Origin of the sequence: Flavobacterium ardleyense (assembly GCF_042686085.1) — a bacterium.
GTDB lineage: Bacteria > Bacteroidota > Bacteroidia > Flavobacteriales > Flavobacteriaceae > Flavobacterium > Flavobacterium ardleyense.
Genome location: NZ_JBHUOL010000018.1, coordinates 460,999 through 627,284, shown reverse-complemented (window position 1 = coordinate 627,284; position 166,286 = coordinate 460,999). Strand labels below are relative to the sequence as shown.

The following is a 166,286-nucleotide window of genomic DNA, read 5'->3' as shown; positions in this document are numbered from 1 at the left end:
ATGATGAAAATAGTTTTTTCGCTTAAGCTGAAAAAATAAAATGAGATTTCTGAGCTCATTGAACGGTAAAATAAATAGGCGATTTCTAAAACAGCTACTGCAACAACGGCTAAAAATATTTTGTAATAGAAATTCTTTTCCTTTATGGGTTGTTCTGTGGTCATATTTTTTAAATGATGATAATTGTACACTGATTTCCTAGTGAAAGTTCGTTAAAAGTACAAAAAAAAATGTACTAAATTATTTATTAAATAGTGTATAAAAATGAGATACCCATTAATTAAATTTTTGGCTAGTTTTGAATACCTTTACTTTTGCATTGTTATTTAATGATACTTCCTTGTCTCTACTTTTTAGCATTACGGTAATAAAAGTATTTGGAACATTTACACTAATTATTAGCTCTGCTTCACCATCTTTATCATTTTTGTATATTTCGTTAAAAGCCTCAAAAGCTGTCTTCTCATCAAAATCTACTGTACCACTGTGTACTTCTCCATTTTTATCTCTCCAAATTATATTGAATCCATCAGGAATAGCTTTCGCAGTAAAGACTTTCTGTTGAAGTCCCTCATCAAATAATTCTTCAATTTCCCCATTAAACATTTCTAAACGTGCACTAATCATAGAGAAAGTGGAATCATCAAATTTATTTTGTTTAAAAACTGGTCGCCATAAATACTTTACCCTGTAGTTGTCCCACAAACCATAGGGGATGGGTTTGTTTTTGTTGGCTTCTCTAACTTTAGTAGGTACTATATGCTGATTATTCATTTTATCATCTCTGTAAGCCTGCTGAAAAAATAGTTTTTTAGGATAATCTAAATGATCTATTTCTTGCTGATCAATTGTTGTTTTTTGACCTTGATACCGACCTACTTCAACTTGTTTGCTAGATCCAAATACCCATACCACAACAACGCCACCAGGTGCATAGCCCACAATAATAGTATTGTAAGTCTCATGTCTTATGTTACCGCCTGCATCCTTTTCATCATAACCCTCTTGAAATAAATGTAGCATTCTTTCATAGTCTATAGCACAGTTAATATGATAAAAAGTGTCTTCAGCATAAGACAACCACGTGATGTCAAGGCTGTCAGGTAATGATTTTCTGCCACTAGTCATACCAGCACCATACGAACCCCAACCTCTTCTGCCAGAGGAAGTTCCTAAACTTAACCCTACAGAGCCACCTCCTCGGAGCTTAAGTCCGCCGCTATACACATCGATGGGATAGCCTAAAGGTGCATTATTATTTTCTTCCCACTTAAAATATTCTAAATTCATACTGTCTATTATTTGTTCTTGATCGTAATTGTAGTTTGCCGCAGCAGTATTAGTATGTATAATAAATAAGGTAGTTATGCCTATCACCGCGGCACTTATATATAAGTTTCTATTTGTCTTTTTTATAAATAAAGTGGTAAGGGCGATAAGTGCATAGTTGATTGGCATAGCTATTAGTGATAAAATGATGAAAATAGTTTTTTCGCTTAAGCTGAAAAAATAAAATGAGATTTCTGAGCTCATTGAACGGTACAATAAATAGGCGATGTCTAAAACAGCCACTGCAACAACGGCTAAAAATATTTTGTAATAGAAGTTCTTTTCCTCTGTGGGTTGTTCTGTGGTCATATTTTTAAATGATGATGAAAATTCACTAATTATCCTGTACAAGTGTTTAAAAGTACAAAAAAGTAGTAAAGATCTGTTTTTTTATTAGTATAATTCTTAGCTTATAGCAGTCAATGATTTAAGAATAAGTCAGTTTAAAACTGATGAAGCGGCGATTGATTCTAGTAGAATTTATATTAAATATGCCGTGGGTGCTGGTAAAACACGATTAGATCAAAAATATATTGAGAAAAAATTAAACACTGTGGCAACCATAAGAAATTGGAATACAGTTAGTACTTTATTGAAAATGTATGAAGAATAATTGTGTTAATTTTTAATTAAGGTTTTACCATCCATTTTGTTAAGTTGGTGGTTATTAATAACTTTGAGAAACAACTAAAAATAAACACTATGAAAAGAAATGCAACAGCAGTTTGGAAAGGAACTTTAAAAGAAGGAAACGGAAAATTAACTACGCAAAGCAAGGTTTTAGATAATACCCAATATTCATTTAAAACTCGTTTTGAAGATGGAATAGGAACAAACCCAGAAGAACTAGTTGCTGCGGCGCATTCAGGATGTTTCACCATGCAAATCGCAGCTTACTTATGGGAAGAAAATTACGACATTGAAAATATTGAAACCAAATGCGAAATTAACTTAGTTGATCTCTTAATTGTTGGTTCACATTTAAAAGTGGAAGCAAAAATCAAAGGGATTACTGATGAGAAATTTCAGGAGATTGTGAAGAAGGCAGAAAAAAATTGTCTAATTTCAAAATTGTACAATACTGACATTACCTCGGAAGCGACTTTGCTATAATTCGTTAATTAGAATCTTTATAGATAATACTATTTCTGCTTTATTCTTTTTCGAAGTAGGAACTAAATGATGTAAAATTTCTATTTTTGTAGTGTATGGGATGATTTCTCTCCATAAAAGAAGGAATTGCGATGTAACAATCAATAAAATCAAAATTTATGTCAGTTTTAGAAAAAATGACTTCGGCAGAAGCAATTGCATTAGAGGAAAAATACGGAGCACACAATTATCACCCGCTTCCTGTAGTATTAAATAGAGGAGAAGGTGTTTATGTTTGGGACGTTGATGGAAAAAAGTATTACGATTTTTTGTCAGCTTACTCGGCTGTGAACCAAGGACATTGTCATCCAAGGATTGTTGATGCAATAATTGAACAATCAAAAACTTTAGCTTTAACATCTAGAGCGTTTTACAATGATAAATTAGGTGTTTATGAAGAATTCATAACGAACTATTTTGGATTTGATAAAGTATTACCAATGAATACAGGTGCAGAAGCTGTGGAAACGGCTTTAAAACTTTGTAGAAAATGGGCTTATGAGAAAAAAGGAATCAATGAAAATGATGCACAAATTATTGTGTGTGATGGTAACTTCCACGGAAGAACTACTACAATTATCTCGTTTTCAAATGATGAAAATGCACGTAAAAACTTCGGACCTTATACTGCTGGTTTTATTAGCGTTCCTTATGATGATGTAGCAGCTTTAGAAAAAGTAATTAAATCATCAAAAAATATTGCTGGATTTTTAGTAGAACCGATTCAAGGGGAAGCTGGAGTTTATACACCAGCAACTGATTATTTAGCAAAAGCAAAAGCACTTTGTGAAGCAAATAATGTGTTATTCATCGCTGATGAGGTACAAACAGGAATTGCACGAACAGGTTCTTTATTAGCAGTTTGTGGAAGTTGTTCTTGTGATGCTACATGTGAAAAACAGGCAACTTATGTGCAACCTGATATTTTAATTTTAGGTAAAGCTTTATCGGGTGGTGCTTATCCTGTTTCGGCAGTTTTAGCAAACGATTCGATTATGAATGTAATTAAGCCAGGACAACACGGATCTACTTTTGGTGGAAATCCAGTTGCGGCGGCAGTTGCAATGGCTGCTTTAGGAGTAGTTACAGATGAGAAATTAGCTGTAAATGCACGTAAATTAGGTAAAATATTCCGTGATGAATTAGATGCATTTATTGCAACTTCAAACATCGCGACGTTAGTAAGAGGAAAAGGATTGTTAAACGCTGTAGTGATTAACGATACGGAAGAAAGCGACACGGCTTGGAATATTTGTGTTCGTTTAGCTGAAAACGGTTTGTTAGCAAAACCTACACATGGAAACATTATTCGTTTTGCACCGCCATTAGTAATGACTGAAGAAGAATTAAGAGCTTGTGTTGGTATTATTATCAATACTTTAAAAGAATTTGAGAAATAGGATTCTGAAAATATAAGTTGTTCAAAAAATAAAAAAAACTCCGATTGAAATTTAATTTTCTTTCGGAGTTTTGATTTTTATACAAATGATTGGCTCTTTAGCCCCGATGGAAGTGGAAATCCTTGCCTTTTTTTGGCAAGATTGCAACGAACAGCGGGAATAGGGAAACCAAAAAATGCCCAAGCCATTCGCTCCAAATCTATTTTGTCCATTCTATTTTTCGGGAGAAATACATTACAGCGGCTAAAATTAAGAATAATCCGATGCTTCCTACTAATAAGGCGTAATCTTCGAGCTGGATGATGACGTAGATAAATGTGTATAAAACGGTTAGTGAAACCGCGATAAATAACGGGAATTTTCTATCTTTTAGAATGGAGATGGAATACAGCGAAATTAAGGCGATTACGGAAGTTCCTGAAATGGCATAAGCCAATGAAAAACTACTGTGTTCGGTGATGGAAATTAGTAAGGTATAAAACATAATTAAGGCAATTCCAATCATAGAATATTGAAAAATATGAATGTTGATTTTGCTGATGGATTGAATTAAAAAGAAGATTAAAAAAGTTAATCCAATTACTAAAAAACCATATTTTGAAGCTCGCTCGTTTTGTTGGTATTCATCAACCGGCGTAATAAAATCGACCGCTAAACTGTGTTGGTATAACGATGGTAAATTGCCAAAATAGTTTTGGGCAAAAGGTCTGTTGAAATGGAGGATTTTCCAATCGGCTTTGAATCCTTTTTCAGTAACTTCTCTTGTTATTGGAGCGTGATTGCCATTAAAACTTGGAGAATTCCAGTTCGAATTCATAGTTACAGAAGTTGTTTTTCCAATAGGAACGACTTTAATTTGCTGACTTCCCTTGAATGAAATGTCAAATTTGAAATTCCCTTCATTTTGACTCGAACCATAATCGAAATAGTTGGTTTCTAAACTTTCAATGCTATCGCCAGAAGTTGTATTTGCTGGTTCGAAGGTTAGTTTCTTCGAATTTAAATTTATGCTTACTTCGTCTTTTAGACTTTTTAAATTGGTGGTTTTGATAATGATTTTCGACTGATTCCAATGGATATTTTCAGCCGGAATACTTTCGAAATTTGGTTTTGTAAATTTCCCGTCGAATTTCATTTCGCTCGTAAAAACGTTTGATTTATAAATGCTTCGCTCTAATGGTTTTTCCATTGTAGTTTGAATGTTTGCTTTTAATTCTTCGGGAAAAAAATACGCAAAATTGTTTTTCTTGGTGAGCGGATCGGTATAAAGTATTTTTAAAATTGGTCCTTGAAACGCGATTTTTCCACCCCATTTCGAAGTGGTTTCTGTAACGACCTCTTTTTGACGAATGCTTCTTTCTGAGATTAAATTTTGCACTAAGGATAGCGGAATTAGTAATACCAAAGTTAAAATTCCGACCAACATCATTTTGGCTGTCGAAGATTGAAAAAAAGAAGTTTTTGGTTGAATTTCTGGTTGAATTTCTGTTTGATTTTCCATAATTTATTAAAGTTTAAAAAGGTGAAGTTGATATAATGTTGTTAGTAATGATAAAAAAGTAAAGAATTGCGATTGGAATATTCGCTAGTACTATTAATGCTTGTTTTTCGATGGAGAATCTTTTTGTAGGTGATTTTATCCAATTATAAATGAGTTTTAAGAATATAATTCCATTAGTTGTTATTGCAATTAGTGTATAAGACAAACCGATAATTATCAAATTATTGGATCTTGGTATCAGGAAATACGTGCCGAATAAGAGTGTTCCAATTGAAAAAGAAATAAAAGCGATTTTAGTCGAAATAGGTAAGTTTAAAAAATATGTTTCCATAGTTGTATTAGTTTTTATTGATATTAAAAGTGTCCTGAATTGATGTTAGCGGTAATGTTAGCATATTGAGAAAGTCTAAACCATAAAATTGATGAGCTCGATTTCCTTTGCGAAATTCCTCTTCGAAATAAGATATTTTAGTAGGGTAGAATAGTGTTCCCGAAAGAATTACCAGTAGTAAATACAAGCTTCTTTTTCCGTTTCCAAAAAGATAATATTGCATTCCAATTTCTTCAACAACTGAAATTCCGGTATTTGTTAAGACGTGAATTACATCGTGATCTTCCAGTTTTGGTTGGATTTCAAAATTGTATTTCAGCAGGAAGCAACCCAAATGAAAACCCAAACTATCTGCAGGAAGTTGTATTAATTGCGGAATATTTATTTCCCAAGCTTTTCCTTTTTTGATGAACTTTTGATAAGGCTTTTTGCTGAGTTCATACATTTTTTCAATAAATAAATCTTTCATAATTTTAATTTAAAAGTACTTTGAATTTCAAAGTTAATAGATAAAAAAATAGTTTAGCTTTTCTTAATTAATTTTTCAAGTGCTTCAATGTGAGAAGCAAAGGCAATTCTTCCTTCTTTTGTTGCACTATATTTTGTATTGGGTTTTTTACCAATAAATTGCTTTTCAATCTGAATATAATTTTCTAATTCCAACGCTTTTGTGTGCGAAGCTAAATTGCCATCGGTTACGCCTAAAAGTTCTTTTAGCATATTAAAATCGGCACTTTCATTGACCATTAATATCGACATGATTCCCAAACGAATTCGGTGATCAAAGGCTTTGTTGATATTTTGGATAATGTTTAGCATTGCAATAGTTTAAAAGTTTAAGGTTTAAAAGGTTAAAAGTTATTGTAAATCGTTTGTAATAACGCTGATTCATATAATTGTGATGGAGCTACAACAGCTTCATTATAAGGAATTTTACTTCCATAACGCTCTTTCATTATCTGCTGAACTGCGGGATGATTTAAATTAAAATCTTTCAATTTTTTAGTTTGGCATAATTCAATATTTGCTCCGTTTTTATATATTTTCCAAACTAATTCGGAACAATAGATTTTATCATCGCTCCATTCAAAATACAAATCGTAATCTTTATTGTTAAACGACTTGCCATAGGTTTTCATTTTATTAAGAATTTCCTTAGTCAATAGTTTATCTGAATTTTTTAAGCGTTGGACAACATATTTAGAATCTGTTCCTTGCGATATCCAATCTTTTAGCAAAGTCATTTTTACAGGCTGAACCGCTTCATAAACATAAGTTTTCCCATTTTTAATGAAGATAATTCCACAATGAGAAAATTCTGATTTTGTAGCAATTTTAACGGCTTCACACTGTTTTGAATTTGAAGATTGATAAATAATATCTCCATCTTGAAAAGCAGTAGTTTTATCTTCTTTGAAATTAAAGGAGTAGAAAACTAAACTTATAATAAGTAAACCTAATAGCTTTTTCATATTAATTTCTTTCGTATTTAAAATACATTAAACTGCCATACAAAATATGACAACCCCCAAAGCCTAATGCCCAAAACAATAAACCATAACCTAAAAACCAAGTCGATAATAAACCTAAAGCAATCATCGTAAGACCAAGATAACGAACATCGCCAATCGTATATTTGCTAGCATTTACACAAGCTAATCCGTAAAATATCAAAGTTAAAGGAGCAACTAATCCCAACATTTCTTTTTCGATTAAGAAAAGTATGAAAAATCCACCAGTCGCTAACGGAATCATAAAATTAGCGATTAATCTTTTGGAAGCAGTGTTCCAAACTTTTTCGTGCGTTTTTCTCGCTTTGCTAATGCTAAGAATAATTCCTGTTGCAATTGAAGCAATCAATACTAAACCTGCAATGATTAATAATCTAATAATCGCTTCTTCCGAAATTACTAAATTTTTGTAAGCACCAAGTGATGAATTGTCAAAGTAAATTGTTTTATAGGCAAACCAAGCTCCGATTAATGCATAAACGCCAGCTAAAATTCCGGATAAGCCACTCAATGAAATAAAGCGTGACGATTTGTTCATCAAGTTTTTTATTTCGGTTATGTCGTTAAGATATTTTTCGTTTTCCATTTTTAAAGTACTTTGAACTGCAAAGTAAATAAATGTTTTTCAATTAGAAGTTATATTTTTGATTTATTTTTTATTTTAAAGCTTAAGTGTTGTTTTTTAAGTGTTTAAATCCGATAAATTAGTATTGAAAATTAAGTTATTGTCATACTGAACTCGTTTCAGCACCTAAAATAATACCCTATTTTTAACTCTTTACTTCAAAAAACGACTGATTTGACCAAAGCCAAGTTACCTTTAACTAAACATTAATAATCGTTAGTACTTTCTTTAGCGATTTATCCTTAATTTTATGTTTATGAATAAAATACATAAATCAGGATTCTATTTTAAAAATTACGAAGCACCTTTTCAATCGCCATTTGACAAGTTATTTCCGATTTTTAAAGAATTAATTACACATACTTCGGGGGATTTTGACGAAGCCATTGATTGGTTACGCCAATTGGATGTGGAATATAAACTAACCACGCCAGAATATACAATTGATGATTTCATTGAAGATTTAAAGAAAAAAGGGTATATCAGAGACGAAGTGAAACCAGATGGATCGGGTGGAACGGCAATTACTGCAAAAACCGAACGAGCTATTCGACAATCGGCTTTAGACCAAATTTTTGGAAATTTAAAAAAGACTTCACAAGGAAATCACAAATCGAAACAAGTTGGAACTGGCGATGAACAAACCGGAGATTTTAGAGAATTTAATTTTGGAGATTCAATCGAACAAATTTCGTTAACCGAAAGTCTTAAGAATGCTCAAATTAATAATGGAGTAGGTGAGTTTATGCTGACAGAACGTGATTTGGTTGTGGAAGAAAGTCATCATAAATCCCAAATGAGTACGGTTTTGATGATCGATATTTCCCACAGTATGATTCTTTATGGCGAAGATAGAATTACTCCAGCGAAGAAAGTAGCAATGGCTTTGGCCGAATTAATCACTACGCGTTATCCAAAAGATACGTTAGATATTTTAGTTTTTGGAAACGACGCTTGGACCATTAAAATTAAGGATTTACCTTATTTGCAAGTTGGACCTTATCATACCAATACGGTCGCAGGATTGCAATTGGCAATGGATATTTTGAGAAGAAAACGAAATACCAACAAGCAAATTTTTATGATTACCGATGGAAAACCAAGTTGCGTACGAGAGAAGAACGGTGAATATTATATGAATAGTAACGGATTAGATCAATATATTGTGGATAAATGCTACAATCAAGCGGCTCAAGCCCGAAAATTGCACATTCCAATTACTACTTTTATGATTGCTCGAGATCCTTATCTGCAGCAATTTATAGATCAGTTTACAGAAGCCAATCAAGGAAAAGCATTTTACACCGGATTGAAAGGTTTGGGCGAAATGATCTTTCAAGATTATGAAACCAATAGAAAAAAGAAGATTAAATAATTTTAGATTTTCAGACAATAGATTTCCAGATAACAGAAAAAAACTTTGTGACTTAGAGCCTTTGTGGCAAAAAAAGATAACTATGAAAGAAATAAGAACTTTAGGCGAATTAAAAAAATCGGGATATAAATCTCAAAACATAAAAGACGAATTAAGAAGTAATTTAAGAACCAAAATTAAAGCGGGAGAAGCAACTTTTGAAGGAGTTCATGGTTTTGAAAATACTGTAATTCCCGAATTAGAACGTGCTATTTTATCAAGACATAATATTAATTTATTAGGACTTCGTGGTCAGGCTAAAACGCGTTTGGCTCGTAAAATGATTGAACTTTTAGACGAATATATTCCGGTAGTAGAAGGTTCGGAAATTAATGATGATCCGTTGAATCCAATTTCAAGATTTGCGAAAGATATAATTGCGGAAAAAGGAGATGAAACGCCAATTACTTGGTTGCACAGAAGCGATCGTTTCTTTGAGAAATTAGCGACACCAGACGTTACTGTTGCGGATTTAATTGGCGATGTTGATCCGATTAAAGCAGCGAATTTAAAACTAAATTATGCAGACGAACGCGTGATTCATTTTGGGATGATTCCGAGAGCCAATCGTTGTATTTTCGTAATCAATGAATTGCCCGATTTACAAGCTCGAATTCAAGTGGCTTTATTCAATATTTTGCAAGAAGGCGACATTCAAATTCGTGGTTTTAAATTGCGAATGCCTTTAGATTTACAGTTTATTTTCACGGCAAATCCAGAAGATTATACCAATCGTGGAAGTATTGTTACGCCTTTAAAAGATAGAATTGGATCTCAAATTTTAACACATTATCCAGAAAGTATTAGAATAGCGAGAACAATTACGGAACAAGAATCGAAGTTGGACCGCAATCAATCGGAAACAGTTTATGTGCCAAGTTTAGCAAAAGATTTATTAGAGCAAATTGGATTTGAAGCTAGAGATAGTGAATATGTAGATTCAAAAAGTGGTGTTTCAGCCCGAATGAGTATTACGGCTTACGAAAATTTAATTTCGACTGCAGAAAGAAGAGCGTTGCTAGCAGGCGAAGAAACTACTGCTGTTCGTTTATCTGATTTTATTGGAATTATTCCGGCTATAACGGGGAAAGTAGAATTGGTTTATGAAGGAGAACAAGAAGGAGCAGCAACGGTTGCTCAATATTTAATTGGCGATGCGATTCATACTTTGTTTCCGGGTTATTTCCCGAAAATAGAAAAGTTAGAACATGAAGGAGCGAAAAATGCTTATACCGATTTACTAGAATGGTTTTTCAACGAAAGCGGCTTCGAATTGTTAGATGACGCTACGAATTCAGAATACAAACAAATTTTAGATGAAGTAAAGCCTTTAGATGTTTTGGTTAAAAAATACCAGCCGGAACTTCCCGCTGAAGATGTTTACTTTATGAAAGAATTTATTTTATGGGCTTTGGTAGAATACAAAAAACTATCCAAAAACCGAGTTGATTCGGGTTACCAATACAAAGATTTATACAGTAATTTCATAAGTAAATTGTAATAAAAAAGGTCGCTTTAAATGAATAAAGCGACCTTTTTTTATATTTTTTTTGAAAAATTATATTCTAAAAATACCACCCACAGTTATGATTCGTTGTAAGAACCAAAATTCTTGAGAAGCAGAATCAGCACTACTTTCTGTAGTTTTTATATCATTCATATTAATATAACCTCCTTTTAATTCCGTTTGGATGAAAAAGTGTTTAAAGAATGTGAAGTTTAATCCGGCTTTTGCCGAAAGACCGAAACCTGAAATATGAAAATCATCATGTCTGTCTTTTCCCAATAAGGTCGTATTTGTTTTTGGATATAGCAACCCAATTCCTAATCCGCCGACAGTATTCACTTGAAACACATCTGTATTAGGCAAGCTGAATAAGTTTGAAATATCATCTACACGAGCAATTTCGGTATTCACATAATTTAATCCATCGGTATGTTCAAATAATAAGAAATCTTCGGTTAACGTTAATTCATTTCCGACAGGATTTTCTCCATAAGAACCAGCGTTTGGATAATTTCCAGAATACCTAACTCTTCTATCGTTATTCATAACATATTTCATATGATCCACACCAATAGAAATATTATAATGATCGTTGATGAAATAACCAATTCTTAAATTCGTTTGAGGAATTGTCATACGAGCCGGATTAATGTAATCAACATGCCATCCTTTTGGTTTGTCATGAGCAACTACATCATAAAGTGTAAAATCATAATCCGCTCCTTTAAAACGAATGTCGGACTTAGAAAAAGTTTCACGATTTCCACCCCAATAAACATAAAATTTACCTTTGTTGTGTGCTGTGTATTTTTCAGGATTTTCAACTGTTTCTTGCGAAAAGGTGTACTGTGAAAAAACACAAAAAGTTAGTACAACCATTAAAAATGGATGCTTCATCTGAAATATAAAATAATTAAAATTGATTTACCGTTTTGCGAATGGCTACTAATTTAGTCATCAAACCTTCAAAATAGTCTAAATGTAACATGTTAGCGCCATCGCTTTTTGCATTAGCTGGATCAAAATGAGTTTCGATGAAAATTCCATCAACACCAACAGCGATTCCTGCTTTTGCAATAGTTTCAATCATATCTGGACGACCACCAGTTACACCAGCTGATTGATTTGGTTGTTGTAACGAATGCGTAACGTCTAAAACAGTAGTTGCGTATTGTTGCATCGTAGGAATTCCTCTAAAGTCAACAATCATATCTTGATAGCCAAACATTGTTCCTCTGTCCGTTACCATAATGTTTTCATTTTGGCAATCCAATACTTTTTGAACAGCGTGCGTCATACTTTCGGGACTCATGAATTGTCCTTTTTTCAAGTTAACTGTTTTTCCTGTTTTCGCAGCAGCCACAACTAAATCAGTTTGACGTACTAGAAACGCAGGGATTTGTAAGATATCTACATAAGCAGCAGCCATTGCAGCATCTTCATTCGTGTGAATGTCCGTTACCGTAGGAACTCCAAATTCTTTAGAAACTTTTTCTAAAATTTTCAAAGCTTTTTCATCTCCGATTCCAGAAAAGCTATCAATTCTTGAGCGATTTGCTTTTTTGAACGATCCTTTAAATACAAATGGAATTTCTAATTTATCAGTTACAGTAATTAATTTCTCTGCAATTCTCATTGCCATTTCTTCGCTCTCAATAGCACAAGGTCCTGCTAATAAAAAGAAGTTACCGCTTTGAGTATGTTTAATTTGTGGAATACTATTTAAATTCATGTGTGTTGATTTTGAAGTTGCAAAGATAAAAAGAAAAACCTTCTAAACGGCAGTTTAAAAGGTTACTTATGTTACACAGTTATAAAATCTTTATGCTTATTCCTTAACTGGTTGCTTTTTGATCTGGAATCCTTTTGGACAAAGAATTTGCCCTTTTTCGTAGATATTGAAATACATGGTTAATTTCTTTGTACTTCCTTCTAAGGTTATCTCGTAAATACTAATGGTTCCAGCGCCCATGGCTGTGTTTTTTGAAGGGAATGGACAGCAAGTATCGACCTTGTTAAAAATGATCTTTTCACCATTTGGTCCTTCTAATCCATTGAAATAATATTGAACATTTAAATTTTCTTGGTTTTCACTAATAGAACCAATATTTATAGGATAGTCTGCATCAAAAGCATACTTACCGTCTTTTGCATATTCAGTGATGAGATACATTTTATTCGCAAAAGAAGGTCTTTTTGCTGTACTGTCCACATTCTTTAAAGTTGATTTTGTGCTCACACAACTTGCTAATAAAAACAGTGTTGCTAGCGAAAAAAGATATTTCATGTTATTTTGTTTTAGGATTTAAAATTGGAGTTTTAGTTTTTAAAATATACGCAACAATCGCACCAAGTACGATGCCATAGGATAATACTGAAGAAATATTTTGCCAAATAGAAGCTGATAAATTAAAATAACTTTTTGCTTCTTCTTCGGTTAATCTTTTACTTTCTACTGATAAAGCTACCATTTTTTCAAAATAATTAGGCACGATGAATTCGTAAGTGATAAATTGAGTAAATGGACTAAATATAACTACAATAAACGAAATTACAACTCCTGAAATAAATCCTTGTTTCCAATTCATTTCTCCATTATAATAATTTTTCTTCTTATCGCGAATAGCTAAAAAGTATAACGCGAAGTTTGGAATAATTATTAACATACCGAAGAATACTTGCCATTTTAATTTTTCATCGTGAAAGCCTAATTGTTTTTCTAAGGTCATCCAAGCTAAAAATATAATCATGATAACTATAGCCCATTTGATCTCAATTTTGAATTTTTTCATTTATAAAAGGTGTTTAAAGAGTTAAAATTAAGCTATTTTGTAACAAATGTTACAAATGCGGATCTTAATTTCTATTTTTGCACAAAATTGCGAAAAAAATATGGAATTTATCTATGGAACTTGGCATTGGTCGATATCTGGTTTTTTAATTGGGTCGATAATGCTTCTTTTGACTTACTTCGGAAAAAGTTTTGGAATGTCTTCAAACCTTCGAACTATGTGTTCAATGGCAGGAGCGGGGAGATTTAGCGACTTCTTTAAATTTGATTGGAGAGAACAAAAATGGAGCTTGGCTATTGTTCTTGGTGCTATTCTTGGAGGCTTTGTAGCTTATAATTTCTTGTCAGATGGAAGTGGTGTTCAATTAAATCCAGAAACAATTACCCAATTAGAAGCATTACACATTGATGAGCCGGATGGAAAATTACTTCCAGATGCTATTTTTAGCATTGAAATGATGCAAACACCAAAAGGTTTTGCGATTCTATTAATTGGTGGTTTATTAATTGGTTTTGGAACGCGTTATGCTGGTGGTTGTACTTCAGGTCACGCGATTTCAGGTTTGAGTAATTTGCAATTGCCATCACTTGTTGCTGTAATTGGATTTTTTATTGGTGGATTATTAATGGCACATTTGATTTTGCCTATCATTTTTAATTAAAGAGGAATTATGAAATTCGCAAGATTTTTTATAACTGGAATTATATTCGGAATTGTTTTAACGAAAGCAGAAGCCGTTTCTTGGTATCGTATTTACGAAATGTTTCATTTTCAATCATTTCATATGTTTGGAATCATTGGAACTGCACTTTTTACTGGAATAGTAGGTTTGCAACTTATTAAAAAGAAAAAGATAAAAGATTTTAAAGGTTTTCCTATTGAAGTGGTAGCTAAGGAAAAAGGTTTTTGGCGTTATATTATTGGTGGAACTTTTTTTGGACTAGGTTGGGCTTTAGTAGGAAGTTGCCCTGGACCAATATTCATTTTACTAGGAACGGGAACATATGCAGTTGTGGTGGTGTTTATTGGCGCTTTACTAGGTACTTATATTTATGGTTTACTGAAAGATAATTTACCTCATTAAAATTAAGTTAATGTAACAATTGTGACAGTTCTTTTATACTTGTTTTAGTAAATTTGTAATATATAAAATGAACATCAAATGGAAAGTACGATACAAATACAAAATTTAAAATGTGGTGGTTGCGCTGCTACGATTACAAAGAATATTACTACAATTGAAGCTGTTAATAATGTTTCAGTAAATGTGGAAGAGAGTACGGTAACTTTCGGATATGAAACGGAAGCAAAGTTAGCGGAAGTAAAAGATAAACTAAAAGCATTAGGTTATCCAGAAGATGGAGAAGCTAATTCTTTAGGTTCCAAAGCAAAATCTTATATGAGTTGCGCTATTGGAAAAATGAGCTAAAAAAAATGTCCCGATGAAAATCGGGACATTTTTTATTTATATCAATTCGGCACTTAGTCCGGCATCAAGTAATGCGGAACATTGTGGCATCAGTTCTTCGATTGAACCGGTTTTAACCGTGCATTTCCCTTTATAATGTACTAGCAACGCACATTGTTCAGCTTGTAAATCATCGTGTTTACAAACCCTCACAAGTGTGTTAATTACGTGATCAAAAGTATTGACATCGTCATTATGTAAGACGATTTCGTGATTAGCGCCCACGGCTTCTTCAACTAAAACTTCTTCTTGTATTTTTTCTATCGTGCTCATTTTCTCTTAAGTTTGAAAGTCATTACAAAATTAATAAAATATTCTATACTTCAAATCTAGAAGCTGAAATGAATTCAGCTTGACAACATTTCTGAAACTATTTTACAAATTTTAAAGCAACCCAATTGTTTCTTTCAAATTGTTTTACGTACGTTAAGCCATTTTTCGCACAACTTTCCGTAATTACAGGAATGTCTTCCGTATAAAATCCGCTTAAAAATAATGTTCCGTTTGCATTCAAACAATTTACATAATGTTCCATATCATTCAATAGAATATTACGGTTGATGTTTGCAATAATAATATCATAATTTTTCCCAGCTAATAAAGCAGCGTCTCCTTCATAAACCGAAATATGTTTGCAATTATTACGTTCGGCATTTTCAATTGAATTCAAATAACACCAGTTGTCAATATCAATTGCGTCAATTGGTGCTGCACCTTTCATCTCAGCTAAAATTGCTAAAATTGCTGTTCCACAACCCATATCTAACGTTTTCTTTCCTGTGAAATCAGTTTCTAAAATATGCTGAATCATCATGTGCGTCGTTTCATGATGACCGGTTCCAAAACTCATTTTTGGCTCGATAACAATATCGTATTCCGCATTGGTTTTTTCGTGAAACGGTGCTCTAACGTGACATTTTCCATCAACGTCAATTGGCTCAAAGTTTTTCTCCCATTCTTCATTCCAATTTACTGGCTCAATTTCAGCAAAAGTATGCTCAATTTTAAATTCCGGATTGGTTAAAATTTGAATATCTTCTAAAATGTCAGCGGTCCATAAATCTTTTTGAACAAAAGCAGAAATTCCAGTTTCGGTTTCAATAAAACTTTCAAAAGCTTTTTCGCCTAATTCGGCAATTAATATTTCACTTCCTAATTCAATTGGTTCAATTGTGAAATGATATCCAATGTATATATTTGACATAACAATTATTTTTTGCAAAGGTAATATTTACTTAACATACTTAACATTGATTTGATGTTAAGTTTGCAGTAATCATACAACAACATAACAAATGAAGAAAATTATCACTTTTTTAGTATTTACAATCTGTTTTGGTGCAGTAGCACAAGATATAAAAATCAATACAAAAGATAACGATTTGAAGTTGGCTGCTATTCCGTATTACAATTATGGTAAAGGATTGGGAATTACTTCGCCCGATAGTTTGTTCCAATTTAATATTCGTTTTAGAATGCAAAATCGTGTTACTTTTATGCAAAATGAAGGTGAAGATGCTTCTTATGCAGGCGAAGTGAAAAGAATGCGTTTGCGTTTTGATGGTTTTGTAGGAAATCCTCATTTCTTATATGTTGTTCAATTATCGTTTGCAGCTGGAGATGTTGGCGAAGTGAAAGAAGGTGAAAATGTAAATATTATTCGTGATGCAGCAATTTTTTATAGACCGAATAAAAATTGGAGTTTTGTATTTGGACAAACCAAATTACCAGGAAATCGCCAACGTATAAATTCTTCTGGAGCTTTACAATTAACGGATAGAAGTATTAATAATGCTAAATTTACAATTGATAGAGATTTTGGATTTCAAGCGTATTATTTAAATGAAAATCAGGATAGATTCTCTTACAATGTGAAATCAGCTATCTCGAATGGAGAAGGTCGAAATTGGACAAAGTCAGCAGATGACGGCGTTGCCTTAACCGGAAAATTAGAATTAATGCCATTTGGTTCTTTCAAAAAAGACGGAACAAATTTTGAAGGTGATATTGCAAGAGAAGAAACGCCAAAATTATTAGTATCGGGAGCTTTTAGTCAGAATAATTTGTCGAAACGAACGCAAGGACAATTGGGAAATGATTTATTTGCACCAAAAACTACCAAAGCAGTATTTTTAGATGCGATGTTGAAGTATAACGGTTGGAGTTTGATGTCTTCTTATATGTCGCGCGCTACAAAAGATCCGATCGCAATTAATCCAGATGATATTACGGAATTTAATTATGTGCCGGTTGGAAGTGGAATGGATTACCAAATGAGTTATGCTTTTCCAACACATTATGAAATAATTGGTCGTTTTTCTACCCAAAATATGCACAATGATATCAAAGCATTTACGCCAGATAGTAAACAATACTCTATAGGTGTAACAAAATATTTATGGGAACACGCTTTCAAATTACAAGGCGAAGTAACTTTATCTGATTTAAATTATTTCGACGGAAGTAATAAGCAGAATTGGTATGTGAGATTCCAAGTTGAAATAGGAATATAGTTTTTAATCGACTGTTAGAAAAAAATCACAAGTCAATCTTTTTTGATTTGTGATTTTTTTATGATTTAATACCAGTTATTTATTTAGTTTTGGTTTTTATATTAAGTTATAAACCAAAAAACATGCAAAAAACTATTTTATTTGTTGCAATTCTTCTTGTGCAGTTCATTTTCGGCCAACAAGAGAAATATGATGTTGTATTTAAAAATGTAAACCTTGTTTCATTAGATAAGAACACAGTTACCGAACTTCAATCGGTAGCCATAAAAAATGGTAAAATTTTAGTTATTGAAAATACTAAAAAATCGAAGCTTAAAGGCGTTACAGAATATGATTTAAAAGGGCAATATATTATGCCTTCGCTTGCCGATGCTCATGTTCACTTACCCGAAGCGGAAGCTGATTTGCAACGTTTTTTTGAAATGAATTTGATTTATGGTGTAACAAAACTGCGTTCAATGCGTGGCGATTGGAAACATATCGAATGGCGAGAAAAATACAATGGTGCTACTATTTTTTATCCAAAACTTTATCTTTCTGCACCACCAATTAGTAGAAATTACGACTTAACAACCGAGCAAATTGAAACTTTTGTAAAAGCCACAAAAGACAATAAAATGGATTTTGTAAAAATATTAAGCATTAAAAATCATGAAACATTTATAGAATTTGATCGATTTTGTAAAAAATATGATGTTCCATTAGGAGGTCATTTTCCAAGATTAGCTTCTGGAATTAGTTTAAATGAAGACGTTTTTTTTAATTCTAATTACAAATCAATTGAGCATTTAGGAGGTTTGGCTGGAGAAAAAACGAATTTAGTATCAAGAATTAAAGCAATTAAAGAAAATAATATTTACGTGTGTCCGACTTTAAGTTGGTATAGTATTGGTTCTGGTCAAAATACTTTTGAAGAATTACCAAAGTTGGCAGGAATGCAATTTGTTTCGCAAAACACTATGAATGAATGGTTAGCAAGTACAAAAACCTACAGAGAAAAAATTGGAACCCAAGCTTACAAAGATGAGGTGGCAAGCGAGATCAAAGATTTAGATGAAAAATATGCTATCATTGAAAGATTACAGAAAGAAGGAATAAAGATGTTATTGAGTCCTGATGCGTCGGGAAAATATATGATGACCGGTGCTAATATGATAACTGAAATGGAATTATTGAAAAATGCCAATTTATCAAATGCTGAAATTCTAGAAATGGCAACAAGTAATTTTTCGGATTTCTTCAAAGGGAATTATGGTGTTGTACAAGTGGGAAAAGATGCTGATTTTATTGTATTACAAAGTAATCCTTTGAAAGATTTGAAAACTTTGACTAACATTAAAGGTATTTATTTTAACGAACAGTTTTTAGATGGCAACAAGTTAGAAGCAATGAAAGAGAATTTATTGAAAACAGCAGGTAAATAAAATATAGCCATGAGTAGATTATACATTATAATTTTTTCGCTTTTCTTCATTCAATGTCAAGGTCAGAAAACTAAAGAAGAAACTGCTGCACAAAAGAAAGTGAGACAAGATGCTATTGTTCAAGAACACGTTTATGATTGTGCAGATAAAATGAACTTCGGCTATGCGATGAAAGAATATCAAGATTGCTTAGATGCGGGACTAAAAAAAGACAGCACAATTGCCTATTTATGGCAACAAAAAGCGATGCCTTATTTTAAAGCAAGCAAGTATGAAATAGGAATGCCTTTAGTTGATAAAGCTGTGCAGTATGATGAAAAAAGATGGTTGGAATATCGAGCCTTTATAAAATGTATTTTTGCTAAAAATTATAAAGAAGCGATTGTAGATTTTGAAAACTGCATTTTGAAATTTGGTAATCAATATGTCCAAGATCATACTTTTGCCTTTTATATTGGTATTTCGTATTTACAATTAAATGAGTTTGCAAAAGCAGAAGCAATTTTTAAAAAAGATATTGAAGCTCAAGTCATACAATTTAAAGAAGGTCATTATTTAGATTTGTTTTATTACGGAATCAGTAAGTATGAACAAGGGAAATGGGAAGAAGCAATTGTTGAATTTGATAAATCTTTAAAACAATATCCTGAATTTTCGGATGTAGAATTTTACAAATCAGTTTGCTTGATGCGTTTAGGTAAGACGGAGGAAAGTGCGGAAGTATTTCAGAAAGCTAAAGTTGATGCTAAAAAAGGTTTTACCATAAATGAAGATAATGCGATTTATGAAACCTATCCGTATAAAGTGAGGTTTTAGTGAATAGCATTTGTATTACAAAATTTTCGTAGCTATTAACTCTGTTTCCACAAAAAACCTAGTTATAAGCAATTGTATTTTTATGTTTTGTAAAAACATCCTTTTTATTAGTTTATTTATAACTAAATGTTTTAAAATCCTTGCTCATAAAACAATCCCTTCAACTCTCCTCTTTCAATAAATAAATCCTTTCATTTTTAATAAATATTCCCCTATTTTGCAAACAAATTATATAAAATGAAAAACGCACCATTTATTACAGACGATACCATTGTTTTTGGGTTGTTAATGCTATTATTGGCATTTGTATTTTATACTTCTTCTCAAAAAGAAGGTTTTTGGAAAAAATTCTATGTAATCTTTCCATCGTTATTAATGTGCTATTTGCTTCCTTCTATATTCAGTTCATTAAATATCATTTCCCCAGAATGGACAGAAATTGGCGAAAATGGGGAAATGATTACTAAGAAATCGTCGATTTATTTCATTGCGAGCCGTTACTTGCTTCCTGCGTCTTTGGTTTTACTTACATTGAGTATTGACTTAAAAGCGATGTTCAAATTAGGTCCAAAGGCCTTAATTATGTTTTTTACAGGAACTATCGGAGTCATTATCGGCGGACCAATTGCCGTATTACTTGTATCAATATTTTCGCCAGAAACAGTTGGCGGTGCTGGTTTTGATGCCGTTTGGCGTGGTCTTTCAACAGTAGCCGGAAGTTGGATTGGAGGAGGAGCCAATCAAGCAGCTATGCTTGAAGTATTTAAATACAACCAAGAAAAATATGGTGCAATGGTTTTGGTCGATATTGTGGTGGCTAATATTTGGATGGCGGTTTTGCTATTTGGTATTGGCAGAAAAGAGAAAATCGATAAATGGTTGAAAGCCGATAACAGTTCTATTGAAGAGTTGAAAGATAAAATGACAGCTTATGCTGATAATGTAACGCGAAATCCAACCTTAACCGATTTAATGATTATTCTGGGAATAGCTTTTACAGCAGTGGGACTTTCACATTGGGGAAGCAACACAATTTGTGATGTATTGAAAGCAAACTTCGAAATCGTAAATGACCAAACGAGTTTTGCCTCCACTTTTGGCGACCGCTTTTTCTGGATGGTTACTATTGCGACCGCTTTAGGAATTATATTTTCATTCACAAAACTTAAGCAATATGAAGGTGCGGGTGCCAGTAAAATCGGAAGTGTTTTTATCTATATTTTAGTCGCTTCCATAGGAATGAAAATGGATTTGGGTTCAGTGGCTAGTAACCCAGGTTTACTTGTAGTAGGACTTATTTGGATGGCAATCCACGTTTTGCTGCTGGTTGTAGTGGCAAAAATGATTAAAGCTCCTTTTTTCTTTCTTGCAGTGGGAAGCAAAGCCAACATTGGTGGAGCGGCGTCGGCACCAATTATCGCTTCGGCTTTTCATCCTTCTTTAGCGAGCGTCGGGGTTCTTTTAGCTGTTTTTGGATATGTTGCGGGAACTTATGGGGCTTTGTTAGCTGCATTTTTGATGGAAATTGCAGCACCTAAGTAGGAGATTTATCGTATGCAATTTTGAGCCATTAATAGTAGAGCAAAACTTTAATAAATACATGACGACTTATGAGATTTATCCTTATAAAGTGAGGTTTAAAAATTGTAATAAATAACTTAGGCTTGTACTGCTGAACTCGTTTCAGCATCTAAGAATGGCTTTGCTAATTATTTATGTATCCAATATTGTCATGGTGAACTCGTTTCAGCATCTAAGAATGGATACTGAAACGAGTTCAGTATGACAATGTGTTATCTAAAAAAATTTATGATTTTAGCACAAGTTTGCGTGAGTGATCGGAGAGGAAATCCTTTTATGGAGTTTTTACGGAATAAAAGATTGCAACGCAGAGCACGACCTGAAAGGGCACGCCCAAATAGCATTTAAAATCGTAAAATTCAATTTCCTACAAACCATCAAAATTCATTACCTTTGCACCAATTATTATTTCATTATGTTACATATAGGAGAGTTCAATACGTTAAGAATACTTAGAGATACAAATGTTGGCTTGTTTTTAGGAAGCGAAGAAACACAGGATGATGATGTTTTGTTGCCCAATAAATATGTGCCAAATAACTTTGAAATCGGCGATACAATGACGGTTTTCGTGTATTTGGATCACGAACACAGACCTGTTGCAACGACTATAAAACCGTATATTCAATTGAATGAATTTGCCCATTTGAAGGTGAATTATATGAATGAATTTGGGGCGTTTTTAGATTGGGGATTGGAAAAAGATTTGTTTGTTCCGTTCAAAGAGCAAGCTCGCCCAATGGAAGAAGGAAAACGTTATCTAGTGTATTTGTATATGGACGAAAAGACGAAGCGTTTAGTAGCATCGAGCCGTACAAATAAGTATTTGAGTATTGAAAATTTGGATTTGGAACCAAATGAAGAGGTTGATATTTTAATTTCGCACATTACTGATGGTGGAATTAACGTAATTATCAATCAAAGATTTAAAGGTTTAGCCTATAAAAATGAAGTATATACGGATGTAAAACCGGGTATGAAAACCAAAGGTTACATTAAGAATATTCGCCCTGATGGAAAAATTGATGTAATGCTTCGCAAAGTAGGAGTGGACGCAATTGAACCTTCTTCACAGCAAGTTTTAGACGAATTAAAAGCCAACAGAGGTTTTCTACGATTGACGGATAATTCGAATCCGGAAGATATTAAAACGGTGCTAAAAATGAGTAAAAAGAACTTCAAAAAAGCAGTTGGGCATTTATATAAGCAGCAATTAATCGAAATTAGAGAAGACGGAATTTATTTGGTGTAAATCTTTTAAACATATAAGTCATATAAGTTTTTTGATGCAACGCTGTTTATTAATAATTTTTTAGGACCGAAAGATTTTAAAAAAGTAAAATAATTTATTGATAGTTGCAGAAAATTACCAAAAATATTTAATAATAAATTTGAAATTAATTGACAACTAAAAACAAACTATATCTAGGCTTAAGCATCTTAGTTTTACTACTAACTTTTGTTGCTATTTTAAAAAATTTCGAAACGATTACCTTTTTAGGAATGAAAACGGAGCTGATTTGGATTCCTATTTGGATCGCAGTTGTGATTTTACCACTTTTAAATGTGTACGAAATTGCTGTTACAAATGAAGAGTATAGTAAGTTTTATTGGTTGGGTTTACTACTAAATATAATTACGATTTTGTTTATTTTACGTGATTATAAAATGGAGCTTTTGCCTTAGATTTTACGTTTTTTAACTGCTCGCAATGCGAACGTCGGACTAAAATGATAATTTTAAATTTTATGTTTCTCACAAAAAATTCACTATTATAATTCCTCGTTTTCTGTGTAATCGCTATTACCACTTAAGCTTATTCAATAATCTATTAATTCTTTGTGAAAATTTATTAACGCTTTTAAAGCACCAATTTTATCTTCGAATTCTAAATGATACAATGTTTGAATAGTAGAATTAAATTCGAAAGTATTGTTAGTGATTTTAGGTTCGAATAAGTTATTTTGTGCAATCTGTTCTAGTTTACTATCAATTAATTTTTTTTCGAGAAATTTTTTAAAAGCATAATTTTTACAGTAAACATTAATCATTTTTCTTTTGGGTAAAAATAAATTAAAAAAATGATTACCACTTTTTATTTCAAATTCTGGAAGTGTTCTATTTTTTATTATTAACTCAACAGTTCCTAGATTATGATTTCCAAACTCATTTTTTATACGAATATAATTTCCTTTGTAAGAAACTTCTAATAGGTAAGTTGAAATAGTTAATCTCGAAAAGCCTTTGCCTAAAACATTGAAATCTTCGTATGAAAATGTTGCGTTTTGTATCTCGTCTGCTAATTTTTCAAATATTATTTTCATTTTTTAAGGAGTTTTCATATAATAAACTGCAAATGATTATTCTCCTTCTTCATCATTAAATTTAAACGGATAATCACCAAATTTAGGAGCTAATCTTTTAGTGTCGTAAGGTTTGCGTGTAAATTTGTTTGAAATCGCAATTATCGTCACAGAATCTTTTCTCAAAGTTACATATGATGAGGTATTTCCGTGCCACCAACCGTTGTGGAAGAAATACTTTTGTCCCGTTTCAAATTCGAGCATTCGCATTCCTAAGCCGTAGTTGCGAGTTCCTTTTCTTTCGTAACTATAACCTTGGAACATTTCGTCCTTCATTTTTGTGCTTAAGAATTTCTCAGAATAAAGTGCCAAATCAAATTGTAGTAAATCGCGTGGCGTAGTGTATAGATTTTTATCACCATAAACGGCATCTAAATATTCAAAAGCCAAACGTTTGTAGTTTCCTTTATATGATTGACTCACTTCTTCTTTTGTAGACATATCGCTAAAAACAAAGGTATTTTTCATTCCAAGTGGATCAAAAATCATTTGTTGAAGTGCCTCTGGAAATGTTTTTTCGGTAACTTTTTCCACGATTAAAGCCAATAGCGCATAATTGGTATTGCAATAGCTAAAACGTTTTCCAGGTGTGGTTTCTAAACCTATTTTTTTAGTAGCCAATAGAGTTAAAACATCTTGATTTGTAAGCGTTTCTTTTTTGTTCCACACGCCTTTGTCTTCTGTGAAATAAGCATAATTACGAAGACCACTTCTGTGATTCAACAACATTCGAACCGTTGTTTCTTTGTATGGAAATTCTGGTAAAATATCGCTCACCAAATCATCTAATTGTAATTTATTTTGTTCTACTAATTTCAAAATAGTAACTGCGGTAATAATTTTACTTACAGAAGCCACGTGTAATGGAGTGTTTTGAGTGATAGAGTCATTTTTTTCTTTGTAAGCATATCCAGAATAGCTTTCAAATAAAATTTCACCATTTTTCGCAACCAAGAACGAACCACTAAAATCTTTCGGATTGATTTTATCAGCGTAAAAAGCTTCAATTTCATCTCTTTTTTTCTTTCTATAAACGGTAGTCAAAGGAGCAAAGTCAACCGCATATTCAGAAACATTTCCTTTAATATCTTTTACAGTCGATTCTTTTTTTATGTCTGGTTTCTTTTGGCATCCGATAATGAATAGAAACAAAAAAAGTACAGGTATATTTTTTAACATTGTAATTTTATTCTTTTATTATGATGTTTGGGTTGTTTTTCAAGAGTTCGGCTACAAACTGATCTCTGTTTTTTGGTGAAATATAAACATCATTGTATTGATTATAATTGATAATTAAGCCTTTATGACTCCAGCCTAATTTTAATGAAACAGGCACAAATATAGAATTATTGTATTCAATTTTTCGTATTATTTGAATATCAATTTTCTTCTTAAAAAAACCATATTGATAGGAAAATGTTGTTCCTGAAATAATGTACAAAGTGTTGAGAATAGAATAAACTAAAAAAGCGAAAATTAATCCAATTATTGTTAGCGGAATCCATAAATTCTCACCTTTGTTTTCTTCGTTTGGAGCAAATACGGCAATAAAACCGAAAACTCCTAGCAAAACAACAAAAATGAAATAACTAAAAATGGACTGTTCCGACTTAAATACCATCTATAAACCTAATTTTTTTAGTAAACAAAACATTTTCGACTCTAAAATATAGTAATTGATAAACTTCAAGAACTTCTTACAGTAAAGTATTCATATTCAAATAAGGGTAATACTTGAATAACATCTTGGAATTCATAGTTTTGACTTAAATGAGTAATTTGATAAAAGCCAAAGTGTTCTAAAAAGTTTCTTTAGATGCGAGTAATTCTTTTGAAGATGCAATATAATGCAAAAAATGCTTTAATTTTACTGAAATTTATATTTAACAAAACTTTATAAAGGTCAAGAACAAGTACAATATCAAGTACAATTTTAAAAAGCGACAATTGTTTAGAAGGTATTGATTTTTTTAAAAAAAATAATAAGCATGGAGATTAATGAACCTACTAATGTAATATATAATTTAGACGAAAGATTGGTTAGATTTGCAGGAGAGTCAATTTTTTTTGTTAGAAAACTTAACAAAACTTTTGAACTAGAATATTATAAAAATCAGTTAATTCGTTCCTCGGGAAGTTCTTCGTTAAATTATGGAGAATCTCAGGGTACAATTACGGATAGAGATTATATTTTTAAATTATCTTTAGTAATAAAAGAACTTAAAGAATCTAGAAATTCATTACGAATTCTTGCTTATATAAAAGAAGGACTTGAAAACGAGAGAGACTGGTTATTGAAAGAGGTTGAAGAACTGATTGCAATAACATCTAAAATGAGAATAAATAAATTAAAATAATAACAGAAGTTTGAAGATTATACATGATGATTGAACTTGAAATTGCACTTGAAATTGCACTTGAAATTGTTATTGATATTGTCTTTGTGCTTGAAATTGAAATTTAAAATGAGCAAAATTGACTGGAAAACCGTAAAGGAATTTGAAGATATCACTTATAAAAAGTGTGATGGTGTGGCACGTATTGCATTCAACCGTCCAGAGGTGCGTAATGCTTTTCGTCCGCATACAACTAAAGAATTAATTGAAGCTTTTTATGATGCCCAAGAAGATACGTCTATTGGCGTAGTTTTGCTTTCGGCAGAAGGTCCAAGTTCTAAAGACGGCATTTGGAGTTTTTGTAGTGGTGGCGATCAAAAAGCAAGAGGTAGTCAAGGTTATGTTGGTGCCGACGGATACCACCGATTAAACATATTAGAAGTACAACGAATGATTCGTTTTATGCCAAAAGCGGTTATTTGTGTTGTTCCAGGTTGGGCTGTTGGTGGCGGACATTCGCTTCACGTGGTTTGCGATTTGACTTTAGCGAGTAAAGAACACGCAATTTTTAAACAAACCGATGCTGATGTAACAAGTTTTGATGGTGGATATGGTTCGGCTTATTTGGCAAAAATGGTCGGACAAAAAAGAGCTCGTGAAATTTTCTTTTTAGGAAGAAATTACTCCGCTCAAGACGCGTTTGATATGGGAATGGTGAACGCTGTAATTCCTCACGCTGAATTAGAAGACACTGCTTTTGAATGGGCACAAGAAATCTTAGAAAAATCACCAACGTCTATAAAAATGCTAAAATTCGCGATGAATTTAACAGATGACGGAATGGTGGGGCAACAGGTTTTTGCAGGTGAAGCCACTCGTTTAGCTTACATGACAGACGAAGCGAAAGAAGGAAGAGACGCGTTCTTAGAAAAACGTAAGCCTAATTTCGAAAAGAAATATTTACCATAAGATTTAGAATTCAGAAGTTAGAATTAAGAATTCAAAAGTTAGAATTTAGAAGTGCAATTTTGAAATTGAATTTTTAGTTTGAAATTGCACTTTTCTCCTAATTTAAATATCAGAAATATGAAGTATAAATTATTAGCATTATTATTTATAAGTTCAGGTTTATTATTGGCTCAAGATTTGCCGATTGACACTAATAAAAATACGAAGTTTCAAGTTGGTGTACATTATTTAGGTAATTTAAGAAATAACAACATCATTAGTGACGGATTTAATGGAATTGTAGGAGTTTCTGGAAATTATGCTTTTTATCAAAATGAAAATTTCGCTGTTTCCGCAGGTTTAACTTTGGATTATTTGCAAACTAGAGATGTATTTCTTCAAAATGACATATTAATTTGGAATCCAAATATTAGTATTGAAACCAGTCTTTTTAATGGAAAATTAACTCCTTTTTTCGGATTTGGTTATGCATTTTTCTCTAATAAATTTCAATATGTGTCGGGTGTGTCAGATCCTTTTGATCCTGCGTTAATGGTAAGAGAAAAAAAATTGAACTTTAATGGAATTACTGTAAATCCAGGATTAAAATATCACATTTCAGACTTATTATTTTTGGAAGGAAGTTATAAATATTACCCAGTGAACTCTAAGGATATGGATGAAACAGCAAATGTGCATTTAATCAATTTAGGAGTAGGCTTTAAATTTTAATTATGGAAAACTTTTCAAACGAAACGATTGACCTTCAAAACCTCCCAAGATTTGAAGAAGTAAAACTAAAACCCTTACAAAAGAAGTATTTCCAAGTTATGTTGGTGAATTTCTTTGTGTTATTTGGTCTTATTTTTATAGGATATATTTTGGTATTTATATTAAATCCGTTTGAATGGCCGACTACTTTTATTAACGGAATTTTGCCTGTGATCGTTTTGGTTTGCATCGCAAGTTTCTTTTACATAAAATTAAGTTTCAGCAAAAAAGGCTTTGCTTTTAGAACACACGATGCCATTTTTAAATCGGGTTTAATTTCTGAAAGCACTACGGTTGTACCCTTTAATCGCGTCCAACACGTGGCTTTGCACCAAGGATTTATTGCTCGAAATTTAGGATTAGCTTCCATTGAATTGTTCACTGCCGGCGGAAGCAGTTCGGATTTAGAAATTCCAGGATTATTATTGGAAGAAGCCCAGCAAATTAAAAACATGGTTTCTCAAAAAATCAATCCGACAAAGCAAGCTCCAGTGCAAGAACATGTAGAAGAATCCTTTCCTGAAACCATAATCCCAGAAAGTGATGAGTAATTCGGTAGATTTTTCAAAACCACAAAGGCAATCGCTCACCGGAATTCTAGTGATGTTTGTCAATACTTTGCAAAAAAGTGTGCGTGCTTTTTGGCCGATATTACTATTATGGTTGGTAAAATTTGAAACCTTAAATAAATTAGTTGTTTTCGGAAGTGTAGCTGGTTTTTTGATTGTAATCGGATTTTTTTCGTATTTGCAATATTGGTTTTTTACCTTTTATATTGACGAAGAAACCAATGAATTTGTGATTCAGAAAGGTGTTTTGAAAAAGACTAAAATCACGATGCAATTGCATAAAATTCAACAAGTGAATATCAATCAAAGTTTAATTCAACGTTTGGTAAATGTTCATAAATTAGAAATCGATACGGCCGGAAGTGATAAAAAAGAAGCTTCAATTAGTGCCATTTCTCACGAATTAGCGTTGATTTTAAAAGAACGTTTGATCCATTATTCAGAACTCGATCCAACTTCAGAAGCAACTATAAACGAAACCGAATCGGAACCAACAGCTTTCGTAAAAATTGGATTGGGAAGTTTAATAAAAATCGGGTTTACATCTAATTATGTGAGGAGTTTTGCACTGATATTAGTTGTTTTCAGTACGATAATGGAAAACGTCAAGCAGTTTAATGTGGCTGATGAATATGTTGAAAATCAAATCACAACTTTAGATGCTTTGCCAATTCTTACTTCGGTTTTAGTATTTATTGCAATAATAATAACTTTAGTATTAGTAGTTAATTTAGGTCGAACCCTATTAAAATATTTCGATTTTACAATACAGAAAAGCCATCAATCGATTGTGTTGTCTTACGGTTTATTGGCTACTAAAAACACTTTGTTAAATCCAAATAAAGTACAAATTGTAAAAATCACTCAAAATTATTTACAGAAGAAATTAGATGTCACAACGATTGGTGTTCGTCAAGCTTCCAGCGATGCTACAAAAGTTACTGAAAAAGATAAAATTGAAGTTCCTGGTTGCACACAAAATGAAAGCAATGCTATTCTGAAACTATTATTTTCAAAATTGCCTGAAAAAGGAGTAGTGCATTTACCTAATTGGCGAAAGTTAGGAGTAAATACATTCTTTATGGGTTTAGTTCCTCTTACGATTGCTATTCTTTTGAATTTGAATAATGCGTTTTTTACTTGGAAAGAATTCAGTTTATATGCTGCGCTATTTTCTGTTTTTGCAGGCCTATTGCTTTGGTTTTCCTTCAGAAATTATAAATTATTTGTATCGAATGATTTCATTATCAAACAAAATGGGGCTTGGGATATTGATACAACGATAATCGAACCTTATAAAATTCAAGCGATACAAACCCAACAATTTGTTTGGCAAAAAATTACCGATATTGGTTCGGTGACCATGTCAACTGCTGGTGGAACTGTAAGTTTTACAACGGCAAATTATACCGAAATAAAAAAATTAATCAATTATTGGTTGTACCAAATGGAATCATCCGATAAAAATTGGATGTAAAAAATTGAATAAAAAAATTATGAAAAACTGGATTCAAGCCGCACGACTACGAACTTTACCACTTTCTGTTTCAGGAATAATTGTAGGAAGTGCTTTTGCTTATTACCAAGGATTTTCCGATTGGAGAATCGTAGTTTTAGCCCTTTTAACAACTTTAGGTTTACAGATTTTATCTAATTACGCCAATGATTACGGCGACGGAATAAAAGGAACAGATGTAAATAGAATTGGTGAAAAACGATTAGTTGCAGCAGGAGTTGTTTCGGCAGATCAAATGAAAAGAGCCGTTATTGTCACAGCTATAATTACGTTTTTGCTGGCGTTGGCTTTAATTTATATTGCATTTGGAAAGGAAAACTTTGTACTTAGCATGATATTTATTCTACTCGGAGTGGGTTCAATTGGAGCTGCTGTGAAATATACAGTCGGTAAAAGTGCTTATGGTTACAGTGGATTTGGAGATCTTTTTGTATTCATATTCTTCGGATTGGTAAGTGTAATCGGATCAAATTTTTTATTCACTCATTTTATCGAGTGGACTTTATTTCTCCCAGCAATAGCTATTGGATTATTAAGTGTAGCCGTTTTGAATTTAAATAATATGCGTGATATCGAAAATGATAGAGTGGCCGGAAAAAATACATTGGTAGTGAAAATGGGCTTAGAAAAAGCTAAAAAATATCATTTCACTTTAATTTTCACAGCCTTGATTTTATTTGTCTTTTTCAATGGAATGCTTTCTATAAAAATGTACATTTATTTACCAATTATTTTGGTTCTAGCGATGCACTTAAGAACCGTTAAAAAGTCGAAAAAATATGAAGAATTTGACCCAGAGCTCAAAAAAGTCGCGTTAAGCACATTTGCATTGAGTATTTTGTTTGCCGCTAGTTTATATTTATCTTAATTAAAAATCATCAAGAATCAGCCATGAAGAAAATTATTTATATTGCACTACTTTTATCATTTAATTTTGCAATTTCTCAAGTTACAACTCAGTTAAAAGTTTCTGAAAGTGAAGAATTTAAAGATGAAGTTGCAGTAGGTGGAGTTTTAGCTATTCACACCACGGAAAGTGGTAAGACGGGATTAGTAAGAGCAAGTAATAATACTTTTTTACTGGATGTATTCGATAAAGACCTAAAGAAAATATCCACTCAAAATATAAAGAGTTCTAAAAAAGAATCGTTCAACGGATTTGTCAGTTTTGAAAACGAAATTAAGTATATTACCGTTTTAGCACCAAGCAAAAGAGAGCGAATTGTTTTTTGTAATACATTCAATATTGAAAACAAGACGCATGTTCAAAAAGAACTGTTCAAAGCAGATGTAGAAAAAGGAGGCTTGTTTACGGGTAGAAATAAAAGAGGAACTGATGTCGCTATTTCGCCGAATGGGAAGTATATTGCTATTATAACGGACAATATTAAAAAGAATTTAAACTCTTATAATGTGCATGTTTTTGATTCAGAAACACTGAATTTATTGTACCACCAAGCCTATCAAGAAGATAAAGTAAATTACTTTAAACCAATTGATTTGTTTATTGACGATGAAGCAAATGTCTTTGCTCTAGGTAAATTATATAAAGATGGGAAGAAAGAGAAAAAAGGACGTGACGCGAATTATGAATTTATACTGAATAAAATTTCAGAATCAGATAATCAATTCATTAAAATTGGATTAGAGAACGAAAATTTCATCTCTTCATTATCTATTAACTTTTTTGAAAATAAATTAAGCTTGATTGGATTTTATTCTAATACAAGAGAAGGCAACATAAAGGGAGGTTGTAATTTTATTATAAATAGTGCAACATTAGAAATAGCGGGTAAGAAATATACCGAATTGCCTAAAGATGTTTATTTCGATTTATATGGTGATGCAAAAGCAGACCGACATGATAAAAAGAAAAAAGAGCTGAATTCCTTTTACGTAGATTATGTTATAAGAGACAATATGGGTAATGCATTTGTATTGGCTGAAGAGTTTTACGTAACGCAAAGTTATGTTTCTACCGGGCCTAACGGCGGCGGATATTGGACTTCAACTTATCATTACGATGATATTTTAATTTTAAAATTTGATAAAGAAGGCGAAATTACTTGGGGCCGTAGTATATTTAAAAGAGCACTTTATCCATCTTACAACGCGTTTTTAAAAGACAATATGTTACACGTGATTTTAAATTCTGGAAAGAATTTAACCGAAAAAAGTGATGGACGAACGAAAGTTTCGCAAGGCTTCTTCGAATCCTCTTCACTGTATGATTTTACTTATACGCCAGACGGAAAGGTAGAATACAATAAGATTCAAGACAATAAGGGAAATACTGATTACTTACCTTTTTACGGAACTTATAATTTAGGGACGTTTATCATGATGAGTGATGGAAGAAGAAAGAAACAGTTTATGAAATTGCAATAATTTTTAAGTATAATAACATGAAAATAACATTCTACGGACACGCTTGTATTGGAATTGAAGTAAATGACGTGAATATTTTGGTCGATCCATTTATTTCTGGAAATCCGAAGGCTGCTCATATCGATATTAATTCGCTTAAAGCGGATTTTATTTTATTGACTCACGCACATCAAGATCATATTCTAGATGTGGAAACCATTGCAAAGCGAACTGATGCTGTAATCGTTTCCAACTTTGAAATCGCCTCGCATTATGGTGAAAAAGGTTTTAATTTTCATCCAATGAATCACGGCGGAAGTTGGGATTTTGAATTCGGAACCGTGAAATATGTCAATGCAATTCATACTTCTTCTTTTCCAGATGGAAAATACGGTGGGCAACCAGGTGGATTCGTAATTGAAGGAGAACATAAGAATATTTACATTGCGGGCGATACCGCTTTGAGCATGGACATGAAGTTAATTCCGATGCGAACTAAGTTAGATTTAGCCATTTTACCTATTGGAAGTAACTTTACGATGGATGTTGATGATGCTATTTTTGCTTCAGATTTTGTGGAATGCGATAAAGTGCTTGGCTATCATTATGATACTTTCGGATACATTGAAATCAACCACGAAGAAGCCAAACGCAAATTTTTCGACAAAGGAAAAGATTTGATGCTATTAGATATCGGACAAAGTATTGAATTATAATTCTTTGGCATCTAAATTGTAATTATCTTTTAAAAATCAAAATGAAAACATTTTCATACGTAGTTCTTTCCTTATTATTTTCAACATGTTTTTTCGCTCAGAAAACTGATGGGTTTTGGGATAAAGAACGGGCAACTTCAAAAGAAATTAATCTTTCAGCGGGAAAAAGAACGGTAATTAAAGCGGAAGATTTGCCAGTAGGGACAACAGAATTTGTGTACCGAATTACTGTTTTAGACGAAAATCAAAAACTGACTTCAAGTTTGGTTTCGGTGCTAAAAGCAATTCCTGACCCAAGTGGAATTAGCCAAGGAACTGCGGGAGCAATACATTTAACGTCTTCCATAGCGGGAAATGATAAATGTACTTTTGCTTTGTTTCAGGAGGCTAACGTTGCCAAATCATTTTTAAAAGATGGCAAAACAGATAAAGCGTGTTGGGAACAAAAAGAAAAAGTAAATAAAGATGCGAAGTTAATTTCATCTTCTTCATTATGTTTGACAAATTTGCCAAACTTATGGTTTGGTTTTGAAAGCCAAAACTGGGTAATGAATCAGAAGATAGTCTTAGAAGTTGTGCCCTGGGTTGATTATAAAGCGAGTAGAGGCTGGGATAAAAACGCTAAAAATGAATTACTATCGCTTGCTAAAAAACTGCCAGTTGTTTCAAAATTGATCAAAAAAGAGCAATTTTATGCTGTTTTTATTGAAAATATATCTAAAAAATATAATTATCGTGAATTTACTCAATTATTAGCGGTTGAAAGAAATGCAGCACTTGACAGAATTACTGAAGAAAGTTTGAAAAATACGGGTGAATTAAAAGTTCTCTATGATATTATTCGAGATAAATCTTTCTTAGGCTTTCAAAATGGAAAGTATGAAGAAGCGATTACCTTAATTCAAACAGAAATAATCAATAAAAAAAGAGCTACTTCAATTGATTATGGTATCTTAGGGGATTATTATTTGTATTCAAAACAATTTACAAAAGCAGAGGAAGCGTATTTGCAAGGTGCAAAAATGAATCCTTCCGAGATAAATTTTCAACTGAACTTGGCTCATGTTTATCTATTTACTGATAGAATTTCCGAAGCTAAAGTCATTCATAAAAAATATGTTCACGAAAGTTTATTCAATGGAAAAACTTGGACAGAGCAAGTAAAAGTAGATTTTAATTCTTTTGAAAAACATAAATTAGCAACCGATAATTTCAAGAAAATCTTGAGAGTTTTAGATTAATTATTCAAGCGCGAAGGGAAAATGCGAAACCAACAGCATAAACCTTACGCCTTGTTGTCTTCGCGACGAGTTGAACTCGTTGCAAAAAACAAAAATATGAAAGCAAACTACAAAAAGTATTTACTTAATTTTAAGCATCCAAGTGGCACATCAAGAGGTGTAATGACCGAAAAAGAAACATGGTTTTTAATGCTGGAAGAAAATGGAAAAACAGGAATAGGCGAGTGTGGCATTTTGCGCTCACTTTCTGTCGACGATCGACCAGATTATGAAGAGAAATTAAAATGGGTTTGCGACAATATTGACTTAGGAAAAGAAGAACTTTTGGCTGAATTAACTCATTTTCCTTCCATACAATTTGGAGTTGAAACCGCGTTTCTTTCGTTGGTTTCAAAAACTCCGTTTGAGTTATTTCCATCCGACTTTACAAAAGGAACTACAAGCATGTCTATTAATGGTTTGGTCTGGATGGGTGAAGAAGATTTCATGAAGTCCCAAATAGAAGAAAAATTAGAAAGTGGCTTTACTTGCATTAAATTGAAAATTGGAGCAATAGATTTTAAAAGAGAATTAGAATTATTGCGTTTCATACGTCAAAATTTTGATGCTGAAAAAATTGAAATTCGAGTAGACGCAAATGGAGCTTTTAAACCGGATGATGCACTTGAAAAGATGGAACAATTGGCTAAATTTAATTTGCACAGTATTGAGCAACCTATAAAAGCCAATCAGATTTCAAGAATGCGTTTGCTTTGCGAAAATCCGCCAATTCCAATCGCATTGGATGAAGAATTAATCGGGGTTTATGGCATTGAAAATAAAAATGAATTATTAGAAAAAATAAAACCTCAATTTATTATTTTAAAGCCTAGTTTAGTTGGTGGTTTTAGCGGTACTTTAGAATGGATTGCTGCTGCCGAAAAGCTAAGTATTGGTTGGTGGATTACATCAGCCTTGGAAAGTAATATTGGCTTAAATGCAATTACCCAATTTACGTACTCTTTAAATAGTAAATTACCACAGGGATTAGGAACAGGAGGTTTATATACCAATAATGTGGATTGTCCTTTAGAAATTAGCAATGGACAAATTAATTATAATCCATCAAAAAAATGGAATATTAAAAATTTAGAATAGCGAAAAATGCAACTATGAAAATGCCCCAAAAAGTTGAAAACTATTTGGGGCATTTTTTATGGTTTTACGAAAAATTTAGTCTTTCTTTTTACCTGTATTGATATCTATTTCAACATTTTTCTTTTTGTCTTTTGTAGAAATTTCAACACCGTCTTTTCCAACGCTGATTGATGTTCCAGGTTCTTCTTTCACTACTTCTACTGGCTTTGCAGGAACTTCTACTTCTTTCTCTACAACTACAGTTTTTTCAATTACTTCAACTGGTTCTTTCTTATCATTACATGACGCTAAAACTAGAAATGTAATACTTGCGAATGTTAGGGCTATCTTTCTCATAATTTGTTAAGTTTAAATTTATAGGTGCAAGGTAGTTACTTTTGTGTGTTTTGATGTTGTATGATTTTTATTTTTTGTTGTATAATTCAATGATTACTAAATCGCTTCTAAAATCGAGCTTAGGAAATGCGTGATAATATGTCTATTTTTGCCCTTTATAATTTATACTCTTTTTTATGTTACGTTTAAAATTACCAACAGATCCAAGATGGGCTAATATCGCAGAAGGAAATTTAGAAGAAATTCTGACAGATCACGCTTGGTGTGAGTTAAAGGCTACTTCAAATGCTATTATGTTGATAAATATGTTGCCTGAATTTACTGAAATCACAACCGAATTAACCTCGATTGCGAAAGAAGAAATGGACCATTTTGAGCAAGTACACGAAATAATTAAAGCACGTGGTTGGGTTTTAGGACGCGAACGAAAAGACAGTTATGTAAACGACTTATTTAAGTTTATGAAACCCGGCAATCGCAAGCATTTGATTGTAGAGCGAATGCTATTTGCCGCCATGATTGAAGCTAGAAGTTGTGAGCGATTTAAAGTGCTTTCAGACAATATTAAAGATCAAGAATTAGCTGATTTTTATAGAGAACTTATGATTTCTGAAGCAAGTCATTACACCTCATTTTTAAACTTCGCCCATGAATTAGCCGAAGAAGGTTATGATGTAAAAAAACGTTGGGAAGAATGGTTAGAATTTGAAGCAAAAGTAATCCAAAGCTACGGAAAATCAGAAACGATACACGGTTAGGAAGTTTCAGTGGTCAGTCAGTTCTCAGTGATCAGTTTTCAGTAAAAAGTAGTGTTGAGTTTTTGAATGAAAAAATTATTATATTTAGAAATACTCCATTTAAACTGCCAACTGAACACTATTTTTCATCACTTCAAAATTAGACTGCAAACTGCGACTGAAAACTGAAAACTAAAATCTATTCTTCGCTTCAATCCATTTACTCATATACTTCGTGCTCTGTAAACTCTGATGTTGCAAAATTTGTCCCAAGAAATTATGATTGCGATGCGTTTTTATATTTTCAACCAAATCTTCAATTTTAGCAGCAAAATCAGCTTCAAAAAGTTCTTTTTTATAGACTTTTTCTAATATTGTAAAACCGTTTTCTTGAGCGGTTTCCCAAGAATAGTTGTCCGAATATAAAGCAACAGCTTTTTCAATAAAATCAGTATCATTTTCTGAAATATAGCCGTTCCAGGGCAAATCATCGTGCATCGCTTCGGCACCTATTTTTGTGGTAATTGAAGGTAATCCAAATTGCATCGCTTCAAATAATTTCCCTTTTAAACCCGCACCATAAGGAATCGGAGCTAATAATACTTTTGCTTTTGAATAAACGACTGCAACACTTTCGGCTCTTCCTTTGATTAAAAAGCCTTCTTTTTCATTGTGCAGTTGTTTCGCTTTTTCGGTTACATAAGCACCATAAATATGCAATTCAGCTTGCGGAAGTTGTTTTTTAATGGATTTCCAAAGTTTTTTCAGTTGTAAAACGGTTTGCCAATTCGGTTCGTGCAAGAAATTTCCAATACTCACAAAATGCTTCCTTTCTTGAAAATTAGGGATTTCTAGTGGCTTATTTTCGTGTAAAAACGGTAAATAATACAATAACGAAGCATCGATTTTAAACGTTTCAACAGCTAATTCCATTTCAAATTTCGAAATCAATAAAGTCAAATCGCATCTATAAATCGAAGCCAATTCCCGCTTAAAAACATCCGAAATATAATCTTCAAAAACCAACGATCTGTTTTGCTTAAAGGCAACTTCTCGTGCTTTTCTTAAGAAATGTAAATCTTCAGTATCCAGTATTCGCAAGGCATTCGGGCAGTTTTCAAGCACACGCCAACCATATTGCTCTTCCATCATAAAACGGTCAAACAAAACGATGTCCGGATTTAATTGCTTAATTTCTGCATCAAAACTTGCCGCATTTAATTCGATATTTTTTGTAGTTACGGAAAGCGAATCTAAATCGGCCGAAAATTCACCTTTCGATGCCGCAGATAAAAAAGTTACGGCATAATCTTGACGCTGAAATAACGCAATGATTTGCAACATTCTGCTTCCTGCTGCCGTCGATTTTGGTTCTGGCCAAACGCTTCCGATGATTACTAAATGTTTCATAAAGCAAAAGTAAAGTTTTTATCTGACTCTTTTGGGCGTTACCACAAGGGTCGCGTTTTCCGTTGCAATCTTTTTTGTAAAATTGAAAAAATTTCACAAAAAAGGATTTCCACTTCAACCGCTAACGCAACCTTATCTTTCAATCACAATTATTTTTTTACATTTGCTAAAATAATTAGTTATGGATTCTTTTTTTAAACATTGCCCCAATTGCACTTCAACTCATTTTACATTTCCGGATAATATACGTTTTTTGTGTAATGCTTGTGGCTTTGTCTATTATCACAACATTGCTGCTGCTGTTGCCGTAGTTTTTACTTTTGAAGACAAAATTTTATTTGCCGTTCGCAATATTGATCCCGATAAAGGAAAATGGGATTTACCCGGCGGATTCATTGATCCGAATGAAACGGCTGAAGAAGCTGCATGTAGAGAAATTGAAGAAGAACTTGGCGTTATGATCTACTCGAAAGATTTAAAATACATCACCACTTCACCTAATAATTACCTATTTAAAAATGTACCTTATCGCACGCTAGATGTTTTTTACGAATGCGCGTTGCCTTCCGATGCCATCAAAATTAAAGCTGAAGACGAAATTCAGGAATTAATTTGGATACCACGAAGCGAAATCGATCTGGATAAAATCGGATTTAAATCGATAAGAAACGTAATTGAAGCGAACTATTTAGTTTAGGCGCAATTCGTAAATCCATCCGGCATTGGACGGTACGCATAATATTGTAAAACTTCCTCAATAGCTAATTTTAAAGCCTTGTTGATGGGTACAATAATATTTCCTAATTTAAAATCAATTTGAGACAAATTCATGTAATAATCAGTAAAAATCGGAACTGGTAATCCATCATTAATCAATTCTACGGAATGATCGTGATTTTCTTTTTGTCCTTCTTTAATAATTTTACACGTAACCAAACGCAATTTTCCATATTTATCGTTGTTAGCGCCAAAACCAAAAAGACGGCAAATTAACCCACGGTATTTATAGTCGCTACATTTTCCTCGATTTCTATCTAGTAAAGAAATAGGATTGTAAATTGAGCAGATGTTTGAAGTTGTAGTATTTAACTTCTCTAAGACTTTTTCGGCTTCCCCATTTAAAAATAAATGGAAAGCCCATGGTAGGAATTCTAGTGGAGACGCATCAAGCTCAGGGTGATTACAACATTTTCCACAGCCTGCGACGCAACCTAATTTTGTTTGTTTTTGAAATTCAGCTATTTCAACATCTAAATCGTAGAATAATTTCTCTACTAAAACAACACGTTCTTCTATTGTCATTTATTTTTTTTCAAAAGTACTATAAAAATTAATTTGTTGTTAGATTTGATTATGTTTTTTTCTTTTTTTAGGCGCTTCGCACCTGATGAAATTATTATATTTATATTCGCACTGAATTTATAGTTGTAATAAAATGAGGAATAACGGCTTTTTTAGCTATATTTTTACAAAATATCTTAAAAAAATAGTAAATATTTTAGAACTACTTTAGGTTATTCTATATAGAATTGTATTTCTTGTTTACTGCAAAAAATAAATAAATTAAATGAACCTAGAATTTGAAATGTTTCGCAAAGATTATAAAAAATCACTACTAGAATTACTATTTATAGAATACAAAAAACGCTTTTTACTAATTTTTGCACTTGCATTAATTAGTTCGATTGCTTTCACAAAGAACAATTATTTTCAATTGAACATGTTTCTTTTTTGTTTTATGATTGTAAATGTTTTACTTTTTTCGAAAAGTTTTTATAATATATTCAAAACTGATAAATTGGTTAGAAATAATCCATTATATATTGGTGAAAAGTCTATCTCTGTACATAGTGACGGAATAGTTGCCGGAGTCGAAAACCCTATTAAGTACGATTGGAATTTAATAACTAAAATTATAAACTCAAGAAATTATATATTAGTTGGTTTGCAAAATAATACGGTAATCACAATCAAAAAAGCGGGGATAAATGATGCTGATATATCCAAATTTGTTAGTAGTGTAGAAAGCAATATTCAACTTAAAAAAGAAACCAAAGTTATCACAAAAAACCAGAGTATTTATTGGCTGGGAATTGCTGGTTTTATTCCTGCTGTTGGATTAATTATTGGTGGATTTTTAATTCATTTCGGATTCAAAAAGAAAGTGAATAAAATGATATTTATTGGATTAGCAAATATTTTATTTAACATATTAATTATGTTTTTAATTTTTACTAATAACAACAGTAATTTAAAAGATTCAAATAGTGAATTTGAAAACCATTCTTTGAGTGAAGTTGCTAAAGGTTTAGATGGCTTTAAAAGTATAAATGGACATTATCCAGATAGTTTAGTAGAATTGAGAACACAAAATATTTTATTTGATGATAAAGGGATGTTTACTGAGCGCTATTTTTTATTTATGAAGCGATCTATTAAACTCTACTATAAGAAATCAGCAAATGATTACATATTGAAAGCATATGGTGCAGACGAGATTATAAATGCTAGTGACCCTGTTTATCCAGAAACTAAAAAAGATCAGGAATAATTTTTTGAATTTTATAAAATTATAAACATTGTTTAATGTTGTTATTTCATCTAACAAATTTGATACAAGTAAGGTTTTATTAAAAGATACAAATGGTTGGAATCTAATAGAGCGAAAACTACAGAAGCTGGGATTTCAAATGGAGAAATAATTATAGGTTGTACCAGATTAACTAATTATATGTTTGGAAATTCAGTTTCATGCTAGTCAAAATAAATAATTAATAGTAAAGACATTAAACGTCGTTTTATACAATATTCAGATATATTTATTAGAGGTTTTTGTCATTAACAAAATTTTATTACATTTAACTGATTCACAAAAAATAAGTAAATAATAGCTCTACTATATCCTAAGAATCGCTAACTGATGAATAGATTTGAATTAAATAATTTTAAAAATGTATTAATAATTGATGATCGAATATTAATTAGTAATACATTTTATCAGTCTGTTGACGATTTCAAGTATCGTAAAACAAATTCTAGGAGTGATCAACTAAAGAAAATTAGTGAGTTGGTAGAGATTGAATTTCATTCAGTCGGACATATAGTACTCTTGAAATTTAGAGATAAAAAGATAAACTTAGAATTTTATTCTACTGAAAGAATGATGGAATTTTTGGGACTTATACTAAACGATGACTTCAAATTGGTTAGTTCTGAAAAGATAAATTTGACCAAATCAATAATAACGGTACTAATTCCGATAATTGTTTTTTTATTATTACTTTATTTTACAGTCGAAACTTTTAAAATAGATGGAATTAATAAATATTTGATGGTGTTTATAGGTTTGATAAGTGGGATTTTTGTTATCGTAAAAAAGCTATTAAGAAGTAATATAACGAAATATGAAAACATAGGGCAACATCCTATTTAAAACTGAGATACTTTACATTCAAAAAAAAGTGATGTGAGAATCTCAAAATTGACAAGTTTGTAATAATAAAAAAGAGAATGATTATGTTTGAATTAATGTCAGATTATTTTTGGAATGGTTTAATGATTTTAATGGGAGCAATAGCAATAGTTATTTCTTTTTTTACACATAAAAATCAAATGCGAATTAAGAGAAATGGTCGTATGACAGAAGCAACAATTGTATCTATTTCAATTGAAAAAGGACTTGACGATTCACCTCCTTTAGACATCCCAGTTTTTAGATTTACGCACAAAAGTGAAAATGGAGATAAAACGTATCGTGTAAAAGGTAAAAGCAATTCCACCAGTAAAATAGGAGAGGTAACACCTATTTATTACCTTCCTGAGAATCCCGAAAAAGATTATTATTTACCGAAAAAAGATTTTCTCGTCAAGTATGTTATGTTTTTCGTAGGAATGTTCTTTTTTTGTTTGGGTACAATTTATATGATGCAAAGTTTAAATTATCCAACAGAGAACTATTTCCTATATCTTATTCTTAGTTTATTTGGTGGTACTTTTCTGCTATTTATCATTGGACAAATAAGTTATCATATTAATAACAAATAGGTATTTCAAACTTAACAATCATTTAAATAATTGTAAACTGGATTAATTACAGCGAAGTTCGATTGAGTTTTAGTGAAAACGGTTTTATTTTTGCTATAATCATTTTAAGAACCAGCACAATACAACCGTTAAAATTTGAAAAAAGAATGAAACAATTAGCTAATAGTGACGTTTCATTTCTTTTTTATAATCCGATGAATAAAGTTTACCAAGACAAGACCTACTTCTACGATGAAGCGCATTTGCGTACAAATGGAGCAATTATTTTTACCAACGAGCTAATTAAACAATTGAAAGCTAATTAAACAATTGAAAGCTAATTAAATAATAGAATTTATTATCTGTCAGGATTTTTTAATTTGGGCAGATTGTTGCAATAGTTTACTTTTACGACTGTAAAATCGCACTTAGAAATAAATAAATAAAATTCAGTACTCTATTTTATCAGGATTAATCGGTAAATTGGCTTTTGGATTGTATTTTTATTTTACGTTCGAAAAAGATGTAGCGCTTGTTTTTACTATCGTTACTTTTATTTTCTATTTCAAGATGTTTTCTAAAATAGATTATAGTTTCGAGTTTGAAATAATTGATAAAAATTCAGTTTTTGTTCAGGTAAAGTAAGTTGGTTAATTGACGATTTTGCAACAGGTGGTATGATTTATTTAATGAAAGATCAAATTATATTTCAAACGAATAAAAGCAACTTTTTAAAAGGAATCATAAAGTAATTCAACTAAGTGAAATTGAGCAGTTAGTAGCAGAGAAATTTGTAAACAACAAATTGATAAAGCACGTTTTGAAAGTAAGATTTTTGTTCAGTAAACTGATAGCGCGTAAAAGAAAATATTTACAGTAAAAATAATAAAAAACATAAAATGGGATTATTTGACAGATTTAAAAGTAAGAATAAAATTGAAAAGACTCCAGAAAAAAGCAATCTAATTCTTTCAATGCCAATGTTTAATTCGGACGAAAATTACGCACTGGATAAACTTATTCACGACTTGGAATCTTACTGGGATTTGAAAATTTCTGATATTTCAGGAGATGATTCGGTTGCAACATTTAACATTAATGATGAAACGGTAGCTGTCGCAATAATGCCGGTGCCAATTCCTCAAAGCGATTTAGAAGGTATTTTTCAGTATAATTATTTGTGGAAAGATGCGTCAGAAGAATTAAAAGCAATGACTAATCATGCAATTGTGACTGTTTTGTCCAGTGAAACTGATTTTGTGGAGCGCTTTAAAATTGTAACAAAATTAAATGCATCAATTTTAAGAACTACTACAAATTCCATGGGTATTTATCAAGGATCTCAAACGCTCTTGATTCCAAAAAATGTGTATCTTGACTTTGCAGATTTATTACATCAAGATATACTTCCAATTCAATTATGGTTATATATTGGAATAATAAACCAGGAAACTACCAGTAGTGCTTATACCTATGGATTAAAAGAATTTGGCAATTCTGAAATTGAAATTATAAATAGTACAAAGATAGGAAGTGAGTTGTATGATTTTATTCATCTTATTATAGATTATATTATTGGATCAGATGTGGTATTAAAACATGGAGAAACAATTGGATTTTCAGCCGAGCAAAAGATTAAAATAACCAAATCAAAAGCGGTGTATTTAGAAGGTGATTCTTTAAAGTTAGACGTGTAAATTTCTGATTATTAATAAGATGAAAGTAATAATCCGCTTTTTATATAGATTATTTATGCACGAAGATAACGACAGCAAGATAAATTCGCAGCACAATTATATAACATTCTTTAAAAATTATAAAACACACAAATTCACTTTTGTTTTACCTTTAATCAATTAAATAGGAATTGATTATGAAGGATAAAAAAACTACTATAGAAATAAAACATGTTGATGACGAAGCCATGTCAATTCACAAAAGAAAAAAGGGCAGAGGCTATCAATATTTTGATGAAGACGGAAATAAGATCACGGACAAACTATTATTAAGTAGGTTCCGAAGACTTATTATTCCGCCGATGTGGAGCGATGTTTATATTTGCAAATGGGATGACGGCCACATTCAAGCGATTGGAAGAGATGCAAAAGGAAGAAAGCAATACATCTATCATTCGGAATTTGAAAAAGTAAAACAAGAAGAGAAGTTTGCTAAAATGAAAAAATTCGGAAAATCTCTGTCTAAGTTTAGAAGAAAAGTTTTAGAAGATATCGCTACAAAAGAATGGAGTAAGCATAAAATTTTGGCACTTATTATTTTGCTTTTGGATGAAACGGGAATTCGGATTGGCAACAAACAATATGCGAGTCAAAACGGAACCGTTGGACTTACGACTTTACGAAGAAAACACATGACGTTCGATAAAAATCAAGTCGTATTTGAATACAAAGGAAAAAGTAATCAAATGCGTCACGTTGAAATTGATGATGCTCATTTGGCCAAGTTAATTAAGAAATCTTCTGAACTACCAGGTTATGAAATCTTCAGATATAAAGACGATGAAGGACAATTTCACGCAGTGGATAGTGAAGATGTTAATGAATATATTCGTACTTATATGGGAAAAGGCTTTAGTAGTAAAGATTTTAGAACTTGGGTTGCGAGTAGATTGGCGGTTGAACTTTATCCGTATGCAGTAGAAGCTTTAGTGGCAACTAAAAAAAGAAAATTTAGCAACACCTTAATTCGGATGGTTGCTGACGAATTAGGAAATACTCCAACTGTTTGTCGATCGTATTATATTCATCCTAATATCATGCAAAAGATTGAAGAGAAAAGTCTTCCCAATAAATGGCATGAAGATGAAGGTATGAAGCAATTTGAACTTACATCTTCCGAAAAAGAGGTGATGAAACATTTATAAGATGCTTCAAGCTTTTCAATTCTTTTTTAAAATCAGTAGCCTTATTGTATGAAAAATAATTTATGTTTGTGTTCGATTTCTCAAAAGTTGCAATAAAACTAATGTTAATTTCAAGAGATTTGCGAACATCATGAAAGCTTTGGAACGTTAGTAAAACTTCGGGCATATATAATTATAAAACATCGTCTACAATGAAAAGTACTTGCTATTTATTAATCTTACTTGTTTCAGTTCAACTTAGTAGTTGTAAAAAAAAAGAATCAACTATTGTGGTGGCAAATAATCTTCAAGATGTAAGACTCACGGATACAATTCCTAATGAGGATAATATTGAAGATGAAATTCGAATAAAGTACGGCGATTTAATTATCTATCCACTGAATAGCTATGAAAAAGTCACCAATAAATCTACTGGTTTTATTCCCTTAACGGATATTTTTCCTTGGAGCGAACATAAAGATTCAATAGCTATTGCAGATGAATATTTAGGTAATAATGAAATAGGAGAATTTCATACTTTAAGCGAAAAATACAGAACTCGTTTTTTCAAACTTATGAAGATTAAAGAGACGGATAAAGTATTTATTTACAATTACCGTTTAGATTCTATTTATACTTTTCAAGTTAAAGAATTACCTCTTTTAGCTCATATTTCGCTTTATGGAGCGGAAGCGCCAATACATCCGGATGATTATCTAATCGGTTTCGATTTGGAAAATAAATTGTCTATAAAAGATATGGGCGTTTATTATGATGCTTTGGTTTATGTAGGCAGTGAAAATCCATTTAACCAAGGTAAGATAAAACCCATTATTTGGAAGAAAATCCCAACTAATCAGTTTCCAAAAGAAGTGAAAAGTGAAAAAATTGACGCTACAAAAATCAGTAAACTTTATAAGTTCCAAATTAATAATTTGGACTATTATTTACTGAATGATAATCATTTAGTCATAGTGGAAAGTGCTAATAAAAAAATAATTTTGGAAGAGATATTTGTAGAAGGAGAATCTGCATCGTCCGCACCACTTAGTTTTGATGATGTTGTAAATGAAAGTTTACCTGAACAATGGACTGGAGATTTATTTAAAAATAAGCCACCTGTTTTTTTTGGATTCCTATATCAATCTTTTGGCTGTAGCGCTATAAATTTCATTGAAAAGCCTTACAATAGTATTTACTTACATTGTGATAACAGACATTAATAAGACTTTGAAATTGATTGTTTTTTAAAAATTAGTAACTTCATCCCAAATGACAAATCCTATAATAGTCGCGCGAGATATTACCTAACAACACATAACAAATTAAAATAAATGAGTTTTTTAAAAAATATATTTGGAAATAAGAAGGAACAAATTAATTCTTATGAAGAATTTTGGGACTGGTTCAAGCAAAATCAGAAATCATTTTATGAAATTGTAAAAAGTCGTAAAAATATCGAAAGGGATTTTTTCGATAAACTTTCGCCTAAACTAGCTGAACTGAAAGAAGGTTATTTTTTTCTAACAGGAATGTTTGATGACAATACGGCGGAACTGATTTTAACTGCAGATGGAAATGCTAAAAATGTAGTTTTTGTAGAAGAGCTTGTAAATGATGCACCACAAATTGAAGGTTGGAAAATAACAGCGCATAAAAGACCTGTGGATATTGATAATTTAGCCATCAACATGGGGGATTATAGTTTTAGTGCTGACAATCTTTATTTTTATGCCAATGATAATGCAGCCTATCCAGATGAAATTGATATCAAGGTAGTTCATGATGATTTAAATGAAGAGAATAGAAACGAAGTTGCAAATGGAACCTATATTTTCTTAGATAATTACTTAGGTGAAATCGACTTTTTAACAACTATTGATAATTTAAAAATAATTGGTAAGAAAGAGGTTGAAAAAGAGCTTGTTCCTATTTCAAAATTAAAAGATTTTCTAAATTGGCGTCAAAAGGAATTTATTGAAAAATATGAAGGTATTCGTTATGATACTGAGCATGATTCTTTTTCATTGCTTGAAGCCGAGTTGAAAAGCGGTAATAAGTTATTAGCCGTTGTTAATACCGAATTGCTAAACTGGGACAGTAAAGCTTCGCACCCTTGGGTTTGTATTATAATATTTAAATTCGATGGAAAGGAAACAAACGGAATGCCTAATGATCACGACTATAAATTACTCAATGAAATTGAAGATGAAATGTTGGAACAATTAAAAGATAAAGAAGGTAATTTGAATATTGGAAGACAAACAGCAGAAAGTGAACGAGAATTATATTTCGCTTGTAATGATTTTAGAAAAGCATCAAAAGTATTTTATGAATTTCAATTAAAATACAAAGATAAATTTGAAATAGAAATTGATATTTTTAAAGATAAATATTGGCAATCTTATGAGAAATTCACATAAGATAGTAATTCTAAATCAGCATTTTTTTGGTATATAAAATGCTGATTTCGTGTTTGTTATATTCAATTTATGTTTTTTGTCTTTTTTATTTTATTTTGAAATTACTATCAAAATGAATTTTTGGAATAGTAAAGAAAAATGTCCTGCTAGTTATAGAAACTAAAAATTCTAATTTGTGAAATGGTGTATTTTGTAGTACTATTGTAAAAATATTACATCCCAATGAACACTATTCACTTAGAAATGAAAAAATCATTCATAGCACTGATTTTTTTTAGTTTCCACATTTTCTTATGCACAGACAAAACCATTTCCTGCAAATGTTGCTTATGGTAATGGCTTAGTTGCGGTTAAAAAAAACAGTCAAGACGCCTTAAACAGTTATGATATTTGGAAAACAAATTTCGTAGAAGCATGTGCTAATGGGCGCTTTCGCGTTAAGTTTGATGCAAGTACTCAGACAGTTTCAGAAGGAATTGCATACGGAATGCTTTTAACGGCTTACAAGGGAGACAAAACTACTTTTGACGGCTTGTGGTTGTATTATAAGGACAATAGAAATGCGCGCGGCGTTATGAATTGGAAAATCAATGGCTGCTCTGGAACAATTGGTGAAAATGGTGCGACTGACGCAGAATTAGATGTGGCAATGGCATTAATTGTTGCAGATTATCAATGGGGAACTAATAGTGTTTCATCTTACCGAACGGATGCAGAATCTTTAATAGCGATAATTAAACAATATGAGGTTGAAGCAAATACATTTGTTTTAAAACCTGGAGATATGTTTGGAGGTAGTTCCTTAACGAATCCTTCTTATTTTGCACCGGGATATTATCGTGCTTTTGGAACGTTTACAAACGATGTGGCTTATTGGAACGCTGTTTCTAGTAAATCGTACGAAATAATTAATGCTAATTTAACTCAAAATAATGTCGCTGGAGGTTTGGTGTCAGATTGGTGCCAAGCAGACGGCTCCTATTCTAGTCAAGCAGGAGGTTATGCTAATAACGGACAGAAATATACTTATGATGCGGCTCGTACTCCTTGGAGAATTGCAGTTGATTATTTATGGTATGGATCGGCAGAAGCAAAAAGCTATTCAAAAAAATGTTCTGATTTTGTGCGTGTAAATTTGGGAGGAACTGCAAACATTGTAGATGGTTATAATCAAGATGGAAGTCCTTCAGGACAATATCACAACGCTACATTTGTTGGTGCCTTTGCTTGCGCTGCAACTGCGGGTGAAAATCAAGCACACATGAATGCGTCTTATGACGATTTAAAAAATTTAAACGAACCTAATAGTTACTTCAATCATACGCTAAAAACAATGTATCAGTTTTTACTAACCGGAAACTTTTATTTACCTCCTACAGCTGCATTAGCAACAGATGATTTTGCAACCAGTGAAAATGCAATTAAAGTATATCCTAATCCTAGCAGTTCGAATTTTACGGTGGAATCGCCTATGAATTCAAATTTTAAAGTAATGAATGCGATGGGGCAATTGATTCAAATAGCAAAAGATACAAGCACATTTATAATTAACATGGAGTCACAAGCAACTGGTATTTATTTCTTAGAAGTTAATTGCAATGGAACGCTACAGTACAAGAAATTACTGCTAAACTAATTTTCCTTCAAAGCATTTAGCTAAAAATGTAATTTCGTGTTTTACTTCGTATTGAAGTAGCACACGAAATTTACTCTTACCGTTTGGGCTGTTTTTTTAAAATTCCATGAATAATTTAAAATAGGATAAGTATATGTTTTGATTTTCATATAATAAATACGTTGAAAAGGAAGAAATAAAGTTACAGTAAATGGGATAAAATTGATTAGATTGATGTTTGTTCTCCACACGAAATATTATCTTTTTAAAAATATGCAGTTGCTAGGTTATTCACCTCATGTAACTTTAAAAAAAGAAAACGATCCAGAAAAATGAACGGTAAATTTATTTAAAAATAAATCGTTTGTATTTTTTGTAATTACCTATGAATCATTTGGTTGCACAAGCATAAATTTCATCGCAAATACAAGTAATAGTATTTATTTACATTGTGTTAATAGGTATTAGAATCTTTTTTGAGATCATGTTTACTAATTATATATAATTACTTTGAATTTTTTTTATAAATATTTATGAATTTAAATTGTTGACTTTCGTATATTTATTAGTTGGCAGACATTTTACCCGAAGTAGGTAAAATTCATAACATAATAATTCAGTTAACTAATAAATATTTACAATGAATTCTAACAATTTACAAGAAAAATACTTTAATGCTCTAACCGAAAATTATTCGTTACATTGTCAGAATGGAGGCGACTATTTGAGCTTTAAAAATATTTTGAGTTTCGATTTTTTTCACAAAGCAGATGATTTAATTATAAATGAAGTAATTGTAAATTGGTGTTTTCGTGAAACAATTATTGAATTTTGGGATGAAAAATTAATTTCTGATTTACTTTTAATTGTTAATGAAGAAAATTTAAGAATAAATAAGTTCGATAAAGAAGATGTCAATAAATCGCCATTTATTTATTATTATTTTGAAAATTATTTTGATTTTATCGAAGCAAAAGACAAATTTTTAAAAGTGTTTGAAAATTAAAATTTGTATGAAAAAAAGTGAAGTATATTGGTGGCCATATATTGTAATAAGCATTTACGTTGTTATACCAATTGTCGCAATAACGACAGAATCTTTTACAATTGTTTATTTACTTTTAATTCCAATTATTTTTAAAGTAGTTTATACAATTGCAATATTACTACGTCCTTTCCTAAAAAATCAAAATAGAAAAAATCATGATATTGAAATTAAATCAATTAGTAATTTTAATTTTAAACTTCTCAATTTAAGTGAAGAATATTGGGGTAATTTAAGTCAAATTAGAAAAAAAGAATTAATTAAAGACTATAATATAAAAATTCAAGATAAGATTAGGGGTTCTGATGTCATTAGTAAAATAGAAGAAGTAATTACAAATCAGAAGTGTAAAACTATGAATAGTCGTAGAAAAAACCCAAAAGTTAAAAATGAGGAAGAAGACTTACTAATTATAGGCGATATTATAAAAGAAGCAAAATCTGAGGCTTATACAATTTGGCAATCATTTACAGAAGTAGAAAAAACCAGAAAAATAAAAAATGAAAATGCAAGACTAATTAGAATTGAAGTAAAAGAAAAATTAGAAAAAATTGAATACAATACAAAGAAAATTGAAGATGAAAAAAGAAGAGTAAAAAAAGAAGAGGAGTTGGAAAATAGAAAAAGAATACAATTTGAAATTGAAAGACAAAATAAAATTGTTGCAGACAAAAAAGAGATTGAAAAAATTAAAAATAATGAAAAAATTAAAAATAAAGTAAGAAAGGAACAGTATATCAAAGATTCAATTCGTAGAAAAATATTAGAACAAGAACAACGAAAAACATACGAGTCTGAAGTAATACAAGAATTACTGGATGCAGGCTTGATTGATAATAATCATTACTCAGGCAAACATGAAAGAGAATCAATTCCAACTAATGTAAAAGTAGCAGTTTGGAAAAGAGACAAAGAGAAATGTGTAAATTGTTTTAGCAATTCAAAATTAGAATTTGACCATATAATCCCTGTTTCAAAGGGAGGTGCAAATACAATAAAAAATATTCAACTTTTATGCCTAAGTTGCAATAGGAAAAAAGGGAGTAAAATAATCTAAAAAACATCTGCCAACATGGGTGACCGTTGCACACCATCATTTTAAATCAAATTTCCTGATAAAAGTAATAAAACCAACCACATTTAAAGACATTTAAGCGAGTTTGGTTTTTATGTTTTGTGTCGTTTTTATAAAAGTTGAAGTGCTTAAAAAGACTGTGATTTTAGTAAACTATAGTTCTTTAAACCACAAAAAAAAACCACTAAGTATTTCTACTCAGTGGCTTTCAAAACAAAAAACAAAACTTAACTTTCTTTTCTAATTTATTGCCATCCTCCTCCAAGTGCTCTATACAATTGGATAATGGCTTTATATTGTTGAAATTTATTATCTACTAAACTCAATTCTGCGTTTAAAGCATCATTTTTAGAAGTTAAAACTTCCAAGTAATTTGCTAAACCATACGTCAATAATTCATCTGAAAATTCAGAAGCTTTCTTAAGTGCATCGACTTGTTTTTCTCTAACCGTAAGTTTATAAGTCTCGTTATTGTATTGCGCTAACGCATCTGAAACTTCTTTTCCAGCGGTTAATAACGATTGTTCAAACTGTAAATAAGCTTTTTCCTGATTGGCTTTCGCTATTTCGAATTTCGTTTTCACTTGACGTTGATTAAATATCGGTTGGGTCAAACCCGTAATGATATTCGCGAAAAGTGAATTTGCACTAAACCATTCTTTCAAATCAATACTCTGAAGTCCGCCTGAAGCTGTAAGTTTAAAAGTGGGATAAAAGCCACTTCTTGCCACATTTGTCATTTCGAAATTCGTAATCAAATTGTATTCCGCAGCAACAACATCAGGTCTGTTTCTCAACAAATTTGCAGGAACACCCAACGTGATATTCGGTTGCATCGTTTGTGATTCAAAAGTGTTACGTTCAATTTTAGTGGAAGCTTCGCCTAATAAAACACTCATCGTATTCTCTAGGAAAATAAGGTTGTTTTTTAAATCGGCAATAATCAATTCCGTTGCATATTTCTGTGCTTCGGTTTGTTTTACACCAACTTCTGTAACATTTCCGGCTGTTTTCAAAGCTAAAATAGTCTCAATACTTTGATCTCTGTTGACTAAAGTTTTTTCAGCCACTTTAATTTGAGCATCTACAGAAAGTAATTGGTAGTAAGTCGAAGCAATAGTAGCAATCAATTGCGTTTTTATCGTTTGGTTTACTGCTGTTGTTTGCAAAAATGATGCATTAGCAGCACGTTTGTTACTTCTGATTTTTCCCCATATATCTGCTTCCCAAGATAAATTTCCTGCTAGTTGATATTGGTCGGTGCTTCGGTCTGAAAGCAATGCTCCAAATTGACTGTTTTTAGACAATTCTTGATGCGTCCAATCGGCACCAGCAGAAAGAGTTGGGAAATAACCTGCTTTTCCTTGTTTCATAGTCGCTTCAGCAGCCACTAAGTTTTGCATTGCAATTCGGATGTCTAAGTTGTTTTGCAGTCCTTTCTTAATGTAGCCTTGCAAAAGTGGATCGGTAAACACCTGATCCCAAGACACATTTCCTAGTGAAGTAGTGTCAGTTGCTACTACTTCATTTCGGTATAAATTTTCTGTTTTTAATTCAGGTCGTTTGTATTCTTTGGCAACAAAACACGATTGCATCATTGTTGCGGTGATTACTAAAAGCGCGCCTTTATATAGTTTATTTTTCATTTTCTTGTTTTAAAAAATGGTACGTCATCTTCTTTTTCTTCAAATGGTTTTCCCGAAATTCTTTCTTGTAAGCTTTGGAAAATGATGAACAAAATTGGAATAACGAATACTCCTAAAATAGTTCCTACTAACATTCCTCCAACAGCTCCCATTCCGATAGAACGGTTACCTACGGCTCCCACTCCTGACGAAAATGCTAACGGCAATAATCCGAAGATAAAAGCTAATGATGTCATTAAAATTGGACGTAAACGTGCTTTTGCTCCTTCAATGGAAGCGGCGACAAGATCCATTCCATTTCGACGTCTTTGTATCGCAAACTCCACAATCAAAATCGCATTCTTGGCGAGCAGTCCAATTAACATAATCAGGGCGACTTGGAAATAAATATTATTTTCTAATCCCGCTAATTTTACAAATCCAATCGCACCAGCAATTCCTACAGGAAGAGAAAGTAATACCGAAAGTGGTACTAAATAACTTTCATACTGTGCACTCAATAAGAAGTAAACAAAGATTAAACTCAATAAGAATACACCAATTGCTTGACTTCCGGCTAAAATTTCTTCACGAGTCATTCCTGAAAATTCATAGGTATAACTTTTTGGTAAATGTTCGGCTGCTACTTCTTGAATCGCTTTAATGGCGTCTCCAGAACTGTAACCAGGTTTCGCTTTACCAGTCACGTTAACTGCTTTAAGCATATTAAATCGAGCTACAGCTTCCGGTCCATAAATTCTTTCAAAATCTACAAATTGGCTGATGGCTACTTGTTGTCCGGCTGCGTTCTTAATATATATCTTATTAATTGATTCTAAATTTTCACGATCCGATGCTTTTGCTTGAATCATTACACGGTATTGTTTCCCGAATTTATTGAAATCCGTCGTATACAATCCACCATAATAACCTTGCATCGTATTGAAAATATCGGTTACCGATACGCCAGCATCTTTAGCTTTTTCCACATTAATATCCATTTGATATTGTGGGAAATTCGGGTTGAAGTTGGTAATTGCGTATTGAATTTCAGGTCTTTTCATTAATTCGCCTAAGAATTCATTACTTACTTTACTCATCGTAGCCCAATCGTCATCACCTTTATCTTGTATTTTTAGTTCGAAACCATCTGCTGATCCAAAACCTTGTACACTTGGAGGTGTGAAAAATAATGCTTTTGCATCTTTGAAATGTGCTGTTCTTGCAAATAATTCACCAACTACTGCGTCAACTGATTGATTTGCTTCTTTACGGTCGCCCCAATCTTTCAATCGAATTACTGTAAAGGCATAAGAACCTCCATTTACTCCATTTAATAAACTGAAACCAACAACGTTCATTCTTGCTTCAATAATATCCATTGAGGCTAAAATTGAATCCAATTCTTTAACTGCTTTTTGCGTTTTCTCTAACGTTGTTCCCGGAGGAAGCGTTAAATCTCCCATAATAATTCCACGGTCTTCATTCGGAATAAATCCAGAAGGTGTAGTTTGGAATAATAAGAAAGTGATTCCTGTAAAAGCTAATAAACCTACAACTGTAATCCATTTTTTTCTAGCTAAGAATCCAAGAGACTTAACATATTTATTGTTCATTCGGTCAAAACCTGCGTTGAACGCGATGAAGAATTTCTCTTTAAAGTTTTTCTTACTATGATCTGAATCTGCGTGAGGTTTTAAAAACAAAGCACATAAAGCTGGACTTAAAGTCAAAGCATTAACTGCCGAAATTAAAATAGCAATAGCTAAAGTAATCGCGAATTGTTTGTAAAATACTCCAGAAGGTCCGCCTAAGAATGAAACTGGGATAAATACCGCTGCCATTACTAAGGTAATCGAAATAATTGCTCCCGTAATTTCACTCATTGCAGAGTGGGTAGCTTCTTTTCCAGATTTGGCACCTTCATCAAGCTTGGCGTGGACGGCCTCGACGACGACAATCGCATCATCGACGACAATTCCAATTGCTAAAATCATCGCGAAAAGCGTCAACATATTGATAGAGAAACCAAATATTTGTAGGAAGAAAAATGTTCCAACAATAGCTACTGGTACTGCAATAGCAGGAATTAAAGTCGATCTAAAATCTTGCAAGAAGATGTAAACTACTAAGAATACTAGTAAAAACGCTTCAATCAAAGTTGTAATCACTTTACTAATAGATGCATCTAAAAACGTTTTAGTATTGTAAGGAATTACATAATCTACTCCATCAGGGAAAGATGGTTTTGTCTCATTAAGAATACTTACAACTTCGTCAATAATATCTTGAGCATTAGAACCAGAAGTTTGGAATACACCTACAGCAACACCTTCTTTACCCATGGCGATATTCTTAGTTCCGTAGTTAAACGCATCTAATTCTACCGTTGCAACATCCTTAAGGTGTAAGAAATTTCCATTTCCTGTAGCTTTTACAACAATGTTTTCGTAATCTTTCACTTCAGACAGACGTCCTTTGTATTTGATTACATATTCGTAAACACCTTCTGCATTTTCTCCAAATTTACCTGGAGCTGCTTCTACGTTTTGTTCTTGTAAAGCCGCTTGAATATCTTTTGGTGTTAAGTTATATGTTGCCATTTTTGCAGGATCAATCCAAATTCTCATTGAATAATCTTTCGCCCCAAAAACGTTAACTTGTCCTACACCTTTTACACGTTGTAATTTCGGTACAAGGTTGATTTTTGCATAATTCTGAATATACGTTTCATCATAAATGTCATTATTAGAATACAAAGCAAAAAACATCAAAGCACTCGTCTGACTTTTTACGGTTGTAACACCAGTTTGCACTACAGCTTGAGGCAATTTTGAAGTAGCACGAGCTACTCTGTTTTGCACGTTTACAGCAGCTAAATCAGCGTCAACTCCTAATTCGAAGTAAACCGAAATTTTAGCCGAACCGTCATTTGCGGCAGAAGAAGTCATATAAGTCATACCTTCTACGCCGTTAATTTCTTCTTCTAGTGGAATAACCACACTATTTAATACGGTTTCAGCATTTGCACCTGTATAAGTTGCACTAACTTGAACAGTTGGAGGCGCAATTTCTGGGTATTGTTCTACTGGTAATGACATCAATCCTAAAACACCTAAAATGGTAATTAAGATGGAGATTACGGTGGAGAGAACGGGTCTCTCAATGAATATTTTTAACATCTTGATTCTTATTTGTTAGCAGTTGTAGTTTTTGGTTGTACCGAATCTTTAGCAATAACTTCAACTTTTTCAGGAGTAGCCGTTTTTGACTGAGGTGCAATTACCATATCATCTTTCAATTTCGAAGTTCCTTCAATTACTACAACTTCACCATTCGAAAGTCCAGAAGTAACAATAAAATTCAAATCAGAAGTTCCATTGGTTTCAATGATTCTAGATTTTACTTTATTTTCTTTATCAACTACATAAACGATTTGTTTTCCTTGTACTTCAAAAACAGCATTTTGTGGCACAACAATAATATCTTTACTTACTATTGGTAAACGAATAACACCGCTACTTCCGCTTCTTAAGATTCCTTGTGGGTTTGTGAATTCTGCTCTAAACTCGGTTGTACCAGTAGTAGCATTCATCAAACCGTTGATAGCCGTAATTTTTCCTTTTTGATCATATTCTGAATTGTCTACTAAAAGCAATGATACTTCAGGAACAACTTTTAATTTCTCTGCTGTAGTTGCACCGTTAAAAGTTTTACTAAAAAACAGCAATTGTTTCTCATTCATAGTGAAATAAGCACGAATGTTTTTAGTGTCTGAAACTGTAGTTAATGGCATTTCACTTGCAGGATTTACTAAACTTCCTGCTTTATACGGTAAACTTCCAACAACACCATTTACTGGAGAATATATTGTTCCGTAGCCAATGTTTGCTGCAATACTTCCGTAAGCACTTTTAGCCTGAGCCAATCTTGCTTTTGCCGTTTCTAGTTGAACACTACTTATAATTTGACGTTCTACAAGTGGCTTTAAACGATCAACTTCAACCTGCGCCGCTTGAACCATTGCTTTTGCAGCTGATCCATCTTGGTTTAGGGTTTGTGTTTCTAATTTAAATAAGATTTGGCCTTTTTTTACAACTTGACCTTCATCAACATAAATTTTTTCAATAAATCCATTAACTTTTGAACGAATCTCAACGTTTTGTTGTCCTTCAATACGTGCTGTATATTCTTGATATACTGTTGCATCTTGCGTTGTTACTGTTTGAACCGGGAAAGGTGCTGGACCTTGAGGTGGTGCTTGTTGTTCATTTTTTCCACAAGAGGAAATAACAAGTAAAACAGCTAGTATGGGAACTAATTTTTTCATCATTTTGTTAATTTTATTATTGTTTGTTTATGGTTTCTGTTTCTTTGAATTCGGCTATTGTTCTTACTATTAAATCTTCGACTTGTTCTAAATGGGTTTTATAGAATTGAGCATTGTCTAAGCTAAATTGTTCTTCAGAGCAAGAAACTGTTTTTTCTCTGTAATGAATCATTTTATCAATTATCAGCTGTTCTGATTTTAGCATTTTAAGATAACTGGACAAACGATCACTCAAAGGTGCTGGCTTGTAATATTTTTTTCGATCACCTGCAATTGTGAAGTAAGTGATTTTCTCCATTTTAAGGAGTAGATTCAAATTTGTAGAAATGGAACTTTTACTAGCACCTAATTTCTCTATTAAATTTTCGAATGTTAATCCGGTTCTGCAACCGTCTACAATTAAAATTCCTAAGATTCTTCCCGCTAAGGGTGAAATCTCAAATACAGACTCAAAGTGAATACCGAACATCTCGATTATTTCTTCTCTTTCTTTATGTGTCGATTCCATTATTTTTTTTACAAAGATACAACTGGTTCGCAAAGTACCGAACCAACAGAACTTAAATTTTTGTTAATTATATTTTTGAGCTAGAAAAAGGTGTCAGCTTTGTAGGAAATAAGCTTTATAATGAGCTACATAGGTTTTATGAGTGCCGCGGAAAATGATTTATGTCATTTCGGTCGTGCTTTTCAAGCTGTAATTTTACAAATCATTTGAGAATAAATATTATGAAAATACTAGAACCAATCACCGTCGGAGGCATTTTGTTTAAGAATCGCATTATGTTTCCGCCACTTACTACCGGATATGAAGACAAGGACGGAAGCATCACTTCGCAGAGTCGAGCTTTTTATACGCGATTGGCAAAAGGTGGTGTGGGTTATATTGTTCTTGGTGATGTGGCTCCGATTCGAAGTTTTGCACCTACGCCTAAGCTTTTTGAAGACAGTCAGATCGAAAGTTTTCGTTTACTTGCCGATAGTATTCATCTGTATGGAGCAAAATTAGGAATTCAAATCTTTCATCCGGAATATGATTGTGAAGCTTTAAATACCTTGTTTGACAATGGTAAAATGGAGCAAGTGCGAACAAGATTACATCACGATATGCAGTTTTTCGTCAATGAAGTGACAGAAGAATCTTTACTTAAGATTATCGAAAAAATGTGTGATTGTGCAATTCGTGCTGAAAAAGCGGGTGTTGATGTAATTCAAATTCACGGAGATCGATTAGTTGGAGCACTTTGTAGTACAAAAATGAACAGCCGAACCGATAAATTTGGTGGTTCTTTAGAAAATCGTACGCGTTTTGCATTACTATTAGTTGATGCTTTGAAAAAAGCAGTTCCGAATATGATTTTGGAATATAAATTTCCGGTTGTAACGCCAGAACGAGGAAAAGGCGGTATCGATGAGGTTGATGCACCGCAATTTGCAAAATGGCTTGAAGAAGCAGGAATCGATATGTTACACGTTGCACAGGCAAATCATACAGGGAATTTGGCAGACACAATTCCACCAATGGGTGTTCAACCTTATTGCTTTTTTGTTGATATTGCTGGAGTTGTGAAGAATGCGGTTTCAATTCCTGTTAGTGCTGTGGGTCGAATTATTGATCCAGAAATGGCAGAAGGCGTACTTGAAAGCGGAAAAGCAGATATGATTGGACTTGGTCGTGCATTATTAGCCGATCCGGATTGGATAAATAAAACAGTTGCAGGGAAAGCTTGTGATATTCGACGTTGTATTTCTTGCAATAGAGGTTGTACTGATAATATCCAAAATCGAGCTTTTGTGGCGTGCGTTCTGAATGCTGAAAACGGATTTGAAGAAACTCGAAGTGTTACACCTGCTTTGGTAAATAAAAAAGTGATAATAATTGGTGGTGGTCCTGCGGGATTAGAAGCAGCTCGAGTAGCAGCAAAAAAAGGACATAATGTAACCTTGTTCGAAAAAGAAAATAGGCTGGGAGGCCAACTGAATATTGCTGATGTGCCACCTCGAAAAAGAGAAATGTATCGAGCTGTTCAAGATCTTGTAAGAGCAGTAGAAGTGGAAGGTGTTTCTATAAAATTAGGGCAAACTGCAACTATTCAAAATATTATAGATTTATCTCCCGATGCAGTAATTGTCGCGGTTGGTGCTTCAAGTTTTACACCAACATTATCAGGAGTTGAAGGACAAAACGTTTGTGATGCTTGGAAAATTCTTTCGGGCGAACAAAAAGTGCAAGGTCGTGTTGCTGTAATTGGAGGCGGTTTGGTAGGTTGTGAAACGGCTGAATATTTAGCAGAACAAGGATGTAAAGTCACTTTAATTGAAATGGAAGATACGATTGCGGATGGTGTTAGCAGTACGGTTTTACCAACGTTATTAGAGAACTATCGCACTTATGGAGTTGAGGTTTTTACAGGACATACAGTAAAAAGCATTAAAGTTGACGAATTGATCTGTGAAAATAAAGAAAACGACGAGGTAAGAATTGCTTGTGATTATGTAGTTTTAGCTATTGGTGCTCGTCCAACAAAATTTGATATTTCCGAACTAACTAAAAATAATATTGAAGTAGTGAAAGTCGGGGATTGTAGCGAAGTTGCTGATATTTCGCACGCGATAAAAACAGGATATGACGCCGCTAATGCACTTTAATATTCTGGTTTAAACATTTTTATAAATAAAAACAGAAATAAAATAATTTCACTTGAGGTTATTTTATTTCTGGTACTTGTTGAATTACTCTTTTATTTTCAACTAAATTTGCGTACTTTATGAAGGTCTTTTATTTTTATAAAAAGCCGAAAGCATTCAAACCCCCAAATTAGTAGCCTAAATAAAATTGAAAAATAAACTTAAAATCACTTGGTTTGGTGAGGGAATCGAATACCGGAAACTAGAACTTCCTGTTGCTACTTTGCAGAGATGGGAAGTAGTTGCTGGCGATTACAAAAAGGAATTTCCGGCAATAATTATAGATCCGTTTTTTTTCTTAAAACTAAAAGAAGAAAATTGGGACAGTTTAGAAGTAGTTCCTTATGTTGAAACTATAGTTTTATTGCCAACTCCTAAAAACCAAATTGAAATATGGTTTAAAAAGAAGAAAATTGCCAAATTAAGAATTCAGGATGTACTAAGTCAGCAAACACTATTTCCTTTATTTAAAAATAATTTTAAACCTTTTGAATTAGAAAAGGGATTACATATCAAGCAAAAAACAATTGGACAAATTGCCAGTTTTGAGATTTTGCTAGATTTTGATTTCATTACTTTTGAAGATATTGAATTTCAATTTGTTAAAATCGATGACTTAGATGTTTTACAAGGTTTGCATATAAAAGGTGTTATCATACCTTTTAAGAAAAAAGACAGCAATGTAGTTAGTCAAGATGCTTTGGTAATTGGATGATATTCTATGTTTTTTTAATAGTTTAACAAGAATCTATATGTTTTAAAATCAAAAAAACCCTAAAATATTGGTTTACAATATATTAGGGTTTTAATTTTGTGACCTCGACTGGATTCAAACCAGTAACCTTCTCAGCCGTAATGAGATGCGCTATTCAGTTGCGCCACGAGGCCTTCAATGCGGGTGCAAATATAGGAATAAATGTGTACATTGCAAGTCTAAACTAAAAATAATAATAAAAAAAATGAACTTACAAGACTATATCCGTGATATTCAGGATTTTCCAAAAGAAGGAATTGGCTTCAAAGATATTACACCTTTATTAATTTCGCCCGAAGCCACTAATTTTTGTTTAGAAACATTAGTAAAAACACTTGAAAATATAAAAATTGATAAAGTAGTAGGAGTAGAGAGTCGTGGTTTTTTCTTCGGTACTTTAATAGCACAAAAACTAAATGCTGGTTTTGTTCCTGTAAGAAAACCTAAAAAGTTACCTTATGAAACGATCAGTGCTTCGTATGAATTAGAATATGGTAGGGATACCTTAGAAATGCACATTGACGCCATTCAAAAAGGAGATAAGGTGTTGATTCACGATGATGTTTTAGCCACTGGAGGAACCGCAAAAGCAGTTTGTGAATTGGTTGAGCAATTAGGCGGTGAAATCATCCAAATGAACTTCATTATGGAGTTGGCATTTTTAAACGGAAGAGAAAAATTAGGAACACGACCAATTTTTGCGGCCTTAACGTATTAATCTAGGCTGTTAACGGTGACCCAATAACGATAAGCAATAATTGCTTTTTGCCAATTTTTTGCATAAATAGGATTCAAACCTTGCTTGGTGAAACTTGGTAAAATGATTTTATTAATCTTGGCCAAAACTTTAAACATTGCTATTTTTTTTGCAAATATAGTAAAATAATAAATCCCGAAGTTTTTCGGGATTTATTTGTGTTATTTGGTTATTGAAGTTAATTTTATTTTTTTTCTTTCTTCAATGATTTTTTTTCTTTCTTCAACACGAATTTCTATTTCTTCTTTACTAAATTTAGAATTTTGTAGCGCTTTTATTTCTCTTTCTTTTCTAGAAAGTTCCATATTCTTTCTTCTTTCAGTTCGGCTAGCAATTTCTTCCTTACTAATTTTAGAATTTTTTTGCGTTTCTATTTCTCTTTCTTTTCTAGAAAGTTCCATATTAGTTCTTCTTTCAGTTCGGCTAGCAATTTCTTCTTCACTAAGTTTAGAATTTTTTTGCGTTTCTATTTCTCTTTCTTTTCTAGAAAGTTCCATATTAGTTCTTCTTTCAGTTCGGCTAGCAATTTCTTCTTCACTAAGTTTAGAATTTTGTTGAGCTTGTATTTCTCTCTGCTTATTGGAAGTTGCCAATTCCTCTTGAATATTTACTTTCGATTTTCCAGACGATAAGGTTTTTCCATTCATTTCAATGCTGTAAGTTCCACCAATTTCAAAAACTCCATTTTTCCCCTTTTCTCCGTATTTTTCTATGCCTTTCTCTTCGTTTAATGTTGCTAAGTAATCGGCTTTTATATTTGCACCAGGTGGTATTTCACTTGAAGGATATTCTTTACCGTTGATAATTAATAATCGGTTCGCCTCAGGTTTTAAAATTTCTTTTGCATTAAATTCCTCAGTACTACTTCCGCTAAGAATTCTCTCTTTAACGGTTTCAACTTCATAATATATTTTCTCTTTATCCGCTTTTTGCTTGTATTTTTTTTCAAATTCTGCAGGCATTATTTCTTTCATATCGCCAAGTTCTTCATTAAATGGAATTTTTACTTTTTCAGTTGCACCTTTAATTTTTCCATTGATGATTAGCACAACATCTTCTCCATTCTTTTTCATATTGTCGAAACTCCAATACGTTTGGTTTTTATCTGATTCATAGCCTTCAATCGATATAGCTTCTAAATCATCAACTTCAATGGCTTCAACAACTTTCGCATCAGTAATGTCTTCAAAACCAAAGGTTTTCTCGTCCTTATTATCTTTATCTACATAAACTCTAATATTAGTAATTGGATTTGTAGATTTACGTTCAAAAACACGCACGTAGGTTCTACCCAAATCAAAAACTAATTTAATAGCAATAATTTCGTTGTTTTTGTTTCGTTCCACTTGTGAAATAAGCAGCTTATGATTTTCTCCTGAAAATGTTTTCTCTAATTCTTTTAATTCTTTATCGCTTGTGTTTTTAGTCACTATTGAGGAATAACTTGTTGAAACGGCATAACTTGCTGTTTTGAGTTTACTTTCCTTCACTTGAGCAACTGTTTTTACTTGAAATAATAACATAAAACCTACTAATGCAGGAAGTATAAAAGCATACTTCCAAACATTCTTTTGATGGGATTGATTTGTGTGTAACATAACGATTCGTTTTTTGATTAATGATTGATAAAATTGATTGGTAATACTTAAATTGTGTTGATTAGTCACAACTTTTAATAAGGTTATTTGATAGTCATATTTGTTTTCGATCTGTTCGAAGCTCAACTTATCCGCGATAAATTCAAGATTTTGTAAAATGGCTTTTCGATACAACCATATAATTGGGTTGACCCAAAGTAAAGCACAGAATAACTTGGAAAGTAAGACATCCAACGAATGTTTTTGCGCTACGTGAATGCTTTCGTGCGTTAAAATATGTTGCAATTCATTTTCCGAAAATCGATTTTTATTAATCACAATATAGTTGAAAAATGAAAAGGGATTTTCACTAGAAGTGGATTCAACTAAGGAATAATTAGTTAACTTTTGAATGTTTTGTGTTCTGAGTGTTTTAAAAAATGATAATAATTCAATACCAATTTTCAACACGATTAAGAGACTTACAATTCCATAAATGCTATGCAGAACTAAAGACCAATCAAAATGCGTTTCTTGAACACCTGTAATTACTTCGAAATTCTGACTCACTATGTTTTCAGTATAAAATTCAGGCATCGGAGTAGGCTCTACCAAAATAGTTTTAGTAAAAGTCAACAATGGCAATGTGACCGAAATAAATAATCCGGCCAATAAAAACCATCGATTAGAGGTAAAGAATGTTTCTTTTCGTAAAAATAAAACATACAGCAAGTAGAACAAAATCAAAAGTCCGTTTACTTTCGCGAAATAAATTAGGTAGCTTTCCATATTTATTTCTTCTGTTCGATTAAAGCCAAAATTTCACGAAGTTCTGATGCCGAAATTTTCTCTTCTTCAGCGAAGTAAGAAACTAAATTTTTATAAGAACTATCGAAATAATTATCAATAGCCGTTGACATAAATGCTTTACGATACTCTTCAATCTTTACAATAGGAAAGTATTGGTGCGTTTTTCCATAGGCAGTATAACCCACATATTCTTTCTCTTCAAGATTTCTAACAATGGTAGAAAGTGTGTTGTAATGCGGTTTATCTTCCGTAATTTCCTCTAAGATATCTTTTACAAAAGCTTTTTTTAGCTTCCATAAAATGTGCATTATCTCTTCTTCTTTGTTGGTTAACTTTTGCATAGCTTATTTATGTTATTCTAAATTATCGAATAACAAACGTATAACTATATTTTTAGTTATACAACTATTTATGTAGTTATTTAACTATTTATGTAGTTATTTAACTTCTTTTGTAGTTGATAGGTATCTTGGCGGTTCTTTTTTAACCAATTTGATAACCCAATAAAAGAGTAAAACACCAATAAAACCTAATGTTCCCATAAAAAACCAGTTGCCCTGATAACCATAAGTAGCAATTATTTCCATTCCGGTTTTTGCACTTAAAATATGTGCCATACTAAAACTCATGGTGAAAATTGCCATATAACGGCCTTCGTGACCAATGGGGGCGCGACTCATAGCAAAAGAATTAGAAAAAGGGAAAGCTAGCATTTCGCCAAAAGTCATAAAGAGCATCATAATGACTAAAAAACCTGCCCAGCCATTCCATAGAAGAATGTAAAAACTTCCTGCCATTCCAACGCAACCATAAGCAAGTATTTTTAGTTTGTTGATTTTGTGTTTCTCAATATAGGTCACTATTGGCATTTCTAAGAAGAAGATTAAAAGACCATTTAAAGTCAGCAATAAACCCGATTGAAATTCACTTAAATTGAACTGTTCTTTGTGATAAAGGGGTAAGGTAGTAAACAATTGAAAAAATAAAATACCTGTAATTAAAGTTCCAAAAAGGAAAATCCAAAACGGTACGTCTTTAAAAACGGAATGTGTTAAAACTTCACTCGGATGTTCTTTATCGGTATAAATAGATTTCTTTTTTTCTTTTACTTGCCACCAGAATATTAAGATAGCCAAGATACAACTGGTTCCATCTACCCAAAATAAGCCTTTGTATCCCACGTTCATAATTAACAATCCAGCCATCGCTGGTCCGGCTGCGAAACCTAAATTTACGGCTAATCGTACTAATGTTAACGCTCTAGTTCTGTTTTCGGGTTTGGCATAAGCACCTAAAGAAACAAACATTGCAGGGCGAAACATATCGGCAACCGCCATAATTAAGAATATAGCCAATAATAAGCCGTGGTAAGTTGTAATTGTTTGCAAGACAAAGAATCCAATTCCACTAACTAATAAACTGAAAATCATAATTTTATAAAATCCAATTTTGTCTGACAGTTTGCCGCCAAGCCATGAGCCCACCATTGAACCACAGCCGAAACTTACCATTATCCAGCCGACTTCGCTGTACGTAAAACCCAAATCTTCCTTCAAATATTTCGATAAGAAAGGAAGTACCATTGTTCCGGCACGGTTGATGAATGTGATTAAGGCAAGAATCCAAATTTCGCGAGAAAAACCTCTGAAATTATCTATATATTTGTGGAAGGCTCGTTGTAACATTATGCAAATTTACAAAAGCCAATTTGATTAAAATGTTATAGAAATTATATATTTTTGTAAAAAACAGGATGTCATGAAAAAATTACTACTTTTTCTTTTTTGTTCAACATTAGCTTTTGCTCAAAAAGACTTGTCGGATGCTTTAAAGTTTCAAGCTGAATTAAATGAAAGTTATGCGGATTCTTTAAAAAGTCCGTTAATGAAAGAAGATTTGAGCCAGTTCGAAGGTTTAGATTTTTATCCAATTAACGAGAAGTTTATCGTTGAAGCTACTTTTATTCGTACTAAAAAAGAAAAAGCTTTTCAAATGAAAACGACTACAGAGCGAACTCCAATTTATAAAAAATATGGAGAATTGCATTTTACAATAGACGGAAAAGAGTTGAAATTGAATGTTTATCAAAATATTGAATTGAATAAAAAACCAGGTTTTGCTGCCTATTTGTTTTTGCCCTTTTCGGATGAAACTTGTGGGAAGGAAAGTTACATCGGCGGACGTTATGTAGATATGAAGATTGAAAAAGGGAAGAAGTGGATTATCGATTTTAATAAAGCTTATAACCCATTATGTGCTTATAATTATAAATATTCTTGTCCAATTGTACCAATGGAGAATGATTTGGCAATAGAAATTAAAGCTGGAGTAAAGAAATTTCATGACTAAATTTATCAATTTACACACGCATCAATTTTCAAATTTATCCGATGTGATTGAAGTCGTGAATCAATATCCGTGGGAATTTAATGATTCGCTTCCAACGTATTCCATCGGGATTCATCCTTGGTATATTGACGAAAATCGACTAGAATCAGACTTAAAAAAGATTTCAGAAAAATTAAAACTATCTGAATGTTTAGCACTTGGCGAATGTGGTTTGGACAAACGAATCGAAATCCCGATGGAACTTCAAACTTCAGTTTTCAAACAACAATTGGAAGTAGTAAAACAAACGAATAAACCAATTATTTTACATTGTGTGGCTGCTTTTGAAGAAGTTATCGCCATTAAAAAAGAATTAAAGGTTGATAATCCAATGATAATTCACGGTTTTTCAAAAAATGAACAAGTTGCGCATTCCCTACTAAAAAACGGATTTTATTTATCTTTTGGAAAATACTTACTTCGTAACCCAGAATTGGAAAAAGTATTTAAATTTGCACCCGAAAACAAGATTTTTTTAGAAACCGATACCATTGAAGAATCCATTTATGAAGTGTATGAAAAAGCAGCGTTCATCAAAGGAATTTCGGTAGAAGAAATGAAGGCAATCGTATTTCGGAATTATGCATCATTTTTCAAAATAAACCCATAGTGACAAGTTATGACTTGTCTTTTTTAAGAAATTTATATAAAAAATAGTCAACCAATATGGCAAAGTGGAAAGAGAGAGCCGTTTTATTGTTTAAAGAAGAAGGAATTCAAAAATTAGAAAATGCAAATGTTCTAATCGTAGGTTTAGGCGGTGTTGGAAGTTTTGCTGCTGAGTTTTTAGCCAGAGCAGGTGTTGGGAAAATGACTGTTATTGATGGCGATGTTGTTGATATCACTAATATTAATCGCCAATTACCGGCTTTGCACAGTACGGTTGGTCAATCTAAAGTAAAAGTAGTAGGTGATCGCTTGCTAGATATTAATCCCGAATTACAATTGACACGCGTCGAAGAATTTTTATCACCTGAAAGAGTTTTTGATGTCGTTACAGCTGAATTTGATTATGTTTTAGATTGCATTGATAGTGTAACGCCAAAAGTCAATTTGATTCTCGCTTGCAAGCGTAAAAGAGTTAAAGTGATTAGTTGTATGGGTGCTGGTGGAAAATATCATGCTGAAAAGGTAAAGGTAAAAGATATTAGTAAAACTGAATATTGTCCTTTGGCAAAAAATATCAGAAAGCGATTAAAGTTGGAAGGAATTTCAAAAGGGGTGAAAGTCGTTTTTACGGATGAGCGCTCCGATCATGAAAGTCTTGAAATGACGGACGGTAAAAACTATAAGAAGTCTTTTTACGGCACAAATAGTTGGATGCCAGCTTTGTTTGGTTTATATGCTGCAGAAACAGTTGTAAAGCATTTGATAGGAAAAGGGAAAACAAAATAATTCATAAAAAAACCTCTAAGGAATTAATTTGCTTAGAGGTTTTTTTTTATTCTTCAGTTTGCGGTTCTTCACTCGGTGGTAAAACTACGGCAGGAGTAGTTGCAATTGGTCTTACTACTTTTGGTACTTCTTTTCTTTTAATCGGTACATATATTTCAGTTATCCATTTTGAAGGCTTTCGCTCTTTAGGTAAACTTACTTTGTAAATTTCAATATGTTTGCCTGTGACGTCTTCAATCAGTTTTTCTTTTTTAATGTAATTAGCTGTTTTTGTCCAGGCTTCTTTATTGTGAGAATAGTCACCAGTTAAAACAGTTTTAATGGCTAAAAACTCATCAAAATGACCACCAGAAATTTCGCTTCCTTCAGTGGTTAGAATTTCTTCATCCACTGGAACACACATTGAAAAAGCGATTTTGTTGTTTGGTAATTTAGCATTTTCGAAAACAATAAACGGTAATCCCGTAATTATAATTTCATTCTGTTCTACAAAAGAAATCATATTTTGAAGTAAGCGTTTAGATTCTTTTTGAAAATCAGCAACCGCGCATGTATCAATTTGTTGAATGTAATTTGTAGCATGCTTTGTAACTAATCCTTCAATCTCAATGTTATAAGTAGATAATTCTTTTACTAAATATTGATTTATATTATTTAATCCGTCTTTTAATTTGTCCCCCACAACATTGTCAACACCACCTCGCAACGCATTTAATATTTTGGTTTTGAAATCTAGTTTCCCGGTAAGTTCCCAAGTAACTAACGTTCCTTTCTCTGTTTTTTTAAATTGGAATAGCGATTTATTTGCTTTTTCATCAAGAATTAGCTGTTGTGTCAGCGTATCTTTTGATAGTACTCTATCATTTTTGAAAACACCTTCGTTTTGTTTCCAAGGATTCCAATCCGTCACAGCTGTAGAATCTGCTACAAAGTTGAAAAGAATGTCTTTAGATATATTAATTTCTTTAGAGCGAGTTATTTTATAGTCAGCAGGTTGAGTAGCCACAAAAACTACAAAAGCTAGGCTAAATAATACTAGTAAAAGAAATATATATTTAAGGATTCTCATTTAATATAGGATTTGGTTTACCAAATGTAAGAAATTTATCCTTTCATTAAGTATTTTATGACAAAGAGTAGTCCAATACATATTAAAAATCCAATAAGTACCCAATAGGTTCCTTTATAAAAAGGTTTTAACGATTTTAAATCTCTGCGATACACAATTACCATCGTAATAATAAAAACAATAAAAAAAATGACTGCAAAATAATTTTGGCCTGCTGAAAACATATTGTAAATTTTTACAAAAATAGGTATAAATTAGATTCAAAATTTCTAATTTTAGTAAAATTAATTTGACAACTATGCAAAAACAATTAAACGCTGTAAAATTATTTCATGAAACCTTCGGATTAGGCGTAAGTACTGAAATGATAGCTGATTTAGGTCCGCTTAAAAACGAACTTCGGTTTAATTTAATGAAGGAAGAAAACGAAGAATATTTAGAAGCCGTTCAAAATAATGATCTTGTTGAAATCGCGGATGCGCTTGGCGATATGTTGTATATTTTATGCGGTACAATTGTAGAGCACGGATTGCAACATAAAATTGAAGCTGTTTTTGATGAAATTCAGCGATCTAATATGAGTAAACTCGATGAGAATGGAAAACCAATTTATAGAGAAGATGGTAAAGTTTTGAAAGGTTCTAATTACTTTAAGCCTGATTTTACTGCCATTTTGAAATAAAAAGAGCGATTTCAATTGAAATCGCTCTTTTAGAAAATTACTTTAGCAGCGCTAATTATATTTTAACTGTCCAACCAAATGTGTCTTCTGCCAATTTGTATTGAATATTAGTTAATTTTTCTTTGATTTCTAATGCCATTGAATTCTCAATTTTTGGTAATTCGAAATACTCTTCTTTGTACCCAAATCCTACAATTGGATTAATCACAGCAGCCGTTCCTGCGCCAAAAATTTCTTTTAGAGAACCATCTTTTGCAGCGGCGATTAATTCCTCTACTAAAACTGAACGAACTTCCACATTTATATTTTCTTTTTTAGCTAGCTCAATAACACTTTTACGCGTTACACCGTCTAAAATACGCTCACTTGTAGGCGCTGTATAAATGGTATCATTAATTCTAAAGAAAACATTCATAGTTCCTGCTTCCTCTAGTTTGGTATGCGTTGCATCATCGGTCCAAATAATTTGCTGGTAACCTTGGTCATTAGCTAATTTTGTGGGATAGAATTGTGCTGAATAGTTTCCAGCTGCTTTTGCTGCGCCGATTCCACCATTTGCAGCTCTACTGAAATGTTCTGCAATAACTACTTTTACTTCTCCTGAATAATAAGCACGAGCAGGTGATAAAATAATCATAAAACGATACGATTGCGAAGGAGCAGCAATTACGCCATGTCCAGTTGCAATCATAAAAGGTCTAATATATAAAGTGTTTCCTTTTCCCTTTTTTACCCATTCTTTTTCAATTTCTAAAAGCTTGTGTAAACCGCCCATGAAAACATCTTCAGGAACTTCTGGCATAGCCATTCTAGTTGCGCTTTTATTAAAACGATGAAAATTTTCGTCAGGTCTAAATAACCATACATCATCTTGCTCGTCCTTGAATGCTTTCATTCCTTCAAAAATAGCTTGTCCGTAATGGAATACTTTTGCCGACGGATCAATTAAAAATGGCGCATAAGGTTTTATAACAGGTTTTTCCCATTTCCCATTTTCAAAATCACAAACTAACATATGATCCGTAAAAACGGTTCCAAAAGTTAAATTTTCAAAGTCGACTTCGTTAATTTTTGAATTTGAAGTAGTGATAATTTCAAGATCACTTAATGTTTTTAATTCCATATGGCTTAATTGTTATAAATTAGGTCGTTATATAATCAGTAGTAAAAGCACTGAATTTTATATATTTTCTGCAAATTTAGTAAAAAAAAGGACTTTTAATTTTTCTTTTCGAAAAATAATTATCAACAACTAACAATTCCATATTTTGTTGTAAGATTTTGCACTAAGTTATTTCTTTTATTTAAAGATGTGTATAACTCAAAATTATAGTTATTTTTGCTTTACAAATCTATTATAAAATGAAAAAAATAATATTAATTTTAGCTTTAACTGCGCTTTTTGTATGTTGTGAGCAAAAGAAAGAAATAGCACCAGAAGTAGAAAAAGTTGAATATGCTTCATTTGGTGTTTCAATTTCTGACGAAGGAGCACTTTCTAAGGAAGAGATGATGGAGAAATTCGCGACTTTAAAAGCAGGTGATACACTAGATGTTAAATTTAGATCGGCTATCAATGAAGTTTGTCAGAAAAAAGGATGTTGGATGTCATTAAATTTATCAGAAGATGAAGAGCTTTTTGTTAAATTTAAAGATTATGATTTCTTTGTTCCTATGAATGCTCAGGATAAAGAAGTTATTGTTAAGGGTAAAGCGTATGTAAATGTTGAAACTGTTGCTGATTTAAAACATTATGCAAAAGATGCTGGAAAATCGCAAGCACTTATTGATAGTATTGTAAAGCCAGAAGTTAGATATTCATTCATGGCTGACGGTGTTTTAATCGCGAAAAAATGAAAAAAACGCTATTAATTTTATTCCTTGGATTCGTGTTTTTTTCCTGTGAGAAGAAACAAAGTGAAAGTTTAGATAGTTCAAAAGATTCTACGACATCATTAGTTGACTCCGAACTAAATGAGGAAGGATTTGAGATGTATGAAATGTCTGAAATGGCAGCTTTAATGGAACAAATGTATGTTGATAATGAGCGTTTGAAAGAGCGTATTATAAAAGGAGATACTATTGGTAAATTTCCACAGCATTTCATTCGAATTCATAAAGCAGTACTGACAGATGAAACTGATAAAGATGAATTTTTTAAGGAGCAAGCTGCAATTTTTATAAAAGCACAAGAACTTATTTATGAGGATCCAGCAAATGCAAAAAAACACTTTAACAGTGGAATTGATGCATGCATTCAATGTCATCAAGTAAAATGTAGCGGACCTATTCCGAAGATTAAAAAATTATACATAAAATAATATAATTTCAACAACGAAGTAGGTTTAAGAGTAACTTCTTAAACCTTTTTCATTTTTATATCCTATGAAAAGAGAAATAATAATTACACAAGATGGCTCTACTACGATACGAATTCCGGAATGGGAAGAGAGTTACCATTCAACACACGGAGCAATTCAAGAAGCAAAACACGTTTTTATCAAAAATGGATTAGATTTATTTCAAGATCAAAAAACAGTTTCAATATTAGAAATTGGATTTGGAACAGGTTTGAATGCTTTTATTACTTTTTTAGAAGCGAAACAAAAGGAGCAAATCAATTATGTGGGTATTGAAGGGTATCCTGTAGCTGCTGCGGAAGTGGAGCAGATGAATTACGTTTCTGAATTAAATGCCACGAGCGATCAAGCTATTTTTGATGAAATGCACACGAGTGATTGGGAAATAGCAAATAAAATTGCTTCGAATTTTACTTTGACGAAAAGAAAGCAATTTTTTCAGGATATTACCGATGAAAATTGTTACGATTTAATTTATTTTGATGCTTTCGGATTTCCTTTACAGCCCGAATTATGGAGTGAAGAAATATTTCAGAAAATGTATAACGCACTTTTACCCAATGGTGTTTTAGTAACTTATGCCTGCAGAACGCCTATTAGAAAGGCAATGTTAACTGCCGGATTTTCAATTGAGAAATTACCAGGCGCTCCAGGAAAACGCGAAATGTTGCGAGCAACTAAGAAATAGGTGAATTTATTTGTTAAATAATAATTTAGCAAAAATTTAGCATTTTTTTAATCTTGCAAATGTTTTTCGATTACTATTTTGTTTATCTTTACTAAGAGTTCTTACAACAAGATTTAACAAATACATTAAAATAATATGCCTCTAAGTATGTTTTCTTTCACCAAATCAATTTTGGAAAGAGTAAGTTTTGATGCTAAATTATTTTGCAAGGAATTAGAAAAAGCAGTTAAAAACCTGCTACCTTACGAGATAGAGCAATTAAGAGATTGGCTTTTGCAGTTTACTGAAGAAAAGCCTGAGTTAAGACAATGTTTGATTTATATCGACTAATCTATAAAAAAAAGTCCCGTTTCATCGGGACTTTCTTGTTTTATTACCTTTTTGTCTTTGGACTTATAATTTGAACATCACTAAATGCAATGGCTCCTCTGACAACTCCAGATATTACATCGCGCAAAGCGTTTATAATATGAATTTTCAACTCGTTTTTAGGATAAATTAAACTTACTTCTCTAGCAGGTTTTGGGTCTTTAAAAGCTCTCAATTTGGTTTTGTTTTTATCATTCAAATCTAAAGTGTGTAAATAAGGAAGTAATGTGGTTCCTAAACCTTCATCCGCTAACTTAATGAGCGTTTCAAAACTACCACTTTCAATTTGGAAATGACTATCAGCTATGTATTTGTTGTTTTTACAAAGGTTTAAAATTCCATTTCTAAAACAATGTCCATCTTGTAAAAGTAAAATAGTGTCTAAATCTAAATCTTCAATCACAATTTCGCTTTTGTCAAAACTAGTATGATTTTCAGGAATGTAAGCTACAAAAGGTTCGTAATAAAGTACAATTTCCTTCAAATTATCTTCTTCCAAAGGTGTGGCGGCAATAGCACAATCTAAATGACCATTTTTTAACTTCTTAATAATTTGTTCGGTAGTTAATTCTTCAATAATCAGATTAACTTTTGGATATTTTTTAATGAAATTAGTCAGGAACATCGGCAATAAAGTTGGCATCACTGTTGGAATAATACCAATTTTAAATTCACCGCCGATATATCCTTTTTGTTGATCTACAATATCTTTAATCCTTCCGGCTTCATTAACTATGTTTTTTGCTTGGTTTACTATTTTTTCCCCAATTTCGGTAAGTATGATTGGCTTTTTACTCCTATCAAAAATTAAAATAGACAATTCATCTTCTAATTTTTGAATTTGCATGCTCAAAGTCGGTTGGGTAACAAAGCATTTTTCAGCGGCCAAAGTAAAATTCTTGTGTTCTGCTACTGCTAAAACATAATAAAGTTGTGTAATGGTCATAGTATTGATTTATTTGATGCAAATATAAAAACAATCAATTTAGTTTATAGGGATTTAGTCCGATATTTTGTAAATTTGAGAGATACAAGTAGTAAAAATGGTAGTTTACCCGAAGTGATTTTGGGATTACTACTTTAAAAACAATAATACAGTTATGAAAACAAATAGTTTAGGATTGCCTATCAAAGAATCAGAAGAATTAGTAAATGAACTCAATGGATTATTGTCAAATTATCAAATCTATTATCAGAATTTAAGAGGATTGCATTGGAATATTCGTGGAAAGCGTTTTTTTGATCTTCATATTAAATTTGAAGAATTATATAACGATAGTCAAGTTAAAATTGATTTGATTGCCGAACGCGTTTTGACATTAGGTGGCGTTCCATTGCATACTTTTTCAGATTATATTGAAAACAGTAAATTAAAAGTAGGAAAAAATATTTCTAAGGATGTTGAAGCGATTCAGCTAATATTAGAATCATTAAGTACATTGCTACAAATTGAAAGAGTTATTTTAAATAAATCTGGAGCCATGAATGATGAAGGAACAAATTCGATGATGAGTGACTTTATTGCTGAACAAGAAAAAACAAATTGGATGCTTAAAGCATGGATGGAAGAAGAAGTATAAGATAATTTCTGTTTTTAGAGTTTTTTTGTTTGAAAAGAGTGTAGCTTTATTTTAGAAGTTACACTCTTTTTTTGTTTGATATTTAAATATAAGTGTTGTAAATTTTTGAAATTAACATTTGTTTAGGAGCTAAAAATTCTAATTTTTAAAAGATGCTAAATTATTTACGTTTAAATTTGCATAATAATTTTCGTTTTTTGAAATTACCAAAGCGTCAAAATCACCTTTTTAAACCTATTTTAAGAGCATTAACTTTAAGAAATAGTATTATTTTGAAGCAGATTTAGTTTAAACCATTGTACAATTAATGAAGTTAAATACTACTAAATGAAGACACACAACAAAGAAACCCAAGCTCAAATGACCCCAAGAAAAGCGCTGAAATTCTTACAAGATGGTAACACGCGTTTCATCAACAATCTAAAAGCCAATCGCAATCTACTGGAACAAGCAAACGATACCAGAGATGGTCAATGGCCTTTTGCAACAATTTTAAGTTGTATTGACAGCAGGACTTCGGCAGAACTGATTTTTGATCAAGGATTAGGTGATGTTTTTTCGGTTCGAATTGCGGGAAACATTGTAAATACTGATATTTTAGGAAGCATGGAGTTTGCTTGTAAAGTGGCTAATTCTAAATTAATTGTAGTATTAGGACATAGCAAGTGCGGTGCTATTAAAGGCGCTTGTGATCACATTGAAATGGGAAATTTGACCGAATTATTATCGAAAATTCAACCTGCTGTGTATCAAGAAACAGAAACATTGAACGACAGAACCTCTAGTAATGTAGAATTTGTTGAAAATGTATCGATTATAAACGTCAAAAGAAGTGTCAAAAACATCATCGAGAGAAGTTATGTTTTAGAACAATTATTGGAAACAGGAGAGATAGGTATTGTAGGCGCAATGCACGATATAGAAACGGGTAAAGTAACTTTTTATGATGACGCAACTTATATAAAAGATGAATTAAATCCAGATTTCTCCTTCGCCAAGGTTAGAGAAATATAGGATTTCTTTGAAAAATCCTGCTAAAATTAAGATTCTAGCATTTTTTAATTTACATTTGACCTCATTATTAGAAAAACAAATGAGCGATTTTTACAAAAAGATTTTAGACAACAATAAGAAGTGGGTCGAAGAAAAAACGAAGCATAATCCTAAGTTCTTTTCAAATTTAGCAGAAAGTCAAAATCCACCTTTACTATGGATTGGTTGTTCTGACAGTCGTGTTCCGGCTAACGAAATTATTGGTGCACAACCCGGCGAAGTTTTTGTTCATAGAAATATTGCCAACATGGTAATTCACAGTGATATGAATATGTTAAGTGTAGTCGATTATGCGGTCAATGTCTTAAAAGTGCAACATATTATTGTTTGTGGTCATTATGGTTGTGGAGGTGTTAAAGCAGCGATGGGAAATAATTCCTATGGCGTAATTGACAACTGGATTCGTCATATTAAAAGCATTTACAGACTTCACAAAGAAGATTTAGATGCTATTGCAGACGAAAAAGAGCGTTTCAATAAATTTGTAGAAATCAACACTAGAGAACAAGTATTAGACTTAGCTAAAACCTCTATCGTTCAAAATGCATGGAAAAACGGACAAGATTTACATTTACACGGTTGGGTTTACGGTTTAAACTCAGGTTATGTAACTGATTTAGATGTGAATTTTAGCTCTAACGATGATTTAGATGATGTTTATCAACTTTATTTCAGTTAATCTTCCAAGTTTTCATTAAAAGCCGAAGGCAATAATTGCGGAATAAATTTTATCAAAATAGGCAATAATAAGCCACCACCAGGAAGTAAAAAGATAGTCAAAGATGGAATTGTTTTACAAACATCTAACAGCTGTTTTTTTACTTTCTTTTTTTCGTCTTTGCTCAAATCTTTAGTAGTTGATTTGGCTAAAAGTTGCATCAATTCACCACTTTCCTTGATTTCTTTTGTTAATCTATCTTTATTTCGGATGATTAATTTGGTAACATTTTTATTCGCTTGATCATAAAAATGCTTTATAGGATTAGAATAATTGAAAAACGGAATTTCCTTTTTATATTTTTCAATAAACAGATAAATTTCGGTTTCACTTTTCTTTAAAATTGATTCGTTTAAGCCTAAATCTCTTGCTAAATCTTCTAAGAAAAGTGTTTCATTTGCCTCTAATTTTTCATCACTCCACAAAGCCATTTGGGCAATATCCAATAAATACAATTGCTCTAATAAAGAATTATATCTTGGGAATTTTATGTCAGAAAATGCAATATTTTCACTCGTATTAAATTTGGTATACCGAATTGAATTTTCAAACAATTTCACAATTAATTCATCGTATTTTGATTTTCTTTCCTTGATTTTTAAAGCAATTGAAATGATTTTTATACAATCTGATTCAATGTTTTTTAAATAATCCTTTGCTAATTCGCCTTGAATTAAATACTGTTCGAAAGCCAATACGTCAATAAATAGTAAAGCATTCGTAATAATGTGCGAAAAGTTTTTGCTAATCGTATTGTTATTAGTCTGAATTCTGTCGTCAATTACTTTCTCTAATCTTGAACTATGTGTTCCTTCGGGAAGTAATTTTCTGATGAAATTTAAATTTTCAGGCTGAATTATTTTGTAGAATTCGTACACAAATTCAATAAAATCTTCTTTATTTCCTTCCGGTTTTTGAAGTCGGTAAACGGAGAATAAAGTATTTAAAAAGCCCACTTTCGTAATTTCATCGTAAGACCATTTGGTTACATCAATTTGGGTTTCCAATTGAAATCGAACGACATAACCATATATAAATCCAGTTGCTCTGCAATCTTCGTAAAAAGACAAAGTTTCACCATTAAAATCAATATAATTATCTTGATTTTTATTAAAAAATTTCTCGATCCATCCAGCTGCAGAAGGGTTTATCATTTTTTTAATTTCTCTTTTAAATATTTTCCGGTGATAGAATTCTTGTTTTTCGCTACTTCTTCAGGTGTTCCAAAAGCGACTAGTTTACCACCATGTTCACCACCTTCTGGACCAATGTCTAAAATGTAATCCGCACATTTTATCATGTCTAAATTGTGTTCAATTACAATAATCGAATGTCCTTTATCCAATAGTGCTTCAAACGAAGCTAATAATTTCTTAATATCATGAAAATGCAAACCAGTTGTAGGTTCATCAAATACAAAAAGAGCTTTGTCCTTAATAGTACCTTTTACTAGAAACGAAGCTAATTTAATACGTTGAGCTTCACCACCTGATAGAGTAGAAGATGATTGGCCTAATTGCACATAACCCAATCCTACATCTTGTAAAGGTTGTAGTTTTTGGCTAATTTTTGTTTGATTATTTGCGATGAAGAACACCAAAGCATCATCAATTGTCATTTTTAAAATATCATCAATATTTTTACCTTCAAATGTAACTTCTAAAACTTCTTTTTTGAAACGCTTTCCGTGACAAACTTCACACTCTAAATGAACGTCTGCCATAAATTGCATTTCAATCGTCACTTCACCATCACCTTTACAAACTTCGCATCTTCCACCGTCAACGTTGAATGAGAAATGTTTCGGTAAATAGTTTCTTAATTTAGAAACGTTTTGTTTCGAAAATAAATCACGAATATCGTCGTAAGCTTTAATATAGGTAACTGGATTTGAACGCGAACTTCTTCCAATCGGATTTTGGTCCACATATTCAATATGTTTGATTCTTGAAAAATCGCCTAGTAATTCAGTGAATTGTCCAGCTTTTTCTCCAACGCCTTCCAATTTCTTTTGCATCGCTGGGAACAAAATCTTCTTGACTAATGTACTTTTTCCACTTCCAGAAACTCCGGTAATTACCGTTAAGCATTCTAATGGAAAGGTGAAATTTTCGTTCTTCAAGTTATTTTCTCGAGCACCAATAACTTCAATATGATGTTTGAATTTTCTTCTTTTTGAAGGAACAGCAATTTCTTCCTGTCCGTTTAAATATTTGGCTGTAAGTGAATCTGATTTTAGAATTTCTTCATACGTTCCCTGAGCAACTAATTCACCACCGTGAGTTCCTGCTTCCGGACCAATATCGATAATCATATCCGAAGCTTTCATAATATCTTCATCATGTTCCACAACGATAACGGTATTTCCTAAATCGCGTAAATCCTTCAACACTTCGATTAATCTTTCGGTGTCTTTTGGGTGTAAACCAATACTTGGCTCATCTAAAATATACATCGAACCCACCAAACTACTTCCTAACGAAGTTGCTAAGTTAATTCGTTGTGATTCACCACCAGAAAGTGAATTGGAGTTTCTGTTTAACGATAAATAACTTAATCCAACATTATATAAAAACTCTAAGCGGCTGTTAATTTCGATTAATAATCGTTTGGCAACTTTAGCATCGTATTCGTTTAATGTTAGGCCTTTGAAAAACTCAATCAAGTTTACAATTGGTAAATCAACTAAATCCGAAATCGTTTTCTCTGCAATTTTGATGAAATTAGCTTCCTGACGCAAGCGTTTTCCTTTACAAGTTGTACATTTTGTTTTTCCTCTATATCTTGATAATAAAACGCGGTTTTGAATTTTATAGTTTTTTTCTTCTAATTCCGAAAAGAATGCATTCAGTCCTGTGAAATATTTATTTCCATCCCAAATCAATTGTTTTTGCTCGGCTGAAAGTTCAAAGAAAGGTTTGTGAATTGGGAAGTCAAACTTGTAGGCACTATTTACCAATTGGTCTTTGAACCAGCTCATGCTTTCACCTCTCCACGCATAAATACCGTTTTCATAAACAGATAAAGCTGTATTCGGAATTACTAATTCTTCATCAATTCCGATAATACTTCCGTAACCTTCACACGTTGGACATGCTCCATATGGATTGTTAAAGCTGAATAAGTGGACATTTGGTTCTAAAAAAGTAACACCATCTAATTCAAAATTCGAGCTAAATTCCAAACGTTTTTTACTTTCAACTTCTTGCAAATAGCAATTTCCTTTTCCTTCATAAAAAGCAGTTTGAACCGCATCGGCTAATCGATTGTAGAATTCCTCCTCATCTTTCACTACAATTCGGTCAACGATAAGCAAAATATCTTTGTGATCGAATTGATGTTCGTCCAAAGCATCCAATCGAACCATTTCATTTTTGACTAAAATACGAGCATAACCTTGTTGCATCAATACTTTTAGTTTGTCTTCCAAGGCTCTTCCTTCTTCCAAATGAATAGGAGCAAGCAACAACCAACGACTGTCCGCCGGAAATTCTTTAACAGCATTCATTACGTCTGAAACTGTATCTTTCTTCACTTCTTGTCCTGAAACGGGCGAATAGGTTTTACCAATACGAGCAAATAGCAATTTTAAATAATCGTAGATTTCGGTTGAAGTTCCTACGGTTGAACGTGCATTACTTGTATTTACTTTTTGTTCAATGGCGATTGCAGGTGCAATTCCTTTGATATATTCTACTTTTGGTTTGTCTAAACGGCCTAAAAATTGACGAGCATAAGATGATAAACTTTCTACATAACGTCTTTGTCCTTCCGCATATAAAGTATCGAATGCCAAACTCGATTTCCCCGAACCTGACAAACCTGTGATTACCACTAATTTATTTCTTGGAATAGCAACATCTAGATTTTTAAGGTTGTGCAAAGATGCTCCTTTTATCAGGATGTTTTTTTTAGGTTCTAATGTTGAAAAATCGGGTCTTTTCATTGTTTTTTATTATGGAATCGCAAAGATAACAATTGTTTAGAACATTATAATAGCTAGTTTTATTTAGTTTTAAAATTGTCAATTCCAGTATCTTGTTTTATGGTTCTTTATGTGTAAAAAAGTGACAATTGTGTAAGGAAGTTCTATAAGTTTTACGATGTTATTAATTTAAAATAATCTTTATTGTATATAAATTTGGTAGTTCGAAAAAAAAAGTGTTAAATTTGGCTCTTAAACTTTAACACAAAGCCTATACAATAAAAATACTTTTTTAGAAACAGAATAATTTAAACTAACTAAAAGGTATTGTTATGGCTAATCTTGTACTTCCTGATGCCGTATTGGTAAAAAACTATATAAATGGTGACGAATCTGCTTTATCGGTTTTAATCACTAGGCACCAATCAAAAATTTACGGATTTATTTATTCAAAAGTAGCAGACAGAGACTTATCAGATGATATTTTTCAGGATACTTTTATAAAAGTAATCAAAACATTAAAGACAAAATCATATAACGAAGAAGGTAAATTCTTACCTTGGGTAATGCGTATTGCTCATAATTTAACGGTGGATCACTTTAGAAAGGCAAAAAAGATGCCATTCCAGAGAGAAACCGAAGAGTATTCGATATTTAACTACATGTCTGATAACGCACCTACAATTGAAACAAAGCTTATTACTGAACAAGTAGAAAGCGATTTAACACGTTTGCTAGATGAATTACCTCACGATCAGAAAGAGGTTTTGGTAATGCGTATGTATCAAGATTTAAGCTTTAAAGAAATAGCTGATTTAACGGGAGTTAGTATTAATACAGCTCTTGGGAGAATGCGTTACGCGTTATTAAATCTGAGAAAAATAATTGAGAAAAATCAAATGATTTTGACTAATTAATACTAAAAGTAAATTATTGTCGTTATAGATTAAAGGAAACTAATAAAAATCTATGGCAAAACTTTACTCTAAACAAAAATTAGCAATTCAGAATATGAAACCTAAAAAAGAAACGATTTCGTTTTTACTCAGTTTTTCAAAAGCACTGAGTATTCATAAAGTGGGAAATTTAAGTTTTGAAATTATCGCTAATTAAAGGAAATGCCTCAAAGTAATTTGAGGCATTTTTTGTTGGTGTTATTTTTTGTTATTATACGCATCTAAAACTGTTTTTCGTCCAATGGTTTTCGTAATAATATCTTTCTCTAAATCCCAGCCACGAGCAGGCGAATATTCTCTACCATACCAAATAATTTGCAAGTGTAAATCATTCCAAACTTCTTCAGGAAATAAACGTTTGGCGTCCTTTTCGGTTTGTTGCACATTTTTTCCGTTTGCAAATCCCCAACGATACATTAAACGATGAATATGCGTATCCACAGGAAATGCTGGAACCCCAAAAGCTTGACTCATTACAACACCCGCTGTCTTATGCCCGACCGCTGGGAATTTCTCTAATTCTTCAAAACTTTGGGGCACTTCTCCATTGTGATGTTCAATCATCATTTCGGATAAACCGTGAATTCCTTTTGATTTCATTGGCGACAAGCCACAAGGACGGATAATGTCTCTAATTTCTTCTATCGACATTTTTACCATATCATACGGATTGTCCGCTTTCGCGAAGAGATGCGGCGTTATTTGATTCACACGAAGATCGGTGCATTGAGCTGAAAGTAATACAGCAATCAACAAAGTATAGGGATCTTTATGGTCTAAAGGAACAGGAATTTCAGGGTATAATTCTTTTAACGTATTTATAACAAACGTAACTTTTTCGCTTTTGGTCATTTTTCGTATATTTATACATCTTTAAAACAAATTTAAACTAAAAATAGATGACAACATTAAAAAAAGGGGATAAAGCACCCAATTTTTCAGGTTTAGATCAAAACGGAACAGCGCATAAATTAGCAGATTATACAGGGAAGAAACTAGTGGTTTTTTTCTATCCTAAGGCGAGTACGCCAGGTTGTACTGCTGAAGCTTGTGATTTAAGGGATAACTACGTACGTTTTCAAGCTAATAATTATGCGATACTCGGTGTAAGTGCTGATGGTGCAAAAGCGCAATCAAAATTCATTGAGAAAAACGAATTACCATTTCCTTTACTAGCTGATGAAGATAAATCGGTAATTGAAGCTTTTGGCGTTTGGGGTCCAAAGAAATTTATGGGAAAAGAATATGATGGGATTCACAGAACTACTTTCATCATTGACGAAAACGGAATTATCGACGAAGTAATTGAGAAGGTCAAGACCAAAGAGCATGCTAATCAAATTTTAAAATAATAGTAAAAATCTTCAATTAAATTGAAGATTTTTTTTTGCATTAAATTCTGTAAAGTAATCAATCGCGCTTTTGAAGCAATCAAATGAGCGCTTTAGAAGATGCGGTGTGTTTGTTGTTAATCATTTAAATAAGTTTGGTTTTGGAACTAGAAATTAAATTCTAAAACAACCTAAAAAAATAATTATGAAAACAATTTTTAAAACATCCTTATTACTTTTAATCTCCATGGCATTTTTTAATTGTAACAATGACGATGGCAATGCAGCCAATCAAGATCAATGCAATTACTCAGGACTAAGCTATGTTCTTTCTTCAAATACAACAAAAATTTTAATTCCAGAAACGGAGTTGACGACAGATTTTTTTAACACGTCTACAAACGGGCCGGAAGTTGAAATATTTAAAACAGATGATCCTGGAAACTTTTGGTTTCTAACAACTGTCGTAACGGCGAACACTACTGGAACTGGGACATTAAATTTAGGTGGAACAGTATATCCAGTAAATGTTACTTGTCAAAGAACTGGAAATGCAGTGGGTCAGGAAATGCGTTATGATATTACTTCAAGTAGTTTAGAAGCAGAATTTTGTGTAGTAATTGATTTCTTTCATTAAAAAAAAACATCGTTAGTTTAAAAAGATTAACTGCTAAAAAAATAATAAAAATGAAAACAATATTAAAACAAACAGTCCTAAGTTTATTTTTCATTACACTTTTTTCTTGTAGTGTTGAGGATGGAAAAGACGGGAAAGACGGAATTAATGGTGCTGACGGTCAGGGTAATTCTGGCTTGACTTACGTTTATATTAATGGGAATATTACAGATGCCGAGGCAATTGTGAAAATTCAGAATGAAGTAGGGGCCAATACGCAATTTATTTATGTAGAAAATACAACTGCACTTACTACTTTAAATTTAGTAAACTTAACAGAAGTAGCACAGATACAAATTAGTAATAACGCAGCACTTACGAATTTAAATTTATCAAATTTAGTTAAGCTTAATAGTTACTTTATTTTCAATAATAATCCATTAGTTAATAGTTTAAACTTATCTAATTTAACAATTTCACGAGGAGACTTCAGGATTCATGGTAGCGAAAATTTAAATGCAACCTCTTTGCAACAAATTGATCTTTCGGCATTAGCCGAAGTGAATAATTTTACGATTGAAGGAACTAACTCTAGTACTTTAGCCTTAAATAACTTGGTCAAAGTAAATACTGAAATAAATGTTAGCAGTAATACAAAACTTATTTTATTAGATTTAAGTAGAATTACAAATTGTGAAAGAGTAAATATTCTTCAAAACACTAGTTTAACCACAATTGATTTATCTGGACTTTCAATAGTATCAAACGAATTAAGTATTTATGGAAATAGTAGTTTAACAAATGTCGACTTATCAAAATTAGTAAATGCTGTTAATTTAGATATTAGATTTAATAATCAACTAGCTGTTCTAAACCTCCCTCTTTTAACTACGTGTTTAAATGGATTAAGTATTCATTATAATGCTATTTTAAGTGCAATTAATATGCCTTTAATAAATGATTTTTATCACATGCAATTGAACCATAATAACTTAGATAGTAACGCTATTAATAGTTTTCTGAACGTCTTTGTTGGCGTTACGCCCGCAATAAGTGGTGTTTATATTGACCTTTCTTCTCAACTAGTGCCAGCACCACCATCAGGATCAGGGATAACAAATTATAATACCTTGATTGCAGCAGGAAATACTGTAATTACAGATTAAGTACAACCGTTATTAAAAATTAATTATAATGAATATTGTTATAAAGTTTGTTTTAATTTTTGGGTTTTTTATATTTTTATCGTGTGGGAATGATGATACAATTGTTCCCACGGGTAATACTCAAGAATATTTTAAGTATACCTTAAATAATGGCACAGAGAGAGTCTTTGATTCCTATGCTACTGGATATTTTGTCGCTTCAGCAACTGCTGATCCTTTTAAGAAATTTGTTTTTAGAGCCAGCACTCGAGATACGCAAGGCGGAAGTATTAAAGTAGATGGAGATTTCACCTTTTCAGGGTGGACCGCATTTAGCAATAGTACGAATTTTACATGGGGAGTTTCCGATGGTTTAACAGCTAATTTTTATTTTAGTGAATTAACACCAGGGCATATATTTTTTTCAGATCCGTTAACTATTCCAACAAGTCCTGTAACTTGTGTGGTTACTGTTCATCCGGCTGCTGTTGGTGACTTCTTAGAATTCACTTTTTCGGGTTCTTATTATGATGCTTCTAACATAAATTTGGAAGGAACCGTTTCTGGCGAAGGAAGAATACGAAGAACTGCCGATCAATAAAATAAGGATTATTAATTGCTATATTAAACGATTAGTCTTTTCTTATAATTGCAAAATGTTATATTTGTATAGCACCACTAAATAAATGCTTTTGAAAAATAAAAAATTCCATATCACTATTCTTACATTACTGATATGGAATTTTTGTTTTTCACAACAATTTACCAATTACACCACTAAAGATGGTTTACCAAGTAATCACATATATAAAGTGATTCAAGATTTTAAAGGGTTTTTATGGATAGCAACAGATAAGGGACTTGTAAAATATGATGGAACTGATTTTAAAACCTTTACCACAAAAGACGGATTAGCAAATAATGATATTTGGAGTTTGAATGCAACGCCCGATGGTAAAATATGGTATCAATCTAAAGCATCAAAAGTAGGCTATATTAAAAATGATAGCGTTTATGCTTTTGAAAGTCATATAAAAGGGGAGATACTAACCTCATTACTTACAAATCAAGTAGGTAACGAAATTATATTAACTAATGGAAACAAATCACATATTTTAATTAATAAAAGATGGAAAACTGTTATTGATAATGCTTTTAATAATGGTCAGTATAAATATTATATTAAGCATAAAAATATTTCGCAATTTATCGTAAACAACAAACAAGATTCGCTTTTCGTTATTGATAAAAATAAGAACATAGTAAAATATATAGATAATTATGATTTTTCAATAAAGTTGCATAAAAGAGGACAGCTCACAGATAGTTTGTTTTATTGGGTTAGTGATGATAATTATAAGATATTAAATCTTAATACCTTAAAACTTGTAACACGTAATTTAAAAGATCAAATTAACATAAACTTATCTCAACATACGCGTATTAATCTAATTAATAATAAATTACAAATTTCGGGTAGAGGTTTTGTAGGTGTTTTAGATGATGAATTCCATATAAAAAACACTTATTATTTTCCAGAAGAAATTGATGCACATTTCGGTTTTATTGATGCTTCTCAAAATATATGGTTGTGTACTTTTTCAAATGGATTATATAAACTCCCAAAAGTAAAAAGACATATTAAGTACGTTTTAAATCATCAAAAAGTAAATTACTTAGACTTTGTAGGTAATAAAGTAATTGCTACCGTTTACAATAAAGGATTTTATAGTTATGATTTTGAAAGTAAGGATTTTAAAATGTTTTTAGATAAACCTTATTTTTTATTCCAGCCAAATCACTTAAAAGAATTAAACACAACGTTTTACTTGTCTAAACAGGATATGATTAGTGTTGAAGATAACGTACAAAAAACAGTAAAATTTAGTACTAATTTAAAAAATAATAAAAGCGATATAAATAAGAAGTTAATTTATTATAAAGGCTTTATTTATGGAATTCACGCTGTAGGAATTTACAAAGTCGACCCAGAAACATATGCTGTTTTGCACGAATATACGCAGCAAGGAACTAATTTTTTATATGTTTTTAATGATGAATTGTTAATTGCAACTACAAATGGGTTGAAAAAATTAAAGAATAATCGCATTGAAGATGTTATTTTTAAGAACGCTGAATTTGATAAATCAATACTCAATATTCATAAAATTTCAGACGCTCAAGTTCTTATAAATACCGACGGATTTGGAGCTTATCTATCCGATTTGAAAACAATTAAACAATTGCCTAAGTCTGAGTTTTTAATTGTAAACAATGCTTTCGTGGCGGATAATAATGTTTGGCTAGCTACCAATAAGGGAATTTTAAAATATATTTATAGTAAAGGAAATTATGTATTTCAAAAAACTATAAATAGTCATAATGGATTACCTTCTGATGATGTTAATGATGTCTTTGTTTATGATGATAAAATTTTAGCGAGTACAAACTTAGGTGTTGCAATTCTGCCAATTATTCAACATGATAGCAAACAATTTTTAGATGTTTATATAAAAAAAGCAAATTATAATTCTTCAGTAATTTTAGAAAATTCAACCTTCACTTATCAAGATAAATCGAATTTTTCATTTGAAATTGCTGCAATCGATTATTCAGAAAACGCAAGTGACTTTACTTATCAATATAAGTTGGAGCCAGTTCAAAAAGAATGGATAAGTACGTCTTCAAATGCTATTAGTTTTAATGAACTTTTACCAGATAGTTATCAATTACGGATTAGAGTAAATGCTATTGATAAAGTGTTGAAATTTACCATAAGACCTCTTTGGTGGCAAACCTCATGGTTTAAGATAGTGGTCATAATTATTGGTCTTAGTTTACTAATTTACATTATTTGGTTTTTAATTCGATGGACCTCAAAAAAAGAAAAACATAGAATATTACAAGAGCAAAAATTTTCTGAGTTGCAGTTAAAAGCATTGCGTTCACAAATGAATCCTCATTTTGTTTTTAACTCATTAGCAGCTATTCAATATTATATTAATGAAAATGATTTTGAAACTTCTGAATATTATTTAGTGAAATTTTCGAAATTAATTCGACAATTTTTTGATATGTCGGTCATGAGTAAATTATCAATTGAGGAAGAGTTAAGGTTACTGAAAAATTATCTAGAAATAGAGAAGTTGAGGTTTAAGGATAAGTTAGCTTATAGTATAAATGTTGATGCTGCTTTAGAAAAAAGAGAAATTCCAACGATGCTTTTGCAACCAATAGTTGAAAACGCTATTAATCACGGAATTTTTAATAAATTAGATAAAGGAATTATAACTATAAATTTTATAGCTATTAGTCCTTCCGAAATTAAAGTTGAAATTATAGATGATGGAGTAGGGTTTGAAAAAACTTTAAAAAAATCAAAAAGTAATAAATCTTCACAAGTTTTGAAAGATAGAATACATTTTTTGAATCTTTCTAAGGATTGGGAAGTTCAATACTTTAATGAAATAGCATTTCCAGAAGCTAATTACGTTGGCAATAAAAGTGTTTTTATAATTAAGAAATTATGACAAATGTAACTTGTATTTTAGTAGATGATGAAATAGCATCACTTAAAAATTTAGAAAAAAAGATAAATCAATTTTTTTCAAATTTGACTATTTTAGATCGATTTCAAAAGCCAGAGGATGCAATTTTATTTTTAAATAGTAACGAAGTTGATGTAGTTTTTTTAGACATTCAAATGCCTCGAATTAACGGATTTGAATTGCTCACTAATATAATAAACGTAACTTTTAAAGTTATTTTTGTAACAGCTTACAATGAATATGCTTTAGAAGCTTTAAAGAATTCGGCTATTGATTATATTTTAAAACCTATTGATGACGATGATTTAAAAATCGCGATTCAAAAAACGATTAAACTTATTGATGAAGAAAATGAATCAACACATAACAAAGAATTAGTAGAGTTATTGCAGGAAAGTATTTCTAATCAGAAGAAATTGTTAGTACCAAATGCAAAAGGTTTTTCAGTAATTGAGCAGAGCGATATTCTCTATTTAGAAGGTTATGAGGGTTATACGAAAATAAATATTGATGCTGATCGACAAATAATTAGTTCATATGGTTTAGGAAAATATGAACAGAAACTCAATACTGATTTTTTCAAAACACATAAATCTTACATCGTAAATCTAAATAAAATTATAGAATTTGAAAATGAAGGTTATGTTGTTTTGTGTAATAATGTACGAATTCCCATTTCAAAAAAGTTAAAAAACGAACTTTTAGAATTGTTGAAATAAAAAAGGACCACAATTTGTAGCCCTGTTTTATTTTGTGTTTATTTTACCTTTTCAGCTTCTTGCTTGAAATCAACTTCGCAAGCAAAAGAGAATAGTTTGTCGTTCTTAATTAATTCAGCAGAACCTTCGGGTAATAAATCTTCCCAACCTTCTTCGCTTCTGCAAATCATTTTTAATACTTTTCTAGAGAAAATATCTAAGTTTTTCTCGTCGTAATCTTTTATATCTACTACTTTTCCGTTGAATTTGAAGAATTTGTATAACTCTTTCATTCTAGGATGTACTTTTAAGTTTTCTGAAGTGATGATGTTGCCCATTGGATCTTTCATCGGGTATAAATACACTTTTAAATCGCGATAGAATAATTTCCCAAAGGCTTCCAGAATACCACCTGATAAATGACGGTAATATTTTTCGTCGAAAATTTCGATTAAATTATTTACGCCCATCGCTAATCCCATTCTCGCTTTAGAGAAATTAGAAAAGTATTCCACAACTTTGAAATATTCTTGGAAATTAGAAATCAATACGGTTTGTCCTAAATTACAAAGCAATTCAGCTCGATCTAAGAAGTCCCTTTCATCAATTTCACCTTCTGCTTTTAGGTTAGAAAGTGTAATTTCAAATACTACGAAAGTATTTTCTTTATCGACCTTATTTTCCTTGATAAACATATTGTATGATTCTTCATACATATCCATATTTACTTTGGTAACCGGTCTAAAACTTCCTCTTAACGCTAAAATGTTTTTCTTGTATAAAACTGTTGCTGGAAGAATGTTTTTTCCATCAGGTCCAAACATTACGGCATCTGTCATTCCGTTTTTAACCAATTGCAAACTCATTAAGCGATTATCAACATCGGCAAAACGTGGTCCTGAAAAGTTGATGGTATCGACTTCAATTTGGTCTTTATCTAAATGATCGTATAAATAGCGTAGTAATTTTTTAGGATCGTTATATTTATAAAATGCGCCATAAATTAAGTTTACTCCAAGAATTCCTAATGTTTCTTGTTGTAATCTGGCATCATTTTCTCTAAATCGAATGTGTAAAGTAATTTCGTTATATGGCTCATCTGGTTCTAATTGGTAAACTATTCCAACCCAACCATGTCCTTTGTTTTGTTTGGCGAAATCAATAGTTGCTACTGTGTTTGCGTAACTAAAAAATAATTTGTCAGGATGTTTTTCCCTACTTAAACGTTGTTCAACCAAATTAATTTCGTGCGTAAGCATTTTCTTAAGCCTACTTTCAGTTACGTAACGACCGTCAAATTCTTCGCCATAAATAGCATCACTAAAGTCTTTATCATAAGCAGACATTGCTTTTGCAATAGTTCTTGACGAAGCGCCAGCTCTAAAAAAATTACGAACCGTTTCTTGTCCCGCACCAATTTCAGCAAAAGTTCCATAAATGTTTTGGTTAAGATTAATTCTTAATGCCTTATCTTCTATAGAAGGAACATGTTCAATTTCTCTATCACCACTTATTTTAATCTCGGTCATTTTGCTTATCATTAATTTGGATTATTTACAACTAATTTAACGCTTTCACTTGAACTGCAAAGTTAATCAATTTGCAAGAGATTACCATATTTATTGTTATTTTTGTAAAAAAGAAACAACTTTGAAAATTTACTTTTTAGGTACAGGAACTTCTCAGGGAATACCAGTTATCGGTAGTAATCATTCGGTTTGTTTGAGTACTGATGATAAAGACAAGCGATTGCGTGTTTCGGTTTGGATTGAAGCCGATGATACTTCTATTTTAATTGATTGTGGTCCTGATTTTAGACAGCAAATGCTCACTTCAAAATGTGCAATTATTGATGCGTTGCTTTTTACGCATGAGCATGCAGATCACACGGCAGGTTTAGATGATATTCGGCCCTATTACTTCAAACAGGGCGATATTTCAGTATTTGCGCACCAGCGTGTTTTGTTTAATTTGGCCAAACGATTTGATTATATTTTTGAAAATGAAAATAAATATCCAGGCGCTCCAAGTGTAATTGCGAAAGAAGTAGTCAATAATGAATCGTTTAAAGTAAAGAATTTAGAAGTAATTCCAATAAATGCGATGCATGGCAGTTTGCAAGTTTTTGGGTATCGCATCCGAGATTTTGTTTATTTAACCGATGTAAAAACAATTGAACAAGCCGAAATTGAAAAAATTAAAGGATGCAAGGTTTTAGTAATTAATTGTTTGAGAGAAGAATATCATTCTACACATTTTAACTTAGAAGAAGCTTTACATTTTATATCTTTGGTGCAACCTAATAAAACCTATTTTACACACATTAGTCATGTTTTTGGATTTCACGAGGAAATTCAAGCTAAACTGCCTGATAACGTGTTTGTAGCGTATGATAATTTAACAATTAATATATAACTATTTTTATGAAAAACGTAATTTTGTACGCGTTAATTTTTTCAGTATTGTTCAACATTTTTCAATACGTGAATTCGACCAAAATCTTAGAAGCAAAAGAAAAGGATGTTTTTCAGACTAAAGAACGTTTAAAAATATCGCGCGATTCTGTGTCAAGCTTAGCAATGGCGAATTATTTTGCTTTGGAAAGTGACGAAGATGCACAAGAGTACTTTTACAAAAAGGAATTGGATTATAAAAAAATTGCTGTAAAAGTAAAAGAAGATATTGCTGTTTTAAACGAAAATAAAAATGGTAATAAATTAATTCCCTACGAACCTATTGATGGAAAAGCTTTTTTAGTGAATACTTCAAAAATTTTAAATCACCGTTGGTTGGTGGCAGAATTTACAAATGGCGATTTATGGGGACAAATTTTAGTAAAATATTTTGTAGTGGAAGGTAAACCTACAGATTTTGAAACAATAGAAACAGTGCTTTACGAAAGACCAACGAAAGAATAATTTAAAGAAATATAATGTCAACTACTACAACTACAAAAACCGAATTAGAAGTTTATTTTGATCAGTTCAGAAAAGACATCATCGGTATTAATCAAGATTTTGAATCTCCTTTTGGAACCCGAAAAATTGTTTATACAGACTGGACGGCAAGCGGTAGATTATTCCGTCCGATTGAAGAGAAATTAATGAATCAATTTGGCCCATTTGTAGCCAATACACATACGGAAACAACGGTTTCTGGTACGGCAATGACAATGGCGTATCACAAAGCAAGAAATATTATTAAAAAGCATGTAAATGCCGATGATAATGATATTTTAATCACCGATGGAACTGGAATGACTGGAGTTGTGAATAAGTTCCAACGTATTTTAGGACTTCGTATCCCTGAAAATCTGAAAGAATTCACGGCTATTCCTGATGCAATTAAACCAATTGTTTTCATTTCGCACATGGAACACCATTCAAATCAAACCTCTTGGTTGGAAACAATCGCTGATGTGGTGGTAATTCCGGCAAATGAGGAAGGTTTGTTTTGTCTGAATGAATTTAAAAAATTAGTGGCACAATATGAAGATCGAGTTTTTAAAATCGCTTCAATTACTTCTTGTTCAAATGTAACTGGAATTCGCACACCTTATTACGATGTAGCGAAAATTATGCACGATAATAATGGCGTTTGTTTCGTAGATTTTGCTTGTTCAGGACCTTATGTGGAAATTGATATGCATATTGACAACGAACGTTATTTAGATGCTATTTTCTTTTCACCTCATAAGTTTTTAGGAGGACCTGGTACTTCGGGCGTACTTGTTTTTAATAAAAATCTGTATAAAAATAATGTTCCTGATGCTCCTGGAGGAGGAACGGTTAGTTGGACAAATCCGTGGGGAGAACATAAATATATTGATAATATTGAAGATAGAGAAGATGGTGGAACGCCTGGTTTCTTACAAGTTATTAAAACCGCTTTAGCTATTCAATTGAAAGATAAAATGGGAGTTAATAACATCTTGAAGCGCGAACATGAATTAGTAGATTATATCTTTTCAGAGTTAAATTCGATTGATAATTTGCATATTTTAGCGAATCAACATCAAGATCGATTAGGTGTGATGTCGTTTTATGTAGATGATTTGCATTTTAATTTAGGTGTGAAGTTACTAAATGATAAATTTGGTGTTCAAACAAGAGGTGGATGCAGTTGCGCTGGAACTTACGGACACTTTTTATTACACGTTGACCAGGAAACATCTGAGAATTTAGTGTGTCAGATTTCATCAGGCGATTTGATTTTAAAACCAGGATGGATCAGAATGTCAATTCACCCAACAACAACTTCTGAAGAAATTCAATTTGTTTGCGAAAGCATCAAAGCAGTTGCAGCGAATCATCAAGAATGGGCGAAAGAATATGAATACAACCCAAAAACAAATGAGTTTGTTCATAAGAAAGCCGTTAATGCTGAAAAAGAAATGGTAGCAAAATGGTTTGAATAATCACTTATATTATGGTTGAAAAAAAATGAGATGCTAATTTAATTTAGCATCTCATTTTTTTATGTTTTAGTCTTTTTTATGTTTCCAACGTTTGTGTGTCCATAAATAAAATTCAGGCGCTTCTAAAATCTGACCTTCGACTAGCTTTAAGAATTGCTCCGTGATTTCGTAATTAGGAACCGATTTTACATCTGTTGATAGAATTTCGAAACTCGCTTCATAATAGCCTCGTTTTACTTTTCTAGTTTTTAAGAAAATCACATTCATATCAAAACGCTTGGCTAGCATTTCTGCTCCGGTATGAACAGGAACAACATGACCCATGAAAGAAGCCCAATGATGTGTTGCATTTAATTTTGGAGATTGATCACTTGCGAAACCATAGATACTCAAAATATTTTCCTTATAATTGTGATGAATCGTAGGAATTGTTTCTTTAGTAGTGATTAAAACGGCTTTAAATTTAGAACGAATATCTCTTACTAATTTATCAAAATACGGATTGGCTAATTTTTTATAAATCCCATATCCTATAAAATTTAAGTGATAATTCATTGAAACTGCCCATTCATAACTCGCGTAATGCGCACACAACAAAGCTACACTTTTATTCTTTTTTTCTAATTCTTTATAAACCTCGATGTTTTTAAAAGTATAGCGTTTTTCTATTTGTTCTTTTGTAATACTAATGGTTTTGATCATTTCTAAAAACATATCACACAAATGCTTGTAGAATTTTTTTTCTACCTCAAGTTGCTCTTTCTTGGATAAATGAGGTAAAGCCAAAGCGATGTTTTCACGAACTACTTTTTTTCGGTAACCAATAATATTGTAAACTAAAAAACAGATAAAATCCGAAAACAGATAGAAAATTCTAAAAGGTAATATTGAAATTAGCCATAAAATTGGATACAATATAATATAGAGTAGTAACTGCATATCACTTTTTTTTACAAATATACTTTTTTAATCCTTTAGTAAATACCCAAACTATTGCTAAATTTACCAAAAATTAGACTTATGAATTATATTTTGATTGCTATAATTATAGTAAACGCATTGATTAGTTACAAAGCCTTTAATGACACTTTTTTCTTTAGAAAGTATGAATTTCATATTGGAAGTATTCGTGCGGGAGAACAAATTAGAATGCTTACGTCTGGATTTTTGCACGTAGATACATCGCATTTATTTTTCAACATGTTTACTTTGTATTTGTTTGCGCCTTATGTAATTGACAATTTAAATGTTTTATTTTTTGTTTACATCTATTTTGCCAGTTTAATTGCTGGAAACTTACTAACTTTATATTTCCATAAGGACGATTACAATTACAGAGCAGTCGGTGCTTCTGGAGCTGTTATGGGAATAATTTATAGCGCCATTTTATTAGAGCCTAACTTGTATATGTATGGATTTATTCCGGGTTATATTTTCGGTTTTGCTTATTTGTTATTCTCTATTTACGGAATGAAAGCTAAGAAAGACAATATTGGACACGTTGCACATTTTGGTGGAGCAATTGGTGGTTATGTAATTACATTAGCACGAGATCCTGAACTATTTCAATCGGAAACGATTACAGTTGTAGCTTTATTGGTTCCTATTGTGGCATTATTTTTCTTATTAAAATTTAATAAGCTATAATTGAAAGTTTGGCACAATAGTTGAAAATAATAATATATAATGACCAATAACAAACAATAAATATTTTAGATATGAAAAAATTATTATTAGTACTAACTTTAATTACAACTATGGTACAAGCGCAAGAGGTGAAACAAGTTCCTCAAATCAGTGTTTCGGGAGAAGGTAAAATTAAGGTAATTCCGGATGAAGCAACAATTACGGTTGCTGTAGAAAATACTGGCAAAGAATCAGCTGAAGTAAAGAAGAAAAATGATGAGGCTATTGATAAAGTTTTAAAAGTGATCAAACAAGCTGGAATTGCTGCTGCTGATTTTCAATCGCAACGTGTGAATTTATATAAAAACTACGATTATAACACCAAGAAATATTCTTACGTGGCAAATCAGACAATTTCAATTCATTTGAAAGACTTAGCGAAATATGATAAATTAATGATGGATTTAGTAGATTCGGGAATTAATAACATCCAAGGTGTTGAATTCCAATCTTCGAAAATTAAAGAATATGAGCGTCAAGCGCGAAAAGAAGCAATGCTTAACGCGAAGGAAAAAGCAACCGATTATGTTTCAGTTTTAGCCGGTCAAAAAGTTGGGAAAGCAATTTTAATTTCTGATAATTCTTCAACAAATTATCCAAGACCTCCAATGTATGCTATGATGAAAGAATCAATGGTAGGTGGCGATGCAATGCCAAGAGAAACTTTAGCGATAGGAGAAATCGAAATTACATCTACAGTTACTGTTAGTTTTTTATTAGAATAGTAGAATTTAGATATACAAAAAAAGCCAGAATTTACGTTCTGGCTTTTTTGTTATAATAATTGTTTCTCTAAGTAATCCACGGCATATCGACCTTCATTAAATAGTAGATCTAAGATGCTGAGATTGTTTAAGAATCCATGTTTTTCATTAAAAACCTGAGTATATTTTTCCACTTGAGTGGTATCTTTTTTTCCATTTACCAAAGGTCTGAAATCTGTGAAAGCAGCTGCTTCATGAAGGTATTCGGTTGTTTTTTCAATATCAAAAGCAATTCCTAAACTCGAATTAATTATTTCAAAGGTCTCAAAATTTAAATCCATTATAAATTCGTGCTTCTTTTCAAATATAGGCCTTAAATCATCTTCAAAATATTCAAAAAAAGGCGAAGTTCTATACGCAGATTCCAATGATTTGAAATGGTTTTTTTGCCAACCCGATTCATTGTCAATACGCACATCTTTATATTTCTGATGTTTGTCGTCGGTTTGTTTTACCGGAATGTTCAATAGTTGCAAACCATTTGTACCATAGATATACATTCTGTTTCTATTGGTTTGTTTCTGGAAATTATCTTCCATTTCAAACGTAACTAAATCTGCCTTAGCCATTGCAATATAATGACTTATTGACGGAAAATAGGTAGGATGTATGAGAATATTCATTGGTAAAACGATGCGCTAATTACTGATTTTCTGCTTTTTTCTTCTTCTTATTTCTAAAATAATCGAAAGCAAAGTATCCTGCTAATGCAAATAAGAAATATTTAAAATAGGATTGTGGTTGCCCTTCACCGCTAACTGTTGTGAATAATCTGTCCCAACGAATGCTCCAGTTTTTGATACCATCATTGATTCCAGCAATACTCATCCAAATGAAGATTGGTTTTCCTACGATATGATCATCTGGAACAAATCCCCAATAGCGAGAATCTAATGAATTATGACGGTTATCTCCCATCATCCAGTAATAATTCTGTTCAAAAGTGTAAGAAGTGGCTACTTTTCCATCAATTCTGATTTCATCTCCGGTTATTTTTAAATCATGTCCTTCGTATTCACCAATTACTTTTTTATAAAACGCAATGTTGTCTTTGTTTATGTCCACTGTCTTTCCAGCTTCAGGAATATAAATGGGACCCATATTATCTACGCTCCATTCTTTTGTGAAAGGAAAAATAGATTTATCAGTTTCTTTATGAATAATGCGTTCCACCTTAGTTAATCCAGGAATGTTTTTCATGCGTTCCGCAGATGCGTATGGCAAAGCACTGAAAATTAAAGTATCTGTTGCAATTTGTCCAAAACCATCTGTAATGTCTAACTCTTTTTTAAGATAGTCTAAATCAACAGCTGTTTTTCCATCCCAAGCTACTTTGTAAGAGTACTGTGGCTTAGCTCTTTCCGGAAGTATCGACTCTTTTCCGTTGATAAAAATAATACCATCTCTGATTTCAAATTGGTCACCAGGAATCGCCGTACAACGTTTTACATAGTTTGTTTTTTTATCAATAGGTTTGTCATATCTCTTATCCGCTGCTTTGTACATATGAAATAATGTATCTGCTGGCCAGTTAAAAACTACAATATCATTACGTTCAATTTTTTCCAAAGCTGGAAATCTAAAGAACGGAAGTTGTGGTTTTTCTAAATATGATTTTACTTTTATTAGAGGTAATGTATCATGAACCATTGGTGCAGCAATCGGCGTCAAAGGTGTTCTCGCACCATAATTAAACTTACTTACAAATAAGAAATCTCCAACCAATAATGATTTTTCTAAAGAAGCTGTTGGAATTGTAAAAGGCTGAATAAAATAGGTGTGAACCAAAGTTGCCACGATAATTGCAAAAGATAAAGAACCTAAAGTTTCCATTGTTTTATTTGGAGCTTTTAAGTCGCGGTCTTTGTGGTAAGTCAATTCTTGTGTATAATTTACATAAGCGATGTAAAATCCTAAAGTAACAACGCCCAAAACCATATCCACCGTAGATTTTTTCCCGAAAGTTCTAAGTGTTTCAATCCAAATAATAGGGAATATAAACAAGTTGATTACTGGGATAAAAAGCAATAAAATCCAATATTTAGGACGGTTGATAATTTGCATCAATACAATTCCGTTATAAACTGGAATGAATGCTTCCCACGCTTTTCTGCCTGCTTTTACATATAATTTCCAAGTTCCTATTCCGTGAATTATTTGTACTATTAGTATAAATAGTAACCAACCTAATACATCCATAATTTATTTTGTTTGAAAAAAGAATTTAACTTTAAAGGAGGTCACTTGAAATCCTCTAGCATTTGCTAAAATTCTTATGTTTTATTTCTACTGTATAACTTCTAACTTTTAATTCCAAGGACGTCTTTCATTGTGAAAACGCCTTTTTTTCCTACTAACCATTCCGCTGCAATCACAGCTCCAAGTGCAAAACCTTCTCTGCTATGCGCTGTGTGTTTTATTTCAATTTGGTCCACTTTACTGTCGTAAAATACACTGTGTGTTCCTGGAACATTTTCAATTCTTTTCGCTTCGATATGAATTTCGTTACTAATAGGAGTTTCTAAAGTCCAATTCGAATAATCTGAATGTTTTATAACGCCTTCTGCCAATGTAATTGCCGTTCCACTAGGCGCATCTAACTTTTGTGTGTGATGAATTTCTTCCATTGAAACATTATATTGTTTCAAGTTGATCATTATTTTCGCCAAGTATTCATTCAATTCGAAAAATATATTCACACCTAAGCTAAAATTAGAAGCATATATAAAACTACCGCTTTTATCTTCACACAGATCTACCATTTTTTGATAAGCAGCTAACCAACCAGTTGTTCCTGAAATTACTGGAATACCTGTTTGTAAACATTCAGAAATATTTGCAATCGCACTATCAGGAATACTGAAATCAATTGCTACATCTGCTTGCTGTAAACCTGCATACGAAGTGTTTTGGTCTTTTCTTAGGACAATTTCGTGACCGCGTTCTAAAGCTATTTGTTCAATAACTTTTCCCATTTTCCCGTATCCTAAAAGTGCTATTTTCATCTTATGAGTTAGTTGCGTTTTGAATATGTTTGTTACTTAATTTAATGTTAAAAATTAAAGGTAAATGATAAACCATAAGCGTACCTATAATCGATTTCATTTTGCTTTAAGTCAGGTTTTATCGTTAAATTATCGTTCACATTAAACTGCATTAGATGCGCGTCAACATTCGCGTCAACGATGTTTAAAATATAAATTCCAGCTGTAATTAATGCTGATAAATCCCTATTTCTTTGATGGAACTTCTGACCTCTGATCAATTGATCATTAGAAAAATCACCATAAGTTGCATCAGCTGAGCCGACTGACGTTCCCGCTAATCGTTTTTTGTATTCGTTTCTGAAACCTTTGTATTCTTTTTGGTTAAAGGAATAATAATAAATTCCTGCTCCCATACCAATATATACAATCGGTACTTTCCAATATTTTTTATTGTAAGCTTGACCTAAACCTGGAACTAATGCCGAAAGAAATGCTGCCCGTGCAGGTGCATTCGGATCTATAGTGTTTTTTACGGTGTCAGCGGCGCGCAACTGCATTTCTTGCTGTGCGTTTCCGTTTAAAGTTAGAAACAAACATGCAATAATAGCTATGTAGCGAAAGCACTTCACTAGGAATTGATTAATTTTAAGATACGATTAAAGTCTTCTTCTGAATGAAATGGAATAGTGATTTTTCCTTTTCCGTTTCCTGCAACTTTAACGTCAACTTTTGTTCCAAAATAGTTAGCAAATACTTTTTTCTCTTCTTCCTGAATATCGAAACTAGTATCTTTAGCTGTTTTAGCCGTTTTTGGTTTTAAGCTTTCTTGATGATTTTTTACCAAAGCTTCTGTTTCTCTAACCGATAAGTTTTGAGTTACAACTTTGTGGTAAATATCGCTTTGAATATCTAGGTCTTCAATGCTAATCAACGCTCTTCCGTGGCCCATTGAAATAAAACCATCACGCATTCCAGTTTGAATGATTGGGTCTAATTTCAATAAGCGAAGATAATTTGTAATTGTAGAACGTTTTTTCCCTACGCGTTCGCTTAGTTCTTCTTGCGTTAAACTGATTTCTTCAATCAATCTTTGGTACGAAATTGCTACCTCAATCGGATCTAAATCATGGCGTTGTATATTTTCTACCAATGCCATAACTAACGATTCGTTGTCATTTGCCAAACGAATGTAAGCTGGGATTGTAGTTAAACCAATTAATTTTGTAGCACGCAAACGACGTTCTCCTGAAATCAACTGGAATTTATTAAATTCTAATTTTCTTACGGTAATAGGTTGAATTACACCTAATTCTTTAATCGATTTGGCTAATTCTTGTAATGTTTCTTCGTTGAAATTCGTTCTTGGTTGAAACGGATTAATTTCAATAGAATCAATATCTAATTCAATAATACTTCCTACAACCTTATCTGCATTTTTGTCCTCTGCCGATTTAATATCGTTATCAGGATCTTTCAATAAAGCGGATAATCCTCTTCCTAAGGCTTGCTTTTTTACGGCTTTTGTCATCTTCTAAATATTATTGATTTTTCTTAATAATTTCTTCTGCCAAGCTAATATAATTGGTTGCTCCTTTGCTTGTAGCGTCATAATTGATGATGCTTTCTCCAAAACTTGGTGCTTCACTTAACTTGATATTTCTTTGAATAATAGTATCAAAAACCATATCGTTAAAGTGTTTCTGTACTTCTTCCACCACTTGATTTGATAATCGTAAGCGGGAATCATACATGGTTAACAGCAAACCTTCAATATCCAAATTGGGGTTGTGAATTTTTTGAACACTTTTTATAGTATTTAATAATTTTCCTAATCCTTCTAATGCAAAATATTCGCACTGAATAGGAATTACTACGCTATCGGCCGCTGTTAAAGCGTTCAATGTTAGTAAACCTAATGAAGGAGCACAGTCAATTATAATGTAATCGTATTGATCTTTAATGCTTTCCAAGGCTTGTTTAAGCATGTACTCACGATTTTCTTTATCAACTAATTCAATTTCAATTGCCACCAAATCAATATGAGCTGGAATAACAAAAACATTAGGTGCAGAACAAGAAACTATTGCTTCACCAGCACTAGCACTGTGTTCTAATACTTGGTAGGAACCTATTTCTACACTTTCCACATCAATTCCTAAGCCAGAACTAGCATTCGCTTGTGGGTCAGCATCTATTAAAAGTACTTTTTTTTCTAAAACACCTAGTGATGCTGCTAAATTAATAGAAGTTGTAGTTTTTCCTACGCCACCTTTTTGATTGGCAATTGCAATGATTTTACCCATTTGAATGTTAAAAAATTTAAGTGGTAAAAATACAATTATTTATGGTTTTTTCAAGGCAATTTTGTTAACAATAGATTAAAGTGTTGTTTGACTGATTTATAGCGATGAAAATAGGGTAATAAAAAGTTTTCAAAGGATCTAAATTCAGATTCTAATCAATTTTTAGACTTTCTATTGAAATGTGAATTTTCAAGTAATTTTAAATATTACTGTATTTCCATTAGTAAAAAGACGGGATTTTATTACTTAGAATCTTGAATTTTTATTTTATTTATGCCTGCTATTTTTTAAACCTCTTTTTGTTCTTTACTTTTGCAAACTTTATACCTAAAACCATATCATTTTGAAGATTATTATCCTAACTCCGATGGACATTGAACGAGCGAAAGTACTTGATGCAATTTCTCGTCTTCCAAATCTGAAACATACTTATGACGTAATAGTTTCGGGAATTGGTAGAGAAAGTACGGCAAAAACATTAATGAATTTGCCTTCTCATGATATTTGTGTGCTAATGGGTTTTGCAGCTTTGGTCGGAAAGGAAGCAGATTTACCATCAGAATTAGGTTTTGGGAAACCTATAGAAATCACCAATGCTTCTTTATATGGTTATGAGGGTGGTTTGTTTGAAAACGGAAAACCTATTGTGAATTCACCACAATTAAACCTACCGAGTTTATCTTCTCTGACTTCTGATAAATTTGTGAGAACTAGCAATTTGGCAGAAAAAACGGTTGTCAATATGGAAGATTTTACGTTTATGTACCTTAAAAAACCACAAGATTTCATTGTCCGAATTGTGTCCGATTTTTTACCTCACGAAACAGAAATTGACTTTTTTGAAGAAGTAAAAAGTATTGACTTCTTAGATGGAGTCAAGGCAATTGAAAGTCTCGTGCACCAAATTTAGCTTGATTTTAAATTTATTTTATCGATTTGTTAACACTAGATATTTTCTTGCATTCTGAAGAAGAGTTACTTTTGCATTTTAAATTTAAAAATAATTATTTTGAAGAAGACATTAGCTTTTATAGTATTTTTCTTGGGAGTTCTTTCGTTAACTGCACAAAAAAAAGAGCATACGATTCATTTTGAGAAAAATAGTGATTTCAGAACTTTTTTCAGCGCATCTAGTAATTTTTATCCTTTAGTGAGTGCACATCGAGGCGGACCCACAAAAGGTTTTCCAGAAAATTGCACAGCCACTTTTGCAAATACCATCAAATACAATGCAGCAGTTATTGAGACAGATATTGCGTTGACAAAAGATTCTGTTTTAGTAATGATGCATGATAATACGTTGGACAGAACAACAACGGGAACAGGTAATATTGGAAATTATACCTATAAAGAATTACAAAGTTTTTACTTAAAAGACACGGAAGGCAACGTTACTACTTATAAAATTGAAACGCTTGACGAAGTTTTACAGTGGGGAAAAGGCAAAGTAATTTACACTTTAGATGTGAAAAGAGGCGTTCCTTTTAAAATGATTGTTGATGCTGTCGCACGAAATAAAGCAGAAAACTACTCAATTATCATAACTTATAATGCAAATCAGGCTGCAGAAGTAGCTCAATTGGCTCCTAATATGTTGCTGTCTGTTTCTGCTAGAGGTAAGGAAGATGTAGAACGTATGCAACAAAGGGGTGTCAAAACTGAAAACATGGTTGCTTTCGTAGGTACTTCTTTTCCAAAACCAGAGACTTTAGTTTATATGAAAGAACAAGGAATTACTTGTATTTCAGGAACTATGGGTAACTTAGATAAAAGTGCTGTTGCTAATGGTGATAAAATATATTTAGATCTTGTTAAAGCAGGTGTAATGATTATTTCGAGCGATAGACCGATTGAAGTTGCGAAACAAATGGCAATTTACATCGATCAGAATAAATTAAAAAGTGAGTTTATAAAGTAATTATTGATTCTGTACAATTAGACCTGACAGGTTTCCAAAACCTGTCAGGTCTAATTGTAGTATTAAAAACCAAATTTTTTTAGCGCTTCATAATCAGATTTGTTTTTTAAGTGTTCCAAAATAAAATTTTCTCGATTACCGAAGCTTTCTAATACTTGGTTTCTTTTGATTTTTGTTGGTTTGTTAGATAGCAGTGAAATATAAGAACTCCAAGGATAGTTAAGTGGGTGTTCGCAAATTATATGACTTACGGGATTGTTATGAACATATACAATTGCATTATTTAAATAAGCACTGTTGTTAATTAAAACTCTCCTAAAAGGTCTCTCAAATAAAGCTCCGGTTCTATTATTTCTCTTATTATATGATTTAGTTTAAGCATTGAATAGGTTAGAAAAAGACTGCGAAGGTTCAATGATTTTTTCTGTTTTTATTTCTTCAAGTTTCTTTAGTCGTACTATGAAATGAAAATGATTTTTCATTAAGCACCAAGCATAAGTTTCTGCAATCGGTTCAATATGATCTTCAAATAGTTGTAGGAAATACTCATAGTTAGTTTTTTCTTTAAAAAGAATATCACTATTAATTCCTCGATTGTAGATGTGGTAGGTGTCTCCACGTTTTAAGGCATGTATCATAATTATTTGGCGTTTAGTTGAATACAAATGTAATAAAAATTTTAAACCTGACAGGTTTCCAAAACCTGTCAGGTTTAAAATTCCATAAATAAAGTTTTCTAGCATTGGAAATCAAGTTTTTCTTTTAAATTTGTTTTTCAAACAACAACGCAATGAAAATTTTAAAAATGATTTCCTTTTTAGTAGTACTAACTTTTATGTCTTGCGCAAGCAATAAAGAGCAAGTAGATTTAGTACTTACAAATGCCAAAATTTATACCGTTAACGATGCTTTTGAAATTGTGGAAGCAATTGCAATTCAAGAAGGAAAAATTATTTTTACCGGATCAACTCAAGAGCTAAACGATCAATTTGAAGCAAAAGAAACTATTGACGCTAAAAATCAATTCGTTTATCCTGGCTTTTATGATGCGCATGCGCATTTGTATAGTTTAGGAATCAATATGCAAACCGTTAATTTACGAAACACTAAAAGTTTTGATGAAGTAGTAGAGCGAGTTGTTGCTTTTCAAAAAGAAAAAAACACCAATTTCATAAGAGGAAGAGGTTGGGATCAAAATCATTGGGAAAACAAAGAATTCCCTTCAAGAGAGAAGTTGGATGAATTATTTCCAGATGTCCCGGTGGTTTTAACTCGAATAGATGGTCATGCAATGCTAGTAAATGGGAAAGCTTTAGAGTTAGCAGGAATTACACCACAAACTAAAATTGAAGGCGGTCAGATTGAAGTTATTGCGGGGAAAATAACTGGAATTTTAGTTGATAATGCGATGGATTTAGTGAGTTCAATTGTTCCAGAACCCAACAAACAGACTAAAATTCAAGCTTTAATTGACGCACAAAAAAATGTTTTCAATTACGGAATTACCACTATAAACGAAGCAGGTTTAGATCGAAATATCATTGAATTAATCGACAGTTTACAACAAGCGAAAGTTTTAGATTTGAACATCTATGCAATGGTTGCAACTTCAAAAGAAAACTTAGATTATTACACAAAAAAAGGGATTTATAAGACAGATAAATTAAATGTACGTTCGTTTAAATTTATGGGAGATGGTGCTTTAGGTTCTAGAGGTGCTTGTTTGCATTTGCCTTATTCGGATAAACCAAAGCAATTTGGAGCCTTATTATCACCTATTGTAGATATTAAAAGTATTGCGAAACAAGTTGCAAATTCGGATTACCAAATGAATTCACATGCTATTGGTGATTCCACAAATACGGTGCTGTTAAAAATTTATGCTGATGTTTTGAAAGACAAGCCAAATAGAAGATGGAAAATTGAACACGCTCAAATCATGCAAGAGAAGGATTTTGATTATTTTGCTTTAGGAATTATTCCATCGGTTCAACCAACACATGCCACTTCAGATATGTATTGGGCGGAAGAAAGAGTAGGAAAAGAGCGCATCAAAAATTCGTACGCTTACAAAAAGATGTTAGATAAAGCTGGTTTAGTAGCTTTAGGAACTGATTTCCCAATTGAAGAAGTAAATCCAATGTTTACTTTTCATTCCGCTGTAGCTAGAAAAGATTTGAAAAATTACCCAGCTAACGGATTCCAAATGGAAAATGCTTTAACACGTGAACAAACGCTAAAAGGAATGACCATTTGGGCTGCTTATTCGAATTTTGAAGAGAAAGAAAAAGGAAGTTTAGAAGTTGGAAAATGGGCAGATTTCACAATTTTCTCTGAAGATATCATGACAATGCCAATTGAAAAAGTGCCAAATATTTTACCTACACAGGTTTTTGTAAAAGGGAAGAAAGTGAAGTAAGAACTTTGAAAAATATAGCTACAAAAAACACCAACAATACTGTTGGTGTTTTTTGTTTATATAAAATGCTGAAACTAGTTCATCACTACAAATCTTTATTAATCCTCCAATAATACATTTAAAATTGTAATTGCTGCTTCACTAATTTTTGTTCCAGGACCAAAAACAGCGACTGCACCTGCATCGAAAAGGAATTGGTAATCTTGTGCTGGAATTACGCCACCAACAATTACCATAATATCTTCACGACCATATTTTTTTAGTTCAGCAATTACTTGAGGAACTAAGACTTTATGTCCGGCTGCTAAAGAAGAAACGCCTAAAATATGAACGTCATTTTCAACGGCTTGTTTCGCGGCTTCATAAGGTGTTTGGAATAGCGGACCAATGTCCACGTCAAAACCTACATCGGCATAACCTGTAGCTACAACTTTGGCACCACGATCGTGACCGTCTTGTCCCATTTTTGCAATCATAATTCTTGGTCTACGTCCGTCTTTCTTCGCGAAAGCATCAGCTAGTACTTTTGCTTTCGCAAAACTTTCGTCGTTTTTGATTTCTTTACTATACACGCCGCTAAAACTTCTAATTTGTGCTTTATATCTTCCGTAAACAGTTTCTAAAGCATCACTAATTTCGCCTAAAGTGGCTCTGTAGCGCGCAGCTTCTACTGCTAATTCTAATAAGTTTCCTTTTTTTGTTTTAGCACATTCTATAAGTTTGTCTAAACATTCGGTAACTTTTACGTTGTCTCTTGTTGCTTTTATTTGGTCTAAACGCTCAATTTGTTGTTTTCGAACCATATTATTATCCACATCTAAAATGTGTAATGGATCTTCTTTTTCCAAACGGTATTTATTTACCCCAACAATAATATCTTGACTACTATCAATTCTTGCTTGTTTTCTAGCAGCAGCTTCTTCAATTCTTAATTTCGGAATTCCGGCCTCAATTGCTTTGGTCATGCCACCTAATTCTTCCACTTCTTGGATTAATGCCCAAGCTTTCTCAGCAATCTCAGCGGTTAAACTTTCTACATAATAACTTCCCGCCCAAGGATCAACCGTTTTACATATTTTAGTTTCTTCTTGCAAGAAGATTTGTGTGTTTCGAGCGATTCTAGCAGAGAAATCTGTTGGTAAAGCAATAGCTTCGTCTAAAGCATTTGTGTGTAAAGATTGCGTTCCACCAAAGGCAGCAGCAGCAGCTTCAATTGCAGTTCTTGCTACGTTATTAAAAGGGTCTTGTTCCGTTAAACTCCAACCCGATGTTTGACAATGTGTTCGTAAAGCTAATGATTTCTCATCTTTTGGATGGAACTGTTTTAACAATTTTGCCCAAAGCATACGACCTGCACGCATTTTTGCAATTTCCATAAAATGATTCATTCCAATCGCCCAGAAAAACGAAAGGCGAGGAGCGAAGGTGTCAATATCCATTCCGGCAGCTAAACCAGTTCTGATATATTCTAAACCATCGGCTAAAGTATAGGCTAATTCAATATCTGCAGTAGCTCCCGCTTCTTGCATGTGATAACCTGAAATAGAAATTGAGTTGAATTTTGGCATATTTTTACTTGAATATTCGAAAATATCAGCAATAATTTGCATGGATGGAGTGGGTGGATAAATGTAGGTATTGCGCACCATAAACTCTTTTAAAATGTCGTTTTGTATAGTTCCCGAAAGCAAATTTGGAGCAACACCTTGTTCTTCAGCCGCCACAATATAGAACGCCATAATTGGTAAAACCGCACCATTCATGGTCATAGAAACGGACATTTCATCCAAAGGAATTTGGTCGAAAAGCACTTTCATATCTTCAACTGAATCGATAGCAACTCCTGCTTTTCCAACATCACCAAAAACTCTTTCGTGATCCGAATCGTAACCTCTATGTGTTGCTAAATCAAATGCCACCGATAATCCTTTTTGTCCAGCAGCTAAGTTTCTGCGATAAAAAGCATTACTTTCTTCGGCAGTAGAAAATCCGGCATATTGACGAATAGTCCAAGGTCTTCGAACATACATTGTGGTGTAAGGTCCGCGAAGATTTGGTGCAAAACCAGCTCCAAAACCAAGATGCTCTAAATTAGCAACATCTTCTTTTGAATACGTTGCTTTAACTTCTATATTTTCAGCAGTTTCAAAAATTTCAGTAGGAGTAATTGCTGCCTTTTGATTTTTAGCTTCTGATTTTAACTGTATATGTTGTATGTTCTTTCTCAAAATGATATACTTTTAAAGATGTATTTAGTTTTTTAGATAAATTATTTATTTTTTATCTAAGGCGTTCCAATACTTTATAACATCTGATTTAATGGTCTCTTTTAAACTTTTGAAATTATCCGAATATGTTGATGATTCGTAGGCATCTTCTTTATTGGCAGTAATGAAGTAAAATTCTTCATTACTATAAAGCAATAAATGAACTGATTCTTGACTTTTATCTGAATTATGTTTTGAAAAAATAAACACAGCATCAACACTTTTATTTTTGTCAGCGTCCATAAAAGCTTTTCTGCTTTTCCAAACACTTAAAAAACCATTGTGTGAGAACGAAATGCTTTTGACTTTATTCCACTTTTCATTCTTCTTTTTATAATGTTGAAAATAAAGCGAATCTGGATTCTTATTTACTTCAATTTTAGAAAAAATATATACATTTTCTTCACTATCAGGAATGTGGACTTCGTCAACAGACATAAGTCTAGTTCCTTGATAAGGAAAAACACTTTTTGGATAAGAATCAATGTTTCTCGTAGTATGAAGAATCTGACCTACTATGAATTGAGAAATAAGTAAAAAACTGATAAGAATAACTTTTTTCATAGTTTTAAATTTCATTTTGCAAGCGTTCTTGTTCTAATTTTTCAGCCAATCGTTTTTCAATGATTGGTTTGATTAATGTTTTTCTTTCATATTGCTTCACGAAGGGAAATAACTCTAAATCATCTTTCATTCGATCGTTTTTGTTTGGATATTTGTTAGTTCCTAATAAAACTTCTTTACCCGAATCGAATAATTCTTGTTCTTTTTTAGCACTTTCATTGATTTTTCTTTGAATAGTACCTTCAACTAATTGGGTGATCAAACCGCCATTTGTTTCAATATCTTTAAACAACTCCAATGCTTTTTCGGCTAATTGATCCGTTAAAGATTCAATATAATAAGCACCATCTGCCGTGTTGTTTACTTTATCAAAATAACTTTCGTGTTTTAAAACTAGCAATTGATTTCGAGCAATTCGGTCGCCAAACTCATTGTCTTTATGGTAAAGAGCGTCGTAAGCTAAGTTCGCAACAGCATCAGCTCCACCTAAAATTGCCGACATACATTCCGTAGTTGTACGCAACATATTCACGTTGTAATCGTACAATGTTTTGTTGCGTTTGGTTGGAGTTGCGATGATAATGCAATCTAAATTATGATTGTATTCCTTCGCTAATGCATTAAATAGAATTCGTAAAGCTCTTAATTTTGCAATTTCAAAGAAATAATTTGTTCCAACGGTTACTTCAATCGTAATAGGTTGGTTTATATCAGAAATTCTATTAAAATATTCATTAACGTGTGCTAAAGTATAGGCCAATTGTTGCACCATATTCGCACCTGCATTTTGATAAATTCCGGTAGTAATTGTTAAAAAGGGAATTGCTGTTTTCGATGCAATTGTATTTAATTTTTCGAAATCTTTTTCAATGTTTTCAAACCAATTTCCTTCTTTCGTTAATTGGCCAATTGGGTCCACCTGAAGAATGAATTTCCCATTATTTTTCGAAGCGAATTCGTTTACTTTCGAAGCAAATTCAACGGATAGGAAAGGTAAATTGAAATAATAAGTTGTATTTTCTAAAGGCAAGTTTCGCATTAAATCTTCAATAGAAGTTGATTCACTTGCAATCGTAAAACGAATGCTTTCAGCGCCTCTTTGTAAAGTGTCTAAAGCACGTGCATTTGATTTTTGAACATCGTGCACAAATATATTCTGAACAATTACAAAAGGAGTGGAGGAAGAAAGTATATTGGCATTTATTTCAGTTTCATCGTTGTGATAAAACGGCTTCACCTTTATGCCTTCTGGACTTTCCCACACTAATGTTTCATTGTAATCAGCACCTTTTAAATCGTATTGAATTTGTTGCTTCCACTGTTTAGAAGAAACGGCTTCAAAATCGGAAAATAAATTGTTGTTAGTCACGATTCTTATCTTTAATTGTTACTAATTGTTTTTTTGGCTCCAGCTTCTTTTTCAGCTTTTTTATCATCCTCAAAATCGATGATGTAAATATCTTCGTCAGCACGTTTCATATAATATTTCTCACGCGCATAACGTTCAACTTGGTCATCGTTTTTTAATTCTTTAATGCTGGTACTGTCTTTTTTTATTTCAGTTTTATAGTAAGTGATATTATCTTCAATTTCGTTAATTTCTCTATTTAAAACACGGTGTTCTAAGTAGGAATAATTATCTAAAAATAAAATCCAAACGGCAAAGAAAATCAATACCAAAACATAGCGATTCGCTAAAAATTTCAGGAACGGATATTTGGTGATTAAATTCTTTAACTTGTTCATCTTTATGAAATTCTTTGGTTAATTACAGCACGAACCACATCAATAGCGACTGTGTTGTATTTATCATTTGGAATAATAATATCTGCAAATGCTTTAGTAGGCTCAATAAATTGTTCGTGCATTGGCTTTAAAGTCGTTTGATATCGGTTTAAAACTTCTTGCATATCTCTTCCACGTTCAGCAATATCACGTTTTAATCTTCTAATTAGTCGTTCATCTGAATCTGCGTGAACGTACACTTTAATATCAAATAATTCTCTTAATTCTGGATTAGTTAGAATCAAAATACCTTCGACAATCATTACTTTTCTTGGATGTGTGATGATTTTATCATCTGTTCTGTCGTGTGTTACGAATGAATAAACAGGTTGTTCGATTGTTTTTCCTTCTTTCAAATCTTTCAGATGCGCCACTAATAATTCGAAATCAATAGCTCTTGGATGATCAAAATTAATTTTTGTACGCTCATCATACGATAAATGATGTGTTTCTTTATAGTATGAATCTTGTGAAATGATACCCACTTCTGTAGAAGGTAACTCATTCATAATCTGATGTACAACTGTTGTTTTTCCACTTCCGGTTCCTCCGGCAATTCCAATAATTAGCATATAAAAAGGATAGATTGATTCTGTTAGCAAAAATAGAAATAATAATCCAAGGGTTCTTGTTTTCAGGAGAATCTTTTTCAGAATAAACACTAAAGAAATATAGTTGCATTTAAGTTTTTGATTGTGATTTATTGTAGTTTTTCCAAAGTAAGAAATTGTAGTACAGTGTTTTATATAATTATTTAAAAAATATAGTTTGATTTATTTGCAACACTAAATTTTAGTTCTATATTTGCACTCTGATTACGGGGTGTAGCGTAGCCCGGTCATCGCGCCTGGTTTGGGACCAGGAGGTCGCAGGTTCGAATCCTGCCACCCCGACGAAACTCTCTTGATTTATTTCAAGGGAGTTTTTTGTTTTTAATAAGATCTAAAAATACTATTTCATCTTCAATAGTTAATTCTAATTTAAATTTGAGACTTAATTTTAATTAAAAACTTACATTTGTGCTTTTAAAAGAATAAAGTTATGTCAGATACAATTGAAAGAGTAAAATGTTTGATTATAGGTTCTGGACCTGCAGGATATACAGCAGCTATATATGCGGCTAGAGCTAATATGTTTCCAGTTTTATATCAAGGAACACAACCAGGTGGTCAATTAACAACAACGAATGAAGTAGAAAATTGGCCTGGAAATCCGGAAGGAATTACTGGACCAGAAATGATGATTGGTTTACAGGAACAAGCACAGCGTTTTGGAACAGATGTTCGTGATGGATGGGTTACAAAAGTTGATTTTTCTGGTGATGTTCATAAAGTTTGGATACAAGACGACAAAGAAATACATGCTGAAACTGTAATTATTTCAACAGGAGCTTCGGCAAAGTATCTTGGTTTACCTTCAGAACAAAAATACCTTAATTTAGGAGGTGGTGTTTCTGCTTGTGCAGTTTGTGATGGGTTTTTCTATAGAAATCAGGAAGTTGTAATTGTTGGAGCAGGAGATAGTGCTTGTGAAGAAGCACATTATTTATCTAAATTATGTACAAAAGTTACCATGTTAGTAAGAAGCGAGCAATTTAGAGCTTCGAAAATAATGGAAGCACGTGTAAGAAAAACAGCAAATATCGAAATTTTAATGAATCACGATACTGTTGAAGTTTTAGGTGATGGTCAAGTTGTTACAGGTGTAAAGGTTTTAAACAAAACAACTAACACGGAAAGTGAAATTCCAGCAACTGGATTTTTTGTTGCTATTGGACATACGCCAAATACACAGATTTTTAAGGATTTCTTAAATCTTGATGAAACAGGTTATATTATAAATACGCCAGGAAGCTCTAAGACAAACATTGAAGGTGTATTCGTTTCTGGCGATGCAGCGGATCACGTTTATCGTCAAGCAATTACTGCAGCTGGTACGGGTTGTATGGCAGCTTTAGATGCTGAGCGTTATTTAGCTTCAAAAGAATAGTTTTTAAAATAGATACAATAAAAAAATCCGACTTTTAGTCGGATTTTTTGCTTTTTGTTTAAAACAGTTTACTTTTCCTTTTTAGAAAGTATTGCGTTATTTATGAATTTATTCAAGTTGATTTTCGCATCGCCTACTAATTCAATTTCTGACTTTCCAGATGCTTCAATAGTAATTTCTTTTAATACGTGTACTTTACATTTTACGTAATGTTCTGCTGTCAAATCCAATTCTTTAATTTTGTATTTTGGAGCAATAAGATTTGCATTGTTGTCTAATCTCATTTTTACCGTTTCGCTAGATCCTTCAATAGTCGCTTTGCTTTTTTGATACAAATCAATTTTTGCTTCGGGTGCGTCTATTAGTGCTTTTAATTCCGCATTTTTACTCAACTCTAACGTAACGCTTGATGCTTTTACATTGATTTCCGCTTCTGACTTATCATCTAAAACTAAAGCAAAATAATCTGATCTTACATTTAAAAACGACTTTGAATAATCATAATTTTTAATCGTAATCTTCTCTAATTTTAAATCAGCTAAAGCTTTTATTTGCGCTTCATTTCGGGCAGTAATCAATTTTAGTGAATCAGAATAGTTAATACGAACAGCAAATTTTTTAAAGCTTGAAGGTGTTTTTAAAGCTGTTACTCGTAAAGTGTTTCCAGAAACTTCGAAATTAATGATATCATGTAAGTTGTCATCAGCTTCTATCTCCAGAGAATGACTGTCACTCTTCACTAGGAAAACCTCGAAATTGTCATTTACTTCTATATTTTCAAAGGTGTTTATTTCTTTAACGGCTACGGTTACAATTTTTGAACCTTTTATTTTTTCCTTTTTTTGGGCTAAGGTTAGCTGAGTTACTAGTAAAGCAACTAAAAGGAATGGGATATTTCTAAACATTTTAATAGGTTTTTGTTTGTACAAATATAAAAAAAACATCAGTGTTTCCGCTGATGTTTCTTATTTGTTTGTTATAATATAGCTTCTATCAGATTAATGATAACCGTGGCTACAAAATCTATTATTTGAATGACTAGCTTTATCATGAGCTTTAAATTTAGTTTGTTTTTTGCATTGGTTTTGTAAAAATAATAAAACGAGTTTTATTACAGTCTTAATTTTTTGTTAAAATAATCCTTTTTCTTATGATTAAGAGTTACTTAACATTTTACAAGAACTAATTAAAGACAACACTTTTTAATAATACTAAATCGTCAAACAGCAAGATTCTATAATTTCTAATTTAACGGTTGTGGTACAATTTCTGTTGCTTCAAGCTTAGTTGTATCAATTTCACTACCACTAGAAGAATCAGTATATAATTGTTTTACTTTTCCAGAAACGTTAATTGAACTTCCACTAGATGCTTGACAATTTACTTTATCAAACTCAATTGCAGCAGTTATTTGACTTCCATTACTAGTTTGTAAGTCAATTGCACTTCCTGTTAATGTATTCTTAGTACTAATAGTAGCGCCACCTGAAGCTTTCAAACCTGCAAATGAATTAGCTTGAACATTTACAGTAATTGTCGACATAAAACTAACATTCCCTTCAATTTTAAGAGTTAAAATACCGTTTTCTACTTTTGTAACAACGTACTTCAGTAAATTGTCATCTGTCTCAACTTCTACTTGATTTGAAGTCCCTTGAGTTACGTTTACATTTATACCAGCGGTTGCAATAACTTTACTGAAATTTTCAGCAATTGCTCTTTTTTCTGTGACAACAGTTCCATTTCCCTCTACATCTTCGCTAATGCGCACGTTAGGATTACAGGCAGTTAAAGTGATAGCAAATATCAATACTAATTTTGTAATGTTTTTCATGTTTAAAAATTTTAGGGTTAAGTTTTGTTTATTTTGGGTTTGTGCTTCTTCTGTCGGAAGCATTATATTATATTCTTTTAATGTACAATTTTTGAAATTTCAATTTTCAAATGGCTTTTAAATACGTTTTGTTGTTTTTTAAGTATTCTGGTTTTATTTTTTGAATCTTTTACTTCTTCTGGTGAAAGATAACTTAATTAGGACCAAATTAACTAAAAATATGTGATATTTATATCTATTTAATTAGAATCTTGTTTCACAAATATAAAAAAAAAACATCAGGTTTTATACTGATGTCATTATTTTTTTCTGTTATAAAATAGCTTCTATCAAGTTGATGATATGAGTAACTATAAAATCTATAATTTGAATGACTAACTTTACCATAAGGATTGTATTTAGTTTGTTATTAGATTATTTTAGTAAGAAGCAGGTTAAGGGTTATTTGGAGTTTATTCTAACTGTTTTTATATTTGACTACTAGTGATTTAGCGGTTAATCTTGCTCTACGCTTGCACCCGAAGATTCATTTTTAGTAAGTGTTTTTGGCATTTGCACATATTCAATAGTGCTACCACTAGACGCTTTTGCTTCTAATTTTACAATTGGGTTTACTCTTGTGCCGCTACCGCTAGATGCTTTTGAGAAAATTTCATTTGCAACTAGATCATTCGCATCAATATCACTACCGCTAGATGAATTCGTTTGCAATTGCAACGCTTTTCCGGAAACGGTCATGGTGCTTCCGCTAGATGTTGCGCAATTTACATTTTCATATTCAATAACAGCTTTAATATCGCTACCACTGCTAGATTTAATATCTAGTGATGTGCCTCTTAAAATGTTTTTTGTTATAATCGTTGAACCGCTCGAAGCTTTTAATCCAACTATAGAAGGCATTTGAACTCTTACATCAATGCTTGACATGATGTTGGTATTGCGCTTTAATTTAATAACTAATGCACCATTTTCTACTTTCGTAATCACGTATTTCATTACGTTATCATCTGTTTCTACTTCTATTTCAGTTGGACTTGCTTGCGTAATGATTACATTTACACCGGTGCTTGCTTCAATTCTGTCGAAATTTTCATTAACCGTTCTTTTCTCGGTAATTATGTTACCACTTCCTATGTTTACTCTTCCATTGCATGAAGTTAAACCAATTGCTAGCAGTACTAAAACTAATGTAAGACTATTTTTCATAATTATTTCGATTTAGTTGTTTTGGTCTTTGGTATTGATTTCAATTTTTACACTTTCCACTTCTTGTGGCATTTCTTTAACTTTTCTTTTCACTAAGATGCCGTTTTCGTCAAAAACTATCGTGGCGTTTGTGTCGTTCTCCATTGTGTTACTTCGGCCATTATCTGATGAATAGCTGTAAGTCGAAGTTTTCTTTTCAACGCGATAGATGTTATTTAATGAATTTCTAAAATCAAAATAGTCATTATCTGATTGATTAAAGTTTTCAAAGTTTTTGTCCGTTTTAAAAACAGTTCCTTTTGGTAAATACAAATAGATCTCAACACCTTGTCCTCTTAATTTGTTTTCAACCGATGATAGAATGTAGTCATCTAATGTTAAAGTTTTACCTTCAAACTTATATCCATATTTTATTTTTTCAGCTCTTTTCTTAGCTTCGTTGATGCTTTTGCCTTTAGCTAATTTCTCAATTCGAAGATAAGGTGTGGCTTCATCCGTTTCCATTATTTCTATAGAAACATTGTTAGAGTAAATTACGTCCTTACTGTTTTCATCTTGTGTCAATTTAAAGCTGCGATTTCGGGTGCTGTTTTTTGCATAGAAGTCATTGTTTTTAAACTTTACGAATAAGGTGTCATTTGGTGTTAAGATCAATTCTTCCTTATGAATAACTTTGCCATTGTAAGCTATTTTTGTTACTTCGTTAATTCCTAAAGCAATAAAACTTCCTACAGCCAAGATCCAAAGTGCTAACAAAATGTATTTTGCAGGTTTCCCAATTGATTTTAAGTTGGTAATTAGTATTTTCAACGATAAGATTAGCAAGAAAAACAACGGAATACCAAAGGATAAAATAAATAATATACCTTGAAGCCAAAGTGGCGTTTCTAATCCAATTGGAGAATTAATGTTGTTTAAAATATAATTATCAGGCATTGCTGCAGAGAAAATCATTACAATTCCAGTGATGAAAATTCCCAATAAAGAAAGTGATGCGAAGATGAACAATAAGCCACCAAAAAATTTACCAACTATTGTAACTAGAGCTAATATTATGGTAGATATTGAATTGCCTACTTTTCCTGCTCCGTCAGCTATTTTCTGATGATCTAAATTGCTTAATTTGTCTGCAATTTCATCAATTCCATCTTTCACCTTTTTTTCAATACTTGAAATATTGATAGGTTCCCCTTTCATTTCTAATTTTTGAGAAGTTGTTAATGCTTCCGGAATTAAAATCCATAATATCAGATAAATAAGTACTGATGTTCCAAAAGTAATCCATGGAGAAATAATGAAAAGTATTCTTATCCACAAAGGATCAATATTTAAATAGTGGCCAAATCCGGCTGCAACACCACCTAAAAGTGAATTATCACTATCTCTATAAAGACGTTTTGATTTTTTCGTATAATCACTTGAAGTTTTAAAAGCAGTTGAAGAAGAATTGGTTTCATCATCAATTTTATAATCTTCAGGCTGTCCCATAATCGCTATCACTTGGTCAATTTCTAACAATCCTACAACTTGTTTTTCGTTTTGCAGACGTTCTTGAAATAATTCTGCAATTCTAGTCTCAATATCGCTCATAATTTCATCTCTACCATCGGGATCAAGAGAGCGTTTTACCGCATCAAAATAACGCGATAATTTCTGATAGGCATCTTCGTCGATATGGAAGAAAAAACCTCCTAAATTTATACTTATTGTTTTGTTCATGATTGTTAGTTTTGATTGGTTATTATGTTTACGGCATCTGCTAATTCTTTCCAAGTGCCGTTCAATTCTTGTAGGAAATCTTTTCCTTCTTCGGTTAAGCCGTAATACTTTCTAGGTGGTCCAGAAGTAGACTCTTCCCAGCGATAACTCAATACGCCGTCATTTTTCAATCTGGTTAATAAAGGATAAATTGTCCCTTCGACTACCAGTAGTTTTGCGTTTTTGAGCGTTTCAAGTATTTCAGAAGTATAGGCGTCTTTTTCTTTTAGTACAGATAAGATGCAGAATTCTAAAACACCCTTACGCATCTGCGCTTTAGCATTTTCGATGTTCATAATTCATTTTGATTTTGTTGATTAAACTGTTCATTTTTTGATTTTTTAGCTTGCGCTAATTGATTGATTTGATGATTGAAACTATATAGCCTATTATTTTCTTATACAAAGATAAGGTTAAAAGAAGGTAGTATGTAATGCATAGTACTAATATTTAACACAAAATTAACAAATTAAAAAATACTAGGAATGCATAGTATTTTTTGTATTTTTACAAAAAAATCAATGAACTATGGAGTTTACACCTGCTAAATTAAATCTTTTTACCTTTTTTAAGTTGCCTTCTGCTTTCTGGAGTGGTGTGCGCGTAAAATCGGTTTCGCCTGAAGTGTGTGAAGTTACAGTAAAACACAGATGGTTTAATCAGAATCCCTTTAACTCCATGTATTTTGCAGTACAAGCGATGGCTGCAGAGTTTACTACAGGTGTTTTAATGATGTTTCAAATTAAGAAGACCGGCAAGAATATTTCAATGTTAGTAGCACAAAACAAGAGTGTCTTTACCAAAAAAGCTACAGGAAGAATAACATTTTGTTGTACACAAGGTGCTTTGATTGAAGATACTATTCAAAAAGCAATTGATACCAATGAAGGACAAACGGTATGGTTAACTTCTATAGGTAAAAATGAAAAAGGAGAACAAGTTTCTGAAATGCAATTTGAGTGGACTATTAAGGTAAGAGGTTGATTTTTTGTGATTTTTAATTTTAAGCGGTCACACTTTATTGCTTGATTTTCATTCCTAAACATAAGTTAATTAGCTTTTATTCTTTTTTTTTTGGTCGTAACTTTGAGAAAAACAGAAAAAGATGACCATTTTAATTACAGGAGCAACAGGTTTAGTTGGACAGGAATTAGTGCAATTACTGTTGGAAAACGGACACGTTGTTCACTACTTATCTACATCAAAAAATAAAATTGTTACCAAAAAAGATTATAAAGGTTTTTACTGGAATCCAGAAACAGCCGAAATAGATCTAAATGCGTTAACAAACGTTGAGGTTGTAGTACATTTGGCAGGAGCAACTGTTGCTAAGAAATGGACTAAATCTTATAAACAGGAAATTATTGAAAGTAGAGTGCTTTCTACTCGACTATTATATCAAACTTTACAGAAAAACGATAATCAAGTAAAACAGATTGTGTCGGCTTCTGCTGTTGGAATTTATCCAGATAGCTTAACTAATATTTATCACGAAAAAGATTTAGATATTGATACTTCTTTTTTAGGGAATGTTGTCAAACAATGGGAAAATGAAGTTAGTCAGTTTGAAAAACTGAATATATTAGTTGCTAAAATTCGTATTGGTTTAGTTTTAGCTAAAGACGGTGGTGCTTTGCAAGAAATGGTAAAACCAATAAAGTTTGGTATTGGTTCTGCTTTTGGATCGGGTCAGCAATATCAATCTTGGATTCACTTGCATGATTTAGTTTCTATATTTTATCATGTAATTGAAAATAAATGTGCTGGAGTTTACAATGGAGTTTCGCCTTATCCAGTGACTAATGAAGTATTGACAAAGGCAATTGCGAAAACATTAGAAAAACCATTATTCTTACCTAATATTCCGAAATTCGCCATGAAATTGATCCTTGGGGAAATGCATATCTTGCTTTTCTCGAGTCAACACGTGAGTTGTAGAAAATTATTAGATGAGAACTTTCAATTCAAGTTTGGATCTTTAGACAAAGCCTTAAACGATTTGTTGAAATAAAAAGATGCCCAAATAGTTTAAACTACTGGGGCATCTTTAATTATTTATGTATGCGAATTATTTTTTCGTTGCGTTCAATTTTACAACTAATTCAATATCATCATTTACAAATTTGTCTTTTAAATCATCAAAAACTGATTTAGAAGCATAATTTACATTCCAGTTTGTTCTGTTTATCATGAACGCCTCAGAAACTAACATCATGTTGTCACCTTCATAAGTAACAATTGCAGGAAAACTTACTGGTTTCGTAATGTCTTTCAGTGTTAAGTTACCATTTACTGTTGCTTTTCCTTCTACTGAAGTAATGCTTGTAATTTCAAATTTTCCTTCTGGAAACTTAGTTACATTAAAGAAATGATCTTCTCCTTCTTTATCACCTGTTCCTTTTAAGTGCGATTCTAAATCTTCTTTTCCATCACCAGCTACTAAATCAGAAACTATAATAGAAGTCATATCGATAACAAACATACCGCTTTCGACAGCGTCGTTAGCAACAGCAACTTCACCAGACTTTAAGTTAATTGTTCCGTTATGTTTTCCAGATGGTTTAGAACCTGTCCATTCAATTAGAGAACTTTCAGTGTTCACTACATAAGTTGTGCTTTCAGAAGAAGCCGTTGCTACTTCACCAGCTTCGCCAGTTTCATTCTTTTCACCTTTACAAGCTACGTTCATTGAAACAGTAGCCAATACAAATAAACTTAAGATAATTCTTTTCATCGTGTTGGGTTTTTTTATTAAATGCAAACATAAAAAATAGGATATTGAAACTCTCTTAACAACTTGCTAAATTTTTACTATTTTGACAAAAAAGCAAATGTGGCTGACAATTTGACATTTTTACATATTTGGCAATAGATTTGCAATTGGCTTTATTAAAGTAAAAATGTTTAAAAAAATATTCAAAAATATGAGTCAAGATAGTACTGAAAACATAGACATGGAAAACATCAACGAAGAGAATGTTTCAGAAAATCAAGAAATTCCTACACCTGAATTATCGGTAGAAGAGCAATTGCAATTAGATCTAACTAATGAGAAAGATAAATTTTTACGTCTTTTCGCTGAGTTTGAAAACTTTAAAAGAAGAACGGCTAAAGAACGTATTGATTTGTTCAAAACAGCTAATCAAGATGTCTTACAAGCAATGTTGCCTGTGTTAGATGATTTTGACAGAGCTTGGGCTCAAATTTCAAAATCTGAAGATGAAGCATTAACTACAGGTGTGCAATTAATTCATGACAAATTAAGAAGTACTTTAATGGCAAAAGGTTTGGAAGAAGTGGAAGTGAGAGCTGGAGACAGTTTTAATGCTGATTTCGCTGAAGCAATTACTCAAATTCCTGCACCAACTCCTAAATTAAAAGGGAAAATTGTTGACGTTATTGAAAAAGGTTACAAATTAGGAGACAAAATTATTCGTTTCCCTAAAGTAGTTCTTGGTCAATAATTTTTTGCGTTACAGATGCGATTTTTCGCGTCTAACTTTTAATCAAAACTAAAAATGAAAAAAGATTTTTACGAAATATTAGGCATTACAAAAGGTGCTACTCCAGAAGAAATTAAAAAAGCTTATCGAAAGAAGGCAATTGAATTTCACCCTGACAAAAATCCTGGGAATAAAGATGCGGAAGAAAGTTTCAAAACAGCAGCTGAAGCTTATGAAATATTAAGTGATCCTAACAAAAAAGCGAAGTATGATCAATATGGTCACCAAGCTTTTGATGGTGGTGGCGGTGGTTATGGTGGCGGTGGTCACATGAACATGGATGATATTTTCAGTCAGTTTGGAGATATTTTTGGTGGTGGTTTTGGAGGTTTTGGCGGTGGCGGTGGCGGTTCACGCAGAGTGAAAGGAAGCAACTTGCGTATTAAAGTGAAATTAACTTTAGAGGAAATTGCCAATGGCGTTGAAAAGAAAGTTAAAGTAAAACGAAAAATACAAGCTAAAGGAGTAAGCTATAAAACTTGTTCAACCTGTAATGGTTCTGGACAAATTATGAAGATTGCAAATACCATTTTAGGTAGAATGCAAACAGCAGCAACGTGTCATACTTGTGGTGGTTCTGGTCAGATTTTAGATCAAAAACCAGCAGGAGCAGATGCACAAGGAATGTTGTTAGAAGATGATACGGTTTCTATCAAAATTCCGGCAGGAGTTGTCGATGGAATGCAGTTGAAAGTTGCTAACAAAGGAAACGAAGCTCCAGGAAACAATAGTATTCCCGGTGATTTAATTGTTGCAATTGAAGAAATAGAACACGAGTTTTTAAAACGTGAAGGTGAAAATCTTCATTATGATTTATACATCAGTGTGGCGGAAGCGGCATTAGGTGCCTCAAAAGATATTGAGACAGTTTCTGGAAAAGTGAGAATTAAACTGGAAGAAGGAATTCAATCAGGAAAAATTCTACGTTTAAAAGGAAAAGGAATTCCAAGTATAAATTCATACGGAAATGGCGATTTGCTAGTTCATGTGAACGTTTGGACGCCAAAAACTTTGAATAAAGAACAAAAACAATTCTTTGAAAATAATTTAACGGATGAAAATTTTATTCCAAATCCTGAAAAGACAGATAAATCTTTTTTCGAGAAAGTTAAGGATATGTTTTCGTAATCAAATTAATTTTAATACATTTGAAACTCACTTTCTTACGAGAGTGAGTTTTTCTTTTTCATAGCAATTTTTCCCATCCTTTAGCAATAACGGGTGGGTTTTTTTTGTAACAAAAGGCTACTTTTTCTGACTAATATATAAATCAAAAACTAAAACGTATCTATGAGCAATATTCTCGAAGTGCAAAATGTAGTGAAAAAATTTGGCGATTACACCGCTTTAAATAATGTTTCATTACAAGTTCCAACAGGAAGTATTTATGGGCTTCTTGGCCCAAATGGTGCCGGAAAAACATCATTAATCCGTATCATCAACCAAATTACAATGCCAGATAGTGGTACAATTTTGTTAGATGGCGAAAAATTAAAACCAGAGCACGTTCAATATATTGGGTATATGCCCGAAGAAAGAGGTTTATACAAAACCATGAAAGTGGGGGAGCAATGTTTGTATTTAGCCCAATTAAAGGGAATGTCAAACGCAGATGCTAAAAAACAATTAAAATATTGGTTTGAAAAGTTTGAAATTGAAGGCTGGTGGGACAAAAAAATTCAAGAACTTTCAAAGGGAATGGCGCAAAAAATACAGTTTATTGTTACCATTTTGCACCAACCTAAATTATTGATCTTAGATGAACCTTTTTCAGGTTTTGATCCTGTGAATGCCAATTTAATAAAAGATGAAATTATTGAATTGAATAAAAAAGGAACTTCAATAATTTTTTCTACACACCGCATGGAAAGTGTAGAAGAAATGTGCGATTATATTGCTTTGATTCATAAATCAAACAAAATAATTGAAGGAAAATTGGAAGACGTAAAACGTGAATATCGTTCAAATACCTTCCAAGTAGGTGTTTTAACGAAAGACGTTGAAGGTTTAATGTTCCAATTGACATTGAAGTTCAAAATTGCACAAACCTATTTTAAATCTTTAAATGATGATCTTAAATTAGAGGTTCAATTAGGTAACTACAATCAAAATGATTTATTGGCAATTTTAACTAATTTTGGGCAAGTAACTCATTTTGTGGAGAAAATCCCAAGTGTAAACGATATTTTTATTCAATCTGTAAGCAATTAAACATGAGCATATTATCATTAATTATAAAAAGAGAATTTATTGCTAAAGTACGTAATAAATCATTTATTGTCATGACTTTTTTGAGTCCATTATTGTTTGTAGGAATGGCTCTTTTGGTGGGTTACATTGCTTCAATGAGTAAGGATTCAGTTACACAAATTGCGGTTCATGATGAATCAGGTTTGTTAATTAGCGAATTTAAAAGCGATAAGAAAACGGAATATACGAATTTGTCAGCCATGCCTTTTTCTATAGCAAAAGATACGGCAAGCAAAAATTACGAAGGTTTAATTTATATTCCAAAAGTTGTCGCTATTCAAGATTTAAAGGATAAAGTGGAATATATATCGGAAGATAGTCCAAGTATGGAATTCATTAATCGTGTGGAATTCATCGTTGATACAAAAATTACGCAGAATAATTTAGAAGTTTTGGGCTTCGACCCAGCCAAAATTGAAGAAGCAAAAGGCGATTCTTCCTTGAAATTATCTAAATTTTCAGGAGAAGAAAGTTTAAAAGGATTAAATGAAATCAAAGTTGCTATTGGAGGTCTTGCTGGTTATTTGATCATGATGTTTATTATCATTTACGGAAACTTCGTAATGCGAAGTGTAATTGAAGAAAAAACTTCGAGAATTATCGAAATCATTATTTCATCGGTAAAACCATATCAGTTAATGATGGGTAAGATTATTGGAAACTCATTAGCAGGAATTTTGCAATTTTTCATCTGGGCAATTGTTGGTGCTTTATTATTCTTTATAGCTTCGACATTTTTAGGTGGACAGATTGGAGCTTCTTCTAGTGTTTCTCCAGAAATGATGGATGCAGCTACGGGTAGCGTTGATAAAATGGCGAAAATCCAAATGTATTTGAACGAAATTTGGAACCTGCCATTAGCAACAATGTCAATTGCGTTTCTTATTTATTTTATTGGAGGATACTTTTTATACAGTTCAATGTATGCAGCAATTGGTGCAGCAGTTGATTCTGAAACGGACTCACAACAATTTTTATTACCAATATTAATGCCTTTAATGTTAGGAGTTTACATTGGTTTTTTTACCGTAATTAACGATCCTCATGGCACAATTGCAACCGTTTTTTCAATGATACCTTTCACTTCGCCAATTGTAATGTTAATGCGTATTCCTTTTGGAGTTCCTTTATGGCAATTAGCAGTTTCTGTAGTTTTATTGTTTGGAACGTTTATCTTTGTAGTCTGGTTTGCAGCAAAAATCTACAGAATAGGAATTTTAATGTATGGTAAAAAGCCGTCTTGGAAAGAACTATATAAATGGATGAGATATTCAAATTAGGTTAAAATAGTGTAGGTTAGAAGTTTAAAAGCATAAAGGTTTGATTTTTTTAGACCTTAAATACATAAAAGCAAAATGCCGAAAATATTAGTTATCGAAGACGAAGCATCGATCCGAAGAGTTTTAATCAAGATTCTTTCGGAAGAAAATGATACGTATATAGTTGAAGAAGCAGAAGATGGATTGCAAGGTTTAGAAAAAATCAAGAATGAAGATTACGATTTGGTTTTGTGCGATATCAAAATGCCAAAAATGGATGGAGAAGAGGTTTTAGAAGCAGTTAAAAAAATTAAACCTGAAATTCCAATGGTGATGATTTCCGGACATGGCGACTTAGAAACTGCTGTAAACACAATGCGTTTAGGTGCTTTTGACTATATTTCTAAACCACCAGATTTGAATCGTTTATTGAATACGGTTCGAAATGCTTTAGACAGAAAACAATTGGTAGTAGAAAACAAAATCTTGAAAAAGAAAGTGTCTAAAAACTACGAAATGATTGGAAATAGTGACGCTATCAATCACATCAAAACAATGATTGATAAAGTAGCGCCAACGGATGCTAGAGTTTTGATTACAGGTCCAAACGGAACTGGAAAAGAGCTTGTTGCGCATCAATTACATGAAAAAAGTGAACGTTCTGGCGCTGCTATTATTGAAGTAAACTGTGCGGCGATTCCTTCAGAATTAATTGAAAGTGAGTTGTTTGGCCATGTAAAGGGCGCATTTACTTCTGCCGTTAAAGATCGTGCGGGGAAATTTGAGGCTGCTGATGGTGGCACCATTTTCTTAGATGAAATTGGTGATATGAGTTTGTCAGCTCAGGCCAAAGTATTAAGAGCTTTGCAAGAAAATCTAATTCAAAGAGTAGGAGCAGACAAGGACATTAAAGTTAATGTAAGAGTAATTGCGGCTACTAATAAAGACTTGAAAAAGGAAATTGAAGAAGGTCGTTTTAGAGAAGATTTATACCACAGATTAGCTGTTATTTTAATTAAAGTGCCATCTTTAAACGATCGTAGAGAAGACATTCCAGAATTGATTAAACATTTTACAGCCAAGATAGCATCAGAGCAAGGAAATGCTGTTAAAGTGTTTACAAAATCGGCTATTAAATTATTACAAGAATACGATTGGACCGGAAATATTCGTGAATTAAGAAATGTGGTAGAGCGCTTAATTATTTTAGGTAATCCCGAAATTTCAGAACAAGACGTAAAATTGTTCGCAAGTAAATAAATTAAAAAAGTAATTCGAAATTACTAAAAGAAAAATGCAATTAAAAAAAATAAACCCGAACCTTCAGAAAGCTTTAATTGAAAATGATTTCACTGAAGCGAATGAGATGCAAGAAGAAACGTTTTCTGCTATTAAAAGTGGTGTTGATGCAGTAATTCAAGGCCCAAAAAAGAGCGGAAAAACGACCACGATCATTATGAACGTGATTCAAAAAATGGACAAACCAGTAGGGGAAAGCACACGCGCTTTGATTTTGGTACAAGACAAAGAAAAGGTGTTAGAAGCGGTTGAACAATTTAAAAGATTTAATCATTACAATAATTTACGCGTTATTGGTGTGCACGAAAAAGGCGATATCGATTACGATAAAAATCTAATTTCTGTGGGAATGGATGTGTTGATTGGAACACCTATTCGTATTAATGAAATGTTTACTTCTGCCGGATTTAATATGAACACTATTAAAATGTTTGTAGTGGATGATGTGGAAGAAATGTTACGCAAGCGTGAAGACACTTTGATTGACAGACTTTCTTCAAGTGTGGATAAAACACAGCGTCTGTTTTTCTGTACACAAATTACTGAAAAAGTAGAAATTTTAGCGGATCGAATAATGATTGAACCACTCTTCTTTGAAATGGAAGACGAAGCATAAATATAAAAACCATCTCATTGAGATGGTTTTTTGTTTAAGCTGTTTATTTATACAACACAAAGCATGGCTATTTCTTAATTAATTCCACTTCTACCGTCAGATTATCTCTTAGTAAGGTCACCGAATTCAGTTTTCCATCAGTCAAATTGAATTTTAATAAATTGGGATAATCTACAATCTTGAAATAGCCATTTTTAAGATAAAGTAATTCATTATCATTTTTTACTTTAAAAAATTCAAAAAAAGGCGATTCGACATAAACTCTATTATTTTTTTCTACTATTTTCGTATCCATGCCTTGCCCAAATAGGAAATCTTCATAAGTTCCAATTAATTTTTCTTTTAAACTTTGAGGTATTTCATGCGCAACTTCGTCAGGTGTTTCTTTCTTCCAATTCATTAGCGACAAAATCTTTCTTCGAGTTTCATTGAATATGGGAAAACGATTGATTTTTTCACCATTCCCCATATAAACAAAGCCATTTCCATCGGTCATTGTAGCAAAAAGCTCACTACCTACGCCAGTATTTGATCCTGCGCATCTAATCCAATCATAATTATTATAGCCAAATGATTTCTGCGCCCCATAACTCCAACCTCCAACGGCATTTTTTAAAGCAGTGACTTCAGTAATTTTTTTCGCAACAGTATTCGATATGACTTTAATGTTTTTATTGCGCAATGCATTTTGAAGTTCTATTGTAAGTAATGCCAAATCTGTTGGTGTCGACCACAATCCCGAAGGAGCAACTTGAGGTGTTATGGGTAAACCAGTTTTTATAACATTTCCATTTTCGTCATGAACAAGCGCAACATTTTTTAGAAATCCCTTTTCATTCGGCTGAATCATCGTTGTGTTTTTTAGGCTCAGAGGTGTAAAAATGTGTTCTTGTGCAAGTAAAGCAATCGGTTTCTTTAAACTGTCCTCTAGTGCCATTTGAATTATGGTATAACCGCCACCACTGTATTGCCAATTGGTTCCTGGTTCAAAAATAAATTCAATTTCTTTATCATATCTTGGTATTTGTCCTAAAAGACTTTGTTTTAAAGTCGGAATGGTGTCGCCTTCGTAATAATCTGAAAAGCCGTGTTGATTGGTTCCAGCAGTATGATTTAAGAATTGCTTCCATGTTGGAATATTATTTTCGGCAAACTTACTTTTTGGCAACTTCCATCTTTTTAGGTAAGTAGCTATTGGATCGTCTAAATTAATTAAACCTTTTTCTTCCAATATATGGCAGAGAAGTGCTGTTATTGGTTTTGCAATGGAAGCGGTGGAGAAAGCGGTGTTTTCTTCTATTTTTTCTTCCGATTTAACCGATTTTACACCAAATTGTTTCGTGTAAACTATTTGGTAATTTTCGAAAACAATAAGACTAAAACCTGGAAGTTTGTTTTCTTTTAATTTGGGTTCAATATTTAAACTGTCCGTCAGAAAGCTGTAATCTCTTTTGTTCAAAATTACTTTTGTGCTTGTTTTGCAGCTTGAAATTAAAACTAGTAAAACTAGTGAGTAAATAGTATTTTTCATTGTATCGTATTTATGATTAAACTTTATTACGATACAAAGATGTTGAAGAAATGAAAAACAGGCGACCGAATAAAAGTATTCGAACGCATTTGTTTTAAAAAATAAGTACGAATAATTACAAATAGCTATTTATTAACCTCTTACGATAATGAGTTGGCGTATTTCCTGTGTGTTTCTTAAAAGCGGTATTGAACGAAGATTTTGAATTAAAACCTACTTCGTACAAAATTTCCAAAATAGTTACATTGTTTTTTGTCGCATCTTGTAAAATTTCCATTGCAGCCGCTATACGATATGCGTTGATGAAATCATAAAAATGCTGTTCTAATTTGTGATTAATTAAAAGCGATAAATCACGAACAGGAATTTGAATAGAAGCGGCAACATCTTGAATAGTTAGTGTAGGATTTAGAAAGGGCTTTTCTTCAAGCATATAATTCTTTAATTTCGACAAATCTTTGTCATATTCTTTTTCAGTAGGAATTAAATTATCATTGCTTTTTTCTTCCGAAATAATATGCGACACTAATTGTAATTTTGAATCTATTGTTCGAAATAGGTTGGGATAGTTCAATGCTTTTAGTAAGTACCAACAAATTATAAACAATTGGGATAACAGTACACCAATCTTTATCCAGTCCGAAATTTCTGAATAATCTGAAAATTTTAAGATATTTTTGACGAGAATGATCAGATATAAAATAGTGAGGACACTTGTAAATTGAAACAGCCAGTTGTAGGAATTAATACTTGTACCCGAATAGTTTTCCAGGTATAGTTTTTTAGCTTTTTTTAATAATGTAAAAACGGCTATTAAATATAATATTATTTGAATATGTATTAGAATATGATTGAATTGTAACTCAATCATACTTTGGCGATTTTCTATAAAATTAACTTTAGATGCAAAATCTACTGCATAAAATCGAGGTATTAAAACAGCACTTGCAATGATCAAAGGCAACAAGTGAATTAGATGTTTTGCTTTAAGCCTGAAATCTGAATAACAAATGGAAACTACATAAAGATAGAAAACAGGGATTTGCATGAAAGCAAAAGTATTTCGAAGCATTCCCAAATTTGAAGGAGCATCAACTAATAAATTAAATAATGGCTCGCTAACATCTAATGCTGTTAGTAGCAAGAAAAAAGCAAAAAGGTAATTACTAGTTTTGTGCTTTGTTTTAACCGTTATTAGAAAAAAAGCTAGAAGAAGCGATGTAAACAATGAAATGACAGTGACAATAATCAGTAAATTAATCTCATCCATTTCTTATTTTTTTTTCGTTTTTAGTAGAATATATCATAATCTCGATTAATTACTGATTTTGACTTTTTCGCTTTTACTTTTTTAAAAAGGAGTATGAAAATAGTCTTTTGTAAAAATAATTAAAAATTAATAACAACTGCAAATAACATTTGGTTAATTAATGATTCAATGATTTTCTTTGAAAAGGAGTATTAGATATAAGAATAGTTATCGTCTTGGCACTACAAGATGTTTGGGATTAAAGATGTGATATTTTTCCATTAAACACAAATTTTCCATGTACAAAACCATCTTTAAATTTAGCCTAAAACCCAAATATCTTGTAACGGCTGTTGGCAGTAGTTGTTTTCATTCTTCTGTTAAGTTTTTAATACATTCTTCTCTAACTTTCCAAATATCATTTAGCGTAAATTCTATTTTGCGATTTTCATTAAGCCATTTTTCTAAATATGCTTTATGATAATCTACTTTGTAAGTTGTAATTTGATTTGGTAATATTTCTATTTCCTCTAAAAGTTCATTTTCAAAATCTGAAGGTTTAGAATCAGTTTTTGTAAAATCATAAATTTCATTTTTGTATTTTAAATAATTATGTGCTTCAGGAATATACTCAAGTCTATTTATTTTTAGAGTTTCTCTTATTTCGTATGTGTTTAAAGAATTCATTTTAAATATCCCTAAAATGAGTTTTATTTCAGAGTAATTATTTTCATCTGCAAGTTTTTTTAGAATTGAATGTTTCGTACTACAAGTTCCACAATTGTCGGAAAAAATAGTTTTTAAATCAGATTTATTTTCATTTCTTCCATATTTCATTTTTTTTATAAATACAGTTGCATCTTTGAATGTATAAATATTTTGACTTAAAAATTCTTTCGAAATTTCTCCATTTTGCTTGATTTCAAAATCAGGTAATTCTTTCATTATTGTCATTTTACAATTACTGCCATCTTTTATACAATGTAACTCAAATAATAATCTTTATGCTGTATTTATTTTTATTTCAAACCGATTTTTTGAAATTATTTATCATTTCTTACTACTTTTTTTGAGAAAAATATCTTTTATATATGTTAAGTAAAAAAGTAACAATATTTATGCTTTAATTGAAATTGTTACTATGGCTGGATTAATTACATCTTTAACTTTTCCCGTTTTTTTAGTGAAGTACTTTGCAACTTCTATTTGAGCAATATATTTATGAATCTTTTTTAATCATAAAACTCCTATTCGTTGTTAGTCTCCGTTTACTTATACGTTTAATTTCCAACACCAACAATATACTCAGGATATTCAATATCGTCGAAAATGAAAGTAAAATCTTTTCTTTTATCGCTCAATAAATATTCGCTTTCAAACCAATATATCTTGCGAGAAATAACTACTCGATCTTCAATAAGATCAATAATTCTTCTGTCAGTTAATTCGAAGAATATCATTTTTCTATTTCTATTGTTCCACTTGAGTCTTTCTTTTTTCTAACGCTCAGAAAACTGATTAATAATGAGCTATATATAAGAAATTGATTCATAGTTTTGGTTTTCGAATTACTTTAAAAAAAACAGACATTTAGTTACTTTATGCATGTAATAGATAATCTTACAAAAAAATGATTCAACTTACAGACTAATATTCTTTTTAGTAGTAACTATAAACGATTTTAACTAAGTTTTTTTCGTTAGTAATTTTTGAGATTAAATTATTTTCATTCAAATGAAATGTAGTATCAGGGGTATAGTTGTCTTTTTCTTTCTCGTTTTGCGCGCTCGAATATTGTTTTTCAAAACTCTTTGTCCCGTTTTTTATAATCTTGAACCTGATGAGTTGCATAAATTCATTTTTCTGATTATCCGGGTTAAATTGATAGGAAATGTAGCTGTGAGTGAATGGAAAAACACCATAAGGAGATATGCAATTTTTAAACGTAACATTGCCGTCTACATAAGTTACTACGCAATTGTCTACAATTTTATCTTCGATAACTGAATTTTGGTCCGCATAAGTATTATCAGTCATTACAATGTAGCGTTTTGAAAGTAGCATATCTTTTTCTATCCAATAAACTCGTGTTTCATTTGCATCGCCTAAATTTTCTGATAAAATCATTTTGTGATCGTCGTAATTTACCGTTATACTGTGGTCTTCTTTTATTATTTCTGTAAGCATTTCATCCTTATAAACAAACTTTTGCTGATCTGAAGGTTTGCCTTTGTTATTGAAATTAGTCGTAAGGGTTATTTGTCCAGCACTATTAAAATCGTAATTTTTGTATAGTTTATCTTTTCCTTTTTCAGTAAAAAATATCTTGATATTTTTTACTTTTGGTATTTCTTGAAGATACCAATATTCTTCACTTTCAGTTAAAAAAGGAGTTTGGTACATTTGAAGATATTTCTTTAAGGTAACTTTCGAGTTGGCAGTACTGTTGTTTGAGGTTGCTAGCTTTCCTATTGTTTCATTAGTTTTTCTTGCAGTAATTGCATAAGAAGACTCTTTTTTTATTCCCATTTGTGCAGCTACAAACTCCGTAGTGTGGGTTAGCTTATCAAATAATTCCACTTCATCATAAACATCGCCACTCCAGTAAGCGGTTGATTGAAAAGGTCTTTCTGAATTGGTCATATCTAAACCTTCTCCATTTTCAAATTTTAAAAAACAATGTTTTCGGACCATAATAACTTCAAGATTTTGTTTTTTAAAATTATCTTTTAGCTCTTTTTGTTCGTTACCAAGATTATCACCTGCCACTTGCACAGGATATGCTGCAATACTTATCAAAATAGCATACTTTTTTCCAGCTTTTATTTTTAGTGTATCTGAAATTACGTCTTCTGAGCTTTCATCATCTTCCATTGCTACAACTTCCACAGTTGCAGCTTGGGTTGTTGTACGTTTAACTTGCGCTATTCCCTGCATTGAAAAGGAAATTAGAACTAATAAAGTGAGTAGTTTTTTCATGCTTATTTTATTTTTTTGTAATTATATTATTCCCAAAGTGATAGTTAAAAACCACATTTTTTGCTAAATTTCACTGAAATAAATATCGGATAGATGTATTAAAAATTGTGATTTTTTAATTACCGCAATTTAAGAAGTATTTTATTATAGGTGGTAGAGAAAATTTGTATATTTTTCAGTTCTTTTTTTGAGCCTATCACTGCTGCTTTTTTATAGAATAAAGCTACTAATTTTCTTCAGATCGCATAAAAAAATAGCCAATACATAAGCATTGGCTAAATAATAGTACGTAATAAAGATCAAATTTAAAATGCAGGTGTAATATTTCTATTCACAGATTCCATCGGGAGTACAACTTGGTCCTTCAGATGTCATTTTTAAAACGCTTTTAGGGTTGCGTTCTCTCCATTCGGCAAAAGCTGTAGTTATATTTTCTAACAAAACTGCTGGTGGTTGCGCTCCCGAAACGCCATATCTGCTATCCAATCCAAAAAACGGAACACCTTGCACACCAATATGTCGCGCTTCGGCTATATCTTGCGCTATCCTATAGGCGTAATTGTCATCTGTAAAAGCAGTTTGAAGTGCAGCTTCATCTAATCCTATTTCTTTTCCTAATTGACTTAAAGTTGCTAAATCAGCAATATTTTTACCTTCTGTGAAAAATGCACTAAATAAACGTTCTTCCAGTTCATTACCTAAGCCTTTTGTGTTTGCAAATTGCAACAACTTATGCGCATTCAAAGAATTAACTAAAACTGATTTATCTAAATTGTACGTTAGTCCTACTTGTTTTGCAGATTCTGTTACACCAGCTAGCATTTGTTCTACTTGGTCAATTGGCATTCTTTTACGTTGTACCAAGTAATCGATATAGCTTTCTTCGGCTACTTGCGGCATCTCGGCATCAAGCTGATAACTTTTCCAAACGACTTCAATCTCTTTACTTTCGGTAAATTGTTCTAAAGCGTTTTCAAGATTGCGTTTTCCAATATAGCAGAAAGGACACATAACGTCGCTCCAGATCTCAATTTTCATTTTATTTTCCATTACTTTCTGTTTTTTATCTCATTTTAAATTTTCAATTGAATAATTTAAAAATCCAATATTATATAGTATTGCAAGATACGAAATATTACCCAAATTTAATTGCTTAAAATTGAGCGATTTTCAATTGCATAGTATGTTTTGTAGGGTTTTATCCTAAAAATCGAAAGTTTTTTATTAAATTTGTAAGAGCTTGTTTTGGGCGCTTTGCCTTTCTTTTGCAAGTAAAATATAAACAAACAATTCTTCTTTATTTAATAGGAGAATAGAAAAAATAAAAGCTATGGGAGTAATGAAGATTTATTCGGGAAGTGAGATTTTAGCAGATGGATTAAAGCTTAAAATCGAAGCGATAGGTGTAGAGGTAATCAAAAAAGACAATTTACAATCAGCACGCTTGGCTGGTTTTGGTAATACGGATTTAGCAGTGGAATTGTTTATCGATGAAAAACATTACGCAAAAGTAAGTCCCATTTTAGAAGATTTTAGAATGAGTTTATAACTAAAAAAAGAGTCTTGAAATAAATCAAGACTCTTTTTTTATAATTGTAATTGGTTGTTATTATTCAAATAAAACAGAACCACTTATTTCAACTTCATTCCAAGTTTTGCTTACACCATCTTTACCTTTATGTAATTCGTAACAAGCTTTGTTGATTGAAGCCACAGCGAATTCTGCATCAAAGTCAACTAAATCAATTATAGAATTAATTGTGAAAAGATTGTTTTTGAATTCATGCGTTACTTCCATTTGTTTTTCAACGTCGTTCAATTTGATTGTTAACAAGCATTTCCCTTCTTTGAAGTTTAAAGTACCGTTAATTAATTCTTTGTTTTTCAAAACACCGAAAAAGAATTCTTTTAATTTGCTATCGCGATCTTCATTGTCTGTAAATAAACTGCTCACAGGAATAGAAAAAGTTGCACCTTCTAAAATAGCTTCTGGCGTAGTTCCAGTTTTTGTGTCTTTTAATGAAATTTCTGTAAAACTTCCACCAACACCTATTTTTTCTGTAGTTTTAAAAGCAGTCCAACTTACTTTAGTAGAATCTGAAACGATTTTAAGAGCTCCTGCTTCAACTTCTGTCGTTACTGGAACTTCCGTTTTTTCCTCTTTTTTACAGCTTACCGCCAAAATTCCGAATGTGCAAAACAATAATGCTATTTTCTTCATTAGTTTAAGATTTTATTAGATTAATATCCAAAGATAGTGAGAAAATTAAAATACTAAGAAAATACTGCTGTTAAAGATTATTTAATATTTTAATTTATTTATAAGTAGCTTGATGAGTTGAATAATGGGGAACGTAATTTTAGTTCAACATAATCTTATTCAGATCCTGAAATGAATTCAGGATGACAATAGTTTAGTTTATTCATGCAAAACAAAAGCTCCTTTAATTTGAATACAACAGAGAAATAAAGAATAAAAAAAAACTCCTGATATTTCAGGAGTTTTCTGTTTTACTGAACTTTATCTAAACCTCTTTTTTTCAACAGCGGTTTCACACTTGGTGCAGCACCTCTAAAATTTTTATACAATTCCATTGGATCTTGAGTTCCTCCTTTTTCTAAAATATTTTTTCTAAAAGAGCTAGCTTCCTTCTGATTGAATAAACCATTTGTTTTAAAGACATCAAAAGCATCTGTATCTAAAACGCCAGACCAAATATAACTGTAATAACCGGCCGAATATCCACCAGCAAAAATATGATTAAAATAAGTACTTCTATATCTTGGGATAATTGATGAAGGCAAGCCAATTTTATCCATAGCTTGCTTTTCAAAAGTTTCTGCATCCGTTTTGATCGCCTGTTTTTGAGAATGGTATTCCATATCTAAAAATGAAGCGGCTAAATATTCTGTAGTGATGAAACCTTGGTCAAATGTTGATGCTTTTTGCATTTTTTGAATTAACGCATCCGGAATTACCACTCCAGTATCATAATGTTTAGCATACATTTTCATTACTTGAGGTTCTGCTGCCCAGTTTTCCATGATTTGAGAAGGCAATTCAACGAAGTCTCTAGGTACATTTGTACCCGATAAGCTTTCATACGTTACATTTGAAAGTAAGCCGTGTAAAGCATGTCCGAATTCGTGGAAAAAAGTGGTTACTTCATCAAAAGTTAACAAAGCTGGTGCGTTTTCTGTCGGTTTAGTAAAATTACAAACAATTGAAACTACTGGATCTACACGTTTACCTTTTGATGTTTTTTGAGAACGATATGAAGTCATCCAAGCGCCACCTCTTTTAGAAGCTCTTGGGTGAAAGTCCATATACAAAATCCCTACATGTGTTCCTTTTGCTTCAGTCACTTCCCATACCGTTACATCTTCATGGTATTTTGGTACTGTATATAATTGTTTGAATTTTAACCCATATAACTTTTTGCAAACTGCAAATACGCCTTCTCTTGTTTGTTCTAAACTAAAGTAAGGTTTCATTTCTTGCTCGTCTAAATCAAAACGTACTTTTCTAATCTTTTCGGTATAATATCTCCAATCATAAGGTTGAACATCACCCTTAATATTCTCTAACTTCATCAAAATCTGAATGTCTTCCGCTTCTTTTTTAGCCATATTCACAGCAGGCGTCCATAAGTCTTGTAATAATTTATTAGCTGTTTCAGGTTTTTTTGCCATAGATTTTTCTAAAACGTAATCTGCATGACTTTCATAACCTAGTAAACGCGCTTTTTCACCTCTCAAATTTGCAATTTTAACAGCTAATTCTTTATTGTCATTCGCATTTCCGTTGTTAGCTCTCATTTGATAAGCCGTCCAGATTTCTTTACGCAATTTTCTACTGTCGCAATATTTTAGGAAAGGCATCACACTAGAATTTGCTAAAGTAAAAACCCATTTGCCTTCTTTGCCACGGGCTTTTGCATCCGCGTAAGCCGTTTCAATTAGACCTGCTGGTAAACCGTCTAAATCTTTTTTATTAGAAATTACTAGTTCATAGGAATTGGTTTCTGCTAAAATATTTTGTCCGGATTTTAAAGTTGAAATTGCTAATGCTGCGTTAATCTCTCTAAGTTTCTTTTTACCTTCAGCTGAAAGATTTGCACCGCTTCGTACAAAGTTCTTGTAAGTATTTTCTAAGAGCATATCTTGCTCTTTGGTAAGTCTTTTTCTGTTTTGGTTGTCCCAAACATATTTTACACGCTGAAATAATTCTTCGTTTAAATAGATATTGTCGTTGTGTGCAGCAAATAAAGGCGCTAATTCTTTAGCGATACTTTGAATTTCTTCATTAGTATTTGCACTATTTAGATTATTAAAAACCGTGCTCACTCTTGAAAGAAGAGCTCCTGAGTTTTCCATTGGCCAAATTGTATTATTGAATTCGGCTTTCTTTTTAACACTAACTATTTTCTTAATTTCTTCTTCTTGTTGTCTGATTCCTTCTAAAATGGCAGGTTTAAAATGCTCGTTTTTAATCAAATCGAAAGGAGGAACTTGAAAAGGGGTAGCATAAGCATTAAAAAATGGATTAGCGCTAATCGTTTTTTTGTCTTGTGAATGCATTGCGGTCGTTCCTGTTAATACAGTTAATAAGAGTAATGTTCTGAACTTCATTTTAAAAAATTTTAACGTAAAATTAATAGATTTTTGATACCAATCCGAATTCTTAACTATATTTTAATAAATATAAAATATGTCTGAAATTGTAAGATGGAAATTGGTATAAAAAAAGCTTTTTCAATTACAAAAGTACTACTTAAAAATGAATTCCGAATTCTAATTGATTTCTTCTCAATTCGGAATTAAAAATTATCTTTGCACCTTCAAAAATTTAAGGAATACCTTTTTAAACTTTTAAGCCTTAAACTTTTAATTTCACATTATGATCACAGTAAACGACGTTGCAGTTGAATTTGGTGGAACAACACTTTTTAGTGAAGTAACTTTTGCCATTAATGAAAATGATAAAATTGCCTTAATGGGTAAAAATGGTGCCGGTAAATCGACACTTTTAAAAATTGTAGCGGGCCAAAGCAAACCTACTCGTGGGGTGATTTCTGCACCAAGTGACGCTGTAATTGCATATTTGCCACAGCATTTGCTAACTTCTGATGATTGTACTGTTATGGAAGAAGCCTCTAAAGCGTTTGCCGAAGTGTTGAATATGAAGAAAGAAATTGACGAACTAAACGAGCAATTAACGATTCGTACGGATTATGAAAGTGATGCGTATATGAAATTAATTGAACGTGTTTCTGAATTATCGGAAAAGTTCTATTCAATTGAAGAAGTAAATTACGAATCTGAAGTAGAAAAAGTCTTGAAAGGACTAGGTTTTGAGCGCGAAGATTTTAGCCGAAATACTTCTGAGTTTTCAGGAGGTTGGAGAATGCGAATTGAATTAGCGAAAATCTTATTGCAAAAACCCGATTTAATTCTTTTGGATGAGCCTACGAATCACATGGATATTGAAAGTATTCAGTGGTTAGAAGATTTCTTGATCAATCAGGCGAAAGCGGTTATGGTAATTTCTCACGATAAAACCTTTGTAGACAATATTACAAATCGTACCATTGAAGTTACGATGGGAAGAATTTACGATTACAAAGCCGTTTATTCTGAATATTTAGAGTTGAGAAAAGACAGAAGAGTGCACCAACAAAAAGCATTTGACGAACAACAGAAATTCATTGCAGACAATCAGGCGTTTATTGATCGTTTTAGAGGAACTTTTTCTAAAACTGAATCGGTACAATCGCGTGTAAAAATGTTAGAAAAAATTGTTCCTATTGAAGTGGATGAATTAGATACTTCAGCCTTAAAATTGAAATTTCCACCTTCACCACGTTCGGGACAATATCCAGTAATTGTGGAAGGTTTAACTAAGAAATATGGCGATCACGTAGTATTTGATAATGCTAATATGGTTATCGAACGAGGTCAGAAAGTAGCTTTAGTTGGAAAAAATGGAGAAGGAAAGTCAACCATGATTAAAGCAATTATGGGTGAAATTGATTTTGAAGGAAAGCTAGAAGTAGGACATAACGCACAAATAGGTTATTTCGCACAAAATCAAGCGTCTTTATTAGATGGTGAAATGACAATTTTTGAAACGATTGATCAAATTGCTGTGGGCGACGTCCGTACGAAAATTAAAGATTTATTAGGTGCTTTTATGTTCAAGGGTGATGATATTCAAAAGAAAGTAAAAGTGCTTTCTGGAGGAGAAAAAACGCGTTTGGCGATGATTAAATTGTTATTAGAACCGGTTAATGTTCTGATTCTTGATGAGCCTACGAATCATTTGGATATGAAAACTAAAGATATTATCAAGGATGCTTTAAAAGATTTTGATGGTACTTTAATTTTAGTATCGCACGACCGTGATTTCTTAGATGGTTTAGCAGAAAAAGTCTTTGAATTTGCACACAAACGCGTAATTGAACATTTTGAAGATATCAAAGGATTCTTAGCACACAAAAAAATGGAATCGTTGAAAGAAATAGAGAAATAGTTGATGTAAATCAATTTTTTAAAATATAGTTTTAAATAAAATAAGCTCCTTTTGGAGCTTATTTTGTTTTTAATACTTTTATATAATTTGTTATATTTGTTAGCACCTAGAAATTGTCATTATGAAATATTATCACTTATTTATAATCTTCGCTTTTTTTTCTTGTTCGAAAAAAATTGTATCGAGTAAAACATGGACTTCTTATGATGAAACTTCTCAAGTAGCGAGCTTTGCTTCTAATCAAGATCAAAATATGCGGTTTAAGCTAATTCAATCTAAAAACTCGGATAAGAACGAAATTTTTAAATCAATCTATAATCAAATTGGTAATTTTAGTGAAGATGAGTATATTCAGTTACTTCCATATATTTTAGATAAAGATATTTTAACTATTCAAAATAGTATTGAGGCTAAATATTTGAATTACGAAAAATTAACAAAATGGTATTTGTATAGAATTTTAAAATATGAAAGTAATCAAGAAACTTTTTTAAATGCAATACTTGCTATAAATCCAAACGCAGTTAAAGAGGCAAGAGAATGTGACCTAAATAAGAATAAAAATAAATTGCATCCGATTTATGGAATGCCAATTTTACTAAAAGATAATATCAATACAAAAGGAATGCCTACGACTGCAGGTGCTGTTGCTTTAAAAGATAACATTGCTAATAATGCATTTATTGTAGATAAAATCGCAACGAAAGGAGCTATAATTTTGGGAAAAGCAAATTTAAGTGAGTGGGCTTATTTCCTTTGTGAAAATTGTCCAAGCGGCTATAGTGCTTTAGGTGGACAAACCCTGAATCCATACGGAAGAACCATATTTGATACTGGTGGATCAAGTTCTGGTAGTGGCGTCGTAGTTGCTGCTAATTATGCTGTTGCTGCTGTTGGGTCAGAAACTTCTGGCTCCATTATTTCACCAGCAAGTCAAAACTCTTTGGTAGGATTAAAACCTACGATTGGACAAGTAAGTAGAACTGGAATAATACCCATTTCTTCTACTTTAGATACTGCCGGGCCAATGGCTAAAAATGTTATTGATACTAGTATTTTACTTTCGGCAATGACAGGTCAAGACACTCAAGATGCTACAACTATTGGTCATTCAAATTTTGGAGATGTCTGGAGTAGTTTTTCTGAAAACGAATTAAAAGGGAAAAGATTTGGCGTGTTTAAAGAGTTTTTAGAAAATTCGTCTTATAAAAACACCATTGAAAAACTAAAAGCACAAGGTGTGGAAATTATAGAAATTGAATCTCAAGAAATGAATTTTGAAGGATATATTACTTTTTTAAACGCGGATATGAAAGTTGATTTGCCTAAGTATTTCAAATTTCATTCATCAGTTTATAATCGCTTTAAAGACGTTTCGGATGTTATTGCATTTAATAAGCAAGATTCACATGTTCGTATTCCATATGGACAAGCTTTGTTTGAAGGAATCGTGGCCGAGAATATTTCTGAAACAGCTTTTAACAAACTAAAAAATCGTTTTAATAAAGAAGCAATTTCATTTTTTGAAACGCCAATCAGTAAATACAATTTAGATGCAATTTTGTCAATTAATAACTATAATTCAGCACATGCTGCTATGGCAAAATATCCTTGTTTAACTATTCCGATGGGCTATAATGTGACAGGTGAACCTATTGGAATCACATTTATATCAAGACCATTTGAAGAAGAAAAATTATTAAAAATAGGATTTGCTTTTGAAAAATTGAATCCTGTTAGAATTTCACCTAAAAATTATAAATAACTTTTAGGATTGAATAATAACAATATAGTTTTAAATAAAATAAGCTCCTTTTGGAGCTTATTTTATATTCTTTCCAAGATATATGTTGTTGGAGAATTAACTTCTAAATGCATCGTTAAATACAATTTTTTGTCTTTGAAATAGAAAGATGCTTCTTTATGCACTCGAATGTTAGCAAGGTTAACTACGTCTAATAAAATTAAGTTATTGATTACTTCAAAAGTGCCTTTGAATGTTGGATAAATAGCTTTATCTGATAAACTGTAATGAAACTGATTTTTATCTTTAAATTCAAAAATATTACCTCTGTTTTCTAATCTTATTGTCGCTTTATAGTTTTGAAGACCGACCGCGCTTTTATGACGTCTCTTCATTTTTTCAGATAAAACTATGGAGTCGTTTTCAACTTTATAATAAAAATCATTATCAAAAACACTATTGACTTTCCACCGGCCCATTAATTCGCTGTTTTCTTGTGCGGTTAATACATTAGCTAACAGGAATATTGTAAGAATAATTATTTTTTTCATTTTATTCAATTGTAAAACGAACACCAACTTCGCTATAAATTTTTATTTTTTCAAATTCAATAGGTGAAATATAACCTTTAACTTTACTATCGTTTAGGGTTGAAATACCTCTGATTCTAATTCCGTTAACTCTTCCTTGTAGGGGATTTTCAAGATTTATACGACCTACATATATTGCTTTTCCTACTTTTTGATTTAATGGGTCTAAGTAACTTTCTGCTGTTGCTTTTGCATTCTCAATAGCTTTAGAATTAGTAACTAATTGGATTTTATTAAATTCAGAATGCTCCGTTTTTTCAATAGTAACATTTGAAATTCCAATTTCTTCTAATCCGATAAAAACTTTTGTAGTTTCAGTGGCGTCATAAACCAAAATTGAATAAGATTTAGATTTATGGATATCGCTATTTTTTAAAAAGTATTTTTTGAAGTCACTTACCATATCTTTCATATAGACATTTTTGTTTACATCGATTCCAAATTCCTTCAATTTAACAAACATATCACTTTCTAAATCTTCAACAGATTTTTTCCCTTTAGTATCTTTTTCGGTAATGATAACATCAATATAAATTCGGTTAGGAACTACTAATGTATCTGCTTTTCCATTTACTTCGATATAAGGTTTGTCAATAAAATTTTTCTCTTGACTGAATGTTGTTAGTGAAATAAATAGAATCACTATTTGTGTTAATTGTTTCATGTTGATGTTTTTTATACTTTTATTTCTTCTTCCATTTATCAAAACCCATAGCATTCGGTTTCATTTCTTTTTGCCATTTTTTTCCGTACGTTTTATTTAGAAAGTCAAAAACCAAATCATTTTTACTTTCATAAAATTCAAAATTAGCTGGAGCTAAGCAACCAAAATCATGAAATTTTAAATTATAGATTTTAGCAAAAGCCAAATCTTCTTTTGTAATTACGGATGCAATTCCGCCTAAAACATAAATGGTTTTGGTGTTTTGGTTTGCTTCAACTTTTATGGGTTCAGTTTGTTTTTTCTCTTGAGCATTTATTGTAAAAGAGAAAATCAAAAATAGTATTGTTAATTGAATTATTTTCATTTTATTGTTTTTAAATTAAATTTCTTATTCCTTAATCGTAATAATCACTACTCCGTTTTTACCTCTTTCGCCATAAATAGGGATTGCTTTTTCAGGTAGTAAAATGACAATTGTATTAATTTTTTGTTTACTTAATGGCGCATAGGAACTTGTTGGGTTTTCTCCATATAATTCCTCTTCCGAATAAGCGACATTATTAATGTAATATAGTGGATTTTTTAGTTCGGTAATTGTTTCATATTCACCATTTGCAATGTCTTTAGCTCTTTTTTTGCTTAATTTTCCATCAATAAGTATTAAATCATCATTACTTACTTTTTTATCGAAATCTTGCGTAACTTCTTCAGCAACAAAAGTAGTAACGTCATAGCGCTTTCCTTTTGCAAAGTAACCTTGGTTATTTAAAGAAGCAGCATTACTTGTATCGTTCTTTAAATCAGAACTAACATTTTCTTTCGACTTAATTTCTTTTACCGCCATTGGAGTTGAAAAAATCACTTGTTTATCTGATTTATAATTGATGGTATCGTTGATTACAATATTGTTTTGAATTGTAATTTGTTGTTGTAAAATTTGTTCGGCGTCTTTTTTAATCACAGGATTCGTATTTACAAAACCATTAGCCGATTCTGGAGTTGGAATATTATTTCTAGCAGTATCAATTGCAGTAACAATGTTTTCTGGAATAATGATATTCTCTTTAGGTTGAAGCATAAAAAACGCTAATGTGCCTACTAGAACGATTGAAGCCGCTACAGCAATTTTCTTCCACAAATGTTTTTCCTGTTTCAAGGTTTGTGTTTCGAGTTTGTTTTCGACACGAGCCCAAATATTCTCCATACCTGGAAAATCTTTTTGCTCGGAATTTTGTGCCGCTTGTTGTATTTTTTTATATAATTTTTCTTCTGTTCCCATGACTATTTTGCTTTTTGATAAAAAGTTCTTACCAATTCTTTTAATTTACCTTTTGCCGCATTCAATTGCGATTTTGAAGTTCCTTCGCTAATGCTTAATTTTTCGGCAATTTCCTTGTGTGAATAGCCTTCAATCACAAATAAATTGAAAATTGTTTGACATCCCGCTGGAATATAATTCAGTAAATTGAGTAAATCTTCTTCTTCTAAATCGGTTACTTCATCAGCTAAAGGTTGGGACGAATAACTGATATCTTCCAAATAAAGATTAAAGTTGAGGTTCTTTTTCAATTGCAATAAACAATTATTAACCGTTATTCTTCGAGCCCAGGCTTCAAAAGCTAAATCTTCTTTAAGTTGTTCGATTTTTGTGAAAATAGTATAAAATGCATCGGCCAATACTTCTTCAATTTCTTCGTCTTTTTTCAAATACCGCTTACATAAGCGATACAGTTTTGGTGCCATAGTTTCATACACCAAGCGTTGTGCTTCGCGATGTTGTTTTCTACAGCCTTGTATGTGTTTTACATCCATTGGTAATCTTGCTTTTTTATATAGAGTAGAAAAGAATAGAAAAGGTTGGGAGGGAGGTGAAAAAAGTTTTCAGTGTTCAGTAATTAGTGTTCAGTTTTTTTTTAGATTCAAGTTATAAATTATAGATTCAGACAATTCGGTATCATTATCTTCGCACAATAAAAATTCTATTTCTTCTTCCGTATTCTTATATAAGGTAATGCCTTCAAACTTTTGATGTTCGGATAAAAGTTTAATGTCGATAATTTCAAAAGTAGGTGCATGCATTACACCTAAGATACTTCCTAAAATTTCACCATCTTCATAAGTCGATGCGGTGTTTTCGGCGCAAGCCAAAAAATAAATTTTATCATTTACCAAAATAGCATCGGTAAAAGTAGTTTCTATTCCGTCTAAAGTGGGAAGTGTTATCGGTATAAAACGGATATTGTTTTTTTGATTATTAGGAACAATAAAAATTCCGTTCTGACTTTCAGCTGAATTCCCTCGTTGGAATAAAATCATAGTTTCATTGGCATAAATGGCTCCTTCAATGTTAAATTGATCATCATTTAATTCACTAACATTTTTTAATTTCTGATATAGAGGATTTAGATCTTGCGTCTGAAGTGCATCCGTACTCAAATCTAATGTGAACATAGTTGTTCTATTTTTGGTCGAACCCGAACCTAATATAATAATTTGATTACCGTGTTGAATTATGCTTTCCAAATCAAGCTTATCTTGTTTTGGAATATTTTCAGCAGGTTCTTTTACCAATGGGAATTTTAGTAAAAGATTCTTTTCTATGTCATATTGGTACAAAAAACTACTCGAATCAGAAATAATAAATAGTACATTTTGTGAAAATAATAAGCCCGAAGCAGCGCTAATGCCTTTTATAGTGAAGAGATTTGTGAGTGTGAAATTTTCCATAATATTACCAATGTTTATAGTTTCTTTACGTGCATATAATTTTTAAAAGTAGTATTTTTACCATAATTAAGAAGCAAAATCCTATGGAAAATATAAATATTGAAGATTTTAAAGTCAAAGGCCAAATTAAATTAGCTGATTTTCTGACCGAATTAGATATGGATACCACTAAAAAGGAGGAAGTTAAAGCGTTAGATAAAGTTGAGAAAAAATTAAGCGAAAAACAAGATGCGATGTATGCACACAATAGGCATGCATTTTTGATTTGTTTGCAAGGAATGGACACCAGTGGAAAAGACAGTTTAATCCGCGAAGTTTTTAAAGATTTTAATCCAAGAGGTGTTGTGGTCCATAGTTTTAAAACACCAAATTCAACGGAACTAGAACACGATTATTTATGGCGTCATTATTTGGCTTTGCCCGAAAAAGGTAAATTTGCAGTATTCAATCGGACGCATTATGAAAACGTTCTGGTAACCCGAGTACATCCGGAATATCTTTTGCTTGAAAACCTACCTGGAATTGAAAAAGTGGAAGACATTACGCCTCAGTTTTGGGAAAACCGAATGGAGCAAATGGTGAATTTCGAAAAGCATATTGCACAAAATGGCACTACTGTATTGAAGTTTTACTTTCACATGAGTAAGGAAGAACAACGCAAACGATTATTGAAACGTTTAGAAAATCCGGAAGACAATTGGAAATTTAGCGTGGGCGATTTAAAAGATCGTGAACGTTGGGATGATTATATGAAATATTACGAAGAAGCGATTAACAAAACCTCTACGGATTTTGCACCTTGGTACATTATTCCTTCAGATGATAAAGGAGTTGCGCGCTATATTGTTGCAAAAATTATTTGGGAAGCTTTAAAAGCACTAACAGATATTACAGAACCCGAGTTAGATCCTAAAGTGAAAGCAAATATTGATTTTTATAGAGAGCAGTTGAAGGAATAGCAAATTCAAGTTCAATTAAAATTTAAAAAGTAAAATTTAAAAATATAAATAATGAAAGTATATACTAAAACTGGAGATACAGGAACCACCGCCTTATTTGGAGGAACTCGTGTTTCAAAGCATAACATCAGAATTGAAAGTTACGGAACGGTTGACGAGTTAAATTCTCATATTGGTTTAGTGCGTGATCAAGATATCAATCAAGTTTACAAACAAGTGTTGGTTGAAGTGCAAGACCGTCTTTTTACGGTAGGAGCCATTTTAGCAACACCGCCAGAAAAGGAAACGTTGAAAAATGGTCAACCGCGTTTGCAAAACTTAGGTATTATTGAATCAGATATCGAGTTTTTAGAAAATCAAATTGATATTATGGAAGAATCATTGCCTCCAATGACGCATTTTGTGTTGCCTGGTGGTCATCAAACTGTGTCATATTGTCATATTGCACGATGTGTTTGTCGTCGAGCAGAGCGTTTGGCAGTGCATTTAAATGACATAGAACCTACAGATGAGTTTGTTATTAAATATTTGAACAGACTTTCTGACTATCTGTTTGTCTTGGCACGAAAATTGTCGCACGACTTGAAGGCTGACGAGGTACAATGGATACCTAGGAAATAGCATTAACTTGTCAGTTTAGTGGATGTTTTTGGAAATTTTATTGCATTTAAAAGTGAAATAAAACACCAATTTTCAACACAAAAAAAGACGTTCTTGAAAATAATAAAAAATAAGCAAAAAATAACTTGTATTATTAAGTAATAAATTTATTTTTGCATAAACTTTAAATCGGTAAAAAGATGTATTGGACATTAGAATTAGCATCCTATTTAAGTGATGCACCTTGGCCTGCGACTAAAGACGAACTTATCGACTACGCAATCAGAACAGGAGCTCCGTTAGAAGTAGTGGAAAACTTACAGTCTATTGAAGACGAAGGTGAAATTTACGAATTGATGGAAGAGATTTGGCCTGATTATCCTACAGACGAAGATTATCTTTGGAACGAGGATGAATATTAGCAAAAAATAAACCCAACAGAATTAAAGTCTCTTCAGTGAGACTTTTTTTGTGGTTTTATTACCAATCTAACTAGAAAAATTAAATTATGAGTATCATAAATTCCATATTGAAGGCTTTCGTAGGAGATAAATCGGAGAAAGACGTGAAAGCCATTCAGCCTTTAGTAACAAAAGTTAAATCATTTGAGAGTGCGCTACAAGCATTATCTCACGATGAATTGCGTGCTAAAACGGCTGAGTTTAAATTAAAAATTAAAGAAGCTCGTGCTGAAAAAGACGAGAAAATTGCTGCTTTGAAGAAAGACGCAGAAGCAACTCAAGATATTGATGCACGTGAAGATATTTACGCTGAAATCGATACCGTAGAAAAAGAAGCTTACGAAATTTCTGAAATAGTATTGAATGAAATTCTTGCTGAAGCTTTTGCTGTAGTAAAAGAAACAGCACGTCGTTTCAAAGAAAACACTGCTATTACAGTTACTGCAAATCCAAAGGATAGAGAATTATCAGCAACAAAATCATACATTACCATTGAAGGTGACAACGCTGTGTGGGCAAATTCATGGAATGCGGCTGGTAAAGAAATTACCTGGGACATGATTCACTATGACGTTCAGTTAATTGGTGGAGTAGTATTGCATCAAGGTAAAATTGCCGAAATGCAAACGGGTGAAGGAAAAACATTAGTTGCAACATTACCTTTATACTTAAATGCTTTAACTGGAAACGGTGTGCATTTAGTAACAGTGAATGACTATTTAGCAAAACGTGATAGTACATGGAAAGCGCCTTTATTCGAATTTCATGGAATGACAGTTGATTGTATTGATAATCATCAACCAAATTCTCCAGAAAGAAGAAAAGCGTATGAATCAGATATCACTTATGGAACAAATAACGAATTTGGTTTCGATTACCTTCGTGATAATATGGCGCATGCTCCAGAAGATTTGGTGCAACGTAAACATAACTTCGCAATTGTCGATGAGGTCGATTCAGTATTAGTTGATGACGCTAGAACGCCATTGATTATTTCTGGACCAGTACCACAAGGTGACCGTCACGAATTTAATGAGTTAAAACCTAAAGTTGAAAACTTAATTAGCTTGCAACGTAAATTAGCAACGGATTGTTTGACCGAAGCAAAGCGTTTGTTTAAAGAAGGAAATACGAAAGAAGCTGGTTTCAGTTTATTACGTTCTTACCGTGCATTACCTAAAAGTAAAGCATTAATTAAGTTCTTATCAGAAGAAGGTGTAAAACAGTTACTTCAAAAAACTGAAAATCATCACATGCAAGATAACAACAGAGAGATGCCTAAAATTGACATCGCGTTGTACTTTGTTATCGAAGAAAAAAACAATCAAGTTGAATTAACGGATAACGGAATTCAATATTTATCGCAAGATACAGACGCACAATTTTTCGTTTTACCAGATATCGGTACAGAAATCGCTAACATTGAAAAAGCGCAACTTTCTACGGAAGAAGAAGCAGAGCGTAAAGAAGAATTATTCAAAGACTTCTCTATAAAATCAGAGCGTATTCATACGTTGACGCAGTTGTTAAAAGCTTATGCTTTATTTGAAAAAGATACCGAATACGTTATCATGGACAATAAAGTAATGATTGTGGACGAACAAACGGGTCGTATTATGGATGGTCGTCGTTATTCAGATGGTTTACATCAGGCGATTGAAGCGAAAGAAAATGTAAAAATCGAAGCAGCTACACAAACATTTGCAACGGTTACTTTACAAAATTATTTCCGTATGTACAGCAAATTAGCTGGTATGACAGGAACGGCTTCAACAGAAGCAGGTGAGTTATGGCAAATCTACAAATTAGATGTTGTGGAAATTCCAACGAACCGACCAATGGCTCGTAAAGATAAAGACGATTTAATCTACAGAACTGTTCGTGAAAAATTCAACGCTGTTATTGAAGATGTTGTTCAATTATCAAATTCAGGTCGTCCGGTATTAATAGGAACAACTTCGGTTGAGATTTCTGAATTATTAAGCCGAATGTTAAAAATTAGAGGTATTCAACACAATGTTTTGAATGCTAAAATGCATAAAAGTGAAGCTGAAATTGTTGCAGAAGCAGGAAATCCTGGTGTAGTAACAATTGCGACAAACATGGCTGGTCGTGGAACGGATATTAAATTATCTGCTGAGGTTAAAAAAGCAGGTGGTTTAGCAATTATCGGAACAGAGCGTCATGATTCACGTCGTGTTGACCGTCAGTTACGTGGTCGTGCGGGTCGTCAAGGAGATGTTGGAAGTTCACAGTTCTATGTTTCTCTTGAGGATAACTTAATGCGTTTATTTGGATCGGAAAGAGTAGCGAAAGTAATGGATAAAATTGGTTTGAAAGAAGGTGAAGTAATTCAGCATTCTATGATGACTAAATCGATTGAAAGAGCTCAGAAAAAAGTAGAAGAAAACAACTTTGGTGTTCGTAAGCGTTTGTTAGAATATGACGACGTTATGAATGCGCAACGTGAAGTAGTTTACAAAAGAAGACGTCATGCTTTACATGGTGAACGCTTGAAAGTAGACATCGCAAACATGATGTACGACACTTGCGAATTGGTTGTTCAAGAAAATAAGGCAGCAGGAGATTATAAAAATTATGAATTTGAATTAATTCGTTATTTTTCAATCAGTGCTCCAATTACTGAAGCTGAATTTGGTAAACTTTCAGATAGAGATATTACCGGAAAAACATATAAAGCAGTTTTAGAGCATTATACGGATAAAATCGAAAGAAATGCATCGGAAGCTTTTCCAATTATTAAAAATGTTTACGAAAACAACAACGGGCAATATTTACGAATTATCGTTCCTTTTACAGACGGAATCAAATCGTTAAATGTTGTTACTGATTTAGAAAAAGCATATACATCACAAGGGAAATCTTTAGTAGCTGATTTTGAGAAAAACATCACTTTAGCTATTGTGGATGAAGCATGGAAAAAACATTTACGCAAAATGGACGAATTGAAACAATCAGTTCAATTAGCAGTTCATGAGCAAAAAGATCCATTACTAATCTACAAATTTGAAGCGTTTAAATTGTTTAAGAAAATGATTGATAATGTGAATAAAGAAGTAATTTCATTCTTATTTAAAGGTGATTTACCTTCTCAAAATCCATCAGACATTCAAGAAGCTAAACAAGTACGTCAAAAAGAAGATTATACTGAATTTAAAGAAGATGTGGATAGTGACGATTTAGCAAACGAAGCAAGACAAGCGGGTGAAAGTGCAAGTAACAGACCTTCTGTAACAGAAACAATCACTAGAGATGCGCCTAAAATCAATCGTAATGACACCGTAACAATAAAACATGTTATGAGTGGGAAAAGCGAAACAATGAAATTTAAAAAGGCAGAAAGCATGTTAGTTTCTGGCGAATGGGTTTTAGTGAATGAATAAATTTTAGAAATATATAGCAATAATAATCCCCAATTACGAAAGTAGTTGGGGATTATTTTTAAATATGATTTAAATCATCTTTTATATCGTCGGTTCTAATTTATTTTACATAAACTTTTTAAAAGTGCGTCTACTATCAGTTTCATTTATTTCTTTACTTTTATTACTTCCTATAATTAGTAATGTTACTTTATTGGTTACATTTAAAATTAATCAGGATGAAATTTCAAAGACTTTATGTATTGAAAAAGAAAAAGTAAACAATACTTGTAAAGGTAAATGTTATTTAGCAAAACAACTTAAAAAGTTGCATAGTAATAGTAAGGAAGCTCCCGAAAAAGGGGATAGAAAATTATTAGAATTAGTGTATACACTTCCCTTATTTTCCTTGCAAAAATTTTATTTAATTGAAACTAATTCGCTTAACATTACTAGTCACTATTCCATAAAAACTAAAAGATTTTCTACATTAGTTTTTCATCCTCCTCTTATCTAAAACAATTTTAGCACGGATATATTTTTATAAAATTTTATTTTTTTGTGATGATTTTGTTTTCGCATAATTATTATAAATTATTTCTGTGCCTATTTATAATTAATCGAATTAATTAAATTGTTTTAATAATTAAAAATGAAAAATATATTTTTCGTGTTATTATGTATAACACAAATTCTGAATGCACAAGAATTAAAAAAAGAAGGAGATTCTATAGAAATAAAAAACTTAGAAGAGGTTGTTGTAACTGCAAATAGAGCTGCTACTCTAAAAAAGAATATTCCTTTAGCAATATCAAAAATTTCTGAAAAAACAATCTCAGAAACGAATGCGACTTCGCTAAGCGATATTGTAAATAAAGCGCCAGGTGTAACGATGGTGAATTTAGGAAATGAGCAACACTCTATGTCAATTAGACAGCCAATGACTACTAATGCTTATTACTTATATTTAGAAGATGGTTTGTCTATCAGACCTATGGGGATTTTTAACCATAATGCCTTACTAGAAATTAACCAGTTCAACTTAGAGAGTATTGAAATTATAAAAGGAGCCGCTTCTTCTTTATATGGACCTGAAGCTGTTGGAGGTGCAATTAATTTGATTTCCAAAGCACCTACTGAAAATACGGAATTTAAAATAGGAAGTCACTTAAATGATTGGGGTTATAAAAGACTACAAGCAGCCGCGAGCGGAAGTTATCGGAAATTTGGTTATCATGTCTCTGGCCTTTTCAGTAATCAGAAAGACTCTTGGAGAAACTTTTCAGATTATAAAAAAGATAATATAAATGCGCGATTTGATTATACTTTTAAACGAAGTACTAAATTAATAAGCACTACTTTTTATGGTAATTATTATTCAGACATGAGTGGAAGTGTGAATGACGATGACTTTTACAGTAGAAATTATAGAAGCTTAACTGATTTTACATACAGAAAATCGGAAGCTTTGCGCACCAAATTGATATTAGATCATAAGTGGAATTCTAATTCAAATACGACTTTTACAACGTATTTTAGAGCTAATAAATTGGGACAAAATCCTTCTTATGGTATTAGATGGAGACAAGGGGAAGCAGTTGCCACCGGACAAATAAATTCAAATGATTTTAAAAGTTACGGTGCGCTAGCTCAACATATTCAACAATTCAACTTTTTAAACAGTAAGATAGTTACAGGTTTGATGTATGATTACTCGCCTATCGATTATTGGGCATATCAAATTGATTTAAAGGCCAATTTAAATCCAGGTGGACAAACTGTTGCTAATTACGTTTTAATTGCTGAAAGACCTGATCTTCCTATAGCAAATTATAATAATGATTTATATAATATTGCAGAATACATGCAGTTTGAAATTGATTTTTCAAGGAAATTCCACTTCACTTCAGGAGTACGTAATGATGAAATGAAAATGAATTACAGAAATAATATTGATTTTTCATCAGGTTCTAAAAACTTTAATAAGCTAACTTTCAAATCAGGAGCAAACTTTAATCCTTCAAAAGAATATAATTTTTACGTCAACTATTCTGAGGGATTTTCTCCTCCAGGAATTTCGTCAATATTTAAATTAAAAACAGGAACAGGTGGAACAACTGGTTATCCGGCTGAATTCTATTATAATTTAGAATCTGCAACATTTCATAACTATGAATTTGGAGGTCGAGTCTTTTTATTGGAGAATAAATTAAATTTTGAATATGCTTTTTATTATATGGAAGGCAAAAATGAAATGCTAAACGTTAGACTAGCAGATAATTCTTATGACTATTTATCTGCAGGAAAAACACGTCATAAAGGAATTGAATTTTCAATTTTATATAATCCTTCTTCACAATTTAGCTTGCGAATTGGAGGAACTACGGCGCAACATACTTTTATAAATTTTGTACTTTCTGAAAAACCTTCAGATATTATTAAAAATCTAAATGGTTATGAAATGCCAAATGCACCTAAATGGTCGGGTAACTCCGAAATAAGTTATTATCCGGCATGGTGTCCAGAATTAAGAACAGCTTTAGAGTGGCAATTTGTTTCAAATTACTTCCAAGATCAAGTAAATACTATTAAATACGGTGGTTACAATGTCTTTAATGGTCGAATTGGCTACCATTGGAAAGGTTTTGAAGCCTCTCTAAACATTATGAATATGACAGATAAATTATACGCACATAATGTTTCCAGAGGAAATACAACAACTTCTCAATCTACGTACACAGTTGCTGCACCAAGAACATTCGTTTTTGGATTACAATATGCAATTAAATTTAAAAAATAATTAAAATGAAAAATATAGTATTTACAGTATATGCAAGTTTTCTTTGTATAGGAACATTTTTCAGTCAAAATAGTTCAATAAAATTAGAAGGAGTAGATTCGTTTAGTACAACCAATTGTCCTTATTTAACAAATGATAACGAAGGAAATATCGTTTTAAGTTTTGGTGTTGAAAACGATACTGAAGAAAGTACATTTTACTATGCATTTTTCAACGCCGAGAGCAATATATTTGGAAAAATTATTGAAATTGAGAGCGCAAAAGGGGTTAAACTTCATGAAGAAAATGCTCCCAAGATTGCTTTTAGGTCAGATGGAACAGTTGTAGCTGTGTGGGGAGTAGATAATACTTCAGAAGCAAAAAAATATGGAGGTCGTATTTTTTACTCTCAATCATTTGATAAGGGGAAATCGTGGACGGAAGCAACTCCATTAGTAACGGACGAAACCAGTATTGATCAGCGTTATTTTGACATAGAAAAATTATCTGATGGTGAAATTGGAATAATTTGGTTAGATAGTAGAACTTCTTCAAAACTACAAGGATCAACTTTGTTTTTCGCTGCTACTAAAGGAACGCTTGGCTTTTTAAATGAAAAACCTATAGCAGAAACTACTTGTCAATGCTGTAGAACAGATTTGTTTATCAATGAAAATGGATTTATAAATGTTGCTTTTAGAGATATTATAAATGATGAAATTAGAGACATGTCTATATGTATTTCTAAAAATAATGGAAAGACTTTTTCTAAGCCAAAGCGTATTAGTGAAGACAATTGGAAAATTAATGGATGCCCTCATACTGGACCAACGATTGCGGAAAATATAAATGGGTTGCATTTTGCGTGGTTTACTATGGGGAATGGTTCGGGCGTCTACTATTGTAATTCTATAGATGGTGCTAATACTTTTTCTAAAAGGGAAAGTGTGAGCATAAAATCTTCTGCAAAACATCCGCAAATTACTACTGGGAAAAACCAACATGTCTACATTGTTTGGGATGAAATTAATGATGTTGACGGTATAGATACTTTTCAAGTGGGTTTACAAGAGCGTGATGAATATGGGGAACTAATAGTTACAAAATTTATTTCTGATGCAAAACAAAACGCTGTTTATCCAGTAATTAAAAACATTCAAAATGACAATTTGCTAATTGCCTGGGTTAATAGAGATAAACCCGAGAATGTGTATTATAAAATTGTAAAAATGACAGATAAAAAATAATTGTAAGTTTTAGGCTTACATATAAATATTAGAAAAAAAGAGCACTTGTAAAATATATTACAAGTGCTCTTTTTATATTTTACCTTTAAGTTTCTCAGCAATCACCACATTAAATGATTCTAGCCCATCTATAGCTTCTTTTGAGTGGTAGTCAAAAGTATGCTCAAGTTCTTTGTATCTTTTTTTGTTTTCCAGTCTGTTTACACTGTCGTAAAAACGTCTAACTTCATCGATATTGGATAGGATTAACTTTGGAACTTTTACATTATTTCCTTTGTCATCTTTAGCGACCATCGTAAAATAACTCGAATTGCAATGTTTTATTACTCCTGTTTGAATTTGTTCCGATGTTACTCGAATGCCCACAACCATGGAAGTGTTTCCCACATAATTTACTGAAGCTTTTAAAGTTACCAATTCACCAATATGAACGGGATTTAAAAAGTCTACCGTATCCACAGAAGCCGTTACGCAGTAAGATCCCGAATATTTTGAAGCGCATGCAAAGGCAATTTGATCCATTAATCGCAATAAGTAACCACCGTGAATTTTTCCACTAAAATTTGAATGCGATGGCAACATTAATTCTGATAAGGTAATTTTTGAAGCCGAAACCGTATTTGCTATTTCCATATGAAAACATCAGAGAATTACGCTCTTAGTGTTAGTTTTTTATGAATTTTTGAGTAAAAATTCCTTTTTCGTCATTTTGTAATGAAATAAAATAAATCCCGTTTGATAAGTTAGAAACATCTATTTTATTTTCAATAAGTTTTGAAGCACTAAAAACTAATTTACCAGTACTATCAAATATTTTTGCACTATCCATTTGAATATCGTTAGCAGTTGAGAAAAACAATGTGCCATTAGATGGATTTGGATAAACCCTAATTGTGATTTTTTCAAAAGTAGAAGAACCTAATACTTCATCACCAAATACCCTAGCTATTCTATTTCTTGGAATATCGTTATAAGTTGTAAAATTTCCCACCATGATAATATGTCCATCAGATTGAAGCGCTGTATTATTTACAACGAAATTTGCTCCTGTACCACTTTCAAAATCAGAATCTTTTATACCAGTAGGAAGTAATCTTGAAAAACCATTTACAGTAGCACTATTATAGCTAGTATAGATACCGCCAAAAACAATTTTATTATTATATTGTATTGCTAAGGCTTTAACCTGGCCATTTGTACCGAGACCTATATCAAAATCATCGTCAAGGCTTCCGTCGGCGTTTACCCTGGTAATATAATTTTGATTCACTACACCAAATTTACTGAATAGTCCACCTATAACAATTTTTTCTTCTTCTGTGGGAGGTTCTGGTTGCGGGTTATTTGTAATTATTTTTTGAATCTTGCAATTGAAAATCTCATTATTTGCACCGAAAATTACTTGAAAACTAGAATCATGACTACCGTCAGTATTCAATCTAACTAATTTTTTTACAGCAGTTTCATCATAATTGTTAAAATTACCAGCAATAATAATTTTTCCATCGGACTGAATAAGAATTGACTTTACCACATTGTCGCAACCAGTTCCAGTATCAAATGTATTATCAGTAGAACCATTTGCATTTAGTCGTAAAATTCTTTTTACGTTATTAGCGCCATTAAACTTAGTAAAACCTCCACCAATTATTATTTTTCCATCAGGTTGAACTGTTATTGCTAAAATCGGTTGGTCAGCTCCTTCACCTAAAAACGTAGTGTCAATTGTACCATCCGTATTTAGACGGACTATATGTTTTTTGGTCAGCGTATTGAACTTTGTAAATCCTCCACCCACAAGTATTTTTCCATCGGTATCAATAGTTATGCATTGAACTCCTGAAAATAAAGTGTTAAAACCAACACCAACGTTGAAACTAGGGTCTAAACTTCCGTCAGTGTTTAATCTGGCAATTCTGTTTATAGCTGTACCATTATAATCGGTAAAGTCACCTCCTATAATTATTTTTCCATCAGATTGGATTGCAACAGCATTAATAGCTGCATTAGCTCCACTTCCAGGATCAAATGAGAGGTCGACATTCCCTGATTGAGAATGAATAGTATTTATCCCCAAAAAAATAAATAACAGTATGAATAGGGTAGTTTTCTTCATATTTTTTTGAGTTAAAAATTAGTTAAAAAATTGAATAATCTCCAAATATATAAAAATATTTTAAAATTCTTTAGTTATTGTCCATATTAGGAGATTTTTCTGGAATTACTTTTATGATGTAGAAGTTAGTTTCTCCCCACCATGGCAAGGTTTTCATCCGTTCTTTGTATTCTAATTTCACATACTGTCCTTGGTATTTTTTCAAGTCTTCGATTACTTCCGACTCATCACTTTCTACAGAAAACGGAAAGAACCTGCTTGCGCCAAAGCCCTCGTTTAATTCGCCTTCCCAAGTTTTGAAAACAACACCGCGGTTTCCAAACTTCGTTAGAATACCGCTTTTTACACCATCACTTAAAGTGAAATTGTAAATAAACAAAGTGTAACCAACTATACCTAAAGTTACTACTAATATTCCATAAACTAAAATTTTCTTGAACGTATTCATTTTTCTTTCTTATTTTATTCGATTAAAATATCATCCGAATTATTTTCTGCTCTTTTCAGAACGGCTTCTGGAAGTGCTTTTTTAGCTTTCGCACCCATTTTTTTCAACTTCTCTACGCTAGTAATTAAGTTTCCTTTTCCTTCCACTAATTTATTCATAGCGCCTTGATATTCAACTTTAGCTTCGTCCATTTTCTTTCCGATTCTTAATAAATCTTGCACAAAACCTTCAAATTTATCATACAATGCTCCAGCCTGACGTGCAATCTCAATCGCGTTTTCTTGCTGCTTTTGATTTGTCCACATGCTGTCTATAGTTCGTAAAGTAGCCAAAAGGGTAGAGGGTGTCACAATCACAATGTTTTTTTCGAAAGCTTTATTATATAAAGTAGTATCTTCATTTAAGGCAATCGCAAATGCGGGTTCAATCGGAATGAAAAGCAACACAAAATCAGGACTTTCCATATGGTATAAATCGTGATAGTTTTTACTACCTAATTGTTCCACATGACGATTAATCGAAATAATATGTTCTTTTAAATATACAGATCTCAAAGCATCATCTTCTTCATTAATATAACGTTCGTAAGCCGTAAGCGTCACTTTTGAGTCAATAATCATTTTCTTTCCATCCGGAAGATTTATGATAACGTCAGGAAAAACACGATTTCCATCTTCTGTGGTGTGACTTTGTTGCACAAAATATTCTCTGTCTTTTTCTAATCCCGATTTTTCTAAAACACGTTCCAAAACCAATTCGCCCCAATTTCCTTGCATTTTACTATCACCTTTCAAAGCTTTAGTAAGGTTGATGGTTTCACGACTCATTTGTTCGTTCATGTCGCGAAGTCCCAAAATTTGCTGACGCAACGCCGCGTGATAATCAATACTTTCTTTGTGCGTATCTTCGACTTTCTTTTCAAAAAGTTGAATTCTCTCTTGCAAAGGCGATAAAATATTTTTTAAATTTTCTTTATTTTGTTCCGTGAATTTAACTGTTTTTTCTTCTAGAATTTTATTGGCTAAATTTTCAAACTCTTTAGTAAACTTTTCTTGCAATTGTTCTACTTCTTGCTTTTGCTCTTTATTGCGTTCCCAAAGATTTTCAAAGTCGTTTTCTTTTTTCGCCAATTGAATAGCAAAACTTTCCTTTTCTTTTTGAACATTTTCCTTTTCCAAAGCCAATTGAGCTAATTGTTTATCCAAAGAATTGCGTTCGTTTTGAAACTGAATTTTTAATTGTTCTATTTGATTTAACAAACCATTACTACGTTCTTCTAAACCTGATTTATCAGATTGAGCTTGTGTTTTGGCTAAGAGTTTACCTATGAGAATTCCGATTCCTAAGGCGATAATAAAGGCGAATAATGTAATGATGGTTGGTGACATAGGCTTATTTTGGAATTAAAGATACATTTTTTTTAAATACTAATTTAAAATTTATACGTCAAAACGCCTCTTAAATTAAAAGGAGTTCCTGGTGTAAAATGAATTTCCGTAACTGAATTGGCTTCACCTTGTAAGCGAGATTCCGTTTCAAATTGGGTTTCGTTCCATTTCGTGTTAAATATGTTTTCGACTAAAACCCCAATTGTGAAGTTTTTGAAGGTATAATTCAAATTTAAATCGGATACGAAATAACCTTCTGCTGTAAGCGAATTGTCTTCATTTGCTGGTCTATCACCTAAATAACGGCTTTTGAACGAACCTGAAAAGTTATTTTTAATCATACTCAAACTTCCCATAAAGGTAGATTTTGGAGCTAACGGAATGTAATTTTGACCACTTGCTTCTTCAGTACTTTTTGCACTATTATAGGTGTAATCGGCATTTAAAAACAACCAATCCGTCAATTGGTAACGCAATCCAACATCAATTCCTTTTCGTTCTGTTTTTCCGCTTGGTTCTACAATTCCGGCATCGCCAACATATACAAATTCTTGCTCTAAAAATAAATACCATAAAGCGGAATTCAGGATCAATTTTGGTGTTGGTTTCCATACAAATCCTAAATCAGAACCGTAAGAAGCAGGTAAAGTTTTACGAACGCCATTAGCAATGTTTACTCGCGTGTCATTACTATGAAATCCTTTTCCAGATTTTAAAACGAATTGTAATTTTTCATTATATTGGTATAAGAAGTTTAATTTTGGACTGAAAATCCCTTTGTTTGTTGCTTCATTTGAATACTTTGTACTCAATTTATCGTAATAATCAAATTTGAAATAATCATAGCGAAGTCCCGTGTTGATGATTAATTTATGGAACTTAAATTCGGCATTTCCATAACCTGAAAGATTACTTTCATTGATATCGCCTAACATAATATTATCAAGAGTCGTCAAACGATTTAAAGTGTGAGAAAGTTCAATATCATCGACTTTGTCTTGTCTTAAACCAATTCCCAATTGATATTTTACAGGAATATCTTTAATATTCGCCAATTTTTCATATTCGGTATTTAAACCAAAAGTCGTACGTTTTTCTTTCTGTTTAATTTGGTCGCCATTTATAGGATCTTCCAAGAAAAAAGTAAAATTTGAATACAATTCGAAATCGTAAAGCGATAAATAAGCACTTGTTTTCAAAGAAGAACTTTCGTCTAATTGTTTGTCGTGTTTGAAGTTTACGATGCTTCTGCTGGTATTTCCACCTTCGGTATCGTCAATAGCACCAAATCTTCCGATTAAACCTTGGTCAACTGCTCTTTGTGGAATTTGTCCCGAAGCATTCCATTTGCTATCAAAATGAAAAACAGAAAATGAAACTTTCGAACTTTCGTTAAACAAAGTATATTTCGAAAATAAATTCGTTCGGTTAAAATTTTGCGGTGCATCAAAATAACTATCCGTTTGTAAATACGAACCTGAAAAGTATAAACTCTCTTTTTCAGAATCTAATAAATTGAACATTCCACGAATACGTTGGGTATTAAATTGGCCAACTTCTAACGCAATTTCGTCGTTTTTGATTCTATCTTTTGTCGTGAAATCTACATATCCGGCTGTAGCCAAATTTCCTTTGTTAGCAAAGTACGAACCTTTATCAAAGTTGGTATTATTCACTGTTTCAGGTTGTAAAAAGTGTAAATCTGCGTAACCTTGACCGTGTCCGTGAGAAACCATATTTACTGGAATTCCATCGACTGAAATCGCGATATCTGTTCCGTGATCAATGTCAAAACCTCTTAAAAATATTTGTTCGGCTTTTCCACCACCAGCGTGTTGCCCGATGAATAAACCTGGAACCATTCGCAATAATTCTTGTGGCGAATTTACAGGATTTGTCTTTATATCGATTTTGGCAATTTCGTACAAATGATTTAATTCATTCGTAATTACAACTTCTCTTAAACTAATTGGTTTTACGTTTAAAGTGTAAGTTGAATTTTCTGAAATCACCGTACGCAATTCTTCAAAAGATTTATGCGAAATGCTGATGCTATCACCAACTATTGCATTTTCTAAAGTGAATTCTCCTCTGTAATTGGAATGTGCGTGTGATTGATTGTTCACATTTAAGATGTAGACATCGCTAATCGCCTTTTTTTCATTGGTAATCACTTTTCCTTTAAAAGACTGAGATTGAGAAGTAAACGAAATTAAAAACGCGAAAATAAAATAGTAATTGTTCATTAGGATTTTTTAACGTGAAACGAGGTGCCAAAAATACAATTGTTATCTCACTTAATAAAGTTAAATATTAGCAGAAAATCCAATAATAAAGCTTTTAGAAATCTTATAAAAAAACGATTTTGTTCAGCAAATCTTTTATTATCTTCGTTTGCTAATTACGAATTGCCTTTTTTATGCACCATCATTACCTAATTCATAAGCCTTATGGCTATTTATCACAGTTTATTTACGAATTAAAACGACCTAAAAAGTTGTTAGGCGAATTGTACGGTTTTCCCGAAAACACTATGGCAATTGGTCGTTTAGACGAAGATTCGGAAGGCTTGCTTCTATTGACTACGGACGGAATGATGAGTGAAGTGGTACGAAGTAAAAAGGTGGAAAAGGAATATTACGCACAAGTTGATGGCATAATTACAGAAGAAGCCGTTGAACAATTGAAAAATGGAGTAGAAATAGGTTTTAATGGCAGAAAATATATCACCAAAAAATGCCAATCTTCTTTATTAAACGAAATTCCGAATTTAGGAGAACGCGGTAAAAAAATCAGAGATGAACGCCACGGTCCAACATCTTGGGTTAGCATTACCTTAACCGAAGGGAAATTCCGTCAAGTTAGAAAAATGACTTCTGCTGTTGGATTTCCTACTTTACGATTGGTTCGAGTTCGTGTGGGAAATATCCATTTGAATGATTTAAAAGCGGGAGAAGTTTTAGAAGTTGAATCTTTTGACGTATAAAAAAAGCGGTAATTCCATAAGAAATTACCGCTTTCCAACTTAACAATCTAAAACCAATTATAAAACTTCTATGAAAAATGCTTTCATAGCTTCCCAACTTCTTTTGTCAGCTAATTCGTTGTAAGCAGCACCTTTACTATTATCATTTCCTGCGTCTTTATGAGTAAAAGAATGCACAGCGTTTGCGTAATAAAACATTTGCCAATCTGCTTTTGACGCTCTCATTTCATTTTGAAAAGCTTCAATTTCTGCAACGGGAACATAAGGATCGTCAGCTCCGTGCAAAACTAATACTTTCGCTTTGATTTCTTCTGTCGGACTATTTGCAGCTTTCGCTAAACCACCGTGAAAAGAAACTACTGCTTTAAAGTTTAAATTTCCTCTAGCAGCTTCAATTGCACCCGTTCCACCAAAACAATAGCCAATAACAGCAATATTATTTTTATCTGCACCTGATTTTACCAATTGATCAATCGCTAATTGGATTCTGTTTTGATAGTCAGCCGGATTATTTTTGTAAAAACCAGCATTTTTTCCAGCTTCATCTGTATTTTTCGGATTATTTCCAACACCATAAATATCTGCTACAAAAGCGTGATAGCCTAATTTAGCTAAGGCTTCAGCCGATTCTTTTGCATTGTTGTCAACGCCCATCCAAGCAGGTAAAACGATAACGCCGGTTTTCTTTGGATTTGGCTTTTTTGCTTTCGCGAAGTAACCTTCTAATTGTTGGGTTCCATCTGAATACGCTACTTTGGAAACTTGTCCAAAACTAGTTACAGTAGTTAATATAAGGATGCTTAAAATATATTTCATAATTTCTTTTTAGTAAAATTAAGAAAATAACAGTCGCTTCAAGTTAAACAAAATGTAAAATTCCGATAAATTATTTGATGATAAATTTTCCTATTTTTCCATCAAAAATCAAATGCTCCGTATCGAAAAGAGTATTAAAAATACCCGATTGAATCAGATTACAAGGTTGGTCTTGTACAATTTGAGTAGGAGTAAAAACGATCATTTCGTCCGACATTTGAATGGCCAAATCAATATCGTGTGTAGAGTAGAGGATTGTTTTTTGCGTTTCGTGTGCTAATTTTTGCAACAATTTTAGTAAAGTTGCTTTGTGAACCAAATCCAAATGAGTAGTCGGTTCGTCTAAAATAATAATCGAAGTATCTTGAGCCAAAGCTCGCGAAATTAATACAATTTGCAATTGACCATCGCTGATTTCATCGTGTTTTTTATGAACTAAATGGCTGATTTCTGTCAACGCAATTGCTTCATTAATTTTAGTCGTGTCTTCTTCGGATAACGAACCCAACCAATTGGTATAAGGTTGTCGTCCCAAAGCGATAATTTCATAAACCGTCAAATTACTTGGTGGTAATTTTTCAGTCAAAACAATACTCAACTCTTGAGCTAAATCTAAAGGTTTAAAACTTTGTAAAGATTTATTCAAAAGCGTAACCTCACCCTTTAAAGGCGGAATAATTCCAATAAGCGTTTTTAATAAAGTCGATTTTCCAATTCCGTTTTCACCAATTAAAGCAATCAGTTTTCCTTTTTTTAATCCTAAATTAATATTGGTAGCAATCGTATTTGTTTCCGATTTATTGGCATAACCAATGGAAAGGTTTGTTGTTTTTAGGATATAATTAATAGCTTTCATAATCAAAATCTCTTTTTGCGAACTAATAACCAAATTACTATTGGCGCTCCAATTACCGAAGTAACCGCGTTTATTGGCAATGTAAGATCATTTCCTGGAACTTGAGCAATCGTGTCACAAACTAACATCACAATGGCACCTAAAAGCAATGTACTCCAAAACAAAATTAAATGATTGCTAGTTTGAAACAACAATTTTGCCATATGCGGAACCGCTAAACCGATAAAAGCAATCGGACCGGCAAAAGCAGTGATACTTCCGGCTAAAATAGAAGTCGCAACTATAATTAAAAAACGTGTTTTCTTATAATTAACTCCAATGCTTTTAGCATATTTTTCACCTAATAAAAGTGCATTTAAAGGTTTGATTACGGTGAAACTTATTGCAATTCCTATGAAAGTTAACGACGATAAAATTGAAATTTCTTGCCAAGTTAAATTTGAGATACTTCCCATCGACCAAAAAGTGAATTTTTGTAGTTTTTCAGCCGTAGTAAAATAAGCTAAAACAGAAACAATTGCACTGGTAAAACTTCCAAACATCAAACCAACGATTAGAATCGCCATCGTATCTTTTAGTTTTTGGGAAACCAATAAAACGGCTAATAAAACTAAAAAAGCACCTAAACTAGAAGCCAAAACTAAACCATAACTCGACAAGAATAACGACGATAAATAGGTTGGCAACAATCCCGTTCCTAAAATAACGAATGCCACGCCTAAACTCCCACCCGAACTCAATCCTAAAACATAAGGTCCCGCCAACGGATTGCGAAACAAAGTTTGCATCAATAAACCCGACATCGAAAGGCCAATTCCAACTAAAATCGCAGTAATTGCCTTGGGAAAACGAAAATTCCACAGAATAATTTCCCAACTCTCTTTATTCATTTCTTGACCAAATATTCCCTTTACCACTTCTTTTAAAGGAATCGAAACCGAACCCAAACTGATGTTTACCAAAAACAAAAACACCACTGCTAAAAGCAAAAGTGTAAATAGGATTTTTTGTTTTTTGATAAAAAGCATTCGTTTTATTTTTTGGCTAAATTACATTATTTGAACAGGAATTGTTTGCAACATAGATTCAAGAAACTTAAATAATCTTAAAAACTTATCTGACTTATATGTTTAAAAAAGAACTACTTCGTGAAATTTACTTCTATCTCTTTTTTCAACACAGATTCAAGAAATTAAAATAATCTTAAAACTTATCTGACTTATATGTTTAAAAAAAAATATTACTTCAATCGTTCAAAAAAGTACAACTCATGTTCCGGCAAAACTTCTGGATGTAAAATTTTAACAATATCTTTTAATACTAAATCCGGTCGGTTTTGTGCTAATTCATAATAAATTACACCACCTGTTTTTCCTTTTTTCGCACTAAAAGAATATACATTTTTATTTTGAACCGCTTTAAAATGTTTGTAATTTGGATTCGTATCCAGTATTTCTTTTATCGAAGTAAATTGGCCTGGACCAATCCATAAATCAGCATCTTTCGCTTCATCTAAAACGCTTTCAAACGACAAGGCTAAACTTCCCGTTCCTTTCGTGTCTTTCCACAAATAATCACCATTTGCTTCTTTGAAAAAGTAAGCACCCCAACTATCGCCTTGTGGCAAAAACCATTGATCTTTGTAAATTGCACCAGAAAAAATTGACGGTTTTGATTTAGCATTTTTAGCCAATTCCACTACCGTTTTATATTCTTTTTCAATCGAATTAAACACTTCATTTGCTCTCTCGTCCGCGTCATATAAAGCTCCAAAAAGTTTAATCCATTCGCTTTTTCCTAGCGGATTTTTTTCGGTCCAGTCGCCATTAAAAATGACTTTTAATCCGTTTTTTTCTAAATTTCTATAAGTTTTTAAATCGCCATCAACACCAAATCCGACAATTACATCCGGTTGAATGTCTAAAATAACTTCGGTATTTAATCCTTGATTACTTCCTAAATCGCGTACCTTTCCAGCATCGATTAAAGCTCTAGTTTTCTCCGAAGAAATATAATTTGTATTCGGAAATCCTATCAAAGTTTCTTCCATATTTAAAGCTTCTAACGACGGAATATGCGTTGTCGAGGTAACAATTATTCTTTTTATTGGCACTTCAATCGAAGTGAATTTCCGTAAACTATCCGGCACTTGAACACCTTTTTTATGTAAGATATAAGTAAAATTTTCTTGCGATTCCGGATAAGCATTTGACACTTTTACAATCGAAAAACCTTGATATTTATGTATCGAAAAACCTTCTGCATATTTCACGCTATTTTCAACTGCAACTACTGCATTCGTTGGGTTTTCTGCTTTTTTACATTGGGTTAAACCCAAAAATAGAATGACTAAAAATAAATACTGACGCATAAAAAATATTTTTGCAAAAGTAGTACTTTACTTTCAAAGTGCCGCTTTTTGTAACAAATGATGCAAAAGCAATCAACTAAAACTGCTAAATTTGCATAAAAAATAAGATGAGAGATTCAAATGCATTTATGTACGCCGTTGCCACGATTATCATTGCACACTTTGTAATTGGTTTTATTTGGTTGTGGCGAAAGATGAATAAAAAGAAGTAATTTTTTTTGGAGCTATTTCCTGCTGTCCGTTCTATCTTTTTAGAAAACTAAATGCTTTTGGGAAGCCATTTAGTTTTCTAAAAAGGATGCCACTTCCATCAGGGCTAGGGATTTATGTTCTTAATTGCTAAAATTTAAAGGAATTGTATAACTCGAAACTATTGGTTTTCCACCAGAAGTTGCTGGTTTAAATCTAGGTAATGTATTAAAAACTCTTTTTGCTTCTGTTTCACATAATGCGCTGTAACTCGAAAGCTTTGATGTTGTTTTTATATTGACGACTTTACCTTCCTTATCAATATCAAATTGAACCATAACCCTTACAGGCCCTGTTTCAAAATCAATTTGTGGTGGTACTTCAAGATGTTTTATAACATGTTTTTGCAACTGTAGATTGAAACATTCATTTTGAGCAATTTCTTCTAATTCCTCGCATGCATAAAAGACAGCACCAGCAAATTTATCTGAGTCTTCATTAATTGCTTTTTCAGTGTCCACAAGTTCGTTTCTTCTTTCGTTCCCAACTTTTTTTGTAGTTTGCGAAAAACCGTTCATCGTAAATAAAATAACCAATAATGTAGCAATGTTTTTCATATCAAAAAGGTTAATAAATTCAAATTTACTATTAAATCTTGTATTCTGTTATATTTAATGTAAATTTGCCCTCGAATTTTGGTTGTTGTTTCTGAATTATTCAAAACAACATTAAAAGGGAATTAGGTGAAATACCTAAGCTGTACCCGCAACTGTAAGCTACAAAGCTTGTTATTATCTACATTACCACTGTTGTTAATTTAGAATTAAGAATTCTGAATTTAGAAAATTTGATTTCTAACTTCCAACTTCTAATTTCTAACTTTCGATGGGAAGGTTGATAACAAGACGCAAGCCAGGAGACCTGCCACATTCATATACAATAACTAATCTTCGGGAAAAAAGGTTTGCATTTATGAAAGCAGTTCAGCTTAGCAGTATTCTTATATTTTTATTTTTGGGTGGCTCAATATGGGCACAAGATTCCACAGCTATTCTTTTACGAGAAGTAGAAGTGTCGGATCATTTATTGAAAGATTTTTCTAAGACCCAAAACATCAACACACTTTCGGATAGCATTATCAAGCGAAATCAAAGTTTTTTGACTTCATTACTTAACTATAATTCTTTAATTTATTTCAAAGAAAATGGATTGGGCGGCGCTTCATCACCATCTTTTAGAGGAACAACTGCTTCACAAACCGCTGTGGTTTGGAACGGAATCAATATCAATTCCCAACTTTTAGGCCAAACCGATTTCAACACGATTAATTCTTTAGGATTTAATTCAATTATCGTAAAACCAGGAGGTGGAAGTGTTTTATACGGTTCGGGAGCAATTGGAGGAAGTATTCATTTAAACACCGATCTTTATTATTATAAAAAATTTGAAAAAGAAGTTTTTCTAAAATATGGAAGTTTCAATACTTTTGAAGGGCGTTTTCAAACTAAATTAGCTTCTGAAAAATACAGTTTGCAAATTGGATTTTCGCAAATGAGTTCCGATAATGATTACAAATGGCTCAAGAAAAACAGACGAAATTTAAATGGTGAATTCCAGAATTATTCCTTCTCAACTAATTTTGGCTTTAAAATTAATCAAAAAAATACGGTTAAGTTTTTTAGTAACGTTTTTGATGGCGAACGTCATTTTTCTTTAGTGCTTCCCACAGAAATACCTACAAAATATAGCAATTATAATGTTAGAAATTTACTTGAATGGCAAGCTGATTTCAATAAATTCACTTCCCGCTTAAAAGTGGCACATTTACATGAAGCTTATAAATATTTCCCGAACATCAAAAATGATTTTTACACTTTTGGAAAAGTAGAAACCTTTATTGTTAAGCACGACTTAGCATACGCTATTTCAGATAAAATGAAATTAAATTCAGTGCTCGATTTTACGCAAAATAAAGGCGATGGTTCTGATATTTTAAATAAAAAACGTCAAATTGGTTCGGCTAGTTTATTATTTAGTCATTTGATAGGAAACAATTTTCTCTACGAAATTACAGCTCGAAAAGAAATTACCGAAAATTACGAAAGTCCGTTCCTTTTTTCATTGGGAACAAAGCAAAATGCGACTGATTATTATACTATAAAATTAAATGCTTCAAAAAGTTTTAGAATCCCAACATTTAACGATTTGTATTGGTTAGGAAGTGGAAATACTGATTTAAAACCAGAAACTTCGCTTCAAGCGGAACTTATTAATGAATTTAATTTCAAAAATTTCGGGTTTTCGGTAACTGGTTTTTACAATTCGGTTGAAGATATGTTGCGTTGGATTCCATCAGGTTCTGTGTGGCGTCCTCAAAATACAGATGAAGTTGAAATTTTCGGACTTGAAACCGGATTCTTTTACAAAAAAAGCCTTGGAGATCATCATTTTCAAATCAATGGAAACTATGGTTATACTTCTTCACGTGATAAAAAACTAGATAAATATCTGATTTACGTGCCAAATCACAAGGCAAATGCACATATTTCGTACAGCAAAAAGCAACTCGCTATTTATGTGGATTATCTATTTGTAGGAGAAGTTTATACCCGATCAGATAATAATGCACGCTATAATTTGGACGCTTATCAGGTTTATAACTTAGGAGCAGATTACACTTTTAGAACCAACTATATGCTGGGAATTAAAGTCCAAAACTTATTAGATACTCATTATGAAAGTGTTGAAAATAGACCATTACCAGGTCGAAATTTCATGATGTATTTGAATATTAAATTTTAAATAATAACAACTAAATATAATTTTAAACATTTTAATTAATTAAGAATATGAGAACAACATTCAAAAAAATAGCTTTATTAGCTGTTTCGATTTCGTTTTTTATGGTTTCGTGTAGTAGTGATGATGACAAT

General features: G+C 32.0%; 164 protein-coding genes, 2 tRNA genes, 2 pseudogenes and 1 riboswitch (1 of these 169 running past the window's edge). Of the genes and pseudogenes, 90 read left to right on the top strand and 78 right to left on the bottom strand.

The window, feature by feature from the left end; translation table 11 throughout:
* Positions 1 to 276: 276 nt before the first annotated feature.
* Entirely contained in the window at positions 277 to 1,638 is a 1,362-nt protein-coding gene (locus ACFSX9_RS12950; RefSeq protein ID WP_379808315.1) for a DUF2931 family protein, read from the bottom strand.
* Between the two features lie 106 nt (positions 1,639 to 1,744).
* Here ACFSX9_RS12950 and ACFSX9_RS12945 point away from each other — a divergent pair.
* From ACFSX9_RS12945 to rocD, 3 genes and pseudogenes are all read left to right on the top strand, one after another.
* Positions 1,745 to 1,942, top strand: a pseudogene (locus ACFSX9_RS12945) (DUF1697 domain-containing protein); the annotation flags it as partial.
* A gap of 89 nt (positions 1,943 to 2,031) precedes the next feature.
* Positions 2,032 to 2,442 (top strand): OsmC family peroxiredoxin, encoded by a 411-nt coding sequence (locus tag ACFSX9_RS12940; protein ID WP_379808313.1) that lies wholly within the window; start codon positions 2,032 to 2,034, stop codon positions 2,440 to 2,442.
* 158 nt (positions 2,443 to 2,600) lie between these two features.
* The gene (rocD, locus tag ACFSX9_RS12935) at positions 2,601 to 3,881 is read left to right on the top strand and encodes an ornithine--oxo-acid transaminase (RefSeq protein ID WP_379808311.1); all 1,281 of its coding nucleotides are present in this window, start codon (positions 2,601 to 2,603) and stop codon (positions 3,879 to 3,881) included.
* 199 nt (positions 3,882 to 4,080) lie between these two features.
* Here the strand turns inward: rocD and creD are convergent, their stop codons facing one another.
* From creD to ACFSX9_RS12905, 6 genes are read right to left on the bottom strand one after another with little or no spacing between them, the layout of a single operon-like run.
* A complete protein-coding gene (gene creD, locus ACFSX9_RS12930; protein WP_379808343.1) occupies positions 4,081 to 5,364 on the bottom strand; it encodes a cell envelope integrity protein CreD in 1,284 nt (427 codons plus the stop codon).
* 31 nt (positions 5,365 to 5,395) lie between these two features.
* Complete coding sequence (locus tag ACFSX9_RS12925; RefSeq protein WP_379808309.1) at positions 5,396 to 5,713, bottom strand: hypothetical protein; 318 nt, start codon at positions 5,711 to 5,713, stop codon at positions 5,396 to 5,398.
* 7 nt (positions 5,714 to 5,720) lie between these two features.
* Positions 5,721 to 6,182 carry a hypothetical protein gene (locus tag ACFSX9_RS12920; RefSeq protein ID WP_379808308.1) on the bottom strand — a complete coding sequence of 154 codons (462 nt, stop codon included), beginning with the start codon at positions 6,180 to 6,182 and terminating at the stop codon, positions 5,721 to 5,723.
* Between the two features lie 53 nt (positions 6,183 to 6,235).
* Positions 6,236 to 6,532 (bottom strand): winged helix-turn-helix domain-containing protein, encoded by a 297-nt coding sequence (locus ACFSX9_RS12915; RefSeq protein WP_379808306.1) that lies wholly within the window; start codon positions 6,530 to 6,532, stop codon positions 6,236 to 6,238.
* Between the two features lie 32 nt (positions 6,533 to 6,564).
* Positions 6,565 to 7,185: a YiiX family permuted papain-like enzyme gene (locus ACFSX9_RS12910; RefSeq protein ID WP_379808304.1), complete on the bottom strand. Its 621-nt coding sequence runs from the start codon at positions 7,183 to 7,185 to the stop codon at positions 6,565 to 6,567.
* 1 nt (position 7,186) lies between these two features.
* Positions 7,187 to 7,810 (bottom strand): hypothetical protein, encoded by a 624-nt coding sequence (locus ACFSX9_RS12905; RefSeq protein ID WP_379808302.1) that lies wholly within the window; start codon positions 7,808 to 7,810, stop codon positions 7,187 to 7,189.
* Positions 7,811 to 8,105: 295 nt separating this feature from the next.
* Between ACFSX9_RS12905 and ACFSX9_RS12900 the strand changes: the two genes are divergently transcribed.
* Positions 8,106 to 9,224 (top strand): vWA domain-containing protein, encoded by a 1,119-nt coding sequence (locus ACFSX9_RS12900; protein ID WP_379808300.1) that lies wholly within the window; start codon positions 8,106 to 8,108, stop codon positions 9,222 to 9,224.
* A gap of 82 nt (positions 9,225 to 9,306) precedes the next feature.
* Entirely contained in the window at positions 9,307 to 10,764 is a 1,458-nt protein-coding gene (locus ACFSX9_RS12895) for a MoxR family ATPase (RefSeq protein ID WP_379808298.1), read from the top strand.
* A 57-nt stretch (positions 10,765 to 10,821) separates the two neighbouring features.
* Here ACFSX9_RS12895 and ACFSX9_RS12890 read toward each other — a convergent pair whose 3' ends face one another.
* The 4 genes from ACFSX9_RS12890 to ACFSX9_RS12875 all read right to left on the bottom strand — a co-directional run bounded on the left by ACFSX9_RS12890 (position 10,822) and on the right by ACFSX9_RS12875 (position 13,562).
* The gene (locus tag ACFSX9_RS12890) at positions 10,822 to 11,667 is read right to left on the bottom strand and encodes a hypothetical protein (RefSeq protein ID WP_379808296.1); all 846 of its coding nucleotides are present in this window, start codon (positions 11,665 to 11,667) and stop codon (positions 10,822 to 10,824) included.
* A gap of 16 nt (positions 11,668 to 11,683) precedes the next feature.
* The gene (kdsA, locus tag ACFSX9_RS12885) at positions 11,684 to 12,502 is read right to left on the bottom strand and encodes a 3-deoxy-8-phosphooctulonate synthase (protein WP_379808294.1); all 819 of its coding nucleotides are present in this window, start codon (positions 12,500 to 12,502) and stop codon (positions 11,684 to 11,686) included.
* Between the two features lie 96 nt (positions 12,503 to 12,598).
* Positions 12,599 to 13,057 (bottom strand): 2-dehydro-3-deoxyphosphooctonate aldolase, encoded by a 459-nt coding sequence (locus ACFSX9_RS12880; protein ID WP_379808292.1) that lies wholly within the window; start codon positions 13,055 to 13,057, stop codon positions 12,599 to 12,601.
* 1 nt (position 13,058) lies between these two features.
* Positions 13,059 to 13,562 (bottom strand): DUF4199 domain-containing protein, encoded by a 504-nt coding sequence (locus ACFSX9_RS12875; RefSeq protein ID WP_379808290.1) that lies wholly within the window; start codon positions 13,560 to 13,562, stop codon positions 13,059 to 13,061.
* Positions 13,563 to 13,662: 100 nt separating this feature from the next.
* Between ACFSX9_RS12875 and ACFSX9_RS12870 the strand changes: the two genes are divergently transcribed.
* The 3 genes from ACFSX9_RS12870 to ACFSX9_RS12860 all read left to right on the top strand — a co-directional run bounded on the left by ACFSX9_RS12870 (position 13,663) and on the right by ACFSX9_RS12860 (position 14,991).
* Positions 13,663 to 14,223, top strand: a complete 561-nt coding sequence (locus ACFSX9_RS12870) for a YeeE/YedE family protein (RefSeq protein ID WP_379808288.1) — start codon at positions 13,663 to 13,665, stop codon at positions 14,221 to 14,223.
* Positions 14,224 to 14,232: 9 nt separating this feature from the next.
* On the top strand, positions 14,233 to 14,646 hold the full coding sequence (locus ACFSX9_RS12865) for a DUF6691 family protein (protein ID WP_379808286.1): 414 nt from the start codon (positions 14,233 to 14,235) through the stop codon (positions 14,644 to 14,646).
* 78 nt (positions 14,647 to 14,724) lie between these two features.
* Positions 14,725 to 14,991 (top strand): heavy-metal-associated domain-containing protein, encoded by a 267-nt coding sequence (locus ACFSX9_RS12860; protein ID WP_379808284.1) that lies wholly within the window; start codon positions 14,725 to 14,727, stop codon positions 14,989 to 14,991.
* A 36-nt stretch (positions 14,992 to 15,027) separates the two neighbouring features.
* Here the strand turns inward: ACFSX9_RS12860 and ACFSX9_RS12855 are convergent, their stop codons facing one another.
* Positions 15,028 to 15,303, bottom strand: a complete 276-nt coding sequence (locus ACFSX9_RS12855; protein ID WP_379808282.1) for an ATP-dependent Clp protease adaptor ClpS — start codon at positions 15,301 to 15,303, stop codon at positions 15,028 to 15,030.
* A 97-nt stretch (positions 15,304 to 15,400) separates the two neighbouring features.
* Positions 15,401 to 16,234: a 50S ribosomal protein L11 methyltransferase gene (gene prmA, locus ACFSX9_RS12850; RefSeq protein WP_379808280.1), complete on the bottom strand. Its 834-nt coding sequence runs from the start codon at positions 16,232 to 16,234 to the stop codon at positions 15,401 to 15,403.
* Between the two features lie 91 nt (positions 16,235 to 16,325).
* Between prmA and ACFSX9_RS12845 the strand changes: the two genes are divergently transcribed.
* The 6 genes from ACFSX9_RS12845 to ACFSX9_RS12820 all read left to right on the top strand — a co-directional run bounded on the left by ACFSX9_RS12845 (position 16,326) and on the right by ACFSX9_RS12820 (position 23,050).
* A complete protein-coding gene (locus ACFSX9_RS12845; protein WP_379808278.1) occupies positions 16,326 to 17,543 on the top strand; it encodes a porin in 1,218 nt (405 codons plus the stop codon).
* A 122-nt stretch (positions 17,544 to 17,665) separates the two neighbouring features.
* Positions 17,666 to 18,967, top strand: a complete 1,302-nt coding sequence (locus tag ACFSX9_RS12840; protein WP_379808276.1) for an amidohydrolase family protein — start codon at positions 17,666 to 17,668, stop codon at positions 18,965 to 18,967.
* A 9-nt stretch (positions 18,968 to 18,976) separates the two neighbouring features.
* The gene (locus ACFSX9_RS12835) at positions 18,977 to 19,783 is read left to right on the top strand and encodes a tetratricopeptide repeat protein (protein WP_379808274.1); all 807 of its coding nucleotides are present in this window, start codon (positions 18,977 to 18,979) and stop codon (positions 19,781 to 19,783) included.
* A gap of 237 nt (positions 19,784 to 20,020) precedes the next feature.
* Positions 20,021 to 21,325: a DUF819 family protein gene (locus ACFSX9_RS12830; RefSeq protein WP_379808272.1), complete on the top strand. Its 1,305-nt coding sequence runs from the start codon at positions 20,021 to 20,023 to the stop codon at positions 21,323 to 21,325.
* Between the two features lie 454 nt (positions 21,326 to 21,779).
* Positions 21,780 to 22,616, top strand: coding sequence for a CvfB family protein (locus ACFSX9_RS12825; protein ID WP_379808270.1), 837 nt, complete (start codon positions 21,780 to 21,782; stop codon positions 22,614 to 22,616).
* A 149-nt stretch (positions 22,617 to 22,765) separates the two neighbouring features.
* Entirely contained in the window at positions 22,766 to 23,050 is a 285-nt protein-coding gene (locus ACFSX9_RS12820; RefSeq protein WP_379808268.1) for a hypothetical protein, read from the top strand.
* 134 nt (positions 23,051 to 23,184) lie between these two features.
* On the opposite strand, the gene ACFSX9_RS12815 is transcribed toward ACFSX9_RS12820, so the two are convergent.
* The 3 genes from ACFSX9_RS12815 to ACFSX9_RS12805 are packed head-to-tail and all read right to left on the bottom strand — an operon-like array spanning position 23,185 to position 25,348.
* A complete protein-coding gene (locus ACFSX9_RS12815; protein WP_379808266.1) occupies positions 23,185 to 23,688 on the bottom strand; it encodes a hypothetical protein in 504 nt (167 codons plus the stop codon).
* 36 nt (positions 23,689 to 23,724) lie between these two features.
* Positions 23,725 to 24,906: a serine hydrolase domain-containing protein gene (locus ACFSX9_RS12810; protein ID WP_379808264.1), complete on the bottom strand. Its 1,182-nt coding sequence runs from the start codon at positions 24,904 to 24,906 to the stop codon at positions 23,725 to 23,727.
* A 7-nt stretch (positions 24,907 to 24,913) separates the two neighbouring features.
* Positions 24,914 to 25,348 carry a PH domain-containing protein gene (locus ACFSX9_RS12805; protein WP_379808262.1) on the bottom strand — a complete coding sequence of 145 codons (435 nt, stop codon included), beginning with the start codon at positions 25,346 to 25,348 and terminating at the stop codon, positions 24,914 to 24,916.
* Between the two features lie 367 nt (positions 25,349 to 25,715).
* Here ACFSX9_RS12805 and ACFSX9_RS12800 point away from each other — a divergent pair, with 367 nt between their 5' ends.
* The 10 genes from ACFSX9_RS12800 (at position 25,716) to ACFSX9_RS12755 (ending at position 35,328) form a co-directional block, all read left to right on the top strand.
* On the top strand, positions 25,716 to 26,084 hold the full coding sequence (locus ACFSX9_RS12800; protein ID WP_379808260.1) for a four helix bundle protein: 369 nt from the start codon (positions 25,716 to 25,718) through the stop codon (positions 26,082 to 26,084).
* A gap of 108 nt (positions 26,085 to 26,192) precedes the next feature.
* Complete coding sequence (locus ACFSX9_RS12795) at positions 26,193 to 27,032, top strand: 1,4-dihydroxy-2-naphthoyl-CoA synthase (RefSeq protein ID WP_379808258.1); 840 nt, start codon at positions 26,193 to 26,195, stop codon at positions 27,030 to 27,032.
* A gap of 117 nt (positions 27,033 to 27,149) precedes the next feature.
* Positions 27,150 to 27,743 (top strand): outer membrane beta-barrel protein, encoded by a 594-nt coding sequence (locus tag ACFSX9_RS12790; protein WP_379808256.1) that lies wholly within the window; start codon positions 27,150 to 27,152, stop codon positions 27,741 to 27,743.
* Between the two features lie 2 nt (positions 27,744 to 27,745).
* Positions 27,746 to 28,333, top strand: a complete 588-nt coding sequence (locus tag ACFSX9_RS12785) for a PH domain-containing protein (protein ID WP_379808254.1) — start codon at positions 27,746 to 27,748, stop codon at positions 28,331 to 28,333.
* The gene (locus tag ACFSX9_RS12780; protein WP_379808252.1) at positions 28,326 to 29,828 is read left to right on the top strand and encodes a PH domain-containing protein; all 1,503 of its coding nucleotides are present in this window, start codon (positions 28,326 to 28,328) and stop codon (positions 29,826 to 29,828) included. The genes ACFSX9_RS12785 and ACFSX9_RS12780 overlap by 8 nt, the downstream gene beginning before the upstream one ends.
* A gap of 19 nt (positions 29,829 to 29,847) precedes the next feature.
* Positions 29,848 to 30,735, top strand: a complete 888-nt coding sequence (menA, locus tag ACFSX9_RS12775; protein WP_379808250.1) for a 1,4-dihydroxy-2-naphthoate octaprenyltransferase — start codon at positions 29,848 to 29,850, stop codon at positions 30,733 to 30,735.
* Between the two features lie 23 nt (positions 30,736 to 30,758).
* The gene (locus tag ACFSX9_RS12770; protein ID WP_379808248.1) at positions 30,759 to 32,255 is read left to right on the top strand and encodes a hypothetical protein; all 1,497 of its coding nucleotides are present in this window, start codon (positions 30,759 to 30,761) and stop codon (positions 32,253 to 32,255) included.
* A gap of 17 nt (positions 32,256 to 32,272) precedes the next feature.
* The gene (locus ACFSX9_RS12765; RefSeq protein ID WP_379808246.1) at positions 32,273 to 32,950 is read left to right on the top strand and encodes a metal-dependent hydrolase; all 678 of its coding nucleotides are present in this window, start codon (positions 32,273 to 32,275) and stop codon (positions 32,948 to 32,950) included.
* Positions 32,951 to 32,991: 41 nt separating this feature from the next.
* The gene (locus ACFSX9_RS12760) at positions 32,992 to 34,191 is read left to right on the top strand and encodes a tetratricopeptide repeat protein (RefSeq protein WP_379808244.1); all 1,200 of its coding nucleotides are present in this window, start codon (positions 32,992 to 32,994) and stop codon (positions 34,189 to 34,191) included.
* A 96-nt stretch (positions 34,192 to 34,287) separates the two neighbouring features.
* A complete protein-coding gene (locus ACFSX9_RS12755; RefSeq protein WP_379808242.1) occupies positions 34,288 to 35,328 on the top strand; it encodes an o-succinylbenzoate synthase in 1,041 nt (346 codons plus the stop codon).
* 75 nt (positions 35,329 to 35,403) lie between these two features.
* Here ACFSX9_RS12755 and ACFSX9_RS12750 read toward each other — a convergent pair whose 3' ends face one another.
* On the bottom strand, positions 35,404 to 35,664 hold the full coding sequence (locus tag ACFSX9_RS12750) for a hypothetical protein (RefSeq protein ID WP_379808240.1): 261 nt from the start codon (positions 35,662 to 35,664) through the stop codon (positions 35,404 to 35,406).
* A 176-nt stretch (positions 35,665 to 35,840) separates the two neighbouring features.
* Here ACFSX9_RS12750 and miaE point away from each other — a divergent pair, with 176 nt between their 5' ends.
* On the top strand, positions 35,841 to 36,422 hold the full coding sequence (gene miaE, locus ACFSX9_RS12745) for a tRNA-(ms[2]io[6]A)-hydroxylase (protein WP_379808239.1): 582 nt from the start codon (positions 35,841 to 35,843) through the stop codon (positions 36,420 to 36,422).
* A 171-nt stretch (positions 36,423 to 36,593) separates the two neighbouring features.
* Here the strand turns inward: miaE and ACFSX9_RS12740 are convergent, their stop codons facing one another.
* Positions 36,594 to 37,811, bottom strand: a complete 1,218-nt coding sequence (locus tag ACFSX9_RS12740; RefSeq protein ID WP_379808237.1) for a glycosyltransferase — start codon at positions 37,809 to 37,811, stop codon at positions 36,594 to 36,596.
* Between the two features lie 181 nt (positions 37,812 to 37,992).
* On the opposite strand from ACFSX9_RS12740, the gene ACFSX9_RS12735 reads away from it, so the two are divergent.
* On the top strand, positions 37,993 to 38,508 hold the full coding sequence (locus ACFSX9_RS12735; protein ID WP_379808235.1) for an NUDIX hydrolase: 516 nt from the start codon (positions 37,993 to 37,995) through the stop codon (positions 38,506 to 38,508).
* Here ACFSX9_RS12735 and ACFSX9_RS12730 read toward each other — a convergent pair.
* Entirely contained in the window at positions 38,505 to 39,113 is a 609-nt protein-coding gene (locus tag ACFSX9_RS12730) for a YkgJ family cysteine cluster protein (protein ID WP_379808233.1), read from the bottom strand. The genes ACFSX9_RS12735 and ACFSX9_RS12730 overlap by 4 nt on opposite strands.
* A 265-nt stretch (positions 39,114 to 39,378) precedes the next feature.
* On the opposite strand from ACFSX9_RS12730, the gene ACFSX9_RS12725 reads away from it, so the two are divergent.
* The 12 genes and pseudogenes from ACFSX9_RS12725 (at position 39,379) to ACFSX9_RS12670 (ending at position 50,834) form a co-directional block, all read left to right on the top strand.
* Positions 39,379 to 40,362 (top strand): hypothetical protein, encoded by a 984-nt coding sequence (locus ACFSX9_RS12725; RefSeq protein WP_379808231.1) that lies wholly within the window; start codon positions 39,379 to 39,381, stop codon positions 40,360 to 40,362.
* A 369-nt stretch (positions 40,363 to 40,731) separates the two neighbouring features.
* Positions 40,732 to 41,244, top strand: a complete 513-nt coding sequence (locus ACFSX9_RS12720) for a hypothetical protein (protein WP_379808229.1) — start codon at positions 40,732 to 40,734, stop codon at positions 41,242 to 41,244.
* A gap of 83 nt (positions 41,245 to 41,327) precedes the next feature.
* A complete protein-coding gene (locus ACFSX9_RS12715; RefSeq protein WP_379808227.1) occupies positions 41,328 to 41,855 on the top strand; it encodes a DUF3592 domain-containing protein in 528 nt (175 codons plus the stop codon).
* A gap of 146 nt (positions 41,856 to 42,001) precedes the next feature.
* Positions 42,002 to 42,160, top strand: a complete 159-nt coding sequence (locus ACFSX9_RS12710) for a hypothetical protein (RefSeq protein ID WP_379808225.1) — start codon at positions 42,002 to 42,004, stop codon at positions 42,158 to 42,160.
* Positions 42,161 to 42,733: 573 nt separating this feature from the next.
* Positions 42,734 to 43,531: a DUF4261 domain-containing protein gene (locus ACFSX9_RS12705; protein ID WP_379808223.1), complete on the top strand. Its 798-nt coding sequence runs from the start codon at positions 42,734 to 42,736 to the stop codon at positions 43,529 to 43,531.
* Between the two features lie 176 nt (positions 43,532 to 43,707).
* Positions 43,708 to 44,715, top strand: coding sequence for a DNA topoisomerase IB (locus ACFSX9_RS12700; RefSeq protein WP_379808221.1), 1,008 nt, complete (start codon positions 43,708 to 43,710; stop codon positions 44,713 to 44,715).
* 191 nt (positions 44,716 to 44,906) lie between these two features.
* Entirely contained in the window at positions 44,907 to 45,917 is a 1,011-nt protein-coding gene (locus tag ACFSX9_RS12695) for a hypothetical protein (RefSeq protein ID WP_379808219.1), read from the top strand.
* Between the two features lie 111 nt (positions 45,918 to 46,028).
* The gene (locus ACFSX9_RS12690) at positions 46,029 to 47,117 is read left to right on the top strand and encodes a DUF695 domain-containing protein (RefSeq protein ID WP_379808217.1); all 1,089 of its coding nucleotides are present in this window, start codon (positions 46,029 to 46,031) and stop codon (positions 47,115 to 47,117) included.
* 319 nt (positions 47,118 to 47,436) lie between these two features.
* A pseudogene (locus ACFSX9_RS12685) lies at positions 47,437 to 48,447 on the top strand (glycosyl hydrolase family 8); the annotation flags it as partial.
* Positions 48,448 to 48,450: 3 nt separating this feature from the next.
* A complete protein-coding gene (locus ACFSX9_RS12680; RefSeq protein WP_379808341.1) occupies positions 48,451 to 48,753 on the top strand; it encodes a T9SS type A sorting domain-containing protein in 303 nt (100 codons plus the stop codon).
* 619 nt (positions 48,754 to 49,372) lie between these two features.
* On the top strand, positions 49,373 to 49,738 hold the full coding sequence (locus ACFSX9_RS12675; protein WP_379808215.1) for a hypothetical protein: 366 nt from the start codon (positions 49,373 to 49,375) through the stop codon (positions 49,736 to 49,738).
* A 7-nt stretch (positions 49,739 to 49,745) separates the two neighbouring features.
* Positions 49,746 to 50,834 (top strand): HNH endonuclease, encoded by a 1,089-nt coding sequence (locus ACFSX9_RS12670; protein ID WP_379808213.1) that lies wholly within the window; start codon positions 49,746 to 49,748, stop codon positions 50,832 to 50,834.
* A 263-nt stretch (positions 50,835 to 51,097) separates the two neighbouring features.
* Here the strand turns inward: ACFSX9_RS12670 and ACFSX9_RS12665 are convergent, their stop codons facing one another.
* Genes ACFSX9_RS12665 through ACFSX9_RS12650 form a run of 4 tightly spaced genes read right to left on the bottom strand, consistent with a single transcriptional unit; the run spans position 51,098 to position 57,315 of the window.
* On the bottom strand, positions 51,098 to 52,498 hold the full coding sequence (locus tag ACFSX9_RS12665; RefSeq protein ID WP_379808211.1) for an efflux transporter outer membrane subunit: 1,401 nt from the start codon (positions 52,496 to 52,498) through the stop codon (positions 51,098 to 51,100).
* Positions 52,495 to 55,659, bottom strand: coding sequence for an efflux RND transporter permease subunit (locus ACFSX9_RS12660; protein WP_379808209.1), 3,165 nt, complete (start codon positions 55,657 to 55,659; stop codon positions 52,495 to 52,497). The genes ACFSX9_RS12665 and ACFSX9_RS12660 overlap by 4 nt, the downstream gene beginning before the upstream one ends.
* Before the next feature lie 8 nt (positions 55,660 to 55,667).
* Positions 55,668 to 56,810: an efflux RND transporter periplasmic adaptor subunit gene (locus ACFSX9_RS12655; protein ID WP_379808207.1), complete on the bottom strand. Its 1,143-nt coding sequence runs from the start codon at positions 56,808 to 56,810 to the stop codon at positions 55,668 to 55,670.
* 13 nt (positions 56,811 to 56,823) lie between these two features.
* The gene (locus tag ACFSX9_RS12650; protein ID WP_379808205.1) at positions 56,824 to 57,315 is read right to left on the bottom strand and encodes a GbsR/MarR family transcriptional regulator; all 492 of its coding nucleotides are present in this window, start codon (positions 57,313 to 57,315) and stop codon (positions 56,824 to 56,826) included.
* Positions 57,316 to 57,536: 221 nt separating this feature from the next.
* Here ACFSX9_RS12650 and bilR point away from each other — a divergent pair, with 221 nt between their 5' ends.
* On the top strand, positions 57,537 to 59,456 hold the full coding sequence (gene bilR, locus ACFSX9_RS12645; RefSeq protein ID WP_379808203.1) for a bilirubin reductase, long form: 1,920 nt from the start codon (positions 57,537 to 57,539) through the stop codon (positions 59,454 to 59,456).
* A 187-nt stretch (positions 59,457 to 59,643) separates the two neighbouring features.
* Positions 59,644 to 60,210 (top strand): hypothetical protein, encoded by a 567-nt coding sequence (locus ACFSX9_RS12640; protein ID WP_379808201.1) that lies wholly within the window; start codon positions 59,644 to 59,646, stop codon positions 60,208 to 60,210.
* Between the two features lie 99 nt (positions 60,211 to 60,309).
* Here the strand turns inward: ACFSX9_RS12640 and ACFSX9_RS12635 are convergent.
* Positions 60,310 to 60,383: transfer RNA gene (locus tag ACFSX9_RS12635), tRNA-Arg, on the bottom strand.
* Positions 60,384 to 60,454: 71 nt separating this feature from the next.
* Between ACFSX9_RS12635 and ACFSX9_RS12630 the strand changes: the two genes are divergently transcribed.
* Positions 60,455 to 60,967 (top strand): adenine phosphoribosyltransferase, encoded by a 513-nt coding sequence (locus tag ACFSX9_RS12630; protein WP_379808199.1) that lies wholly within the window; start codon positions 60,455 to 60,457, stop codon positions 60,965 to 60,967.
* On the opposite strand, the gene ACFSX9_RS12625 is transcribed toward ACFSX9_RS12630, so the two are convergent.
* From ACFSX9_RS12625 to ACFSX9_RS12610, 4 genes are all read right to left on the bottom strand, one after another.
* The gene (locus ACFSX9_RS12625) at positions 60,964 to 61,104 is read right to left on the bottom strand and encodes an SsrA-binding protein (protein ID WP_322550710.1); all 141 of its coding nucleotides are present in this window, start codon (positions 61,102 to 61,104) and stop codon (positions 60,964 to 60,966) included. The two genes, ACFSX9_RS12630 and ACFSX9_RS12625, sit on opposite strands and share 4 nt — an antisense overlap.
* A gap of 63 nt (positions 61,105 to 61,167) precedes the next feature.
* Complete coding sequence (locus ACFSX9_RS12620) at positions 61,168 to 63,372, bottom strand: M56 family metallopeptidase (RefSeq protein ID WP_379808197.1); 2,205 nt, start codon at positions 63,370 to 63,372, stop codon at positions 61,168 to 61,170.
* A gap of 2 nt (positions 63,373 to 63,374) precedes the next feature.
* Positions 63,375 to 63,734 (bottom strand): BlaI/MecI/CopY family transcriptional regulator, encoded by a 360-nt coding sequence (locus tag ACFSX9_RS12615; RefSeq protein WP_379808195.1) that lies wholly within the window; start codon positions 63,732 to 63,734, stop codon positions 63,375 to 63,377.
* Positions 63,735 to 63,830: 96 nt separating this feature from the next.
* Complete coding sequence (locus tag ACFSX9_RS12610) at positions 63,831 to 65,078, bottom strand: MFS transporter (RefSeq protein ID WP_379808193.1); 1,248 nt, start codon at positions 65,076 to 65,078, stop codon at positions 63,831 to 63,833.
* Between the two features lie 73 nt (positions 65,079 to 65,151).
* On the opposite strand from ACFSX9_RS12610, the gene ACFSX9_RS12605 reads away from it, so the two are divergent.
* From ACFSX9_RS12605 to ACFSX9_RS12595, 3 genes are read left to right on the top strand one after another with little or no spacing between them, the layout of a single operon-like run.
* Positions 65,152 to 65,742, top strand: a complete 591-nt coding sequence (locus tag ACFSX9_RS12605) for a DUF1684 domain-containing protein (RefSeq protein WP_379808191.1) — start codon at positions 65,152 to 65,154, stop codon at positions 65,740 to 65,742.
* On the top strand, positions 65,735 to 66,391 hold the full coding sequence (locus ACFSX9_RS12600) for a TatD family hydrolase (RefSeq protein WP_379808189.1): 657 nt from the start codon (positions 65,735 to 65,737) through the stop codon (positions 66,389 to 66,391). The genes ACFSX9_RS12605 and ACFSX9_RS12600 overlap by 8 nt, the downstream gene beginning before the upstream one ends.
* A 56-nt stretch (positions 66,392 to 66,447) precedes the next feature.
* Positions 66,448 to 67,176, top strand: coding sequence for a tRNA threonylcarbamoyladenosine dehydratase (locus tag ACFSX9_RS12595; protein WP_379808187.1), 729 nt, complete (start codon positions 66,448 to 66,450; stop codon positions 67,174 to 67,176).
* A gap of 46 nt (positions 67,177 to 67,222) precedes the next feature.
* Here ACFSX9_RS12595 and ACFSX9_RS12590 read toward each other — a convergent pair whose 3' ends face one another.
* Complete coding sequence (locus ACFSX9_RS12590) at positions 67,223 to 68,245, bottom strand: GyrI-like domain-containing protein (protein WP_379808185.1); 1,023 nt, start codon at positions 68,243 to 68,245, stop codon at positions 67,223 to 67,225.
* Positions 68,246 to 68,543: 298 nt separating this feature from the next.
* Here ACFSX9_RS12590 and ACFSX9_RS12585 point away from each other — a divergent pair, with 298 nt between their 5' ends.
* A complete protein-coding gene (locus tag ACFSX9_RS12585) occupies positions 68,544 to 68,927 on the top strand; it encodes a pyrophosphohydrolase domain-containing protein (RefSeq protein WP_379808183.1) in 384 nt (127 codons plus the stop codon).
* Positions 68,928 to 68,982: 55 nt separating this feature from the next.
* On the opposite strand, the gene ACFSX9_RS12580 is transcribed toward ACFSX9_RS12585, so the two are convergent.
* A complete protein-coding gene (locus ACFSX9_RS12580; protein ID WP_379808181.1) occupies positions 68,983 to 70,050 on the bottom strand; it encodes a branched-chain amino acid aminotransferase in 1,068 nt (355 codons plus the stop codon).
* A gap of 239 nt (positions 70,051 to 70,289) precedes the next feature.
* Here ACFSX9_RS12580 and ACFSX9_RS12575 point away from each other — a divergent pair, with 239 nt between their 5' ends.
* From ACFSX9_RS12575 to ACFSX9_RS12560, 4 genes are all read left to right on the top strand, one after another.
* Positions 70,290 to 70,784 carry a DUF4920 domain-containing protein gene (locus ACFSX9_RS12575; protein ID WP_379808179.1) on the top strand — a complete coding sequence of 165 codons (495 nt, stop codon included), beginning with the start codon at positions 70,290 to 70,292 and terminating at the stop codon, positions 70,782 to 70,784.
* Positions 70,781 to 71,248, top strand: a complete 468-nt coding sequence (locus tag ACFSX9_RS12570; RefSeq protein WP_379808177.1) for a hypothetical protein — start codon at positions 70,781 to 70,783, stop codon at positions 71,246 to 71,248. The genes ACFSX9_RS12575 and ACFSX9_RS12570 overlap by 4 nt, the downstream gene beginning before the upstream one ends.
* 64 nt (positions 71,249 to 71,312) lie before the next feature.
* The gene (gene mnmD / locus ACFSX9_RS12565; RefSeq protein ID WP_379808175.1) at positions 71,313 to 71,975 is read left to right on the top strand and encodes a tRNA (5-methylaminomethyl-2-thiouridine)(34)-methyltransferase MnmD; all 663 of its coding nucleotides are present in this window, start codon (positions 71,313 to 71,315) and stop codon (positions 71,973 to 71,975) included.
* A 135-nt stretch (positions 71,976 to 72,110) separates the two neighbouring features.
* Complete coding sequence (locus ACFSX9_RS12560) at positions 72,111 to 72,305, top strand: hypothetical protein (RefSeq protein WP_379808173.1); 195 nt, start codon at positions 72,111 to 72,113, stop codon at positions 72,303 to 72,305.
* A 43-nt stretch (positions 72,306 to 72,348) separates the two neighbouring features.
* Here the strand turns inward: ACFSX9_RS12560 and ACFSX9_RS12555 are convergent, their stop codons facing one another.
* Positions 72,349 to 73,290 carry a LysR substrate-binding domain-containing protein gene (locus ACFSX9_RS12555; protein WP_379808171.1) on the bottom strand — a complete coding sequence of 314 codons (942 nt, stop codon included), beginning with the start codon at positions 73,288 to 73,290 and terminating at the stop codon, positions 72,349 to 72,351.
* A gap of 154 nt (positions 73,291 to 73,444) precedes the next feature.
* Between ACFSX9_RS12555 and ACFSX9_RS12550 the strand changes: the two genes are divergently transcribed.
* From ACFSX9_RS12550 to can, 3 genes are all read left to right on the top strand, one after another.
* Positions 73,445 to 73,924: a Dps family protein gene (locus ACFSX9_RS12550; RefSeq protein ID WP_379808169.1), complete on the top strand. Its 480-nt coding sequence runs from the start codon at positions 73,445 to 73,447 to the stop codon at positions 73,922 to 73,924.
* Positions 73,925 to 74,251: 327 nt separating this feature from the next.
* Complete coding sequence (locus tag ACFSX9_RS12545) at positions 74,252 to 74,938, top strand: carbonic anhydrase family protein (protein WP_379808167.1); 687 nt, start codon at positions 74,252 to 74,254, stop codon at positions 74,936 to 74,938.
* A 79-nt stretch (positions 74,939 to 75,017) separates the two neighbouring features.
* Positions 75,018 to 75,656 (top strand): carbonate dehydratase, encoded by a 639-nt coding sequence (gene can / locus ACFSX9_RS12540; protein ID WP_379808165.1) that lies wholly within the window; start codon positions 75,018 to 75,020, stop codon positions 75,654 to 75,656.
* Here the strand turns inward: can and ACFSX9_RS12535 are convergent.
* A complete protein-coding gene (locus ACFSX9_RS12535; protein WP_379808163.1) occupies positions 75,653 to 76,849 on the bottom strand; it encodes an LETM1-related biofilm-associated protein in 1,197 nt (398 codons plus the stop codon). The genes can and ACFSX9_RS12535 overlap by 4 nt on opposite strands.
* Positions 76,846 to 79,641 carry an excinuclease ABC subunit UvrA gene (gene uvrA / locus ACFSX9_RS12530; RefSeq protein ID WP_379808161.1) on the bottom strand — a complete coding sequence of 932 codons (2,796 nt, stop codon included), beginning with the start codon at positions 79,639 to 79,641 and terminating at the stop codon, positions 76,846 to 76,848. The genes ACFSX9_RS12535 and uvrA overlap by 4 nt, the downstream gene beginning before the upstream one ends.
* A gap of 311 nt (positions 79,642 to 79,952) precedes the next feature.
* Here uvrA and ACFSX9_RS12525 point away from each other — a divergent pair, with 311 nt between their 5' ends.
* Both ACFSX9_RS12525 and ACFSX9_RS12520 read left to right on the top strand, forming a co-directional pair.
* Entirely contained in the window at positions 79,953 to 80,537 is a 585-nt protein-coding gene (locus ACFSX9_RS12525) for an RNA polymerase sigma factor (protein ID WP_379808159.1), read from the top strand.
* Positions 80,538 to 80,589: 52 nt separating this feature from the next.
* Entirely contained in the window at positions 80,590 to 80,733 is a 144-nt protein-coding gene (locus ACFSX9_RS12520; RefSeq protein WP_379808157.1) for a hypothetical protein, read from the top strand.
* Positions 80,734 to 80,774: 41 nt separating this feature from the next.
* Here ACFSX9_RS12520 and ACFSX9_RS12515 read toward each other — a convergent pair whose 3' ends face one another.
* Positions 80,775 to 81,428 carry an endonuclease III domain-containing protein gene (locus tag ACFSX9_RS12515; protein WP_379808155.1) on the bottom strand — a complete coding sequence of 218 codons (654 nt, stop codon included), beginning with the start codon at positions 81,426 to 81,428 and terminating at the stop codon, positions 80,775 to 80,777.
* 47 nt (positions 81,429 to 81,475) lie between these two features.
* Between ACFSX9_RS12515 and bcp the strand changes: the two genes are divergently transcribed.
* The 6 genes from bcp (at position 81,476) to ACFSX9_RS12485 (ending at position 87,935) form a co-directional block, all read left to right on the top strand.
* Positions 81,476 to 81,928: a thioredoxin-dependent thiol peroxidase gene (gene bcp / locus ACFSX9_RS12510; RefSeq protein ID WP_379808153.1), complete on the top strand. Its 453-nt coding sequence runs from the start codon at positions 81,476 to 81,478 to the stop codon at positions 81,926 to 81,928.
* A 184-nt stretch (positions 81,929 to 82,112) separates the two neighbouring features.
* Positions 82,113 to 82,544 (top strand): hypothetical protein, encoded by a 432-nt coding sequence (locus ACFSX9_RS12505; RefSeq protein WP_379808151.1) that lies wholly within the window; start codon positions 82,113 to 82,115, stop codon positions 82,542 to 82,544.
* Positions 82,545 to 82,594: 50 nt separating this feature from the next.
* Positions 82,595 to 83,689, top strand: coding sequence for a hypothetical protein (locus ACFSX9_RS12500; RefSeq protein ID WP_379808149.1), 1,095 nt, complete (start codon positions 82,595 to 82,597; stop codon positions 83,687 to 83,689).
* A gap of 28 nt (positions 83,690 to 83,717) precedes the next feature.
* On the top strand, positions 83,718 to 84,269 hold the full coding sequence (locus ACFSX9_RS12495) for a hypothetical protein (RefSeq protein WP_379808147.1): 552 nt from the start codon (positions 83,718 to 83,720) through the stop codon (positions 84,267 to 84,269).
* A gap of 91 nt (positions 84,270 to 84,360) precedes the next feature.
* A complete protein-coding gene (locus ACFSX9_RS12490; protein ID WP_379808145.1) occupies positions 84,361 to 87,198 on the top strand; it encodes a sensor histidine kinase in 2,838 nt (945 codons plus the stop codon).
* On the top strand, positions 87,195 to 87,935 hold the full coding sequence (locus ACFSX9_RS12485) for a LytR/AlgR family response regulator transcription factor (RefSeq protein ID WP_379808143.1): 741 nt from the start codon (positions 87,195 to 87,197) through the stop codon (positions 87,933 to 87,935). The genes ACFSX9_RS12490 and ACFSX9_RS12485 overlap by 4 nt, the downstream gene beginning before the upstream one ends.
* 38 nt (positions 87,936 to 87,973) lie before the next feature.
* Here ACFSX9_RS12485 and ACFSX9_RS12480 read toward each other — a convergent pair whose 3' ends face one another.
* On the bottom strand, positions 87,974 to 89,443 hold the full coding sequence (locus tag ACFSX9_RS12480) for a TonB-dependent receptor (RefSeq protein ID WP_379808142.1): 1,470 nt from the start codon (positions 89,441 to 89,443) through the stop codon (positions 87,974 to 87,976).
* Positions 89,444 to 89,564: 121 nt separating this feature from the next.
* Between ACFSX9_RS12480 and ACFSX9_RS12475 the strand changes: the two genes are divergently transcribed.
* Genes ACFSX9_RS12475 through ACFSX9_RS12465 form a run of 3 tightly spaced genes read left to right on the top strand, consistent with a single transcriptional unit; the run spans position 89,565 to position 92,331 of the window.
* A complete protein-coding gene (locus tag ACFSX9_RS12475) occupies positions 89,565 to 90,329 on the top strand; it encodes an MBL fold metallo-hydrolase (protein ID WP_379808140.1) in 765 nt (254 codons plus the stop codon).
* Positions 90,330 to 90,337: 8 nt separating this feature from the next.
* Positions 90,338 to 90,832, top strand: coding sequence for a hydrolase (locus ACFSX9_RS12470; protein ID WP_379808139.1), 495 nt, complete (start codon positions 90,338 to 90,340; stop codon positions 90,830 to 90,832).
* 14 nt (positions 90,833 to 90,846) lie between these two features.
* Positions 90,847 to 92,331 (top strand): aminotransferase class V-fold PLP-dependent enzyme, encoded by a 1,485-nt coding sequence (locus ACFSX9_RS12465; protein WP_379808138.1) that lies wholly within the window; start codon positions 90,847 to 90,849, stop codon positions 92,329 to 92,331.
* 66 nt (positions 92,332 to 92,397) lie between these two features.
* Here the strand turns inward: ACFSX9_RS12465 and ACFSX9_RS12460 are convergent, their stop codons facing one another.
* A complete protein-coding gene (locus tag ACFSX9_RS12460; RefSeq protein WP_379808137.1) occupies positions 92,398 to 93,270 on the bottom strand; it encodes a lysophospholipid acyltransferase family protein in 873 nt (290 codons plus the stop codon).
* Positions 93,271 to 93,351: 81 nt separating this feature from the next.
* Here ACFSX9_RS12460 and ACFSX9_RS12455 point away from each other — a divergent pair, with 81 nt between their 5' ends.
* Both ACFSX9_RS12455 and ACFSX9_RS12450 read left to right on the top strand, forming a co-directional pair.
* Entirely contained in the window at positions 93,352 to 93,978 is a 627-nt protein-coding gene (locus ACFSX9_RS12455) for a rhomboid family intramembrane serine protease (RefSeq protein WP_379808136.1), read from the top strand.
* Positions 93,979 to 94,049: 71 nt separating this feature from the next.
* On the top strand, positions 94,050 to 94,742 hold the full coding sequence (locus ACFSX9_RS12450; RefSeq protein WP_379808135.1) for an SIMPL domain-containing protein: 693 nt from the start codon (positions 94,050 to 94,052) through the stop codon (positions 94,740 to 94,742).
* A 50-nt stretch (positions 94,743 to 94,792) separates the two neighbouring features.
* Here ACFSX9_RS12450 and ACFSX9_RS12445 read toward each other — a convergent pair whose 3' ends face one another.
* The 6 genes from ACFSX9_RS12445 to ACFSX9_RS12420 form a co-directional block, all read right to left on the bottom strand.
* The gene (locus ACFSX9_RS12445) at positions 94,793 to 95,404 is read right to left on the bottom strand and encodes a WbqC family protein (protein WP_379808134.1); all 612 of its coding nucleotides are present in this window, start codon (positions 95,402 to 95,404) and stop codon (positions 94,793 to 94,795) included.
* 19 nt (positions 95,405 to 95,423) lie between these two features.
* The gene (lepB, locus tag ACFSX9_RS12440) at positions 95,424 to 96,980 is read right to left on the bottom strand and encodes a signal peptidase I (protein WP_379808133.1); all 1,557 of its coding nucleotides are present in this window, start codon (positions 96,978 to 96,980) and stop codon (positions 95,424 to 95,426) included.
* A 101-nt stretch (positions 96,981 to 97,081) separates the two neighbouring features.
* Complete coding sequence (gene dapB, locus ACFSX9_RS12435) at positions 97,082 to 97,786, bottom strand: 4-hydroxy-tetrahydrodipicolinate reductase (RefSeq protein WP_379808132.1); 705 nt, start codon at positions 97,784 to 97,786, stop codon at positions 97,082 to 97,084.
* Positions 97,787 to 97,833: 47 nt separating this feature from the next.
* The gene (locus tag ACFSX9_RS12430) at positions 97,834 to 98,397 is read right to left on the bottom strand and encodes a DUF5683 domain-containing protein (RefSeq protein ID WP_379808131.1); all 564 of its coding nucleotides are present in this window, start codon (positions 98,395 to 98,397) and stop codon (positions 97,834 to 97,836) included.
* Positions 98,397 to 99,296: a ParB/RepB/Spo0J family partition protein gene (locus tag ACFSX9_RS12425; RefSeq protein ID WP_379808130.1), complete on the bottom strand. Its 900-nt coding sequence runs from the start codon at positions 99,294 to 99,296 to the stop codon at positions 98,397 to 98,399. The genes ACFSX9_RS12430 and ACFSX9_RS12425 overlap by 1 nt, the downstream gene beginning before the upstream one ends.
* Before the next feature lie 10 nt (positions 99,297 to 99,306).
* Entirely contained in the window at positions 99,307 to 100,071 is a 765-nt protein-coding gene (locus ACFSX9_RS12420; RefSeq protein WP_379808129.1) for a ParA family protein, read from the bottom strand.
* Positions 100,072 to 100,414: 343 nt separating this feature from the next.
* Between ACFSX9_RS12420 and ACFSX9_RS12415 the strand changes: the two genes are divergently transcribed.
* Complete coding sequence (locus ACFSX9_RS12415; RefSeq protein ID WP_379808128.1) at positions 100,415 to 100,981, top strand: hypothetical protein; 567 nt, start codon at positions 100,415 to 100,417, stop codon at positions 100,979 to 100,981.
* Positions 100,982 to 101,080: 99 nt separating this feature from the next.
* The gene (locus ACFSX9_RS12410) at positions 101,081 to 101,989 is read left to right on the top strand and encodes a glycerophosphodiester phosphodiesterase family protein (RefSeq protein WP_379808127.1); all 909 of its coding nucleotides are present in this window, start codon (positions 101,081 to 101,083) and stop codon (positions 101,987 to 101,989) included.
* A gap of 374 nt (positions 101,990 to 102,363) precedes the next feature.
* Here ACFSX9_RS12410 and ACFSX9_RS12405 read toward each other — a convergent pair whose 3' ends face one another.
* Positions 102,364 to 102,627 (bottom strand): hypothetical protein, encoded by a 264-nt coding sequence (locus ACFSX9_RS12405; RefSeq protein WP_379808126.1) that lies wholly within the window; start codon positions 102,625 to 102,627, stop codon positions 102,364 to 102,366.
* 152 nt (positions 102,628 to 102,779) lie between these two features.
* On the opposite strand from ACFSX9_RS12405, the gene ACFSX9_RS12400 reads away from it, so the two are divergent.
* Positions 102,780 to 104,408: an amidohydrolase gene (locus ACFSX9_RS12400; RefSeq protein ID WP_379808125.1), complete on the top strand. Its 1,629-nt coding sequence runs from the start codon at positions 102,780 to 102,782 to the stop codon at positions 104,406 to 104,408.
* A gap of 98 nt (positions 104,409 to 104,506) precedes the next feature.
* Here ACFSX9_RS12400 and scpA read toward each other — a convergent pair whose 3' ends face one another.
* From scpA to udk, 5 genes are read right to left on the bottom strand one after another with little or no spacing between them, the layout of a single operon-like run.
* Entirely contained in the window at positions 104,507 to 106,639 is a 2,133-nt protein-coding gene (gene scpA, locus ACFSX9_RS12395) for a methylmalonyl-CoA mutase (protein WP_379808339.1), read from the bottom strand.
* Positions 106,640 to 106,681: 42 nt separating this feature from the next.
* Positions 106,682 to 107,239 (bottom strand): hypothetical protein, encoded by a 558-nt coding sequence (locus tag ACFSX9_RS12390; protein ID WP_379808124.1) that lies wholly within the window; start codon positions 107,237 to 107,239, stop codon positions 106,682 to 106,684.
* Positions 107,240 to 107,243: 4 nt separating this feature from the next.
* Positions 107,244 to 108,608, bottom strand: a complete 1,365-nt coding sequence (locus ACFSX9_RS12385; protein WP_379808123.1) for a methylmalonyl-CoA mutase subunit beta — start codon at positions 108,606 to 108,608, stop codon at positions 107,244 to 107,246.
* Between the two features lie 11 nt (positions 108,609 to 108,619).
* The gene (locus tag ACFSX9_RS12380; RefSeq protein ID WP_379808122.1) at positions 108,620 to 108,985 is read right to left on the bottom strand and encodes an FtsB family cell division protein; all 366 of its coding nucleotides are present in this window, start codon (positions 108,983 to 108,985) and stop codon (positions 108,620 to 108,622) included.
* Positions 108,986 to 108,987: 2 nt separating this feature from the next.
* Complete coding sequence (udk, locus tag ACFSX9_RS12375; RefSeq protein ID WP_379808121.1) at positions 108,988 to 109,596, bottom strand: uridine kinase; 609 nt, start codon at positions 109,594 to 109,596, stop codon at positions 108,988 to 108,990.
* A 246-nt stretch (positions 109,597 to 109,842) separates the two neighbouring features.
* Here udk and ACFSX9_RS12370 point away from each other — a divergent pair.
* Positions 109,843 to 109,917 (top strand) — tRNA-Pro (locus ACFSX9_RS12370).
* A 148-nt stretch (positions 109,918 to 110,065) separates the two neighbouring features.
* Positions 110,066 to 111,013 (top strand): thioredoxin-disulfide reductase, encoded by a 948-nt coding sequence (trxB, locus tag ACFSX9_RS12365; RefSeq protein WP_379808120.1) that lies wholly within the window; start codon positions 110,066 to 110,068, stop codon positions 111,011 to 111,013.
* 68 nt (positions 111,014 to 111,081) lie between these two features.
* Here trxB and ACFSX9_RS12360 read toward each other — a convergent pair whose 3' ends face one another.
* The 5 genes from ACFSX9_RS12360 to ACFSX9_RS12340 form a co-directional block, all read right to left on the bottom strand.
* The gene (locus ACFSX9_RS12360; RefSeq protein ID WP_379808119.1) at positions 111,082 to 111,918 is read right to left on the bottom strand and encodes a GIN domain-containing protein; all 837 of its coding nucleotides are present in this window, start codon (positions 111,916 to 111,918) and stop codon (positions 111,082 to 111,084) included.
* A 338-nt stretch (positions 111,919 to 112,256) separates the two neighbouring features.
* On the bottom strand, positions 112,257 to 112,847 hold the full coding sequence (locus tag ACFSX9_RS12355; protein ID WP_379808117.1) for a head GIN domain-containing protein: 591 nt from the start codon (positions 112,845 to 112,847) through the stop codon (positions 112,257 to 112,259).
* Between the two features lie 495 nt (positions 112,848 to 113,342).
* Entirely contained in the window at positions 113,343 to 114,053 is a 711-nt protein-coding gene (locus ACFSX9_RS12350; protein ID WP_379808115.1) for a head GIN domain-containing protein, read from the bottom strand.
* Between the two features lie 12 nt (positions 114,054 to 114,065).
* Positions 114,066 to 115,772, bottom strand: a complete 1,707-nt coding sequence (locus ACFSX9_RS12345) for a PspC domain-containing protein (RefSeq protein WP_379808113.1) — start codon at positions 115,770 to 115,772, stop codon at positions 114,066 to 114,068.
* A 5-nt stretch (positions 115,773 to 115,777) separates the two neighbouring features.
* Complete coding sequence (locus ACFSX9_RS12340; RefSeq protein WP_379808111.1) at positions 115,778 to 116,107, bottom strand: PadR family transcriptional regulator; 330 nt, start codon at positions 116,105 to 116,107, stop codon at positions 115,778 to 115,780.
* Between the two features lie 232 nt (positions 116,108 to 116,339).
* On the opposite strand from ACFSX9_RS12340, the gene ACFSX9_RS12335 reads away from it, so the two are divergent.
* Together ACFSX9_RS12335 and ACFSX9_RS12330 are read left to right on the top strand one after the other, a co-directional pair.
* Entirely contained in the window at positions 116,340 to 116,795 is a 456-nt protein-coding gene (locus ACFSX9_RS12335; protein ID WP_379808109.1) for a DUF4442 domain-containing protein, read from the top strand.
* A gap of 121 nt (positions 116,796 to 116,916) precedes the next feature.
* Positions 116,917 to 117,822, top strand: a complete 906-nt coding sequence (locus ACFSX9_RS12330) for a TIGR01777 family oxidoreductase (protein ID WP_379808107.1) — start codon at positions 116,917 to 116,919, stop codon at positions 117,820 to 117,822.
* A 57-nt stretch (positions 117,823 to 117,879) separates the two neighbouring features.
* Here the strand turns inward: ACFSX9_RS12330 and ACFSX9_RS12325 are convergent, their stop codons facing one another.
* The gene (locus ACFSX9_RS12325; protein WP_379808105.1) at positions 117,880 to 118,545 is read right to left on the bottom strand and encodes a YceI family protein; all 666 of its coding nucleotides are present in this window, start codon (positions 118,543 to 118,545) and stop codon (positions 117,880 to 117,882) included.
* A 220-nt stretch (positions 118,546 to 118,765) separates the two neighbouring features.
* Here ACFSX9_RS12325 and ACFSX9_RS12320 point away from each other — a divergent pair, with 220 nt between their 5' ends.
* The 6 genes from ACFSX9_RS12320 to ACFSX9_RS12295 all read left to right on the top strand — a co-directional run bounded on the left by ACFSX9_RS12320 (position 118,766) and on the right by ACFSX9_RS12295 (position 124,738).
* Positions 118,766 to 119,275 carry a nucleotide exchange factor GrpE gene (locus tag ACFSX9_RS12320; protein WP_379808337.1) on the top strand — a complete coding sequence of 170 codons (510 nt, stop codon included), beginning with the start codon at positions 118,766 to 118,768 and terminating at the stop codon, positions 119,273 to 119,275.
* 54 nt (positions 119,276 to 119,329) lie between these two features.
* Positions 119,330 to 120,442: a molecular chaperone DnaJ gene (dnaJ, locus tag ACFSX9_RS12315; protein WP_379808103.1), complete on the top strand. Its 1,113-nt coding sequence runs from the start codon at positions 119,330 to 119,332 to the stop codon at positions 120,440 to 120,442.
* Positions 120,443 to 120,604: 162 nt separating this feature from the next.
* Complete coding sequence (locus ACFSX9_RS12310; protein WP_379808101.1) at positions 120,605 to 121,525, top strand: ABC transporter ATP-binding protein; 921 nt, start codon at positions 120,605 to 120,607, stop codon at positions 121,523 to 121,525.
* Between the two features lie 2 nt (positions 121,526 to 121,527).
* Positions 121,528 to 122,844, top strand: coding sequence for an ABC transporter permease (locus ACFSX9_RS12305; RefSeq protein WP_379808099.1), 1,317 nt, complete (start codon positions 121,528 to 121,530; stop codon positions 122,842 to 122,844).
* 75 nt (positions 122,845 to 122,919) lie between these two features.
* Entirely contained in the window at positions 122,920 to 124,083 is a 1,164-nt protein-coding gene (locus ACFSX9_RS12300; RefSeq protein WP_379808097.1) for a sigma-54-dependent transcriptional regulator, read from the top strand.
* A 34-nt stretch (positions 124,084 to 124,117) separates the two neighbouring features.
* Positions 124,118 to 124,738 carry a DEAD/DEAH box helicase gene (locus ACFSX9_RS12295; RefSeq protein ID WP_379808095.1) on the top strand — a complete coding sequence of 207 codons (621 nt, stop codon included), beginning with the start codon at positions 124,118 to 124,120 and terminating at the stop codon, positions 124,736 to 124,738.
* Between the two features lie 67 nt (positions 124,739 to 124,805).
* Here ACFSX9_RS12295 and ACFSX9_RS12290 read toward each other — a convergent pair whose 3' ends face one another.
* From ACFSX9_RS12290 to ACFSX9_RS12265, 6 genes are all read right to left on the bottom strand, one after another.
* Positions 124,806 to 126,269 carry a serine hydrolase domain-containing protein gene (locus ACFSX9_RS12290; protein ID WP_379808093.1) on the bottom strand — a complete coding sequence of 488 codons (1,464 nt, stop codon included), beginning with the start codon at positions 126,267 to 126,269 and terminating at the stop codon, positions 124,806 to 124,808.
* A 115-nt stretch (positions 126,270 to 126,384) separates the two neighbouring features.
* Positions 126,385 to 127,539: a helix-turn-helix domain-containing protein gene (locus ACFSX9_RS12285; RefSeq protein ID WP_379808090.1), complete on the bottom strand. Its 1,155-nt coding sequence runs from the start codon at positions 127,537 to 127,539 to the stop codon at positions 126,385 to 126,387.
* A 348-nt stretch (positions 127,540 to 127,887) separates the two neighbouring features.
* Positions 127,888 to 128,463, bottom strand: a complete 576-nt coding sequence (locus ACFSX9_RS12280; RefSeq protein ID WP_379808088.1) for a hypothetical protein — start codon at positions 128,461 to 128,463, stop codon at positions 127,888 to 127,890.
* A gap of 335 nt (positions 128,464 to 128,798) precedes the next feature.
* A complete protein-coding gene (locus ACFSX9_RS12275; RefSeq protein ID WP_379808086.1) occupies positions 128,799 to 128,978 on the bottom strand; it encodes a hypothetical protein in 180 nt (59 codons plus the stop codon).
* Between the two features lie 199 nt (positions 128,979 to 129,177).
* Positions 129,178 to 130,497 (bottom strand): hypothetical protein, encoded by a 1,320-nt coding sequence (locus tag ACFSX9_RS12270; protein WP_379808084.1) that lies wholly within the window; start codon positions 130,495 to 130,497, stop codon positions 129,178 to 129,180.
* A 327-nt stretch (positions 130,498 to 130,824) separates the two neighbouring features.
* Complete coding sequence (locus tag ACFSX9_RS12265; protein WP_379808082.1) at positions 130,825 to 131,535, bottom strand: DsbA family oxidoreductase; 711 nt, start codon at positions 131,533 to 131,535, stop codon at positions 130,825 to 130,827.
* Between the two features lie 292 nt (positions 131,536 to 131,827).
* Here ACFSX9_RS12265 and ACFSX9_RS12260 point away from each other — a divergent pair, with 292 nt between their 5' ends.
* Positions 131,828 to 132,046: a DUF2007 domain-containing protein gene (locus ACFSX9_RS12260; protein WP_379808080.1), complete on the top strand. Its 219-nt coding sequence runs from the start codon at positions 131,828 to 131,830 to the stop codon at positions 132,044 to 132,046.
* A 60-nt stretch (positions 132,047 to 132,106) separates the two neighbouring features.
* On the opposite strand, the gene ACFSX9_RS12255 is transcribed toward ACFSX9_RS12260, so the two are convergent.
* Both ACFSX9_RS12255 and ACFSX9_RS12250 read right to left on the bottom strand, forming a co-directional pair.
* Complete coding sequence (locus tag ACFSX9_RS12255) at positions 132,107 to 132,718, bottom strand: YceI family protein (RefSeq protein WP_379808078.1); 612 nt, start codon at positions 132,716 to 132,718, stop codon at positions 132,107 to 132,109.
* Positions 132,719 to 133,008: 290 nt separating this feature from the next.
* The gene (locus tag ACFSX9_RS12250) at positions 133,009 to 135,129 is read right to left on the bottom strand and encodes a M3 family metallopeptidase (protein WP_379808076.1); all 2,121 of its coding nucleotides are present in this window, start codon (positions 135,127 to 135,129) and stop codon (positions 133,009 to 133,011) included.
* Positions 135,130 to 135,397: 268 nt separating this feature from the next.
* Between ACFSX9_RS12250 and ACFSX9_RS12245 the strand changes: the two genes are divergently transcribed.
* Complete coding sequence (locus ACFSX9_RS12245; RefSeq protein ID WP_379808074.1) at positions 135,398 to 137,029, top strand: ABC-F family ATP-binding cassette domain-containing protein; 1,632 nt, start codon at positions 135,398 to 135,400, stop codon at positions 137,027 to 137,029.
* A gap of 121 nt (positions 137,030 to 137,150) precedes the next feature.
* A complete protein-coding gene (locus tag ACFSX9_RS12240; protein WP_379808072.1) occupies positions 137,151 to 138,794 on the top strand; it encodes an amidase family protein in 1,644 nt (547 codons plus the stop codon).
* 62 nt (positions 138,795 to 138,856) lie between these two features.
* On the opposite strand, the gene ACFSX9_RS12235 is transcribed toward ACFSX9_RS12240, so the two are convergent.
* The 6 genes from ACFSX9_RS12235 to ACFSX9_RS12210 form a co-directional block, all read right to left on the bottom strand.
* Positions 138,857 to 139,324 carry a hypothetical protein gene (locus ACFSX9_RS12235; RefSeq protein WP_379808070.1) on the bottom strand — a complete coding sequence of 156 codons (468 nt, stop codon included), beginning with the start codon at positions 139,322 to 139,324 and terminating at the stop codon, positions 138,857 to 138,859.
* 1 nt (position 139,325) lies between these two features.
* Positions 139,326 to 140,027, bottom strand: coding sequence for an SIMPL domain-containing protein (locus ACFSX9_RS12230; protein ID WP_379808068.1), 702 nt, complete (start codon positions 140,025 to 140,027; stop codon positions 139,326 to 139,328).
* A 19-nt stretch (positions 140,028 to 140,046) separates the two neighbouring features.
* Positions 140,047 to 140,391, bottom strand: a complete 345-nt coding sequence (locus ACFSX9_RS12225; protein WP_379808066.1) for an FEKKY domain-containing protein — start codon at positions 140,389 to 140,391, stop codon at positions 140,047 to 140,049.
* 24 nt (positions 140,392 to 140,415) lie between these two features.
* A complete protein-coding gene (locus ACFSX9_RS12220; RefSeq protein ID WP_379808064.1) occupies positions 140,416 to 141,306 on the bottom strand; it encodes a hypothetical protein in 891 nt (296 codons plus the stop codon).
* A gap of 2 nt (positions 141,307 to 141,308) precedes the next feature.
* The gene (locus tag ACFSX9_RS12215; protein ID WP_379808062.1) at positions 141,309 to 141,839 is read right to left on the bottom strand and encodes an RNA polymerase sigma factor; all 531 of its coding nucleotides are present in this window, start codon (positions 141,837 to 141,839) and stop codon (positions 141,309 to 141,311) included.
* Positions 141,840 to 141,929: 90 nt separating this feature from the next.
* Positions 141,930 to 142,754 carry a DUF6929 family protein gene (locus ACFSX9_RS12210; protein ID WP_379808060.1) on the bottom strand — a complete coding sequence of 275 codons (825 nt, stop codon included), beginning with the start codon at positions 142,752 to 142,754 and terminating at the stop codon, positions 141,930 to 141,932.
* Positions 142,755 to 142,837: 83 nt separating this feature from the next.
* On the opposite strand from ACFSX9_RS12210, the gene ACFSX9_RS12205 reads away from it, so the two are divergent.
* The 6 genes from ACFSX9_RS12205 to ACFSX9_RS12180 all read left to right on the top strand — a co-directional run bounded on the left by ACFSX9_RS12205 (position 142,838) and on the right by ACFSX9_RS12180 (position 152,183).
* The gene (locus ACFSX9_RS12205) at positions 142,838 to 143,713 is read left to right on the top strand and encodes a PPK2 family polyphosphate kinase (protein ID WP_379808058.1); all 876 of its coding nucleotides are present in this window, start codon (positions 142,838 to 142,840) and stop codon (positions 143,711 to 143,713) included.
* Between the two features lie 51 nt (positions 143,714 to 143,764).
* Positions 143,765 to 144,334, top strand: coding sequence for a cob(I)yrinic acid a,c-diamide adenosyltransferase (locus ACFSX9_RS12200; RefSeq protein WP_379808056.1), 570 nt, complete (start codon positions 143,765 to 143,767; stop codon positions 144,332 to 144,334).
* Between the two features lie 179 nt (positions 144,335 to 144,513).
* Complete coding sequence (locus tag ACFSX9_RS12195; RefSeq protein ID WP_264549321.1) at positions 144,514 to 144,735, top strand: DUF2795 domain-containing protein; 222 nt, start codon at positions 144,514 to 144,516, stop codon at positions 144,733 to 144,735.
* Positions 144,736 to 144,821: 86 nt separating this feature from the next.
* Positions 144,822 to 148,178 (top strand): preprotein translocase subunit SecA, encoded by a 3,357-nt coding sequence (gene secA, locus ACFSX9_RS12190; protein ID WP_379808054.1) that lies wholly within the window; start codon positions 144,822 to 144,824, stop codon positions 148,176 to 148,178.
* 631 nt (positions 148,179 to 148,809) lie between these two features.
* Positions 148,810 to 150,957 (top strand): TonB-dependent receptor, encoded by a 2,148-nt coding sequence (locus tag ACFSX9_RS12185; RefSeq protein ID WP_379808052.1) that lies wholly within the window; start codon positions 148,810 to 148,812, stop codon positions 150,955 to 150,957.
* 5 nt (positions 150,958 to 150,962) lie between these two features.
* Positions 150,963 to 152,183, top strand: a complete 1,221-nt coding sequence (locus ACFSX9_RS12180; RefSeq protein WP_379808050.1) for a hypothetical protein — start codon at positions 150,963 to 150,965, stop codon at positions 152,181 to 152,183.
* A gap of 72 nt (positions 152,184 to 152,255) precedes the next feature.
* On the opposite strand, the gene ACFSX9_RS12175 is transcribed toward ACFSX9_RS12180, so the two are convergent.
* The 5 genes from ACFSX9_RS12175 to ACFSX9_RS12155 all read right to left on the bottom strand — a co-directional run bounded on the left by ACFSX9_RS12175 (position 152,256) and on the right by ACFSX9_RS12155 (position 158,381).
* Positions 152,256 to 152,816, bottom strand: a complete 561-nt coding sequence (locus ACFSX9_RS12175) for an acyl-CoA thioesterase (RefSeq protein WP_379808048.1) — start codon at positions 152,814 to 152,816, stop codon at positions 152,256 to 152,258.
* 31 nt (positions 152,817 to 152,847) lie between these two features.
* Positions 152,848 to 154,299, bottom strand: coding sequence for a T9SS type A sorting domain-containing protein (locus ACFSX9_RS12170; RefSeq protein ID WP_379808046.1), 1,452 nt, complete (start codon positions 154,297 to 154,299; stop codon positions 152,848 to 152,850).
* Between the two features lie 70 nt (positions 154,300 to 154,369).
* Positions 154,370 to 154,747 carry an RNA-binding protein gene (locus ACFSX9_RS12165; protein WP_379808044.1) on the bottom strand — a complete coding sequence of 126 codons (378 nt, stop codon included), beginning with the start codon at positions 154,745 to 154,747 and terminating at the stop codon, positions 154,370 to 154,372.
* Between the two features lie 14 nt (positions 154,748 to 154,761).
* Positions 154,762 to 156,135 carry a DNA recombination protein RmuC gene (gene rmuC, locus ACFSX9_RS12160; protein WP_379808042.1) on the bottom strand — a complete coding sequence of 458 codons (1,374 nt, stop codon included), beginning with the start codon at positions 156,133 to 156,135 and terminating at the stop codon, positions 154,762 to 154,764.
* Between the two features lie 44 nt (positions 156,136 to 156,179).
* Positions 156,180 to 158,381: a TonB-dependent receptor gene (locus tag ACFSX9_RS12155; protein ID WP_379808040.1), complete on the bottom strand. Its 2,202-nt coding sequence runs from the start codon at positions 158,379 to 158,381 to the stop codon at positions 156,180 to 156,182.
* Positions 158,382 to 158,554: 173 nt separating this feature from the next.
* Between ACFSX9_RS12155 and ACFSX9_RS12150 the strand changes: the two genes are divergently transcribed.
* Complete coding sequence (locus tag ACFSX9_RS12150; RefSeq protein WP_379808038.1) at positions 158,555 to 159,121, top strand: pseudouridine synthase; 567 nt, start codon at positions 158,555 to 158,557, stop codon at positions 159,119 to 159,121.
* A 57-nt stretch (positions 159,122 to 159,178) separates the two neighbouring features.
* Here ACFSX9_RS12150 and ACFSX9_RS12145 read toward each other — a convergent pair whose 3' ends face one another.
* From ACFSX9_RS12145 to ACFSX9_RS12125, 5 genes are all read right to left on the bottom strand, one after another.
* The gene (locus ACFSX9_RS12145; protein ID WP_379808036.1) at positions 159,179 to 159,937 is read right to left on the bottom strand and encodes a dienelactone hydrolase family protein; all 759 of its coding nucleotides are present in this window, start codon (positions 159,935 to 159,937) and stop codon (positions 159,179 to 159,181) included.
* Between the two features lie 70 nt (positions 159,938 to 160,007).
* Positions 160,008 to 160,793, bottom strand: coding sequence for an ABC transporter ATP-binding protein (locus ACFSX9_RS12140; RefSeq protein ID WP_379808034.1), 786 nt, complete (start codon positions 160,791 to 160,793; stop codon positions 160,008 to 160,010).
* 2 nt (positions 160,794 to 160,795) lie between these two features.
* Positions 160,796 to 161,821, bottom strand: a complete 1,026-nt coding sequence (locus ACFSX9_RS12135) for an iron chelate uptake ABC transporter family permease subunit (RefSeq protein WP_379808032.1) — start codon at positions 161,819 to 161,821, stop codon at positions 160,796 to 160,798.
* Positions 161,822 to 162,033: 212 nt separating this feature from the next.
* On the bottom strand, positions 162,034 to 163,164 hold the full coding sequence (locus ACFSX9_RS12130; RefSeq protein WP_379808030.1) for an ABC transporter substrate-binding protein: 1,131 nt from the start codon (positions 163,162 to 163,164) through the stop codon (positions 162,034 to 162,036).
* 332 nt (positions 163,165 to 163,496) lie between these two features.
* On the bottom strand, positions 163,497 to 163,970 hold the full coding sequence (locus ACFSX9_RS12125; protein WP_379808028.1) for an energy transducer TonB: 474 nt from the start codon (positions 163,968 to 163,970) through the stop codon (positions 163,497 to 163,499).
* Positions 163,971 to 164,032: 62 nt separating this feature from the next.
* Positions 164,033 to 164,296, top strand: a riboswitch (cobalamin riboswitch).
* Positions 164,297 to 164,325: 29 nt separating this feature from the next.
* On the opposite strand from ACFSX9_RS12125, the gene ACFSX9_RS12120 reads away from it, so the two are divergent.
* The gene (locus tag ACFSX9_RS12120) at positions 164,326 to 166,155 is read left to right on the top strand and encodes a TonB-dependent receptor plug domain-containing protein (protein ID WP_379808026.1); all 1,830 of its coding nucleotides are present in this window, start codon (positions 164,326 to 164,328) and stop codon (positions 166,153 to 166,155) included.
* A gap of 47 nt (positions 166,156 to 166,202) precedes the next feature.
* Positions 166,203 to 166,286 carry the 5' portion of a DUF5074 domain-containing protein gene (locus ACFSX9_RS12115; RefSeq protein ID WP_379808024.1) on the top strand. Its footprint extends 969 nt past the window's final position, so 84 of the gene's 1,053 nt are visible here — the first part of the coding sequence; the start codon lies at positions 166,203 to 166,205; its stop codon lies beyond the right edge, outside the window.

Bases quoted from the DNA above. Each gene is read 5' to 3' on its own strand.
- ACFSX9_RS12950 (WP_379808315.1), bottom strand. From the start codon at position 1,638: ATGACCACAGAACAACCCACAGAGGAAAAGAACTTCTATTACAAAATA.
- ACFSX9_RS12940 (WP_379808313.1), top strand. From the start codon at position 2,032: ATGAAAAGAAATGCAACAGCAGTTTGGAAAGGAACTTTAAAAGAAGGA.
- rocD (WP_379808311.1), top strand. From the start codon at position 2,601: ATGTCAGTTTTAGAAAAAATGACTTCGGCAGAAGCAATTGCATTAGAG.
- ACFSX9_RS12925 (WP_379808309.1), bottom strand. From the start codon at position 5,713: ATGGAAACATATTTTTTAAACTTACCTATTTCGACTAAAATCGCTTTT.
- ACFSX9_RS12920 (WP_379808308.1), bottom strand. From the start codon at position 6,182: ATGAAAGATTTATTTATTGAAAAAATGTATGAACTCAGCAAAAAGCCT.
- ACFSX9_RS12915 (WP_379808306.1), bottom strand. From the start codon at position 6,532: ATGCTAAACATTATCCAAAATATCAACAAAGCCTTTGATCACCGAATT.
- ACFSX9_RS12910 (WP_379808304.1), bottom strand. From the start codon at position 7,185: ATGAAAAAGCTATTAGGTTTACTTATTATAAGTTTAGTTTTCTACTCC.
- ACFSX9_RS12905 (WP_379808302.1), bottom strand. From the start codon at position 7,810: ATGGAAAACGAAAAATATCTTAACGACATAACCGAAATAAAAAACTTG.
- ACFSX9_RS12900 (WP_379808300.1), top strand. From the start codon at position 8,106: ATGAATAAAATACATAAATCAGGATTCTATTTTAAAAATTACGAAGCA.
- ACFSX9_RS12895 (WP_379808298.1), top strand. From the start codon at position 9,307: ATGAAAGAAATAAGAACTTTAGGCGAATTAAAAAAATCGGGATATAAA.
- ACFSX9_RS12890 (WP_379808296.1), bottom strand. From the start codon at position 11,667: ATGAAGCATCCATTTTTAATGGTTGTACTAACTTTTTGTGTTTTTTCA.
- kdsA (WP_379808294.1), bottom strand. From the start codon at position 12,502: ATGAATTTAAATAGTATTCCACAAATTAAACATACTCAAAGCGGTAAC.
- ACFSX9_RS12880 (WP_379808292.1), bottom strand. From the start codon at position 13,057: ATGAAATATCTTTTTTCGCTAGCAACACTGTTTTTATTAGCAAGTTGT.
- ACFSX9_RS12875 (WP_379808290.1), bottom strand. From the start codon at position 13,562: ATGAAAAAATTCAAAATTGAGATCAAATGGGCTATAGTTATCATGATT.
- ACFSX9_RS12870 (WP_379808288.1), top strand. From the start codon at position 13,663: ATGGAATTTATCTATGGAACTTGGCATTGGTCGATATCTGGTTTTTTA.
- ACFSX9_RS12865 (WP_379808286.1), top strand. From the start codon at position 14,233: ATGAAATTCGCAAGATTTTTTATAACTGGAATTATATTCGGAATTGTT.
- ACFSX9_RS12860 (WP_379808284.1), top strand. From the start codon at position 14,725: ATGGAAAGTACGATACAAATACAAAATTTAAAATGTGGTGGTTGCGCT.
- ACFSX9_RS12855 (WP_379808282.1), bottom strand. From the start codon at position 15,303: ATGAGCACGATAGAAAAAATACAAGAAGAAGTTTTAGTTGAAGAAGCC.
- prmA (WP_379808280.1), bottom strand. From the start codon at position 16,234: ATGTCAAATATATACATTGGATATCATTTCACAATTGAACCAATTGAA.
- ACFSX9_RS12845 (WP_379808278.1), top strand. From the start codon at position 16,326: ATGAAGAAAATTATCACTTTTTTAGTATTTACAATCTGTTTTGGTGCA.
- ACFSX9_RS12840 (WP_379808276.1), top strand. From the start codon at position 17,666: ATGCAAAAAACTATTTTATTTGTTGCAATTCTTCTTGTGCAGTTCATT.
- ACFSX9_RS12835 (WP_379808274.1), top strand. From the start codon at position 18,977: ATGAGTAGATTATACATTATAATTTTTTCGCTTTTCTTCATTCAATGT.
- ACFSX9_RS12830 (WP_379808272.1), top strand. From the start codon at position 20,021: ATGAAAAACGCACCATTTATTACAGACGATACCATTGTTTTTGGGTTG.
- ACFSX9_RS12825 (WP_379808270.1), top strand. From the start codon at position 21,780: ATGTTACATATAGGAGAGTTCAATACGTTAAGAATACTTAGAGATACA.
- ACFSX9_RS12815 (WP_379808266.1), bottom strand. From the start codon at position 23,688: ATGAAAATAATATTTGAAAAATTAGCAGACGAGATACAAAACGCAACA.
- ACFSX9_RS12810 (WP_379808264.1), bottom strand. From the start codon at position 24,906: ATGTTAAAAAATATACCTGTACTTTTTTTGTTTCTATTCATTATCGGA.
- ACFSX9_RS12805 (WP_379808262.1), bottom strand. From the start codon at position 25,348: ATGGTATTTAAGTCGGAACAGTCCATTTTTAGTTATTTCATTTTTGTT.
- ACFSX9_RS12800 (WP_379808260.1), top strand. From the start codon at position 25,716: ATGGAGATTAATGAACCTACTAATGTAATATATAATTTAGACGAAAGA.
- ACFSX9_RS12795 (WP_379808258.1), top strand. From the start codon at position 26,193: ATGAGCAAAATTGACTGGAAAACCGTAAAGGAATTTGAAGATATCACT.
- ACFSX9_RS12790 (WP_379808256.1), top strand. From the start codon at position 27,150: ATGAAGTATAAATTATTAGCATTATTATTTATAAGTTCAGGTTTATTA.
- ACFSX9_RS12785 (WP_379808254.1), top strand. From the start codon at position 27,746: ATGGAAAACTTTTCAAACGAAACGATTGACCTTCAAAACCTCCCAAGA.
- ACFSX9_RS12780 (WP_379808252.1), top strand. From the start codon at position 28,326: ATGAGTAATTCGGTAGATTTTTCAAAACCACAAAGGCAATCGCTCACC.
- menA (WP_379808250.1), top strand. From the start codon at position 29,848: ATGAAAAACTGGATTCAAGCCGCACGACTACGAACTTTACCACTTTCT.
- ACFSX9_RS12770 (WP_379808248.1), top strand. From the start codon at position 30,759: ATGAAGAAAATTATTTATATTGCACTACTTTTATCATTTAATTTTGCA.
- ACFSX9_RS12765 (WP_379808246.1), top strand. From the start codon at position 32,273: ATGAAAATAACATTCTACGGACACGCTTGTATTGGAATTGAAGTAAAT.
- ACFSX9_RS12760 (WP_379808244.1), top strand. From the start codon at position 32,992: ATGAAAACATTTTCATACGTAGTTCTTTCCTTATTATTTTCAACATGT.
- ACFSX9_RS12755 (WP_379808242.1), top strand. From the start codon at position 34,288: ATGAAAGCAAACTACAAAAAGTATTTACTTAATTTTAAGCATCCAAGT.
- ACFSX9_RS12750 (WP_379808240.1), bottom strand. From the start codon at position 35,664: ATGAGAAAGATAGCCCTAACATTCGCAAGTATTACATTTCTAGTTTTA.
- miaE (WP_379808239.1), top strand. From the start codon at position 35,841: ATGTTACGTTTAAAATTACCAACAGATCCAAGATGGGCTAATATCGCA.
- ACFSX9_RS12740 (WP_379808237.1), bottom strand. From the start codon at position 37,811: ATGAAACATTTAGTAATCATCGGAAGCGTTTGGCCAGAACCAAAATCG.
- ACFSX9_RS12735 (WP_379808235.1), top strand. From the start codon at position 37,993: ATGGATTCTTTTTTTAAACATTGCCCCAATTGCACTTCAACTCATTTT.
- ACFSX9_RS12730 (WP_379808233.1), bottom strand. From the start codon at position 39,113: ATGACAATAGAAGAACGTGTTGTTTTAGTAGAGAAATTATTCTACGAT.
- ACFSX9_RS12725 (WP_379808231.1), top strand. From the start codon at position 39,379: ATGAACCTAGAATTTGAAATGTTTCGCAAAGATTATAAAAAATCACTA.
- ACFSX9_RS12720 (WP_379808229.1), top strand. From the start codon at position 40,732: ATGAATAGATTTGAATTAAATAATTTTAAAAATGTATTAATAATTGAT.
- ACFSX9_RS12715 (WP_379808227.1), top strand. From the start codon at position 41,328: ATGTTTGAATTAATGTCAGATTATTTTTGGAATGGTTTAATGATTTTA.
- ACFSX9_RS12710 (WP_379808225.1), top strand. From the start codon at position 42,002: ATGAAACAATTAGCTAATAGTGACGTTTCATTTCTTTTTTATAATCCG.
- ACFSX9_RS12705 (WP_379808223.1), top strand. From the start codon at position 42,734: ATGGGATTATTTGACAGATTTAAAAGTAAGAATAAAATTGAAAAGACT.
- ACFSX9_RS12700 (WP_379808221.1), top strand. From the start codon at position 43,708: ATGAAGGATAAAAAAACTACTATAGAAATAAAACATGTTGATGACGAA.
- ACFSX9_RS12695 (WP_379808219.1), top strand. From the start codon at position 44,907: ATGAAAAGTACTTGCTATTTATTAATCTTACTTGTTTCAGTTCAACTT.
- ACFSX9_RS12690 (WP_379808217.1), top strand. From the start codon at position 46,029: ATGAGTTTTTTAAAAAATATATTTGGAAATAAGAAGGAACAAATTAAT.
- ACFSX9_RS12680 (WP_379808341.1), top strand. From the start codon at position 48,451: ATGTATCAGTTTTTACTAACCGGAAACTTTTATTTACCTCCTACAGCT.
- ACFSX9_RS12675 (WP_379808215.1), top strand. From the start codon at position 49,373: ATGAATTCTAACAATTTACAAGAAAAATACTTTAATGCTCTAACCGAA.
- ACFSX9_RS12670 (WP_379808213.1), top strand. From the start codon at position 49,746: ATGAAAAAAAGTGAAGTATATTGGTGGCCATATATTGTAATAAGCATT.
- ACFSX9_RS12665 (WP_379808211.1), bottom strand. From the start codon at position 52,498: ATGAAAAATAAACTATATAAAGGCGCGCTTTTAGTAATCACCGCAACA.
- ACFSX9_RS12660 (WP_379808209.1), bottom strand. From the start codon at position 55,659: ATGTTAAAAATATTCATTGAGAGACCCGTTCTCTCCACCGTAATCTCC.
- ACFSX9_RS12655 (WP_379808207.1), bottom strand. From the start codon at position 56,810: ATGATGAAAAAATTAGTTCCCATACTAGCTGTTTTACTTGTTATTTCC.
- ACFSX9_RS12650 (WP_379808205.1), bottom strand. From the start codon at position 57,315: ATGGAATCGACACATAAAGAAAGAGAAGAAATAATCGAGATGTTCGGT.
- bilR (WP_379808203.1), top strand. From the start codon at position 57,537: ATGAAAATACTAGAACCAATCACCGTCGGAGGCATTTTGTTTAAGAAT.
- ACFSX9_RS12630 (WP_379808199.1), top strand. From the start codon at position 60,455: ATGAACTTACAAGACTATATCCGTGATATTCAGGATTTTCCAAAAGAA.
- ACFSX9_RS12625 (WP_322550710.1), bottom strand. From the start codon at position 61,104: ATGTTTAAAGTTTTGGCCAAGATTAATAAAATCATTTTACCAAGTTTC.
- ACFSX9_RS12620 (WP_379808197.1), bottom strand. From the start codon at position 63,372: ATGGAAAGCTACCTAATTTATTTCGCGAAAGTAAACGGACTTTTGATT.
- ACFSX9_RS12615 (WP_379808195.1), bottom strand. From the start codon at position 63,734: ATGCAAAAGTTAACCAACAAAGAAGAAGAGATAATGCACATTTTATGG.
- ACFSX9_RS12610 (WP_379808193.1), bottom strand. From the start codon at position 65,078: ATGTTACAACGAGCCTTCCACAAATATATAGATAATTTCAGAGGTTTT.
- ACFSX9_RS12605 (WP_379808191.1), top strand. From the start codon at position 65,152: ATGAAAAAATTACTACTTTTTCTTTTTTGTTCAACATTAGCTTTTGCT.
- ACFSX9_RS12600 (WP_379808189.1), top strand. From the start codon at position 65,735: ATGACTAAATTTATCAATTTACACACGCATCAATTTTCAAATTTATCC.
- ACFSX9_RS12595 (WP_379808187.1), top strand. From the start codon at position 66,448: ATGGCAAAGTGGAAAGAGAGAGCCGTTTTATTGTTTAAAGAAGAAGGA.
- ACFSX9_RS12590 (WP_379808185.1), bottom strand. From the start codon at position 68,245: ATGAGAATCCTTAAATATATATTTCTTTTACTAGTATTATTTAGCCTA.
- ACFSX9_RS12585 (WP_379808183.1), top strand. From the start codon at position 68,544: ATGCAAAAACAATTAAACGCTGTAAAATTATTTCATGAAACCTTCGGA.
- ACFSX9_RS12580 (WP_379808181.1), bottom strand. From the start codon at position 70,050: ATGGAATTAAAAACATTAAGTGATCTTGAAATTATCACTACTTCAAAT.
- ACFSX9_RS12575 (WP_379808179.1), top strand. From the start codon at position 70,290: ATGAAAAAAATAATATTAATTTTAGCTTTAACTGCGCTTTTTGTATGT.
- ACFSX9_RS12570 (WP_379808177.1), top strand. From the start codon at position 70,781: ATGAAAAAAACGCTATTAATTTTATTCCTTGGATTCGTGTTTTTTTCC.
- mnmD (WP_379808175.1), top strand. From the start codon at position 71,313: ATGAAAAGAGAAATAATAATTACACAAGATGGCTCTACTACGATACGA.
- ACFSX9_RS12560 (WP_379808173.1), top strand. From the start codon at position 72,111: ATGCCTCTAAGTATGTTTTCTTTCACCAAATCAATTTTGGAAAGAGTA.
- ACFSX9_RS12555 (WP_379808171.1), bottom strand. From the start codon at position 73,290: ATGACCATTACACAACTTTATTATGTTTTAGCAGTAGCAGAACACAAG.
- ACFSX9_RS12550 (WP_379808169.1), top strand. From the start codon at position 73,445: ATGAAAACAAATAGTTTAGGATTGCCTATCAAAGAATCAGAAGAATTA.
- ACFSX9_RS12545 (WP_379808167.1), top strand. From the start codon at position 74,252: ATGAAGACACACAACAAAGAAACCCAAGCTCAAATGACCCCAAGAAAA.
- can (WP_379808165.1), top strand. From the start codon at position 75,018: ATGAGCGATTTTTACAAAAAGATTTTAGACAACAATAAGAAGTGGGTC.
- ACFSX9_RS12535 (WP_379808163.1), bottom strand. From the start codon at position 76,849: ATGATAAACCCTTCTGCAGCTGGATGGATCGAGAAATTTTTTAATAAA.
- uvrA (WP_379808161.1), bottom strand. From the start codon at position 79,641: ATGAAAAGACCCGATTTTTCAACATTAGAACCTAAAAAAAACATCCTG.
- ACFSX9_RS12525 (WP_379808159.1), top strand. From the start codon at position 79,953: ATGGCTAATCTTGTACTTCCTGATGCCGTATTGGTAAAAAACTATATA.
- ACFSX9_RS12520 (WP_379808157.1), top strand. From the start codon at position 80,590: ATGGCAAAACTTTACTCTAAACAAAAATTAGCAATTCAGAATATGAAA.
- ACFSX9_RS12515 (WP_379808155.1), bottom strand. From the start codon at position 81,428: ATGACCAAAAGCGAAAAAGTTACGTTTGTTATAAATACGTTAAAAGAA.
- bcp (WP_379808153.1), top strand. From the start codon at position 81,476: ATGACAACATTAAAAAAAGGGGATAAAGCACCCAATTTTTCAGGTTTA.
- ACFSX9_RS12505 (WP_379808151.1), top strand. From the start codon at position 82,113: ATGAAAACAATTTTTAAAACATCCTTATTACTTTTAATCTCCATGGCA.
- ACFSX9_RS12500 (WP_379808149.1), top strand. From the start codon at position 82,595: ATGAAAACAATATTAAAACAAACAGTCCTAAGTTTATTTTTCATTACA.
- ACFSX9_RS12495 (WP_379808147.1), top strand. From the start codon at position 83,718: ATGAATATTGTTATAAAGTTTGTTTTAATTTTTGGGTTTTTTATATTT.
- ACFSX9_RS12485 (WP_379808143.1), top strand. From the start codon at position 87,195: ATGACAAATGTAACTTGTATTTTAGTAGATGATGAAATAGCATCACTT.
- ACFSX9_RS12480 (WP_379808142.1), bottom strand. From the start codon at position 89,443: ATGACCGAGATTAAAATAAGTGGTGATAGAGAAATTGAACATGTTCCT.
- ACFSX9_RS12470 (WP_379808139.1), top strand. From the start codon at position 90,338: ATGAAAAACGTAATTTTGTACGCGTTAATTTTTTCAGTATTGTTCAAC.
- ACFSX9_RS12465 (WP_379808138.1), top strand. From the start codon at position 90,847: ATGTCAACTACTACAACTACAAAAACCGAATTAGAAGTTTATTTTGAT.
- ACFSX9_RS12460 (WP_379808137.1), bottom strand. From the start codon at position 93,270: ATGCAGTTACTACTCTATATTATATTGTATCCAATTTTATGGCTAATT.
- ACFSX9_RS12455 (WP_379808136.1), top strand. From the start codon at position 93,352: ATGAATTATATTTTGATTGCTATAATTATAGTAAACGCATTGATTAGT.
- ACFSX9_RS12450 (WP_379808135.1), top strand. From the start codon at position 94,050: ATGAAAAAATTATTATTAGTACTAACTTTAATTACAACTATGGTACAA.
- ACFSX9_RS12445 (WP_379808134.1), bottom strand. From the start codon at position 95,404: ATGAATATTCTCATACATCCTACCTATTTTCCGTCAATAAGTCATTAT.
- lepB (WP_379808133.1), bottom strand. From the start codon at position 96,980: ATGGATGTATTAGGTTGGTTACTATTTATACTAATAGTACAAATAATT.
- dapB (WP_379808132.1), bottom strand. From the start codon at position 97,786: ATGAAAATAGCACTTTTAGGATACGGGAAAATGGGAAAAGTTATTGAA.
- ACFSX9_RS12425 (WP_379808130.1), bottom strand. From the start codon at position 99,296: ATGACAAAAGCCGTAAAAAAGCAAGCCTTAGGAAGAGGATTATCCGCT.
- ACFSX9_RS12420 (WP_379808129.1), bottom strand. From the start codon at position 100,071: ATGGGTAAAATCATTGCAATTGCCAATCAAAAAGGTGGCGTAGGAAAA.
- ACFSX9_RS12405 (WP_379808126.1), bottom strand. From the start codon at position 102,627: ATGATACATGCCTTAAAACGTGGAGACACCTACCACATCTACAATCGA.
- ACFSX9_RS12400 (WP_379808125.1), top strand. From the start codon at position 102,780: ATGAAAATTTTAAAAATGATTTCCTTTTTAGTAGTACTAACTTTTATG.
- ACFSX9_RS12390 (WP_379808124.1), bottom strand. From the start codon at position 107,239: ATGAAAAAAGTTATTCTTATCAGTTTTTTACTTATTTCTCAATTCATA.
- ACFSX9_RS12380 (WP_379808122.1), bottom strand. From the start codon at position 108,985: ATGAACAAGTTAAAGAATTTAATCACCAAATATCCGTTCCTGAAATTT.
- udk (WP_379808121.1), bottom strand. From the start codon at position 109,596: ATGCTAATTATTGGAATTGCCGGAGGAACCGGAAGTGGAAAAACAACA.
- trxB (WP_379808120.1), top strand. From the start codon at position 110,066: ATGTCAGATACAATTGAAAGAGTAAAATGTTTGATTATAGGTTCTGGA.
- ACFSX9_RS12360 (WP_379808119.1), bottom strand. From the start codon at position 111,918: ATGTTTAGAAATATCCCATTCCTTTTAGTTGCTTTACTAGTAACTCAG.
- ACFSX9_RS12355 (WP_379808117.1), bottom strand. From the start codon at position 112,847: ATGAAAAACATTACAAAATTAGTATTGATATTTGCTATCACTTTAACT.
- ACFSX9_RS12350 (WP_379808115.1), bottom strand. From the start codon at position 114,053: ATGAAAAATAGTCTTACATTAGTTTTAGTACTGCTAGCAATTGGTTTA.
- ACFSX9_RS12345 (WP_379808113.1), bottom strand. From the start codon at position 115,772: ATGAACAAAACAATAAGTATAAATTTAGGAGGTTTTTTCTTCCATATC.
- ACFSX9_RS12340 (WP_379808111.1), bottom strand. From the start codon at position 116,107: ATGAACATCGAAAATGCTAAAGCGCAGATGCGTAAGGGTGTTTTAGAA.
- ACFSX9_RS12335 (WP_379808109.1), top strand. From the start codon at position 116,340: ATGGAGTTTACACCTGCTAAATTAAATCTTTTTACCTTTTTTAAGTTG.
- ACFSX9_RS12330 (WP_379808107.1), top strand. From the start codon at position 116,917: ATGACCATTTTAATTACAGGAGCAACAGGTTTAGTTGGACAGGAATTA.
- ACFSX9_RS12325 (WP_379808105.1), bottom strand. From the start codon at position 118,545: ATGAAAAGAATTATCTTAAGTTTATTTGTATTGGCTACTGTTTCAATG.
- ACFSX9_RS12320 (WP_379808337.1), top strand. From the start codon at position 118,766: ATGGAAAACATCAACGAAGAGAATGTTTCAGAAAATCAAGAAATTCCT.
- dnaJ (WP_379808103.1), top strand. From the start codon at position 119,330: ATGAAAAAAGATTTTTACGAAATATTAGGCATTACAAAAGGTGCTACT.
- ACFSX9_RS12310 (WP_379808101.1), top strand. From the start codon at position 120,605: ATGAGCAATATTCTCGAAGTGCAAAATGTAGTGAAAAAATTTGGCGAT.
- ACFSX9_RS12305 (WP_379808099.1), top strand. From the start codon at position 121,528: ATGAGCATATTATCATTAATTATAAAAAGAGAATTTATTGCTAAAGTA.
- ACFSX9_RS12300 (WP_379808097.1), top strand. From the start codon at position 122,920: ATGCCGAAAATATTAGTTATCGAAGACGAAGCATCGATCCGAAGAGTT.
- ACFSX9_RS12295 (WP_379808095.1), top strand. From the start codon at position 124,118: ATGCAATTAAAAAAAATAAACCCGAACCTTCAGAAAGCTTTAATTGAA.
- ACFSX9_RS12290 (WP_379808093.1), bottom strand. From the start codon at position 126,269: ATGAAAAATACTATTTACTCACTAGTTTTACTAGTTTTAATTTCAAGC.
- ACFSX9_RS12285 (WP_379808090.1), bottom strand. From the start codon at position 127,539: ATGGATGAGATTAATTTACTGATTATTGTCACTGTCATTTCATTGTTT.
- ACFSX9_RS12280 (WP_379808088.1), bottom strand. From the start codon at position 128,463: ATGAAAGAATTACCTGATTTTGAAATCAAGCAAAATGGAGAAATTTCG.
- ACFSX9_RS12275 (WP_379808086.1), bottom strand. From the start codon at position 128,978: ATGATATTCTTCGAATTAACTGACAGAAGAATTATTGATCTTATTGAA.
- ACFSX9_RS12270 (WP_379808084.1), bottom strand. From the start codon at position 130,497: ATGAAAAAACTACTCACTTTATTAGTTCTAATTTCCTTTTCAATGCAG.
- ACFSX9_RS12265 (WP_379808082.1), bottom strand. From the start codon at position 131,535: ATGAAAATTGAGATCTGGAGCGACGTTATGTGTCCTTTCTGCTATATT.
- ACFSX9_RS12260 (WP_379808080.1), top strand. From the start codon at position 131,828: ATGGGAGTAATGAAGATTTATTCGGGAAGTGAGATTTTAGCAGATGGA.
- ACFSX9_RS12255 (WP_379808078.1), bottom strand. From the start codon at position 132,718: ATGAAGAAAATAGCATTATTGTTTTGCACATTCGGAATTTTGGCGGTA.
- ACFSX9_RS12250 (WP_379808076.1), bottom strand. From the start codon at position 135,129: ATGAAGTTCAGAACATTACTCTTATTAACTGTATTAACAGGAACGACC.
- ACFSX9_RS12245 (WP_379808074.1), top strand. From the start codon at position 135,398: ATGATCACAGTAAACGACGTTGCAGTTGAATTTGGTGGAACAACACTT.
- ACFSX9_RS12240 (WP_379808072.1), top strand. From the start codon at position 137,151: ATGAAATATTATCACTTATTTATAATCTTCGCTTTTTTTTCTTGTTCG.
- ACFSX9_RS12235 (WP_379808070.1), bottom strand. From the start codon at position 139,324: ATGAAAAAAATAATTATTCTTACAATATTCCTGTTAGCTAATGTATTA.
- ACFSX9_RS12230 (WP_379808068.1), bottom strand. From the start codon at position 140,027: ATGAAACAATTAACACAAATAGTGATTCTATTTATTTCACTAACAACA.
- ACFSX9_RS12225 (WP_379808066.1), bottom strand. From the start codon at position 140,391: ATGAAAATAATTCAATTAACAATACTATTTTTGATTTTCTCTTTTACA.
- ACFSX9_RS12220 (WP_379808064.1), bottom strand. From the start codon at position 141,306: ATGGGAACAGAAGAAAAATTATATAAAAAAATACAACAAGCGGCACAA.
- ACFSX9_RS12215 (WP_379808062.1), bottom strand. From the start codon at position 141,839: ATGGATGTAAAACACATACAAGGCTGTAGAAAACAACATCGCGAAGCA.
- ACFSX9_RS12210 (WP_379808060.1), bottom strand. From the start codon at position 142,754: ATGGAAAATTTCACACTCACAAATCTCTTCACTATAAAAGGCATTAGC.
- ACFSX9_RS12205 (WP_379808058.1), top strand. From the start codon at position 142,838: ATGGAAAATATAAATATTGAAGATTTTAAAGTCAAAGGCCAAATTAAA.
- ACFSX9_RS12200 (WP_379808056.1), top strand. From the start codon at position 143,765: ATGAAAGTATATACTAAAACTGGAGATACAGGAACCACCGCCTTATTT.
- ACFSX9_RS12195 (WP_264549321.1), top strand. From the start codon at position 144,514: ATGTATTGGACATTAGAATTAGCATCCTATTTAAGTGATGCACCTTGG.
- secA (WP_379808054.1), top strand. From the start codon at position 144,822: ATGAGTATCATAAATTCCATATTGAAGGCTTTCGTAGGAGATAAATCG.
- ACFSX9_RS12185 (WP_379808052.1), top strand. From the start codon at position 148,810: ATGAAAAATATATTTTTCGTGTTATTATGTATAACACAAATTCTGAAT.
- ACFSX9_RS12180 (WP_379808050.1), top strand. From the start codon at position 150,963: ATGAAAAATATAGTATTTACAGTATATGCAAGTTTTCTTTGTATAGGA.
- ACFSX9_RS12175 (WP_379808048.1), bottom strand. From the start codon at position 152,816: ATGGAAATAGCAAATACGGTTTCGGCTTCAAAAATTACCTTATCAGAA.
- ACFSX9_RS12170 (WP_379808046.1), bottom strand. From the start codon at position 154,299: ATGAAGAAAACTACCCTATTCATACTGTTATTTATTTTTTTGGGGATA.
- ACFSX9_RS12165 (WP_379808044.1), bottom strand. From the start codon at position 154,747: ATGAATACGTTCAAGAAAATTTTAGTTTATGGAATATTAGTAGTAACT.
- rmuC (WP_379808042.1), bottom strand. From the start codon at position 156,135: ATGTCACCAACCATCATTACATTATTCGCCTTTATTATCGCCTTAGGA.
- ACFSX9_RS12155 (WP_379808040.1), bottom strand. From the start codon at position 158,381: ATGAACAATTACTATTTTATTTTCGCGTTTTTAATTTCGTTTACTTCT.
- ACFSX9_RS12150 (WP_379808038.1), top strand. From the start codon at position 158,555: ATGCACCATCATTACCTAATTCATAAGCCTTATGGCTATTTATCACAG.
- ACFSX9_RS12145 (WP_379808036.1), bottom strand. From the start codon at position 159,937: ATGAAATATATTTTAAGCATCCTTATATTAACTACTGTAACTAGTTTT.
- ACFSX9_RS12140 (WP_379808034.1), bottom strand. From the start codon at position 160,793: ATGAAAGCTATTAATTATATCCTAAAAACAACAAACCTTTCCATTGGT.
- ACFSX9_RS12135 (WP_379808032.1), bottom strand. From the start codon at position 161,821: ATGCTTTTTATCAAAAAACAAAAAATCCTATTTACACTTTTGCTTTTA.
- ACFSX9_RS12130 (WP_379808030.1), bottom strand. From the start codon at position 163,164: ATGCGTCAGTATTTATTTTTAGTCATTCTATTTTTGGGTTTAACCCAA.
- ACFSX9_RS12125 (WP_379808028.1), bottom strand. From the start codon at position 163,970: ATGAAAAACATTGCTACATTATTGGTTATTTTATTTACGATGAACGGT.
- ACFSX9_RS12120 (WP_379808026.1), top strand. From the start codon at position 164,326: ATGAAAGCAGTTCAGCTTAGCAGTATTCTTATATTTTTATTTTTGGGT.